General features: G+C 42.8%; 216 protein-coding genes, 21 tRNA genes, 3 pseudogenes, 3 riboswitches and 1 other annotated feature (1 of these 244 cut by a window edge). Of the genes and pseudogenes, 63 read left to right on the top strand and 177 right to left on the bottom strand.

The window, feature by feature from the left end; genetic code table 11:
• Positions 1-736, top strand: partial view of an FtsW/RodA/SpoVE family cell cycle protein gene (locus B6A27_RS05590; RefSeq protein ID WP_044745753.1) — the 3' portion only. 440 nt of this gene lie to the left of the window's left edge; only the last 736 of its 1,176 coding nucleotides appear in the window; its start codon lies beyond the left edge, outside the window; it ends in the stop codon at positions 734-736.
• Between the two features lie 437 nt (positions 737-1,173).
• Entirely contained in the window at positions 1,174-1,911 is a 738-nt protein-coding gene (prpE, locus tag B6A27_RS05585; RefSeq protein WP_080860626.1) for a bis(5'-nucleosyl)-tetraphosphatase PrpE, read from the top strand.
• Between the two features lie 9 nt (positions 1,912-1,920).
• On the opposite strand, the gene B6A27_RS05580 is transcribed toward prpE, so the two are convergent.
• From B6A27_RS05580 to B6A27_RS05565, 4 genes are read right to left on the bottom strand one after another with little or no spacing between them, the layout of a single operon-like run.
• Positions 1,921-2,826, bottom strand: a complete 906-nt coding sequence (locus tag B6A27_RS05580) for an RluA family pseudouridine synthase (protein WP_080860624.1) — start codon at positions 2,824-2,826, stop codon at positions 1,921-1,923.
• 26 nt (positions 2,827-2,852) lie between these two features.
• On the bottom strand, positions 2,853-3,647 hold the full coding sequence (locus B6A27_RS05575) for an NAD kinase (protein WP_183186680.1): 795 nt from the start codon (positions 3,645-3,647) through the stop codon (positions 2,853-2,855).
• Positions 3,648-3,664: 17 nt separating this feature from the next.
• Positions 3,665-4,303, bottom strand: coding sequence for a GTP diphosphokinase (yjbM, locus tag B6A27_RS05570; protein WP_066148307.1), 639 nt, complete (start codon positions 4,301-4,303; stop codon positions 3,665-3,667).
• 17 nt (positions 4,304-4,320) lie between these two features.
• Positions 4,321-4,695 (bottom strand): UPF0738 family protein, encoded by a 375-nt coding sequence (locus B6A27_RS05565; protein ID WP_066148305.1) that lies wholly within the window; start codon positions 4,693-4,695, stop codon positions 4,321-4,323.
• A 134-nt stretch (positions 4,696-4,829) separates the two neighbouring features.
• Here B6A27_RS05565 and B6A27_RS05560 point away from each other — a divergent pair, with 134 nt between their 5' ends.
• The 5 genes from B6A27_RS05560 (at position 4,830) to B6A27_RS05540 (ending at position 7,913) form a co-directional block, all read left to right on the top strand.
• Positions 4,830-5,420 (top strand): CYTH domain-containing protein, encoded by a 591-nt coding sequence (locus tag B6A27_RS05560; RefSeq protein ID WP_080860622.1) that lies wholly within the window; start codon positions 4,830-4,832, stop codon positions 5,418-5,420.
• Positions 5,417-6,037, top strand: coding sequence for a lytic transglycosylase domain-containing protein (locus B6A27_RS05555; protein WP_066148302.1), 621 nt, complete (start codon positions 5,417-5,419; stop codon positions 6,035-6,037). The genes B6A27_RS05560 and B6A27_RS05555 overlap by 4 nt, the downstream gene beginning before the upstream one ends.
• A 107-nt stretch (positions 6,038-6,144) precedes the next feature.
• Positions 6,145-6,555 carry a globin domain-containing protein gene (locus B6A27_RS05550; RefSeq protein WP_044745745.1) on the top strand — a complete coding sequence of 137 codons (411 nt, stop codon included), beginning with the start codon at positions 6,145-6,147 and terminating at the stop codon, positions 6,553-6,555.
• On the top strand, positions 6,548-7,435 hold the full coding sequence (locus B6A27_RS05545) for a ClpXP adapter SpxH family protein (protein WP_044745744.1): 888 nt from the start codon (positions 6,548-6,550) through the stop codon (positions 7,433-7,435). Before B6A27_RS05550 ends, B6A27_RS05545 begins: the two co-directional genes overlap by 8 nt.
• A 286-nt stretch (positions 7,436-7,721) precedes the next feature.
• Positions 7,722-7,913, top strand: coding sequence for a hypothetical protein (locus B6A27_RS05540; protein WP_044745743.1), 192 nt, complete (start codon positions 7,722-7,724; stop codon positions 7,911-7,913).
• Between the two features lie 20 nt (positions 7,914-7,933).
• Here B6A27_RS05540 and pepF read toward each other — a convergent pair whose 3' ends face one another.
• From pepF to mecA, 4 genes are all read right to left on the bottom strand, one after another.
• Positions 7,934-9,748, bottom strand: a complete 1,815-nt coding sequence (gene pepF / locus B6A27_RS05535; RefSeq protein WP_066148300.1) for an oligoendopeptidase F — start codon at positions 9,746-9,748, stop codon at positions 7,934-7,936.
• Between the two features lie 55 nt (positions 9,749-9,803).
• Entirely contained in the window at positions 9,804-11,018 is a 1,215-nt protein-coding gene (locus B6A27_RS05530; protein WP_066148298.1) for a competence protein CoiA, read from the bottom strand.
• 279 nt (positions 11,019-11,297) lie between these two features.
• A complete protein-coding gene (gene cls / locus B6A27_RS05525; RefSeq protein ID WP_066148297.1) occupies positions 11,298-12,809 on the bottom strand; it encodes a cardiolipin synthase in 1,512 nt (503 codons plus the stop codon).
• 66 nt (positions 12,810-12,875) lie between these two features.
• On the bottom strand, positions 12,876-13,547 hold the full coding sequence (gene mecA, locus B6A27_RS05520) for an adaptor protein MecA (RefSeq protein WP_066148295.1): 672 nt from the start codon (positions 13,545-13,547) through the stop codon (positions 12,876-12,878).
• A gap of 194 nt (positions 13,548-13,741) precedes the next feature.
• On the opposite strand from mecA, the gene B6A27_RS05515 reads away from it, so the two are divergent.
• Positions 13,742-14,410 (top strand): TerC family protein, encoded by a 669-nt coding sequence (locus tag B6A27_RS05515; RefSeq protein WP_044745739.1) that lies wholly within the window; start codon positions 13,742-13,744, stop codon positions 14,408-14,410.
• A 49-nt stretch (positions 14,411-14,459) separates the two neighbouring features.
• Here the strand turns inward: B6A27_RS05515 and spxA are convergent, their stop codons facing one another.
• A complete protein-coding gene (gene spxA, locus B6A27_RS05510) occupies positions 14,460-14,858 on the bottom strand; it encodes a transcriptional regulator SpxA (protein ID WP_044745738.1) in 399 nt (132 codons plus the stop codon).
• Positions 14,859-15,253: 395 nt separating this feature from the next.
• Here spxA and B6A27_RS05505 point away from each other — a divergent pair, with 395 nt between their 5' ends.
• Complete coding sequence (locus tag B6A27_RS05505) at positions 15,254-15,445, top strand: hypothetical protein (protein WP_044745737.1); 192 nt, start codon at positions 15,254-15,256, stop codon at positions 15,443-15,445.
• Positions 15,446-15,730: 285 nt separating this feature from the next.
• Here the strand turns inward: B6A27_RS05505 and B6A27_RS05500 are convergent, their stop codons facing one another.
• The 5 genes from B6A27_RS05500 to B6A27_RS05480 form a co-directional block, all read right to left on the bottom strand.
• Entirely contained in the window at positions 15,731-16,669 is a 939-nt protein-coding gene (locus B6A27_RS05500) for an ABC transporter ATP-binding protein (protein ID WP_044745736.1), read from the bottom strand.
• Position 16,670: 1 nt separating this feature from the next.
• Positions 16,671-17,738, bottom strand: coding sequence for an ABC transporter ATP-binding protein (locus tag B6A27_RS05495; RefSeq protein WP_080860620.1), 1,068 nt, complete (start codon positions 17,736-17,738; stop codon positions 16,671-16,673).
• Positions 17,739-17,749: 11 nt separating this feature from the next.
• Complete coding sequence (locus B6A27_RS05490; protein WP_044745734.1) at positions 17,750-18,667, bottom strand: ABC transporter permease; 918 nt, start codon at positions 18,665-18,667, stop codon at positions 17,750-17,752.
• A 2-nt stretch (positions 18,668-18,669) separates the two neighbouring features.
• A complete protein-coding gene (locus B6A27_RS05485; RefSeq protein ID WP_044745733.1) occupies positions 18,670-19,605 on the bottom strand; it encodes an ABC transporter permease in 936 nt (311 codons plus the stop codon).
• A 90-nt stretch (positions 19,606-19,695) separates the two neighbouring features.
• A complete protein-coding gene (locus tag B6A27_RS05480; RefSeq protein ID WP_044745732.1) occupies positions 19,696-21,336 on the bottom strand; it encodes a peptide ABC transporter substrate-binding protein in 1,641 nt (546 codons plus the stop codon).
• A gap of 526 nt (positions 21,337-21,862) precedes the next feature.
• Positions 21,863-22,099, top strand: a binding site (T-box leader).
• A gap of 64 nt (positions 22,100-22,163) precedes the next feature.
• Between B6A27_RS05480 and trpS the strand changes: the two genes are divergently transcribed.
• Positions 22,164-23,153: a tryptophan--tRNA ligase gene (gene trpS / locus B6A27_RS05475; RefSeq protein WP_080860618.1), complete on the top strand. Its 990-nt coding sequence runs from the start codon at positions 22,164-22,166 to the stop codon at positions 23,151-23,153.
• A 54-nt stretch (positions 23,154-23,207) separates the two neighbouring features.
• Here trpS and B6A27_RS05470 read toward each other — a convergent pair whose 3' ends face one another.
• From B6A27_RS05470 to B6A27_RS05450, 5 genes are all read right to left on the bottom strand, one after another.
• Entirely contained in the window at positions 23,208-23,948 is a 741-nt protein-coding gene (locus B6A27_RS05470) for a YjbA family protein (RefSeq protein ID WP_066148285.1), read from the bottom strand.
• Between the two features lie 85 nt (positions 23,949-24,033).
• Complete coding sequence (locus B6A27_RS05465) at positions 24,034-24,234, bottom strand: YuzI family membrane protein (RefSeq protein WP_066148283.1); 201 nt, start codon at positions 24,232-24,234, stop codon at positions 24,034-24,036.
• Positions 24,235-24,318: 84 nt separating this feature from the next.
• Entirely contained in the window at positions 24,319-25,086 is a 768-nt protein-coding gene (locus B6A27_RS05460; RefSeq protein ID WP_066148281.1) for a DUF2268 domain-containing putative Zn-dependent protease, read from the bottom strand.
• Between the two features lie 102 nt (positions 25,087-25,188).
• Positions 25,189-26,430, bottom strand: a complete 1,242-nt coding sequence (gene fabF, locus B6A27_RS05455) for a beta-ketoacyl-ACP synthase II (protein ID WP_044745727.1) — start codon at positions 26,428-26,430, stop codon at positions 25,189-25,191.
• A gap of 49 nt (positions 26,431-26,479) precedes the next feature.
• Positions 26,480-27,412: a beta-ketoacyl-ACP synthase III gene (locus B6A27_RS05450; RefSeq protein WP_044745726.1), complete on the bottom strand. Its 933-nt coding sequence runs from the start codon at positions 27,410-27,412 to the stop codon at positions 26,480-26,482.
• A gap of 165 nt (positions 27,413-27,577) precedes the next feature.
• Here B6A27_RS05450 and B6A27_RS05445 point away from each other — a divergent pair, with 165 nt between their 5' ends.
• On the top strand, positions 27,578-27,814 hold the full coding sequence (locus B6A27_RS05445; RefSeq protein WP_080860616.1) for a hypothetical protein: 237 nt from the start codon (positions 27,578-27,580) through the stop codon (positions 27,812-27,814).
• A 70-nt stretch (positions 27,815-27,884) separates the two neighbouring features.
• Here B6A27_RS05445 and B6A27_RS05440 read toward each other — a convergent pair whose 3' ends face one another.
• Positions 27,885-28,163 carry a hypothetical protein gene (locus B6A27_RS05440; RefSeq protein WP_080860614.1) on the bottom strand — a complete coding sequence of 93 codons (279 nt, stop codon included), beginning with the start codon at positions 28,161-28,163 and terminating at the stop codon, positions 27,885-27,887.
• A gap of 39 nt (positions 28,164-28,202) precedes the next feature.
• Positions 28,203-28,931, bottom strand: coding sequence for an alpha/beta fold hydrolase (locus B6A27_RS05435; protein WP_080860613.1), 729 nt, complete (start codon positions 28,929-28,931; stop codon positions 28,203-28,205).
• Positions 28,932-29,249: 318 nt separating this feature from the next.
• Between B6A27_RS05435 and B6A27_RS05430 the strand changes: the two genes are divergently transcribed.
• Complete coding sequence (locus tag B6A27_RS05430; RefSeq protein WP_044745722.1) at positions 29,250-29,441, top strand: YjzD family protein; 192 nt, start codon at positions 29,250-29,252, stop codon at positions 29,439-29,441.
• A gap of 241 nt (positions 29,442-29,682) precedes the next feature.
• On the opposite strand, the gene clpB is transcribed toward B6A27_RS05430, so the two are convergent.
• From clpB to yjfP, 16 genes and pseudogenes are all read right to left on the bottom strand, one after another.
• Positions 29,683-32,289 (bottom strand): ATP-dependent chaperone ClpB, encoded by a 2,607-nt coding sequence (clpB, locus tag B6A27_RS05425; protein ID WP_080860611.1) that lies wholly within the window; start codon positions 32,287-32,289, stop codon positions 29,683-29,685.
• Positions 32,290-32,570: 281 nt separating this feature from the next.
• Complete coding sequence (locus tag B6A27_RS05420) at positions 32,571-32,750, bottom strand: YjzC family protein (protein ID WP_080860610.1); 180 nt, start codon at positions 32,748-32,750, stop codon at positions 32,571-32,573.
• Positions 32,751-32,865: 115 nt separating this feature from the next.
• On the bottom strand, positions 32,866-33,813 hold the full coding sequence (gene argF / locus B6A27_RS05415; protein WP_080860604.1) for an ornithine carbamoyltransferase: 948 nt from the start codon (positions 33,811-33,813) through the stop codon (positions 32,866-32,868).
• Positions 33,810-36,935: a carbamoyl-phosphate synthase (glutamine-hydrolyzing) large subunit gene (locus B6A27_RS05410; RefSeq protein WP_080860601.1), complete on the bottom strand. Its 3,126-nt coding sequence runs from the start codon at positions 36,933-36,935 to the stop codon at positions 33,810-33,812. The genes argF and B6A27_RS05410 overlap by 4 nt, the downstream gene beginning before the upstream one ends.
• Entirely contained in the window at positions 36,928-37,995 is a 1,068-nt protein-coding gene (locus tag B6A27_RS05405; protein ID WP_080860600.1) for a carbamoyl phosphate synthase small subunit, read from the bottom strand. Before B6A27_RS05405 ends, B6A27_RS05410 begins: the two co-directional genes overlap by 8 nt.
• A gap of 75 nt (positions 37,996-38,070) precedes the next feature.
• A pseudogene (locus B6A27_RS05400) lies at positions 38,071-39,228 on the bottom strand (acetylornithine transaminase).
• Positions 39,228-40,001 (bottom strand): acetylglutamate kinase, encoded by a 774-nt coding sequence (gene argB / locus B6A27_RS05395; RefSeq protein ID WP_044745715.1) that lies wholly within the window; start codon positions 39,999-40,001, stop codon positions 39,228-39,230. The pseudogene B6A27_RS05400 and the gene argB overlap by 1 nt, the downstream one beginning before the upstream one ends.
• A 19-nt stretch (positions 40,002-40,020) precedes the next feature.
• On the bottom strand, positions 40,021-41,250 hold the full coding sequence (gene argJ / locus B6A27_RS05390) for a bifunctional ornithine acetyltransferase/N-acetylglutamate synthase (protein WP_080860599.1): 1,230 nt from the start codon (positions 41,248-41,250) through the stop codon (positions 40,021-40,023).
• 17 nt (positions 41,251-41,267) lie between these two features.
• Positions 41,268-42,305, bottom strand: coding sequence for an N-acetyl-gamma-glutamyl-phosphate reductase (gene argC, locus B6A27_RS05385; protein ID WP_080860598.1), 1,038 nt, complete (start codon positions 42,303-42,305; stop codon positions 41,268-41,270).
• 261 nt (positions 42,306-42,566) lie between these two features.
• Positions 42,567-42,797, bottom strand: a complete 231-nt coding sequence (moaD, locus tag B6A27_RS05380) for a molybdopterin converting factor subunit 1 (RefSeq protein ID WP_066148258.1) — start codon at positions 42,795-42,797, stop codon at positions 42,567-42,569.
• Positions 42,794-43,264, bottom strand: coding sequence for a molybdenum cofactor biosynthesis protein MoaE (locus tag B6A27_RS05375; RefSeq protein ID WP_080860597.1), 471 nt, complete (start codon positions 43,262-43,264; stop codon positions 42,794-42,796). The genes moaD and B6A27_RS05375 overlap by 4 nt, the downstream gene beginning before the upstream one ends.
• Complete coding sequence (gene mobB / locus B6A27_RS05370; RefSeq protein WP_080860596.1) at positions 43,261-43,770, bottom strand: molybdopterin-guanine dinucleotide biosynthesis protein B; 510 nt, start codon at positions 43,768-43,770, stop codon at positions 43,261-43,263. Before mobB ends, B6A27_RS05375 begins: the two co-directional genes overlap by 4 nt.
• Entirely contained in the window at positions 43,767-45,026 is a 1,260-nt protein-coding gene (locus B6A27_RS05365) for a molybdopterin molybdotransferase MoeA (RefSeq protein WP_080860595.1), read from the bottom strand. Before B6A27_RS05365 ends, mobB begins: the two co-directional genes overlap by 4 nt.
• Positions 45,027-45,502: 476 nt before the next feature.
• Positions 45,503-46,525 (bottom strand): GTP 3',8-cyclase MoaA, encoded by a 1,023-nt coding sequence (moaA, locus tag B6A27_RS05360; RefSeq protein WP_236631795.1) that lies wholly within the window; start codon positions 46,523-46,525, stop codon positions 45,503-45,505.
• Between the two features lie 375 nt (positions 46,526-46,900).
• The gene (gene mobA, locus B6A27_RS05355; RefSeq protein WP_236631794.1) at positions 46,901-47,494 is read right to left on the bottom strand and encodes a molybdenum cofactor guanylyltransferase; all 594 of its coding nucleotides are present in this window, start codon (positions 47,492-47,494) and stop codon (positions 46,901-46,903) included.
• A 716-nt stretch (positions 47,495-48,210) separates the two neighbouring features.
• Positions 48,211-48,972: an esterase gene (yjfP, locus tag B6A27_RS05345; RefSeq protein ID WP_080860592.1), complete on the bottom strand. Its 762-nt coding sequence runs from the start codon at positions 48,970-48,972 to the stop codon at positions 48,211-48,213.
• A 139-nt stretch (positions 48,973-49,111) separates the two neighbouring features.
• Between yjfP and B6A27_RS05340 the strand changes: the two genes are divergently transcribed.
• The 3 genes from B6A27_RS05340 (at position 49,112) to B6A27_RS05335 (ending at position 50,332) form a co-directional block, all read left to right on the top strand.
• Positions 49,112-49,918, top strand: a complete 807-nt coding sequence (locus B6A27_RS05340) for a Cof-type HAD-IIB family hydrolase (RefSeq protein WP_066148248.1) — start codon at positions 49,112-49,114, stop codon at positions 49,916-49,918.
• Between the two features lie 85 nt (positions 49,919-50,003).
• Positions 50,004-50,156: a hypothetical protein gene (locus B6A27_RS18785; RefSeq protein WP_172798648.1), complete on the top strand. Its 153-nt coding sequence runs from the start codon at positions 50,004-50,006 to the stop codon at positions 50,154-50,156.
• A 2-nt stretch (positions 50,157-50,158) separates the two neighbouring features.
• Positions 50,159-50,332, top strand: coding sequence for a DUF3813 domain-containing protein (locus B6A27_RS05335; RefSeq protein WP_080860591.1), 174 nt, complete (start codon positions 50,159-50,161; stop codon positions 50,330-50,332).
• A 134-nt stretch (positions 50,333-50,466) separates the two neighbouring features.
• Here B6A27_RS05335 and B6A27_RS05330 read toward each other — a convergent pair.
• Positions 50,467-50,685, bottom strand: a pseudogene (locus B6A27_RS05330) (YitT family protein); the annotation flags it as partial.
• 104 nt (positions 50,686-50,789) lie between these two features.
• On the opposite strand from B6A27_RS05330, the gene B6A27_RS05325 reads away from it, so the two are divergent.
• From B6A27_RS05325 to B6A27_RS05295, 7 genes and pseudogenes are all read left to right on the top strand, one after another.
• A complete protein-coding gene (locus tag B6A27_RS05325; RefSeq protein WP_080860588.1) occupies positions 50,790-51,653 on the top strand; it encodes a DegV family protein in 864 nt (287 codons plus the stop codon).
• A 63-nt stretch (positions 51,654-51,716) separates the two neighbouring features.
• Positions 51,717-51,849: pseudogene (locus tag B6A27_RS19040) on the top strand (DUF3941 domain-containing protein).
• Between the two features lie 679 nt (positions 51,850-52,528).
• Positions 52,529-53,194 carry a response regulator transcription factor gene (locus tag B6A27_RS05315; RefSeq protein WP_066148242.1) on the top strand — a complete coding sequence of 222 codons (666 nt, stop codon included), beginning with the start codon at positions 52,529-52,531 and terminating at the stop codon, positions 53,192-53,194.
• A 9-nt stretch (positions 53,195-53,203) separates the two neighbouring features.
• Entirely contained in the window at positions 53,204-54,328 is a 1,125-nt protein-coding gene (locus B6A27_RS05310; protein ID WP_080860580.1) for a sensor histidine kinase, read from the top strand.
• A 100-nt stretch (positions 54,329-54,428) separates the two neighbouring features.
• Positions 54,429-55,367, top strand: coding sequence for an ABC transporter ATP-binding protein (locus B6A27_RS05305; RefSeq protein ID WP_080860579.1), 939 nt, complete (start codon positions 54,429-54,431; stop codon positions 55,365-55,367).
• 19 nt (positions 55,368-55,386) lie between these two features.
• Positions 55,387-56,508 carry an ABC transporter permease gene (locus tag B6A27_RS05300; RefSeq protein ID WP_080860578.1) on the top strand — a complete coding sequence of 374 codons (1,122 nt, stop codon included), beginning with the start codon at positions 55,387-55,389 and terminating at the stop codon, positions 56,506-56,508.
• A gap of 1 nt (position 56,509) precedes the next feature.
• The gene (locus tag B6A27_RS05295; RefSeq protein WP_080860577.1) at positions 56,510-57,655 is read left to right on the top strand and encodes an ABC transporter permease; all 1,146 of its coding nucleotides are present in this window, start codon (positions 56,510-56,512) and stop codon (positions 57,653-57,655) included.
• 93 nt (positions 57,656-57,748) lie between these two features.
• On the opposite strand, the gene B6A27_RS05290 is transcribed toward B6A27_RS05295, so the two are convergent.
• The 3 genes from B6A27_RS05290 to B6A27_RS05280 all read right to left on the bottom strand — a co-directional run bounded on the left by B6A27_RS05290 (position 57,749) and on the right by B6A27_RS05280 (position 61,363).
• A complete protein-coding gene (locus B6A27_RS05290) occupies positions 57,749-59,401 on the bottom strand; it encodes a methyl-accepting chemotaxis protein (RefSeq protein WP_080860576.1) in 1,653 nt (550 codons plus the stop codon).
• 14 nt (positions 59,402-59,415) lie between these two features.
• Positions 59,416-60,393: a BMP family lipoprotein gene (locus B6A27_RS05285; RefSeq protein ID WP_080860575.1), complete on the bottom strand. Its 978-nt coding sequence runs from the start codon at positions 60,391-60,393 to the stop codon at positions 59,416-59,418.
• A gap of 103 nt (positions 60,394-60,496) precedes the next feature.
• A complete protein-coding gene (locus B6A27_RS05280) occupies positions 60,497-61,363 on the bottom strand; it encodes a CvfB family protein (protein ID WP_139788070.1) in 867 nt (288 codons plus the stop codon).
• Between the two features lie 84 nt (positions 61,364-61,447).
• Between B6A27_RS05280 and B6A27_RS05275 the strand changes: the two genes are divergently transcribed.
• The 4 genes from B6A27_RS05275 to B6A27_RS05260 all read left to right on the top strand — a co-directional run bounded on the left by B6A27_RS05275 (position 61,448) and on the right by B6A27_RS05260 (position 68,694).
• Entirely contained in the window at positions 61,448-61,939 is a 492-nt protein-coding gene (locus B6A27_RS05275) for a YajQ family cyclic di-GMP-binding protein (RefSeq protein ID WP_066148227.1), read from the top strand.
• 229 nt (positions 61,940-62,168) lie between these two features.
• Positions 62,169-62,272: riboswitch (SAM riboswitch) on the top strand.
• 74 nt (positions 62,273-62,346) lie between these two features.
• Positions 62,347-64,200 (top strand): bifunctional homocysteine S-methyltransferase/methylenetetrahydrofolate reductase, encoded by a 1,854-nt coding sequence (locus tag B6A27_RS05270; protein WP_080860574.1) that lies wholly within the window; start codon positions 62,347-62,349, stop codon positions 64,198-64,200.
• Positions 64,193-67,600 carry a methionine synthase gene (gene metH, locus B6A27_RS05265; protein WP_080860573.1) on the top strand — a complete coding sequence of 1,136 codons (3,408 nt, stop codon included), beginning with the start codon at positions 64,193-64,195 and terminating at the stop codon, positions 67,598-67,600. The genes B6A27_RS05270 and metH overlap by 8 nt, the downstream gene beginning before the upstream one ends.
• Before the next feature lie 230 nt (positions 67,601-67,830).
• The gene (locus B6A27_RS05260) at positions 67,831-68,694 is read left to right on the top strand and encodes an SDR family oxidoreductase (RefSeq protein ID WP_044745694.1); all 864 of its coding nucleotides are present in this window, start codon (positions 67,831-67,833) and stop codon (positions 68,692-68,694) included.
• Between the two features lie 246 nt (positions 68,695-68,940).
• On the opposite strand, the gene B6A27_RS18600 is transcribed toward B6A27_RS05260, so the two are convergent.
• From B6A27_RS18600 to B6A27_RS05230, 7 genes are all read right to left on the bottom strand, one after another.
• Positions 68,941-69,078 (bottom strand): hypothetical protein, encoded by a 138-nt coding sequence (locus B6A27_RS18600; protein ID WP_161491030.1) that lies wholly within the window; start codon positions 69,076-69,078, stop codon positions 68,941-68,943.
• On the bottom strand, positions 69,075-70,103 hold the full coding sequence (locus B6A27_RS05255) for a LacI family DNA-binding transcriptional regulator (protein ID WP_080860572.1): 1,029 nt from the start codon (positions 70,101-70,103) through the stop codon (positions 69,075-69,077). Before B6A27_RS05255 ends, B6A27_RS18600 begins: the two co-directional genes overlap by 4 nt.
• 24 nt (positions 70,104-70,127) lie before the next feature.
• Positions 70,128-72,491, bottom strand: coding sequence for a glycoside hydrolase family 31 protein (locus B6A27_RS05250; RefSeq protein WP_139788069.1), 2,364 nt, complete (start codon positions 72,489-72,491; stop codon positions 70,128-70,130).
• Positions 72,492-72,503: 12 nt separating this feature from the next.
• Positions 72,504-74,036, bottom strand: a complete 1,533-nt coding sequence (locus tag B6A27_RS05245; RefSeq protein WP_236631793.1) for an alpha-amylase family glycosyl hydrolase — start codon at positions 74,034-74,036, stop codon at positions 72,504-72,506.
• A 99-nt stretch (positions 74,037-74,135) separates the two neighbouring features.
• Entirely contained in the window at positions 74,136-74,978 is an 843-nt protein-coding gene (locus B6A27_RS05240; RefSeq protein ID WP_044745691.1) for a sugar ABC transporter permease, read from the bottom strand.
• 1 nt (position 74,979) lies between these two features.
• Entirely contained in the window at positions 74,980-76,263 is a 1,284-nt protein-coding gene (locus tag B6A27_RS05235) for a carbohydrate ABC transporter permease (protein ID WP_080860571.1), read from the bottom strand.
• A gap of 516 nt (positions 76,264-76,779) precedes the next feature.
• A complete protein-coding gene (locus B6A27_RS05230) occupies positions 76,780-78,075 on the bottom strand; it encodes an extracellular solute-binding protein (protein WP_080860551.1) in 1,296 nt (431 codons plus the stop codon).
• 318 nt (positions 78,076-78,393) lie between these two features.
• Between B6A27_RS05230 and B6A27_RS05225 the strand changes: the two genes are divergently transcribed.
• Entirely contained in the window at positions 78,394-80,166 is a 1,773-nt protein-coding gene (locus tag B6A27_RS05225) for an alpha-glycosidase (protein WP_080860549.1), read from the top strand.
• Positions 80,167-80,190: 24 nt separating this feature from the next.
• Here the strand turns inward: B6A27_RS05225 and B6A27_RS05220 are convergent, their stop codons facing one another.
• The gene (locus B6A27_RS05220; RefSeq protein ID WP_080860548.1) at positions 80,191-81,054 is read right to left on the bottom strand and encodes a helix-turn-helix transcriptional regulator; all 864 of its coding nucleotides are present in this window, start codon (positions 81,052-81,054) and stop codon (positions 80,191-80,193) included.
• Positions 81,055-81,346: 292 nt separating this feature from the next.
• Here B6A27_RS05220 and B6A27_RS05215 point away from each other — a divergent pair, with 292 nt between their 5' ends.
• Positions 81,347-82,702 (top strand): MATE family efflux transporter, encoded by a 1,356-nt coding sequence (locus tag B6A27_RS05215; protein WP_369824144.1) that lies wholly within the window; start codon positions 81,347-81,349, stop codon positions 82,700-82,702.
• Between the two features lie 50 nt (positions 82,703-82,752).
• Here the strand turns inward: B6A27_RS05215 and asnB are convergent, their stop codons facing one another.
• Positions 82,753-84,600 carry an asparagine synthase (glutamine-hydrolyzing) gene (gene asnB, locus B6A27_RS05210; protein ID WP_080860544.1) on the bottom strand — a complete coding sequence of 616 codons (1,848 nt, stop codon included), beginning with the start codon at positions 84,598-84,600 and terminating at the stop codon, positions 82,753-82,755.
• Positions 84,601-84,922: 322 nt separating this feature from the next.
• Between asnB and B6A27_RS05205 the strand changes: the two genes are divergently transcribed.
• Positions 84,923-85,471: a DUF2777 family protein gene (locus B6A27_RS05205; RefSeq protein ID WP_080860543.1), complete on the top strand. Its 549-nt coding sequence runs from the start codon at positions 84,923-84,925 to the stop codon at positions 85,469-85,471.
• Between the two features lie 59 nt (positions 85,472-85,530).
• On the opposite strand, the gene B6A27_RS05200 is transcribed toward B6A27_RS05205, so the two are convergent.
• Positions 85,531-85,887, bottom strand: a complete 357-nt coding sequence (locus B6A27_RS05200; protein ID WP_080860541.1) for a YisL family protein — start codon at positions 85,885-85,887, stop codon at positions 85,531-85,533.
• A 390-nt stretch (positions 85,888-86,277) separates the two neighbouring features.
• Here B6A27_RS05200 and B6A27_RS05195 point away from each other — a divergent pair, with 390 nt between their 5' ends.
• Positions 86,278-87,471 (top strand): ornithine--oxo-acid transaminase, encoded by a 1,194-nt coding sequence (locus tag B6A27_RS05195; protein WP_080860540.1) that lies wholly within the window; start codon positions 86,278-86,280, stop codon positions 87,469-87,471.
• A 310-nt stretch (positions 87,472-87,781) separates the two neighbouring features.
• On the opposite strand, the gene B6A27_RS05190 is transcribed toward B6A27_RS05195, so the two are convergent.
• Positions 87,782-88,684, bottom strand: a complete 903-nt coding sequence (locus B6A27_RS05190; protein ID WP_080860538.1) for a fumarylacetoacetate hydrolase family protein — start codon at positions 88,682-88,684, stop codon at positions 87,782-87,784.
• Between the two features lie 198 nt (positions 88,685-88,882).
• Between B6A27_RS05190 and B6A27_RS05185 the strand changes: the two genes are divergently transcribed.
• Positions 88,883-89,074 (top strand): aspartyl-phosphate phosphatase Spo0E family protein, encoded by a 192-nt coding sequence (locus tag B6A27_RS05185; RefSeq protein WP_044745679.1) that lies wholly within the window; start codon positions 88,883-88,885, stop codon positions 89,072-89,074.
• A gap of 54 nt (positions 89,075-89,128) precedes the next feature.
• On the opposite strand, the gene B6A27_RS05180 is transcribed toward B6A27_RS05185, so the two are convergent.
• From B6A27_RS05180 to B6A27_RS05170, 3 genes are all read right to left on the bottom strand, one after another.
• On the bottom strand, positions 89,129-90,310 hold the full coding sequence (locus B6A27_RS05180) for a DUF418 domain-containing protein (protein WP_080860535.1): 1,182 nt from the start codon (positions 90,308-90,310) through the stop codon (positions 89,129-89,131).
• 108 nt (positions 90,311-90,418) lie between these two features.
• On the bottom strand, positions 90,419-92,011 hold the full coding sequence (locus B6A27_RS05175) for a long-chain-fatty-acid--CoA ligase (RefSeq protein WP_080860533.1): 1,593 nt from the start codon (positions 92,009-92,011) through the stop codon (positions 90,419-90,421).
• Positions 92,012-92,232: 221 nt separating this feature from the next.
• The gene (locus tag B6A27_RS05170) at positions 92,233-92,457 is read right to left on the bottom strand and encodes a spore germination protein (RefSeq protein WP_080860530.1); all 225 of its coding nucleotides are present in this window, start codon (positions 92,455-92,457) and stop codon (positions 92,233-92,235) included.
• 145 nt (positions 92,458-92,602) lie between these two features.
• On the opposite strand from B6A27_RS05170, the gene B6A27_RS05165 reads away from it, so the two are divergent.
• The 7 genes from B6A27_RS05165 (at position 92,603) to B6A27_RS05135 (ending at position 94,897) form a co-directional block, all read left to right on the top strand.
• Positions 92,603-92,827: a spore germination protein gene (locus B6A27_RS05165; protein ID WP_044745675.1), complete on the top strand. Its 225-nt coding sequence runs from the start codon at positions 92,603-92,605 to the stop codon at positions 92,825-92,827.
• A 65-nt stretch (positions 92,828-92,892) separates the two neighbouring features.
• Positions 92,893-93,114 carry a spore germination protein gene (locus B6A27_RS05160; RefSeq protein ID WP_044745674.1) on the top strand — a complete coding sequence of 74 codons (222 nt, stop codon included), beginning with the start codon at positions 92,893-92,895 and terminating at the stop codon, positions 93,112-93,114.
• Positions 93,115-93,126: 12 nt separating this feature from the next.
• A complete protein-coding gene (locus B6A27_RS05155) occupies positions 93,127-93,384 on the top strand; it encodes a spore germination protein GerPB (protein WP_044745673.1) in 258 nt (85 codons plus the stop codon).
• Between the two features lie 48 nt (positions 93,385-93,432).
• Positions 93,433-94,041, top strand: coding sequence for a spore germination protein GerPC (gene gerPC, locus B6A27_RS05150; RefSeq protein ID WP_080860527.1), 609 nt, complete (start codon positions 93,433-93,435; stop codon positions 94,039-94,041).
• The gene (locus B6A27_RS05145; protein ID WP_044745671.1) at positions 94,038-94,220 is read left to right on the top strand and encodes a hypothetical protein; all 183 of its coding nucleotides are present in this window, start codon (positions 94,038-94,040) and stop codon (positions 94,218-94,220) included. The genes gerPC and B6A27_RS05145 overlap by 4 nt, the downstream gene beginning before the upstream one ends.
• Positions 94,221-94,253: 33 nt before the next feature.
• A complete protein-coding gene (locus B6A27_RS05140; RefSeq protein ID WP_080860525.1) occupies positions 94,254-94,673 on the top strand; it encodes a spore germination protein GerPE in 420 nt (139 codons plus the stop codon).
• 2 nt (positions 94,674-94,675) lie between these two features.
• Entirely contained in the window at positions 94,676-94,897 is a 222-nt protein-coding gene (locus tag B6A27_RS05135; protein ID WP_066148161.1) for a spore germination protein, read from the top strand.
• Positions 94,898-95,211: 314 nt separating this feature from the next.
• On the opposite strand, the gene B6A27_RS05130 is transcribed toward B6A27_RS05135, so the two are convergent.
• From B6A27_RS05130 to B6A27_RS05085, 10 genes are all read right to left on the bottom strand, one after another.
• Entirely contained in the window at positions 95,212-98,592 is a 3,381-nt protein-coding gene (locus tag B6A27_RS05130) for an AAA family ATPase (RefSeq protein WP_080860523.1), read from the bottom strand.
• Positions 98,589-99,764: an exonuclease SbcCD subunit D gene (locus B6A27_RS05125; protein WP_066148156.1), complete on the bottom strand. Its 1,176-nt coding sequence runs from the start codon at positions 99,762-99,764 to the stop codon at positions 98,589-98,591. The genes B6A27_RS05130 and B6A27_RS05125 overlap by 4 nt, the downstream gene beginning before the upstream one ends.
• A gap of 11 nt (positions 99,765-99,775) precedes the next feature.
• Positions 99,776-103,510, bottom strand: a complete 3,735-nt coding sequence (gene addA / locus B6A27_RS05120; protein ID WP_080860521.1) for a helicase-exonuclease AddAB subunit AddA — start codon at positions 103,508-103,510, stop codon at positions 99,776-99,778.
• A gap of 12 nt (positions 103,511-103,522) precedes the next feature.
• Positions 103,523-106,996 carry a helicase-exonuclease AddAB subunit AddB gene (addB, locus tag B6A27_RS05115; protein ID WP_080860519.1) on the bottom strand — a complete coding sequence of 1,158 codons (3,474 nt, stop codon included), beginning with the start codon at positions 106,994-106,996 and terminating at the stop codon, positions 103,523-103,525.
• Between the two features lie 139 nt (positions 106,997-107,135).
• Positions 107,136-107,672: a signal peptidase I gene (gene lepB / locus B6A27_RS05110; RefSeq protein ID WP_080860518.1), complete on the bottom strand. Its 537-nt coding sequence runs from the start codon at positions 107,670-107,672 to the stop codon at positions 107,136-107,138.
• 17 nt (positions 107,673-107,689) lie between these two features.
• A complete protein-coding gene (locus tag B6A27_RS05105) occupies positions 107,690-108,307 on the bottom strand; it encodes a TVP38/TMEM64 family protein (RefSeq protein ID WP_044745663.1) in 618 nt (205 codons plus the stop codon).
• Positions 108,308-108,722: 415 nt separating this feature from the next.
• Positions 108,723-109,262, bottom strand: a complete 540-nt coding sequence (locus tag B6A27_RS05100) for a competence protein ComK (protein WP_080860517.1) — start codon at positions 109,260-109,262, stop codon at positions 108,723-108,725.
• A 111-nt stretch (positions 109,263-109,373) separates the two neighbouring features.
• Positions 109,374-109,574 carry a hypothetical protein gene (locus B6A27_RS05095; protein WP_066148143.1) on the bottom strand — a complete coding sequence of 67 codons (201 nt, stop codon included), beginning with the start codon at positions 109,572-109,574 and terminating at the stop codon, positions 109,374-109,376.
• Positions 109,575-109,930: 356 nt separating this feature from the next.
• The gene (gene aceA, locus B6A27_RS05090; RefSeq protein WP_080860515.1) at positions 109,931-111,214 is read right to left on the bottom strand and encodes an isocitrate lyase; all 1,284 of its coding nucleotides are present in this window, start codon (positions 111,212-111,214) and stop codon (positions 109,931-109,933) included.
• Between the two features lie 887 nt (positions 111,215-112,101).
• Positions 112,102-113,370, bottom strand: coding sequence for a M48 family metallopeptidase (locus tag B6A27_RS05085; RefSeq protein ID WP_080860513.1), 1,269 nt, complete (start codon positions 113,368-113,370; stop codon positions 112,102-112,104).
• A 145-nt stretch (positions 113,371-113,515) separates the two neighbouring features.
• Between B6A27_RS05085 and B6A27_RS05080 the strand changes: the two genes are divergently transcribed.
• The gene (locus B6A27_RS05080; protein ID WP_080860512.1) at positions 113,516-114,106 is read left to right on the top strand and encodes an SCO family protein; all 591 of its coding nucleotides are present in this window, start codon (positions 113,516-113,518) and stop codon (positions 114,104-114,106) included.
• A gap of 155 nt (positions 114,107-114,261) precedes the next feature.
• Here the strand turns inward: B6A27_RS05080 and B6A27_RS05075 are convergent, their stop codons facing one another.
• The 5 genes from B6A27_RS05075 to B6A27_RS05055 form a co-directional block, all read right to left on the bottom strand.
• Positions 114,262-114,480, bottom strand: coding sequence for a hypothetical protein (locus tag B6A27_RS05075; RefSeq protein WP_458294433.1), 219 nt, complete (start codon positions 114,478-114,480; stop codon positions 114,262-114,264).
• Positions 114,481-114,679: 199 nt separating this feature from the next.
• Positions 114,680-114,982: an AzlD domain-containing protein gene (locus B6A27_RS05070; RefSeq protein WP_066148129.1), complete on the bottom strand. Its 303-nt coding sequence runs from the start codon at positions 114,980-114,982 to the stop codon at positions 114,680-114,682.
• Positions 114,972-115,694, bottom strand: a complete 723-nt coding sequence (locus tag B6A27_RS05065; RefSeq protein ID WP_080860511.1) for an AzlC family ABC transporter permease — start codon at positions 115,692-115,694, stop codon at positions 114,972-114,974. The genes B6A27_RS05070 and B6A27_RS05065 overlap by 11 nt, the downstream gene beginning before the upstream one ends.
• A gap of 150 nt (positions 115,695-115,844) precedes the next feature.
• The gene (locus B6A27_RS05060) at positions 115,845-117,383 is read right to left on the bottom strand and encodes a fatty acid--CoA ligase family protein (RefSeq protein WP_066148122.1); all 1,539 of its coding nucleotides are present in this window, start codon (positions 117,381-117,383) and stop codon (positions 115,845-115,847) included.
• Positions 117,384-117,773: 390 nt separating this feature from the next.
• Entirely contained in the window at positions 117,774-118,508 is a 735-nt protein-coding gene (locus B6A27_RS05055) for an MBL fold metallo-hydrolase (protein WP_080860510.1), read from the bottom strand.
• Between the two features lie 152 nt (positions 118,509-118,660).
• Here B6A27_RS05055 and yhfH point away from each other — a divergent pair, with 152 nt between their 5' ends.
• Positions 118,661-118,798: a protein YhfH gene (gene yhfH / locus B6A27_RS05050; RefSeq protein ID WP_080860509.1), complete on the top strand. Its 138-nt coding sequence runs from the start codon at positions 118,661-118,663 to the stop codon at positions 118,796-118,798.
• A 38-nt stretch (positions 118,799-118,836) separates the two neighbouring features.
• Here the strand turns inward: yhfH and B6A27_RS05045 are convergent, their stop codons facing one another.
• From B6A27_RS05045 to B6A27_RS04980, 14 genes are all read right to left on the bottom strand, one after another.
• Complete coding sequence (locus B6A27_RS05045) at positions 118,837-119,664, bottom strand: carbohydrate ABC transporter permease (RefSeq protein ID WP_066148117.1); 828 nt, start codon at positions 119,662-119,664, stop codon at positions 118,837-118,839.
• 15 nt (positions 119,665-119,679) lie between these two features.
• Positions 119,680-120,981 (bottom strand): ABC transporter permease subunit, encoded by a 1,302-nt coding sequence (locus B6A27_RS05040; protein WP_080860507.1) that lies wholly within the window; start codon positions 120,979-120,981, stop codon positions 119,680-119,682.
• A gap of 89 nt (positions 120,982-121,070) precedes the next feature.
• Positions 121,071-122,378, bottom strand: a complete 1,308-nt coding sequence (locus tag B6A27_RS05035) for an ABC transporter substrate-binding protein (protein ID WP_080860505.1) — start codon at positions 122,376-122,378, stop codon at positions 121,071-121,073.
• A gap of 60 nt (positions 122,379-122,438) precedes the next feature.
• Complete coding sequence (locus B6A27_RS05030) at positions 122,439-123,455, bottom strand: LacI family DNA-binding transcriptional regulator (RefSeq protein ID WP_066148110.1); 1,017 nt, start codon at positions 123,453-123,455, stop codon at positions 122,439-122,441.
• A 137-nt stretch (positions 123,456-123,592) separates the two neighbouring features.
• Positions 123,593-125,995 (bottom strand): YhgE/Pip domain-containing protein, encoded by a 2,403-nt coding sequence (locus B6A27_RS05025; protein ID WP_080860504.1) that lies wholly within the window; start codon positions 125,993-125,995, stop codon positions 123,593-123,595.
• Positions 125,996-126,066: 71 nt separating this feature from the next.
• Positions 126,067-126,639, bottom strand: coding sequence for a TetR/AcrR family transcriptional regulator (locus B6A27_RS05020; RefSeq protein ID WP_044745648.1), 573 nt, complete (start codon positions 126,637-126,639; stop codon positions 126,067-126,069).
• Between the two features lie 97 nt (positions 126,640-126,736).
• Complete coding sequence (gene hemY / locus B6A27_RS05015) at positions 126,737-128,167, bottom strand: protoporphyrinogen oxidase (RefSeq protein ID WP_080860502.1); 1,431 nt, start codon at positions 128,165-128,167, stop codon at positions 126,737-126,739.
• Between the two features lie 17 nt (positions 128,168-128,184).
• Positions 128,185-129,120: a ferrochelatase gene (hemH, locus tag B6A27_RS05010; RefSeq protein ID WP_066148102.1), complete on the bottom strand. Its 936-nt coding sequence runs from the start codon at positions 129,118-129,120 to the stop codon at positions 128,185-128,187.
• Between the two features lie 10 nt (positions 129,121-129,130).
• A complete protein-coding gene (gene hemE, locus B6A27_RS05005; RefSeq protein ID WP_080860796.1) occupies positions 129,131-130,180 on the bottom strand; it encodes a uroporphyrinogen decarboxylase in 1,050 nt (349 codons plus the stop codon).
• Positions 130,181-130,320: 140 nt separating this feature from the next.
• Positions 130,321-131,496 (bottom strand): M20 family metallopeptidase, encoded by a 1,176-nt coding sequence (locus B6A27_RS05000; protein ID WP_080860500.1) that lies wholly within the window; start codon positions 131,494-131,496, stop codon positions 130,321-130,323.
• A gap of 146 nt (positions 131,497-131,642) precedes the next feature.
• The gene (locus tag B6A27_RS04995) at positions 131,643-133,037 is read right to left on the bottom strand and encodes a hypothetical protein (RefSeq protein WP_066148095.1); all 1,395 of its coding nucleotides are present in this window, start codon (positions 133,035-133,037) and stop codon (positions 131,643-131,645) included.
• 163 nt (positions 133,038-133,200) lie between these two features.
• Entirely contained in the window at positions 133,201-133,704 is a 504-nt protein-coding gene (locus tag B6A27_RS04990; protein ID WP_044745643.1) for an antibiotic biosynthesis monooxygenase family protein, read from the bottom strand.
• Entirely contained in the window at positions 133,701-134,909 is a 1,209-nt protein-coding gene (locus B6A27_RS04985; RefSeq protein ID WP_080860498.1) for an ABC transporter permease, read from the bottom strand. The genes B6A27_RS04990 and B6A27_RS04985 overlap by 4 nt, the downstream gene beginning before the upstream one ends.
• On the bottom strand, positions 134,902-135,645 hold the full coding sequence (locus B6A27_RS04980) for an ABC transporter ATP-binding protein (protein ID WP_304528556.1): 744 nt from the start codon (positions 135,643-135,645) through the stop codon (positions 134,902-134,904). The genes B6A27_RS04985 and B6A27_RS04980 overlap by 8 nt, the downstream gene beginning before the upstream one ends.
• Before the next feature lie 489 nt (positions 135,646-136,134).
• Between B6A27_RS04980 and B6A27_RS04975 the strand changes: the two genes are divergently transcribed.
• A complete protein-coding gene (locus B6A27_RS04975) occupies positions 136,135-136,557 on the top strand; it encodes an HIT family protein (RefSeq protein ID WP_066148085.1) in 423 nt (140 codons plus the stop codon).
• Positions 136,558-136,590: 33 nt separating this feature from the next.
• Here B6A27_RS04975 and B6A27_RS04970 read toward each other — a convergent pair whose 3' ends face one another.
• Positions 136,591-137,424, bottom strand: a complete 834-nt coding sequence (locus B6A27_RS04970; protein WP_066148082.1) for a peptidylprolyl isomerase — start codon at positions 137,422-137,424, stop codon at positions 136,591-136,593.
• 380 nt (positions 137,425-137,804) lie between these two features.
• Here B6A27_RS04970 and B6A27_RS18425 point away from each other — a divergent pair, with 380 nt between their 5' ends.
• Positions 137,805-137,897: a YjcZ family sporulation protein gene (locus B6A27_RS18425; protein WP_063504933.1), complete on the top strand. Its 93-nt coding sequence runs from the start codon at positions 137,805-137,807 to the stop codon at positions 137,895-137,897.
• A gap of 42 nt (positions 137,898-137,939) precedes the next feature.
• Here the strand turns inward: B6A27_RS18425 and B6A27_RS04960 are convergent, their stop codons facing one another.
• Entirely contained in the window at positions 137,940-138,119 is a 180-nt protein-coding gene (locus tag B6A27_RS04960; RefSeq protein WP_066148079.1) for a hypothetical protein, read from the bottom strand.
• Positions 138,120-138,656: 537 nt separating this feature from the next.
• Between B6A27_RS04960 and B6A27_RS04950 the strand changes: the two genes are divergently transcribed.
• Complete coding sequence (locus B6A27_RS04950) at positions 138,657-138,995, top strand: YhaI family protein (RefSeq protein ID WP_044745637.1); 339 nt, start codon at positions 138,657-138,659, stop codon at positions 138,993-138,995.
• On the opposite strand, the gene B6A27_RS04945 is transcribed toward B6A27_RS04950, so the two are convergent.
• Positions 138,990-139,586 carry an HTH-type transcriptional regulator Hpr gene (locus B6A27_RS04945; RefSeq protein WP_172798649.1) on the bottom strand — a complete coding sequence of 199 codons (597 nt, stop codon included), beginning with the start codon at positions 139,584-139,586 and terminating at the stop codon, positions 138,990-138,992. The two genes, B6A27_RS04950 and B6A27_RS04945, sit on opposite strands and share 6 nt — an antisense overlap.
• A gap of 163 nt (positions 139,587-139,749) precedes the next feature.
• Here B6A27_RS04945 and yhzF point away from each other — a divergent pair, with 163 nt between their 5' ends.
• Positions 139,750-139,944, top strand: a complete 195-nt coding sequence (yhzF, locus tag B6A27_RS19480) for a membrane protein YhzF (protein WP_483294907.1) — start codon at positions 139,750-139,752, stop codon at positions 139,942-139,944.
• Positions 139,945-139,979: 35 nt separating this feature from the next.
• Here yhzF and B6A27_RS04935 read toward each other — a convergent pair whose 3' ends face one another.
• The 6 genes from B6A27_RS04935 to B6A27_RS04910 form a co-directional block, all read right to left on the bottom strand.
• A complete protein-coding gene (locus B6A27_RS04935) occupies positions 139,980-140,504 on the bottom strand; it encodes a tryptophan transporter (protein WP_066148070.1) in 525 nt (174 codons plus the stop codon).
• 113 nt (positions 140,505-140,617) lie between these two features.
• On the bottom strand, positions 140,618-141,700 hold the full coding sequence (gene serC, locus B6A27_RS04930; RefSeq protein WP_080860488.1) for a 3-phosphoserine/phosphohydroxythreonine transaminase: 1,083 nt from the start codon (positions 141,698-141,700) through the stop codon (positions 140,618-140,620).
• A gap of 497 nt (positions 141,701-142,197) precedes the next feature.
• Positions 142,198-142,380: a sporulation YhaL family protein gene (locus B6A27_RS04925; protein WP_080860487.1), complete on the bottom strand. Its 183-nt coding sequence runs from the start codon at positions 142,378-142,380 to the stop codon at positions 142,198-142,200.
• 99 nt (positions 142,381-142,479) lie between these two features.
• Positions 142,480-143,424 carry a 3'-5' exoribonuclease YhaM gene (gene yhaM / locus B6A27_RS04920; RefSeq protein WP_080860485.1) on the bottom strand — a complete coding sequence of 315 codons (945 nt, stop codon included), beginning with the start codon at positions 143,422-143,424 and terminating at the stop codon, positions 142,480-142,482.
• A gap of 89 nt (positions 143,425-143,513) precedes the next feature.
• Positions 143,514-144,752, bottom strand: a complete 1,239-nt coding sequence (locus tag B6A27_RS04915) for an ABC transporter permease (RefSeq protein ID WP_080860483.1) — start codon at positions 144,750-144,752, stop codon at positions 143,514-143,516.
• On the bottom strand, positions 144,745-145,644 hold the full coding sequence (locus B6A27_RS04910) for an ABC transporter ATP-binding protein (protein ID WP_044745629.1): 900 nt from the start codon (positions 145,642-145,644) through the stop codon (positions 144,745-144,747). The genes B6A27_RS04915 and B6A27_RS04910 overlap by 8 nt, the downstream gene beginning before the upstream one ends.
• A gap of 153 nt (positions 145,645-145,797) precedes the next feature.
• Between B6A27_RS04910 and B6A27_RS04905 the strand changes: the two genes are divergently transcribed.
• Positions 145,798-145,983: a YhzD family protein gene (locus tag B6A27_RS04905; protein WP_080860482.1), complete on the top strand. Its 186-nt coding sequence runs from the start codon at positions 145,798-145,800 to the stop codon at positions 145,981-145,983.
• Positions 145,984-146,276: 293 nt separating this feature from the next.
• On the opposite strand, the gene B6A27_RS04900 is transcribed toward B6A27_RS04905, so the two are convergent.
• The 5 genes from B6A27_RS04900 to B6A27_RS04880 all read right to left on the bottom strand — a co-directional run bounded on the left by B6A27_RS04900 (position 146,277) and on the right by B6A27_RS04880 (position 151,135).
• Positions 146,277-147,788: a coproporphyrinogen III oxidase gene (locus tag B6A27_RS04900; RefSeq protein ID WP_236631792.1), complete on the bottom strand. Its 1,512-nt coding sequence runs from the start codon at positions 147,786-147,788 to the stop codon at positions 146,277-146,279.
• A gap of 106 nt (positions 147,789-147,894) precedes the next feature.
• Positions 147,895-148,761, bottom strand: coding sequence for a Cof-type HAD-IIB family hydrolase (locus tag B6A27_RS04895; RefSeq protein ID WP_066148056.1), 867 nt, complete (start codon positions 148,759-148,761; stop codon positions 147,895-147,897).
• Between the two features lie 92 nt (positions 148,762-148,853).
• Positions 148,854-149,207, bottom strand: coding sequence for a YlbF/YmcA family competence regulator (locus tag B6A27_RS04890; protein WP_080860480.1), 354 nt, complete (start codon positions 149,205-149,207; stop codon positions 148,854-148,856).
• A gap of 262 nt (positions 149,208-149,469) precedes the next feature.
• Positions 149,470-150,603, bottom strand: a complete 1,134-nt coding sequence (locus B6A27_RS04885) for a DUF445 domain-containing protein (RefSeq protein WP_080860478.1) — start codon at positions 150,601-150,603, stop codon at positions 149,470-149,472.
• Positions 150,604-150,724: 121 nt separating this feature from the next.
• A complete protein-coding gene (locus B6A27_RS04880; RefSeq protein ID WP_044745624.1) occupies positions 150,725-151,135 on the bottom strand; it encodes a hypothetical protein in 411 nt (136 codons plus the stop codon).
• Positions 151,136-151,235: 100 nt separating this feature from the next.
• On the opposite strand from B6A27_RS04880, the gene B6A27_RS04875 reads away from it, so the two are divergent.
• From B6A27_RS04875 to B6A27_RS04865, 3 genes are all read left to right on the top strand, one after another.
• Positions 151,236-151,415, top strand: coding sequence for a hypothetical protein (locus tag B6A27_RS04875; protein WP_044745623.1), 180 nt, complete (start codon positions 151,236-151,238; stop codon positions 151,413-151,415).
• A 355-nt stretch (positions 151,416-151,770) separates the two neighbouring features.
• Positions 151,771-152,676: a PucR family transcriptional regulator gene (locus B6A27_RS04870; RefSeq protein ID WP_080860476.1), complete on the top strand. Its 906-nt coding sequence runs from the start codon at positions 151,771-151,773 to the stop codon at positions 152,674-152,676.
• Positions 152,677-152,790: 114 nt separating this feature from the next.
• Positions 152,791-153,900 carry an ABC transporter ATP-binding protein gene (locus B6A27_RS04865; protein WP_044745621.1) on the top strand — a complete coding sequence of 370 codons (1,110 nt, stop codon included), beginning with the start codon at positions 152,791-152,793 and terminating at the stop codon, positions 153,898-153,900.
• A gap of 320 nt (positions 153,901-154,220) precedes the next feature.
• Here the strand turns inward: B6A27_RS04865 and B6A27_RS04860 are convergent, their stop codons facing one another.
• A complete protein-coding gene (locus tag B6A27_RS04860) occupies positions 154,221-154,463 on the bottom strand; it encodes a hypothetical protein (protein WP_066148042.1) in 243 nt (80 codons plus the stop codon).
• 653 nt (positions 154,464-155,116) lie between these two features.
• On the opposite strand from B6A27_RS04860, the gene B6A27_RS04855 reads away from it, so the two are divergent.
• Positions 155,117-155,323 (top strand): alpha/beta-type small acid-soluble spore protein, encoded by a 207-nt coding sequence (locus B6A27_RS04855; RefSeq protein ID WP_044745619.1) that lies wholly within the window; start codon positions 155,117-155,119, stop codon positions 155,321-155,323.
• Positions 155,324-155,378: 55 nt separating this feature from the next.
• On the opposite strand, the gene B6A27_RS04850 is transcribed toward B6A27_RS04855, so the two are convergent.
• The 13 genes from B6A27_RS04850 to tenA form a co-directional block, all read right to left on the bottom strand.
• Complete coding sequence (locus B6A27_RS04850) at positions 155,379-156,113, bottom strand: amino acid ABC transporter ATP-binding protein (protein WP_044745761.1); 735 nt, start codon at positions 156,111-156,113, stop codon at positions 155,379-155,381.
• Between the two features lie 14 nt (positions 156,114-156,127).
• Complete coding sequence (locus tag B6A27_RS04845; RefSeq protein ID WP_044745618.1) at positions 156,128-156,838, bottom strand: amino acid ABC transporter permease; 711 nt, start codon at positions 156,836-156,838, stop codon at positions 156,128-156,130.
• Positions 156,816-157,646, bottom strand: coding sequence for an amino acid ABC transporter substrate-binding protein (locus tag B6A27_RS04840; protein ID WP_080860473.1), 831 nt, complete (start codon positions 157,644-157,646; stop codon positions 156,816-156,818). The genes B6A27_RS04845 and B6A27_RS04840 overlap by 23 nt, the downstream gene beginning before the upstream one ends.
• A gap of 331 nt (positions 157,647-157,977) precedes the next feature.
• Complete coding sequence (locus B6A27_RS04835; protein WP_080860470.1) at positions 157,978-159,243, bottom strand: hemolysin family protein; 1,266 nt, start codon at positions 159,241-159,243, stop codon at positions 157,978-157,980.
• 585 nt (positions 159,244-159,828) lie between these two features.
• Positions 159,829-160,854: a thiazole biosynthesis adenylyltransferase ThiF gene (locus B6A27_RS04830; RefSeq protein ID WP_080860468.1), complete on the bottom strand. Its 1,026-nt coding sequence runs from the start codon at positions 160,852-160,854 to the stop codon at positions 159,829-159,831.
• Positions 160,851-161,618 (bottom strand): thiazole synthase, encoded by a 768-nt coding sequence (locus tag B6A27_RS04825; RefSeq protein WP_066148367.1) that lies wholly within the window; start codon positions 161,616-161,618, stop codon positions 160,851-160,853. Before B6A27_RS04825 ends, B6A27_RS04830 begins: the two co-directional genes overlap by 4 nt.
• Positions 161,619-161,620: 2 nt before the next feature.
• On the bottom strand, positions 161,621-161,824 hold the full coding sequence (thiS, locus tag B6A27_RS04820) for a sulfur carrier protein ThiS (protein ID WP_066148030.1): 204 nt from the start codon (positions 161,822-161,824) through the stop codon (positions 161,621-161,623).
• A gap of 12 nt (positions 161,825-161,836) precedes the next feature.
• The gene (thiO, locus tag B6A27_RS04815) at positions 161,837-162,973 is read right to left on the bottom strand and encodes a glycine oxidase ThiO (RefSeq protein WP_066148027.1); all 1,137 of its coding nucleotides are present in this window, start codon (positions 162,971-162,973) and stop codon (positions 161,837-161,839) included.
• Between the two features lie 18 nt (positions 162,974-162,991).
• A complete protein-coding gene (tenI, locus tag B6A27_RS04810) occupies positions 162,992-163,621 on the bottom strand; it encodes a thiazole tautomerase TenI (RefSeq protein ID WP_066148024.1) in 630 nt (209 codons plus the stop codon).
• A gap of 12 nt (positions 163,622-163,633) precedes the next feature.
• Complete coding sequence (locus tag B6A27_RS04805; protein ID WP_066148021.1) at positions 163,634-164,419, bottom strand: energy-coupling factor transporter transmembrane component T family protein; 786 nt, start codon at positions 164,417-164,419, stop codon at positions 163,634-163,636.
• Positions 164,394-165,884 (bottom strand): ABC transporter ATP-binding protein, encoded by a 1,491-nt coding sequence (locus B6A27_RS04800; protein ID WP_080860466.1) that lies wholly within the window; start codon positions 165,882-165,884, stop codon positions 164,394-164,396. Before B6A27_RS04800 ends, B6A27_RS04805 begins: the two co-directional genes overlap by 26 nt.
• 12 nt (positions 165,885-165,896) lie before the next feature.
• Complete coding sequence (locus B6A27_RS04795) at positions 165,897-166,484, bottom strand: ECF transporter S component (RefSeq protein ID WP_044745759.1); 588 nt, start codon at positions 166,482-166,484, stop codon at positions 165,897-165,899.
• Positions 166,453-167,166, bottom strand: coding sequence for a thiaminase II (gene tenA / locus B6A27_RS04790; RefSeq protein ID WP_080860465.1), 714 nt, complete (start codon positions 167,164-167,166; stop codon positions 166,453-166,455). The genes B6A27_RS04795 and tenA overlap by 32 nt, the downstream gene beginning before the upstream one ends.
• A gap of 103 nt (positions 167,167-167,269) precedes the next feature.
• Positions 167,270-167,377, bottom strand: a riboswitch (TPP riboswitch).
• Positions 167,378-167,519: 142 nt separating this feature from the next.
• Between tenA and B6A27_RS04785 the strand changes: the two genes are divergently transcribed.
• Positions 167,520-168,704: a class I SAM-dependent rRNA methyltransferase gene (locus B6A27_RS04785; protein WP_080860463.1), complete on the top strand. Its 1,185-nt coding sequence runs from the start codon at positions 167,520-167,522 to the stop codon at positions 168,702-168,704.
• A gap of 27 nt (positions 168,705-168,731) precedes the next feature.
• On the opposite strand, the gene B6A27_RS04780 is transcribed toward B6A27_RS04785, so the two are convergent.
• The 5 genes from B6A27_RS04780 to B6A27_RS04760 form a co-directional block, all read right to left on the bottom strand.
• Complete coding sequence (locus B6A27_RS04780) at positions 168,732-169,259, bottom strand: YfiT family bacillithiol transferase (protein WP_080860462.1); 528 nt, start codon at positions 169,257-169,259, stop codon at positions 168,732-168,734.
• A 360-nt stretch (positions 169,260-169,619) separates the two neighbouring features.
• Entirely contained in the window at positions 169,620-171,287 is a 1,668-nt protein-coding gene (locus tag B6A27_RS04775; RefSeq protein WP_080860460.1) for a glycoside hydrolase family 13 protein, read from the bottom strand.
• 476 nt (positions 171,288-171,763) lie between these two features.
• A complete protein-coding gene (locus tag B6A27_RS04770; protein ID WP_080860459.1) occupies positions 171,764-172,681 on the bottom strand; it encodes a ketopantoate reductase family protein in 918 nt (305 codons plus the stop codon).
• Between the two features lie 157 nt (positions 172,682-172,838).
• A complete protein-coding gene (locus B6A27_RS04765) occupies positions 172,839-173,042 on the bottom strand; it encodes a YbdD/YjiX family protein (protein WP_044745604.1) in 204 nt (67 codons plus the stop codon).
• Positions 173,035-175,113, bottom strand: coding sequence for a carbon starvation CstA family protein (locus B6A27_RS04760; protein ID WP_080860457.1), 2,079 nt, complete (start codon positions 175,111-175,113; stop codon positions 173,035-173,037). Before B6A27_RS04760 ends, B6A27_RS04765 begins: the two co-directional genes overlap by 8 nt.
• Positions 175,114-175,432: 319 nt before the next feature.
• Between B6A27_RS04760 and B6A27_RS04755 the strand changes: the two genes are divergently transcribed.
• From B6A27_RS04755 to B6A27_RS04745, 3 genes are all read left to right on the top strand, one after another.
• On the top strand, positions 175,433-175,894 hold the full coding sequence (locus tag B6A27_RS04755; protein WP_080860455.1) for a hypothetical protein: 462 nt from the start codon (positions 175,433-175,435) through the stop codon (positions 175,892-175,894).
• A gap of 145 nt (positions 175,895-176,039) precedes the next feature.
• Positions 176,040-176,236, top strand: a riboswitch (cobalamin riboswitch).
• 125 nt (positions 176,237-176,361) lie between these two features.
• Positions 176,362-178,602 carry a ribonucleoside-diphosphate reductase subunit alpha gene (locus B6A27_RS04750; protein WP_066147997.1) on the top strand — a complete coding sequence of 747 codons (2,241 nt, stop codon included), beginning with the start codon at positions 176,362-176,364 and terminating at the stop codon, positions 178,600-178,602.
• A gap of 17 nt (positions 178,603-178,619) precedes the next feature.
• Positions 178,620-179,660: a ribonucleotide-diphosphate reductase subunit beta gene (locus B6A27_RS04745; protein WP_044745600.1), complete on the top strand. Its 1,041-nt coding sequence runs from the start codon at positions 178,620-178,622 to the stop codon at positions 179,658-179,660.
• 217 nt (positions 179,661-179,877) lie between these two features.
• On the opposite strand, the gene B6A27_RS04735 is transcribed toward B6A27_RS04745, so the two are convergent.
• From B6A27_RS04735 to B6A27_RS04685, 11 genes are all read right to left on the bottom strand, one after another.
• The gene (locus B6A27_RS04735) at positions 179,878-180,567 is read right to left on the bottom strand and encodes a TerC family protein (protein ID WP_066147992.1); all 690 of its coding nucleotides are present in this window, start codon (positions 180,565-180,567) and stop codon (positions 179,878-179,880) included.
• Positions 180,568-180,586: 19 nt separating this feature from the next.
• Positions 180,587-180,859 carry a YkvA family protein gene (locus B6A27_RS04730; protein ID WP_066147989.1) on the bottom strand — a complete coding sequence of 91 codons (273 nt, stop codon included), beginning with the start codon at positions 180,857-180,859 and terminating at the stop codon, positions 180,587-180,589.
• A gap of 240 nt (positions 180,860-181,099) precedes the next feature.
• Positions 181,100-181,561, bottom strand: a complete 462-nt coding sequence (locus tag B6A27_RS04725; protein WP_044745596.1) for a flavodoxin — start codon at positions 181,559-181,561, stop codon at positions 181,100-181,102.
• 290 nt (positions 181,562-181,851) lie between these two features.
• Positions 181,852-182,715, bottom strand: a complete 864-nt coding sequence (locus tag B6A27_RS04720) for a VOC family protein (RefSeq protein WP_080860453.1) — start codon at positions 182,713-182,715, stop codon at positions 181,852-181,854.
• 518 nt (positions 182,716-183,233) lie between these two features.
• Entirely contained in the window at positions 183,234-183,608 is a 375-nt protein-coding gene (locus B6A27_RS04715; RefSeq protein ID WP_080860452.1) for a YidH family protein, read from the bottom strand.
• A 133-nt stretch (positions 183,609-183,741) separates the two neighbouring features.
• On the bottom strand, positions 183,742-183,966 hold the full coding sequence (locus B6A27_RS04710) for a hypothetical protein (protein WP_066147962.1): 225 nt from the start codon (positions 183,964-183,966) through the stop codon (positions 183,742-183,744).
• A gap of 68 nt (positions 183,967-184,034) precedes the next feature.
• Positions 184,035-185,453, bottom strand: coding sequence for a SpoVR family protein (locus B6A27_RS04705; protein ID WP_066147960.1), 1,419 nt, complete (start codon positions 185,451-185,453; stop codon positions 184,035-184,037).
• Positions 185,454-185,574: 121 nt separating this feature from the next.
• Positions 185,575-186,426, bottom strand: a complete 852-nt coding sequence (locus B6A27_RS04700) for a hypothetical protein (protein WP_080860450.1) — start codon at positions 186,424-186,426, stop codon at positions 185,575-185,577.
• A 17-nt stretch (positions 186,427-186,443) separates the two neighbouring features.
• A complete protein-coding gene (locus B6A27_RS04695) occupies positions 186,444-187,322 on the bottom strand; it encodes a M56 family metallopeptidase (RefSeq protein WP_066147953.1) in 879 nt (292 codons plus the stop codon).
• Entirely contained in the window at positions 187,319-187,738 is a 420-nt protein-coding gene (locus B6A27_RS04690) for a BlaI/MecI/CopY family transcriptional regulator (RefSeq protein ID WP_066147952.1), read from the bottom strand. Before B6A27_RS04690 ends, B6A27_RS04695 begins: the two co-directional genes overlap by 4 nt.
• A 108-nt stretch (positions 187,739-187,846) precedes the next feature.
• Positions 187,847-188,026 carry a small acid-soluble spore protein H gene (locus B6A27_RS04685; protein ID WP_044745583.1) on the bottom strand — a complete coding sequence of 60 codons (180 nt, stop codon included), beginning with the start codon at positions 188,024-188,026 and terminating at the stop codon, positions 187,847-187,849.
• Positions 188,027-188,272: 246 nt separating this feature from the next.
• On the opposite strand from B6A27_RS04685, the gene B6A27_RS04680 reads away from it, so the two are divergent.
• A complete protein-coding gene (locus B6A27_RS04680) occupies positions 188,273-188,734 on the top strand; it encodes a ferritin-like domain-containing protein (RefSeq protein ID WP_044745582.1) in 462 nt (153 codons plus the stop codon).
• Between the two features lie 439 nt (positions 188,735-189,173).
• The gene (locus B6A27_RS04675; protein WP_080860449.1) at positions 189,174-189,782 is read left to right on the top strand and encodes a DedA family protein; all 609 of its coding nucleotides are present in this window, start codon (positions 189,174-189,176) and stop codon (positions 189,780-189,782) included.
• Positions 189,783-189,863: 81 nt separating this feature from the next.
• On the opposite strand, the gene B6A27_RS04670 is transcribed toward B6A27_RS04675, so the two are convergent.
• Positions 189,864-190,103 carry a hypothetical protein gene (locus B6A27_RS04670; RefSeq protein WP_044745580.1) on the bottom strand — a complete coding sequence of 80 codons (240 nt, stop codon included), beginning with the start codon at positions 190,101-190,103 and terminating at the stop codon, positions 189,864-189,866.
• Positions 190,104-190,285: 182 nt separating this feature from the next.
• On the opposite strand from B6A27_RS04670, the gene B6A27_RS04665 reads away from it, so the two are divergent.
• Positions 190,286-190,549, top strand: a complete 264-nt coding sequence (locus B6A27_RS04665; protein WP_044745579.1) for a YhdB family protein — start codon at positions 190,286-190,288, stop codon at positions 190,547-190,549.
• A gap of 202 nt (positions 190,550-190,751) precedes the next feature.
• Here B6A27_RS04665 and B6A27_RS04660 read toward each other — a convergent pair whose 3' ends face one another.
• From B6A27_RS04660 to B6A27_RS04625, 8 genes are all read right to left on the bottom strand, one after another.
• The gene (locus tag B6A27_RS04660; RefSeq protein ID WP_236631791.1) at positions 190,752-191,939 is read right to left on the bottom strand and encodes an MFS transporter; all 1,188 of its coding nucleotides are present in this window, start codon (positions 191,937-191,939) and stop codon (positions 190,752-190,754) included.
• Between the two features lie 19 nt (positions 191,940-191,958).
• Complete coding sequence (locus B6A27_RS04655) at positions 191,959-192,489, bottom strand: NADPH-dependent FMN reductase (protein WP_080860446.1); 531 nt, start codon at positions 192,487-192,489, stop codon at positions 191,959-191,961.
• A gap of 113 nt (positions 192,490-192,602) precedes the next feature.
• Entirely contained in the window at positions 192,603-193,235 is a 633-nt protein-coding gene (locus B6A27_RS04650; protein ID WP_066147941.1) for a response regulator, read from the bottom strand.
• On the bottom strand, positions 193,232-194,368 hold the full coding sequence (locus B6A27_RS04645) for a GAF domain-containing sensor histidine kinase (RefSeq protein ID WP_044745575.1): 1,137 nt from the start codon (positions 194,366-194,368) through the stop codon (positions 193,232-193,234). The genes B6A27_RS04650 and B6A27_RS04645 overlap by 4 nt, the downstream gene beginning before the upstream one ends.
• 446 nt (positions 194,369-194,814) lie before the next feature.
• Positions 194,815-195,537, bottom strand: a complete 723-nt coding sequence (locus B6A27_RS04640; protein ID WP_066147937.1) for an SDR family oxidoreductase — start codon at positions 195,535-195,537, stop codon at positions 194,815-194,817.
• Between the two features lie 56 nt (positions 195,538-195,593).
• A complete protein-coding gene (locus B6A27_RS04635) occupies positions 195,594-197,342 on the bottom strand; it encodes a phospho-sugar mutase (RefSeq protein ID WP_080860444.1) in 1,749 nt (582 codons plus the stop codon).
• Positions 197,343-197,473: 131 nt separating this feature from the next.
• A complete protein-coding gene (locus B6A27_RS04630; protein ID WP_044745572.1) occupies positions 197,474-197,914 on the bottom strand; it encodes a CBS domain-containing protein in 441 nt (146 codons plus the stop codon).
• Between the two features lie 349 nt (positions 197,915-198,263).
• The gene (locus B6A27_RS04625) at positions 198,264-199,946 is read right to left on the bottom strand and encodes a glycoside hydrolase family 13 protein (protein WP_080860442.1); all 1,683 of its coding nucleotides are present in this window, start codon (positions 199,944-199,946) and stop codon (positions 198,264-198,266) included.
• A gap of 401 nt (positions 199,947-200,347) precedes the next feature.
• Here B6A27_RS04625 and B6A27_RS04620 point away from each other — a divergent pair, with 401 nt between their 5' ends.
• Positions 200,348-200,788: a disulfide formation protein C gene (locus B6A27_RS04620; protein ID WP_080860441.1), complete on the top strand. Its 441-nt coding sequence runs from the start codon at positions 200,348-200,350 to the stop codon at positions 200,786-200,788.
• Positions 200,785-201,249 (top strand): thioredoxin family protein, encoded by a 465-nt coding sequence (locus B6A27_RS04615; RefSeq protein ID WP_066147924.1) that lies wholly within the window; start codon positions 200,785-200,787, stop codon positions 201,247-201,249. Before B6A27_RS04620 ends, B6A27_RS04615 begins: the two co-directional genes overlap by 4 nt.
• Before the next feature lie 28 nt (positions 201,250-201,277).
• Here B6A27_RS04615 and B6A27_RS04610 read toward each other — a convergent pair whose 3' ends face one another.
• Positions 201,278-201,661 (bottom strand): DUF5365 family protein, encoded by a 384-nt coding sequence (locus B6A27_RS04610; protein WP_369824143.1) that lies wholly within the window; start codon positions 201,659-201,661, stop codon positions 201,278-201,280.
• A gap of 397 nt (positions 201,662-202,058) precedes the next feature.
• Here B6A27_RS04610 and B6A27_RS04605 point away from each other — a divergent pair, with 397 nt between their 5' ends.
• A complete protein-coding gene (locus B6A27_RS04605) occupies positions 202,059-202,982 on the top strand; it encodes an RluA family pseudouridine synthase (protein ID WP_080860437.1) in 924 nt (307 codons plus the stop codon).
• Between the two features lie 165 nt (positions 202,983-203,147).
• On the opposite strand, the gene B6A27_RS04600 is transcribed toward B6A27_RS04605, so the two are convergent.
• The 7 genes from B6A27_RS04600 to B6A27_RS04570 form a co-directional block, all read right to left on the bottom strand.
• A complete protein-coding gene (locus B6A27_RS04600) occupies positions 203,148-204,494 on the bottom strand; it encodes a hemolysin family protein (RefSeq protein ID WP_080860435.1) in 1,347 nt (448 codons plus the stop codon).
• A gap of 59 nt (positions 204,495-204,553) precedes the next feature.
• Positions 204,554-205,243, bottom strand: coding sequence for a zinc metallopeptidase (locus tag B6A27_RS04595; protein WP_080860433.1), 690 nt, complete (start codon positions 205,241-205,243; stop codon positions 204,554-204,556).
• Between the two features lie 748 nt (positions 205,244-205,991).
• Positions 205,992-206,819, bottom strand: a complete 828-nt coding sequence (locus tag B6A27_RS04590) for an aldo/keto reductase (RefSeq protein ID WP_080860432.1) — start codon at positions 206,817-206,819, stop codon at positions 205,992-205,994.
• Positions 206,820-206,962: 143 nt separating this feature from the next.
• Positions 206,963-207,577, bottom strand: a complete 615-nt coding sequence (gene wrbA / locus B6A27_RS04585; RefSeq protein ID WP_080860430.1) for an NAD(P)H:quinone oxidoreductase — start codon at positions 207,575-207,577, stop codon at positions 206,963-206,965.
• Positions 207,578-207,619: 42 nt separating this feature from the next.
• The gene (locus B6A27_RS04580; RefSeq protein ID WP_080860429.1) at positions 207,620-208,324 is read right to left on the bottom strand and encodes a pirin family protein; all 705 of its coding nucleotides are present in this window, start codon (positions 208,322-208,324) and stop codon (positions 207,620-207,622) included.
• 363 nt (positions 208,325-208,687) lie between these two features.
• On the bottom strand, positions 208,688-209,950 hold the full coding sequence (locus tag B6A27_RS04575) for a dicarboxylate/amino acid:cation symporter (RefSeq protein WP_044745222.1): 1,263 nt from the start codon (positions 209,948-209,950) through the stop codon (positions 208,688-208,690).
• A gap of 152 nt (positions 209,951-210,102) precedes the next feature.
• A complete protein-coding gene (locus tag B6A27_RS04570; RefSeq protein ID WP_080860427.1) occupies positions 210,103-211,134 on the bottom strand; it encodes a TRAP transporter substrate-binding protein in 1,032 nt (343 codons plus the stop codon).
• 241 nt (positions 211,135-211,375) lie between these two features.
• On the opposite strand from B6A27_RS04570, the gene B6A27_RS04565 reads away from it, so the two are divergent.
• The 3 genes from B6A27_RS04565 to B6A27_RS04555 all read left to right on the top strand — a co-directional run bounded on the left by B6A27_RS04565 (position 211,376) and on the right by B6A27_RS04555 (position 215,022).
• Complete coding sequence (locus tag B6A27_RS04565) at positions 211,376-212,953, top strand: ATP-binding protein (protein WP_080860426.1); 1,578 nt, start codon at positions 211,376-211,378, stop codon at positions 212,951-212,953.
• A gap of 19 nt (positions 212,954-212,972) precedes the next feature.
• Positions 212,973-213,644, top strand: coding sequence for a response regulator (locus B6A27_RS04560; protein WP_044745219.1), 672 nt, complete (start codon positions 212,973-212,975; stop codon positions 213,642-213,644).
• A gap of 652 nt (positions 213,645-214,296) precedes the next feature.
• Positions 214,297-215,022: a hypothetical protein gene (locus B6A27_RS04555; protein WP_044745218.1), complete on the top strand. Its 726-nt coding sequence runs from the start codon at positions 214,297-214,299 to the stop codon at positions 215,020-215,022.
• A 48-nt stretch (positions 215,023-215,070) separates the two neighbouring features.
• On the opposite strand, the gene B6A27_RS04550 is transcribed toward B6A27_RS04555, so the two are convergent.
• The 11 genes from B6A27_RS04550 to queG all read right to left on the bottom strand — a co-directional run bounded on the left by B6A27_RS04550 (position 215,071) and on the right by queG (position 227,390).
• Positions 215,071-216,294 carry a sensor histidine kinase gene (locus tag B6A27_RS04550; protein WP_066147898.1) on the bottom strand — a complete coding sequence of 408 codons (1,224 nt, stop codon included), beginning with the start codon at positions 216,292-216,294 and terminating at the stop codon, positions 215,071-215,073.
• Between the two features lie 11 nt (positions 216,295-216,305).
• Entirely contained in the window at positions 216,306-216,977 is a 672-nt protein-coding gene (locus B6A27_RS04545) for a response regulator transcription factor (protein WP_080860791.1), read from the bottom strand.
• A gap of 73 nt (positions 216,978-217,050) precedes the next feature.
• Complete coding sequence (locus tag B6A27_RS04540) at positions 217,051-218,220, bottom strand: ABC transporter permease (RefSeq protein ID WP_231734612.1); 1,170 nt, start codon at positions 218,218-218,220, stop codon at positions 217,051-217,053.
• Positions 218,198-218,908 (bottom strand): ABC transporter ATP-binding protein, encoded by a 711-nt coding sequence (locus B6A27_RS04535; RefSeq protein WP_066147892.1) that lies wholly within the window; start codon positions 218,906-218,908, stop codon positions 218,198-218,200. The genes B6A27_RS04540 and B6A27_RS04535 overlap by 23 nt, the downstream gene beginning before the upstream one ends.
• Positions 218,909-218,912: 4 nt before the next feature.
• Positions 218,913-219,857, bottom strand: coding sequence for an efflux RND transporter periplasmic adaptor subunit (locus B6A27_RS04530; protein ID WP_236631789.1), 945 nt, complete (start codon positions 219,855-219,857; stop codon positions 218,913-218,915).
• Between the two features lie 373 nt (positions 219,858-220,230).
• Positions 220,231-220,785, bottom strand: coding sequence for a signal peptidase I (lepB, locus tag B6A27_RS04525; RefSeq protein ID WP_080860421.1), 555 nt, complete (start codon positions 220,783-220,785; stop codon positions 220,231-220,233).
• A gap of 455 nt (positions 220,786-221,240) precedes the next feature.
• Positions 221,241-222,401: a sporulation protein YhbH gene (gene yhbH / locus B6A27_RS04520; RefSeq protein WP_044745213.1), complete on the bottom strand. Its 1,161-nt coding sequence runs from the start codon at positions 222,399-222,401 to the stop codon at positions 221,241-221,243.
• Between the two features lie 207 nt (positions 222,402-222,608).
• Entirely contained in the window at positions 222,609-224,504 is a 1,896-nt protein-coding gene (locus tag B6A27_RS04515) for a PrkA family serine protein kinase (RefSeq protein ID WP_044745212.1), read from the bottom strand.
• 306 nt (positions 224,505-224,810) lie between these two features.
• A complete protein-coding gene (trmL, locus tag B6A27_RS04510; protein WP_044745211.1) occupies positions 224,811-225,284 on the bottom strand; it encodes a tRNA (uridine(34)/cytosine(34)/5-carboxymethylaminomethyluridine(34)-2'-O)-methyltransferase TrmL in 474 nt (157 codons plus the stop codon).
• Positions 225,285-225,324: 40 nt separating this feature from the next.
• Positions 225,325-226,188 carry an amidase domain-containing protein gene (locus B6A27_RS04505; protein ID WP_044745210.1) on the bottom strand — a complete coding sequence of 288 codons (864 nt, stop codon included), beginning with the start codon at positions 226,186-226,188 and terminating at the stop codon, positions 225,325-225,327.
• Between the two features lie 32 nt (positions 226,189-226,220).
• On the bottom strand, positions 226,221-227,390 hold the full coding sequence (gene queG / locus B6A27_RS04500) for a tRNA epoxyqueuosine(34) reductase QueG (protein ID WP_080860420.1): 1,170 nt from the start codon (positions 227,388-227,390) through the stop codon (positions 226,221-226,223).
• A gap of 68 nt (positions 227,391-227,458) precedes the next feature.
• On the opposite strand from queG, the gene B6A27_RS04495 reads away from it, so the two are divergent.
• Positions 227,459-228,124 carry a B3/B4 domain-containing protein gene (locus tag B6A27_RS04495; protein WP_066147749.1) on the top strand — a complete coding sequence of 222 codons (666 nt, stop codon included), beginning with the start codon at positions 227,459-227,461 and terminating at the stop codon, positions 228,122-228,124.
• A gap of 81 nt (positions 228,125-228,205) precedes the next feature.
• On the opposite strand, the gene B6A27_RS04490 is transcribed toward B6A27_RS04495, so the two are convergent.
• The 21 genes from B6A27_RS04490 to B6A27_RS04390 all read right to left on the bottom strand — a co-directional run bounded on the left by B6A27_RS04490 (position 228,206) and on the right by B6A27_RS04390 (position 230,668).
• Positions 228,206-228,279: transfer RNA gene (locus B6A27_RS04490), tRNA-Gly, on the bottom strand.
• 279 nt (positions 228,280-228,558) lie between these two features.
• Positions 228,559-228,645: transfer RNA gene (locus B6A27_RS04485), tRNA-Leu, on the bottom strand.
• A 95-nt stretch (positions 228,646-228,740) separates the two neighbouring features.
• Positions 228,741-228,811, bottom strand: a tRNA-Cys gene (locus B6A27_RS04480).
• Positions 228,812-228,816: 5 nt separating this feature from the next.
• Positions 228,817-228,888: transfer RNA gene (locus tag B6A27_RS04475), tRNA-Gly, on the bottom strand.
• A 3-nt stretch (positions 228,889-228,891) separates the two neighbouring features.
• Positions 228,892-228,966: transfer RNA gene (locus tag B6A27_RS04470), tRNA-Gln, on the bottom strand.
• A gap of 21 nt (positions 228,967-228,987) precedes the next feature.
• Positions 228,988-229,060, bottom strand: a tRNA-His gene (locus B6A27_RS04465).
• Between the two features lie 12 nt (positions 229,061-229,072).
• A tRNA-Trp gene (locus B6A27_RS04460) sits at positions 229,073-229,146 on the bottom strand.
• A gap of 3 nt (positions 229,147-229,149) precedes the next feature.
• Positions 229,150-229,234, bottom strand: a tRNA-Tyr gene (locus tag B6A27_RS04455).
• A gap of 20 nt (positions 229,235-229,254) precedes the next feature.
• Positions 229,255-229,327 (bottom strand) — tRNA-Thr (locus B6A27_RS04450).
• A 265-nt stretch (positions 229,328-229,592) separates the two neighbouring features.
• Positions 229,593-229,668 (bottom strand) — tRNA-Phe (locus B6A27_RS04445).
• A gap of 11 nt (positions 229,669-229,679) precedes the next feature.
• Positions 229,680-229,755, bottom strand: a tRNA-Asp gene (locus B6A27_RS04440).
• Between the two features lie 8 nt (positions 229,756-229,763).
• Positions 229,764-229,840, bottom strand: a tRNA-Met gene (locus B6A27_RS04435).
• Between the two features lie 25 nt (positions 229,841-229,865).
• Positions 229,866-229,958, bottom strand: a tRNA-Ser gene (locus tag B6A27_RS04430).
• Positions 229,959-229,972: 14 nt separating this feature from the next.
• A tRNA-Ile gene (locus tag B6A27_RS04425) sits at positions 229,973-230,049 on the bottom strand.
• 13 nt (positions 230,050-230,062) lie between these two features.
• Positions 230,063-230,136: transfer RNA gene (locus B6A27_RS04420), tRNA-Met, on the bottom strand.
• 13 nt (positions 230,137-230,149) lie between these two features.
• Positions 230,150-230,225, bottom strand: a tRNA-Ala gene (locus B6A27_RS04415).
• 11 nt (positions 230,226-230,236) lie between these two features.
• Positions 230,237-230,313 (bottom strand) — tRNA-Pro (locus B6A27_RS04410).
• A 2-nt stretch (positions 230,314-230,315) separates the two neighbouring features.
• Positions 230,316-230,392, bottom strand: a tRNA-Arg gene (locus B6A27_RS04405).
• A 3-nt stretch (positions 230,393-230,395) separates the two neighbouring features.
• Positions 230,396-230,481, bottom strand: a tRNA-Leu gene (locus B6A27_RS04400).
• A gap of 5 nt (positions 230,482-230,486) precedes the next feature.
• Positions 230,487-230,561: transfer RNA gene (locus tag B6A27_RS04395), tRNA-Gly, on the bottom strand.
• Positions 230,562-230,583: 22 nt separating this feature from the next.
• Positions 230,584-230,668, bottom strand: a tRNA-Leu gene (locus B6A27_RS04390).
• Positions 230,669-230,686: the final 18 nt, after the last annotated feature.

The raw sequence follows: 230,686 nt of genomic DNA, 5'->3' as shown, positions 1-230,686 counted from the left end.
GGATTTTCAACTGCTAGGGAAAACCCTCCTCGCCACCGCGCCGCCTTTATTTCTGCTTATTAGACAGCCAGACTTAGGCATGTCGATGGTGTTTATGGCGATTGTCGCCTCCCTTGTGCTCGTATCGGGCATTCGCTGGCGCATTATTTTGGGGATTATTTTTAGCGGCCTCTCTATTGCCGGCATTCTCATTTTTATTTTCTTTCAATTTCCGGATTTTTTCCATAAATATATTTTGAAAGATTATCAATTAGATCGCTTTTACGGCTGGCTTGCTCCATATGAATACTCCAATGAGCAAGGGTTTCAGCTCATTCGCTCTCTTCTTGCGATCGGATCAGGAGAAATGTACGGAAAAGGGTTTGGAAATTTGGATGTATATTTGCCGGAAGCGCACACGGATTTCATTTTTGGCATTATCGCTGAGCAGTTTGGGTTCATTGGCGCAAGCATTGTGATCTCGCTCTTTTTCCTGCTTGTATACCGGATGGTTCACATTGCTCTTGAAAGCCATGATTTATATGGCAGTTATTTATGCACAGGGGTCATCGGCATGATTACGTTTCAAGTCTTTCAGAATATTGGCATGACCATCGGATTGCTGCCGATTACAGGATTGCCGCTTCCATTTATCAGCTATGGAGGAAGCTCGCTGGCCACTTACATGCTGGCCATTGGCATCGTCTTAAACGTGCGTTCCCGCACGAAAAAATTTATGTTTTCGTCCGAAGAATAACCTTGATGGGGTAGACAAAGTCCTCTTTGACTTTGTCTACTGTCATTTTAAGCACCCATTCCTTGTGTTTTTTCTTATCCTATTTTCAACATGCTTAAGACGCACCCTCACAGGCGGATGAGCGAGGCAAGCGACACAGCATGGATCAATCTGCTAAAGTCGCAAGCTTGCGGCTTTTTTGTTTATTCCCTGTCAAAAGGTCATACAATATAAAGAGGTGTCACTGAACAGGTTTGCATCTAGAAATCGGATCATTTTGGACGGCCAGATCATCGAATAACCAACCGCCTTACAAACTCGCCCATTAGCCTGAAAGCGATGCTGTTTAATCCCTTTTCGCTCGGGACATGACAAAACAAATCTGCCGATTGCCTCCGGCCGTCACTCATGCAGAAACTGGCTTTAACTCATGATTGAAATGGAAAGAAGGGGAACGGATGAAAATCGATATCATCGGAGATATTCATGGTTGTTACACGGAGCTAGTTGCTCTGACAAAAAAGCTAGGATATGAGTGGATAAACGGCATGCCGATTCACCCGAGGGGAAGAAAGCTGGGATTTGTCGGCGATTTGACCGATCGTGGACCACAATCTTTACAAACCATCGAAACCGTATTTTCACTTGTGAAAAATGGGCTGGCTCATTATGTCCCCGGAAATCATTGCAATAAGCTGTACCGCTTTTTCCTCGGACGAAACGTACAAATCACACACGGCTTAGAAACGACCGTAGCTGAATATGTCGCTCTCCCTTTAAGCGAACAGAACCTGATGAAGAAAAAGTTTATTTGGCTTTACGAGCATGCCCCTTTATATGCTCGCCTCGACAACAATCGTTTGGTTATCGCTCACGCCGGCATTCGTCAAGATGATATTGGCAAGTACAATCAAAAGGTCAAAACATTTGTGTTATACGGAGATATCACTGGGGAAACGAATCCGGACGGAACACCGCTTCGCCGAGATTGGGCCAAATATTATAATGGAGACGCATGGGTCGTCTATGGTCATACTCCTGTTAGAAAGCCGCGCATCCTCAATCGAACAGCAAATATTGATACAGGATGCGTATTCGGAGGAGCGCTAACAGCATTGCGCTATCCAGAAATCGAAACGGTTTCCGTTCCCTCTACTTTGCCGTATATTCCAGAAAAATTTAAAGAATTCAACTAAAAGAGGGCGCTACTGTGCAGCAGCGCCCTCTTCAATCAACCGGTTCATATCATGGGGAAGCGGACAACGAAACCGCTTCATTTGCTGGTGAAACGGATGAAAAAAAGACAGCTCCGTGCTATGCAGCGCTTGGCGATTTATTTTTTCGCGGCTCCCTCCATATAGTTCATCGCCTAAAAGCGGATGACCTAAATAAGCCAGATGAACACGAATTTGATGGGTTCGTCCTGTTTCAAGCTCCAATGATACATGCGTATAATGCCGGAAGCGCCGCAAAACATGAAAATGTGTGATCGCCCGTTGTCCGTCTTCACGGACCTCCCTCTCAATAATGCTGTCTTCTTTTCGGCCAATCGGCGCAGTGATCGTTCCTCTCTCATCTTCCACTACGTTATGGCAAAGAGCTTCATATTTTCGCTTTACATACCCTTTCTTCTGCAATTCGGACAATAAGTGGTGGACATGGCGGTGCTTGGCCACAAGCACCAGCCCTGAAGTATCACGGTCCAGCCGCGTCACAATGTGCACCGTCGAAGATAGATTTTGTTTGTCATAATGATGCAGTAAAGCGTTCGCCAACGTGCCTCTTGGATGTTCACGAGATGGGATGGTTGGCATGTAAGGCGGCTTATTAACCACTAACAAATATTCATCCTCATACACCACATCAAGGGATAGAGGTTCTGCTATCATATCTGCACTTCGTTCTTCTGGAGGAAAACGCACAAACAATGTCTCACCACACTGAAGGAGATGACGGACAGTGACAGGGGTTCCATCAACTTCAATAGCGCCGCCATGAAACTTAATATCGGTTAATGCAGTCCGCGAAATGTGTTGTTCTTTCAAAAAATCGCGAATAAGCTTTCCATCTGCTTGTTGTGTAATCGTCCATTGCAATGAAAAGTACGTCAATGCTGTTTACCCTTTCTTTCACATGTTTAGTCGGTAATAAATGAATCGCGGACCCGTTTCCAAAACGGAAACGGGCGAAAACGCGCAAAGCGAACCTTTTCATCGGCTACACGGCATTGAATGGATTTTACCTCTTTATGAAGCAGCGATAGATGGTCAATTGAAATTTGAAAATCGCTGTAATTGACCGGCTTCAACATACATGTATGGTGCGCTGGCAAAACAAGCGGCGAACCAATCGTCCGGAACACACGATTGTTAATGGATGCCATTTCCGCCAATTGAATCGCTTCCAGCGATGGATGCAAAATGGCTCCTCCTAACGCTTTATTGTATGCCGTACTTCCAGTCGGGGTCGAAATGCAAAGCCCATCTCCGCGAAACGTTTCAAAAAGGTCACCCTTTATTTCTACATCCATAACAAGCGTTCCCGTGACACTTTTTACCGTGCATTCATTCAGCGCCAAATATCTTGCCTCCCGCCCGCCATTAACGTAACGGATAATCACCTCAAGCAATGGGTATTCGACCACTTGATAAGGAGTTTTCGCAATGGCAATCACAAGTTTTTCAATTTCTTCAGGCACCCAATCTGCGTAAAAGCCCAAGTGGCCTGTATGCACGCCAACAAATGCCGTTTTATCAAGGCGGCGGCAGTACCGATGAAATGCATAAAGCAGCGTCCCATCACCGCCAACGGAAATGACAATATCGGGCTGATTTTCATCATATTCAAGTCCAAAATCCAACAAGTAGCTTTTCATTTTTTGTGTTAGCGCATTAGATATGGCATCTCCTTTAGAGGTGATGGCAAATTTCATATCCTCTTGTTTTTTCTTCATCGTTCTTCCCCTTTTGCTTCTTGTTTTCGGGAAAACACCGCTTGCGCCTCCTGAATCTCAAACCGGATTTTCGACATTTCCTCATCCAACAAATAAGCAGCCTCTGCCGTGCGCTGCAGACGTGCTTTAATCTCTTCCGGAAAACGCCCGCTATATTTATAATTTAAAGAATGCTCAATTGTCGCCCAAAAATTCATAGCCAACGTTCGAATCTGAATTTCTACCAAAATCTTCTTTTCACCATGGATCATTTGTACAGGATAGCGAACAACAACGTGGTAAGAGCGATAGCCGCTTTCTTTTTTTTGCGTGATATAATCACGCTCCTCCACGATTTCAAAATCGTTGCGCTGCCGCAGCAGCTCCACCACGATTTTTATGTCATCCACAAATTGACACATCATTCTCAGTCCGGCAATATCCTGCATTTCCTCTTCCAACTTATCGAGAGGGATATTTTTCTTTTGAGCTTTATCAAGAATGCTCGCGATCGGCTTGACTCTTCCAGTCACAAATTCAATCGGTGAAGGAACACCTTGCATTTCAAATTGTGTCCGCATTCCTTTTAATTTCACTTTTAACTCTTCTACTGCTTGTTTATAAGGGGCGAGAAATAAGTCCCAATGCTTTACCATATAACCACCACCAAGCATTATGTAAGAAATACGTCTTTTACGGCCTTCTCCATCTCTTCACCATAGTTTGCATTTCCTTCAATATTGTCAACTAAATAAGCCAATTCTTCCTGGAAACCAGGCAATTCCATTTTGGCAGCACCGCATTGGAGAAAAACAGAAAGCGGCTGGTGCAATGCCTGTTTTACTTCCGGCCAGACTGGCTGGGGAATGGCTATATAGATAAATTCATCTCCCGCTTCAATTATATAAACAAATGATAAAAGATCAGAATCCACAAGCATATAGCGTTTCGGCGCCGCATTCTCCAGCGAAAACGGCGGTTCTTCAGCCAACAGCCATAGTTGTTCATTGCGTTTTTCTACTTGTTGAATCATTATCTTTTTCCTCATCATACCGTCTCCTTCCACTGCAACAATCCAATCCAACTTTTATTTTACCATAATACACCTATGCACAATAAACCATTGATATTCAGTTTGAAACATTTCATAATAAGGATAAGAATACAAGGAGACGAAAGCAGATGAAACAAGAAATCGAAATGGAGTTTAAAAACTTGCTGACGCAAGAAGAGTTCAATCGCCTTAAGCATTTTTTTTTCATTAGGGATGATCAGTTTGTTTATCAGGAAAATCATTATTTTGACACGCCGGAATTTTCCTTAAAAGGACAAGGAGCGGCATTGCGCATTCGAGTCAAAAACGATACATATACACTGACGTTAAAGCAAACAATCGAACAAGGATTGTTGGAAACTCATGAAGCACTTACAAAAGAAAAAGCGCAGTCCATATTAAACAATCCGGCGATGATGGAAGGAGAAATGAAAAGCCTTTTAAAAGACATGGGGATAGCAGCAGAACAATTGCAGCATTTCGGAACACTCGCAACCCACCGGGCGCAAGTTCCTTATGAAGGCGGAATGCTTGTGTTGGATCATAGCTGTTATTTGCAAACAGAAGATTACGAGCTGGAATTTGAAGTTAATGACTGGGAACAAGGAAAAAACAGCTTCGAGAAATTGCTCGCTTCCTTCCGTATTCCCTATCGTCCAAGTACAAACAAGATCAAACGTCTCTATGCTAAAAAATATGGAGTTGAGGATCAATCATGAACATTCAACAAATCAAAATGTGGATGGAGCTTCAAGCGTTGCGTTCATTTTCTACCAACACTTCAACTACAGCTGATCCTTTCACGGAAATGGGAACGCCGTTTCAAGCGTTGTTGTCCCAAGTGCTTGAGCAGACAGAATCAAAGCAGCCGCAAACAGAGGAGACTTCCTTGAAATCTCTGACCGCTCTGCCGCTCCGCACGCTAGCAGCTGCTCCAGCCAATCAAGCCGCTCCTTCAAACAGCCGTATAGAGGAAATCATTCAACAAACCGCTGAAAAATATGGTGTGGAGCCTAAACTGATTCATGCGGTTATTCGTCAAGAATCCGGGTTCCGTCCTGATGCGAAAAGCCATGCTGGCGCCGCCGGGCTTATGCAGTTAATGCCGAGCACAGCGAAAATGCTTGGGGTAGCTGATGTATTCGATCCCGTTCAAAATATAGAAGGAGGAACAAAGTATTTACGTCAGCTATTAGACCGTTACAATGGCAATCTTGAGCTTGCCCTCGCCGCTTATAATGCAGGACCGGGGAACGTTGACAAATACGGAGGAGTTCCTCCATTTCGTGAAACAAGGTCGTATGTACAAAAAGTACTAAACATATACTATTCGTAAAAAATCCTTTGTTTAGAGTGCGACCGCTAAGTCGCTTTGTTTGAGATATATGGACTTCATTGTTAAAATAGCAATACATGATATTTGTTTTAAAGGAGTTATCAATGATGGCGGAACACTCGAGAACACCGTATGAATCGATTGGCGGGGAACCAATGATTGCAAAGCTCGTTGATGCGTTTTACAGCCGTGTTGCTAAACATCCTGACTTACAACCTATTTTCCCGGCTGATTTAACGGAAACAGCCAGAAAACAAAAACAATTTTTAACTCAATATTTAGGAGGTCCGCCCCTCTATACAGAAGAACACGGCCATCCAATGCTTCGAGCCCGCCATTTGCCGTTTGAAATCACTCCGACTCGGGCCAAAGCATGGCTGGCCTGTATGAGAGAAGCGATGGACGAAGTCGGCTTATCCGGACAAGTGCGTGAAGAATTCTATCATCGCCTTGTACTGACTGCTCACCATATGATTAACACTCCAGAACAAGATAGAGAGGAGCATTCCTTTGAATGAAAAGGTAGCTGGCATCGTATCCAACTTTCCATTCGCTTTTCAGCATTGTAGTGGTGAGAAAAAGCCTTTGGAAATTTATTTATTTATCGATCCTCTTTGTCCGGAATGCTGGGCGCTTGAACCCATTATCAAAAAGCTTTTCATTGAATATGGACGATTTTTTACCTTGAAGCATGTGCTAAGCGGAAGACTGGCAACATTGAACATCTGTAAAAAACAAAAATTTGAAGTGATTGCTCATACGTGGGAACGCACGGCCAGCCGCTCCGGCATGTCTTGTGATGGAAGCCTATGGTTTGAAAACCCTATCGACACTCCCTATTCCGCTTCGATTGCCATTAAAGCGGCGGAACTACAAGGAAAACGGGCTGGCATGCGCTTTTTGCGCAAGCTCCAAGAACTCCTGTTTTTAGAAAAACAAAATATTGCTGATATTAATGTTTTGTTGGAGTGTGCGAAAAATGTCGAGCTGGATGTTAATGAATTTATGAAGGACCTTCATTCTAACAGTGCCGCGAAAGCATTTCAATGCGACTTAAAAATTACATCAGAAATGGATGTCCAAGAAGTTCCCACACTCGTCTTTTTTAACGAAAATATTGAAGAAGAGGGCATTAAAATTTCTGGATGCTATCCATATAGCATTTATGTGGAGTTGATTCATGAAATGCTGGGATTCTGTCCAGAGCCATCACCGCCCCCCCCACTTGAAGCCTTTTTAAACCATTTTAGATTTGTTGCCACAAAAGAAATCGCCGTTGTGTATGATCTTGATATACAAGAGGTCGAAAAGGAAATGAAAAAGCTGCAACTCAAGCAAAAAATTGAAAAAGTTCCCGTAAAGTACGGAACTTTTTGGAGGTATCTTTCGACCAAATAATTTCCTTTTACACATAAAAAGACAAAAGACCCAGCGCAGGCCGGGTCTTTTGTCTTTTTATTGTCATTAAGACAACAAAGGGGATGGGAGAAAATTTTCACGGTCAAACAAAGGGGTATAAGGTTATTTGTGATTTTATTCACGTAATTATCATATCAGTGATCGTTTTTTTTGACAACTGTTTTGTTTATTTGTTCACGATTTTGTCATAAATCCTTAAGCAAGGCATGTTAAGCCGGACCATCATCATACAATGAATATAAAACAGCTAGAAATGGAGGGAACAATGAAACGAATCACGCTCATTTTTTGGATGTTGATAGTGTTGATTGCCTTTCTTTTGAATTTATTCGGCTTAATGCACGTCATGCCTTTATTCATTACGATGCCTCTTTTGTTTCTTTCGATTTTATTCGCATTATGGACATTTAACAACCGCAACCGTTTTAAAGGATTTCAAAAAAAACGAATGTGGTAATCCCCACATTCGTTTTTTATCTACGACAGCAGTTGTTCCATCTCTTCCAGTTTTTGCGCGAACACTTGGCACGCTTCCTCGATTGGCTTAGCTGTCGCCATATCCACTCCAGCCTTCTTCAGCACCTCAATCGGATAATCAGAGCTGCCGGCTTTTAAAAACTCAACGTACCGTTGAACAGCCGGCTCTCCTTCTTCTAAAATTTGCTTGCTCAACGCTGTAGCCGCACTAAAGCCTGTCGCATATTGATATACATAATAATTGTAGTAAAAATGCGGAATTCGCGCCCATTCTAAACCGATTTCCTCATCAACAACCACATCGCTTCCAAAATATTTTTTATTGAGCTCATAATACATAGATGTCAGTGATTCGGCTGTTAACGCTTCTCCCTGTTGGGCTTTTACATGAACCATATGCTCAAACTCAGCAAACATCGTTTGCCGAAATACAGTGCCGCGAAAACCTTCCAAATAATGATTGAGCAAATACAACCGCTTGTCTTCCTCTTCAATCGTTTTTAGCAAATAATCATTGAGCAATGCTTCATTGCATGTCGAAGCGACTTCCGCCACGAAAATCGAGTAGCTGCCATATGGATATGGCTGCGTTTTCCGCGTATAATAGCTGTGGACAGAATGGCCAAACTCATGGGCAAGCGTAAATAAATTATTGACATTATCCTGCCAATTCAGCAAAATATATGGATTGGTTCCATAAGCTCCTGAAGAATAAGCTCCACTTCTTTTTCCTACATTTTCACGCACGTCGACCCAACGATTTTCCAGTCCTTCTTTCACGATGCTTACATATTCTTCGCCAAGTGGAGCTAGTCCTTTTAGTAGATACTGCTTTGCTTCTTCATATGTCACTTCCATTTTTACATTTTTCACCAGAGGAGTATACAAATCGTACATATGAAGTTCCTCAAGCCCTAGAGCTTTTTTGCGCAATCGAACATATCGGTGCAGCAAATCCAAATTTTTATTTACAGTCTCCACAAGATTATCATAAACGCTCTCCGGAATATTATTGCTGCTTAAAGCCGCTTGACGCGCAGATTGATACTGTCGCACGCGGGCAAAAAAGTTATCTTTTTTCACTGCGCCACTAAGCGTGCTGGCAAAAGTGTTTTTATATTTTCCGTATGTTTTATACACAGCTTTAAACGCATCACGGCGAACGCGGCGATCTTCACTTTCAAGAAAGCGTATGTAACGTCCGTGCGTCACTTCAACTTCTTCCCCATTTTCGTCAATAATGGTCGGGAATTTTAAATCGGCGTTATTTAGCATCCCAAATGTATTGCTTGATGAGGCCATCACCTCCGCCGCTTGAGCAAGCAACGCCTCTTCTTTTGCGCTCAGCACATGCGGCCGCTGTCGGTTAATTTCATCTAAAGCATGTTCATAAAGCTTAAGTTCCTCTTTTTCCTTAAGAAATGACTTCACTTTCGCCTCATCAATCGCCAAAATTTCTGGCACGATAAAAGCCATTGCGCTTGATGCTTCGCTGTAAAGCCCCTTAATCCGATCATTTAAGCTTTGGTAAAAAGAGTTGGTGGTATCTTGGTCGTAGCGCATATGCGCATACGTATACAGCTTGTCAAGACGCAGCGACAAATGATCCTGATATTGCAGCGCCTCATAGAAAACATCGGCGGATTCTCCTAGACGCCCTTGATAATCAGCGAGCTGGGGCAGCATTTTTTTGACTTCTTGAAATTCTTGCTCCCATGCCTCATCGCTTGGAAAAATATCTTCAAGCCGCCACGTTTCCTCGATAGGAATTTCATTGCGCTTTGGCAATGATTTTACCGCTTGCTTTTCAGTCATATGCAAATTGTCCTCCTTTATCAAACATTACATTATAGTAGTATTCTCTTTCTTTTTAAAATTCCCTCCAATCATTATATGACAGCGACGTTCTTTTTATTTGCTCAAGCAATGAGCGATCATTGGCCAGTGCTTCTTCTATCGTCGCCGGAAACGTCCAGTTTTGGATGCGCTGAATGGACTTTTTGGTCATCCATCGAACATAGCCGAGCTGTTCCAGCCGCTGGATATACTCATATATCGCCCTTGTGTAAGGGTATGCTTGTGCCAATGGAAGCGCACGTACAAATAGCTTGCGTTCTGCAATTTTTTTCTTTATCCAGTTATAAATCTCCGCAAGCGAATACGTTCGGTTGGAACTGTTTATAAAAAGTAAAATATAGGTCTGCCAAATAAATGGAGGACTTTCAAATAAATAGCCAAATTGCAGCGGCCACCCTGCTTCACAAGGAAATAAAGATGGAGGGTGGTGCAAATAGAAATCCGCACAGACTGCCCTCGTCAACGTGGAAGGATAGAACGTAAAGGTTTGGCGCCATTTTGTTTTTTGCATGAGCCATGTTCGCCAAAAGGAGGACGGCAACGAAATTTGCGGATAGGTAAAAAAATCATGGATACGAACATGATCAATCTTTTGAATGATGGGAACAGAAAAAGCATGATAGGTCGAAAAAGGAACGAGATGAACGAGGCGGATCAGCTTCTTTGTCTGAGGACAGTAATAGAAAAGCAAGGGTTGCGGGGAAATGGAGGACACGTACTGTGTGAATAGCCATTGAAACCTAGAAAGCTTAAAATGAAAAGCGGATAGTCGTTGAAGCTGGTGTGCTCCCAATATCCAAATGGGCTGCATACCCGTTTTTTTGTAGCCATTATTGCGCTTTTGAAATTGTGCTTCGCTTATGACCGAGCATTGATATTCGAACACATACGGCCGGCCTTGGATGTTCACATAAAGATCTGGACGCTGTTGAATCGTAAGAAAGTAGGGCTCTAGCTGGACATCGGGTGCTTGTTTTTGCAGCCACGTAAACAAATCCCGTTTTCCAGAAGCATGATACGACGATTCTGTCTCATGCTCAAACGGACATTTCGTTTCTCTTTTATGGGCAAAATGCGGCAGCTTCTTTGTACCCAGCTTTAGAATCACCTCTTTTTGGCATCCGGGACAAACAAAAGTTTCTTCTTCCTTCAGTCGCTTGAGCTTTTGCCGCGTCCAGCCATCCAATAGAGAAATCGTTTGGCCATTTGAACGTTGTGCAACCAGCAAAAAAAACACTCCTTTCATCACGGCTTATTCTTTATAGCATTCGTTCCGTTTGGCTTAAATTCCTGCTAGCTGCCGAATATAAAACAAGGACAAGAGATCCAAGAAGATCGTGAACCAAACGCGCTTGATCCTGTGCGGATAGCTGTAACTCGAGCCGCTGGTGCTTAAAACTAGATGCTCCTTACTTCTTGAAAAAAGGACAAGAGATCCATTGTGATATAACAAAAAACCTGAGCCATCATGCTCAGGCTGTTCCATAAACCTTTTGGATAGAAATCGCTAAAGAAGCGGAGAAAGCAAGCGGCAAATCGATTCGACCACACGGGTGGCCAAGCGCCTCTTTTTAAATGTTTCATAATCAATGGGATCGGAATCATTCAAATCGTTTAAAAAATCAGCTACAAGCGTTTTTGTGCTTTCTGTATGATATAAGAAAGCATTCACTTCAAAATTCAGATGAAAGCTGCGCATATCCATATTGGCTGTCCCAATCGAGGCAAGCTCTCCATCGACAATAATAATTTTGCTATGTAAAAAGCCTTTGCGATATTCGTAAATTTTCACTCCAGCCTCCAATAATTCTGGAAAATAGGAACGTGAAGCATAAAACACAATTTTTTTATCAGGCCGTTTGGGCGCCAAAATGCGAACATCAATGCCGCTTAATGCCGCCACTTTTAACGCTTCGAAAATGTCCTCGTCTGGTATAAAGTAAGGAGACGCAATCCAAATCGATTTTTTCGCCGATACGATCATGGCGAAAAATAAATGCTTGATAACCTCCCATTCTTGATCGGGTCCGCCGGAAATAAGCTGGATGCCGCCTTTCTCGCTGTTCGGAATGAGGGTCGGCGATAAATAATTTAATGTTAATAAGGTTTCCCCGGTCATATAGTACCAATCCTGCAAAAAAATAAGCTGGAGTGTTCTTACGGCTTCTCCGCGAATCCATAAATGCGTATCGCGCCAAAAGCCAAAGTATTCGTTTTTGCCTAAATACTCATCTCCAATATTTAACCCGCCAACAAATCCCACTGTTCCATCAATGACGATAATTTTACGGTGATTGCGGAAGTTAATTTTATTATTTAAAAAAGGAAGACGGACAGGGGAAAATGGAACCATTTCCACTCCAGCATCACGAAGCTCTTGAATGTACGCTTTCGATAACTTCCAGCTTCCAACAGCGTCATATAGAAAACGGACATGTATCCCTTTTTGTGCTTTTTCAATCAAGATGTTCTTCAACCTTTGTCCAACGTCATCATGGCGAACAATATAATATTCTAAATGAATATGATGATTCGCTTTCTCAAGCTCTGCAAAAATAGTGGAAAACGTTGCTTCTCCATTCGTTAATATTTTCGTTTCCGTCGCCAAAGAAACAGGGCTTTTGCCAAGACGGTGGGCAAGCCGGAGAAGCGGCAGCTGGTGCTCTTCGATATGCTTCATCTGCTCGATGTTAAAATCGCGCTGCCCCTCAAATTTTAGAAACATTTGTTCATCCAGCATCGCCTTCTTTTTAAATAACCGCTGTTTTCGATAGCTTTGACCGAATAGGATATAAAAGAAAAAGCCGATGAGCGGAAAACTTCCAAGCACGACCAGCCACGTTAGCGTCTGAGCTGGCCGCCGATTTTCCAAGGAAATGACAAAGGCGATAAAAATAACGGAACAGGTCGTCAAAATACTGAGCGATCCAAGAAGCCAGCCTTCCCAATAGTCTTTTGTAAAAAATAAAAGTACGCTTAGCAGAAGTAAAAAAATGAACACTTGCAACGTATTTCGCAATGAATTTCACCCTATCCGTTTGTTGTTCTCGAAGAAAAAGCCGATTTCAACAGCTGAAATCGGCTTTTACTTTAACGGAAAATGTTTAGCCAGCGTAGCCAATGCATTGCTATGAATAATTTCTTTTCCGTATTCCTCTAATCGATAAATGGTTAGTTGAGAATCGATCCCGTATTCTAATAAGATGCTTAACCAATTGTCGATTTCGTGTTCTGTATAGTTTTCATCAAATTCAACAAATAAGTAGTAGCGGCCTTCGAATTGAAACAGGCTGTTTTTCACATTTGTGAAATCAGCGCGATGAGCAAGCGCAATCAAGTCTTCGATATCTTTAAAAGAGATCGTAAAATGAAGCACTTCTTCTTCCTCGTCTTCTGTCAGCCCCTCGCTATCCTGCTGCACATGAAAATGGTGGTCAAGAAGCTCCTCCATTTTTTCGTCCATCGGAAGCAATTTTTCTTCAGGAAGCGGAAGCTCTAATTTGCTTCCATCCTTGGACAGCTGCGCTTTTGTCACTAGCACCTCTAATCCTTTATCAAGCGCTTGCACTTGGATCCAAAGCGGCCCTTCAAGCGAAAAATCTCCTTCGTTATGGACTTCATCCATCATTTCCCAAAACAATTCTTCGCTTCGTTCGCGGTTATACCAAATTTCTTCGCGGTCAAAGCCGCGTTCTTCTATATCAACATAAGAGATATAAAACTTCACCGTATGCTCATTAATGCGTTCCATTTCCATTTGTCAACTCTCCCTTCTCCAAGACTGAGTTTGAAGGGACTTTTTTACCCCCGAAAGGCGATGCCTTGTACTTCTATTTTATGATAAAAACCTTCAGAAGGGAAATAAAAAAACCCCATTTTTCAAAAAATAGTGATGAAATGAAACATGTCCTACTATAATGATGATGAAAGAAAAGGAGATGAGGAACATAAATGATAAGCGAATATATAACTTCGATTCTTCTCATCATCGGTATTGATGTCATTCTTGGCGGAGATAACGCAGTTGTCATTGCTTTAGCGAGCAGAAAGTTACCGGAGCAGAAACGAAATACAGCCATTGTGCTTGGAACCACGTTAGCCATTGCCGTTCGCATCGTTTTAACAGCGGCGGTCGTCATATTGCTAAAGATTCCGTTTTTGCAGTTTGTAGGCGGATGCATGCTGCTTTGGATTTCTCTCAAACTGTTAATTCAAAAAAACGAAACACCTACGCACATTGAATCAGCAACCTCGCTCTGGAAAGCAGTACAAACCATCGTTGCAGCAGATGTGGTGATGGGATTAGATAATGTTATTGCCATCGCCGGTGCAGCGGATGGCCGTGCTTCTCTTGTCGTCTTTGGATTTCTTTTTTCTGTTCCGATTATCATTTTAGGCAGCAAAATTATACTTTATTCAATGGAGCGATATCCTTTTTTAATTTACATTGGAGCAGCCATTTTAGCGTATACAGCTGGGAAAATGATCTTAGGAGAGCAACGAATCCAACATATTGACGAAGTTGTTTCTCTTCGCCCTTTTTTCCCATTTGCTGCCGCTATGTTCATCATCTGTGCCGGCTGGCTGATCAATCGGAAAAATGACCGCTCTTGGACATAAGAACAAGATGATAAAAAACTTCTACATGGAGCAACCATGTAGAAGTTTTTTACTGATTAACGAGCCGTTGAGCTTCACGCAACTGATAAGCTCGCACCTTGCGCGGCAAGAAGCGGCGAATTTCATCCTCGTTATACCCAACTTGAAGACGTTTTTCATCAATGATAATCGGTCTTCTTAAAATCCCCGGATATTTTTGGATAATCTCATATAAATCTTGGAGCGGCAATGACTCGAGATTTATATTTAATTTTTGGAAAATTTTTGATCTAGTAGAGATAATTTCATCTGTCCCCGTTTCTGTCATGCGAAGAATTTCTTTAATTTCATCGATTGACAGCGGTTCAGAAAAAATATTTCGTTCAACATACGGAATATCATGTTGCTCTAGCCACGCTTTTGCTTTGCGGCAAGAGGTGCAGCTAGGTGATGTATACAATGTAACCATAATTGTTACTCACTCTCCTTTAACAGGATAAATAGTCCTGCTTACATATGAGCCAGTCAGCTTGTTTTCTGCTCATATTTAGATGAAAATGGATTTCATACTGTATATTATACAATAAAATTCCTAAGAACGGTATAGTTTTTCAAAGTCCCCCCATTTTCTTCAGCCCGCTTCCCATATTCTCTAAAATCCTCTACAATATAAAGAAAGGAAAATAACAACGGCCATCCATGACCTCAAAATCGAAACCATGCGACCGTCTTCGCTTTTTATCGGCTGATTCGATGATAAAGTGAAGCAGTCGAAGCGTTTACTTGAACGAACATCCCTGTTTCGGCATCTTGCTTATTTCCATTGTTGGCCATTCTATAAGCAGGTAAGGGGAGGAAGGACATATGACCCAATATTTTATCGATTTCGTGATTGTCGGCGTCCTCATCATTGGAATGACGGCGCTAATGGGGGTTTTTGCCAACGGGGTTGGCGAATATGTATTTGGCGGCTCCAGACGATTGGAGCACATTCAAAAAACAGCCAAAACACAAGAAGGCTGGAATCGGGTTGGCGGCAAAAAAATCTCGGGATAATGCTCAAGAAGATGGTAGACAAAGTCAACATGGACTTTGTCTACCATCATTTTAAGCATCCCTCCATTCATGGTGACGTTTCTTACATCAGAATGGCTTGAAAACGTTCGGAAGACAAGAAACGCCGCCGAATCAAGACATTCATGAGCAGAGCCAATGATGCAGCATGAAGGGTCGCCAACAGTCTATGTTTTTTTATTTTCAGAATAGTCAAATGAATCAAAATGTTTTATAATCATTCATATCCATTCCATTTATTAAAAAAAGATCTCTCGAAACGAGAGATCAACTATGCATGGCTTTATATTTTTTGTATTCTTCCTCCGAGCATAATACAAAATGGCCCGGCGTAATTTCACGAAATTCGAGACTTTCTCCATCTTTATATTGGTGCTGTGATGGATCATAAATCGCTCTCCTGCGCACTCGTTCTGTTTCCGGATCCGGCAGCGGAATCGCGGATAATAATGCTTTTGTATAAGGATGAATCGGGTTGCGATACAGCTCTTCCGCCTCTGCCAATTCAACCATTTTTCCAAAATACATGACACCGATGCGATCGCTAATATATTTCACCATCGACAAATCATGGGCAATAAATAAGTAAGTCAGTCCTTTTTCGCGCTGTAGTCTCTTCATTAAGTTCACAACCTGCGCTTGGATCGAAACATCTAAGGCAGAAATCGGTTCATCGGCAATAATAAATTCCGGCTCAACCGCTAAAGCGCGGGCAATTCCGATCCGTTGCCGCTGACCGCCGGAAAATTCATGCGGATATCGATTCGCATGCTCTCGATTTAAGCCAACCGTCTCGAGGAGCTCGTATACCCGTTTCATTCGTTCCTCTTTTGTTTTTGCAAGACCGTGAATATCGATGCCCTCAGCAATGATGTCCGCAACGGTCATGCGCGGATTCAGCGACGCGTATGGATCTTGGAAAATCATTTGCATTTTTCGCTTTAACATTTTTAATTCTTTAGGCGATTTTTTGCCGTGAACGCTCACGCCATTCAGCAGCACCTCGCCGCTCGTTGCTTGATATAAGCCAATAATCGTCCTTCCTGTCGTCGATTTCCCGCATCCAGATTCCCCCACAAGACCAAGCGTTTCTCCTTTATAAATATCGAACGTTATACCGTCTACTGCTTTGATCACTTGTCCATGCCCGACGTTAAAATGCTGCTTAAGATTTTTGATTTCGATCAGTTTTTGCTTTTCTGCCATTTTACTCACTCTCCTTTACAATAACAGGTTGAGGGTAATTGGAGGAGAGCTTGCGCAAACGTTTTTTCACCGCTTCAGGCGGCTCTACTTTTGGCGCGTCCGGATGAAGCAGCCATGTCGCTGCATAGTGCGTATCCGAAATCTGAAACAGCGGCGGCTCCAACTCAAAGTCGATTTTCATCGCATATGGATTGCGCGGCGCAAATGCATCGCCTTTTGGCGGGTTTGTCAAATCTGGCGGCGTTCCTGGGATGGCCGCTAATTCCGATTTATCATCGCTATCTAAGCTCGGCATCGACGCCAATAATCCCCATGTATAAGGATGCTTCGGGTCATAGAAGACTTCATCCACCGTTCCCATTTCTACGATTTTTCCTGCGTACATGACGGCCACACGATCCGCTACATTAGCAACGACCCCTAAATCATGAGTAATAAAGATAATCGACGTATTGGTTTTCTTCTGCAGCTCTTTCATCAGCTCTAAAATTTGCGCCTGAATCGTTACATCCAACGCTGTCGTTGGTTCATCGGCAATCAATAGCTTCGGATTGGAGGCCAAGGCTACAGCAATCATCGCCCGCTGTCTCATTCCCCCGGAAAATTCGTGCGGATATTGGGTCACGCGTTTTTCCGGCATCGGAATCCCAACAAGACGCAACAATTCAATCGCCCGCTCCTTTGCAGCCGATTTGTCCATTTTCAAATGTTTCGTTAACACTTCCATGATCTGATGTCCGACCTTCATGGTTGGATTCAACGATGTCATTGGATCTTGAAAGATCATCCCGATATCTTTTCCGCGAATCGCTTCCATTTCCTTGTCTGTTTTCTTAACAAGATCCTCTCCATCAAAAAGAATTTGTCCATTTTTGATTCTGCCCGGCGGTGTTGGAATAAGGCGCATAATGGTTTGGGAAGTCACGCTTTTTCCGGATCCTGATTCCCCTACAATCGCCAGCGTTTCCCCTCTGTTTAAGTGAAAGCTAACACCGCGCACAGCCTGAACTTCTCCGCCATATGTTTGAAACGAAACCTCTAAGTTTTTTACTTCTAACAGCTTCTTCATGTCTTCACCCCTTACTTACGCAATCTCGGATCTAGCGCATCGCGCAAACCGTCCCCTACTACGTTAAATGCAAAAATCGTTAAGCAAATAAAAGTAGCTGGGAAAAATAACCGCCATGGATAGTATTGCATGGCTTGTACTCCATCAGAAGCCATCGTCCCCCAACTCGCTAAAGGCTGCGGCACGCCAAGACCTAAATAACTTAAAAATGCTTCTGTAAAAATCGCAGATGGAATCGATAAGGTTAATGTGACAAGAATCGGGCCCATCGCGTTTGGAATTAAATGCTTAAACATAATCCGCGATGTGCTTGCACCTAGCGTTTGCGATGCAAGTACATATTCTTGGCTTTTCAGCTGAAGCACTTGCCCGCGAACGATGCGCGCCATATTGATCCATCCGGTAATCGTCATCGCTAAAATCATGGTACCTAGTCCTTGGCCTAAAACAACCATTAAGATAATCACGAGCAACAAATAAGGAACGGCCCATAAAATATCGGCAATCCGCATCATCACTTCGTCCGTTCTGCCACCGCGAAGCCCGGAAATACCGCCCCACAGCACCCCAATCAATAAGTCAATAAGCGCTGCGGCTAAACCAATGAACAAAGAAATTCTAGCACCATACCATGTACGCGCGAATACATCCCGACCTAAATCATCTGTGCCAAACCAGTGCTTAGAAGATGGAGGCTGGTTTGTATTCATTAAGTCGTTTGTCGCATAGTCGTATTTCGTCATGTGTGGTCCAAAAATCGCCATAAAGACTAAGAGTACAAGCAAAACTAGGCCAAACATCGCTAATTTATTTTTGCGAAAGCGAATCGCAACATCCTTCCAATAAGAAAGGCTCGGTCTCGATATTTTTTCCGCTTCGCCCAGCTCTGCTGCTGCTGGCTGAAACATCTCTTTTGGAATTTGTTGCATGATTACTCTCCTTTCTTTCCACCGGCTAGCTTAATTCGAGGATCAATGAAGCCGTACGCAATATCCACAAGCAGGACAGATGCCAGCAGTAAAATGCTGTAAAACACCGTCACTCCCATAATCACGGTATAATCACGATTCGAAATGCTCAATACAAAATGGCTTCCCAATCCAGGAATACCAAAGATTTTTTCAATGACAAAGCTTCCCGTTAAAATCCCTGCGGACAATGGTCCCAAATAGGTGACAACAGGCAATAAAGCGTTGCGAATGGCGTGTTTTACCGTAATTTGTCCTCTTGAAAGCCCTTTTGCCTTCGCTGTGCGAATATAATCATTGCTTAATACCTCCAGCATGCTGGAACGAGTCAGGCGAGCAATGAACGCCATCGGTGTCGCCGCAAGCGCAAGCGCCGGCAAAACCGTGTGCTGCAATGACTCCCATCGGGCCACCGGGAACAAATGCAGCTTAATCGCTAAAAAGTATTGCAAAACAGAGGCCATAATAAAGCTCGGAACCGATATTCCGAGAACGGCAAAAACCATCGCTCCGTAATCCTGCCATTTATTATGATTCAGCGCAGCAATAATCCCTAACAAAATCCCGATACTTACTGCTATCAGCAAAGCTTCCATTCCAAGAAAAAAAGAAACCGGAAAGCCGTCGCTAATGAGATCGTTCACTGTTTGTCCTTTATATTTAAAGGACGGACCGAAATCCCATTTCGCAACAGAAACTAAATAGTCAAAATATTGACTGTACCAAGGGCGATCCAGCCCATAGTATTCATTTAAGTTTTTTTCAATTTCAGGAGGCAGCTTTTTCTCCCCAGAGAAAGGTCCACCTGGCGCAGCTCTCATTAAAAAGAACGTCGCTGTAATAATTAAAAAGAGTGATAGCAACATATAGAGCAAACGTCTGCCTATATACCGCAACATATTCAAACACCTCCATTTTTTTGTAATTTGGCTTCATCGTGAAATGAAGGTATACGGGACAGTTCCCATATACCTTCACTCATTCACACCTTATTCAAAATATGCCCATTTGAATTGAACATCGCCAAGGCCTGATACTTCCACGCCTTTTAGGTTGTCTTTTTGCACCCAAGTATTTGTGTAGAAGTAGATTGGCGCGATTGGAAGCTCATCCATTAAAATTTGTTCTGCATCTTTGAGCATTTGCTTACGTTTTTCTGGATCAGCCTCTTTTTGTGAATCGATTAGCAATTGTTTGAACTTCGGATTTTCCCAATTTGTATCGTTGTTGCCGCCCTCTTTATCACGATATAGCTCCAAGAAGTTGATTGGATCGTTAAAGTCTCCTAACCAACCCATGCGGCCAATTTGATAATCACCAGAATGCAATTTGTCAATGTATACGTTCCATTCTGCATTTTCCAGCTTCACATTAATGCCTAGATTTTTCTTCCACATGTCTTGAATGGCCTGAGCAATTTTAGCGTGAGCGTCGTCCGTATTATAGGACAGAGTGATTGGCGGCAAATCTTTTACATCCTTTAAGCCAAGCTCTTGAAGACCTTTTTGTAAATACTCTTTTGCTTTTTCGACATCGTTATCTTTGAAATATCCCTTTTCATTTTCAGGGAACATCGTTGGCGGCACAGCAGCCATCGCTGGAATTTGCTCGCCTTTTGTCACGTTTTCTACAATCGCTTTGCGGTCGATCGCATATGTGAATGCCTTGCGGATATTCACATTGTTGAATGGTGGTTTTTCCGTATTAAATTTGTACCAATACGTACCTGCGATTGGCTGAACGTGCAATTTACCTTCTTTCTTTAACTGCGGCAAAGAGTCTGTCGGCAATTGGCCAGTAGGCATTCCTGCCCAATCTAGCTCTCCGTTGTTAAACATGGAAAGCTCCGTATTGGTGTCATTGACCATCGCCATGTCGATTTTCTCAAGCTTGACGTTTTTCGCATCCCAATAGGATTCATTCTTTTCAAGAACGATTTTGCTGTTATGCTCCCAAGTGACCATTTTGAACGGACCGTTTGAAGTGTAATCAGGTCCTGCGTTTTTATACCAGTCTGGTTTTTGTTGAGCCACTTTGCTGTTCACTGGATAATACGTATAGAACGCTGTTAATTCTAAAAAGTAAGGGGTTGGAGCTTCAAGAGTCACTTGCAATGTTTTCTCGTCAAGTGCTTTTACGCCAACGTCCTCAGCTTTCGCCTTTCCTTCATTATAGGCTTGGCCATTTTTAATATAGTAAAGCTGATAAGCGTATTGTGATTCATTCTTTGGATCAAGCGCCCATTTCCAAGCATATTCGAAGTCTTGCGCTGTCACTGGGTCGCCGTTTGTCCATTTTGCGTCGCGCAGCTTGAATGTGTAAGTCGTTAAATCATCGGAAACCTCGTAGCTTTCTGCAGCAGCTAATTCAGGTTTGCCGTCTTTAATGGTTGTCAACCCTTCGAATGTTTGGCGCAACACGTTACCAGAAACAGAGTCATTCGCCAAACCAGGATGTAGAGAAAACGGCTCAGTCTTAATGTTCACACGCAGCTCTTGCGGAACATCTGATTTTTTGCCTCCTGCTTTATCATCGCTGGCGTCATCTTTTTTGCTGAATCCGCCACAAGCAGCAAGGAAGAGACTAAGCACTAGCATTAAGCTGAACAAAAGAGATAGTCTTTTCTTCAATGAATTTCCCCCCTAGTAAAAAATTTTTATAGTCAAAAGTCCTACGTAAAAGCGCAGAACTTTTGGTACCCCAGTTGCATCTTGAGCCGGTATGTACAAGAGCCTAGATCCATCACTCTGGATGGAAAAATTTTATCTGCTCTACTACAGATCGAAAATATTAATATACTTAAAAAAGAAATCATTCTATATTTTTGTTTTTTCTGAATTTTCCATTTGTTAAAATTGTTTTTTTAACTTTATTTTTCAGCTAATTAGCATTTTATAGTTTTTTTCGATAAATGTAAATAAAAAAAATTACAAAATCACAAAAAAAAACTGAAAAAACAACAAATTAAAGCGTTTACATTTTCATTTTTTTTAAATTTATCCTTTCATTACACTAGCAATTTATCACTTTAATTTAGGAAAGAGAATTTTTTGAAAATAATTTTTTCAATAAGCTTGATATAATAATACAGAAATAGGAAAATCGACGGTTATTTCTTGCACAAATGTTCTTCATGCATTAGAATAAAGAAAAAAACAGCATGCGATGAGAAAGAAGAGTACATGTTGTGATGCCTTCAGAGAGCTTGTGGTTGGTGGGAACAAGCGGCTAGCAATATGGAATGGGCTTTCGAGCATCTGGGCTGAACTGGAGAGTAGGCTCAGACGTTTGCCTTGCGTTATAGAGGCGCCATGCATGATACAGCATGGATCAGAGTGATTGCACGTTTCTGTGCAATAACTAGGGTGGCAACGCGGTCCTATCGTCCCTAATTTTCGCTAAGGGGAGATAGGGCCTTTATTTATGAGCAAATAATGGAAAAGGAGTGGTCTATCTCATGAAAACCATTTTTTCTGGCATCCAGCCAAGCGGAGTTCTCACCCTTGGAAACTATATTGGTGCCATGCGGCAGTTTGTTGAGCTGCAACACGAATATCAATGCTATTTTTGTATCGTCGATCAGCACGCGATTACCGTGCCGCAAGATCCAAAACAGCTTCGTCAAAATATCCGCAGCTTGGCGGCCTTCTATTTAGCGGTCGGCATTGATCCGAACACAGCCACTTTATTTGTGCAATCGGAAGTTCCTGCTCACGCGCAGGCCGGATGGATTTTACAGTGTCTTTCCTATATCGGAGAGCTTGAACGGATGACGCAATTTAAAGATAAATCGGCGGGAAAAGAGGCAGTGAGCGCGGGTCTATTAACATACCCGCCGTTAATGGCGGCTGATATTCTTCTTTATAAAACAGACATCGTTCCTGTTGGCGAAGATCAAAAGCAGCACATTGAATTAACTCGCGACTTAGCGGAGCGCTTCAATAAACGATACGGGGAAATTTTCACCATCCCTGAAGCGCGCATCCCAAAAGTCGGAGCGCGAATTATGTCATTGGCCGATCCATTGAAAAAAATGAGTAAATCGGATCCAAATCAAAAATCATATATTACGCTGTTAGATGATGCCAAAGCCATTGAAAAGAAAATTAAGAGCGCTGTAACCGATTCTGAAGGAACGATCCGCTACGACAAGGAAACGAAGCCTGGTGTTACTAACTTATTGAATATTTATTCCATTTTAGCAAATAAAACGATCGAACAATTAGAACAGCAATATGCCGGAAAAGGCTATGGAGAATTTAAAAGCGATTTAGCTCAAGTGATTATGGATGCCCTCGCTCCGGTTCAAGAGAAATATTATCATTTAATGGAAAGCAGCTCTCTTGATGACATCCTTGATAAAGGGGCAGAGAAAGCGAACCAAGTAGCAAACGAAATGCTCAAAAAAATGGAACATGCGATGGGATTAGGACGAAGTCGAGGATAACAACAAAGCAAAAAAAGCAAGCCGCAACATCGGCTTGCTTTTTATTCAACCTCTTTAGTTAACCCGCGGCTCTTGCTCCATTTCCCACAGCTTTTCAAAAAATGGCTGTCCTTTAATCATTTTTTCGCATAGTTGAACGTGCTTTTCCGACCAATCGTATTTTGTTTCCTCATATAGCTGCTGCCATGCTTCTTCAAATGACATTTGCTGAATTAAAGGATATTTATGCGGCGCCCATTCCGTGTACCAATAGCGAATTTCTGCTACATTTTTCGTTGAATAAAGCTGATCCATCGCCATAAACAAAAGCTGTTTGAGTTGGCGCTCCTTCCGTGTCAGTCCGTTCATCAGCTCCGGAGCAGGCGATAAAATATGATATTCTTTTTCATATGAAGGAAGCGGATAGGCTTCTTCTTGCTGGTCCGCGACCATTTCATAGACAAGCTGCTCTTGTCTTGGAATCAGCCGACTTTTGCGAATTGGAATGCTCGAACCGATCGTGTCAATCGCTAATATTCCTTTTCCATCCGTTACAACGAAACAATAATCAAGCTGAAGACGTTCATGGTTTTTCCGCACATATGCTTTTTGATAAACATCTTCTAAAAGTGGCTTAGGTATCTCCGACAAACTATTTTCTACATAATTAAACAAACGGGAAGATACCTTTAAAAGCGGAACTTGATCGAGCAATTCGACTTGGTCATCCTTTCTCCATTCATGAAAGTGACAGACGTTATACCCATTTTCCTCGCCTTCAAACCAATTCACCCAAATATCATGAAGATATAACATAAGATACCCCTCACTTCAAAAGCTATTTGTCCATCATTATAGGCAGAGGGGGATTATTTTATTCCACAGCAGCCTTTTTTATCCATTATTCTTGATCCGGAAAGTATAGACTGAACCACATGACAATCATGCCGATTGGAAGTAAATAGCACTCCATTCTCGTGCTAATAAATTGAAAGTAATTGATCCACCCTCGCTCCGGTGTGATGAGATTTAAATAAGCAATGGATGTAACCCCCCCTATAACTGAAAAACCAAAGCCGAGCAAATAAATGAATACGCGCATCGCTTTCCTCCGTCGCCTTGTCCATCTTATTTCTACATATATGTGCAAGCGGCATTGTTCATGACTATGACCTTAAGGCGATTGCTAAAATTGCGCGAGCTGCAGAATGCGCTCTGCAGGCATTTCCATCAGCTTAAAAAAGTCGTGCTCTTTTTGCAAGGCGGCACATACGATTCCGTAGCCTACCGCATATCCAAGCATCTCAGGATACAGACCGCGTCCATATAAAAGGCGGTCGTATAATCGATGTGACGGAAAAATCATTTGATAGCGGTCAAGATATTGCTTCCAAAAATGGCGCAATTCATCGTCTGAATAGTATGATGTCCATTTGGCTTGATATTCTTTTCCCACGTCTTGCCCGACTGCTTGTTCTGCCAAGCCCTCTAAAATCACGGCGTCAAGCAGCGGATATTCCTTTTTCGGTTGCTTTGCTAGGCGGCAAACGTGATTGTATTCATGAGTCAATACGGCCTCTATTTCTTTCCATGAATGCTGCGGCAACAAAAATAAAAACAATTTATCAGCGTAGGCAAGACCGCCTTTACTATTAAAATCTCGAGCCATCTTTCTGTTATGTTCATTTGCCGGAAAAATAAAAACAGGTACATCCGGGCCGTTCCAGCGCTTTTGTAATCGATGATAGATCCTTTCCGTTCGCTCCCATAGCTGCTTTCGCTTCATGGTTTCTGTTATCTTTTTCGCTTCCTCCGATAACGAATGCATTCCGTGATGAATAAGATGAACATAAATATGCCGAGCGTTGCCCCCTCGAAAATAATCGGTTAGCCGTTCGCATAGCTGCAGCGGCTGTTCCGTAGCGAGCCATTCGTCGGTATGAATAACCGGCATTTCTCGCTTCCCCCTTTCTCTTCCTTATTTCCTATCGTATGATGGAGCAGAAAAAGGGGTGAAAAAAAGGCGATCCCGCTTTTTATGAGATCGCCTTGTTGATTATTCCGTATATTTTCTGAAAATAAGAGTGGCATTATGTCCGCCAAAGCCAAGCGAGTTGCTTAAAACAGCGTTTACTTCCTGTTTTCTCGCTACATTTGGCACATAATCAAGATCGCACTCTGGATCCGGTGTTTCATAATGAATCGTTGGCGGAATCACTCCATCGATCATTGTCAAGATGGAGAACATCGCTTCAACCGCGCCTGCGGCACCCAATAAATGGCCGGTCATCGACTTGGTTGAGCTGATTGCCAATTTATAAGCATGATCGCCAAAGACCTCTTTTATCGCCATTGTTTCATATTTATCGTTATATTCGGTGCTTGTTCCATGAGCGTTAATATAACCGATTTCTTCTGGCTTCATTCCGGCATCAGCGAGCGCTTGGCGCATCGCCCGCACACCGCCTTCCCCGCCTGGTGCAGGAGCTGTAATGTGATAAGCATCTCCCGTTGATCCATAGCCAACGATTTCCGCATAAATACGAGCGCCCCGCTTGCGTGCATGTTCTAATTCTTCGAGCACGAGAATAGCAGCACCCTCTCCGATCACAAACCCATCACGGTTTTTATCGAATGGCCGGCTTGCTTTGTCCGGATCAGGATTTGTTGATAAAGCCGTATTCGCGCAAAATCCGGCTAATGCCATTTTCGTAATCGGCGCTTCGGTTCCTCCTGTCACCATCACATCCGCATCACCGCGTTGAATGACTTTAAACGCATCGCCAATCGAATTCGCGCCTGTTGCGCATGCTGTAACTGTACAAGAGTTGATTCCTTTTGCTCCTAATATAATCGATACTTGCCCTGCCGCCATATCAGGAATCATCATCGGTACAAAAAATGGGCTTACACGGCGATAACCGCGCTGTTGAAAAATTTCAAACTGCTGCTCGAATGTTTCCATTCCGCCGATTCCTGAGCCAATCCATACGCCCACTCGCTCGGCATTTTCTTCATTGATTGTTAAATTGGCATCTTTTACAGCCATAAGTGCAGATGCTACCGCATATTGAGTAAAGCGGTCCATTTTACGCGCTTCACGTTTATCCATATAAAGTTCCGGATTAAAATCCTTTACCTCTGCCGCAACTTTTGCCGGATAATCATCTGGATTGACACGAGTCAGCGGACCCACGCCATTTTCGCCTGCTATTATACGTTCCCATGTTGTTTCCACATCATTACCAAGCGGAGTCACTGCTCCCAAACCTGTGACAACGACTCTTCTCTTTTCCATCCTTTTTGCCTCTCTTTCCGTTTGTAGTCAAAGAGCTTTCATCGTTATTTTAGCGTCCCCATCTTAAGGCGATCGCTCCCCATGTTAAACCGCCCCCAAAACCAACCATAATGATTAGATCATCGTCTTTGATTTTTCCAGCCTCTAGTTCTTCGACAATCGAAATTGGAATAGAAGCAGCGGACGTATTGCCATATTTTCTGACGGTTGCTGACATTTTATCCTCCGGCAGCTCCAAGCGCTGTCTAGCTGCTTCAACAATACGAATATTGGCTTGATGCGGAACTAAAAAATCCACATCCTGTTTAGACAATCCTGCTTTTTCGAGTACGTGAATGCATGATTCCCCCATTTGACGAACCGCAAATTTGAACACCTCTCGACCATTCATAACAACATATTCGTCTTGATATAGGTGTTTTCCTCCTGTTCCGTCAGCTCCTAATTCAAAGGATACAATGCCGCGGCCTTCGGAAACGGGTCCCATCACGACAGCACCTGCCCCATCACCAAATAAAACAGCCGTATTGCGGTCCTCCCAATTTACGATTTTCGATAATTTTTCCGCTCCTATCACTAATATATATCGATATGTTCCGCTTTCAATAAATTGCTTTGCTGTAACCATTCCATACATGAAGCCAGCGCAGGCTGCACTAATATCTAGGGCTGCTGCTTTTGTCGCCCCCAATCTTTCTTGCAGCATGCAAGCAACTGACGGAAATGGACGATCCGGCGTTACTGTAGCCACTAAAATTAAATCAAGTTCCGCAGCTGAGATCCGGGCGTTCTCAAGAGCCTTCACAGCAGCAAAATAAGCCATATCTGACGTGTCAATATCATCAGCGGCAATTCTTCTCTCTTCAATTCCCGTTCTAGTCCGAATCCATTCATCAGACGTATCCATCATTTTTTCCAAATCGAGGTTGGTGACTACCTTTTCCGGCAAATACCGGCCGATTCCGATAATACCTGCATTCATGCAGAACATCTCCTTTATTGTTATATAACCAATTACTATTACTTGGTACTAATTTTATCGAAGTTTTCATAATCACGCAATATAAATGTTTGGTCCATGTCATCTGTCTAATCATTTCTACTTTTCTGAACATAAATTGCTTATAAGGAGAAAGGGGGATCTCATGTGGAAGAAGAAAAACAACCGACCCATCAGCTAAATGACCGTTTTTCTCGTCTAATGTTTGGAGACTTTCCATTTCGTCAAGAAAAACAAACAAACGTAGCAGAAACATCCTCTTCCCAGCAGGGGGTTGATTTTCTACAGCTTATGCAGGACATTGATACACTTGTCTCCTCGTTCCATCAACTCAAACCATTCATGAAAACGTTTACTTCTTTTACGGATTTATTAAAAAAATAAATAACGTAGATCGAAACGAACCGATTGTGCGGTTCCTATTTTTTCCACACGAATACATGGCAAAGGTAAGTCACCAGATCTCTCCGGCCGTTGCTATTCCAGAAACCACAGGTGTGTTGATGATCCAATAAAACCAATTGACATTGTTTGATTCCTCGCTTTTCTGCCGTAGTCGGCAAGCCATATTTTTAGTAAAAGAATGGATTATTACCGTTTGTGCAGAAACCATGTTTTCATCTTCAAATAGCATGAATCGTGGGAAAGTAGAGCGCATTTTTAGAAAAGCTTCTGTAAAGCATGCTTCACCAGCCTCCTTATCTAACTCGTTGCGTGGATCCTTCTGCTGCAAAAACTCCTCTATCGTTCCTAAGAGCGATAGAGGAGCTCATCATAATCGATTATACTTTTCATAGAATTGGTGAATGGCTCTGGCAAACCGATATCGTTTTTCCGGTAAATGATACAAAACTTCCACAGGCAGCTTTTTTTCTTTTGCTATTTCTGCATACTTACGGCAGTGAAGGGAAGAAGGATAAGGCGTTACTCCGGATAGCTGCCATATTTTCGTCGGCACATGGGAAAAAGTCAGAGAAGAACAAGGAATCATATCATATACTTTAGTCTTGTCTACTCTATAGGCATCGGCGATATCGTTTACTAGACGTTTGTAGAAAAATTTGTTTTCCTTTTCGTATTCCAGTTGTGCTCGCAAATTTAGACATGGACTAAACATCGCCACCGCCCGAATTTGTGGAGATATTTCCTCCATCAGTCGCAAGGCGGCAAGCGCCCCCATTCCTTCGGCTAAAAGATAAATACGATGATTAAGAATTTCACTTTTTAATACATAGTAGATCAGTTGTTTCGCCAACCGAAGCGCCTGATCACTTCCCCAATGCCGCCCGTACAAATGGGAAGAAAAAATGGTGTATCCATATTGAAGCAGATCATCTAGCAGTTGCCGTCTTCCTTCGTGCTCGGTCCAGAAGCTTGCATTTTCTGTTACATAATGATTGACATCTCCAAGAAGAAGAACGCCAAACCCATTTGGGCGCTCCGGTACATGGATGATGCACCATTGATCATCTAATTGGAAAAAACGCTGCTGAATCGTCATATTATTTCACCTTTACTTTCCCAGGTGTGTTGTCGATGAATCAATATCATTTAGAAATTGATTACCTTTATTGCTTTTCTGCCGCCCTTCGAACAATAATCGTTATGCGCAGAAAAGCGAATCATCATCCTCTCCTGATCACTTATACCTCAATGAAACCACTGTTTGTTGCCTTCTACAAAGCATAGCTATACATTAGAAATATATGTGAACACTTCAAAGATGGAAAGGGTATCAGCCTAAAAAGAAGAACATTTTCCATGCAAGCGATTTGTGATAAGATAGATAAAGAAAGCAAGAAATGTTGAGGTGAAAATCATGAGATTTTTTTGGACGCTCTTTTGGACATTCTTGCTAGCACAAATGGCTACATATGTCATTAGTTCCATGCAAGGAAGTTCTTATCAATTTTCAACAGGCGCTTTTTTAGGAGTGGCTATGACGATTTTTGTCATCATCATTGGCAGCTTGCTTCCTAATGATCCTGTTGGCCATCATGACCATCATTAAAAAGCAGAACCTAGCTCTTAGTGCGCTGCACAAAAGGAGGCTGTCTAAAAAGACAGCCTCCTTTTGTCAATACTCTCTGCCATTACAATTTGATGCGCGAGCATTTGCCCACCATTGAGCAGGTGATATCCGATTTCGCCGGCACGCTTTGACGTGACCGAACGCTTACTTTCAACGGACGACACCGATTCCAAATTATGGTATACAACTTTCATTCATATTACTCTGCGGTCAAAAATAGTTACATTTCGCTTTCAGCATTCGTCTTGATCACGATTTGCTCGTTCTCATAGTCCACGACAATCCGGCTGTAATCCTTCACCCGTCCCGCCACGATTTCTTTGGCCAGAGGCGTTTCAATCCGCTTCTGCATAAATCTCTTTAATGGACGCGCTCCATAGACAGGATCAAAACCTGCTTGCGCGATATACTCTTTCGCACGCTCTGACAGCGTTACAGAAATATGGCGATCCGCAAGGCGTGTGCCCAGTTCTCCCGCAAACTTGTCCACAATTCCCTTTAACTCTTTTATCGTCAGCGGCTTAAATAGAACGATATCATCAATGCGATTTAAAAATTCCGGCCGGAAGTGCATTCGCAATTGCTGCATCACTTGACTGCGAGCTTCTTCGCCAATTTCGCCATTTTCTTGCCCTGCTTCCAGTAGTGTGTGTGAACCGATATTCGATGTTAAAATAATGACGGTATTTTTAAAGTCCACCGTTCTTCCTTGTGAGTCCGTAATGCGGCCGTCGTCAAGCGCTTGTAATAAAATATTAAACACTTCCGGATGTGCTTTTTCCACTTCATCAAGCAAAATAACCGAATACGGCTTGCGACGCACCGCTTCTGTCAGCTGTCCGCCTTCTTCATAACCGACATATCCGGGAGGCGCGCCAATCAGCCGCGATACCGCGTGCTTTTCCATGTACTCCGACATATCAATCCGAACCATCTGTTCTTCGCTATCAAAAAGCGCTTGCGCCAACGCCTTGGCCAGCTCCGTTTTCCCTACCCCTGTCGGCCCTAGAAATAGAAAGGATCCAATCGGTCGGCGCGGATCTTTAATACCGGCGCGCGCCCGCAACACGGCATCTGCCACCAACTCTACCGCTTCGTCTTGACCGATGACGCGTTGATGCAATAGCTCCTGCAAGCGCAACAGCTTTTCCCGTTCCCCTTCTACTAGCTTCGTTAATGGGATGCCGGTCCATCTTGAGACGATTTCGGCAATTTCTTCTTCCGTCACCTCTTCCCGCAAAAGCCGCCCTTCTTTTTCTGTTCGGCTCGCATCTTGTTCAAGTTGCTTTAATTGCTTTTCCAGTTCCGGAATGCGTCCATGGCGCAGCTCAGCTGCTTTATTTAAATCATAAGCATTTTCAGCCTCTTCTAGCTCTCGTTTTGCTCTTTCCAGTTCCTCACGAACACCGCGTATTTGCTGAATCGCTTCTTTTTCCTGTTGCCATTTCGCTTTCATGCTCTTGGCTTTTTCTTTTAAATTGGCCAGCTCCTGTTTGAGAGCTTCCAGACGTTCCCGGCTCGCTTCATCCTCTTCCTTGCGCAACGCTGCTTCTTCAATCTCAAGCTGCATCACACGACGCATCACCTCATCTAATTCTGATGGCATTGAATCAATTTCTGTGCGAATCATGGCGCACGCTTCATCAACAAGATCAATGGCTTTATCAGGAAGAAAACGTTCAGAAATATAGCGATCTGATAATACCGCAGCGGTAACGAGCGCGCGGTCATGAATATTCACGCCGTGATGAATCTCAAACCGTTCCTTTAAACCACGCAAGATAGAAATCGTATCTTCCACGCTCGGCTCTTCCACAAGCACCTGCTGAAACCGTCGCTCTAAAGCCGGGTCCTTTTCGATATATTGTCGATATTCATCCAAAGTGGTAGCGCCAATGCAGCGCAATTCCCCGCGAGCGAGCATCGGCTTTAACATGTTTCCTGCATCAATAGCCCCCTCGGCTTTTCCAGCACCGACAATCGTATGCAACTCGTCAATAAATAAAATGATCTTTCCTTCGCTTTTTTTTATTTCATTTAATACAGCTTTTAAGCGCTCTTCAAATTCCCCGCGAAATTTCGCTCCTGCGATTAAAGAGCTCATATCTAAAGCAAAAATGATTTTATCTTTTAAGCCTTCCGGTACGTCCTTCCGAACAATCCGTTGAGCAAGCCCTTCGACAATCGCTGTTTTTCCCACTCCCGGTTCGCCAATAAGCACTGGATTATTTTTGGTTTTACGCGATAAAATGCGGATCACACGGCGAATTTCACTGTCGCGGCCGATGACAGGGTCAATTTTTCCGGCGCGCGCCTCTTCCACTAAATCGCGGCCATATTTTTTTAATACCTCATATGTAGCTTCTGGATTTGCACTTGTCACGCGCTGATTCCCCCTTATTTCTTTTAATACGTGTAAAAGTCTCGAACGATTTAATTCGTACTTTTGCAGCAGCTGCCCGATCTCATTTTTTTCATTGGTTAACGCCAAAAGCAAATGTTCTACAGAGGTATACTCATCCTTCATCTGTTTTGCTTCCTGTTCAGCGTTGGTGAGCAACCGTTCCAAACGAGGCGCCATGTAGACAATTTCTTCCGCCCCCATCACTTCAGGTTTTCTTTTTAAAAATGAACGGAGATCTACAACCATTTTGTTAATATTGATATGTAGAAGAGAGAGCATGCGTTTGGCCAGCCCTTCTTCCTGCTCCAACAACGCCAACAAAAGATGATCGATATCCATCATTTGATGATGATACGTTTTGGCGATGGATTGAGCAGAGATCAGCGCCTCCTGCATCTTTTCTGTTAGCTTGTTCATATCCATGACATTCACCTGTCTTTTGACTTTTTTTGACTTTTATATATATTATACCCTTGTCCCACAGGAAAAGCCATTCCCACGGTGAGAATGGCTCAGTCTATTATCCTGCGTCACAGCGTCTCGTTCGTCTGCACGGTAACGTCTTCGTTCGGTTCTCTTCTTTCTCTGCCCAGCGTTTTTAAGACATTTTGAAGTGGAAACAACTGAAATGAGTAACGCCTCAAAATAATGGTAGACAAAGAGAAAATCTGCTTTGTCTACCATATCAACGGCTGCATCGATCGTTATGGTTTGCGCATATAAGTCCAATGGCGATTATGATTGGACGTTTCTGGGAATGTATCTCCCGCTTTGAGCTTCACTTTTTTAGGATTTTTCACGTTATCTCCTGTTTCTCCGATTTCAATATATATACCATTGTTGGGCGCTTTGTCCCCTGGTCCAAAATGACGTCTTTGGCCCATGCTCATCCCCTCCTTCAAGCAGCGTACACGCTTATCATCTCCCCGCTTTTTATCATTCACTCATGCAAATCGTGGAATGATTTGCAAAAAACACCGGAGTAACCTCCGGTGTTTTTCAGCATAATAATAACGATAGCAAAATGGCTTTTTGGACATGGAGACGATTTCCCGCTTGCTCAAATACATAAGAATGGTCGCTGTCAATGACGCCAGCTGTCACTTCTTCGTCGCGATGAGCAGGCAAACAATGCAAAAACATATAATCTGGCTTAGCCTGCTTCACTAGCTGTTCGTTGACTTGAAACGGCTGAAACACTGCCAGCCGCTGCTGGCTTTCCTGTTCTTGTCCCATGCTCGTCCATACATCCGTATAAATGACATCAGCATGTTTCACCGCTTCTTGTGGAGAATGGGTCACGACAATTTGTGATCCTGTTTGTTTGGCTGCTTCGATTGCAGCCTCGACATATTGTTCTTTCGGTTCATAGCCTACCGGGCATGCAATCGTACAATCCATCCCTACTTTGGCAGCGGCGATCATTAATCCATGGGCAACATTATTGCCATCTCCGACATATACTAGCTTCAGTCCCTTTAGCTGCTTTTTCGTTTCATAAATGGTTAGTAAATCAGCCAGTGCTTGACATGGATGATCGTCATCTGTCAATCCGTTAATAACGGGCACCGTTGCGTACTGTGCAAGCTCTTCGATTTTGCTATGGGCGAATGTGCGAATCATAATCGCATCTACATATTGCGATAATACTCTTGCCGTATCAGCAATGGTTTCCCCGCGGCCAATTTGCAAATCATTGCTGTTTAAATAAAGCGCATGTCCGCCTAACTGTGTCATCCCCACTTCAAAGGATACTCTCGTCCGCGTAGATGGCTTTTCGAAAATCATCGCCAATGTTTTCCCTGTTAATGGTGTATAGGCTTGACCTGCCAGCTGCTTTTGTTTCAACTCACTTGCTAACGTTAGTAAATCATGGATCTCCTCAGAAGAAAAATCGATTAATGTTAATAAATCCTTTCCTTTTAATGAATGGATTGTCGCATTCATCCTATCACCGCTTCCTCTGTTTGTTTTTTTAATTTAAGCCATTCCTGAATCGAAAGAACGGAAAAATCGTCAGAATCAAGCGCCTGCAAAAACAGCTTGCACGTTTCCACTTCCGTAAAGGCCAGCAGCTGCCGTGACAAAGCAAGCATCCGTTGTTCCGCAGCTTGTTGATCGTTTTTGAAATTAAAAAAGGCTAATGCTTCTTTTCGCTTTACCCATTCAGAAAATGGAATGTGGCTCACAAGCTTGATTCGCTTGCTCTTCATTGCTTCTACGAGCGCTTGTATTTGCTCTATTTCTGCATCCACATAAACCTCGAAAGCATCTGCTTTTTTTGTCAAATAAGAATGGAACGCTTTGCCGGCTGCCTCCGCTGCTGTATGAGCAATGCTAATTCCTTCGCCTGTCGATTTCATTTCCGGCCCGACAAGCGGATCGACTCCAGGCAGCTTATGCATTGAAAAAACGGGATATTTCAAAACAATGTAGGGCATATCGCTGAAGCTGTTTGTCACAAAATCATTTGCCTCATCTAAGCATTTCCCAAGCAATAATTTTGTCGCAATTTGCGCAAGTGGAATTCCCGTCGTCTTGCTGACAATCGGCACCGTTCGGCTCGCGCGAGGGTTGACTTCCAGCACATACACCTCCCCATTTGCGATGACAAATTGAATATTCATTAAACCTTTGAATTGAAGCTTTTGCACAATTTTTTCAGCAAATGTTTTTATCTTGGCTTTTTCATCTTCTGACAGCGTTTGTGCTGGCAGCCACGCATAGCTATCACCTGAATGAACGCCCGCTTTTTCAACATGCTCAATAATGGTTGGAATCAGTACGCTCTTTCCATCGGCTACCACATCGACTTCGGCTTCTTTTCCTTCCAAATACGCATCAATCAGTACGGGATACGTCAAAGTGGCCGCTTGCTGCAACAATTGCTGTTCATTTTGTACAATAAACATGCCTTTGCCGCCGATCACATATGACGGACGAAGCAACACCGGATAACCGATCTTTTCCGCTTTTTCCACCAACTCATTTTCATTTTCGGCTATTACACCAAGCACATGTGGAATCGCTAATTCCTCTAAAAGCTGATAAAAACGATCACGATCCTCCAGCTGGTCAATGACATCGTATGAGGCGCCTAAAATGGTCACACCTGCCTCTTCCAGTTCTTTTACTAGATTAATCGCTGTCTGTCCCCCGAATTGGACAACCACTTTTTGAATTTGTTCTGCTTCAATCACATTAAGCACATCTTCTAACACGAGCGGTTCGAAATAAAGACGATCCGCCACTGCAAAATCGGTGCTAACGGTTTCCGGATTATTGTTAATCAAGACGGTTTCGTATCCTTCTTTCTGAAGAGCATAGACGCTATGAACGGAGCTGTAGTCAAACTCAATTCCTTGGCCGATTCGAATCGGCCCCGCTCCGATAATAAGAACTTTTTCTTTATCGCTTGCTTTTCGTTCATCTACACCGAAATAAGTGGAATAATAGTAATCCGTTTCCGAGTGAAATTCCGCTGCACACGTATCTACCATTTTATAAGCTGGAATAATGCCAAGCTGCTTCCGCTTGCGGCGAATTTCCGCTTCCTTTACATTCCAAATATTCGCTAAAAAAGCATCAGAAAAGCCTTTTTCTTTCAATAAGCGAAGCATTGCGGCATCAATATGAGCAAAATGGGCAGCTTTCGCTTGTTGCTCAAGCATAATAATCTGATAAAAACTATTTAAAAAAAAGCGGTCGATTTTGGTTAGCTGATAGATCGTTTCGATCCCTTCGCCGCGTCTGAACAATTCTAAAATCGCAAAAAAGCGGCGATCATCTTGATGAATTAATAGCTCTTTTAATTCATCATTCGTTTTGGCGGACATCTCCGACAAAAACAATCCGTTATTAGCCCCCTCCAATGAACGGACAGCCTTTTGCAGGGCGCGCTCCAAATTGCGGTCAATCGCCATCACTTCCCCCGTCGCTTTCATTTGCGTTCCTAGGCGGCGGTCGCCGCTTGGAAATTTGTCAAATGGCAAACGCGGAAATTTGACAACAACATAATCAAGCGCTGGTTCAAAGCTGGCAAATGTATTTTTCGTAACAGGGTTTAGTAATTCCGCTAATGTATAGCCAACAGCCAATTTGGCAGCAATGCGCGCAATCGGATATCCGGTCGCTTTGGATGCCAAAGCGGAGGAACGGCTGACGCGCGGATTCACCTCGATTAAATAATAATTTTTGCTAAATGGATCGAGCGCGAATTGAATGTTGCATCCGCCAATAATTCCGAGCGCTGAAATAATTTTTACTGCCGATGAGCGCAGCATATGATATTCTTCATCCGTTAAGGTTTGTGATGGGGCCACAACAATGGAGTCACCCGTATGAACTCCGACAGGATCGATGTTTTCCATGTTGCAAACTGTAATGCAAGTATCGGTATCGTCGCGCATCACTTCATATTCGATTTCTTTGTATCCTGCCACACTGCGCTCCACCAAACATTGGGTAATGGGACTTTCCGCCAATCCCTTTTCAACGAGGGATACAAATTGCTCCATGGTTTCCGCAATTCCTCCGCCGCTTCCCCCTAATGTATAGGCTGGACGGATAATGATCGGGAAGCCGATCTTTTCAGCAAAAGCAACTGCGTCCGCTACATTCGTAATAATTTCACTTTCTGGCACCGGCTCGTTTAACTCATACATTAACTGGCGGAACGCTTCCCGATCCTCTCCTTTTTGGATCGCTTCAATCGGTGTTCCAAGCAATCTCACGCCATATTTCGTTAAAACTCCTGCTTCATGGAGCTGAAACGCTAAGTTTAATCCCGTCTGTCCTCCAAAGGTCGCCAACAAGCCATCAGGCCGTTCTTTCGCGATAATGCTCTCCAAGCAATCGACTGTCAATGGCTCAAAATAAACAGCATCTGCATGAACATCGTCAGTCATAATCGTAGCCGGATTGTTATTGACCAGAATGACGCGATAGCCTTCTTCCTTTAAAGCGATGCATGCTTGCGTACCAGAATAGTCAAACTCCGCCGCTTGACCAATCACAATCGGTCCAGATCCGATGATTAAAATCGATTGAAGTGATGGATCTTTAGGCATATACTTTCTCTCCTTTGTTCACTGCTTGCAAAAATTCAGCAAAAATATGTTCTGTATCATTTGGTCCGGGATGTGCCTCCGGGTGATACTGAACCGATAAAATCGGTTTGTATCGGTGAACCATTCCTTCTACCGAATCGTCGTTCACATTGATAAAGCGAATGTCAAACGGCGTAGCGGCCAAACTTTCTTTATTGACCACATAACTATGGTTTTGCGAAGTCATGAACACCTTTTTCTTCTGCAAATCATAAACGGGCTGGTTGGCTCCGCGATGTCCAAAGCGGAGCTTCTCTGTGTTGGCTCCGTATGATAATGCGACGAGCTGGTGTCCTAAACAAATCGCAAGCGTCGGATAATGGTCAATCATCATTCGGATATTCGGCAAATATTCCGCCAGTTGCTTCGGATCTCCCGGGCCATTGGATAAAACGATCCCGTCGGGCTGCAATGCTTCAATAGCGGAAAATGGCGTATGATAAGGAACGACGGTTACTTGGCATCCTCTTGTTACCAGAGATTGCACTATCGATTTCTTATAGCCAAAATCGACGAGTACAATATGCGTATCGCCGTTTCCATATACGGACATTTGCTCAGTGGATACACTTGCAACAGGAAAGCGATTTTCCTTGAGCGCGCCAATCTCCGATTCTCCTGGAGCAATCCACCCCATCATCGTTCCTTGATTGCGAATCTCTTTTACCAGCGCCCGCGTATCCACATGGGTTAATAGCGGAATCTTCCATTGCTGCAAGTATTCTTTTAAACTATATTTCGCTTCATAATGGTATCCTTGCTGACTTGCCTCATATACAATCACCGCCTGCACATGCGGTTTTTTACTTTCGAAATCGGCTTCATTAATTCCATAATTTCCAATCAGTGGATACGTGAACACCATGATTTGGTTTTTATATGAAGGATCTGTCAGCACTTCCTGATAGCCGGTCATTCCTGTATAAAAGACGACTTCCCCTTGAATTTCCCCGTTTTCTCCCGGCACTTCAAGAACCCCGGCAAATGTCTTTCCATTTGCTAAATGCAAACAAGCGTTCATCGCAGACACCTCATTGTCGAATTTTTATTACAAAATGAGAATTTTTATGCATTCACTATGAAAAAAATTCCGCTCCTAGGAAATAGCCACATATTCGTTTAGCAACACTTCTTTCAAGATGGCAACAGCCCTATCCAGTTCTTCTTTCGTTACAATCAGCGGCGGCACTAAACGAATCACATTCGCGCCAGCGGGCAGTACAAGCAATCCTTTTTCATGGATAAGCGGAATCAGCTTTGCCACATCCGCCTCGCATTCGATTCCTATTAATAAGCCGAGGCCGCGCACTTCTCACACATGTCCGACTCCGGCTAAAGCCGTGCGAAGCTGCTCTAAGAAATAATGTCCTTTTTCTGCTACGCTTTGTAAAAAATCATCTTGGAAAATCACTTGCAAGGTGGCTTTCGCCGCCGCCATTGCTAACGGATTTCCGCCAAATGTGGAGCCGTGAGTTCCCGCTGTAAACGCATCTCGCAAAAAGGCCTTGCCAATCATCGCTCCGACCGGAAAGCCGCTTCCTAATCCCTTGGCTGTCGTAATAATATCTGGTTCAATCGAAAAATGCTGATAGGCAAACGCCTTCCCGGTCCGTCCAATTCCCGTCTGCACCTCATCAACGATCAGCAATGCTCCATATTGTCGACACAACTGAACAGTTTTTTGTAAAAATGATTCATTGATTTGTCTTACTCCGCCTTCGCCTTGCACGATTTCCAGCATCACAGCCGCCACTTGTTCACTCATTTCCTTTTTCAGCACCTCTATGTCATTAAACGGAAGGTGAACAAACTCCGGTAAAAGCGGTCCAAAGCCCTTATGAACTTTTTCTTGTCCTGTTGCCGACATCGTAGCAAACGTCCGGCCATGAAACGACTGCTGAAAAGAAATCACTTTTGCCCGTCCTGTATACTTTCTTGCCAGCTTTAACGCCGCTTCATTTGCTTCCGCACCGCTATTGCAGAAAAACACATAATCCCCGCAGCTGTGCCCGGCAAGCAGCTGAGCCACTTCTTCCTGCAATGGATTTGTAAATAAATTAGAAGTATGCCACACCTTATTTAGCTGAGCTTCCAATGCCTCTTGCACTTGTGGCGGACGATGCCCTAAATTGCAAACCGCAATTCCAGCCACAAAATCTAAATATTGCTTGCCATCTGTAGCGACAACTGTCGTTCCTTGTGCCGATTCCACACATAGATCCCAACGATTATACGTCGGAAATAACGCTCCCATTAGCAAACCCCCGCTTCCTTTTGAATGCTCGTTCCATGTAGTTTTCCTTCTGAATAAAATGAGTGCTTCCCGCTTACAATCATCACCTCAGGCAGAGAATCCGACAAAGCGCTTAGCGCCGCTTTGACCTTCGGGATCATCCCTCCTGAAATAATTCCGTCCTCTATCATTTTTTCAATTTCTTCTGCTGTTGCATACTCCACAAGTGAACCGTTGTGCAGCACTCCTGGAACATCGGTCACAAAAATGAGCTGTTGGGCTCGCAATGCTTGGGCGATAGCACCAGCGGCCGTATCGGCGTTAATGTTATATTTTTGTCCGTTCTGATCGCATCCGATCGGCGCGATCACCGGGATATAACGAACACGAAGAAAATGGGCTAAAAATGATGCGTTAACGCGGGTGACGGTTCCCACATACCCTAGCCGTTCAAGATCAAGCGGAGCCGCTTCAAGCAACCGGCCATCCACGCCGGACACCCCGGCACCAGGCAAATGGTATTGCCAAAGCAGCGAAACAAGCTGTTTATTTACTTTTCCGGCTAAGACCATTTCAACGACATCCAATCCTTCTTTTGTCGTTTTCCGCAACCCATTCACAAACTCGCTTTCAATCGCCAGCTGCTTTAACATTTGCCCAATTTCCGGCCCTCCTCCATGAACGATGACAATATTTTTTCCTTGGGCATGCAACGCTTGCAAGCTTTGAAAAAATGATGAAGATAATTCGTTAAGAACGCTTCCTCCGCATTTAATGACAATCGTTCCCTCCATTTTCCTCTTCCCCCCGTCATCACGTGCGATAGCTTGCGTTAATTTTCACGTAATCATAAGTTAAATCGCATCCCCATGCGACTCCTGTACCATTTCCAAGATGCAGGTCAACATGAATCATAATTTCATGATTTTGCAAATAAGCCGTTGCTTCCTCTTCAGAAAACGGTTGGGGTTCGCTTGCTTTTAGCATGACAATATCCCCTAATGTAATATCGACGCAGTCAGGGTTGACGGTTGCATCCGCGTAACCGATCGCGCCGATAATTCTTCCCCAATTGGCATCCGCTCCATAAACCGCCGTTTTGACAAGATTAGAGCCGACAATTTGTTTGGCGATACGCTTGGCATCGTCATCCGTCACAGCCCCTGATACGCGAACCTCAATCAGCTTGGTCGCTCCTTCTCCATCTTTGGCAATTTGTTTCGCCAAATCCTCGCATGTTTTCTTTAATGCATCGTAAAATTTATTCCATTCTGGATGGCGCGGCGTTAATTCGGTTGTTTCAGCAAGGCCGCTCGCCATGACGACCACCATATCATTTGTAGACGTATCGCCATCGACCGTGATCTGATTAAACGATAGATCAGTAATGGAACGAAGCGCCTCCTGCAAAACGGGCGAGGAAATATTAGCATCTGTTGTAATAAAAGCGAGCATCGTCGCCATATTAGGATGAATCATTCCTGATCCTTTGGCAGCCCCTCCGATTGTCACGGTTTTCCCCTCAATCGTCGTTTGATAACAGGCTTGCTTCATGACTGTATCGGTCGTCAAAATGGCGGTTTGAAACGCGTGTGCGCTTTCCTCTGTAACGCTCGGCTGCAATTTTTTTATGCCTTCGCGAATTTTTTCCATCGGCAAAAACTCTCCAATGACTCCCGTAGAAGCGACCGCTACGTAGTGCGAAGGCAGCCCGAATTGCAGAGCGCAAAGCTCCCGCATTTCATAGGCATCTTTTAATCCCTGCTCTCCTGTACACGCATTGGCGCATGCGCTATTGACGACGATCGCCTGCAATTTTTGCTCAACCGCGATGCTCTCTTGCGTAACTTTCAGCGGAGCAGCTTGAAAATGGCTTTGAGTATAAACGGCTGCGCAGGAGGCAGGCACATCGCAAACAATCACTCCAAGATCTTTTTTTATATATCGCAAACCAGCGTGTACACCTGCCGCCTTAAATCCCTTTGGGGTAACAACGGCCCCATTGGCAACGCAGTAAATTTCATGCTCCTGTTTCGTTAACATTTTGCTTCTTCTCCTTCCTATGGATAAATAGGGGCAACCTTCAATCCTTCTGACTCGTTCCATCCCATCATCACATTAAAGTTTTGAACAGCCTGGCCCGCGGCCCCTTTCACTAAATTGTCGATGACAGAAACAACAGTGATTCTTCCTGTTCTTTCATCATAAGCGATGCCGATATCGCAATAGTTTGAGCCGTACACTTCTTTTGTCGCTGGAAATTGTCCGGAGTTTCGGACGCGGACAAAATGAGCCGTTTCATAACTTGTTTTATATAAATCTAGCAATGTCTCAAGCGACAGCTCTACTTTCGCTTGAGCATAAATCGTCGCCATAATTCCCCTCGTCATCGGGATTAAATGGGTGCTAAACGTAATCGGCTGAATGTGTTCGTTCCAAAGCTTCAGCATTTGCTCAATTTCCGGGATATGCTGATGCTCATTTACTTTATAAATTTTCACATTTTCATTAATTTCGGAAAAATGTGTATTTAACGACGCTTTTCTTCCGGCTCCTGATACCCCTGATTTAGCATCCACAATGATCGATTGTTCTTCAATAAGCCCATTCTGCACAAGTGGCGCCAATCCAAGCAGCGTCGCTGTCGGGTAGCATCCCGGATTCGCGAGCAGCTGAGCCTTTCGGATCTCTGTTCGATTCCATTCGGAAAGTCCATACACAGCTTTCTGCAAATATGAATGCTCCGCAGCTGGCCGCTTATACCATTTCTCATATACGGTGCCATCTTTCAAACGAAAATCGCCAGAGAGATCAATCACTTTTATTCCTTTCTCAATTAGCGATGGGGCCAACTCACTGGACACTCCAGGAGGCGTTGCAAAAAAGACAACATCATTGGCTGCAGCGATTTGTTCAATCGCCATTTTTCTTAAAACATTCCCTCTGTTTTCGCCCGTATGCGGAAAACTTTGCGATAACGCCATGCCATCCTGCGATGAAGAATAGAGATGGCAACGTTCAACATGAGGATGGTGCTGGAGAAATCTCAGCAATTCCACACCGCTGTATCCTGTTGCGCCAATGATTGCAATATTCATAGTTGTCCTCCTCGAACAATGATATTCATGTAGTTATCATTATAATACTGCATAAAAATAAAATCAAATGTATATTTATTTTTATTTGTATTTTCTATCAAAATCGCAAACAAGCAGGCTTCTATTTAAAGAACAAAATGAGAGATCCAACTTATTGTGTTAATATTTGTTTAGATATGGGGACATTCTCCCCCCGTCCTTCTCCTTCCATTCCATTATATAAAAAGGCGTTCAAGGTCTCCCTTGAACGCCTTTCAATCTTTATCCTCCGCTAACCGGTGGAATAAAAGCAATTACATCGCCCGGCTGCAACCGTTGATTCTCCTGGGCATACTCTTCATTCACCGCAACCATCACATTTTGCAAATTCACCCCATATTTCACTTCTATCTGTCGTTTTAATTGCTCAATTGTGATCGGTTCGTACTCTATGCTCATTTGTCCATTCCCAACCGCTTCTTTTAAAGAGGCGAAAAAAAGCAGCGTGATCACGCCAGATCCTCCTCCTTCGGCTTTCCATCTGGATATTCCTTCGTTTCAAGTTGGTTTCCAATCCATTGTGTGCCATCCTCCCAATATTCTTTTTTCCAGATCGGCACGATTTGTTTTATTCTTTCGATCGCGTATTGATTGGCCTCATAGGCATCCTTTCGATGCGGCGTCGACACGGCAATCACAACGGCCACATCGGAAATGTCGAGCTTGCCGATTCGATGGGTAATCGCGGTTTTGGCTTCCGGCCAACGTTCCTTAATTTCTTGAGCGATGCGTTCGAGCATTTTTTCTGCCATCGTGGTATAGGCTTCATATTGTAAAAATAGCGTGCGTTTTCCATTTGTAAATTCTCTTACGGTCCCGACAAAAACGGCAACCGCTCCCGCCTCAGGGCGAACGACCTTTCGCACCACGTCTTCAATCAAAATCGGCTGATCAGTAACCATAAATAATGTCTCATTCATCTCGCTTTTTCCACCTCATTCATGACCCATTGCAAATAGGTCTGTTCATTATCAAGAGAAAACAGAGGATACGGTATATCGAAAGGGACGAAATCCTTCTGCCAGGCAATGACACCGATAATATTTTGCAAATGGCCAAGCTGCTCCCAATCCGAAGGTGTTCGAATCATTATGATTTTAGGGTATGGTTCGTCTTTATATCCTTCGATAAGGACAAAGTCGAGAGAAAAAAGAGAATACATGTGTAAAATCTTTGATAACGTCCACTCTGGATGAATCGCATGCAACTGCAGCATTCCGCCTCCTTCTACCGCTGCCGCCAGCGCTCCTGCCCGCAGATGGCGGTTTGAATCGGTTGACGTCTGTCCCGTCTCCGGCAGCCCCCCATGGCCATGATGCTTCACTGCTCCCACTTTATATCCTGCTTGTACTGCCAGTTGAATCCATTTCTCTATCAGTGTCGTTTTTCCGCTATTTTTATAGCCGACCACTTGCCAAACCTTCATTGGGCGCTTCCCTCTTCGCTATCGAGCAGCCAAACATCCACAAGATCCCCCTTGACAAAGCCGCGAGTGCCTCCTGGAAGTACGGTCAGCGCATTGGCTTTAGCAAGAGAGGTCACAATATTCGATTTATCCATCCCAACCGGCGAAGCATAAAGCTGCCCTCCTTGAGCACTTACATAGCTTCTAACAAAACGAGTAAACGGATTAGGCTTCGTGAAATCCTCTAATAGGATGGCTTTCGTCTTGTATAAATGCGGAGTGGATGAATATAGCATTGTACGCACAACAGGGCGAACGAACAGTTCATATCCGACATAGCACGCTGACGGATTGCCCGACAATCCAAACAGCAGCTTGCCGTCCAATTGGGCTACCGTCGTTACGCTTCCCGGACGCATAGCTACTTTATTAAATAACACTTCGGCGCCGAGTCGCTCATAAATTACCGGTAAATAATCATAATCGCCGACAGACACTCCTCCTGTTGTAATCAGAAAATCCACATCAGGAAGCGCCTGTTCGATCGCGGCAAGACATTGATCTGGATCATCCGGCAATTTTCCTAAATCAACGGGAGTGGCTCCGCTGCGAAGCACTTGCGCCTGAATCATATACGCATTGCTATTGCGGATTTTCCCAGGAACAAGCGGCTCTGATACATCCAATAATTCATTCCCTGTTGCCGCAACCCCAATTTTCGGTTTTCGAGCCACTTTGACCTCTGAATAGCCAAACGTAGCCAATAACGCCTGCACGCCAGGATTGATGAATGTTCCCTTCTCCGCTAGTACTTCTCCTTTTTTAACATCCTCTCCTTGGAACGAAATGTTATCCCCTGAACGAAATGGACGCTTAATCGATATATATGTCTTTCCATTTCGTTCATATTGCTTAGCTAGCTCTAGCATCACTACCGCGTCGCAGCCATCAGGAATGGGCGCGCCTGTCATAATTCGCACCGCTTGAAATGCAGCTACTGCTTTTGCGGCCACTTGCCCCGCTCCAATCGTTTCAATTACTTCCAGCTCAACAGGATGATCGAGGCTGGCAAGTGCCGAATCGGCCGCTCGAATGGCAAATCCATCATATGGAGAGCGGTCAAACGGCGGAACGTCATGATCCGCATAAAGATCTTCCGCTAAATATCTCCCGTACGCCTCCGTGAGCGGAACCCTTTCTTTTTCTCCTTCTCTTGCATAAAGCATCACTTTTTGAATCGCTTCCGCTACAGGAATTGGATTTCTTTTTTCTAACATCATCGATCCCCCTTACTTATTCCGTACACAATAAAATGGGTATCGCTGTTTCATGTAACAGCGCTGGTCCATCTTCTGTTTTTTATTGTATTTTATATCAAATGCTCAAAGCGATACAGCCAAACAACGGAAATAGGAAACAGCGCTCCATCTTGCTAACGCGCCACATCGTATATTCTTTTAACAAAATGAATGAAAAACCTTCTATACTCTCTTATATTACAAGCCGCTTGAAGACCCAAGAAATCATCTTCCCTTCCGACCGTGGATTTTGTAACAGCTCCCATCCCATATTCGAGCGAATCTGACACAATAAGTGTATGTTTATCTGATTCTATCATGTCTCATAAAGATTCTGCACGCTTTCCTTACTTTTGTACAGATGATATTCTTCCTCTTCTTTCAATCAAATAAAAAAGACCAATCTGTTGAATTGGTCCTTCACGATCATGTCTCTCACTTTTTTTACTAAAAATCTATCCGCCGATATAGGACATCTCAATTTTTTTTCGTTCTTGATTTGCTTGCAGGGCACGCTCATCTGAATAGCGATCCGTCCTGTTTGTCCATGTCTCCATTACCAGCTGCTTTAACGCTTTCTTACCAGCCCCTTGACGAAGCAATGTCTTTAATGACGTTCCATTTGCGGCAAACAAACAGGTATACAATACTCCGTCCGCCGATACCCGCGCTCTTGTGCAACTGCTGCAGAATGATTGGGTGACCGAAGAAATAAATCCTACCTCTATATTCGTTCCAACGTAACGATATCGGCTCGCCACTTCTCCAAAATAGGCCCGTTCGATCGGCTCAAGCGGATGCCATTGTTCAATTTGTTCATATATTTCTTTTTTCGTCATGACTTGCGACAGATTCCAGCCATTTGATGTCCCGACATCCATAAATTCAATAAACCGCAAAGGAATTCCTTCTGCTTTGAAATGCTTGGCCATTGGCACAACTTGAGAATCATTCCATCCTTTTTTTACAACCATATTTACTTTCACAAGCAGCCCCGCCTCCTTTGCCGCGGCGATTCCTTTCAAAACAGGCTGAACGCCAACACCGACGCCGTTCATTTTTTTAAAAATTTCATCCTCTATTGCATCCAAACTGACATTGACTCTCCCAAGCCCTGCATCCTTTAATCGATTCGCCATTTTCACTAAATGAACTCCGTTGGTAGTTAAAGCGATATCACCGATACCTGGGATATTGGCCAATCGTTCAACCAACAGCGGCAAATCTTTCCGCAGCAGCGGCTCGCCGCCTGTAATGCGGATTTTTTCTACTCCTAACTCGGCAAAGGTTTCTGCAACCAGCACCATTTCATCCATCGTCAGCAACTCGTCTTCCTGCAAAAAGCGAAAATGAGGACCAAAAATTTCAGCCGGCATGCAATAAACACAACGGAAATTGCATTGATCGATTACAGAAATACGCAAATCACGCAGCGGCCGGTCCCATCGATCAACGACTATCGGCTTATTTCGGTTCATGGTGCCTCCTCTTTTCATCATAAAATATTTTCTTAACCGCATGTTCAAATCGAATAAACATGTTTTGATGATCCATCATGTTTATGAACCTCCCACTCCTCCCCTCCATTAAGAGATGGGAGACTTCTCGGCGGATGATGTTAAACAACAAGCGCTTGCCAGTTGTGTTTGTAAAAGCGGATGTTACATGAAAGTATACCATAAATCGATAAATTCAGCCGTGAAAAAAACATCGATCCTCCATCTTCATCATCCAACATGCTCAGGCAAAAAATAAAGCTTTGCATGATGTGTCGATCCTAACACCATGCTATGATTGCACACTTACAGCTCAGTTTCCTTACTTGTGACGCTCTCCCCTTTCGAACGTTGTTCTCATTCCGCTGCAATGTCGGCATATTCATCTAAGTCATTCACATTCCGAAATACGATCTCTTCTGCCCCAAAATCTTGTTCATTGACATAGCGAACGGAGCAATGTTCAAATAGCGATCTCATTCTGTTGTCGCCGTGCTGCAGCATATGTTCTATCCACTTCATTGTCCGGCGATGGTAAGCGCCAACCAATGGTTGCAGCCGGCCAAAATGCGTGGAGACCACAATATCAAATGCACAATCAACATATGATACCATCCTGCCAACTGTGTCGCTTTGCATATAGGGCATGTCACAAGGAAGCACAAATATCCAGTCTGCTTCTGTTTGTTTCATAACCGTATAGAGGCCGGCAAGCGGTCCTTGACCGCGATACCGCTCTTCATCCATCACTACCTTCTCGTTTGTCACCATTCGCTCAAAACGTGCGACAAGATCGGGATGGCTGACAATATACACCTCTTTCACAAAAGGATGCAGCGCATCGACAGCGATTTGAAAAAAATACTGATCCTTTCGTTTGGCAAACGCCTTAGGGCTGCCAAAGCGGCGCGATTGACCTCCAGCCAAGACCGCTCCGATCATCCGTTCCACCGTCTATCCCCCGCTTTGTCTGATCATACAGATCCGTTTTGATATAATCCCATTTACTCCATCATTTTAAGTCGACTTTCATGTTTAGTAAAAATATGGAATATATAGCCGATTCAAAAGCAAAATTTCTCATTTTTTGGACGGTTGGAGGCAAATCAAGGAGCTTCCAGCGACCATCTATTTTCCATAGACCGTTCGTCCCAGTTTCATGTAACTTTTTATATATAAATTTTCCGGTCATTAGCTCATAAAACGAACCTCCTTTATATTATAATAGATTATATATACACGAAAACTGCTAGACCCATTCGACGAAGCACTGCCTATCCACATGCTTCAAAAATTTTTAATGATCATGAAAGGGGAATGGCCCTTGGAAGAGTTCGTCGGCTTTTGCTCAAAGTGCGGCAAACCGATTCATTGCTTGTCAGGATTTTTAAACGGTGTCATCAGCGAGGAACAAGAAATGCTCTATTGCTTTGAATGCTACCAGAAAAAAAGCGAAACATACAAAAAAAGTAAATATATAAGCGAATGAAGGGGCCTGGTCTTCGGCCCCTATGTTTATGATATGGAAACTTCCTTTCGTCCTTCTCCTGGTCGCCATCAAACAAAAAACCGTGCTTGACGCAGCTGAACACCTCTACCCCCAAACGATTTATGGACCATGTCCATCGAGAAATCTCCCGGCTTGAAATGACGTGTAGGTGAGAGACTCATACATGCTGAGCGAACCAATCAACTGTTTGCAAAAACGCAGCTCTTGTCACTTTATGTCCCGCCTCATCATCAGAAATAAATTTCAGCTTCCCGTTCTCATAAAAAGGTTTTATTTGTTGATAAAACTCATATGTATAATGATAAGGTACCACTGAATCTCGCTGCCCGTGCCACATCATGAGCGGGCGGCCGCGCAATTTCTCCGGCTGAAGCGAAAGATCGTACGGAGCCAGCCGCTGCCGCTCGTTTTCCAGCTGTTGATCTGTCAACGGAATCTTGCGTTTCATATTTTTCACCATTTCGATTTGAACATCAAAAAACGCTTGATAATACGGACTACCCATTAAGGAAACAGCGGCTTTAATCCAGGGATACACAGCAAGCGAGCCAAATGTCACGATTCCTCCCATTGAGGTACCGGCGACGCCAATGCGCTCTTCCTGTACAAGACCACCAGAACAGAGCTCATTTTTTATCTGTTCTATATCGCCAATCGTCCGCAGAACAATATTCCAAAAGGATAATCGCAGCTGCTCGTCTGTGAGGCGTTGTGCTCTTTCTCCATGGTAAAGCGCATCTGGCAAAATGACCCGATATCCCGCCTCAGCCAGCAAATAACCAAAATGAAGATTGTGCTCTTTTGCGCTCGTAAATCCGTGCACAAATAGGATAAGGGGCAGCTTTTCTTGCTGAGCCTCTTGCTTGACCACATGCAATACAGGAATGTCGGCAATCGCTTCATTTCTAATGACAATCATAGCCACTTAGACTCCTTTACACTTTTTCTCTTCCTTTAGTGTAACATGTAGACAAAAATTTTGGAAAAGAGTTACACTATCTGTGTAAGCTCTTTATCCATTTATGTCAAATCCAAAAACTATGTACAAAGGAGCTATTATGGAACGATATTTAATTGCGTTAGATTTAGACGGTACATTGTTAAAAGATGACAAAACGATCTCTCCGCTAACTAAACAGGTTATTTTCCGCGCGAAAGAAGCTGGTCATATCGTTGTCATAGCAACTGGCAGACCTTATCGCGCTAGCAAAATGTATTATGAAGAGCTTCATTTAACAACACCTATTGTCAATTTTAACGGGGCCTTTGTGCATCATCCAAGAAACGACTCATGGGGAATACGCCACTCTCCGCTTAATCTGGAAACCATTAAAGAAATTATTGAAGTGAGCGAAACATATCACATCAAAAACATTTTAGCGGAAGTCATGGATGATGTGTATTTTCATGACCACGATGAAAAGCTGTTGGATCTCGTGAAATTGGGCAATCCCAAAATCGAAATTGGCGATTTGCGGAACATGTTAAAAGCTGATCCAACGAGCGTTCTTATTCATACAGATGAACAGCATGCCGATGAACTGCAACGTTATTTATCCACCGTTCATGCCAATGTGCTTCATCATCGCCGTTGGGCTGCTCCTTGGCATATTATTGAAATTGTTCGTACGGGTGTTCATAAAGCATTCGGATTGCAGCAAATTTGCAACTATTTCCAAATCCCTCAAGAACGCGTCATCGCGTTTGGGGATGAAGACAACGATCTTGAAATGATTCAATGGGCAGGATATGGCATCGCGATGGGAAATGCCATTGAACCATTAAAACAAATCGCCAATGATGTGACAAAAACCAATGAGGAAGACGGCATCGCTGTTTATTTAAAATCGCTGTTAAAGCTGTAACGAATTGCCTTACTATCATTCCCCCAACACGGTTACAATATAAACGACGCAGCGATGCGTCTTGATTTTCAAGGGGGAATGCGTCTTGGGTAAACGAAATAAATCAAAGCGGTTTATTCAGCAAAGCACGGATGCTGTGGAAAAACATGATGAGAGAATCCCTTATCACATGACATATGCGGAAGCCGAAGAGCGAAAAGCAAAAGAAGCGATCGAAACTTCCCTTGGAGGATACTAACTGTGGGGAGCCGTTTATTTCAAGAAGCTCAGAAAGCCGTTATGACTGCAAAAGAAACAACAGAGGAACAAACGGTTGAAAAAGCGAAAAACGCTTTATCTTCTGCTTATACTCATTCGAATTTGGCAGAAAAAAGACAGCTGCGGCAACTGCAGAATGAATTAAACGATTTATAATCATTTTAAAGAAGCCGCGGGTTGATCCGCGGCTTCAACAAGTGATAGGCAAACTCTCGATCCTCTAAAAAACAGCGACATAAATGCTACGCTAAAAAACTGTATAGCGTAAACGATTCCCCTATTTTTTTTCACCCTAAAATGGCCACAGGAATATTCAGCAGGAATAAGAGCAATCGTGTCGAAAGATGATAAGGAGTATAATCTTCCACAAGCTTTGAAGCAAGCTGAGCAATACCAGCAAAACCGCTCGTATAAACGTTGGCCGGAATCAAAAACAGATTCATCGCTGCCGCATTCAGCAGCGCATCCATTAACACGATCACCAATTTTTTTACCTGCAGTCCAATCATCGTATCACTCCGTATCAGAAAAGAGAAATTGTATTTTTGTTGTTAACTCGTTACACTTATAAGGACGAAATCATTTTTTATTTTATAGTGAGAAGGTGAACACAATGTCGATTCATATTGTAGCGGATAGCGGTTGTGATTTGCCATATTCTTTTTTGCAGGAGCACCATATTTATTTGCTCCCTCTTATCGTTCATTTAAGCGGCCGCGACTATGAGGATGCCGTCACCATCGATCCAAAGCAGGTGTATGAGGCGATGCGCAACGGGGAAGTGGCAAAAACATCCCAAACTAGCCCACAAAAAATAAAGGAAGTATTTTCCGAGCTGGCTAAAGACGGGCGCCCTGCTCTCTATATCGCTTTCTCCTCAGAGTTGTCGGGTACATATCAAACCGCCATGATGATGCGCGAAGAAGTTTTAGAACAATATCCTGATTTTCAATTAACGATTATTGACTCCAAATGCGCATCGCTCGGCCTAGGGCTTGTGGTCATGAAAGCGAGTGAGCTCGCACAAAAAGGAATGCCTTATGAGCAGCTATGTGAAACAATCGCTGCTTATTGCAGCCGCATGGAGCACATCTTTACGGTTGACAACTTAGAATTTTTAGCGCGCGGCGGGCGAATCAGCAAGGCATCAGCTGTTGTCGGAGGCCTTTTAAACATCAAGCCGCTCTTGCACGTAGAAAACGGCAAACTTATTCCGCTTGAAAAGATTCGCGGGCGCAAAAAAGTGCTAAAGCGAATGCTTGAGTTGATGGAAGAGCGTGGAAGTGATTTGCAAAAGCAACTCATCGGCATAAGCCACGGCGATGACGAGGAAACCGCATTAGAACTTAAGCGGCAAATTGAAGCCAAATTCGGCTGTACCCGCTTTTATATCTCCCAAATTGGAGGAGCCATCGGCTCACATTCGGGTCCTGGGACACTTGCCCTCTTTTTCTTAAACGAATATATTGAAGCATAAAACATTCTCTTGTTGCTCACACTATCGCTAGACAACCTCTAAAAAAAGGAGGAGAAGCTTCATATGGCTCATACAAGCGATAATGATAAAAAAGCACGAGACAATAACGCCAAACAGCATGAGAAAAATATGCTTCGTGAAAAAAATCGACAAGCGGGAAAAAACGAATACTCAAAAAAAAACCGATCATTTGTAAAAAAGCATGTTGTAGACAAAGTCCATGTTGACTTTGTCTACAACCATTTTCATATCCTTTATTGAAGGTCTCACGAAAGCGCTTGGCAGACAAGAAACGCAACCGAGTGGAGGCCATGAACGGAACAAAAACGTTCATGAGCAGACGAACGACGAGGCCCGTGACACAGGATGAAACCGCTTGGCAACAGTCTGAGGGGCTTGCAGAGCAAGCTCTTTTTTATGTGTTTTTCAGCTGAAGCTTTTGTATAATAAAAAAGCAAGAAGGACACATTTTCTATCGAATGAAACAGAGCCGTTCTAAAAAGACAACGTTTTTTACAAAAGCGCTCCCAATCTCCATGCTAAAAAATACAAACGTTAAAATATGAGGCTTCATTAGATAAAAAATAAAGGCACAAGGAGGACCAGCTCCTGCCTCTTGGTACCCATTTTCCCATGAGAACTTATACGATCACACCGAAAAGAAATAGGATTAGGCGTGTTGAAAATCCAATAAAAACCTATTAATTCCTCGCTTTTCTATCGTAGTCAGCAAGCCGTTTGCTGGCCGACTGAAGATTTTTAGCATGCCCTTCTCGAACAACGTCACGTTCTTGTTCGAGGAAAGAAGCAGAGTGCTGCCCTATCATTCTGTATTTTTTCGTAAAATATAATATAGAGAAAGGATATGAATATCCATGAAAGAGTCCGTTACGCAAACGCCCCAAACAATCAAAGTCATCATTGCGGATGATAATTCATTTGTTCGCGAAGGGATGCGAATTATATTAAGTACCTATGATGAGTTTGACGTATTAGCAACCGTCAACGACGGCCAAGAAGCTGTTGAATACTGCCAAAAATTTTCTGTCGATATTGCGCTACTGGACGTGCGCATGCCGAACATGAATGGAGTCGAAGCAACCAAACTCATATGCGAGCAAACAAACACAAAACCTCTGATCCTTACCACTTTCGATGATGACGAATACATTTTGGACGCCATCCGCAACGGCGCAAAAGGGTATTTTTTAAAAAATACGGATCCTGAACGCATACGAGAAGCGATTAAAGCTGTATACAATGGAAATACCATTATGCAAGATGTGATTATGGAAAAAATCAAATTAAATTTAACAAACGACAAAGAACCGGAGCCAAAAATTGATAAAACGCTTTTCACAGATCGGGAAATGGAAATCATGGCGTGCATTGCTAAGGGGCTTTCAAATAAAGAAATTGCGAAGCAGCTTTTTATATCGGAAGGAACGATCGCCAATTATATTACTTCGATTTTAGATAAAACTGGATTGCAGCATCGCACACAAATCGCGATTTATTATTTGACAGGAAAAATTTATTGAGGGATCGCAATGGAGCTTTTACTGATTTTAAATAAATTCATTTTATGGTGCTATATCTGCATTTGCTATTTATATTCAGATCATATCAATGCGGCTTGGTTTGTGTTTGCTTCGCTCGCTTATCTCTCCATTAATATGAGCATTTATCTTTTTAAAAAAACACAACTTAAATACAGTGGCATATGGCTATCCATGATTCTTATTTTAGCTGCGAGTTTTCAAGTGGATCCTTTCTTTATGTTGCTTTTGCCAATGAATCTATACGAATTTTTTTCCATTTACATCAATAAAAAATGGGTGCTATTGATTTTACTGATGCTTCCGCTTGCCGTGATTTCTCACAGCCTGCACCCTGCCTATTTTCTTGCAGCGTCCTTTCATTTCATGAGCGTAACGATCACTGAACAGTACGTACAAAGAGCCGCAAAATTAGAAAGCGCCCTTGACACCATGAGAAAAGATATTCACCGATTAACCAAAAGCTTAAATGATTATTATGAATATATGAAACAGTCACAATATACGCTGCAATTAGAAGAACGCAATCGGCTCGCTCAACAGCTTCACGATCAAATCGGGCATGCTATGACTGGCGCTCTGATCCAAATGGAAGCGGCCAAACGTTTACTTGATACGAACAGCTATAAAGCGAAGGAATTACTGCAAAACGCCATCCACATTTCAAAAGATGGCATCGAAAACATCCGAACGACATTAAAGCATATAAAGCCTCGTTCTGAGCAAATGGGCGTGAACCGAGTGAAATTATTCATCGAAGAGATGGCCGCACAGCACCATAGGCACATCCCATTGGTATGCAAAGGTGATTTGGAGATCATCACTCCCATTCAATGGAAAGTTATTTATGAAAACATGACCGAAGCATTGACTAACGCTATGAAATATGCCAACGCCACCGTTATTTCTATCGAGATACACGTACTAAATACGCTTATTAAAATGGAAGTCAAGGATAATGGAAAAGGAGCAGATAAAATCAAAAAAGGCCTTGGCATCATCGGCATGGAAGAACGGGCCGCTTCTGTCAATGGCACGGTCATTGTCGATGGTACAAACGGCTTTTCCGTCACCACTCTTCTTCCTATCCAAAAACATGAACCAGTTCAGACGTAACATATGAATATTCTCATGTTAAAGAAATGAACTCATGCACTTATATGAGTTCATTTTCTTTTTTATACTGAAAACATACTGAAAATAAAGAGGTGAGATCATGAACATTTTAGAAATAAAAAACGTGACAAAAAAATTTGGTGATTTTATCGCCGTTGATAATATGTCCTTAACCGTAGCAGAGGGGGAAATATTTGGATTTCTGGGGACAAACGGAGCTGGAAAAAGCACGACCATCAACATGATCTCTGGGCTTTTGCGTGCCAATTCTGGAGAAATTAAAATCCTTGGCAAAGATATACACAAGCACAGCCGATTTGCCAAAAAAAATATCGGTATCGTTCCACAAGACATCGCGATTTATGAAGATTTGACAACATACGAAAATGTTAAATTTTTCGCAGGTCTCTATGGGCTGCGCGGTACCCAACTTCATAAGCAAGTAGAAGAAGCATTAGAGTTTGTCGGGTTAAGCGATAAACATAAAAGCTATCCGAAAAGCTTCTCCGGCGGAATGAAAAGACGATTAAACATTGCTTGCGCGATCGCCCACCGGCCAAAGCTCATCATTATGGATGAACCAACAGTTGGAATCGATCCGCAATCAAGAAATTATATTTTAAACTCTGTAAAAAAATTGAATGAAATGGGATGTACGATTATTTATACAAGCCACTATATGGAGGAAGTTGAAGAAATTTGCTCTCGTATTGCGATTATCGATCACGGCAAAATCATCGCTGAAGGAACAAAAGAGCAGCTCAAAGCCATTATTACCAATACAAAAGATGTTTGGATTGAAATCAAACCGATGGAAACGATCGATTTAAATAAAATCGAAGCCGTTAGCGGCGTAAAAGCTGTCCAAATGGAGGAAAACCTAATGAAAGTCAGTTCGGATGTCAGTGTCAACAACTTAAACGACATCATTCAATGCCTCATTAACGACAAAGTAGAAATCCGTTCACTTAAAGAACAATCGCCAAATTTGGAAACTGTGTTTCTGACTTTAACCGGAAGAAGTTTAAGAGATCATTAATGCAAAGGAGGGATGTTTTTTGAATATCATTCGTATTGCGTTCAAAGAAATAAAAAGCGATTTTCGCGATAGCCGAACACTTGTTTTTATGCTGGCATTCCCGATTGTATTAATGCTCATACTAGGAACGGCTTTATCTAATACCTTTAATACTTCCACTTCTGTTGGCGAGATCCATGTATTATATAAAGATCAAACATCCGGAGAATTTTCAGGCTATGTTCGTCAGTTTATGAAGGAAGCCAAAAAATCCGCTCTTCATTTTAAACGAATCTCTGGCCAGCTTGATGCAAAAAAAGAGGTACAGCAAGGCTATTATGATGGATATATGACAATCACCAATGAACAAATCCAGCTATATGTGAACGATACAAACTCGATCAAAGGGAGCATTATTCAAGGAATGACTGCCGCATTTGCCGATCAATATAACATCGCCACAGCCGTCGCGAAAGTAAAACCCGAGCAAGTACAGCTGTTAATGAACAACAAAGTACAAAATGATTATATAAAAGAAACGTCTCTGCATTCGAAAAGACAGCCAGGCGCGATGGACTACTATGCGATTGCTATGACAACAATGATCGCCCTTTATGGAGCCCTGCCAGCAAGTTATTTAATTCGGGGAGAAAGAACGCGCAAAACGGCAGATCGATTATTGGCAGCACCAGTCCATAAATTTGAAATTTTTATTGGAAAAATATTCGGAAACATGGTTGTGAATTTTCTTTGTGTCGCCATTGTCATTACGTTTAGTAAATTCGTCTTTAAAGCCTATTGGGGACATCATCTTGCTCTAGTATATCTTGTCGTATTTACAGAAGTATTATTTGCGATTAGCTTGGGTCTTGGGATCAGCTATATCTCAAGAACAGAAGGAGCGGCCAGAATGATTCTTATGGTTGTTATACAGCTAGCGTCTTTCTTGGGCGGAGCGTATTTCAAAATAGAAGCTACAGGCCCAATGGAAAAATTCATAACGAACCTCTCCCCTCTCACATGGGTCAATACAGCTCTTACAAAAATCATTTATTTAAACGATGTATCAGCCGGTTCTTTCGCCATGCTGCTAAATGTCGGATTAGCAGCGTTGTTTTTGCTGATCGCTGGGACGGCGTTCACAAGACAGGAGGGATTATAATATGCAAGATGTGATGTGGTTGGTGAGACATACATTAAAAAAGACGTTTGGTAATAAAAAAAATATTTTATTGTATTTTGGCACACCGCTCATCGGCATTATCATATCCCTGCTTGTCTACAGCGGTTCTAACGAAAAAAATGTACACATCGGCATTGTCAATAACGACCCTCATTATATGACGAATGATACGATCCATTTTATCAAAGGGTTAGAACATCTTTCGGTAACGAACATTAAGGAATCAGAAATAGACGATCAAATCACATCCGGCAAGCTCGATTGCGTGCTTGTTTTTCATCCAGGCTTTTCTAAAAGTGTCCAGCAAGGACGACCCGACCATCTGCAAATTGTTTCGATTCATGGCTCGGAAATTACCGGTTTCATCAAATCGTACCTATATCACTACATCAATAATATTAGTGCGCTCGGAAAAATAGCTAACGGGGATGAACGCACATTTTTGCAAATGTACGAACGCTACCAGCAATCGCCGTTTCGGACATCGGTCCATTCGTTGAAAGATACATCGAAAAATATCGGCATGACCTATCAGACCATCGGATATTTGCTGATGATTATGCTTTTTTCAGCGGGCAATTTAGCGGAAATGATCGTGAAAGAAAAAGAGAATCGAACATACTTCCGATTATTATCCGCTCCTATTAATGGAAAAAGATACGTATTGTCAAATATCATCGTCAACATGATTGTGATGACCGGACAGATTATCCTTACATTAGTGATAATGGATCGAGTATTTCACATAAAAACAAATATTGCTTTTTGGCAAATGGCCGTTGTTCTGATGTTATTTTCACTAGTAGCCATCGGCATCGCTTTTATAACGGTCGCTTTTGCAAACAGCTCTGCTTCAGCAGGAGCGATGCAAAACTTGATCGTTGTTCCTACCTGCATGCTTTCAGGATGTTTTTGGCCAGCGGATATTATGCCTACTTTCGTACAAAAAATAGCTAATTTTCTGCCGCAACGCTGGACGCTGGATGCGTTGTTAAAATTACAGCAAGGCCATTCCTTTGGAAGCTTATATTTGAATTTGCTCATTATCCTCGCATTCGCACTGATCTTTTTCCTCATCTCGGCCTATAAGTTTGGAAGAAATAACAACGTTAATAATTTTGTATAATAGGTTTCTTAAATGTACTAGAGACAACCTTTCAGCCTTAAAACAAAAGTTCTCCACCTAAAAAACGTGGAGAACTTTTATTTGATGATAAATTTATTCCATGCGGAACTTTGTCATCACTGTATGCAATTCATCCGTCAATTGACGCAGCACCGCCACTTTTTCCACCATTTTTTCAAAAGCGACGAGCTGTTCAGACATCGAAGCAGCAATTTCCTCGCTGCCGGCCGCCGATTGCTCAACAACCGCGCTAATGCTTTCCACATTTTGCAACACGCTCTCTCCCAATTTTTTAGAGGCAGCCACATCTGCTACGAGCTCCTGAATATCAGCCGATATCCCAATCACCTTGCTTTCAATTTCACGAAAAGCTTCTGCTGTTGCTTCCGTTGACCGAGATTGCTGTTCAGCAATTTTCACTCCTTGCGTAACCGCAGATGAAACAGAAGCGACCCCTTGTTTAATGTGAGAAACAGTGGCGAAAATTTGCTTCGTTGCTTGCGCAGACTGCTCGGCAAGCTTGCGCACTTCTTCTGCCACTACCGCAAATCCTCTTCCCGCTTCTCCTGCACGGGCTGCTTCAATGGCCGCATTTAACGCAAGCAAGTTCGTTTGCTCCGCCATTTCCGATACAGATTTTGCCATTTGTTCAATATCCGCTGCATGGCTAATAAACTCTTGTGTTTCCCTCTCGATCAGCGCTGTCGCTTCAGCGTTATCGCGGATCAACTTCATTTGTTCCCCAATCGCCTTTTGTCCAGTGCGAATCGCTTCTACTGCGACTTCGCTGTACTGAGCCGTTTGTTTCGTCCGTTCAGCGGTTTGTGCAAACGTATCGTCCATTTTTTCGATAAGCAATACCGCTTGCTGCAGTTCTTCGGAAATACTTTGAGCGCCGGCTGATAGCTCATTCGTAGATAAAGCAACCTGCTGGTTAATTTCTGTGAGCATTTTATTTTCTTGTTCAATCTCTTTAGCAAATGTTTCAACACGCCGGCTTGCGGAATCTACGGAATGTAGCAGCCGCTGCAGCTCATGGACCATTTGGCTGAATGAAGTGTTGAGCTCGCCGATTTCATCATGATGTTTATAGGAAACAGGCTCAACAAGCAAATGGCCGCTCGCTATTTCTTTCGCGTTGGCCGCTAGATGCTCAAGAGGTTTAGTAATAGAACGTGTGAGCCGTAAACTGCTTGCGCCAGCCAATCCGAGAAGCACCATACTTCCAATGATTGCCGTCCACACCACAAAGCGGATTTGCGCTTGCATCTCTTGCTGTAATTGTTCATAAAAATCATTTGCAGCCAACTTTAAACCATATATATCATTCATAGCCCCTTCGATTCGCATCGCTTGCCGTCTGGCCTCAGACGCATCAAGAGTGTTCAAAGCTTCAATGGATTGCTCATGTACATTGGAAAATTTGGTCGTTGCTTTTTCCAATAAAGCTTGAAAATGGTTTTGCTTTAACATCTTCTTCAGCTTACGAATGAGCTGCTCTGTTTGCTGAACTTGTTCAATGGCCCCCTGCTTATTTCCTTCTGTCATATTGTAGGCAAAGTTATTTAAGCTTTGCTTCGTTGATTTCATGCTCGCTTCTAGCTCCTGAATAGTCAAAAGCACGGGCACAATATCTTTGTTGGTCGCTTGAATCGACAGCATATTGACAATAATAAATCCCATCATGCCGATCGAAAGCAAAATCGAAATCGTGGCATGAAGCCATAGCTTTTTCCGAACCGTCATCGCTATCCCCTTTTCTATTCCTTCGTTGTTACTTCACCATTTTCAATTTTTTGCTTCCATTGTTCGATCAATTTTTGTTGCGGCTCGCTCCATGCCATCACGCGAATCGGCGCAAGTCCGACGCCATTTTCCTTAAGGCCCAGTTGAACCGTCCCTTGTGGCATTTCGCCTTTTTGCACATATTGCTGTAAAATCGTAAACAGCGCCACATCCACATTTTTCACCATTGATGTGACAACCGCCTTTTCCGCATAAAAATATTGGTCGCTGTCAACGCCAATGGCATACTTTCCTTGCGCCTCCGCTTCCTTTAACGCTCCCACGCCCGTAAATCCAGCGGCCGTATATACGACGTCGCAGCCGCCTTTAAACATTTCTCCCGCAAGCTTGGCGCCAAGCTGATCATTTCCAAAATCCCCGGCATACACCACGCTCACAGAAGCTGAAGGTTTTAAGGCATGAACCCCTTTTTCAAAGCCGTCGGCAAATTTGTGGATAAGCGGTACATCGTCTCCGCCAATAAAGCCAACCTGATTCGTTTGGGTCGCTAACGCCGCGACCACTCCGGCTAAAAAGCTTCCCTCATCTTCCTTAAACGTAATCGAAGTCACGTTTTTCAAATTGGACACAGCATCCACTAGAATAAAAGGCTGCTTTGGATATTGCTTCGCTACTTTTTCCAAATCCTCTTGCACCATGAATCCGAGGCCGATGACGATATCATTTCCCTCTTCGACCAATTCTTTTAGCCCTTGTTCATACGTTTTCGTATCCTGCAATTCGCGATAATCGAACACAATGCCAAGCTCGTTGCGCGCTTTCATCAATCCATTGAAAGCAGAATCACTAAACGATTGATCTCCAAGTCCGACGTCAGACAACATAATACCGACTTTTACTCTTTCTTTTGTTGTGGCCGTTTCCTGCGCTGAACATCCTGAAAAAAGGCACACGACCACCATCATAACAATGATAAGACGTAGTTGCTTCATCGATTTATCCCCTTATGCTGTAATCTATCCACTATTTTTATCGGCGATATAGGGGCATCTTTTTAGCCCTGCACAAAAAAAGCGGAGTATTGTACCCCCGCTTCTATTCTTCCTTATGCTTGATATAAGTCCAGCCATTTTCTTGATAAATCCGATCTTCTTTCATAAGCCGTCCCAATGCTCTTTTAAACGCGGCTTTACTCATTTGAAAGCGCGCTTGAATATCCTCTGCATTGCTTTTATCATGATAGGGCATGGCCCCTCCTCTGCTTTCAAGGTAACGATAAATCATTCCTGCATCTTCGTCGATGCTTTCGTGCTTGCGCGGCAGCAGCGACACATTCATTGTACCGTCTTCTTTGACAGCGATGACACGCCCTTCGACTACTTCGCCAAGACGCGGTTCTCTCCTGCGTTGAGATTCGTGGATAAAACCGATATAACCCACATCTGAGATCATAGACGCTCCAGCTTTGATCACACGATATATGCGACCGCGCACATTTTGATTAAAGACGGACTCCGAAGCTTTCGTAGCAAGCTGCCGGATTGTTTCCTCATCCGCCAAGTTAGCCAACAAGCGCCCTTTCCGATCTGTTTTTAACGAACAATATAACTGATCCCCTCGCTGTGGCCATAGTGACAAAAGAGGAGGCAAATCATCGCTAGACACAAGCACATCTTTTGATATGCCAATGTCAACAAAAACACCGAGCTTTGGAACAACATCAACCACCTCCACCCAATGATATGTATCCTTTGTTATTTTGGGTGATTTCATTGTAGCGCTCAACCGTCCTTGATGGTCGTGATATAAAAAGACATGGACCTCTTCTCCGATTGCAAGTGGACGGTCTATCTCCGTTTGATGAAGCAGCACTTCTTCCTGACCGCTCGCTAAAAACCAGCCAAACGGAACCTCCCGCTTTACGGTTAATGTTCTTATTTCTCCTGGTATAAGTTGTTTCATGGATGCATCTTCCTTTTTATTGTTTATCATGCTACATTTTACTATAATAAAAACAAAATGACCAAATTTTACTGGAGGTAATATATGTCGAAAGAAAGCTCATTTGATATCGTATCCAAAGTAGATTTATCTGAAGTTACTAACGCCATTCATATCGCCATGAAGGAGATTCAAAACCGCTACGATTTCAAGGGAAGCAAAAGTGACATTTCCTTAGAAAAAGACGAACTGATCCTCGTTTCCGACGATGAATTCAAACTTGAGCAATTGAAAGATGTATTAATCGGCAAACTGATTAAGCGCGGGGTCTCTATCAAAAATATTCAATACGGAAAAATAGAACCAGCCTCAGGAGGAACGGTCCGTCAACGTGCCAGCCTTGTTCAAGGAATTGACAAAGATCATGCGAAAAAAATTAATACGATTATTAAAAACACAGGCTTAAAAGTAAAAAGCCAAGTTCAAGAAGATCAAATCCGCGTCAGCGGCAAAAGCAAAGATGATCTGCAAAAAGTGATCACAGCGATCCGTGAAGCTGATTTGCCGATTGATGTACAATTTGTCAACTATCGATAGGGGTTTGTGCGCTTCGTCTTAACAGCCTAATTCGGAGGAATTAGGCTGTTTTTATAACCAAAATGCGAACTATAGATTTCCTGGCGTAAGTCCACAAACTTTGCCTGATCGTCGCCTTTTGAGCGCTGATCCGTTCCATCTAAAAAATAATCAAAATTTGCAGTTGAATATTTTCTAAAAATTATTTAAATTATAAATAACGCATTGATTGAAAATTGCATACTCATTTTTCTTATCAAGAGAGAGGGAGGGACTGGCCCTGTGAACTCTCAGCAACCTGACTGTATGTCAAGGTGCTAATTCCAGACAGGCTTGATGCTTGGAAGATAAGAAGGAGCAACCCAAAGTCTTCTTCTTATTTTTAGAAGGCTTTTTTTATTTTTTAAGAAGACGAAGGAGTGATACGCATGGGATTTTTAGAAGAATTGCAGAAACGAATCATCATCGCCGATGGGGCGATGGGAACTTTATTATACTCCCATGGAATTGACCGATGTTTTGAAGAATTGAATCTCTCCAAACCAGAAGATATTATCCATATTCATGAAGCTTATCTTGACGCTGGCGCAGAAGTCATTCAAACCAATACATATGGCGCAAACTATATGAAGCTAGCACGCTATGGATTGGAGGACGATGTAAAAGAAATCAACCGCGCAGCTGTAAAGCTAGCGAAACAAGCGGCCTCAGGCCGTGCCTATGTTCTTGGAACCATCGGCGGTCTTCGCACATTCAAGAAAAGCGCCATCACTCTTGAAGAAGTGAAACGGACGTTTCGGGAGCAGTTGTACGTGCTTTTGCACGAAGAAGTAGATGGAATTCTGCTTGAAACCTATTACGACTTAGAGGAGCTTCAAACGGTGCTCGCCATCGCCCGAAAAGAAACAACATTACCGATTATCGCCCATGTGACCCTTCACGGTGTTGGCGTGCTGCAAGACGGGACTCCGCTCAGCGATGCGCTTTCCCAATTGGAACAATTGGGGGCCGATGTAGTTGGATTAAACTGCCATCTTGGTCCGTATCATATGATTCGTTCTCTTGAAGCCGTGCCGCTTCCCAGCACCGCATTCCTTTCCGCTTATCCGAATGCTAGCCTTCCGGATTATCGCGACGGCCGCCTTGTTTATGAAACGAACGCCGAATATTTTAAGGAAACGGCTCTCTCCTTTCGCGAACAAGGCGTCCGCCTGATCGGCGGCTGCTGCGGAACGACGCCTAAACATATTGCGGCGATGGCACAAGCCTTGATTGATCGCACGCCAATTCAAACGAAACAAGTGAAACAGCAGCAAGCAACCATCTCGATTCCATCAGCAGAGCCAAAATCTGAACCGCCTTTAGAAAATATCGTAAAAAAACGTCGGTCGGTCCTTGTTGAATTAGATCCGCCGAAAAAGCTGGGCATCGGAAAATTTTTGGAAGGAGCGAAAGCGCTCAAAGAAACGAATATTGATGCCCTAACACTGGCTGATAATTCTTTAGCTACTCCGCGCATCAGCAATGTCGCGCTCGGAACCCTTATTAAGCAACAGCTAGGCATCCGTCCGCTGATCCACATTACATGCCGCGACCGCAATCTGATTGGTCTGCAATCTCATTTAATGGGATTGCATACACTTGGCATTACGGATGTACTTGCTGTCACCGGAGATCCATCCAAAATCGGCGAATTTCCTGGCGCAACATCTGTGTATGATTTGTCATCATTTGATTTAATTCAGCTGATTCGCCAATTTAATGAAGGGATTTCCTACTCCGGTCAGCCGCTTGGGCAAAAAACCAACTTCTCTATCGCTGCGGCCTTCAATCCGAATGTCCGTTATTTAGATAAAGCGGTGCAGCGGCTTGAGAAAAAGATTCAGTGCGGCGCCCACTACTTTATTTCGCAGCCGCTCTATTCCGAACAAAAAATCGAAGAGGTATACGAGGCAACGAAACATCTTGAAGCGCCGATTTATATCGGCATTATGCCGCTTACAAGCGCACGTAACGCCGACTTTCTGCATCACGAAGTACCGGGAATCACGTTATCGGACGATATTCGTTCCCGAATGGCGGCTTGCGCCCATGATCCGATTCAATCGTCGAGAGAAGGAATTGCCATCGCCAAATCGCTCATCGATGCGGCTTTTGATTTATTTCGCGGCATTTATTTAATTACGCCGTTTTTGCGCTATGAAATGACAGTCGAGCTCGTCCGCTATATTCAAGAAAAAGAACGTTCGATTTCAGAAAGGAAGGTACTTCATCATGGCTAGCCAACTGTATAATCAGCTGAAAAAGAAAATTTTAGTAATGGATGGAGCAATGGGAACGATGATTCAAAGCGCCGAGCTTACAGCTGCTGATTTTGGCGGCGAATCATACGAAGGATGCAATGAATATTTATCTGTGACCTCCCCTCACGTCATTGCACAGATTCACGAAGCCTATCTTGAAGCGGGAGCCGATATCATTGAAACCAATACGTTCGGTGCTACCAGCATGGTGTTAGACGAATATGGGCTCGGCCATATGGCGCTTGAATTAAATATAGAAGCAGCCAAGCTGGCTAAGCGGGCGGCTGAACGCCATTCCACTTCAAGCTGGCCGCGGTTTGTCGCCGGTTCGATGGGTCCAACAACGAAAACCCTTTCTGTTACCGGGGGGACAACATTTGCCCAACTTGTAGCCTCCTATGAAGAGCAAGCGCGCGGCCTATTAATCGGCGGCGTCGATCTTCTGCTTTTAGAAACGTGTCAAGATACACTTAACGTAAAAGCGGGTTTTATCGGCATTTCAAAAGCATTTCAAAAGATAGGAAAAATCGTTCCGCTTATGATATCTGGGACGATTGAACCGATGGGAACGACGCTGGCGGGACAAACGATTGAATCGTTTTTTATTTCCGTCCGCCATATGAAGCCATTTGCCATTGGGCTCAACTGTGCAACTGGGCCGGAGTTTATGACTGATCACTTGCGTTCTCTTTCTCAACTAGCCGATACAGCCGTCAGCTGTTATCCAAACGCCGGGCTCCCGGATGAAGAAGGGCATTATCACGAAACACCGGATATGTTAGCCAAAAAAATCCGCCGCTTTGCTGAGAAAGGCTGGCTCAATATCGTCGGCGGCTGCTGTGGCACAACGCCGTCTCATATTCGCGCTATCGCTGAAGCGGTTCGCGATGTCGCTCCGCGCACGATTCCAACCTCATTCTCCGTTCATGCTGTTTCAGGAATCGAGCCACTTATTTACGATGAAACAATGCGCCCGCTTTTTGTCGGCGAACGAACAAACGTCATCGGCTCTCGCAAATTTAAACGTTTGATTGCGGAAGGAAAATATGAAGAAGCAGCGGAAATTGCTCGAACGCAAGTAAAAAACGGCGCTCATGTCATCGATATCTGCCTTGCAGATCCGGATCGCGACGAAAAGGAAGATATGGAACAATTTATCCAGCAAGTCGTTCGAAAGGTAAAGGTGCCGCTCGTGATTGATTCAACGGATGAAAAAGTGATTGAGTGCGCCCTTTCCTATTCGCAAGGAAAAGCGATTATTAATTCCATTAACCTCGAAGACGGAGAGGAGCGTTTCGAAAAAATTGCTCCTTTCATTCATCGCTATGGAGCGGCCGTTGTTGTTGGCACGATTGATGAACAAGGAATGGCCATTGCCGCTGAACGAAAGCTTGAAATCGCTTTGCGTTCTTACGATTTGCTTGTCAATAAATACGGCATACCGCCACATGACATTATTTTTGATCCGCTCGTTTTTCCAGTCGGCACCGGCGACGAACAATATATTGGCGCCGCGAAAGAAACGATTGAGGGCATCCGACTCATTAAAGAACAGCTGCCACATTGTCCAACCATACTCGGTATCAGCAATGTCTCATTCGGATTGCCGCCAGTTGGCAGGGAAATTTTAAATTCTGTTTTCTTATATCATTGTACGCAAGCCGGCCTTGATTACGCGATTGTTAATACGGAAAAGCTTGAGCGCTTTGCTTCCATTCCAGCGGAGGAAGTGCAATTGGCTGAGGCGCTCCTCTTTCATACGAATGATGAAACTTTAAACACCTTTATTCAGTTTTACCGGGGCAAAACGAAAGAAACGAAAAAAACGAATACTCATTTATCGCTCGAGGAACGGCTCGCCTCCTATGTCGTCGAAGGAACAAAAGAGGGATTGCTTGAGGATTTAGAGTTGGCCTTGCAAACATATAACAACCCTCTCGATATTATCAATGGTCCGCTTATGACCGGTATGGATGAAGTAGGCCGGCTGTTCAATGACAACCAGCTCATTGTCGCTGAAGTCCTGCAAAGTGCTGAGGTGATGAAAGCAGCGGTCGCCTTTTTGGAGCCTTATATGGAAAAAACCGAAACCAGTCTAAAAGGAAAAGTGATGCTTGCTACCGTCAAAGGGGATGTGCATGACATCGGCAAAAATTTAGTGGACATTATTTTGAGCAACAACGGCTATCACGTAGTGGATCTAGGCATTAAAGTCACTTCCCAGCAGCTGATTGAAGCCATAAAAGCCGAAAAACCCGACATTATTGGCTTGTCGGGGCTGCTCGTCAAATCAGCCCAACAAATGGTGCTAACCGCTCAAGATTTAAAACAAGCCGGCATTTCCTTGCCTATTCTTGTCGGTGGAGCAGCATTATCGCGAAAATTTACCGAAAATAAAATCGCTCCAGAGTACGACGGAATCGTGCTTTATGCAAAAGACGCCATGGACGGTCTCTCCCTTGCCAACCGCCTGCAGCAAAACGAGGTTGAATATAAACGAAAGGAACAAAGCTTTACGGTATCAGCGTCATCATCGCAAACGGCTACCCTTGTTCGGTCCAATGTATCCATCCATGTTCCAGTATATGTTCCGGCAGATCTAGAGCGTCATGTCCTAAAAGATATCCCGCTCGCCCATATTGAGCCGTATATGAACTGGCAAATGCTGCTCGGACATCACCTTGGCTTGAAAGGAAAAGTGAAAAAGTTATTAGCGGAACAAAATGAAAAAGCTGTTTTTCTCAAACAATTGATAGAGGATCTTCTCTCTGCCGCCAAACAGCAACAGTGGTTAAAGCCAGCGGCTGTCTATCAATTTTTTCCCGCTCAAAGCGATGGAAACCGTATTTATATTTACTCGCCGAAAGATGAAAAAACCATGATCGAAACATTCGAGTTTCCGCGGCAGCGCCAGTCACCTTATCTTTGTTTGGCTGATTATATCAAGCCGGTGGAAAGCGGGCAGCTTGATTATGTAGGATTATTTGCCGTGACCGCTGGAACAGGCATCCGTGAGCTAGCGCAAGAATGGAAAAAAAGCGGCGAATTTTTAAAAAGCCATGCAATTCAAGCGCTGGCGCTTGAAGTAGCAGAAGGGCTGGCTGAACGGATCCATCAAGTCATGCGCGACCGTTGGGGATTTCCAGACGATCCTGATTTCACAATGGAGGAACGGTTCGCCGCCAAATATCAAGGACAACGCTTTTCTTTTGGCTATCCGGCATGCCCAAACCTAGAAGACCAAGAAAAACTGTTCCATCTTTTGCATCCGGAAGAGATTGGAATTGATTTAACGGAGGAATTTATGATGGAACCCGAAGCCTCTGTATCTGCCATCGTTTTTGCTCATCCAGAAGCGAAATACTTTAATGTATTGTAAAAAAGCTGGCGAATGCCAGCTTTTTTGTTTCGTCTGATCGAATGTCACCAGTCACGTCCTTCTTTTATCATCATTTTTTCAGGGATGCCTCACTTCCGGGATAAATGTTGATCCATCAAGCTGTATGTATACAGTAAAATAATGGATAAACAGCTTTCGTGATATTTTCGCTTGATTCTCCCATACTAAACAATGACTGAACATGATGGTATAAGGGAGGAATGATCAAGATGGTCACAAAGCAGCAAATGACCTTGCCGCCACAGCATCAATACCAGCAGCCGGGATTACAATCCGTGATGCAGCCCGAGCCCGTCTCCGAGGATCCTGCCTATCGAGGAAGCGGCAAGCTTCAAGGAAAGATCGCCTTAATTAGCGGCGGAGACAGCGGAATCGGCCGAGCGGTTGCCATTTATTTTGCGAAAGAGGGCGCGGATGTCGCCATTATTTATTTGAATGAACACCAAGATGCAGAAGAAACCAAGCGGCAAGTTGAAGAAGAGGGGCGCCAATGCCTGTTGATTGCCGGAGATGTGGGAGATGAGCATTTTTGTATCGAAGCTGTCAAGCAAGTCATCGCTGCATTTGGAAAGCTAGATATTCTTGTCAATAACGCAGCTGAACAACATCCTCAAGACAGCCTGCTGCACATCACCTCAGAGCAGCTAGAAAAAACGTTTCGCACGAATGTGTTTGGCTACTTTTATTTAGCGAAAGCGGCACTTCCTTATTTAAAAGAAGGCAGCTCCATTATTAACACCTCATCCATTACAGCTTATGAGGGCAACGAGCAGCTGCTCGATTATTCGGCAACAAAAGGAGCGATCGCGACATTTACACGCTCGTTAGCTAAATCTTTGGTACAAAAAGGAATTCGCGTCAACGGTGTCGCCCCCGGACCGATTTGGACGCCCCTCATTCCATCAACCTTTTCCAGCGAGCAAGTAGCTGCATTCGGTTCGAATACGCCGATGAAACGACCTGGACAGCCTGAGGAAGTAGCGCCAAGCTATGTGTTTCTCGCCAGCGATGACGCCTCCTATATAACAGGGCAAATGATTCATGTGAATGGCGGAAAAATCGTGAACGGGTAAATGTAATGAAATTGAACATTTATTGTTAATTTTATTTACAGTAAACTTGATTTATCATGTATAATCCAATTATGATTATTACGTACAGTGTTTGCTATCAGCCTTTTGCACAAACCAAAAGGTGACCCCTCTCTTCCCTTTGATAGACTTGCAACGATATGTTGCAAGTTTTTTGTTTATATACGAATCACCCATTCTTCTTATGAGCAAAAAAGCGCCTGAATTTTGGCCGCTCGCAAGCCTCTCTTATTCGATTTTCGTCTTCGCTTGACTGCGTTCCTTGTCGGCCGAGCGCAAGCCAGCCTGGTGCGGAAACAAAGAATGCTTGACAATGATGGCCGACAAAGCCGAAATGGACTTTGTCGGCCATCTAACGTTTTTCATTTCATTTGATCGTCATCGCAGGAAAATCGTTTCATAAGCTGGTGCGGAATAATAATTCGCTTGACCGGCTCATTTGGATTCGCAATTTTTTCGATCAAACTTTTCGCTGCTTCATATCCAAGCTGAAAAATATGAATATCGACTGATGTTAATGGAGGACGTGAGAGCTCCGCTAACAGCGTATTATTAAAGCTGACAATGGATATATCCTCAGGAACGCGAACGTTCATCTCGTCCAACGTATTCAAAACCCCAAGCGCCATCAAATCATCCGCCACCACTAACGCTGTCGGCGGTTCACGTAACGACAGCAGCTCTTTCATCGCTTCTTGTCCGCCTTCTTTTAAAAATTCTTCATGCATAATATACTCTTGGCGGTACGGCAGCCCGGCTTCTTTAAGCGCCGCTTCATATCCTAGCAGCCGATCGACTGTCACTAAATAGCTGATATTGCCGCCGACAAATGCTATTCGCTTATGCCCAAGCTCAACTAAATATTGAGTCGCTTCTTTTGCCGCGCGATAGTTATCATTATCGACATGAGTAATTTGTTCTGCCATCTGGTGAGGCTTTCCAATGACAACAAATGGGAAGCGGTTCTTCTGCAAATATTTCATCAGTTTATCATTCGTTCTAGAGTAAAGCAAAATAACACCGTCAACCCGCCGCCCCTGCAGCATTTCGATCACACCTTCATAAATCTCGCTTTCCTTTTCGCCTGTCGACATTTGCAAAGCATATTTTTTCTCATGTGCTGCTTTGCTAATTCCGCGAATCACCTCAGGAAAAAACGGATTTTGCAGCGCTTGGTCAGTTGAGCTCGGCATCACGATTCCAATCACCTGCGACGATTGATTCGCCAGGCTCCGGGCAATAAAATTGGGATGATAGCCAAGCTCTTTCATCGCTTCTCGCACTTTTCTCTTTGTTTTTTCACTAATGCGCGGACTATCTGCAATGACTCTTGAAACAGTGGAGGGAGCCACATTCGCTCGTTTTGCAACATCTTTAATGGTGACGTTCATTTCACATCCCTCCTTCTCCATCCCTCAATTGTGGTCGATCCATAAGATGTTCTGCTTATCATCCCATCTACCATGTTGCTCGTTTCCATCGACGATCACAGTCGTCTGTGCCGTTCCTCCATGAATCGCAAATGACAGCTTCCAGTCTGGCCGGTACTCCCCTTCCGTTTTCGTGTCAATCCGAACAATATTCTCATCATACCTTATATCCAAATGCAAACGGAAATAAATTCCTTTCTCATAAGCAAACGTTTGTCCATCATCATCATATATCGTATATGCGGTTTTTCCATCACACTTTTTATATAAGCGCACGATGCGCTGTTCATCCGGCATATCAGTAGAACGTCTTGCATTGGCAAGCGCAATGGCTGAGCCTTGCTTCACAAAAATTGGGAGCTTGTCTAATTCCGCATGAACCAGTTGGTATTGACCTCCCTCCCAAACGGTATCTGTCCAATAATCGATCCACTTCCCTCTCGGCAAATATACGGCTCGATAAGCGGTGTTAGGCGTCATAATCGGAGCAACCAACACATTGTCACCAAGCAAAAATTCATCATAAAGATTATACGTATGAGGATCATCCGGATACTCAAAAAGCAAAGGTCGCATGACAGGAGCACCTGTCTCATGAGCTTCTGCAAAAAGCGTGTATAAATACGGCAACCATTCGTAGCGCATCTGGATATATTGTTTGATAATTCGCTCATACTTTTCAGCAAACGCCCACGGTTCTTGCCGGCGGAATCCGATCGCACAATGATTGCGAAAATATGGAGTAAACGCCCCCACCTGCGTCCAACGTGCTAAAAGCTCCCCGTTCGTATCGTGAGCAAACCCGCCAACATCCGCTCCGCAAAACGCGACGCCTGATAATCCTAAATTCATGCACATTGGCAACGACATTTGCAAATGCTCCCAAAAGCTGCGATTATCTCCCGTCCATACAGCTGCATAGCGTTGGATACCTGAGAAACCGGCACGCGTTAACAAGAACGGACGCTTTCCGTTCAACAGCTTTTTCATGCCAGTGTATGTCGCTTCTCCCATCATCAATCCGTAAAGGTTATGAAGTTCACGATGCGTTTTCGGATTTCCATCGTTATCATGCATCACAGTAATATCCATCGTTTTTGTTTCATTAAACACAGACGGTTCGTTCATATCGTTCCAAATACCTTCGATGCCTAAATCAGCATAAAACCGATGCTTGTCGCCCCACCAGCTTCGCGCTTGTTCATTTGTGAAATCCGGAAACGCGCTTTTTCCTGGCCAGACCTCCCCAATGAAAAGATTTCCCTCCATGTATTTGCAAAAATAATCGTTCCTTACTCCTTCTTGATAAATGGCGTATTCAGGATCCACCTTTACCCCAGGATCTACAATCGGAACAACACGAACCCCTTTCTGTTTCAAATCGGCAATCAGCTGCTTCGGATTCGGAAAGCGGTTTCTATCAAATGTAAACACGCGATAGCCATCCATATAATGGATATCTAAATACACCGCATCAAGCGGAATATCTTTTTCTATAAACGTCTGCACCAGTTCTCTTACTTCCTGCTCCGTTTCATAGCTATAGCGCGATTGGTGATAGCCGAGCGCCCATTTAGGAGGAATCGGCATTTTTCCTGTCAGATTCGTATATTGCTTCAATACATCGCGCGGAGTCGGACCGGCAAATACATAATAATCAATCGATCCGCCCTCCGCGGCGAAACAATATTCATCTTCGAACGTTTGAAAATCAAATATGGTCCGATACGTATTGTCAAAAAACAAACCGTGTGCCCATCCATTCCGCAACGTCATAAAATACGGATGAGACTGATAAAGAGGGTCCGTTTCTGGATTATGCGGCGCATACACATCTGTATTCCACATGATCCATTTTTCACCGCGCTTATTCAGAAATCCGGTTTTTTCACCGAGTCCATAAAAATGGTCGGCCTGATCCATTCCTTTATAACAGTAAACATCACCTTCATAAGTGAAGGCCATCCCTCTCGCTTCCTCCCCTACAAGCAAACGACCCGCTTGATCATAAATCTGCACACGAAAGGGACGTTTTTTCACTACCACTTTCATTTGTGGTGAAGCCAGCTCCACCTGTTCCTCTGTTTCATGCACATCCACTTTTACCTTTTTTGGCTGCATGACGACGGCACGGCTTGTTTTCATGCTCGTTTCGCCAAAAGGATTAAAAGCGACGCGGACGATAGGATGATCATAAAACTGAACGTTCACTACACCTGCATCACATCGGAAGAAAAACACTTCATCTTTACAGGAAAAAGCCAGCACGTTTCCGATATCGATTACATTCCGTTTACGCCGCTTTCCCTCGCGATCCGGCAAAATAGCAAAGCTTGTATCTTCCAGCATCTTTTTTCCCTCCTACCTAGACCGTTTGGCACGCTTTTTCGCATAGTATAAAAACAATCCAAACAAGACATAAACAGCAATGAGCGCAGCGATAAATGGAATATTCAGACCCGTCTTTTTGGCAAGCACGTAAATTTCTGCTGTTTCCCTATCCGAAATCAAGTTATACCCGTTTTTGCTGCTTCGCACTAAATCGCCAGATAACAGTCCTCTCAACTCTTTTCCAGGGGCAAGCTGAGCGTTTGTTAAATGGACTTTTTGCGTTTTGTTTGTATTATTTATCGCGATGACAGCTGTTTCTCCCTTATATGTTCGTTTAAAAACAGCCATTCCCTTCTTTTCGTACAAGAGAGCAAAATCCCCCCGCCGCAAAGAAGGTAATTGCCCGCGCAGTTCTCCTAATTTTTTTATATAGTTCACCACTTCATCGTCGGTGCGGAAATTCATAAGGCGATGATTATCAGGAGCCTTTCCTCCGTCTAACACAATTTCTGTTCCGTAATAGACAATAGGAACGCCTGGCGCTGAAAATAAATAAGCTAGACCAAGCTTCATTCTGGTTATCGGATTTTGCTTGTTTTCTAAAGCAAGCCTTGTGAATCGAACAGTTCTGTCATTGTCCAAAAACGTACCTAACAAATAAGGATGATCATAATAAGAGACATTGTTCTTCCAAACACGATAAAGCGGCGCAAGCGATTGATTCACATTGCTCAATACCTTTGACTCTTCATTATAAAAAGGATAATCAAGAAAACCATCGATTCCATCCTTCTCATAATCGGCTATATAACGCGGATCATTGCTGTCTATTCCTCCAAGCAGATAAAAGTCTTTCTTTACTGCTTTGACTTCATTTGCAAACCCCTGCCAAAACGATTTAGGCACATATCTAGCGTCATCAAGATAATAACCATCAATATCCGTTTCTTTTATCCACCATTTAGCAGCATCAATCAAATAACGTTTCACTTCCGGATTTTCTTGCGCAAGATCTGGCAACCCATTTAACCAGCCGGTCTCTATTTGCCGCGGATTATTCCAGTCTGAAATCTCCCTTTTCTCATGATACCAATCTTTTTTCGCCGGATCGTTTACCCACGGATGGCGAGATGACGTATGATTCGTCACAAAATCCAAAATCACCTTCATATGACGCTTATGCGCTTCTTTCACCAATGTTTTTAAATCGCTGAGCGTTCCAAAACGCGGATCGACTTTATAAAAATCCGTAACCTTCTTTCCTTGATAATCCCCTGGGTCCGTTTGAAAAATCGGCGTCAGTCGAATCGCTGTAAATCCCATGCTTTGAATATAATCCAGTTTAGCTGTAATTCCCTTTAAATCCCCTCCGAAATAGGCGCGAGGATCTTTGACATTGACACCTTGGTCGTTTGTCGAATCCAAATTGTTAAATCGATCAACCATCATAAAGTAGACGGTTTCGTCTTGCCATGTCCGCTTTTCATTTGTGTCTGCCTGTGCAGGAATGGCAAATGAAAGTAAAAAAAGAAACGCTAAACTAGAAGCAAATGCTCGTTTCAACCTTCCCACTCCCTATCTATTTCGAGTCTACTTACTGTTTTAATATAGCTCGAAATAGCATGAAAGGAAAGAACTTGAACGGTTCTTCCCCCCTCTTTCTTATCCTTTTGTTCCGCCAGCTGTCAATCCCGATACAAAATATTTTTGGAACGAAAGGAACAGGATCGCAATCGGCAGAGCGATCAGCACAGAACCAGCAGCAAACGTTGTAAATTCACTTCCAAATTGCTTTGCGACCAAGTCATACAGCCCAACAGCCAGCGTATACTTTTCTTTGCTGCGAAGCAGAACGCTGGCCAAAATAAAATCGGCAAACGGTCCCGTAAAAGTAAATAGCGCCACAACCGCAATGATCGGTTTAGCCAACGGCATAATAATTTGCCAAAAAATGCGCAGATGTCCGGCACCGTCGATTCTCGCAGATTCATCAAGCTCTCTCGGAATCGTATCTAAATAACCTTTCATCAACCAAGTGTTCATCGGGATAAATCCGCCTACATAAACAAGAATCAGCCCTAAATGCGTATCAATTAATTTTGTGAGCAGCCCTAAAACATAAATAGCAATTAATGCGGCGAAGTTCGGAATCATTTGCAAAATCAAGAAGGTGATTAAACCATTTTTCCTTCCGATAAAACGGTAGCGGGAAAATGAATAGGCCGTCAAACTTACGAGAATAACAGAAAAAACCATCGTGAGTGTAGAGATTTTTAAAGAGTTCCAGTACCAGCGCAAATAATCGCTTTGATCAGGGTCGAACAGCTCTTTATAATGAGCGAGCGTTGCATTCTCTGGGATCATCTTCGACCCCGACAAGCTCTGCCCGGGATTAAACGAAGAGCCAATAACCCAAAGAAGCGGATACACAATAATGGCGGCGACCACTAAAATCACGATATACGACAAGGTTAAACGAATGATTTTTCGTCTTTTCATGCCCATTTCACATCATATCCTCTTCTTTAAATGATCTCGTTCTTCTAAACTGCCATAAAGCAACGGAGACAACAACAAGCGATAAAAGCAAGGTTACAGCCGCGGCTTTGGAATATTGTGCCGACGTCATCGTCAGACGATAGATCCAAGAGATTAAAATATCGGTCGCACCGGCGTTTTGGCCCGAGACCGCCGGCCCTCCGCCATTAAACAAGTAAATAATGTTAAAGTTATTAAAATTAAACGTATACTGCGTAATTAAAATAGGGGCGACTGTATAAAGAACGAGAGGAAGCGTGATTTTTGTGAATTTTTGCCATGCTGTAGCTCCATCTACCGTTGCCGCTTCATACAATTCACTTGGAATCGATTGCAACACACCCGTTGTCATCGCAAAAATGAATGGAAAACCAAGCCATGTTTGAATGAAAATCAGCGCCACCTTTGTCCAAAATGGGTTTGTCATCCAATCAATAGCCGGAAGCCCCAAGGAGGCTAAAATGGTTTGATTGACCGCGCCAAAAGATTCATTAAACATGCCGGCAAAAATCAAAATAGTCACAAACGCCGGAACGGCCCAAGGCAAAATAAAAATAGTTCGGATAATCGCTTTTCCTTTTAAATCTTTTTGATTGACGAGAATCGCTAGGAAAATGCCAAGAGCAATTTGCAAGGTAGTCGCGCCAAACGTCCAAATAATCGTCCATGCCAATACGTTAATAAACGTTTTCCGCCAAAGGTCAAGCTTCACTAAGTCAACAAAGTTTCGCAAGCCAACCCAATTGACTAATTTAGCTGGCGGCGTATGATACAAATCGTAGTTTGTGAACGCAAGCAGCACAACGAAAATAATCGGAAAAACAACGACAAAAATGAGCAAAATAAATCCCGGCGAGATCATTAAATAAGGAAATCCGCTATCGACAAGCGTTTGATATTGTTCACGCAGCGAGTTGATTTTTAAGCCAAGATCGCGTTTTTGTCCATTTTTATACGCATCCTGCAAATTAAATGCATAAAACCCGAGGCCAAATACGAGCACGATCGCCGCTAAAATCCCTTCCACCAACAAAAAAATGGAATGATCGCGCGGGACTATTTCACCAAGCGTCACTAATCCCCACAAACCGATATCCAATAAATCATGAAAGACAATAAAAAAAGAAACCGTTAATACAAGAAAGAAAATACCTTTCGTATATTGGCGGTTGTATAGCTGTCCGAGTCCCGGAATAATCGATAAACCAAGCGCAATCTTCCGATGACGAGATTGATAGATAGTCGACTCCACATAAGCCCCTCCTTTCTAACATATCACCACTCACAACCAGTTCATATTTGAGAATGTTAGATTCATCGCCTGCAAATATCAGTTCAGCATCCAATCCTTTTCTATCATCAAAAGTTCTATCGGCCATAAAAGCATAGTTCGGCAAATGCGATAGGCGTGTGAAAACATGGAAGCCATCCATATTATAAACGCCCGTGCAAAACATGGAGCCCAGCAGAAGCAAGGAACCTTTTCCACTCTCCTGTTTGATCGGCAAATGGTTTTTTTCTTGATGCATCAATATGGACCCCTAAAGCGAGCCGATCACTATCGATTTCGATAGTCGGTCGACCGAACAGCATTGCTTCCAGACAAATTCATTTGCCTGGAAGTAGCTGATTGTTCGGTTCCTGGTCACGTTTTGGCGTGACTGAGACAAGGCAGCGACTTGCCTTTGACCGCCAATTTTCCACCAATCATTTGTTTCATCTTCAAGTTGTCTTATCGCCGATCCCGTAAAAGAGAGGCGCTCTCTTTTTACTCGCCTGAGTGATTCGTTTCAATATTGGTTTGAATGGTTTTCATCGCTTCATCTAATGCTTTCTTCGGTTTTATCTTTTGGTTCGCCACTAATTGCAGAGCGGTTGCCATCGGGCCCCATACTTCAGACATTTCCGGAATATTCGGCATCGGAACCGCGTATTGGGACTGAATCGCCACAGCCTTGGCCCCTTCATCTTCTGCAATAAGCGGATCATCAACGAGAGCTTTAACCGGCGGAATCTCTTTTGTTAATTCAAAGCGCTTTTTCGCACTTTCTTCATTCGTTAAAAACTCAATTAATTTCGTCGCCCATTCTGGATTTTTGGAAAAAGCAGACACATGCCATCCTTTTACGCCCATAAGCGTTTTCATATGTTCTCCGTTTGGCAATGTTGGCATCGGTGCAACTCCAATTTCAATTCCCGCATCACGCATCCCTTGAAATGCCCATGGTCCATTCATGACAGAGGCTACCTTTCCTTCATTAAACAGGCCATCCATCGTCGAACCGCCGTTTTCACCGATAATTCCTTTCGGGAATAATTCTTTATACCATTTTTGGATGTATTCAGCTCCCTTGACTGCCCCATCGTTATTTAAACCGAGATTTTTCGGATCCAATGTGCCGTTATCCTCTTTAAATACATAGCCGCCCATGCCGGCAATCACACCGTGTGCGAAATAAAAGTTATCCCAAAGAGCTAAAAATCCGTATTTGTCTCCTTTTGTAAAGCCCTTCGCAAATTGATACAGCTCATCCATCGTTTCCGGCGCTTTATCCATCAGCTTTTTATTATAGATAAGTACCGGGGTTTCTACGGCCTTTGGCAGCCCATAAAGCTTTCCTTTATAGGTCTCCGCTTGGATAGAGGATTCTGTAAACTGATCTAATACGGATGGATCAACGTTGATTTCACGAATGAGTCCTTCCGTTACAAGCTGGCCGATCTGGTCATGAGGCACTGTAATCACATCGGGACCTGTGCCTGCCGGGCCATCTAAACGCAATTGTTCCCGTTGCTTTGTCGCCATCTCTACTTCTTTATACTCGACTTTAATCCCATATTTTTCTTCAAACGCTTTAATGGCTGGCTCAAGCGCTACTCCCCGCTTGACATCTTCCCAAACAACAAGCTTATCTGGCTTAGGAGGCATGCTGTTTTCTGATGTTTCCGTTTGCTTATTCCCTTCATTTGGATTCGTCTTCGTTGTTTCCCCATCAGGTCCGCACCCTGCCAACACCCCTGTCGTCAATGCGAGCGAGGAAAAAAGAGATACCATCCTTTTCATTCCGATCCCTCCTGTTTATTTACAAAAAATGAAAATGGCAAGCGTTTTCATAATAATCAATTAGGAAAACGGTTGCACAAATTATCACTTTTATTATACAATCATTTTGAATTTTGACAACTCTTTTTTACATCTTTTACAATTGGTTTAGCGATTGATTGACTTTTTATATAGTGATCAATTACTCTTAAAACATGCGGAATGAATACGTTTCCTTTTTGTTTGGCAAAATAACAAACAAGCTATCATATTTATCTTATCACTGTGTAATCAAATGGCAATCGCTTGCACTTAATCTTTTTTAAAGGAGCTGATTCCATGTTCAAAGAAGCCATTTATCATCGTCCAAAAGACAACTTTGCTTATGCATATGACGAGCAAACACTACATATACGATTGCGGACAAAAAAAAATGACGTCGAGCATGTCCGCCTTATTTACGGCGATCCATACGAATGGGAAAACGGCCATTGGCAGGTAAGCTATCAATCTATGCAAAAAAGCGGAACAGATGAACTGTTTGATTATTGGTTTATCGCCTTAACTCCTCCATATCGTCGCCTCCGTTACGGTTTCGAACTGACAAGCAACAACGAGCAAATCGTTTATACAGAAAAAGGATTTTACAGAACGGCACCGATGGATGATACCGCTTATTATTTTTGTTTTCCTTTTTTAAACAAAATCGATGTGTTCCAAGCACCTGAGTGGGTAAAAGATACCATTTGGTATCAAATTTTCCCAGAGCGCTTTGCCAACGGCAATGAAGCATTGAATCCTGCTGGAACATTGCCGTGGGGAAGCGCTGATCCTACGCCGACCAGCTTTTTCGGTGGAGATTTTGAGGGCATTATTCAGAAACTGGATCATCTCGTTGATCTAGGAGTTAATGGAATTTATTTCACGCCTATCTTTAAAGCATCATCCAATCATAAATATGATACGATCGATTATTTTGAAATTGATCCGCAATTTGGAGATAAACAGACATTTAAAAGGCTTGTGGAGCTTTGCCATCAAAAAGGCATTCGCGTCATGCTTGATGCGGTTTTTAATCATAGCGGTTACGAATTTCCTCCATTTCAAGACGTGCTGAAATATGGAGAAAATTCCAAGTATAAACATTGGTTTCATATTCGCGAATTCCCACTGCAAACCGTGCCGCGTCCAAACTATGATACATTTGCTTTTACTCCGAATATGCCAAAGCTGAATACAGAAAACCAAGAGGTGAAAAACTATTTATTAGATGTGGCGACTTATTGGATTCGTGAATTTGATATTGATGGCTGGCGCTTAGATGTCGCTAATGAGGTCGATCATCAATTTTGGCGCGAGTTTCGCCAAGCGGTGAAAACGATCAAACCAGACGCCTATATTCTTGGAGAAATTTGGCATGATGCTATGCCTTGGCTGCGCGGCGACCAATTCGACGCTGTGATGAATTATCCTTTTACAAATGGGACCCTTCGTTTCTTTGCTCAACATGAGATTCGCGCTTCACAATTTGTCGGAATGATGACACATGTGCTCCATTCCTATCCAACGAATGTAAATGAAGTAGCATTTAATTTACTCGGCAGTCACGATACGCCTCGTCTGCTGACTCTCTGCAAAGAGGATGTGCGGAAAGCAAAGCTCTCGTTTTTATTCCAGCTCTCTTTTACAGGAACACCTTGCATCTATTATGGCGATGAAATTGGAATAACAGGAGATCAAGATCCAGGCTGCCGCAAATGCATGATATGGGATGAACATCAGCAAAATCGCGAGCTTTTTAGACATGTCCAAAAGCTTATTGCATTGCGCAAGGCTTATAAGGCATTTGGAAATCGCGGAAATCTTCATTTTATCGATGCAAATGATGAAACGAATCATTTGATCTATATGAAAACATTCGAAGAAGAAGCGATCATTTTCCTCGTGAACAATAACGAACAAGAAATAGAGATCACCTTGCCTCTCTCTCTAAAAGGAAAGCTGCTCACGAATTTATGGACAAATGAGCAGTTTGCAGCTGAGGCTGACACATTAAAGTCGACACTTCCACCATACGGATTTTTCATCTATAAAATCGAAGATTGGTTATAAAGCGAGGAAGCATCTCCTCGCTTTTCATATGCGGTAAACAATGCGGCGGTACTCTGTTGGCGTCACTCCCTCCACTTTTTTAAACAAGCGGGAAAAGTAAGCGGCATCTTCAATCCCTACCCGCTTGGCGATGGAATCAATCGTATCGTTCGTTTCTGCCAGCTGCTTTTTCGCCTGAGCTATCCGATAGTAATGCAAATATTGCATGACGCTCATTCCCATCGTTTTTTGCATGCAGCGCGTGATATAGTCTGGATGAAAGCGCAACGATCGAGCTAATTTTTTCATCTCAAAAGGCTCACGATAGTGCTTATGGATATATTGAACAGCTTCGGCACATACTTTTTCTGATGCCGTTGGAATGTCCAATGCTTGTTTCTGAAGCTGCATGAGAAACTCCGCGAAATAAATCTGCTGTTTAAGCGCACGATCAGGAGAGCCATCGTGCTCTAAATGAACCACTTGCTCAAGCAATTGCTCCATTCTTTCTTTGTGCTTCATTACCCCAAACTGCGGCAAGTAAAATTGATATTGTGCCGCCTCTACATATGATGCTTCTCGTTCCATTACATCATGCCAAGTGATTTCTCCTTTGGGAAGGATCTCATAATGTTGTTCCATGGTGAAATGAAGCCAGACAAACAAGGTATCTTCCACACATGGGCGATAACCATAATGTTCGCGTTGCGGTATCAGAATCATATAGGTTCCTTCTTTTACTTCAAATAGCTGATCTTCTTCTGCCATAAATAAGCAGCCTCGCTTTACATACAGCAAATCAAATACTGAAAAAGTTCGCTTGAAGTGTTTTTTTCCTTGCACAAACATCGCCTCTCCTCCCTTAATAAAGGTCGGAAAAGGCGGACACCTAAAGGCAATATGCCGCATAATCACTCTCCTCTTTATGTCGGAAATATACAAATCGAATCGTGTTGCTCCCTTTTATTATGCCGTAAAATCGATACACTGAATATAGCTTTTATTTATAAAAAAATCGGCATCAATCAAAATCGAAAACGTTTCAATCGATGAAAGAACTAGATTTATATATACCAGGATCAAATGCCGTTTATTTAAGTTTGATGCATCCACGTTTTTTGTTCTCAAATGAGATGATGATCACCGATTTCGACGGCCGGGCGATCGACTGCCGTCGCTTTCAGCTATAAAGGAGGGAACGATTATGTCTAATCATAAACACTTGTCATTATTCGCACTGACTTGGCCGATTTTTATCGAAACGCTTCTGTATATGTTGATGGGCAGTGCTGATACACTCATGCTCAGCCACTATTCTGATCAGGCCGTCGCCGCTGTCGGCGTCGCGAACCAAATTATTTTTCTTGTTATCGTCATGTTCGATTTTGTGGCAATGGGTACTGCTATTTTAGTCGCTCAATATATCGGCGCAAAAGATGTCAAAAATACGAGAGAAGTTGCCCTTGCTTCCATAAGCGCTAACTTTTTCTTTAGTTTTTTTCTTAGTGCCATTCTCCTGTTATTTGGAAAGCAACTATTATATGCCATGAAGCTGCCTGATGAACTTTTAGATGAAGCCTATTCTTATTTAGCCATCGTTGGCGGTTTTTTATTTGTTCAGGCTCTTATGATGACGGCTGGGGCCATTTTAAAAAGCCATGGGTATACTCGCGACACGATGTATATTACCGTCGGCATGAACATCCTTCATATCATCGGAAATTACATTTCTATTTTTGGGCCATTTGGTCTTCCGGTTTTAGGGGTCAAAGGAGTCGCCATTTCTACCACCATTAGTCGAATCATCGCATTAATCGCTATCTTTTTCCTTTTGGCCAAGCGAACGAACTTGATTCCGTCGCTATCACGCTTCGCCTATTTGCCTATGCATCACATTCGTAGCTTGCTGAAAATCGGCATCCCTGCTGCCGGAGAAAATTTGGCCTACAATACAGCGCAAATGGTGATCACATACTTTATTACATGGATGGGAACTGAAGCGCTAACAGCAAAAATCTATACGCAAAATTTGATCATGTTTGTTTTTCTGTTTGGCATTGCCGTCGGCCAAGGCACGCAAATTCTCGTCGGTTATTTCGTTGGAGCCAAGCAATATGAGCAAGCATACGCGCGCTGCTTAAAAAGCTTGTATAGCGCCATCTCGATTTCTATTGCTATGGCTTTTACATGCTATCTATTGGCTGAACCCCTGCTCTCATTTTTTACACATAACAAAGAGATCATCGAAATGGGAAAAACGCTATTATTACTAACTATTTTACTTGAACCGGGCCGTTCATTTAATCTAGTGATTATTAGTTCGCTCCGGGCAGCGGGCGATGTGCAGTTTCCTGTTTACTTGGGAATTGCATCGATGTGGGGAGTAAGCGTCGTGCTTTCCTATATTCTTGGCATTTATTTTGGTTTGGGGCTCATCGGTATTTGGATTTCTTTTATTGCTGATGAATGGCTGCGTGGACTATTCATGCTATGGCGCTGGCGATCAAAGGCTTGGTGCCATAAATCCCTTGTCCAATTCCCCGTGGGAACGACATAATAAAAAGCAAAGGAGAAGCTTGGTAAACAAAAGCTTCTCCTTTTTCTTTTTTAATCTTTAATTTGAATGGAGTAATGCTCGAACCAAGTGTGAACTTGGCACAAATAAGCAAGCAGCTGCGGTCCTGTCATCAGCTGGCCAAACCAAGGCATTTGAAATGATTTCCCTCCTGTTTCCACCATTTCTTTTAGCTTTCCAGCTTCAAAAAATTCATACAGTGCAGAGGATCGCTCTTTTAATATTTCTTTCAGTCTCGCTTTGACTAATTCTGTATAAAGAGGATGATGTGTTTTCGGATAAGGGCTTTTCTTGCGATATAGCACTTCTTCTGGCAAAATTCCTTCCAGCGCTCGACGCAATATTCCTTTTTCTCGATTTCCGTACATTTTCATTTCCCATGGAATGTTCCATACATATTCTACTAAACGGTGATCGGCAAATGGCACACGCACCTCTAAGCTCGCTCCCATGCTCATTCGGTCTTTGCGATCAAGAAGGGTTGTCATAAACCAAATCATATTTAAATAAAACAGCTCGCGCCGTTTCGCTTCGACGGCACTCTCTCCTTCCAATCTTGGAACCTCTGCGATCGTTTCACGAAATCGCGTTTGCACATACTCATCTAAGCGCAATTTTTTCCGCCATTTTTCTTGAAGCAAATCCATTCGTGCCTCCGTGGACCGCATCCAAGGGAATCCATTTCGCGCCAAATCATCTGGGCGATGAAACCAAGGGTATCCGCCAAAAATCTCATCGGCGCACTCTCCTGATAAGCTAACAACAAAGTCTTTCTTAATTTGTTGACAAAACCAAAGCAACGATGAGTCTACATCGGCCATTCCTGGCAAATCACGTACCGTAACGGCCTCTGTTAAATAATCAGCTAAATCCTGCTGCGAGATGACACAACGATGGTGAATTGTCGAAAATGTATTCGACATTTTCTCAATCCAAGGACCATCGGCATTCGGTTGAAAATCATTCGCTGTAAAGTACTGATCATTCCCTTCATAATCAATCGAATACGTATGCAGCGGGCCTTTCCCAGCCTTTTCAAACGCATTGGCGGCTATGGCAGTAATGGCGCTTGAGTCCACCCCACCTGATAAAAACGTACAAACAGGTACATCGGATACAAGCTGTCGCGTCACTGCATCAGTCAGTAGAAAACGGACTTTCTCTACCGTCTCTTCAAGCGAATCGGAGTGGACATGGCTTTTTACGTTCCAATAGCGGCGAATGTTGATACCTTCTCGCGAATAGATAAGCATATGGGCTGGACGCAATTCATGAATGCCATTAAATACTCCGTGCCCTGGAGTTCGAGACGGCCCCAATCCAAACACTTCCGCCAATCCTTCGCGGCCGATTTCTGTCTTTACTTCAGGATGTGCCAAAATCGCTTTAATCTCGGAACCAAATAATAAACTGCCTCCAATATGGCGGTAAAAGAGCGGTTTAACTCCTAAGCGATCCCTTGCTAAAAACAATTTTTCATTTTTTCCATCCCAAATGGCGAATGCAAAAATTCCATTAAGATAGTCCACACATGTTTCTTGCCACTCGATATAGGCTGTTAATAATACTTCTGTATCCGAATGGCCTTGAAATGTATAGCCCCTTTTTAAAAGCTCTTTGCGAATTTCTTCGGTATTATACAGTTCGCCATTATAACAAATTGTATAATCACTGCCATGTTTTTGTCTTGTCATCGGCTGTATGCCGCCTGCTGGATCGACGACGACAAGTCGTTTATGTCCAAATGCCACATGCTGGTCTAACCAGTAGTTTGTATCATCTGGACCGCGCTTTGCCAATGCTTCCGTCATTTTTTCAATGGTTGGTTGTGCAGTGCGCATCTCTCGCTGGAAATCCACCCAACCGGTGATCCCACACATATGAATCAATCCTTTCTTTTCTTCAGCGTAAAAACAGGTTGCTTTTTTTCATTATATGCAGCTAAGCGCTAGGCGCTCGTCGCCGCTTTTTTCTTTATCTACTCTGGCGACCGTCTCTCTTGTGCGAAACCAACTCCCTCCGGGTGGAGCGAGTAAACTTTGTCAATCCATCTTTCTCTCTAAAGCTAAGCGTTCTCCGCCGTTTTCCTTTATGGCATGCTTTCATTGTATGCAAATGCAGCGATTTCGATGAATTGTCCAATAGAGTGAATAAATGATGGGCAAATAGGTGAAAACGAAAAAAGAAAGGAGATGAGGAAATTTGACTCTTGAACAAAAGTTGGCACAGATTCCCGCCCAACAGCGCGCTTATATACAAGGAGAAATTGAATATGTAAACGGGGAATGGGTTTTTTTTGATGAAGAAGAGGAAGAAGCAGGACTGCTTGCAGAGTGGAGTGATGAGGAAATCGAAATTTTCCGATTCGGCCGCTGGCTTCGCGGATATTATCAACACAATGGAGAAATTCAATTATCTGGAACAAGAGTTTTACTGCAAAATGGCGAGCTGGTTCGTTTTCGCAAACGATTGCCGTATGCCTATCGCAGCTGGCTTGATGCTCTTCCTGAAAAAACGTTTTTTGGCTTCATTGAATGGCTAAATAAACTGAATTTTTCATTATACGATTGTCTGTATTGCTATAACGGGCTCTTGTTTGAGAAGCGTACAGGCGTCAATTTTATGATTTTTGATAATACAGAGCTGATCGGGAACGTGCAACACTATTATGAGCGAGGCGAAACGAATAAAGATCGCTTTGAAATGACGTTCCATACAGGCAATCGGTTTATTTGCACACAAATCAGCTAAAAAGGGTGTCCACAGTAATTGGGACACCCTTTTCAATATAAGTAATACTTGACTGTCGTTTAGGAAAAAACATGGAATCCTAACGGAAGCTTGAGTCCTAAATATAAAACAAGCACAAAAGCCAGTACAAGCTGAATCCAAGCACTTTGGGCACGCTCTCCCTTTTTGGCGCGGACCGTCACCATCTCCATCGCGACAATGACCCAAAGACCGACAATCGCTTTTACGATATACAGCGCTGAAATCGAATACAAGCTAAACAATAGCATCGCTCCAGTAGCGATAATGAGCAGATAAAACAAGCGTAAAATCATATGGACGATTTTCGCCTTCGGAGAATGAGCTTTGTACATCGCCAAAGAAACAAAAAATAAAATGAAAGCAATCACCCATGTTGTGATGTGTGCATGCGTCATCGAAAATGAGCTCCTTTCCAACATTCGTTTTCTTCATCATAGCATGTTTTTGTAAAAAAACGAAATGGCATGCTTGTCTATAAATAGAATACATATCATCAAAAGGTAAGCCGTATAGCCGTTTTCCAAACAGAGCCCCCCATTTTTCGACGGTCGAGCGATCGCCGAAATTGGATCATCACCTGTTCACACGGAAACAAAAGAAGGAATCGAGTTGTATTTATATCGTCATACGCAATGCTCCATCGCGCCATCAGGTAAGAAGCTCTCTTTGCAAGCAAGAAAATGGACAAAGGTCATAGAGTTCCTTCTTTTTCCCAATCTAACAAGCTCGTATAATTTTTGCTATAATATATAATGGAGCGAATATTGCAAATAGGAGGAGCACACATGAGCAAAACAACAGAAATTATTCACTTAACTGAGCAGTTTGGCGCAAACAACTATCATCCGCTGCCAGTCGTTCTTTCTAAAGGAGAAGGCGTATGGGTAGAAGACCCTGAAGGCAATCGTTATATGGATATGTTAAGCGCCTATTCCGCCGTCAACCAAGGACATCGTCATCCGAAAATCATTCAAGCGCTCAAGGAACAGGCAGACCGCATTACCTTAACATCTCGAGCGTTTCATAACGATCAGTTGGGCCCTTGGTATGAAAAAGTAGCCAAATTAACAGGAAAAGACATGGTTTTACCAATGAATACAGGCGCAGAAGCGGTAGAAACAGCCGTGAAAGCTGCGCGCCGCTGGGCGTATGATGTCAAAGGCATCGAAGAAAATAAAGCGGAAATTATCGTTTGCGAAGATAATTTCCACGGACGGACAATGACCGCTGTTTCCATGTCTTCCAACCCTGAGTATCAGCGCGGATTCGGACCGATGCTTCCTGGCATCAAAGTGATCCCATTTGGCGATGTAGAAGCATTAAAGAAAGCGATTACACCAAATACGGCTGCCTTTATCTTTGAACCGATCCAAGGGGAGGCAGGCATTAATATTCCTCCAGAAGGATTTTTAAAAGCCGCCTATGAAGTATGTAAACAACACAACGTATTGTATATTGCCGACGAAATTCAAGCTGGCCTAGGCCGCTCAGGAAAAATGTTTGCATGCGATTGGGAAAATGTTGTGCCGGATATGTACATCCTCGGCAAAGCGCTAGGCGGCGGTGTATTCCCGATTTCTTGCGTAGCGGCCAATCGCGATATTTTAGGCGTTTTCAATCCAGGTTCACACGGTTCGACCTTCGGCGGTAATCCGCTCGCTTGCGCTGTTTCCATCGCAGCCATCGACGTTCTTGTTGAAGAAAAACTAGCAGAACGTTCTTTTGAATTAGGTAATTATTTCCAAGAAAAGTTACGTGAAATTCAGCATCCTGATATTAAAGAGGTCCGTGGCCGCGGATTATTTATCGGCGTTGAATTGCATGGGCCTGCCCGTCCATATTGTGAAAAATTGCAGAATGAAGGATTACTATGCAAAGAAACACATGACACCGTCATTCGTTTTGCCCCTCCATTGATCATCACGAAAGAACAGTTGGACTGGGCAATCGAAAAAGTAAAAAAAGTGTTTAATGAATAAATAAAAGCAAAGAGAACAGCAGGGGCTTAATAAGTCGGTTTTCCGGCTTATAGACGCCCCTTTAATGCTTTATAGAGTTGACTTTCTGGACAGACCCTGCAACCATTTTAACCATCCTTCATGGATTGGGCTGGTTTCACATCAGACTCACTTGAAAGCACTTGGCAGACAAAGGGGCTGTGCTTTAGCGAAGATGCCAATTGACCAAAGACGTTTAGGGGCTGAGGAGCGAAGCCAGTGACGAAAGATAAAAGCGTTTATCAGCAGTCAAGGGCTTTCCGGATGGGGAAAGCCCTCGTTTATGACATTCTTATTCGCCAATGCGATTGCGAAGCGTGCCGATTTTTTCGATGGTGATTTCCACGATGTCCCCTGATTGCAAAAAACGCGGCGGTTTCATGCCTTTTCCGACTCCAGCCGGCGTTCCTGTCGCAATAATGTCGCCAGGCTCTAACGTCATTCCTTGTGAAATCGTAGAAATAATCGTTTCAACCGAAAAAATAAACTGTTCCGTATTCGCTTTTTGCCGTATTTCCCCATTCACTTTCGTTTCAATATGCAAGCGGTTCGGGTTAGGGATCAGCGACTTGTGCACGATCCATGGCCCCATCGGACAAGACGTATCCAAGCTTTTGCCAAGCAAAAACTGTTTATGGCGCTGCTGCAAATCCCGCGCTGTAATATCGTTGATAATCGTATAACCAAATACGTAGTCCAACGCTTCTTCTTCTTTAATGCCTTTTCCTTTTTTGCCGATGACAACCGCTAATTCTCCCTCATAATCTAATTCTTCTGTCACATGGGCATGGCGCAAAACAAGGGACTCATGTCCTGTTACGGTTGTCGGGGCTTTAGAAAATAGCATCAGATGTTCCGGAATGTCATCCGCGCTTCCAAGCTCAAGTGCGTGATCGACATAGTTTTTCCCGACGCAAAAAATATTTTTGAGAGGACGCGGAATCGGCGCCAACAGCTGGACGCTTTCAAGTGGATAGACATAATCGGCAGCTCGCTGCTTCTCGCTCCATGTGACAATTTCCTGCACTTTATCGACAAACGCATCACCAAGCGCGATACACTCCATAAGCGAGTGGGGCAGCGTGGACTCCTCTCCCATGGCCTGCTCCGCCATTTGCAAGTGAATGACTTCATTTTGAGCGCTTAGTACGCCGACAAACGACGTTCCTTGGCGCTTAGCTGTCACAAATTTCATGATCCTTGACCTCCCTTTCTCCCTTTGCTTATTCTCTATCTTTTCGTCCAAACCCTCCCAAAAATTTGTAGAAATATAGAATATTATGTCTTTTTTTAGCGAACCTCTTCCCTTCCTTCCCATTCTATGTATAATGATGATATACTATTCGCCATACTAAATTCCTAAAACATCATAATAAAACGTTGGTGAAAAACAATGATCATGTTGATTGAAGAAAAAAGACAACAGATGATTGAGTTAGCTTTAACATATGGTCTAACTGCCAAAGAAACCATTCAGTGCAGCCAAGAGCTCGATGAATTGTTAAATATTCAATTAAGAGAGGCTCTAGCCTCTAAGCAGCATCATTATTCTCTTTCTAAATCCGCCTATCTTCGCATCGAATAAAAATCTACTGAAAAAGCCGATTCAGTAGATTTTTTATTTTTATCATGAATCTCTTTATGTTCTTTTAAACGGCTGCTTCTGCCCATATATGATTGTTCTCCATAGCCATTCTACCGGTCCTGTTCGATAGCGCTTCATCCATCTGTTGCTGATGACCACTTGCAGGCTATAAATGAAAATCGCCAAAAGCAATCCGTAAAATGGACGAACCGTTCCATATAATCCAAAGCCATAATGGTAAAACAATAACGTGCACAAAATAGATTGAAATAAATAATTTGTTAGCGACATTTTGCCTACAGCTGCAAAAATGGAAAGAATTTTATTTCCCCATCTCATATCGGAACATAACGCAATGGTGGTCACATAAAAAATAGAAGTTAATGGCCCGCCCAGCATGTTTTGTACATATTCTGTCGCCATATTTCTTTCCGCCCAGTACGGCAAAAGCTTCAAGCTCCAGCCAAACAAAAGAGTGAAAATCCACAGTTTTTTCAATGTTTTTTTATTGGCAGAAATAGAGGAAAACCATTGTTGTTTGGCAACATACGCCCCGAACAAAAACATGGGCAAAAGCGAAAGAATAATAAAGATCGTTCCTTCTGCGTTGTTTACATACATCCAGTCGTGCCAACGCTGCTGAAAAATCTCTGCAAATGTACCATCTCGGTAATGATGAAGAGCCTCGTGAGCCAAGGTTTCGTCAGATGGTGCATCCGAATTTCCAGGCTCTATCCATACTGCAATCCCCAATAAAGCGCTAAGCAGTCCGTTGGGAACGAGCCAAAGCAGCAATGCCCAGACAAAGAGAGAACGCGGGGACGCCCGATGAAACAATAGCATAAACATTCCAGTAAGAGCATAGGAAATTAAAATATCGCCATACCAGATCAGAAAGGCATGGAGACATCCGATTAAAAGCAAGGAAATCATCCTTCTGGCAAAAAGCCGGACAAACGGCCTCTTTTTCATAAGCACTCGTTCACGAAAGATGATGACGCCAAAACCGAATAAAAAAGCAAATAATGGATAGAAGCTAGCTTCAGCAAAAATATCAATCATTTTTTCCGTCAAGCGATCGGAAGCATGGCTCGACCCGCTTCCGTGGCTCAAATACATGATAGGAGAGTTAAAATGGGGCATATTGACTAGAAAAATGCCCAAAATAGCAATCCCCCGCATCATATCGACAGATTGAATACGTTCTGTATCAGAAATAGAATGAAATTCGCTCATTGTCTTACCTCATCATTCACTCATGCCTGCTCATGTCTTCAACAATATAAAAAACAAAGGCCATCTGTCAATGAACAAATGGCCTTTCCTCCCCAAGACATTGCGCGTTTAGTTTACATATCTGTCTGCTTTTCCAATGGACGTCCAATATTCCTTGCGCAAATGCACTTTTTGAATTTTCCCTGATGCCGTTTTCGGAAGCTCATCCACAAATGTCACACCTGTAATCGCTTTAAAATGTGCGAGTCTTTCTCGTGAAAAAGCAATAAGCTCCTGCTCTGTAACCGTATGTCCTGGGCGTGTCACGACAAATGCATGTGGCGTTTCTCCCCACTTTTCATGGGGCACAGCAATCACTGCCACCTCCAACACGGATGGATGATCATACAGAACACCTTCCACCTCAATGGAAGAAATATTTTCGCCGCCACTAATAATAATATCTTTTTTTCTATCAACGATATCAATATTTCCATACGAATCAACTGTAGCCATGTCTCCCGTATGAAGCCAGCCGTTTCGGATCGTTTCCATCGTTGCCTCGGGATTTTTCCAATATCCTTTCATTACACCGTTGCTGCGCACAACGACTTCTCCAATCGTTTGACCGTCATGTGGAACGGCTTCACCATGCTCGTTCACCACTTTTACTTCGCAACCGATCATGGCGTGTCCCGCCTTTGCTTTCATCCGGTATTGTTCATGAAGAGGCAAGTCGCTTAGATGCGAGCGGATCGTAGAAACAGTGCTTAGCGGCGACGATTCTGTCATGCCATACACTTGGATAAACTCCCAGCCCAGCTCTTTTTCTACGCGTGTGACAAAGGCCGGCGGCGGTGCGGAACCAGCGATGACAACACGAACGGGATGCTCCATAATAGGAACATGCTGTTCGTAATATTGCAATAATGAATTGAGCACAGTGGGAGCCATATGCATCACATTAACCTGATATTTTTGAATGTATTCAAAAATCAGCTCTGGCGCCGCTTTTCGCAAGCAAATATGCGTCGCTCCATTCGCCGTATAATAAAACGGAGATCCCCACCCATTCACATGGAACATTGGCAGCACATGCAAATAGTTATCGCGATCTGATACGCGCAGGTGATGCATCGTTATTAGCGCATGAAGATAATTATTCCGGTGTGTAAGCATGACCCCTTTCGGATTTCCGGTTGTTCCGCTCGTATACAGAAGGCTGCATACATCATCCTCGTCGATATCAGGGCGCTGGAATGGCGCAGAAGTGAACTGCGTCAGCCATTCATCGTAAGCGATTTCATTCGTTTCCTGATTTTTCCCATGAACAATAATCGCTTCGATGGTTTCAAGCTTGTCCTTAATCGGCAAAATCAAGTGGTACAGCTCTTGATCTACAAACAGCACTTTGCTTTCACTATGATTTAAAATAAACAAATAATCGTCTGGTTTTAAGCGAATGTTTAACGGAACCATGACCGCGCCAAGCTGAAACACCCCATAAAATCCTTCGAGCATTTCAAGCGTATTCGGAGCCAAATACGCCACGCGATCCCCTTTTTTTACCCCCAAATCCCTCAGACCGTGTGACAGTTGATTGACTCTGTCATTTAGCTCGCGATATGTAAGCTCCTTTCCTTCGTCAATCACCCCTATTTTGTCGCCGTATAACGACACCGCTCGGTCCAAAAACTGGGTCAGCAGCAACGGTACTTTCATTTTTCTCTCTCCCCTCCGTATTTATATATCTGAAAATTCAATAAAATTATAACACATGGGTGATATAGATGTAACTTACTATTTCACATTTGTATGGATCAATGATCCAGCACATTGCTCTCTAGGCGAAAGCCGACTTCGACATCACGTTTTGGCGTGGCCTCTCTAAAATATCCTCAAGTAGCCTTTACATAAAAAAGCGCTACCGGCTTGTAGCGCTTTTAGTTGTTTCCAATATTGCTAGTGTCCTTCAAGCTCGGATCCAAAGTATTAGTGGCGCTAAACAATACATTTGTTTGTATAAAATTCCCTGTATTATCTCCGCCGCCTCCGCTAAAAGCCTTCGCTGTACTTTTTGGCGCAATTTGTAAAACATCTCCTAGATTTACCGTTCCATTTCCGCTAATGCTTGTCACCATGATACCGCCCAAAATCAATGCTGGCATGTCGATCATCCTCTTTTTTTGTATTACTGTTATTTTATGAAGAGCAAACAAAAAACGATAGGGACATCCATCTTATATTCAACACTTTATTTCCATCTCCATATAATGATAAACAGATACCTATGATGAGAAAGGACGTGGTCATATGCCATCTTTTATCGGGGGGCCTATAAAAATCACACATGTCAGCGGCGATGGAACCGTCAATTTTGGCGATGTACTGCAAATCGCGCCAAAAAGCGCCTTAAAATCCAATCAAGGTGCCGGCGGCGGAAATAACGGAGATTTTTTGCAAACCAACACATTTGTCAGCTTTACAAACACATCCGATCCTGACGTTAATGATGCCAATAATGTCGCCAACAATTAAAGAAATTCACATTTTTCTCTATTCGCCCATAACCTATAACGAAAATAAAAAAAGGGTGTATGATGATGCCAGCATTCGTTGGGGTAGTAAAACTTAACAGTATCGGAAGCAGCGGTGTATTTCATATTGGCGACGTTTTTGCGATCAGTCCTTACAGCGTCGCGAAAACATTTGCCGGTGCTGGTTCTTTTAATACAGGAAACGGCTTAAGCATATATAATTATTACAGCAATACAAACACAAATGATGCAGATCTTATGGATGATAGTGTGGTCGGCAACGCATAAAGGAGTGACACGATGAACTTTTATATCAACCAAAGCATCTACATTTATCAATTTAAAATCGGCTCTGTGACCAACTCATCCGTGCTCCAAATCGGCAGCGCTGGGCAAATTCAGGCCCTTTCCACATTAAGCAACACAGGCGGATTTACTGGACCTGCACCTGAAGCCGTCATCTCGGGCCCTACAAGCGAGCCGAGCACTCCATTGGTCCCTCTTCATTCCGCAACTCGCGAAAAAATGACAAAAAAAAGTGATGACAACCATTCATAGCCCATATATTGAAAAGAGAAGGGATCATTGAGAGGATGAGAAGCGACTATGAGCAGCTTGTTTCCATACGACTATTTTATGAAATTGCAGCAATATTTATTATGGCAAACAAACAAGATCCAAACCATCGAAAACCGGCTTGCCATTCTTGAGAAAGAGCTGCATGAAATCAAGCAGCATCCACAAACAATGATTGAACGAATTGAGTATAAATTTGATCAGCTCAAAGTAGAAACATTAGAAGGCACGTTAAATATCGGCCTCACGCCAAATGGCACGGGATCCATTGAAGATTTTGCAGTCGATACTGAAAAAACGATTATTCCTAAACCGGAGCCGGCCCTATTTGGCAATATTCAGACCAAAGTCAATGGTTATTTGGAAAATGAATGCATGCAAGTATTACAAGAGCTCGAAGCGAAATACGCCTATCCTTTAGATGATCCGTATCGCCAGTTTATTCTCCAAGATATTCAGCGTCAAGTCGATGAACGGATCCGCTTCTATTTGCAGCAAACCATGAATGGCGGATATGTCCCAGATCAAAAATCATCGGAAAATATAGAGAATATGATATTTATGAAGCTGAAGGAAGACATTGAGCAATCATTAGAAAGCTTTATTAAACATCTTCCAAAGCAAGGAGGAACATCATGAACTATACTGTGATTAACCGTGACGTGCAAGTAGGCGACATTTATCTTACAGCTGTAACGAGCTCTGCTATTTTTCTCATCGGAGATGCAGACGTGATAAATTTATCATCCGCTTTTGACACACCGCCTGAATCATTGATTATTGGCCCTCTCGTCCCGCTTGCTCCAAAAGGATCGTAACACTACAAGCTTAGGGGAAGGTTGTCGGTATTGATGAAGCGCTTATCAATGGTTCAATGGCTCAATAGTAACACCGTCCTTTTGAGCTCGGTGTTGCAAATTGGCGATTCTCGAGAAATTAACGCTCGTTCATACGTTTTAGCTGTCCAAAGGCAATACGAATGGTTTGGCGGGAATGAAGGGGAAGGGGCTTTTCCTGTGTTTGCAAGGTCTCTGCCTAAACTTCCCGTATCGGCATATGTGCAAACTCGCCGCTTGAATGAATCACCTGTTCTTTCAGTTCGTTCGATTCACTTAATCGCTGTTTCCACCGCAGCAGTCGTTCATATCGGCTCCACTTCTACGATTGATGCCGATACGCGCATTAAGCATATTCGGCAACTATCAGAGCCAAACATTCCTTTCTCTCTTTCGCTTCCACAAGCAGCAATTCGAATAACAAAGGATGGATGAACATGCCAGCAGTTGTTGGTCCAATTAAAATTACAAACGTAAGCAGCGGTGCTGTTTTTCAAGTAGGAGACACCATGTACATCGCACCAAAAACATCTACCAAAACCCAAGGGGGATCCGGAGGATTTAATACGGGCGATTTTATTTTGACAAATAACGGTATCAGTTTTACAAATTCCCTCGATCCGGATGTATTCGATAACAATGTCGCTGGTAATAACTAAAGTTTTTCCAAAAAATGAACCTCTCCCACCAACACTCCGTTAAGAGGTGAGAGGCTTCTCCGTTAAAAAGCAGCAATGACAGCTACGATCGATGTCACTTATTTGCATGATAAAGGCTGGGTGTTTTCCCACAGCCCGATGATGGAACAACGCCGCTTCACAGAACCAGAACGGGTCTGAAAGCGGCGTTACTTCAACTTTTGTCACACATCTATGTAATGAAAAGACTAAGGACGGACAAGCCTCCAATTATTCGTTTTTCGGAAATCATGATATGCATCAAGTAAATAAAAACCCCTCTTTTGGCTACTTGACTACATGACTTCCAATTTAACACGCGTGCCCCGGCCAGAAGGCTCAGCAGGTTCGACAATGAGCCGCTTTGGAAGACGGGCGCGCAACTCCTGCACATGGCTGATCACGCCGATCGCCATATCGTTCGCCTGCAGCCGTTCTAAAGCAGAAATGACGACATCGAGAAGCTCCCCATCCAGTGTGCCAAACCCTTCATCCAAGAAGAAAAACTGCAGCGGATACTCACCGCGAAGCTGGATTTGTGCCGATAAGGCTAGGGACAATGACAGAGAAGTTAAAAAGGTTTCCCCTCCTGATAACGTCGTTACTGGACGTCGCACTCCTCCATTCGCATCATCCCTGATCATAAATCCTCCCTCTGAATCGACTTCGATGGCATAGCGCTGTCTTGTTAGCTCGCCAAGCCGCTCAGACGCATCACGAGTGACACGGATCAACTGCTCCTCCGCCATAAATTCAACAAAGCTGTTTCCGCGCAACACATTTTGCAGCTCACGATATTGCTGGACTAGCCGTTCCACTGCCATTCGCTGCTGCTCCAGCTCTTGAAAGCGTTTATGCTTTTCAGTCAGCTCCTCTACTCTTGTTTTAGCAGAAGCCACTTGTTTGATTAATTCTGTCGTTTTCTCTTCTTGTTGCCGGAGCATGGAAGCGCTCTGCTGCCATTGTTCTTCACTGATTTCCATGCCATTCATCCGGTCCGTCACCCGCTGCCATTCATTTTGCCATTTCAGCCAGTTTTCACGGAATTGTTGGATACGTTCTGCCATCGCGTTCTTTTCTTCTTGTGTTAATGGAGTTTTACGAATTTCATCAGCGTTTGCAAAAGAGCTCTGCTGCAACATCTCCCTCCATTTATTCTCTGATTGCTCCAGCCGTTTTTCCCCTTCAGATAGCGCTTGTATCGCAGCCTGTTTTTTTGCTTCTAACAGCTGATATTGGCGCTGCATGCCGTTGTACGATTCATACGCTTCTTCTTCTTGTTTTTGCAACTGAACAAGCTGCTGCTCCACATCCGCCAATCGATGCTCAAGCGGTTGTTCGTCAATAGGAAATGGAAGGGATTGCTCGTACTCTTTATATTGTTGCTGTTTCATCTGCTGTAAAAGCAGAGCATCCGCTCGCTGCCGCTGTAGCTGTTGCCATTGTTCTTTTGCTTGTTCACATTCCTCCTGTTTTTGTTCAAGAAATACAACGCTTTTATCAATTCGTTCCTGCAATAATTGTGCTTCTTTTTCATCCGCACGCAATTGGTCCATCATTTGTTCAATCGCTGTAAATGAGAGATCTTCATAGATTGCTAGCCAATTTTGCATGCGTTCGTCCTTCATGCGCTCTCTTTCTTGGTATTTAGCGAGACGCTCTTCTATTTCCTGCTGCAGCGAATGGCGCTGATTGACAATCTCTTGCCGCTGCTTTTCAAGCGTTCGCCGCCTTTCCAGCATCGTATTGATTGCTTCACGGCATTGGAAATAATCCTGCTGTAAAGCTTTTACTTCTGCGGCCAGATCATGGAACTGTACGTCGATAGGAGCATAAGACTCTTCTTCTGCTTCTCTTTTTGCCCTAGACGCATCGCTTAACACTACTCCCTCTCTATTCTCCTCTTGCATAACCGCTTCAGCTAATTGTTCCAGCTGAATTTTCAGCGACTGGAAGGACGAAGCGAGCGGCTGTGCTCTCTCCAACTCCTCGTCCCATTTTAACAGCTCCTGCTCGCTCGGTTGCTCGCTAGATGATAGGGCAGGAGACGGGTGATGGAGAGAACCGCACACAGGACAAGGACTTCCTTCTGTTAACGTTGCCGCCAAAGAGGCAGCCACATGCTGCAGCCGTGTCTTCTCCGCTATTTTTTGCTTTTGTTTGATCTTGTAGATGAGCTTTTCAAGTTGGATTTGTTTTTCACATACACGATGGTAAAGCCTCTCGATTCGCTGAAAATGGGCTGTCCACGCTTTCTTACCATCTTCCAGTTGCTTTTCATACACACTTTCGCGCTGCACAAGCCGATCATAGCTTTCTTGCTTTTGTCTATACTCCCTCTTGATTTCTTGCAGCGCTTGATCAAGCACCATCACTTCTTTTTTTTCTTCATAAGCCCGATAGATCCGCTCTTTTACTTGCGCAGGGACCTGCTTTTGCCGCCATTGCTCCTTGAGACTTTTTTGCTTGTCCAACGCTCGTTCATAAAGCTGGGAAAGGTGTTCGAACGCTTGCTGTGCTTGCTTTTCTTTTGCCATCGTTTCCGAGATCCGCGCCCTAATATCCTTCATTTCTCGCTCCATTTGCTGCATCCGCTCCCACAGCTGCTTGGCTTGCAAAAGCTGTTCTTTCTTCTGCAAAAGCTTCGGCTCCTGCTCATTTTTTTTCGCGCGAATAAAACGGTAAGCTTCAGCTGCCTGTTCATATTGCTGACGAGTAACATGAAGCTGCTGCTCAATGCGCTTCCTTTCTCTTTCCCATTCTTCAACCTCTCGCTTTGCTTGTTCATATTGCTGAGCGTAGGGAAGTAAGCGTTCCGCCTCCTCCGCCTTTTGGCGCTTTTGTTCAAGCGTGAGGATTTCCGTCTCCTCCATCCGGCATTTTTCCAACTGCTGTTCGATGTATTCCTTTTCCTTTTGCCATTGCCACAGCTCTTTATCACGTTCATATCGCTCTTTTATTTGAACTAAATAAAGCTGCTGCTGCTTGAGTTCTTGCTCCAGTTGTTCTAATTGCTGCAGTTGTTCATCCAACGTTTCTTTTGAGGCATTGCCAAGTCCTGCTTGCTCCGCGCAAATGGTTTCTAACTTGGCTGTAGCGTTTATGAATCTCGTTTTTAGCTTTTTGTTCAATTGATCCCCATATTGTTCAAGATTAAAAAGCCGCTGCAGCATTTGCCGACGCTCGACACCCTTTAGCGATAAAAATTCAGCAAATTTCCCTTGCGGCAGCACGACGGCCCGCGTAAAATCCTTCATTTCCAAGCCGAGCAGCTGCTTGATTTGATCGTCGACCTCCCTTGTTTTATCCGCAAGCACCACTCGTTCTGAACCTTCCTCAATTAGACGGCTAATCGCTGTTTTAACACGAAGTCCCTCACTTCTCTTAAAGCTTCGCTCAACGGTATATTTTCTCTTTCCATTGGCACTGGCCAATTCAAAAGTAAAGGAAACGACTAACTCCTGCTCTGCATGATTCATAATGCCGTTCGTATTGTTGGCCGCGCGCTCAACATTTCCGTAAAGCGCCAAAGTCATCGCATCTAAAATGGAGGATTTGCCGCTGCCCGTCGGTCCGAAAATGCCAAAAAGGCCCCCTTCACACAGCTTATCGAATTCGATCACCTGCTTTTCGCGAAAGCTATGCAATCCGGCAACCGTTAAACGAATCGGCTTCATGCTTCATCACCATCCTCATCTTCATCAGCAAGCAGTTCGAGGAACATCCGGACAAGCTCTTCCGTCGGCTTGGCCCCTCCTGTCTGCTTTTCATAAAAGCGCTGAAATAGCACTTCAATCGGAGTATGCTCGCGCTCCTCTTGTACAGCCTGTTGCTTGGTTAAAAAATGAGGGCGAATATAGATAAATCCGTCATAGCTTTTACGTAAACGATGAATTTCTTCCAATGTCAATGAATGCTCAACATAAATTTCCAAATCAATCCAAGCATTGCGGTCTTTTCCTTCCTCAAGCCAGCGATAAACCTGTGCCAAGCCTTCGGTCGCTTTCCACTTGGCAAGCGGTCTGCCGCATGACAACGGTAGCTCTGACACATTCGCTTCCTTTTGGGGATGAACATCCACAATCGTGACCGATTTGGTATAGCCCACTTCAGAAAAGCTATAGGCAAGCGGAGAACCCGAATAGCGCGCCGGCATTGCGGCTTGTTTAACGTTTTGCGGCCGATGCAAATGCCCTAGCGCCACATATTGAGCCTGGTCTGGAAAACAATGGGCCGATACCGTATAAGCCCCTCCGACTTCAATTGGCCGCTCCGAATCAGACGGCTCACCTCCCGCCACATATAAATGGCTCATCGCGATATTCACCGTATCGTGCCGAAATTGCTGATTCATCACAGTGAAAATTTCCTTTACCTTTTCATCATATTTTTTTCGTAATAGTTTCTCATCGTTTTCAGCAGCCAACAGCTGGGCTAGCCTTGATTCTGATGGGTATGGAAGCGCGGCTAACAACAACGTTTCCCCGCATGTCGGAATATAGATTTCTTGCCCTCTCATCGTGGGCAAACCAAGCAAGGTGATCGAATGAGAAGCCGCCAGCCGCGAAGCAGCGGCTAAACGATCCGGATGGTCGTGATTGCCTGCAATCACGACCACCGGACGCCGTCCGCCATTTGATAGCCTAGCAATCCCTTCATAAAACAACTGTTCTGCGGCTGCTGGCGGATTCACCGAATCAAAAACATCGCCAGCCATCAGCACAGCATCAATTTTTTCTTCTTCAACAATGGAGACCAATTCATCTAAAAATTGCTCTTGTTCTCGCAGCCGGCTTCTTCCTTCTAATGTTCTCCCTAAATGCCAATCGGCTGTATGCAAAATTCGCAAAGCCTTCCCTCCTACATGGAAACCAATTTTGCCCCGTCAAAAGCATAGATATAGCATTCATCGACGTGCGTTTTCCAGATTCGCTCAATGGCCAAACGATATAGTTCCATTTGTACACGATAGCGTTTTTCAATAAGAGCCGATACATCATCAGCCCACTGAACTCGATCCGTTTTAAAGTCAATAAGGACAAAGCCTTTTTCATCCTGAAATACGCAATCAAAGACGCCCTGAACCAGCACCGTTTCCTCGTTTTCCTTCCATTGTCCATACGTCTCCTTAGCTGGCAACGCTAAGTTAAATGGCACCTCACGCTCAACATACGATGCTTTTTGCAAGCGACGGCCGATATCGGTTTGGAAAAAAGCAAGAATGCTAGCCATATCGATTTCCTTTGCTTGTTCTTCTGTCAACCATTCACCCTGAAGCAGCTTGGCGATCTGCTCACGAATTCTTCCTTCTGTTATATCGCTTTTTAAATCGATATGCTGCATCACTAAATGCATCGCCGTTCCTTTTTCCGCGGAAGAGAGTTGTTTCGCCTGCATAAAACGCGGCCGATCCATGATTCCGGTACGAAACGGCTTAAGAAAAGCTTCATCTCCATAGGCTCCAAACGTTTCACGCTGCTGCTTCAATTCCGATACCGTCTGTTTGGCTCTCGAAGTGGTCGAAAGCGGATAAGGATAAAGCCAATTCATGCGGCGAACGATCTCGTCATGCCATTCGCTCTGAAGCGGCACGCGTTCCCCTTTGCGAAGCTGTTCCGTTATTTGCGCTTCCTGCTGTTCAGCATTTTCTATTTCTCTATCGATTTCAGCAGCAGAAACAGCTTGCACGTTCCATTTCGATCCATGGGCAAAAATGTCATTTTCCACCGTGAATCCATCATGCAAGCAAACGGCATCAGCATGCCGGACAAGCGAATAGCCGATCCAGTCTAAATAGCATCTAGCAGAAGCTCGAATATAGTCAGGCAGTAGCCACTCGCTGTGCACACAAACAGACTGCCACCGTTTTTTCTCGTTTTCTAGTTTCTTCACCGTTCCTACTAAAAACAATTTTTCCTTCGCCCGCGTCAAAGCGACATATAGGATGCGCATCTCTTCGGCAAGAAGCTCCAGTTCCTGCTTTCGTTTCAATGCCAGCTGGGCAATGGTCGGATAGCTGACACGCAGGCGCGGATGAACAAAATGGGCGGCAAATCCCAAATCTTTGTCCATTAAATAACTCTTGCGCAAATCTTGTGTATTAAAACTTTTTCCTAAACCAGCCACAAAGACGATCGGAAACTCAAGCCCCTTGCTCTTGTGAATCGTCATAAGCCGTACAACATCCTCTTGTTCGCTTATAGAACGAGCGGCACCGAAATCATCCTTGCGCTCCTGCATCCGTTCCATGAAACGCAGAAAACGAAAAATGCCGCGAAACGAAGTTTGTTCAAATTGTCGCGATTTTTCATATAAAAAACGCAAGTTGGCTTGCCGCTGTTTTCCTCCAGGCATCGTACCGACAAAATCATAAAAGCTAGTATCGCGATAGACGCGCCAAATCAATTCTGCTAATGAATGTTGCCGCGCCATCGTACGCCACTCTTGTAGGTGTGCAGCGAAAGACGCGATTTTTTTTTGAAGCGCTGCTTCTTGATCCATGGCCGGCCGTTTTTCTAAAAACGCCAAAAACGCTTCGTAAAAAGCTCCTTTCGGTCTTTCAAGACGCAAAAGAGAAAGCTCGTTTTCATCTAACCCAACAATCGGCGAACGAAGAACAGAAGCGAGCGGAATGTCTTGATACGGATTGTCAATGACCTTTAACACCGACAGCATCACTGACACTTCTGTTGCCGTAAAGTATCCCGTCGAAAGCTCCGCGTACACAGGAATGCCTTGCTTGCGAAATTCTTCCATCAATTGCGGCGCCCACGGCATGGAACGCAATAAGACGACAATATCTCGGTACATTACGCGCCTTTCTTGCTTTAGATGACGATCATAGACATAAAAAGGCGTTTCAATCATTTCCTTAATTTTTTGGGCGATCCAGCGAGCCTCAAGCTGAACATTTTCAAGCTCTTGCTGTTCATCCTGCTGCGATTCATTTTCACTTTCCGTCGCATGATCGTTATCTGCTTTATCAATCAACACCAACTCGACAGGCATGCTTTTCTCAGGGTAGTAGCTTGCTCCAAAGCGCAGTTCTGCGTCAGCCTCATACACAATTTCGCCGACAGTCTCCCCCATAATTTGTTTGAAAACAAAGTTCGTCCCATCTAAAACCTCTGGACGGCTGCGGAAATTTTGCGCCAAATCGATGCGAATGCCTCCATTGCCGCCACTGTTTGAAAAACGCTGATACTTCTTGAGAAATAAAAATGGCTCAGCCAAACGAAAGCGGTAAATGGATTGCTTCACGTCTCCCACCATAAACAAATTACCCGCTGCTTCATCATCATGAATCACAAGCTGCAAAATCATTTCCTGCACCATGTTAACGTCTTGGTATTCATCAATCAGCACTTCTGCAAATTGTCCTCGGTAATCAAGCGCGGCATCAGAAGGAAGCAATTGATCGCTTGTCGATGACGGATGCCGTAAAATTTGCAAGCAATAGTGCTCCAAGTCAGAAAAATCGACAATTCCCTTTTCTATTTTCTTGGCCTGCAAACGATCGGCCAGCTCTTTGACAAGATCTACGATCGTTTCAATCACCGGCTTCATCTCTTGCAAATGGTGCAGCCATGTTTCTGGTTTAAAAGAAAAGAGCTCTTCCTTTATTTCCTTGACTTTTTCTTTCGCTTTATCGCGCAAGGATTTCACTTCGCTAACCAACTGCTCATCATATTCTCCATTTTTCGGCTTCCGCTTTGCTGTTGCCCACGTCAATGAATGAATCGCCTCGTGAAGTCGCTGCCATGAATGCTTTTTCGTTTCCTCCAGCTCGCGAATTTGTAGGATATCACTCGCAAGCGTATCGCGTAAATAATGAGGACCTGCCGGATGTTCTGCCATCACAAGCGCGCGCTCAATCATCTGTTTAGCCGCCTGCAGCTGAAACTCGATGTATTGCAGCAAATAAGGCGCAAATGGAAGCTCTTCAATTGCCGTATGAGCCGAAACATGATACATGTCCACAAGCCGATCAAGCCACTCCCTCGGATAAGGATGCGAGCGGGCAAATTCATATAAGGAAAGCACAATCGTCTGCAAACCAACATCAGTCCGGTCGCTCGTATAACGGTCAACGACACTTAAAAACATGTCGTTCTCCTTTTTCCCGTATTGTTCTTCAAACAATTCTTCAATGGTTTCCTCTTTGATTAGCTCGATTTCCGTTTCATCAGCAATGCGAAACACAGGGTCTAGATCGATTAAATAATAATATTTGTGAATAACATCTAAGCAAAACGAGTGAATCGTGGAAATGGCTGCTTTTGGCAGCAGGCTGAGCTGTCTGCGCAAATGAAGGGAATGCGGTTCCTTGGCGATCGCTTTTTCGATCCTCTCAGCAATCCGCTGGCGCATTTCAGCCGCCGCTGCATTCGTAAATGTCACCACAAGCAGTCGATCAATATCAATTGGATGCTGCTCATCCAATATTTTTTGAATGATTCGCTCAACAAGAACCGTCGTTTTCCCTGAACCAGCAGCGGCCGCTACAAGCGTATGAGCTCCATTCGTGACAATGGCGCGCCACTGTTCATCTGTCCATTGCTCTCCTTGCGGCTTTGGTGGAAGGATGATGTCCATTGCGATTCCCTCCTATTCTTCCTTCATTTGTTCCATTTTCTTATTCTTTAAGATCCGGTAGCGATCTTGCTCAATCGATTCGTCAAACTGACAGAACGTCCGAAATTCACAATATTGGCAAGCTGTCTCGTTTTTTCGTTTATACGGAGCAATATCGACCACTCCATCGATGATTTGCAATCCAGCCTGCTGAAAAATGGTGCGCACATGCTGACGCAACAAAGCAAAATCAGTCTCTGAAATCACAGATGAGTTTTTGGAAATAGAGCCATCTTTATTGATTTTTACTGGAACAACGGCTGAACCTTTTCCTGCATCAAGCGTTTGGTCCATTAATTTGATCGTTTCTTGGTCATCAAGCAACCAACCGTTCATTTTAAAGCTTTCAAAAATTTTTTGTTCTGCTTCGTCCTCTTTTAGAAGCACATTTTTGCTTTTGATAATCGGGTTATGGATATGAAAATATAGCACACCTGCCGGCAAAGCCTTCGATCCGACCAAATACTCTGCAAATTCAATCACAATATCCAAATAGGCAAGCATTTGCAGGGCAAGCCCGTAATAAACTTCTGTAAAATCTAGTTTTTGACTGCTTGACTTATAATCAATAATGCGCAATAAAATGCCTTTTGAACTTTTGGCTTGGTCAATGCGGTCAATTCGACCGACAAGCTCAAGGACCGTTCCGTCGGCCAACGGAAAAGTCAACGGAGGCAAAGGCCCTTTGTCGCCAAATTGCAGCTCCACCTCCAACGGGGCAAATCCGCTCATTTTTGCTTGTTCATTCAACACGCTTGCCGTCCTTGACATAATGTGATGCAATTTCCGCTTCACATAATGGTAACGATGCGAACTAAGTAAAATTTCTTGCTGGATATACGGAGCGATTTGTTCGACCGCATCATAGGATAATTGTTCACATTGCTCTTTAGAAAGCTGTGCCCAATCTAGATGTTCTGCGCGAATACGCTCTGTCATCATTTTTAAAGCATGATGAAATAATTGACCAATGTCTGGGGCTTTGAGCCGGAAAACATTGCGTTCTTTTAAGCGCAACCCGTATGAGGCAAAATGAGCAAATGGACAGCGATTGAATTGCTCCACTCGCGAAACGCTTGCTCTTAATGTCCGTCCGTATAGTTTTCTGCTAATCTCTCTCTTTAATTTTTTCGTTTTGTTTTCATAGAACAGCGCTTGAATGACTCTATTAGCCCGTTCATTCCAGTCGTTATGACCTGCATAAAGATTATATACATCCCACCAAATGGGCTCGATCGGATATTGCCGTTTCCATGCATGAAGCTGAACCGCAAGAGCTCCAAGCGTTGCTGAATAATTGGTAATGAGTGAGAGCTGTTCCGGAAGCGGCCATGTAAAAGGTTCACCGCCCCATCTCTTTTCTTGCACATCAGGAAATATTTCTTTTATTCTTTTAATCAGCACAGATGGCAGCAACGTTCTTCCTTCTTCATCAGCAAGCGGATACGTAATATAAAGCCGTTCCTTTGGGCTAGCCAACGCCATATAGATCGCAAACGGCTCATCTAGCAGCTGCTGCCGGCTTGTTGGAGCGACATGTACCGAAAAATGATGCAGCAGCTCGCGGTCTTGCTCAGATAATACGCCATCCGCGCTTTTTCGCGAAGGAATCACCCCATCATTCGCACCAATGATAAATATACACTTCATATCTGTTAGACGCGAACGGTCAAAGTGAGCAATCAATACTTGGTCGATCGCTGGCGGTACAAGTGAAAATTCCAGGCTCTCAAGCCCTGTTTCCATCAAAGCGGCAAATGACTGAAGGGGCATCGTCTCTTCCCCTAATATTTCTACATACTGGTCAAGCAGTTCCATGACTGCCCCCCACGCTTGCTCATGGTGCCGGGCTTCCAGCAGCTGCCCTTTTGCCTCAGCTTCATCACGCAGCTTCTCCAGCTTTTTAGGAATCTGCAATTGTTCAAAATATAAATAAAGGGCTTCGCACATATCCCGCCCATTTTTCGCTTTTTGTAATCGTTTTTGCAGCGTCAGGAGCGGGGAGGCGACCATTTCTCTCCACACATTTAGCTTTTCCTCGTAGTTTCTTTCTTCGTCTGTTTGCGGCGCCGCGATCTCCTCAAGTCCCTGATAGCGCCGGTACACCCAGTTCTGCCTCCATTTCGCTCCATAAATTCCGTGTTCAAGCACATAATTTTCCAGCTGATCCATTGCTTCTCGCATCGTTTGCACATGGCTCTCTAGCGGAAAAAAGAAATCGGTCTTTACCGCCCGAAACACGGCTTCATACCGCCAGTTTGTCTGAATCACATCCAAGCTTGCACGAATCAGTTCGATAAATGGATGATTTCCCATCGGCTCCTTTTCATCAATAAAGTAAGGAATCTCATAATCAACAAAAACAGTTTGAAATAGATTGCGATAGTCATCAGAATTTCGTACCAATAGAGCGACATCCCGATATCGATACCCTTCCTCGCGCACAAGCCGAATAATTTCTCTAGCAATTCCTTCAATCTCTGCCCGGCGATGTGATGCTTGGCATAATTGAATTTCACCGGCCTCCCCAGTAAAGGGCAAAGAAGGGCGCGTATCATAATGCGCTTCTAAATGGCGAAGCGATAACGACGGATGCCTTACATTCTCTTGACAAAACTTGATCGGTTCAATGAGAACGTTGTTTAAAAGGGCTATATTTCGCAACTCATAGTATGTTTTACCTGTCATGCGAAACAAATGTAGCTCATTCGGCAGCTGTTCATTATAAGGCTCATCCACCGTTAAAGCGACCGTCACGCGCTTAGCGAAACATAACAATTGCTCAAGAACCATATATTCTTGCGGTGTAAAATGATGAAACCCGTCCACGTAAATTTCCGCGTCTTGTATGTAGCGGGAATGCGGAATTTTTTCAGCCAAAAAGCGCAAGTAATCTTCCGAATCCACATACCGATTCATTAAATCCCGTTCGAATTGGCGATAGATAAGCTGTAAATCCTTTAGCTTGTCCGCTAATACTTTTTCGGCCGAGGTGGCATTTTGGCGCAGCTGCGTTTCTGTTTCCAGCAGTTGCTCCGGTGTAATACAATAACGCTTGCACTCAATAAGCATTTCTTCTAGCTGCTCAATAAAGCCATGCTTATCAGCCGCGCGGGCAAATAAAATCAGCTCATCCTTATGCTTATCAATAATTTTCCTTAGCAGCATGCGCACTCCCGTTTGATTTAAATAATAGCGGCTCATTCCCCCAGTTTCTTGCAGCACGCGAAAGGCCAATCGCGTAAAGCTTAGCACCTGTGCGCGAATCATCCCGTCCAGTCCCGGTGTGCGAATCAACGCATATTCTGATTGAAACGTCATTTGCTCTGGCACAAGATAAATGATGGGAGAGCCCATCGGCTGCTCCTTCAGCTTCTCACGAATTTCGTTTAAACATGCTGTCGTTTTGCCGGTCCCTGATCTTCCAATCATAAAGCGAAGCGACATGCTATCACCACCTTTATTTTCCATTGTCCTTCTTATTTTAGCACATATGTTCGTTTGTTTAAAAGAGGGAGATCGTGGGAAATCGTCATCTGTCAAAGTAAAAAAGGTATTCATTGAACGCTTGTTTCGATGAATACCTTTAAAACTGAATGCTAATCTCACGAAAAGGCCAGCAGCGCGCATTAACTTTTCCAACAATTCGGTTCATTTTCACATAGCCAAAATGGCGGCTGTCCCAGCTGACTAAACGATTATCGCCTAAGACAAACACATAGCCAGGGGGAACCGTCTTTCTCCCGGTCACTTCTTGAAGCGTAAAATCCCCGGTGAGTTTTCCATTAACCAATTTACGTTTATATCGCTGCAAATACGGTTCTTCTATCGGCTTCCCATTAATGTATAACACATCATTTTTATACATGATGCGATCGCCAGGAAGACCGATAACACGCTTGACATAATCCTTTTGCGTATTGGCATGGAACACGATAATATCAAAACGCTGGATGCTGCCAAATTTCTTCACGATTAAGAAATTGCCGTCCTGCAGCGTGGGCATCATCGATTCTCCTTCAACTACATAGTTAGTAAACAATAAAAACCGCGCAAAAAAAACCAGTGTCAGACTAACTGTCCATATAACCGATCTTCTCCGATAAATTGGCCATTTGCTCATCACACCGCCCACCCAGCTTAAGAGTCTTTTTTATCTGTTTTTTCCGTCAATGAAAACCTCGCTTCTACTTTCTTCCCTGCATACCATAAAAGGAAAATCGCGATAATGACCGCTACTGTGCGAAGCGGCTGTTTGGCCAAAGCCGCCAAATCATAGCCAATAAAGCTAATCATAAAAATCATCACCATTTTGCCGAGAAGTACGGCTAAAATAAACTGCTGGCGGCTAACGCGGGCTAGTCCAGCCACGACATTGATAATCGCCGATGGTGTAAACGGAAAACAAAACAGTAAAAACAATGGGCCAAATCCGTGGCGCTCCACCCAATCCACCAGTTTTTTCACCTTTTGATGACGGCTCAAAAAATGAAAAAACCGTTTCTGGCCTATTTTTCGAGCAAGTAAAAAAACACAAATGGATCCGAGGCAAGCGCCAATCCACGAAATCATAATTCCTTGCCAAAGCCCAAAAGCAGCCGCGTTCGCCATCACAAATACAAACATCGGAAGAATCGGAAAAAACGACTCTAACAGCGTAACGATAACCCCGGGCAGCATCCCAAACGAGCGGTAATGTTCCAGTAATTCTAATACATGCTTTAATGTAAACCAGTGCTTTAATGCTTCGATGTCCATGAATACTCCCCATTTACATTGTTGCTAACAATCTTATTTTACACGGTTACGCGGGGAATATAAATAGAGAGAATTTTAACAACTTCTAAACGAATCATCACTTCTAGAAGTGAGTGTTTCTTGAGTCTCACGACGAAGCCTTTTTCGTCTCCCTCATCGTAACTTCCCGTTGCGTGATGATACATATTCAACCAATCGAAAATTTTGATACGGTATTACGCAAAGACTGAAGCGCTTGGTTTTCGTCTAGATTCTCTCTGCTCCCCCAGCTATCGGCAAAGAACCTTTGTTTCTATAGTAGTACAATAGTTCAGGGAATACAATCCATTTCACCTATGCCCACTGCCATTCATCCTGATCGTTGGAATTTTGCCCTTCACGTAATGGAACGTGGGGATTTCTCAAGATTAAAAATTCATGACAACCAGTCTTTTGTTTGATCCATTCTAAACAAATACTGCATTTTTCGTTCACGCGCTTCCATTCTTTCAGATAGCTTCGTGCGCAGCTGGGCTGTGCGATAAAGTTGGTTGACAAACGAATAGTAGGAAATATCAAGGCAAACACTTTTATCGTTTTTAAAATATACGGTTGTTGTGTCGCCGCGAGAGGGTTCGTATTTGAGCACGTGCATATGCGAAATCCATACGCATCGTATATCATTTGGAGATGTTGTAGGAAACACATAAATTTCATTCAGTGGTTCAATCGCAATGGGAGGCTTGTGGGTAATGCCTATAATTTCTTTTGTTCCTTCCTTTCTACCTTTTAAGCTCGAGCCGTAGTAATAGCAGCTGCGGGAAATAATCTCAATCGGCTTCATCTTGACGATGTATTCTCCGTCTTCTTCAATGACTTTTGTGTAATGATGGTCATGAAAATGATGAGGCAAAATGACCATTGTGTAGCGGCTCACAATGAAGTCATTTAATACAATAAATTCGTTTACTTTCATTGAAATCGTTCACCTCTCACATCGATTAAAATGACTTGTACATCTTCATCATACCATTTACATCTATATTTTTCTATATTTTCAAAAAATAAAGAGCGATTAAAAAATCGCTCATGAATAATAAAAAACGGGGTACCTCTCTTCCTCTGCCAAATACTCGTTTGCCTGTTTGATCGCTTTATGTTCTGCATTTGAGCTATCTGCATATCCAACCTCATCGAAAAACGCTTGATAAAAATGAAAATCGGTGCTTATTCTTACTTCGGGATTGAGCACGGAATCAAGCGGCAATTCCTTTCGGCTATTCTGCATTTGTCAACACCTCCTGATGTTATCATGTTTCATTTTTCGCTAAACATGCAAAAGGTTCGCATCGACTGCGAACCTTTTGACTGCTGACAAATGCTTTCATCCTGCGTCACAGGCCTCGTACATCCACTCATGAATGTTTTGGTTCCATTCACGTCTTCACTCAGCTGTGTTCCTTATCTGCCAAGCGCTTTCAAACGAGTCCGATGTGAAACCATGCCATCAATAAAGGATATTAAAATGGTTGTAGACAAAGTCAATGATGACTTTGTCTACAACTTGAAGGCTCGCATAGACGCGAGCTTTTCTCTCTATTATTTTCTCTATATAATCCCCCGTATTTCCTTACATTTCTATGATTAAGCTGTTGTGAATTGTTCTTCTTCTGTCGATCCCTTAAGTGCCACCGTTGACGATTGTCCCCCGGAAATGACTTGGGATACTTCATCAAAATATCCTGTTCCAACTTCACGCTGGTGTCTAGTTGCTGTATAACCGTATTTTTCAGCTGCAAATTCTGCCTGCTGTAATTCGGAATACGCCGCCATACCGCGCTCTTTGTATCCGCGTGCCAATTCAAACATGCTGTAGTTGAGGGCGTGGAATCCTGCCAATGTAACGAATTGAAACTTGTAACCCATTTTTCCAAGCTCCACTTGGAAGTTCTCAATTGTTTCAGCATCCAATTTCTTTTTCCAATTAAATGATGGAGAGCAGTTATACGCAAGCAGCTTTCCAGGAAACTTCTCATGAATAGCTTCAGCAAAACGGCGTGCTTCTTCCAAATTCGGTTCACTTGTTTCGCACCAAATTAAATCGGCATATGGTGCATATGCTAGGCCGCGAGCAATCGCTTGATCCAATCCTGCTTTTGTGCGGTAAAACCCTTCCGGTGTGCGTTTTCCTGTAATAAAATCTTGATCGCGCGGATCAATATCACTTGTAATTAAATCAGCGGCATTTGCATCCGTGCGAGCGATTAGCACCGTTGGAACTCCCATAACATCCGCCGCCAAACGCGCTGCAATTAAATTGCGTACCGCTGTTTGCGTAGGCAATAATACTTTTCCGCCTAAATGACCGCATTTTTTCTCAGAAGAAAGCTGGTCCTCAAAATGTACCGCTGCTGCTCCTGATTCAATCATCGCTTTCATCAATTCAAATACATTCAGCTGCCCGCCAAAGCCCGCTTCCGCATCTGCTACAATCGGAACAAAATAATCGATATCACCGCTTCCTTCTAGATGTTGAATTTGATCCGCCCGCTGTAACGCTTGATTGATCCGTTTCACGACATGTGGCACGCTGTTGGCAGGATATAAGCTTTGGTCCGGATACATTTGTCCAGCTAAGTTGGCATCAGCCGCTACCTGCCAGCCGCTTAAATAAATCGCCTTTAATCCCGCTTTTACTTGTTGAACAGCTTGATTGCCAGTCAATGCACCAAGCGCATGCACATAATTCTCTGTATGAAGCAAATTCCAAAGCTTTTCTGCTCCCCGGCGAGCAAGCGTATATTCGATATCGATCGAACCGCGCAACTTGATCACATCTTCTGCAGAATAAGGGCGCTCAATCCCTTTCCATCGTTCCTCCGTGTTCCAGCTTTCTTGCAATTGTCTCACTTTTTCATCACGTGTCATTTTCCCTTCCCCCTCTTTTTTTCAGTAAGATCCTCAAAATGGCCTTCTATTTTCAGCGAATAAAAATATGAACTAAGCCATTTTTGTTAAAGTTGAACTAACTTTTTTATAGAAAGTAAATTTCCATCAAGTGTGAGATGCTTTTCTTCAGAATACCAGCCGTGCGGACGAACCCTTCAGCACAGCGGTCTCTTCCCTCATAAATAGAGTTTTCCTTCTGGAGATTCATAAGTGATCATACGGTGGTGTCTCGTAAGTGGGTTGGTGTCTTTGCTGTCCGTTTTCTTATGTCGGAGAATAAACATCTTCCAAATCAACCATACCCCCCTTTGCCCCGGAATAGAGCGCGTCAATCATCATTTGGCGATCCGCCGGCTCCGCAATTTCAATATGCTAGTCTAGCAGATCTTTAGAAATGGGTCTCGCGGTTGCCGATATGAACAGTTTCTTCTGGGGAATTTAACAATCTTTCCATCATCCATTTCTTGATGCTTTTTCTTTCTTTGCTCAAACAATTTCCTTCTTTTCCAACCAAAATCGCCCTCTTATTTCTCCGTACATTTGGAGGGCTCATCTGTCAAAATGGTTTCTACCTCTTTTTTATGCGTCCATTTGCATGAAGTCGCGATATTTTCGTCTCCATATCCCCCACCTTCCTTTTTGTTATAATACAAATAATGTTTTTTCTGTTGTTATTATATAACAGAACAACCGAAAAGAAAACTATTTTTTTGAAATTTTTTTAAAAAATAAGCAGAAAGTGAAACACTTTCTGCCTGCAGATAATATCACCGAAAAATTCAAGACTCAGCAAAGAAATCAGTGGATGATGTTTAAAAGAACACAAATTTCATGGAAGGACCAAGCTTTATCCATAAATAGAACTTTCATTTATGCCCATTCTCTGATTTTTGCTGTTCTAAAAACACGATCCTTTCAAAAATGGTCGGATGTGTATAGCGAAAAATTTTCACTAGATATGGTGGGTACACCTCGCTAAGTCCAGCTTTGGCCAGTTTTTGAAATGTGGAAATCCCGGCATCTGCATCTTCTGTTAATTCAACCGCATATTTATCAGCCGCATGCTCTTCATATCTTGACACCATATTAGTCAAAGGCGTAACAGAAAACTGGAGCAGCGACATGATGAGTAAAAGCAGCGGCAAGGAAGCTAATTCTCCCACCGCTTTTATACGCAAATGCTTTCTCCATTTAGCAAGAGCCCAGCTCATCAAGCGGCTGACCATCCATAGTCCAAAAAAAGCCAGCACGATGGACCCTGCTATACCCCAGTATATATGCTTCATTACGTAGTGCCCCATTTCATGGGCCATAATAAACAGTACTTCTTCCTGTTTTAACCGTTCAACCGTTGTATCCCACAACACAATGCGCGCATGGGAACCGATGCCTGTCACATATGCATTCAGTGCATTGGTTTTTTCAGACATATTGACTTCAAATACATGGTCAGCTGGGATATGCGCTTGTTGTGCCAATGATAAAATTTCCGCCTCAAGCGCGTGATTCTTTAGTGGATAAAACTTATTGTATAATGGATCAATGACAACAGGTTGAATAAACATCAAAAAGATGGTCAATGGAATCGATATCAACCAAGCAAAAAACCACCATCTTTTTTCAAAGCGACGAATCAACCCATACAAAACCGTGATGACGAAAAACAGAAGCAGCGTACTGATCAAAAAATCAGTGACTTCATCTCGAAGCCAGCTAGACATGGATTGCGTACTGATTCCATAGGCTCGAGAAAAATGATAGCTTGCCAACTCCAATGGCAAGGCGGCAGCTGTGATGATCAGCGACAACCAAAATACATAAAGCGCGGTTTGCACCCAAAATGCTTTTGTGGCACGCTGCGCCCATTTCTGCAGCATGTTGGAGATTCCCAGCAGTAAAATCAATAAGTAAACAAACCAATCATAAGGAATAGAGGCAAAATATAAAAAATTTTTCAAATCGGAATACCGCTCGCTCAAATGCTGCTCTCCTGATGTTAAAAAGCTGGATGGATCTGCACGCGTTCCCCGCCATTCAGTCGGAATGGACGCATCAGAAAACCAAAATAAATACAGCGCGATACCTGCACAGTACAACACATAAATCAACACCGACCAATAGATCATTTTTTTCATCAAATTCCCCCTTCGAATGGACAACATTCCTTATCATTAGTGTAGTCTCTTTTGGATGAATTAGAACGTCAGATAAAGTTCAAAATCATTATTCGTTTTTCCTTACTTTTTCATGTATCATGGAAAATAAGGGAGGGTGAAGCTGTTGAAAAAAATATATTGGATGTTCGGCATCTTGCTTGCTGTATGCATTGGTATCGGGATTTTTTATGTTTCCATATACCGGCAATGGCAAATGAAGCTGCCAAACAACATAACCATGGAAACGGCATGGGGGGAAGAATATTCATTCAATAAAATGACACCAAAAATGCGGCTGCTCGAATTTATTTATACAAATTGTCCAGACATTTGTCCAAATACGACATTCGAAATGACGAAGCTGCGTCAAAAATTAGAGCAGCAGCATGTATTTCCAAATAAAATCGAGTTTATTACCATCACCATTGATCCGAAGCGCGATACAGCGGCAAAGCTTCAAGCATACGCTAAAACTTTTCACATTTCGCCAAATGACAAAGGATGGATTTTGCTTCGCGGAAGTGAACGCGATACAAAAAAAGTAGCCGACGCCTTTGATTTCCAATATCGCGACCCCGGCAACGGCATGCTCATTCATACAACTCGCACATACCTGCTCGATGAAAACAACCGTGTCATTGAGCAATTTGGAATGGGCAAAAAAGGATTTCAATACGAAGAAGTTTACGAGACCATTATGGACAAAATCAAATAGAGGCTGTCTCAAAAGGTCGTTAAAACGCCCCTTTGGGAACCGCCTCTTTTTTACTACTTGATTATTTATTTCTTTTTTGAAGCAGGAATGGCTCCTTATTTCTGAATTTGATCCTGTTTTTTCTTTAGTTGGATCGGTTGTAGCCGCCCACTTTCTCAAATGGTGGCCCTCATTCCAAGGTGGTTTTTGGGAGCCCTCTTAACCAAAATCGCTGAAATTGCTGGTTGCACTTGATTGGCCCAAACACCGGGTCCTTTTCGATTGTCCGTTTTCGGTACGTCGCCGCCTCTTCTTCCGTGGACAGCCGTTCCCGAATCCCCTGCCGTTGTTGCGGATGGTTTTCGTGTCTTTGCCTTTGGCGCCAATCCACTCATCCAGCTCCTCCTCATACATCATGTCCTCAATTCGGTGATCTCCTTTGCACACGCTTTCGTTGGTTCCCGATCCAACGTGCTGTACTCGATCAGGGCAACGATCTCCTTTTTCACAATACGTGTAGTTCTCCTCTTTATCCAAAAAAGGGGCCCAAAAACGAACGCTATGCGAACACCTTCGGGACCCCCTCTTCCTTTTTTATAGGGCAGCATAAACACTTAAAACTAAAACAGAGGCAAGCACTACGATAATAATATTCGCACCAAACCACGCCACGACAACAGCACTGACAAAACCGAGCACGCCGAACCAAGGATCCTCGTCAAGCAAAAAAATTCCCGGTACAATTAATGCTCCTAATATCGCGTATGGCACGTTTTTTAATACCCCTTGCAAAAACGGCGGGAGCTTCACTCGATGAAAAACAGCAAGCGGAAGCATGCGCGGAATATACGTAACCATTCCCATTCCAATAATCATCCAAATAATGTCATAGCGCATCGTCGCTTTCCTCGCTTTCTTTGGCAAAAGATTGAACGAGTACGGAAGCAAGCAAGGTGGAGATGACAATCGCCCAGCCTTTTGACATATGAAGCCCCAGCAACAAAATAGAATGGAACGCAGCGGCTAAACAAGCAAGCCAAATCACTTTTCGTTGCTTCTTTAAAGTCGGGACAAGCAAGCCGATAAACATGGCGTATAGAGCAACCGACATGCTTTCCTGAAGGCTTTTTGGCAGTCTCTCTCCCACTACATGGCCAACACCTGAGCTTATCACCCAACTCCCATAAGATACAAAAATTAAACCCAACATGTAGGAGGCATTCACTTTTCCCGGTTTCATCGCCGCTACGGAAAAGGTTTCATCTGTAATGCCAAACGCATATAACGCCTTTTTCCATAACGATTCCTGCTCCGCTTTTTCATTCAATGCCGCCGCCATCAAAAAGTGACGAATATTTAAAATAAAGGTGGTCAACACAATTTCAAATCCGCCTGTGCCAAGCGTCAACAAGTTTAAAGCGATATACTGCGACGCCCCGGCAAAGACGATCACGCTCATCATCACCGTTTCCCACAGCGTCAATCCTGTTGTTTTCGCCAATAGTCCAAATGTTAAAGCAATCGGCATATACCCGATTGCAATGCTCATCCCCGCTTGCACCCCTTGGCGAAATGAGGACAACGTTCGTGCAGTAAGTGCTGTGTCCATCTTCCTCCTCCTTTCTTTCTTTATTTTCCGTAAATGATTTGCGTTTTTCAATAAAAAAAGTACCGATTGATCGGCACTTTTTTCAGCCAAGCCCATTTACACCGCTTTCTCTTTCTATTTAAATCCATCACCCACGGGCTTGAATATCGCTTAGCGTGAAGTCAATTGCTCCTTCAATGCCCTTCTTAAAATTTTCCCGGTTGTATTTTTCGGAATTTCGTCTAAAAATTCAACCATGCTTGGCACCTTATACTTGGCAAGATGCTCCCGGCAATATTCGATCAGCTGTTCCTCTGTCAAATCGGCATTCTTAGATACAACAAAGCACTTGACTGCTTCTCCAAAATCGGGATCAGGAATGCCGATGACCGCTGCTTCAACAATGTCCGGATGACTGTACAGCACCTCCTCTACCTCGCGAGGATAAACATTATATCCTCCGACAATAATCATATCTTTTTTGCGATCAACGATATAAAAATATCCTTCCTCATCCATTTTCGCCAAATCTCCGGTGTAAAGCCAGCCGTTGCGAAGTGCATGAGCCGTTTCCTCCGGCATTTTATAATATCCCTTCATCACGTTCGGACCGCGCACAATTAATTCGCCGACTTCTCCGACTGGCACTTCCTCGCCAAATTCGTTCACCACTTTATTTTCCACATGTAAAATGCTGCAGCCAATGGACCCCGGTTTGCGCGGACGATCAAGCGGATTAAAACACGTAACCGGAGAAGCCTCTGACAATCCATATCCTTCTGATACAATCACTTTAAATTTTTGTTCAAAATTTTTAAGCAGCGCCACCGGCATCGAGGCTCCGCCAGAGATGCAAAGCCGCAATGTTTGAAAATCCTCCGCTTTTCCGTGTTCATATTGGTACAAAAAGTTGTACATTGTTGGCACCCCAGCAAAGATCGTCGCTTTCTCCTCTCTAGCAAGCTGAAAGATTTTCGCAGGGCTGAATTTTGGAACAATCAGCACCGTTCCGCCATTCATCAACGGCGCATTGAGCGCAACGGTCAAACAAAAAACATGAAACATCGGCAATGTAGCAATCACGCGATCGCTCTCGTTTATTTTTAAATAATTGGCCGTATCTTGCGCGTTGCTATACAGATTCTTATGTGTCAGCATCGCTCCTTTCGGCTTTCCTGTCGTTCCTGATGTATATAAAATAACCGCTGTATCATCCTCAGCAAGCTGCGGTCCTTGATAATCAGCCACACCAGCCTTTAAGACGTCTGTAAACGATTTCATTTTGCCGGTGAATGAAATAGGCTGATCTTTTCCTTGCGGTGTGTCACATACGATGACATGCTCAATGTTTGGTAAGCGAGATTCCATTTTCTGAAATAGCGGAACAAGCAAATCTAAGCCTATAACCGCTTTCACATCGCCATTGGTTAAAATATAACCAATTTCATCAGGCGTATAAATCGGATTGACCGGTATGACCGTCGCTCCCGTCCGCAACGCTCCATATAATCCAATAATGAAGTATGGCGAATTTCCAAGCAATAGCGCAATGTGATCCCCTTTGCCAACTCCCATGCTGGCTAGTCCGCTCGCAAACCGCGAGATTCGTTCATGCAATTCTTGATATGTACAGCTTTCTCCTTCAAACACATACGCTTTCTTCTGTGGCAGCTGCTTGGCCACCTCTGCCAATCGCCACGATAAATTCATAAAACCCTCTCCCCTGCTTAATCAATGAATGAATCATCATTCATTTAATAATAAAAAAATTCTAAATATATTATATTTTATAAAAAAGAGAAGCGCAAGAAAAAAGCCACGCTCCTCCATTTTATCGATCTGTTTTTTCTTGTTATTCTAATAGCGGCATTCACAAAGATGCTAGCCACTATCATTCAATTGTTTTGAAAAACCGTTCAAATGATCCGCTAGATTGTATACGATCATCAACAAGATATATGAATCTAGGCTGTCGAGAAATCTCAACAGCCTAGAAAGCCTGCGTTTTTTTCTTCTATCGCATTCCAAAAGCTAGTCATTATTTACTGCTTGTTTTTCATTTTATGATGGAATCAAAAGGGAGAAAGTTCGTGCGTTTGTTTATCTTTCCCATACAAGCCCTGTCGCTGCAAGCTTTACTGTTCCGGCAAATATCGTTTTTGCTTCCTGAACGAGCTGCGCGTGATCTCCGAAATGCGGCAAATGCGTTAATAACAAGGTTCCTACGTTCGCATCGCGGGCGATGGCTGCCGCTTCTTCACTTGTCATGTGACCAGCTGGAGCCGCGTTTTGTCCCGCATAAAAGTTGCTTTCACAAATGAATAAGTCGGCATTTTGCGAAAATGGCACAAACTCTGGTAAGTAGCTGGAATCCGCCGTATAAACAACCGTGAAGCCTCCCGCTGTGATGCGCATGGCGTAGCAAATCACCGGATGCGCAGTTTTCATAAATTGAATCGCAAACGGTCCGATTTCCAACGGTTTCTCTGGATCGTACGCGACCGCTTTTGTGATCTCTTTGTGAGCGAGGCGCGCAAAACCCAACGAGTCAAATGGATGACCGTAAATAGGCAGTTCTGGCAATGAAAATCCGAGATTTTTCTTAATCAGCCACGCATATTGGAGCGGTCCGATATCGGCCACATGGTCATGGTGATAATGCGACAAGATGACGGCATCTAGCTTTTCCACTGACACATAATTTTGCAATTTTGAAAGCACTCCGCTCCCGCAATCCACTAATAACCGAAATCCATCATATTCCAATAAATATCCAGACGTTGCTTCATTGGCGGCTGGGAACCCGCCCCAATATCCAATGACCGTTACTTTCATCATCACTCACCTCTACATATGTAGTCTTTTTTATATCATACATAATTCTCCAACATTTTTCACGATTGTGGAATTTTGTTTTAAAACAGTTATTGACTTATTGAACACTGTTATAATACAATATAAATAACAAATCAACGGAGGCGATTCCCATGCTAATGAAAATTTCTGAATTTTTCAGAAACCTTCCGCCTAAAAAATGTACAGATTGCGGAAAAGAAATCGAAGAGCAGCATGAATGTTACGGCAATAAATGCAACGACTGTTTAGGCGTGATCCATCATCATTAATAGAAAAAGGATGCTCGCTAGTAAGGAGCATCCTTTTTTTATTCTTTTACAGATCCAGATGTTAATCCAGAGACAATCCGCCGCTGAAATAATAATACCATGATCACGAGCGGAACCGTCACAATCACGGTTGCAGCTGATAGTTCTCCCCATGGAATCGTATATTGTCCTTGGAACATCGCAATTCCAACCGGAACCGTTTTATATTTTTCAGCTGTGTTGATCGTCAAAGCAAATAGAAATTCATTCCAAGCAGCAATAAATACAAGAATCGAAGTTGTAAATACCCCTGGTACTGCCAGCGGCAAAATGACTTTAAAATACGTTTGCATCGGCGTAGCTCCGTCCATTTTCGCTGCTTCCTCTAAATCAAATGGGATTTTTCTAAAAAACGTAACAAGCAGCCAAATAGACAATGGTAAAGCAAAGGTAGTATACGGAATAATTAAACCTAAATAGCTATTCGTTAAACCAAATTTTTTAACAAACATGTAAATGGGGGAAATCGTCGCAATTTGCGGAAACATTGACACGGCCAAGACCAATCCGAGAATGACGGCCTTTCCTTTAAATTCAAGACGTGCAATGGCATAGGCAGCAAATGCCGCCACAAATACCGTATACACGGTGGTAATGGTCGCAACCACTGTGCTGTTCCACAAATATCGCAGAAATGGATAATTGACAAACACAGAAACGTATGATTCAAAGGTAGGATGGCTCGTAAACCATTGAAACGCATGATCGCCAAACAGCTCGCTCAACGGTTTCACTGAACTAAGTAAAATCCATAAAAATGGAAACATCACAAAAAAGATAAAAACGGCTAAACAAACATAAAATAATGGTCCAGCTTTTTTAGACATCGTCTCACCCCTCCTTTATTTTTTTGCGCCATCCGAGAGCAAGTCCGCGCCTAATAGTTTAATATAAATCATGGAAATAAGAGCAACACATATAAAGACAATAACGGCTAATGCAGAGCCTTCTCCAAAGTTCGTTTGCGAGAACATCATTTTATAAGCCAAAATGGAAATCGTTTCTGTCGAATTCGCTGGACCTCCGCCTGTCAGCACATAAATGAGATCAAAAACACGGAAGGCATCCAGTGTGCGGAATAGTAACGCAACAAGAATGCTTGACTTCAATAGCGGCAGCGTAATTTTTGTGAACTGCTGCCATTTGGTCGCCCCATCAATGGAGGCTGCTTCATATAAGGAGCTTGGTATGGTCTGTAATCCGGCCAGCAAAAGTAGGGCCATATAAGGAGTTGTCTTCCATACATCAGCAAAAATAACAGCAAACATCGCTCCTACTTCTGTTGTCAATAAATCCCCCATCCGATGAACAATTCCAATATCCTCAAAATATTTCGCGACAATCCCATTCTGTCCATCATATAAAAATTTCCACATTAATGCTGACACAGCTGTCGGGATTGCCCACGGAACAAGAATGGCGGCCCTCACTAATCCGCGGCCAAAGAAGGTTTTGTTAATTAAAAGGGCAATTCCTAATCCCAAGACTAGTTCAATCGCTACAGAAATGATCGTAAAAGAAGCGGTATTCCACAATGCTTTCCATGTACGCGTATCACCAAGGCTGTCCTTGTAATGCTGCCAGCCAATAAAATTCGGTTCCACAACCACTCCCTTTAATCCCTGAGCAAGTCCGACAATTTTATCTGCCTGTTTTAAATTCCCCTCTTCTTTCATTTGAGAAAGTGTTTTGATTACTTCTCGGACGTTATTTTGGAACTGCCGGGCGGCTTCCTCATCAATCTCCACCATTTTAAGCTCATCGCTTGGTGACTCGAAATTATTTAAAGCCTCATCCACTTGATCGTAGCGTTTGGCTACTTCCTGATCTGCGCGAATCGTCTGATCCATTTTTTTCAGCTTTTCCTCGACATCTACCAGCGCTTTCTTCGCGTCAGGATTTGCTTGTGCCATTTCCTGTGTTAAAGAGCTTTTTAAAAACGGATAATTTTGTAAATAACCTTCGAGATCAAGGCTATAATTCAGATGAATGGAAGATTTAGTCGGATCATTTAACCGATAATCAAACAGGCTGTAATAAAATGATTGAATAACCGGCCAAATGGCCACCGCTAAAATAAGCAGCAGCGCTGGAGCAACAAGCGAATATCCTAATATTTGTTCTGCGCGTTTTCCGTTCCTCATGCGGTTCTCCTCCTATGCCATAAAGGATAATTAGCCTTCAGCGCTGAACAAACAGCGATCTGAAGGCTAACCAAATCGTTGAGCAACAATTATTTGTTTAAGGCTGCCTTAATTTCTTTTTCCATGTTTGCAGCTGCTTGCTCAACCGTTAATTCTCCGGCAAGAGCTTTTGATACATTGATTTGAATGATTTCTGACACTTCCGGATAGTTTGGCACAACAGGGCGCGGTACCGCTGCATTAAGAGCATTAACGAATCCTTGCTCACCAAAGAATGGATTCGCTTTGAGCACATCCGCATCTTTATACAACTCTGGAAGCGTTGGAGCAAGTCCGCCGTAAATAGCTGAAATTTTTTGCCCCTCTGGTCCCGTCATAAACTTTACGAATTCCCAAGCCTCTTTCGGATGTTTCGAATATTTGTTAATGGCTGTCATCCAACCTCCTAAAGTAGCGGCAGATCCTTTATCACCCGCTGGAAGCGGTGCTACGCCAACCTTGCCGACGATTTTCGATTGAGTTTGGTCATTGGCCAGTGCATATTGGTAAGGCCAGTTGCGAATAAACGGGGACTGTCCTTCAATAAACGCCGTATGCGATTCAGGCTCTGTGAATGTCGTAATATTGCTTGGCACGGCATCTGATTTTACAATTTCGACCATTTTCTTCAACCCTTTGATCGCTTCTGGGCTGTTTATAACAACGTTATTATTTTCATCCACGATTTTGCCGCCATAGGAAGCAATAAACTCGACTGCGTTACATACTAATCCTTCATATTGCTTTGCCTGCATTAAATAACCAAACTTGGTGCCTCCTGTTCCTTTTAATTGCTTCGCCATGGCTAATAATTCATCCCATGTTTTTGGCACTTTGTCCTGAGGCACAAGATCGGTACGATAAAAGAGCATTCCAGCATCAATAAATTTCGGTAACGCCCACTGCTTTCCGTTGAAGTTACCGGCCGCTAACGCCCCTTGATTGTACTTGCTGAGATCGATACCATCATTATCAATAAAACGGTCAAGTGGCAGCGTATAGCCCGCCTGAGCAAACTCAGCAGGCCAAACCACATCAAGATCCATCACATCAATTTCCGCTGATTGAGCATTCAGCATCGTTACATATGAGTCGTGCTGCTTGCCTGTATCAGCGGGCATTTCGCGGAACTCTACTTTAATGTTGGGATGAGCCTTTTCAAACGCTTCAATCACCTTTTCCGTCGCTTTCGTAGAATCTTGGCCACGCGCATACACAATGGTTACTTTTTTGTCTGATGAGTCTCCTTTGTTTGTTTCCTTTTGATCAGCCCCTTGATCGCTGTTGCCACTAGAACATGCCGTTAACCCGAATGTAAGCGCTAACAAAGCAGAAGATAGTTTGACCGTTTTTTTCATACGTGTCCCCCCCGTATCGTACTAAACAGCTTCAGAAATCGATTTCAAAACCTTGAAGGCTTATAATGTCACCAGTTTATTCGATGATACCGTCGACTCTCTGACGATCAATTCAAGCGGAAATTCATATACTTCACGACATCGATATTTGCGGGAATGAATTTTTTCCACCATTATTTCAAGCGCCTTCTGGGCCATTTGCTCAACCGGCTGGTATACAGTCGTAATCGTCGGCTCTATTAATTCCGTAATTTCTTGATTGTCAAAACCTACTACGGCAAGCTGCTCAGGGATGCTGCAGCCATGCTTATTTGCCTCAGAAATAATTCCAGCGGCTACTTCATCGCTGCCTGTGAATACGGCGGTCGGAGGTTCAGAAAGCGCCATCATTTCATGAAACACGCGCCGGCCGCCCTCGCTGTGAAACACATTGCGGAATGCGTATTGTTCATTAAATTCAATTTTATATTCCGCAAGCGCTTTGCGAAATCCTCTTTCCCGATAGCTGGCGACATTGCTGCGCGCTCCGCCTTGGCAATACGCAATGCGGCGATGGCCTTGTTCAAGCAGATGCTTTGTCGCTATGTAGCCTCCTTCTACTTGATCAAGCATCACGGATGGAACGTTCGCTTGTTCGTCAAACTCATTGCACAGAATGATTGGACCATAGTTTAAAAACGGTTCAATGACGTTCCAATCATTTTGCATAGATGCTAAAATGACGCCGTCTACTTGTTTCATCTTTAATAAATTCATATAATTTAATTCTTTTTCCGCCGAATATCTCGTCTGGCAAATAATAAGCTGGTAGCCATGCTCAGCAGCAGCAATTTCCATCGACTCTACTAAATGGCTAAAAAACGGATTCATGATTCTTGGAACAAATAATGCAATCACATCTGTTTTCTGACTTCTCAAACTTCTTGCCGAAGAATTCGGAACATATCCGAGCTGCTCCATCGCTTCGATGACCAATTTCCTTTTATCTTCTGACACATATGGATGATTGTTAATCACTCGTGATACAGTTGTCCGAGAAAGCCCTGCCAGCTTCGCTACATCTTCAATCGTTGGCATCGCTGCATACCCCCTTTCTTGTTGGAGTGCCGCGCCTTTCGCGGTAATGAAATCGTTTTCATATTTGAATTATAATCAACTTTCCAAAAACATTCAACTAGCAATCTCAAAATTTTTTGACAAAAGCACCTCGGCCGTTACGCCTGAGGTGCTTCTGTCATCTGTTTTGCGGTCTTATGAAATTTCCGTTTATGCCAATATATGAAGTATAAGGCTGTGCTAAATGCACCGAATACTAGATAAATCGCAAGAATAGCCGCGTTTTCCCACATGAAGGAAAAATCTCCGCTGGAAATGACAGATCGGAACCCTTGAATGGAGTATGTCATTGGTAAATAAGCCGTTACATGCTGCAGAGCCTTTGGAACTAATTCAATAGGGAACGTCCCTGCGCTCGCTGACAATTGCAAAATGAGAATGATAATTCCAATAAATCGGCCCGGGTCCTCTAACGTTGTGACAAGAAATTGGATCAATGCCATAAACGCAAAGCTGACAATGATACTAAAAATGATAAATCTCGGGGCGCTTTGTACATGGACTCCTAATCCGATAAGCAGCACCAGATCCGCAAGCAATGCTTGCACTGTCCCAATCAGCATCATCACACCAAATTTGCTAATGAACCAGCTTAATCCAGAACGCGGCACGCCCGCTGGTGAACGTAGCGGAAATACAATAGTCGAAAGAAGCGCTCCTACATATAATCCAAGCGATAAAAGATACGGAGCCATTCCTGTTCCATAGTTCGGCACATGGTGAATGGATTCGGTTTTTAGCTTTACTGGTTCCGCAAACATATGATAAACTTCATTATTTGCTTTAACATTTCTGGATTCTTTTGCCCCGTCTGTAAGTTTTTGCGCAAGTTCTCCCGATCCGTTATCAAGTTTTTCCATACCATTGACTAATTGATTCGATCCATCCGTTAATCGATTCATTCCTGTTAGAAACTGGGAAGCGCCATTTTCTAACGCTGTCATACCGCCGGCAAGCTGGCTAGATCCGTTGGCTAACTGGCTTGCTCCATCCTTTAAGCGTCCTGAACCATCCGCAAGCTCTTGTAAACCATTGGAGAGCTGATGGCTTCCATTGGCGAGATCAGCCGTTCCCGCTTTCGCTTCTCCCGTTTTTTCTTCTAATACCGCTAAGCCTTGAATCACTTTTCCTTGACCTTCTACAAGAGCGCTCGCTCCTTCTGCCAGCTTCTGTTGACCGTCTATCACTTGCTTAAAGCCTTGGTTGAAGGCATTCTCCCCGCTATAAAGCTGAAGCGCTCCCTCTGCCAGCTGATCGGCTCCAGCTTTTAGTGCCGTGGCGCTAGCAGTGAGCTGGCCGATTCCCTCCGTTGTTCGTTTGCTTCCTTGCCATAAAGGCTGAAGGTGATTTTTTAGCGTTTGTAATTTTGCTTTTTCCTCCTCAGTTGGTGCTTGAGCAATCATTCCATCTAACTCGGTTACCACTTGCTCCAGTCCGTTGCTGACTTGCATCGCTCCATCCTTTGTGCTTTCAGCCCCTTGCTGCCATTGTGACAATGATGCAGAAAGCTCTCCGCTTCCCTCCTTTAACTGTAGAGAGCCGTTAGTCAACGATGGCAGTGCTTCTTGTAGTTGTTCCATCCCTGACAGTGATTGCTGAATTCCTTCCAAAAGACTCTTTGTGCCACCTTCTGTTTGCTTCGCTCCATTAAGCAGTTGGGATTGACCTTCATGTATTCTTCCCAATCCGCCATTTAGCTGCTGAAGGCCGTCATTTAAACGCTGGGAACCTTCACTGGCCGATTTCACCCCGTTTTCAAAGGCAGCTGACTTCTCCGCTAAGAAAGTTAAGTTTTGATTGATGGCTTCTGCCCCAGTCTTGGCTGATCCAATCCCTTTCTGAAGCTGGCTGCCTCCTGTTTGTGCAGAATGAAGGCCCTTCTGCAATTGAACGGCCCCGTCCTCCGCAGTTGAAATCCCATTATTTAATTGTTTTGCACCAGCGCTCGCTTCCTGTAATCCTTTCGCCATCTTCTGTACATTTTCAAGCATTGCTTCTGCATAAGTCGCCGTTACCGTGCGGGAGATTTCCTCTTTGATTGCTTCAACCGCTTTATTTCCGATTTGTGCTGATAAAAAGTTCATCCCTTCGTTCGGCTTATAAACAATCTCCATTTGCTTCGGATGTTCATTTTGTAAGGTTGTGGCGTTTTCTGAGAAATTTTCAGGAATCTCGACAACCATATAATACTTGCGCTGCTTTAACCCTTTATTTGCTTCTTTTTGCGACACAAAGTGCCATGCGAACGTGTTTTTTTCTTTGAGCTTTTTCACAAGTTCGTTGCCAATCTCCAGCTTTTCTCCATTTAAGACAGCGCCCTTATCATGATTAACAACAGCAACCGGCAGTTTATCTAACTGCCCATACGGATCCCAAAACGCCCATAAAAACATTCCGCTGTACATTAATGGAATAAAGAGTATAGCAATAATCGGAATCAATATTTTTCGATTGGTAGCAATCGACTTAATTTCCTGAAGCAACAATGAAAACTCTTTCATTGTCTCCCTCCTTTTTAGACACCTGACCATTTTGTTCATTCAGTCATATTTTCAAAAAAGAAGAAGGACCATCATTTTGATAATCCTTTGAAAAAATATAGCTCAAATAATTCGGCAATTTTTTCTTTTGAGAGCGGCTCGTGCTTTTTTTCCCATTCAAACACAAGCGCAAGATACATTTTCAGCATTAAAAATGCCGTGATTTCAGCATCACATGGACGAATTTCCCCCTTCTGCATGGCCTCTTCAATTTTATCGCGAATATAGGCAAGAATCGCCTCATCTAGTTTATGCAGCACCTCTTGAACCGTAGGAGTGCCGATATCACGTACTTCCTGCAAAAGCTTAATCGTCAGCTGATGCTGTTTGCGAAACTCTAAAATGCGGTATAGCGCACGATGAACATTTTCAAAAAAGGAACGATTTTCATCGATCGACTGCTCAGCTGCTTCTTTAATTTCAATAATAACGGATGAAATAATTTCTTCGAGCAGGTCTTCTTTGCTATTAAAAAAAGTATAAATCGTTCCCTTTCCGACATTCGCCATCTTTGCCACTTGATCCATCGTCGTCGCCTTATATCCAAACAGCGAAAAAGATTGCGTAGCAGCCTCAATAATTTGCTGCTTTCGATTCACTGACATTTTCCTTCCTCCCGCAAATTGACTAAATGAACATTTCAGTCATATGGTATAAGGAATGTTACCATAGAACAAAGAAAAAGTAAAGAGGTTAACCTTGTTAGTTAACCTCTTTTAGCGCTTTTCTATTCATTTCTAAATAATCCAGTACTTTTTTGACCGCTTCCTCCCCTTGATCAATACAATCGGGCATTCCCAATCCTTCATAAGAACTGCCCGCTAAAAATACGCCCGGAAGGTGTTCAGCCATTTGTGATTTTATGGTCTCGATTCTTTCTTTATGGCCAACCGTATATTGCGGCATCGCTTCCTTCCATCTGGAAACAATCGAAAATTCCGGATTGCCATTAATGCGCATGATTTTATTTAAGTCATCAAGTACAACCTTGACGATTTCATCATCCGATTGCTCCACGATTGTTTCGTCTCCTGGACGCCCGACATAGCAACGCAATAACGCTTTGTCTGCCGGAGCGGTATGCGGCCATTTTTTATGCGTCCACGTGCAGGCCGTTATCGTATAATCGCTGCGTCGCGATACAACAAAACCTGTTCCGTCTATATCTTGTTCAATCGCTCTCTCTGGAAAAGCAAGCGCTACTGTCGCAACTGAAGTGGACGGAACCGCTTTAAATGGCGCAAAAAACGGATAATCAGAAAGCATGGATGGCACTGTTTGATGCGGAGTGGCAATCACGATGCTATCGGCTTTCCATACATCACCATTGCTTAAATATAGCGAATAATTCGTATGTTTTCTTTCAATTTTTTCAACGCGAATGCCTTTGAGTACGCTTCCGTGCTCCAATCGTTTTTCAATCTCATCGACTAGTGATTGCAGCCCCGTCGTTAACGTCTGAAAAGCCCCTTTTTTGTTTTTCTGTCCTTCTTGTTTTGGAGTTGTCCGCTTGGTTCCCAGCACAAGGCTTCCATATTTTTGCTCAACATGGAAAAATTGCGGGAATGTTGCCATCAAGCTCATTTGGTCGATATCTCCAGCATAAATTCCTGATAAAAGCGGTTCAATCAAATTCTCTACTACTTCATCCCCGAGTCTTCGTCGAAAAAATTGTCCCAGTGATAAATCTGCGTCTGTTTTGGTCGGCGGCAAAATAAAATCGAATGCCGCCCGCAGCTTTCCAACCGGTGAAAATAACCCTGTTGTCACAAAAGGGCCTATCTTCGTAGGAATTCCCATCACCGCACCGCCAGGGATTGCATATAATTTTCCATTCACTAATATATACGATTTTCCTGTTGCGTTGTGCACGATTTTATCTTGAAGCCCCACTTCATGGACAAGGCGAGACGCGCTTTGCTTTCGCGCTAAAAATGAGTCAGGCCCCCGTTCAATCACAAAACCGTCATGAATGACCGTTTGAATTTTTCCGCCAAGTCGGTGTGTAGCTTCAACCAGCTTGCATTCAATCGGTAGCTGCTGTTCTCTAATCGCTTTTTGTAAATAGTAAGCAGCGGCTATTCCGGCAATTCCTCCTCCAATGACAATGACCGTTTTCTTTTCCTCACTCACCGTTTCATCGCCTTCTTTTACATAAGTTTCATATGCTTTAAAACCACTGTTGCTAACGCATCGATAAAGGAAGGATGAGCATTTGGCATTTCTGGACGGTAATAGCTCGCTCCGATTTCCTCCGTCACTTGTTTACATTCAATATCATTATCATAAAGCACTTCTAAATGATCAGCAACAAATCCAACCGGTAGATAAACAAAGGACGTGTAGCCTTTTTCCTGATGCAGCTGCCTTGTCAAATCTTGCACATCTGGTCCAAGCCATGGCTCTGGCGTATTGCCGGCGCTTTGCCATCCCACTGCATAATGAGTGACTCCTGCTCCTTTGGCAATCATCTCTGCCGTTTCTTGTAACTGACTTGGGTACGGATCGCCTGCAGCTATAATTTTTTCCGGCAAGCTGTGAGCCGATACAATCAACACCGCTTTCTCTCGTTCTTCTTTACTCATTTGGCCATATATTTCTTTTACTTTTTCCACCCAATACTCAATAAATTTCGGTTCTTGATACCAGCTTTCAATCGCATGGATGATTGGACCGTTCAGCTTTTCGGCCTCTGCCTTGGCGCGCGTATTGTACGATTGAATGCTAAAGGTTGAAAAATGCGGTGCGAGCACAAGGCTCACAGCCTCCTCAATCCCATTTTCGTGCATTTTTTTGACCGCATCCTCGACAAATGGTTCAATATGCTTTAAACCTAAATACATGCGAAAGTCGATCTTATCTTGGATTTCATTTAAATGCTGTTCTAACGCTTCAGCCTGCTCTTTCGTAATTTTCGCTAAAGGAGAAATGCCGCCAATGGCTTCATAGCGCTCCTTTAAATCTTGAAGCTGTTCAAGAGGCGGCTTTCGCCCATGGCGAATATGCGTATAATAGCGTTCGATATCCTCTTCTTTATATGGGGTACCATATGCCATAACAAGCAGACCCATTCTCTTTTTCGCCATTTTGAACACCTCATTTTCTATTTTGCGATGTATATTCATGTATAAACGCGGTTAACCGCTTCAGCGTCTCTGGACGAATCTCTGGAAAAATGCCATGTCCTAAATTGAACACATACCCGGATTGCTCCATTCCCTCATCTAAAATTTGTTTAACCCTTGCTTCAATAACTTCCCAAGGCGCAAGCAGCACAGCAGGATCTAGGTTTCCTTGAAGCGCTTTTGTAATTCCTTGAGCTCGCGCCTCTTTAATCGATAAACGCCAATCCACCCCTACGACATCGAGCGGCAAATCGTTCCACTCTTTTGCCAAGTGGCTAGCACCCACACCAAACATGATGAGCGGAACATTTTCCTCGCGAAGCTCCGAGAAAATCCGTTGCATGGTCGGCTTAATAAAATAACGATAGTCTGGCACATTGACCGCCCCAACCCACGAATCGAAAATTTGAATGGCTTTTGCCCCTGCTTTAATCTGAGCTTTCACGTAGCGAATGGTCATATCCGCCAGCTTGTCCATCAACGCAAACCATGCTTTTGGCTCTGCATACATAAACGCTTTTGTTTTATTGTAATTTTTTGAAGGTCCCCCTTCAATCATGTAGCTTGCTAGTGTAAATGGTGCACCGGCAAAACCGATGAGCGGAACTGTCAGTTGTTCGGTCGTTAACAAGCGAATCGTTTCCAACACATAAGGAACATCTTCCTCTGGCTGGATCTCTCCGAGCTTCTCTACATCTTGAAGGGAACGAATCGGATTAGCGATGACCGGACCGATCCCCGCTTTAATATCCACTTCCACTCCGATTGCTGGAAGCGGTGACATAATATCTTTATAAAGAATGGCTGCATCAACCTGATATTGTTCGACAGGCAGCCGAGTGACATAGGCGCACAACTCTGGCTGGTGCGTAATTTCAAACAAAGAGTACTTTTCTTTTAGAGCCCGGTATTCCGGTTGTGAGCGTCCTGCCTGTCTCATGTACCATACAGGAACATATTCTGTTTTTTCCCCAAGACAGGCGCGCAAAAATGTATCATTAAATGGTAGTTTCGTTGTCATCATCATCCGCCTTCCTTTATGACATTTATGCCGTTACATAAGAAAACTTGGCCACAAGCCAAGCTGTGTACAATTACAACTATACAAGTTTCTCTCTTTAATGTATAGAAAACATAACGAAGTGTCAAAAAATTGACGATTTATTTTGTCAAATATGACAGAGCAGCTGTTCCAAGCATTTTAGCAGCAATTAACATCGCTCTTTCATCAAAATCAAATCTAGGATGATGATGCGGAAATGGGGAACTAACCTCCTCCGCTTTCGCACCAGTAAAGAAAAAGGTTCCCCTTACCTTTTGCAAATAGTAGGCAAAATCCTCTCCGCCCATACGCGGCTCCACTTCTTCAATCATCGTAACCTCAGAAACCTGCTTCGCGATGTCTACAATCAGCTTCGTTTCTTCTTCATGATTGACAACTGGCGGATATCCCTTTGTATACGTATACTCATACAAACAATCCGCAGCTAAACAAACGCCTTTTGTAATCCGCTCAATTTCTTTCTCAATCTCATCGCGCACAGCTTCATCAAAGGTACGCACTGTTCCAATCAGCTTTGCGGTATCGGCAATGATGTTAAAGGCGTTATCTGCGATGAATGATCCAACTGACACGACAGCTGGCTGCAAGGGATTCACACGGCGGCTGACAATTTGCTGCAAAGCAAGCACAAGCTGTGAGGCTACAACGATCGCATCTTTGGTGCGATGCGGTTCCGCACCATGGCCGCCCATCCCTTTGATCGTTATTTCGAATCGGTCAGCAGCAGCCATAATCGGCCCTGTTCGATATTGAATTTTTCCTGTCGGTTCTGTTGCCCATAAATGCGTGCCAAAAATAGCATCCACTCCTTCCAAGCATCCCGCTTCAATCATGGAAATGGCCCCGCCTGGCGCATATTCTTCAGCATGTTGATGAATCAGAACAATCGTTCCAGCTATTTCCTCCCGTATTTCGTGAAGCACTTTACCTAGTACAAGCAATGACGCCGTATGTCCATCATGTCCGCACGCATGCATCACTCCAGGAACTGTTGATTTGTATGGAACGTCCTTTTCATCTTGAATAGGCAGCGCATCAAAATCAGCTCGAAGCGCGACCGTTTTCCCCGGTTTTCCCCCGTGAATTTTGGCGACTACTCCATTACCGCCCACCTGTTCTTGGACAGGAACGTGTAACGCTTTATAATAATCAGCTATGTACTTGGCCGTTTGATATTCTTGAAATGATAGCTCGGGATGCTGGTGCAAATAGCGGCGAATCGACACCATTTCATCATAATAAGCCTCTAGGCGTTCATATAATCGAATATTCATTTTCTCTCCCCCTGTTTTTTTCCTTATTATATCATGATATGACAAAAGCTGCCTCTTTAATCAAAAGGCAGCTGAAATAGATGCAAACGAAAAATCTCCTGAACCCTCATGCCTACATTTCTTTTAGGGGCGGGGCAGTGAATAGGTCAAATCAAAAACATCGCAACAATGGTGGTTACGACTAAGCCAATCGTAACAGGCACCAAATTCCGCCGGGCTAGCTCAAATGGATCAACTCCGCAAATCGCGGCAGCTGGAATTAAAGCCCAAGGAACAAGCGTGCCTCCTCCCACCCAAATGGCAGAAATTTGTCCAAGCGCTGTCAGTGTAGCAGCACCTGTGCCGATGGCCGTTGAAAATAAATGCGCAATCGAACCGGCTAATGAAATGCCTGAAAATCCAGAGCCGTCTAATCCTGTAATGGCTCCCACGATTGTTAATGTGACCGCACTAATTCCCTTATTTAGAGGAACAAGATGAGCTAATGCCACTCCCAAATCATTGACAATCCCATGTGAAGAATTTGGTAAGTACTCACCGATAATCTTCGCAAATCCTGTATCACCAAGATAAAAAAATGCAGCAATCGGAATAACGGCGCCAAATATTTTAAAACCAAATTGAAAGCCTTCAATAAAATAATTCGTAATCTCTTCAAAGCTGTTTTGCTTATGAGCAAACAAAGCGATTAAAATCAAGATAAAAATGGAGGTGCCTCCAACTAAAGCGGTAGCATCTCCTCCTTGCAAATGCAAGTAGGACATAGCCACAACATTGAGTGCAAATAAAAACAAGATCATAAAAGCAAACGCTATTTTCGCTTTTTTGGATAGCAGAGAAGGAGGCTGTTCGGCTTTTGCCGCGGTAACGTTTTCATTAAGAGGTGAGCGTAGCTTCCCATTTTTCATATCACGGCGCAGCAATATAAACGCCGTTACCGTTGTTACGATCCCCATCACTAAAACAAGCGGAACGCTCGCAGCCACCACCTGTGAAACCGGGAGATTGGCGGCATCCGCTGTCAGCTTAGGCGCTCCTTGAATGACAAAATCACTTGATAATGCAATGCCATGTCCAAACAAGTTCATAGCCACCGCTACTCCTAAAGCTGGAAGCCCTGCGCGGATAGCAACAGGCAAAAGGACTGCTCCCATAATCGCTACTGCCGGTGATGGCCAGAAAAACCACGAAATCACCATCATTAAAAGTCCGATCGTCCAATATGCTCCACCTGGCGTTCGAATCAGCTTAGCAAATGGAGAAACCATCATATCATTGATGCCCGTGGCCGTTAATATTTTGCTCATTGCCACAATAACGGAGATTACCAAAATCGTTGGCAATAGCTCGGTAATCGCATAAATAAAACTGTTAAACACCACGCTAACGGCAGTGCTTAGTGAATGTGTGGCCACCATCCCCAGCAAGAAAATACCGATAATACAAACAAACGATGTATCTTTTCGTGCGACCATAAATCCAATAATCAGCACGATAAACAGCAAATACATCCAGTGTAGCGCTGTTAGCTCCACTCCCATACCTTATTTCCCCTTTCCGTTTTCCCCATCACGATAAACAAGGCGTTTACCTAACGGATGTGCTTACATGATATGAAAAACGGAAAAAGGTGTGACCGCCCCATTTCCTCGGAAATAGTCGAAAAAACAAAAATGCCGCTATAATTTAGCGGCATTTGAAATTTTATTCAATAATGCTATAAGTTGTTACGTAAGAAGGGCGGGGAAAGAGCTTAACTTGCTGTCCTTCTTCTTCTTTCGCTTTTCGTTCGTGATGTGCTTTTTCAAACGCGCGCGAACGCTGCCAATTTTGAAAATGCTCTTTTCCTTCCCACAATGTCATAATGATATACGTATCGTTTGATAAAGGGCGTAATACACGAATAGCGACAAATCCTGGTTCTTTTTCAATTAATCCGGCCCGCTGACTAAAGCGGTATTCAAATAATGGCCTTCCTTCATCTGTCACCGGAATATGATTGAGCACGGCAAATGATCCTCCTAAGTTTCCAACCGCATCAATCACTTCGTAATGACGCGGCTCCTGAAAAACCGTACTGCCATCTGTTTCATGAAAAAGCGCGGCTCCATCTTCTCCTTCAAGCAATAGCATCGTTTCATGAGCATAGCTGTCTTTCAATTTTTGCAAATAATCTCTTGTTCCTGTGGTCACATATATCTTTTTCATCTATTCACCCTCCTGCGCCGATTGAAATAAAAAAACAATAGCCAGTAACTAAAAACCAAACCAATAAACAGCAATAATAGACCATGCACCACATAGCCGAATACAAGCATAAAGAGCGCAAACACGATATTTTGTCCAAGCAAAAGCCAAAACAAAAGCTGAAGCACGGTTTTTTTCTTCAACTGATCAGACAATGGATATAATTTATAAAAAATATTGGAACGATGGTGCTGCTGAAGCCTTAATAATTGAAATCCAGTGGCATAAAGGAAAAATAAAGCAGCGATTATTTTCCCATAGATAGGCGGTACAATATAAAGGACAAGGCAGGAAATACAAGTTAACCGTATGTAAAGTCCCAAATAATCTCCTGCTCTTAAAAACGTCCGTAAATATAAATAACGAAACGCCTGCTCTTGACGATACGGGACAAAGGATAAGACAAAATCCATCCATTTACGACGCTTCGCCCGCTCTTTCAAATGAGGAACATCTGTAAAAATGTTAGCTAGCCGATAAAATGATAGTTGCGCCTTTTCTTCTTGAAGGATCAGATGTTCCCAGTTCAGCCCTTTTCGCTTCGTTGTCTGCATAAAGTAGAAAGACAAAGCCGCCATAATAAGCAGTAGCATACCCCAAAATAGTATGGATACGTTTTTTAACAAAAAATACAGAAAGACCATATTAAAAAGCAGTCTTGTTCCATAGCCGAAAGAACGAGCCCCCGTCGTTGCAAAACTTTGCTCTTTCCAACCAATCCACATATTCCATCCCTTTAAGGCTAATAAAATGATCCACAGCAGCCATATCGATAATGCCGAAAACTCGAGATGTAACGGAGCCAGAGCCAAAACAGCTAAAGAAAGCAGAGACGCCTGCATCCCCCAGCTGAATACAAAGGCGCGGCGAAGATAAGGCGTAAGTTTTGCTTCAGCCGGCAATAAAAAGACAAGATCCGCTTCTCTAAAAAAAGTGCGGACAGAGCCGTATGTAAGAAACATCGAAAGAACAACAGCTTCTACCATTGCATAAGGAAAGCTGCTTGTTAACGTTTGTAGCCATCGCTGATAGGCAAACGCACCAGCTCCCAAGCCAATCAACACCACAAACAACAAATGATCATTAAGCATATACCGCAAATAACGCCTTCGTTCAGAGCCGTAACGAACGAAGCGCTGCTTCCACAGTAAGCGGCTATCAAGCATATTCCTCTTCCTTTGTTAATTCAATATAAATCTCATCTAATGTCGCGGTCGGGAGCTGAAGCTGTTGGCGCAGTTCTTCTAATGTTCCTTTTGCCTTTACCTTGCCATGATGAAGAATGACAAATGCATCGCAATATCTCTCAGCAGTCGCTAAAATGTGGGTTGACATTAAAATACCGGCTCCTTTTTCTTTCATGCTTTGAATCAGCTGAAGCAGCGATTGGATACCAAGCGGGTCAAGGCCGACAAAGGGCTCATCAATAATATAAAGAGACGGCTCAATTAAAAAGGCGCACATAATCATGACTTTTTGCTTCATTCCTTTTGAGAAATGAGCCGGAAACCAAGACAGTTTTTTCTCCATGCGGAACTCTTTTAACAGCAGAGGCAGCCGATTTTCATATTCCTCTTTTGGCAAGCCATACGCCATCGCCATTAATTCTAAATGCTCTTTTAATGTTAATTCATCGTATAAGATCGGTGTTTCCGGTATGTATGTAAACTGACTGCGATACCATTGTGGATCATCGGCAAACGTCTTTCCATTGATCGTAATCGTCCCTTTCCTCGGCTCCATTAATCCAATAATATGCTTAATCGTCGTGCTTTTTCCTGCGCCGTTTAAACCAATCAACCCGACAATTTTGCCGGTGTCTACCGCAAACGAAACATCCTCAAGGACATTTCTGTTCGTATAACCGCCATGTACATGTTTCACTTCTAAAAGCGCCATGATTCGTTTTCCTTTCTTCCTAATTCAATCGCGTTACCGTCATTTTATCAAAAAAACTTGATTTTTTCCAAAAATGAGAAGCATATAAGAGGCTGATTAGGAGATGATAAATAACGAAGAGGGGATGAGGAACCGCTTAAACAGCTATTGATGATCATTGTGATTTGGTGAATCGTCCAAATTGAAATGAGGTGTTTACAAAAGATAACACCGCTTAAAGCAAAAGAGAAATCTCTTGTAAATGAGGTGTTTGTCGGAGATCATCCAATGATATCCAAGGCTTTTGTTCCTTGTGAAAGAAGATGATCATTGTGAACAAAGAAATGTTCATGAAGTAAAAACCCATAAGTAAATGAGGTGTTCATCAAACGCCATTTCATTGAATAAGTCCTTACCCCTTTTCATGACTGACAGGATGTGGCCATTCCGGCTTACATCCTGTTCTTTTTATGGTAAAATGTAATTAAAATCGCGAGAAAGGTGGCCGATTTTATGAGTGATTGCATTTTTTGCAAAATTATCAATGGCGATATTCCCGCCGCAAAAGTATATGAGGACGAGCATGTGTTAGCCTTTCTTGACATCAGCCAAGTCACAAAAGGGCATACGCTCGTCATTCCAAAAGTACATACAAAGGATATTTTTGAACTTACGTCCGATACGGCAAGCCACGTTTTCCGCGTTGTTCCGAAAATCGCCAACGCCATTAAACAGCAGCTTGCCCCAGTGGGTCTAAATCTGTTAAACAACAATGGTGAACAGGCTGGACAAACGGTTTTCCATTATCATGTTCACCTTATTCCGCGCTATGGAAAAGGCGATGGATTTGGCGCTGTGTGGAAATCACATGCCAGTGATTATACGTTTGCGGATTTACAAACCATTGCCGAGACGATTCAAAAAGGAGTGCAATAATCAAACAGGGAAGCGATCTGCTTCCCTGTTTGATTATTGAATGGCATCTTTAAGATCCTCATCTTCAATTTTCACGTTCGCGTCTTTAATCACTTTCGCTACTTTTGACTCAATCTGTGAAGCGTCAACCTTGCTCTTTTTCACTTCAAATTCGATTTCATCCTTCATTTGTTCGTAGGACGGCTTTTTCTTCTTATCCGTCACTTTAATAATATGATAACCATACTCCGTTTTAATCGGCTGGCTAATTTCCCCAACCTTCAAGGCGTATGCGGCATCCTCAAACTCCTTCACCATTTTGCCTGTACCAAACCAGCCTAAATCGCCGCCGTTTTGTGCAGAGCCTGTATCCTGCGAATACTCTTTAGCGAGCTTAGCAAAGTCTTCTCCTTTATCCAGCTTCGTCTTAACCTCTTGCGCTGTTTTTTCATCCTTGACTAAAATATGGCTTGCCCGTATTTCCGGCTTGTATTGATCGTAATATTGTTTTAATTCTTTTTCGGTTACTTTGACATCCGCTACCGCTGCTTTTTGGCGCAGCAAGTCCAGCTTCACCATGTCACGGATCGCTTTTTCGCCGTTTTGCTGAACAGCTAAATCATATTGCGTTCCGTACATCTCCTTTAAGTTCTCAATTTGCTTATCAATTTCTTTATCCGTCACTTTATACTTCTTGCTTAACACCTTTTCATACACAAGGTCGCGGATGACTTCTTTACCATACCGCTCTTTCATTGCGTTATAAAATTCTTCCTTCGTAATGTCGCCCGCTTTCGTCTCCGCAATGATTTTTGAATCTCCATTGCTACAAGCAGATAGTGCAAGAACAGAAGCTGCTGTCGCAACAGCAATTGTCCATTTTTTCATCCAATTCACAACTCCTACTATCAAAATTTTTTGCAAAAAACTACAACAATTAATATAACACATTTTCCCATAATACAAAAATGTTTTCCCCTATTCCACCATTGCGATTAAGATTTTTTTTCCTAAATATAACGATCTTATGATCCTTCTTCTTCAAACAAGAATAGCAGATGAAGAAAAAATCTATATCACAACTAGAGGCGTCAGCATGTGCCTGAAGCAAGCATTTCGACAGCCTTACGACCGAAACAACGCCGCTTTTCCAGAACTGAAAATGAGCGTGAATGAATATAGGGCACGTGCCTATACACACTTTATCGCGGCTGCATAAAATAAACTATCCAAAAACGAGAGCCCCCTTTTTGAAAGGAGGTGTTATAATGGGTGCACCTGTTCCTTACGCTGGTGGATTCGCGTTGATTGTCGTGTTGTTTATTTTATTAATTATTGTCGGGAGTGCATGGTGGTTCTAAATGCCTAATAAAAAAGCTGGCAGTCATGGCTGTCAGCTTTTTTTATGTAAATAACATTTCAAAATAAGAAGAAATAAGTAAAATAGTGATAAGTACATTAATGGTGCGGAACACGACCGGCTGTTTGTCCTCGGGAATTTCTTTTTGAACACAAAGCGTATTGGTAAGCTGATTAATAGAAAATAAAATAATGACAGCAAGGGGTATGAAGTAAATCGTCATGTTTAACTCCCCTCCTATTCCTTACAAAATTACTTTATTTACTTTACAATTTTTTTCTGGATAAATCAATATGTATTTTACCACCTTTAATTTTCCAGCATCAATAAAGAAATGTACCGATGTTTATGTAATCGTTGTCACTCGACATATTCACATTGACAAAAATATGAAGTTTGCGGTATTTTCCGATGGCCGCACAACCCAACAATGCCGCTTACAGCCAAGTTCATTTACGAGTAAGCAGCTTGTTAACCGACGCTCAGCCATGCTTTGGCGCAGCCGGGCAGATCGGCGACTTGCCTTCCAAGCTTGGATTTTTACGCATAACATTCGCTCATATTGAGCACAAAGACAACAAATGAATCAATTAAATCTGACACGCAAGTGTTGAAGCTCCCCCTTCCTAACTAAATGGAGCTAATAGGAGGAAAAGAATGCTAAAAATTGATGGTTGCCAGACTGTTATGCATACAAAAACTTATAGTTGGTTATTTTCTATTATTTGAATAAAATATATAACAAGGGGGAAGACGACATATGGAAAAACGAATGGCAAAACTTGAGTATCACCGATCACTGCTATTACAAATGGTGGATGAGTCCAAAAATCCTTTTTATTCTCTCGTTATCGCCGCTGATTTGGCAAAAGAAGAAGTAGAAGAAGTTCTTTCCCTTTGTGAAGAATTGAACAAAGAATATGAAAAACAAAAAGCGGAAGGCTTGACGATTTTCACTCCGCTTTTGCTTCATTTTGCCGGCATGCTCCATCCTCGTCTTCCGCTTGAAAAAACTATTGATGCTTTGCTAAAACAACGTTTGTTTGTTCCGCTGATGCAAGAATTTAAAAAGTTGATCGAAACGATTCCTTCCTCATGATTGGCTCGCTACTTCCTTCTCAGCTTCTGGCAACGTCTTTTTTATCAGCTTTCCTTCTTCCTCAATAAAATCTGTTTGAATATTTTCAAACGATTTTTCGAAAATCTCCATGAAATCATCCCCATAAATATTGCGGATAATACACATCATTTCTAAAATTTCTGGAAATTTTCCGTATAGCTCACGCAAAGGCAGTGCTCCATTCAACACAGCATTTTGCTTTGGATCATATGATTCCATCAGCTTCAAAAACACTTGCTCGCCTTTTTCTGTCAACTCAATATATGTGTTGCGTTTATCATCTTGTTTTTTAGAAAAGGACAGCAGTCCTCTTTCTTCTAGCTTTTTGGAAAAGTTAAATGCGGTTGATACGTGCATGACCCCAAATTTTGCGATTTCTGAAATAGAAGCTCCTTTAAAATGATAAGCAATCCATAAAATATGATGTTCATTAATGTTTAGATCGAACGGTTTGATCCACTGCTGCCAATCCTTTTCGATTGATTTCCAAAGCGCTTTGCTTAATTGTGCAATCCGCTGGCTAAACATCATTGCTTCTTTTATGGAATAATGTTGTTCTCCATGTTTCATCGTTCCACCCACTCTTCCCTCACCATTATTATTTTATTCTATTATGCCAGTAAAATAAAAATTAATAAAGATACAAATGTTAGAATTTTTAAATAAAGAATAACACATCTCGAGACTCATAGTTAAAGAACAAGGTACATATAGTGAAACATAGGAGGAGAATATGATGGTTTATATAATGTCCTTTTGTTATATTCTTAGTGTTGTTTTTCTCTGTCTTGCAGCAGCCACATTTTTTTCGCTACATAAGGCCAAAATGTATCCGCCCAAAAGAATATTGCAGCAAAGGCTGCTTTTATATATATTTGCCGCTGTTTTTTCTTTCTTGCTGGCCTGGTCGCTGCAGCACTTTTTATAGCAAAACCCGACCTGAAGCGATCGGGTTTTGTTGTTTTACGGTTGTGCCGCCATATTCGTCCGCTTAAAAATGGACGATACAAGCGGATATACGAATAAGATAGCAAGGGTGTTAATCAAGGCTGTTGGCAACACAACCGTAACGAACAAGCTTGAAAAAGCCGCACCTCCAGGCAGGCCGACAACAAGTAGAGCGACTGTCAAAAAAATCGTGCCAGAAACGATCGTTCCTATCGCTGTTAAAACAGCGGCCCCCTTCGTTGTTTGTCCATATTTTTTCATCATAAGCAACAAAGCCAAAAATATAAAGGCTGTCGTTGGTTTATCAAGCAGATTGGGCAATAGCCCCCCTGGAAAGCTTGTCGTAATCCCAGAAATGATGCCGGTTGCCATTCCCAGCAGACCGACTGACTTTTTATCAGGAAACAACAAAATGCCCAAAAACATCATCAGCAGCATCATATCTGGCTTCATGCCAAAAAAGAATCCAGGAATTGCACTGTGCAGCACTGCACCAATCCCCACAAACAGTGCAAGAGAAACTAAAACTTTTGCTTTCATTTTCTCATCTCTCCTCATCTAAGCTTTCTAACCTTCTCTTCTCTAGTACCTTTTGCCTATTACAAGATTTTTTACATTATACTACTTTATCGCATAAAAGTGAAGAAAAATTTTTAACCAAAATATTTTGGGAACTCCTTCATAAATTGCGCTAACGCTTCACATGCTTCCAAAGGAACCGCATTATAAACAGAAGCGCGGCAGCCGCCAACAGAACGATGTCCCGCCAATCCAACAAAGCCGCGTTCTTTTGCTTCAGCCAAAAATCTTTTTGTTACTTCTTCGTTTGGCAATGTAAACGTAATATTCATTAAAGAGCGGCTGCCTTTTTTCGCGTGCGGCGCATAAAACCCATCGCTTTCATCAATTGCGGCATAAATAACCCCTGCTTTTTCTTGGTTGCGTTTTTCAATCACTCCCACTCCTCCCTGCTCTTGGACCCATTCGAGCACAAGCGAGAGCATATAAATCGCAAAGGTCGGCGGCGTATTATATAAAGAATTACTTGTGCTATATGTGCGGTAATCAAGCATGGTCGGCAGATTTTCTGGAATTCTTTCAAGCAAATCGTTGCGGATAATCGCTACTGTCACACCGGACGGTCCTAAATTTTTTTGCGCTCCGGCATAAATGAGAGCAAATCTCGCCACATCGATCTCTCGGCTTAAAATATCGCTCGACATGTCGGCAATTAAATCGGTATCCGCATCCGGAAACTCGTTCCATTGCGTTCCAAAAATCGTATTGTTGGATGTGATATGTAAATAAGCGGTCTCTTCGGAAAGCTGAATGCTTTCATTCGCTGGAATGTACGCGTAATTCTCTTCTTTACTCGATGCGGCAATATGCGTTTCTCCTACTTTTTTCGCTTCTTTCAACGCTTTTTCCGACCAAGCCCCCGTTAGCACATAATTGCCCACTCGGCCATCTGTCAGGAAATTCATGGGCACCATCGAAAACTGCAAACTTGCTCCTCCTTGCAAAAAGAGCACATCATGCGTATCGGGAATATTCATAAGCTCTTTTAATAATTGCTTTGCCCGATTATGGACCTCATCATACTCTTTGCTGCGATGGCTTAATTCCATCACCGACATGCCGGTGTCGCGAAAATCAAGCAGTTCCTGCTGTGCACGCTGCAATACAGCAAGCGGAAGCGCTGATGGACCTGCATTAAAGTTGTATGCCCTTTTCATCTGCTAGATTCCCCCTACTTTATTTCTTTACTGAACAACAGTTATTTATTATCCTAACATGAAACCTAAAAAAATAAAGCTTATTTTTTGGAAATTCTAAAAAATAACTTTTGGGATCAGATACAATCGATTTACGGATGGTCCTTGTGCTGTTATAAATATGAGTGATCGCTATTTGTAAATCCCCGTCTCTTGATCACCGACATATCGGAGCACCATAGGCTTATATGGACCAAATGTTGATGTTGGCACATCAAGACGCCACGGATAAAAAATAAAATCCTTGTGCCTATCACAAGGATTCAAATGGTTGATAAAGTTCCTTTTTGCTTTGTCTACAACCATTTTATACAATTATCCCCATTCATAGCAGCATTTTTCTTAAAAACGCTTGACAGACAAGGAACGCTGCCGAGTGAAGGCGCTAATCGAACATAGCGTTCATAAACGGACGAACGGATGAAAGCGTTTGGCAACTGTTTGAAGCCTTGTGCCTATCATAAGGATTGCTGCTGCCGGCGCATTTTTTCCTCTCGAATGCGCTGCATATAAATTTCTCCTTCTTTTTCAATGAAGGCTTCATCGATTTCTCTCTCTTTAGCCGCCGTTCTCACCGTCATGTACCCGCTAAAAATAATTCCAGCAATGACAATATAAATCCACCATGGCAAAGATAGCACATTCTTCCCCCCTATCTACTCAGCTTGTCTTATTTCCACTATATGATTCAACGATCGTTTTTATGCACAAAAAAACAGAAGCGATCTGCTTCCGTTATGTTATTTTTGAAATGTCGGCTTATAAAATGAACGGTTGTCCAACGCAAAAATCCGTTCGGTAAACTCTCCGGGCTTCACTTTTTCCAATGCGCGATCAATCATATTCATTTTCGCATCTAAATTATCAATATAATGAAGAATCTCTGCCTCTTTCACCATTGGCGGCTTCGGACTCCCCCACTCTGCTTTTCCGTGATGGCTCAGCACCATATGCTGCAGAATGACGACTTCCTCGCCAGCAATTCCAAGATGCTCAGCCGCCTTGCCAATTTCGCCTACCATAATCGAAATATGTCCAAGTAAGTTTCCTTCAAGCGTATAGGTCGTAGAAATAGGCCCTGATAATTCAATCACTTTACCAAGGTCGTGCAAAATGACTCCCGCGTATAGAAGATCCCGATCCAGCGATGGATAAAGGCGAGCGATCGCTTTTGCCAAATCAAGCATCGAAACAACATGATAGGCAAGACCGGAAATAAATTCATGATGGTTTTTCGTAGCTGCCGGATACTCCAAAAATTTGCTTTCATACTTTTTGAGCAAATGTCTCGTAATGCGCTGGATATTCGGATTTTTCATTTCAAAAATATACTGCGTGAGTTTCTCCGTCATTTCGTCCCGCTTCATTGGCGCAACTTCAAGAAAATCGGCGATCCGTACCGGATCCGCTTGATTGGCCGGGCGAATATTGCGAATTTTAAGCTGTGTACGCCCCCGGTAGTTGCTAATATCTCCGAATACTTTGACAATGCTTTCCGGCACATACACATTTTCATCTTCTGATGAAGCATCCCATAGCTTTGCTTCAATTTCGCCTGTTTTATCTTGCAAAATAAGAGTTAAAAACGGCTTCCCGTTACTTGCGATCCCTTTGGCAACAGATTTTATCAACAAATAAACATCGACTTGTTCTCCGACTTCGTAATGAATAATCCCTTTTGCCAAGCCATTCTCCTCCGTTTCCGTATTTGCCTATCGTCTAGTATACCATATCCAGCTTAGGCAAAAAATAAGACCTTGCCTAAAGCAAGATCTTATTTCTTCGTTAGCTCAAGCGCTTTTTTCATATCTTTAAGCGAAGTCGATTTCCCATACATTAAAACGCCGCCACGGTAAATTTTCGATCCTAAAAAAGCAAACAACACAATCGTGCCGATTAACAACACAAGGCTCAGCGCTACTTCCCAGAAAGGGATATTCAGCATGCCGATCCGCAGAAGCATAATCATCGGTGTAAAAAACGGGATAAAGGAAGTCACCGTAATAAACGAAGCTTCAGGAGCATTCAAGCCAAACATGGCAATTAAAAAAGCGGCAATGACAAGCATGGTGACCGGCATAACGACCTGCTGCACTTCTTCCGCACGGCTGACCATAGAGCCAAGAACGGCAAATAACGTGGCATATAAAAAATAACCGAGCAGGAAAAGGACGACAGCATAAACGAGCGTCGAAACCGGAAGATGTTCAAAGCCTAAAAGCTGCAATAGCTCTTTTCCACTGCTTTTCAAGGAGCTAAAACCAATCGCAAATAAAACCAAAAACTGTGTCAAACTGAGGAGAGCCACTCCAATAATTTTACCGAACATTTGCTGAACGGGAGGAACGCTGGAAACCAGAATTTCCATAATACGTGATGATTTCTCGGTCGAGACCTCTGAAGCGATCATCGATCCATACATAAGCACGAACATATACATGGCAAACACTAAAACATAAACAAGTCCTCTTGCTTGATTTAATTCCTCTTCCGTTTTCGCGTTTTCCTCCAACGCGATTTTTTGGAACGACACCGGCTCATACAGCTGCGTTATTTGCTCCTGCTTTAAGCCGATTTTAGCCGTCGCCATCGCCGTTTTGATTTGCTGAAGCGCTTCTTTTACTTGATCGGATGTATCGCTATCAGCAACCGTCTTCGCATAATATACCGCTTCAGGCAACTGCTTATCATCATAAGCAATTTTTAAAAAAGCTTCCCATTGACCGCTCTCTACCTTTTGCTTCGCCGCTTTCTCCGATCCTTGAAAGAATTCCAGGCTGATCTTTTTGTCGCCGCTTTTTTCAAGCTGCGCCTTCAACGGCTTATACATCTCCTCCGTTTGATCCATCACCGCAATCGTTTTCTTTTCATTTTTGTTAAAAAAGTCAATAATGTGGGTGATATTCGTCACTCCAAGAATGAGCAAAGAGGTAATCGCAGTCGTAATAATAAACGATTTCGATTTCAGTTTTGTGATATACGTATGCCATAGGACAATCCAAAATTTATTCATATGCCGCACCTACTTTTTCAATAAAAATGTCATTCAAAGAAGGTTCCTCTAAAGCAAATTTCCGAATAAACCCTTTGTCGGCAATATGGGCCAGGATGTGTTGGGAAACGTCTTCATCTTCCACCTGCAGATGAATTCCTTCCGCTGTTTGCTTTGCTTTCATGACTCCCGGAAAATGGCGCAGCTCATCAAGCGGAAAATCAGCATGAATAATAATGTTTTTTTTGCCAAAGGATCGCTTAATCTCTCTCAGCGCCCCGTGGACTACCGGCTTGCCGCGATGCATAATACACAAATATTCACACAACTCCTCCACATGCTCCATGCGGTGGCTTGAAAATACGATAGTAGTGCCATTATTTTTTAAATCAAGCACCGCCTCTTTCAACAGCTCCACATTCACAGGATCAAGGCCGCTGAACGGTTCGTCCAAAATTAACAGCTTCGGTTGATGCAAAACCGCAGCAATAAATTGAATTTTTTGCTGATTTCCCTTTGACAATTCTTCTACTCTTTTTTCCGCATATTCAGGCACTTTAAAACGGTCGAGCCATTTTTCCATTTCTTGAATGATCGTTTGCTTATCAAGGCCGCGCAGCCTTCCTAAATAAATAAGCTGTTCCCTCACTTTTAATTTTGGATACAGGCCTCGTTCCTCCGGCAAATACCCAATTAAATGGCTTTTAGCGTATGTAATGGCTTCATCGTTCCATTGGACCGCTCCCGACGTTGGCTCAAGCAATCCTAAAATCATGCGGAATGTCGTTGTTTTACCCGCTCCATTTGCTCCAAGAAATCCAAACATCTCTCCTTCCGGAATACTTAACGTAAGGTGATCAACCGCAGTCACATTTCCAAAACGTTTCGTTACCTGCTCGAGTCGTAAGCTCATCGCTACTTCCCCCAATTTTGAAATAAAAGATAAAATTTCCACATTATATTACACGTTTTATGTTATCGAAAAGTTTCACATTTGAGAAGGAAATTTTCAAAAAACAGCAAAATATTTAATGTTCATTCATTATTCAGCAAAGGAGGAGCGATCGTGCCGACATTTACTTTAACTGCTTTTGATAAAAATGGAGAGACGTTATTAAACGAAACATTTGAAGCACACAATGAAGAAGAAGCTAAAAAAATCGGCGAGCAAAAGCTGCGTGAGCATAACTGTTACGATAAAACGCATCGTTGCACGACCTCAAGCGGAAAATTGATTTTGTTTCATCGTTAATGACAAAAACCCCGAAACATTCGGGGGTTTTTTCCGTTTCATACCACTGTCCATCGTGTTTATTTGACGTGAATCGTCACCGTCCGCCATGACGCGTTCATGTTATGGTTCGACAGCTGGGCCGATCCTATATTCCCGTTTTAACAAATCACGCGGGCGAATGATACGTTTGTTTTGAAGTGTGTGTCCGGGCCGCAAGCGGACGGTTCTTGCCCCACAGTCGCAAATATAAACAAAAAGCGGGTTTCCGATTTTAACGGATGCCCGCTTTCCGCCATATTTACGCAGAACGTTTAACGAAACAACTCGTCCATCATTTTCAGTTTTTCCTCTGTATAGTGTACAAAGTTTTCATTATATACTTTCGGTTCTTTCGGATTAGCAAAACGGGTAATCGCTCGCGTTTTCGGGTGGACAAATTTGCTTGATGCCCCACATCCGAGACCGATAATCGATTGTTGCTCTTCCATAATCATAATGTTATAAAGGCTTTCTTGTCCCGGAAGCGCATACCCTACATTTTCTAGATTACCGAGAATATTTTTCTGGCGGTACAAATAATAAGGTACATAGCCATGACGCTTTGTCCATGCTTCGGCGTTTTTCATCATCGTCTGAATCTCTTCACGGTCGGCCACTCTGTATTTTTCTTTGTTTTTTGTCATTTCTGACGCCCGTTTAAACGACAAAGTATGGACCGTCAATGACTCAGGCAGCAGCTTTTCTGTTTGCGCAAGTGTGTAGTTAAACTGTTCGATTCCTTCTCCCGGAAGACCGATAATTAAATCCATGTTAATGTTGTTCATCCCCATCTGGCGCGCCAAATGAAATTTTTCCACCGTCTCTTCAACCGTATGATGCCGGCCGATCGCTCTCAGCGTTTCCTGAATATAGGATTGCGGGTTGATGCTGATGCGGTCGATGTTCCACTTTTTAAGCACCTCCAGCTTTTCCGGAGTGATCGTATCCGGTCGTCCTGCTTCTACTGTTATTTCTCGGACGCGTTCCATATTTGGGAACGATTGATACATCTGCTCGTATAATCGATCCATTTCTTCAGCAGTTATACTGGTTGGAGTACCGCCGCCGTAATAAATGGTCGTAATATTGACGCCGCGCTCCTTTAAAAACTGTCCGACTTCTTTTATCTCATAATGGAGACCAGCTAAAAAGGCATCAACCGAGCCTTGGCGTCCATTAATCGCATAGGCTGGAAACGTGCAATACGCACACTTTGTCGGACAGAATGGGATGCCGATATAAATGCTTACTTCATGGGCAAGGTCATATAAATCGGGGACAACGGTTAGTTGCCGATCCACAATTTTTTGCATCAGCTGAATTTTTTCTTCGGTTATTAAATAATCTTCTCGAAGCTGGCGATGCGCTTCCGTTTGTGACAGACCTGACCGCAATTTTTGGTGCAGCAGCTTAATCGGGCGCACTCCGGTTAAAATTCCCCATTGCTGAATCATTCCCGTATATTCTTGAAAAAGTGTTAGATAAACATGAAAAACCGCCTGTTTCCATTGTTTCAGCCGCGCTTTCTCGTCGTGGCACAAACGCAAATCTGTTTGATAATCATGCTTCCATTCATGCCCGCTGGCCGTTTCAATGAGCATCCCGTTCACGATGCCCATTTCTTCTCCATGCAGCGAAAAGGTGACAACTATATCAGCAGCGGAAGAAGCTGGTTCAAATAATAACTCATATTCTTCAAAAAATAATCCTGTTATCACTTCAAGCGGGCGCTTAATTTGTTCCAAGGCATGTAATCCGTAAATTTGAATGCGCAATGATATCACCTTTCTACGTCAAACTTATTTAAGTGTACAGAAGGCCGTTTATGCTCGTCAAGTGACGATTATTTCCGAACATCATAAAAGGCTGAGATTTCATCTCAGCCCCCTTTCATCGCTTCATTTTCAATTTATGCAAAAACTCTGGACGCTGCTGCTTGCGAAAATGCTCTTTAATCATGTAAGCAACCCCGAGCTGTTCGTTAGAACGCGTAATCCAGTCCGCTGCCTTTTTGACCTCAGCAGGCGCATTTCCCATTGCCACTCCTAATCCCGCCGCTTCAATGGCTTGAATGTCATCGATTCCATCACCAATGACAACCATTTCTTTTAATGAAATTCCTAAAACATCCCCAAGTCTTTTGAGTCCATCTAGCTTGGAGACACCGCTTGGCACAATTTCTACTTTTCCATTCGGATGTTCAATCATATCAACCGTTGGAAATTCCTGTCCTAGAAGAGAAGTCACCTCTTTTTTCTCTTTTTCATTGGCAAAATATACGTCAATTTTAGGAACAGCAATTGGATCATCGCGCAGAACATCACTTAGCGAATCAACAAATTGAGTTGGATAAAAAAACGGATCTCCAGAAGACAGCACGGTTTTTACCACCAATTGCTTCTGAACCTTTTTACGATTTCCAAGCGAGTATCGTTCATGCATGAGTCGAACATTGCATGAATAATTTTCCAAAATTTGCACAATATTAAATGTCCGTTCCTCTGGAATGGTCGCCTCATATAATTTCTCATTTAACGATTTTCCGATGATCGCTCCTTGAAACGTGATAATCATCGTATTTAATTTTAACGATTTCGCTATTTTTCGCGCTGATAGCAAATTTCGCCCGGTCATTAATGTCACATATACTCCTTTTCGTTTGACAAATTCCACTGCTTCCTTTGTTTCCTTTTGCAGACGCCCATTCTGTTTTAAAATCGTCCCATCGATATTAAGAGCAAGTAATTTATAAGACAAAGCAGCTTCCCCCTTTTCATGTTGTCACACTTGCCTATCACATAGCTATGACAAGTAGGATAAAAAAAGAACACTCAATTGAGTGTTCTCCCTTATTCAGCAAATGAGCGATATAATTCTTCAAGCGGTTTCATGATGATTTGGTTCATGTCGGCAATTGTCATGCTCATGCGCTGTTCAAGCGCCATAAGAGTTGATAATTTTTCATTTTGCTGTGTCAGCGTCATTGCTTTTTGTGCTTGTTCCACTTCTTCTGGAGAAATGGCCGCTCCCGTAAACTGCTTTTCGTGTAGCTGCAGCTGCAATTGCCGGAAATGATTAAACATGCGATAGGCAGTTTCATCGCGACGCACCGCTTCATACGCCCGCTTGAGCTGCTGGAAATCCTCGCTCGTGCGAATCGCCTGCTCTAATTGTTGAGCCAGTGTATACAATGAATTGGACATAAAATAGCCTCCTAAAGATAAAAATTACGGTTATTCCTAAACATATGCGCTCCTAAAAAACAATATGACACCAAGTGATCAAGCGAGCTCCTCAGCCCATATATAACGGATGAATGAGTGGGGCGTCCGATCCCTTGCCGAATGGATGGCGAGAAAATGAAAACATATCACTACTGTTGGGGATTCAATTCATTTGCTAAAAAACAAACTGATAGGGCTTAACGTCAGCTTTTTTGCTTCTTCCTAATATTAACGCGACCTGCTAAAACCACAATCCGACAATCGCTTGAAAGATTCCGATGATTCCTCCCAAGAGCGCTCCTAAATACGTAATCATCTTAAATTCGCGCTGTGAAATTAACAGAATCATTTGCTCAAGACGTTCAACAGGAAATTTTTCCACTTCTTTACGAACAATATCAGCGACTTGCAAGCGTTCGATAAGCGCTTCTACTTGACCAATAATCCATTGCCGCGCTTTCTCTATTGACTTTGGAATCCATTCATTGATAATAGACTCACGATACATAGCTGCAAGATCTGCTACTTTTTTCTCCCATATTTCATTTTGATGAATGGCTTTTATCACCCAATTGCGCAGCGACTGCTGAATCCGTTCTTTCCCAATAAAAGCTTCCGCCTCTGCAACAGAAGCGGCGGACCACTTGTGCCACTCATCCAATAAAAGCTGGGCTAGCATTTGTCTTGTCCCTTGATGTTTAAGAAATTTAATCACTTCTGGCTGGACTTTGTCAACAAGATTTACATTGCCTAGAAACATTTGCAGCATGTTTCCAAACATGCCACGACCAATAAAAAATTCGTCAATCATTTGGGCAATCCGTTGTTTTCCATCCTCACTTTGAAAATAGCTGAGCACCCGATCTGCGATATAATCGGCAAAAGCACTTACCCTTTTCTCTACTTGAACGCGCACCTCAGCTGGCAGGACATCATAAATCCTTTTATTTCTTAAAGGAGCTAGTGAGCTTTCATACGTATCTTCGAGCCATTGTGCTATTTTGGCATCAATCCATTCTTTCGGGGCTCTCATGCCAAGCTGGCGAAGCAGCCCGTCCACTGTTTGCTCGCTGCTCAGCCAACGATCGGCCAACTGTTGTCCCCATTGAATCACACCGTCTATCAGTTCAGCCTCCATCAACTTGCGGCGAATTCCTTCCGCTGTCAACAGATGCTCTACTACCATTTTCCCTAACTGATGCGCCAGTTCTTCACGCCGCTTTGGGATTAACCCTGGTGTAAAAGGAAGGCGTTTTCCATAGACATAAATCGGCTTATACGGACGAAATAGCATTTTTATCGCTAGCGCGTTAGTGACTCCTCCGATAATCGCACCAGCAGCAACCATAAACAGCACATACAAAACGGTTTCCATCTTCCTTCCTCCGCTCTGATGTTTACTTATTTGCCTAATGTCTCATTATATCGTTTGTTCGGTGAAAGCGCAAATAGGTGACAACGGAGGAAAAGATGGTCGATCATTTCTTGCACCAGCTTTATATAAGCTGTGCTTGTTCTCTCTCTTTCTGCATCCACTGAAAAAAACAACGGCTATGTTCCAATGAATGCGTTAGCGCTTGCTCTGCCGCATATTTCGGTGCTTTCGCGAGCTGAGTGTACATGCGATAATACAGCATGTTTTTTTCTATCTCATGAAAAAACAAAGCTGCCACCATTTCTTCAACGTGCTGCACAGCTTGACCTTTATCATTTAAGGCTCTTTCATACGGAATTCCTCTTGATACCATAAATAAATATTTCCATATTTCATGCTGTTTTTGTTCTTTCGCGATATATGAAGTCAGCCATGACTGCCATTGTTCATCACATAGTTTCTCTAACAATTGCTCCGCTAATTGCCATGTCACAAATGTAGCGCGAATCGCTTGTTCTAGCATATCCAACATATTTTCCCTCCTGCTATGCTTGTCCATTTGCCTTCATATATATGAATGAAGGAGTTTATATATGACAAAATAAACTTAACAAGCAAAGGAGGGTGGGAAGATGGATCACAAGCATCAAAAAGATTCCTGTCACGAAGGACGCGATAAATATTACATGGACATTGATCGCATGATTAATGAAGGAATGGCAGGAGGTTACGTACATGCGCGCCATGAAGCAACAAATATTGAAGAAGCACATGAGCTAATAGAAGAAGAACCGCCACATGAAATAAGCTAAAAGCAGATGCCGATTTTCCTTTTTACAGGGAAAATCGGTTTTTTTGTATAATAAACAATAGAAGACTGACGGCGAAAATAAGGAATCGGGCCAAGATAAAATCAGAATATGACCACCATAGCTGAGGGATTTTATCATTTCCCTAACACCGCGATATCAGTTCAACTGGCAACTAAAATAGATTTTCTCCGGAGTCTCGACGATCAGATAAGCCTGCTTCATTATCCAAAGACTGAAGCACCATCACTTCCATTCATTCGACTGTGAAATGGTCCATTGTTCCGCCATAGGTCCGTCAAAAAACAATAGGCTCCATCCAAAAGTTAAAACTATGACAAAGAAAGGAAGGCGCACAATGCTCGAACAATTAAAAGCTCATTTTAAAGATGCGCTGCTCATCAATGAACAAACAGAACAAATGGATAAATATGAATGGTTTTATACAAAACAAGGAGATCGAATCGGTATTTTAAAAAAAGCACTGACCGAGCGGGAAAAACAGCTGTTGTCCATCTTCTTTATCCCTATGCTCCAGAATCAGCGGCTACTGACAAAAGAGGAATTCGCTTGGCATTGTTTTGTTATCCAAGGAGATGATACACCGCTTCGCCTTCTTGATAACCACTCTCCTTATTACCGCTTTATTCACTTTCAAACCAAACAAACTGCAATAGATCAAGCGGACTTCCACGAAGCAATAGCCGGTTTGCTTGATGAAACATTTATGATTATTTGGGAAAATGAATATGGGGGAGTGATTATAGAAAAGCGACTCAGCCAGGTGGAAAAGCATCTTCCGTTTCTTGAGATGATCGATACCCTTTCAAGTGATTTTTATGTAACGCTCCATGTATTCATTGGCCAAACACATCCAAATCATCATGAGCTTTATCGCCATTTTCGCCTTGAAAAACAATATTTCAACTGGGCTAAAACATACATTCAAACACAAACCGTTTATACGATTGAAGATATATTGCCGATCGCATTGATTCATCATCATCCAGATTCGGAAACCATTCAACATCTCCGCTCCATCGTTCATAGCATTGATGATGAATTGCTCGAAACCATCAAAGTATTTTTTCAATGCAATTTAAATGTTTCATCGGCTGCCAAAAAACTTTATATGCACCGCAACAGCTTGCAGTACCGCCTCGATAAATTTATCGAAAAAACAGGAATCGATATTAAACATTTTAAAGGCGCGGTCGCTGTTTATTTAGCCATCTTAGCAACTGAATCCATAAAGAATCACTAATTCATCACGCTGCCTAAAATCTTCGCTATTTTTTGTGCACATTGTCCATTTACGCCTTCCGCTATTTTCCGTATGATGAAGAAAAAGTGAAAACGATTTCGCGGAGGGATTCAAATGGCTGAGCTTCGTTTAGAGCATATTTACAAAATCTACGATAATAACGTAACGGCTGTAAAGGATTTTAATCTCCATATCCAAGAAAAAGAATTTATTGTCTTCGTTGGCCCATCAGGATGCGGAAAATCGACAACGCTTCGGATGATTGCTGGCCTTGAGGAAATTTCAAAAGGCGATTTATATATTGACGGCAAGCGCATGAATGACGTAGCTCCAAAAGATCGCGATATTGCCATGGTGTTTCAGAACTATGCGCTTTATCCGCATATGAGCGTTTATGACAATATGGCATTCGGATTAAAATTGCGCAAATTCCCAAAAGCAGAAATTGACCGTCGTGTTCGCGAGGCTGCCCGCATTCTTGGACTGGAACAATATCTTGATCGCAAGCCAAAGGCTCTATCCGGTGGTCAGCGCCAGCGCGTTGCCTTAGGGCGCGCCATTGTCCGCGATGCCAAGGTGTTTTTAATGGACGAGCCGCTTTCTAACCTTGATGCTAAGCTTCGGGTGCAAATGCGCTCAGAAATTGCAAAATTGCACCAACGCCTAGAAACAACTACCATTTATGTAACACACGATCAAACTGAAGCCATGACGATGGCTACCCGCCTTGTTGTCATGAAGGATGGCGTCATTCAGCAAGTAGGCACGCCAAAAGAAGTATATGAAAAGCCGGAAAACATTTTTGTCGGCGGCTTTATCGGATCGCCGGCCATGAACTTTTTACGAGGAACACTGGAAGATGGCCAATTCGTAACCGGTTCCGTCACGATCGGCATTCCTGAAGGAAAAATGAAAATGCTGCGCGAGCAAGGATATGTAAATAAAGAGGTCATCTTAGGCATTCGCCCAGAAGATTTCCATGACGAGCCCGTGTTTATTGAAGCTTCACCAACTACAAAAATAATCGCAAACGTCGAGGTGGCGGAATTGCTCGGTGCCGAAACGATGGTTTATTCGCAAATCAACGGCCAGGAGATCGTTGCTCGCATCGACGCTCGTACAGAAATTAAACCAGGCGAACAAATCGAGCTGGCTCTCGATATGAATAAAGCCCATTTCTTTGATATCGAAACGGAACAACGCATACGGTCCAGCAATGAATAACGCCCTTCAACATCTGCCGCATCAATAGGGAATTTAAGCGGTCTTTTAGCCGTCAAATGTTTCAGCCCAATCGCATGATGAATGAAACGGCTCAGTTGCGGTCATGAGAAACAGGCCAAATATCCAAGGCAAGCCCGTCACTTGTCTCCAGCTATTGAAACCATTCCTCATCATATAGTCAGACGGAAGACAAAGTCCACATAAACTTTGTCTTCCGTCTTTTTACGCATCATCCATTCATGCACTTCGCTTGACAAACAAGGACAGTGGTACAGAATTCAAATGTTGATTATCAGTCTGCCCTCTTCATGAAGCAGATGTCACTCTTTTATAAAACGGACCTCCTCTATTCGACATTGAGGACAATAAAACAAATGAACACATTCATGATGTTTCAACGTCATTGGATATCCATCCACTTTTTTCATCGTATCAATCTCCATATATGGGCTATAATCATCAAAGTAGTCTGTTATTTTACCGTGATCCTCCAAATCTGTCCCACAGTGGGAACAAAAAAAGATTCGTTCTCTTAATCCATTGCAAAGCGGACAAATATTCATCTGTGCATCCTCCTGTTGAAAAGCTACCTCTTCTCAATATTCCCAAATAAGCATAGATAGATGTACTCGTGCTGCTAGTTAGCCATTGAACGCAACAATGATCGATATCACTTTGATCTCTATATTTCTCCTCTATGTGAACAGAGCATAATTCATGGCATCAGCAAAACGAGCACAAACCCGTGGTTTTTTACAAATTCTGTCCATTCATCATATATGCATAGCACAAGAAGCAGCAATCAGTCGATTGGAATTGGCACCATGATGATAAATGTTTTTTGGTCAACTTGACATTTTCACATTTATATAGATCCAGCGTCTGAGTCTGTTTTTTTGACAGCCGGATCAATGGAAAAACGCCGCTTTACAGAGCCATCAATAGGTCTGTGAAAGCGGCGTTTTTCCGAATCTTCGTCACGTGAATGTGCGGTGATATTTCAAGCTGAATTGATACAAGTGTAAAAATACCAAAAATTACTAAGAATGAATGAAGAATAATAATAAAAAAATGTTTCAAACTACTAGTACTACTTTCACATTCACTACATTGGGGTTCGCCAAGTTGGGCAGCATGCATCAACAGCATGCGGCGCTGGTGCAAATCCAGCCAACCCACCATTTAAATACTTAAATTAATAAGGAGATGATTTAACATGGCTCGTAACAACAACTCTAATCAAGTACTAGTTTCTGGTGCTCAACAAGCGATTGATCAAATGAAATACGAAATTGCACAAGAATTTGGTGTAAATCTTGGAGCTGAAACAACTTCTCGTGCGAACGGTTCTGTTGGTGGAGAAATTACAAAACGTTTAGTTGCTATGGCACAACAACAACTTGGTGGCCAGTATACTCGATAAAACTGCATATACATGGCAAAAAGCCCCGAGCAATGAATCGCTTGGGGCTTTCTCATTATTCGATAAGCCGCAAAAACTGTTTGGTTCGTTCATGTTGAGGGTTTATAAATAATTGTTCCGGTTTTCCCTGCTCAACAATGCGTCCATGATCCATAAAAATAATTTCATCTGCTACTTCTTTTGCAAACCGCATTTCATGCGTTACAACAACCATTGTCATCCCTTCGGCGGCCAAATCTTTCATCACCTTTAGCACTTCTCCTACCAGTTCAGGATCGAGCGCTGACGTCGGCTCATCAAAAAGCATGACTTCCGGCTCCATCGCAAGTGCCCGAGCGATGCCAACCCGCTGCTGCTGCCCTCCCGATAATTGAAATGGATATTGATCCGCTTGCTGAACCAATCCTACCTTTTTCAGTAAGTCCATGGCTTTTTGGCGCGCTTGTGCTTTCGCTTCCTTTTTCACCGTTACCGGTCCTTCCATTACATTCTCAAGCGCCGTCATATGAGGAAACAGCTGATAGTTTTGAAAAACCATTCCCGTCAACCGCCGGAAAGCATGAATCTCCTGCTTGGCAACGGATTTAGCAAAATCAAGCTCCTTTTCTCCGATCCTAATCTTGCCCTTATCAGGTTTTTCTAGCACATTGAGGCAACGCAGCAAGGTGGTTTTTCCAGATCCAGAAGGTCCGATAATAACAACAACCTTCCCCTTTTGAATCTTCAGATCGATTCCTTTTAGCACCTCAACTTCGCCAAACTGCTTATATAAGCCTTGTACAGAAATCATCATTTCTTATCTCCTTATCGAGCAATGTAACGATTCAAACGTCTTTCGATCCGATCTTGAATGATCGATAATCCAAAGCATATGACCCAATAAATCAAGCCTGCTTCCGTATACACCAGCAAAAACTCGTAGTTAGTCGAGGCAATTTCTTGCGCTTTTCGAAACATTTCTGTTACAAGAATTAAGGAGGCAAGCGATGTATCTTTCACTAAGCTCACAAACGTATTCGAGAGAGGCGGAATCGAGACGCGGGCCGCTTGTGGAAAAATCACACGCCGTAAGACTTGTCCATAGCTCATGCCAATCGAATAAGCAGCTTCCCACTGTCCCTTTGGAATCGATAAAATCGCCGCACGAATAATTTCAGAAGCATAAGCACCGACATTTAATGAGAACCCAATGACAGCTGCTGGAAAAGGATCAATGGTGACCCCTAAATTCGGTAAGCCGTAAAAAATGATAAACAGCTGAACGAGCAAAGGAGTTCCGCGAATAGCCGATACATATACTCTGGCCATTCCATGAAGCAGCTTGATGCCGGAAATGCGGGCAAGCGCCGTAAGAATCGCTAATAACAATCCGATAAAAAATGTAATAATCGTTAACGGAATCGTATTATATAAAGCTCCCTTCACTAGAGGGAGAAGGGAGCTTTGAGCGATTGATGCAAGCCGCTCCAAACGATCATGATCCATCATTATGTTATTTAGATAACTTAGATACATCTTGACCAAACCATTTCTCTGAAATTTTTGCGTATGTTCCGTCCTTCATCATATCTTGTAAAGCTTGGTTAACAGCTTCCACCAATGAATCATTTCCTTTTCGGAACATGAGACCGCTTTGCGAAGCATCTTTGTGTGTAGCGACAACTTTAATCGGCGCATTCGGCTTTTGTTTTAAGTAATCAAGCACAGACAATCTATCATTAATCGTAACATCTACCCTTTTTGAGCTTAACAATTCCACTGCCTGATTAAAGCCTTCCACTCCGACTATTTCCGCGCCGTATGAACGTGCCAAGTCGGCAAAATTGCTTGTCATGGATTGGGCGGATTTTAATCCTTTGATGTCCTCAAACTTTTTCACTTTGTTGTTATCCTTATGAATCAGTAAAACAGCAGCTGATGTCGTATACGGAATAGAGAAATCGTATTTCTCTTGCCGGTCTGACCGAATGCCCACTTGGTTGGCGATCATATCAAACCGCTTCGCATCTAACCCGGCAAACATCGCATCCCATTGCGTTTCCATAAACACTGGTTTCACACCAAGACGCTTGGCCACCTCTTTCGCAACCTCTACATCAAAACCTGTTAATTCCCCATTTTTGCCATGGAAGGTGAATGGCGGATACGTTCCTTCTGTACCGATGCGAAGCTCTCCGTCTTCCTTTATTTTTGTCAATAAATCCGTTGAATTTTTTGCTCCATTATTTTTCGCTCCATTATTCGCTTTCTGGTTGCCGCATCCGCTTAACAGCAACGCAGCAATAACGAGCAATAAAGAGCACATAGTAAACAGTTTTTTCATTGATGAACCCCCATTATTCCTATTGGTTTTATAACATATGTCATCATAAAAGAAATAAAAGAAGTTGTCAAATCCATTGTTTTTTGACAAGCTGATGATGAGGAAGAGAAGCTAGCAGACTGCCTTCGGAACGCGTAACAAAGGCTTTCTTTTTAGAATAAATCAGTAATTTATATTACAAATGTTGATGATCTATTTATTATAGCTGCCAATAAAAAAGAGTGTTCATCACTCTTTTCAGACTGTTGCCAAGCGCTTTCTCGACCGTCTTGATTATGCCTAAAATAGTTGTAGACAAAGTCCAATTGGACTTTGTCTACAACTTACTCCATTACGCATTTTCAGCAATCGGTTCATTTAATGAAACAAGTACCTTGCGGATTCTTCGGTTTTCCACTTGACGAACCGTTAACGTAAGAGGGCCATATTGGAGCGTTTCTCCGACGTTTGGAACGCGCTCAAACATTTCGAATATCCATCCGCCCAGCGTATGAGATAAGCTTTCCGGCTCATCAATCTCCATCAGTTCACAAAACTCATCAAGCGGCAACTCGGCATTTAACTCATAACTGTATTCATCAATTTTATGAACATTTTTTACCGCCTCGTCATGTTCATCCCATATTTCTCCAACAATCTGTTCAATAATATCTTCCAATGTAATCAGACCAGCTGTTCCTCCGAATTCATCCACAACAATGGCCATATGCACTTTACTTTTCTGTAAAGCCGGCAGCAAATCGGAAATTTTCATTGACTCCACAACAAAGAGAGGCTTTCGCAGCAGTTCGCGAATATTCACATCCCTTTGCTGGACAAGCTGGCTAAAAAAATCGCTTTCGGACAGGATACCGATCACATGGTCAATATCTTCCTCGTACACAGGAATGCGCGAATACCGCTCCTCTAAAAAAATATCGCGGATTTTTTCGATCGGCATGCCGGCCTCGACAGCGACCATATCAATGCGGGGCGTAAAAATTTCGCCAACTAAAATATCATTAAAATCAAGCGAACGATGGACAAGCTCCTTTTCTTTATTATCGATAATCCCTTCTTCTTCGCTTAAATCAATCATTTCTTTAATCTCTTCTTCTGTTACAGACGGACCTACGATGCCATGTGTCAACCATTTTGTCAGTTTTCCTTTTAAACGAGCGAACAGCAATGTGATGGGAAATAGCATTTTGATAAACACGTACATCACACTTGAATATTTCAAAGCAACCGATTCAGCGTGTTCTTTTGCAATCGATTTCGGTAATATTTCTCCAAAAATTAACAAAAGAAACATCATCGCGATACCGCTGACCAACAGACCGACATCTTCTCCTAATAAAGGAAACGCTATTTTGGCAGCGATCAAGATAGCGGAGATATCGACAATGTATTTCGCTACAATCACGGTAATTAACACATGGTCTAAATGCTCTGCAATATAGAGAACTCGCTTGCTTCCGTTCCGCTGCTCGTCTGCATCATGCTTAAAGCGCGCTTTATTTATCGAAGAAAACGCCGCTTCTGCTGAAGAAAAAAAGGCTGACAAAAACATCAATAAAAGAAGTGAAATAAGAAGGCTCAGAGGCAATTCTCCCAAAGAATATTCACACTCCTAAACCGTTTCTTTGTTATTATTATCCATTCTATTTATATGTATTATCATATCAAATTTTTCACAAAATGCCTATAGCATAAACAGTGCAAAAAGCTGCAGTCATACGACTGCAGCTTTACGAATCTAAAATCACAGCGCCAATCACAAAAATCAATGTTAACAGCGAAGCAATATTTAACGTAACCGATAGCTCCTCCATTTTTCCCCTCCTTATTCATCGACAAAATCCCCCACCTATAAGGTAGCACTTTCTTTGGAAACAAACGAAATAAAAATCGTACAATTTATTGACAGATTCAAATGGTTCAAACCAATCCTATGACCCGGCGCTTTTTTATTCCTTGATTTGAACACCATCTTTTAGCCTAAGGAAGAAGGGAAAACTTTAGCCGATCACCGAATGCTTCACAGCGCCACGAAAGCGACTGAAAATCGCATGGTTCAGACCTTTGCTACACATTTGTACTACACCGCAGTTGACCTCTTCTCTCTTTATTTCACCTTCAAGCCGGCTGATTATAGCGCTTTTCCTGCATAAAAAATCCCTCTGAATAATCAGAGGGCGAGTTATCCTAAATAACGATAATAAATCGTTTTGGCCGTTTGAGTATCTTTCGTCCCATGAATGAGCGCACGCCCATCCTGAAAGATGACAAAGCGATAGTCTCCAAGAGAAACCGATAGGAGATACGGGTTAGCTTCCGCAACCAATCCTTGTCGCAAAAACAATTGCGCCAGCTCCTGCAAATCATAATTGCGCTTTGTAGCAGGGCGAATTTGCACGGAATCCCGTCCGCATAATACGGCCGTTTTCGTTTGCATTTCATACGATAAATAGGGATAAGTCGGATGTTGACCGCAAGATGGACAATGGCTCTTTTTCACTTGATCCACACGAATGGCGGCATATTGATTATTCCAAACATCAAAAGAGACTAACTTCCGGCGAAGTGAGCTTTTATCTCCGACTAATAGCTTCAGCGCTTCTGCCACTTGATAAGCAACGACCATTTGTACGGCTGGGCTGATAATTCCGGCTGTATCACATGTCGGACCGCCCGCAGGCAGCGTTTCAAGCAAGCATTGGAAGCATGGCGTTTCTCCAGGGAGAAACGTGTAACTTAATCCATAACTGCCGACACAGGCTCCATAAATCCAAGGAATGCGATATTTGCATGACACGTCGTTAATGGTCATGCGCGTTTCAAAATTATCGGTCGCATCAATGATGACATCTGGTTTAAGCTCGCTTGCTATTCTTTCCAATTCCTCCGCGTTGGCATCGCCAATGATCGCTTGAATGGAAACGTCCGAATTAATTCGTTCCAGCCTTTGCTTAGCGGCAATCGCCTTCGGAAGACGTTGTTTCGCATCCTCCTCACTATATAATTGCTGGCGCTGCAAATTGCTCCATTCTACATAGTCGCGATCGATCAACGTTAATTGGCCAATGCCTGCCCTTACAAGCGCCTCGGCACTTCCTGTTCCTAATGCTCCCGCTCCAACAATCAGGACATGCTTAGTGGAAATCCTTTGCTGTCCCTCTTTGCCGATAGGGGCAAACAACTGTTGGCGTGAATACCGTTCATTCAAACAACGCTCATTCCTTCCGTTGGGCTGCTTGCTGTCGCATACCGTTTCCGCGGAATTCTTCCTGATTCGTAGCCAAGGCGTCCTGCTTCAATGGCCAGCTTCATCGCCTTAGCCATTTTTACCGGATCTGCTGCGCCAGCAACAGCTGTATTTAATAAGACGCCATCGGCTCCCATTTCCATAGCAAGCGCCGCATCCGCTGGGCTGCCAATACCTGCATCTACGATCACAGGAACTGTTGCTTGCTCAATAATAAAGCTTAAATTGAGAGGATTTATAATTCCCTGACCTGAACCAATTGGAGATGCTCCTGGCATGATCGCATGGCATCCCATCTCTTGTAATCGTCTTGCCAGCACGACATCATCCGATGTGTAAGGAAGTACAATAAATCCTTCCGCTAAGAGCTTTTCCGCAGCTTTTAGCGTTTCTACCGGATCAGGGAGCAACGTTTTATCGCAACCGATCACTTCCACTTTAATCATATCACATAGACCAGAAGCTTTGGCTAATCGGGCAATGCGTACAGCCTCCTCTGCCGTTTTCGCACCTGCTGTATTAGGAAGCAGCTTATATTGGGTTAAATCTAACTGTTCGAGAAAATTAGGCTGGTTGGGCTCAAAAATATTCATCCGCCGTACAGCGAATGTTAAAATTTCAGCTCCCGACACTTCAACTGCTTCTTTTTGGATTGAAAAATTCGGGTATTTTCCTGTCCCTAATAAAAGCCGTGATTGAAATTCATATGGTCCAATTTTTAACATCATCATCCGCCTCCTACAAAATGAACAATTTCAATGCGATCTCTATGACACAAAGATATTTCAGCATAACTAGGCTTCTCGATAATATCCGCATTCACTTCAACGATGACAATCTTTTGATCTAATTGAAAATGAACAAGTAAATCAGCAACTGTTCGAACATGGTCAGGCACATGAACCATTTCTCCATTAATTAACAATTCCATATTTATTCACCTCTACACTGTGCTTATGGCATCGTGATGTCTTGTCACAGCAAAAGGGGTGATATCAAGTTCTCCGCTTCCCTTCCCTTCGACAAGATCCGCGATGAGCACCCCTGTAAGCGGGCTTAATAAAATGCCATTCCGATAATGTCCAGAAGCAATCCAAACATTTTGATAATGAGGGTGCTTTCCTATATAAGGCAAGCCATCTTTTGTTTGCGGTCTGATACCTGCCCATGATTTCTCCAGCTCGGCTCCGCCAATGCTTGGAACGAGCTCTTGGGCTTTTTCAAGCAAGTGAGTGACTCCTTGTACGGTTACCTTTTGATCAAAGGTATGCGGAGTGGAAGTCGCTCCAATTAATATTCTGCCGCCCCTCTTCGGAACAAGATAGCAGCCATTTTTAGCAAATAACGTTGCTTGAATAAGCGGCTTTTCTGTTTTAACAAGCAGACATTCTCCCTTAACAGGATAAATGGAAAGCGAAAGACCCGTCTTTTCGAGAAATAACGCAGACCAAGCCCCGCCGGACACAACCACAGCGTCTGCTGCAATCACTCCTTGATTGGTGCGGAGTTCATATAAACCTCCCTGCTCTTTTATATCGATGACTTCCGTAAACTCATGCCACTGCGCTCCATATGCCATGGAAGCTTTAGCAAAAGCAAGCGAGAGATGCGGGGCGCTTACTTGTCCGTCTTCAGCGATGTACATAACTCCCTTAAGCGTTGGGTTCACATTCGGTTCAAGACTTGCCAGCTCCGAAGCGGACAGCCATTGAACAGGCTGTCCCATCTTCCTCCAAAACTCATAGTGTTCTTGAAGCGATTTTTGCTCTTCCTCTGTCACGGCTACTTTTAGCATGCCTTTTTGCACATAGCCAATATCGATGCCGGTCAGCTGCTTTAGCTCCTCTGCAACTTGTCCAAACATGGCACGGCTTTTCAAAGCCAATGAAATCAGCGGGCTATCGCTTGCAAATTCCGACTGCGCTCCAAGCATCCCTGCAGCCGCACTGGATGCTTGACTCGCGATTCGCTCCTTTTCGAGTACGACTGTGCGTACATTTCGTTTCGCTAACTGAAACGCGATCGAACCACCAATGACTCCGCCGCCAATAATCGCAACATCATAATGATTATGAGCCATCCTTACCCCTTCCTTTATTTATTTACATGCCGATCCTTTCGTATCAGGATCACATGCTTGCATAGCATAACGTTTTACCTGAGCCAACGGATCCTTCGCTAAAAACACACCGGACATCACGGCTACTCCGGCAGCACCTGCGCACCATACTTGTGAAACATGATCAGGTTGAATCCCGCCAATAGCGATGACAGGAATGCGAATGGTTGCAGCGATTTCCTGCAGCTCGCTGACTCCTCTTGCCGGTATCCCCGCTTTACATTCTGTCGGAAAAACATGTCCATATATACAATAATCGGCTCCATCCCGCTCCGCTTCGATCCCTTCTTCTAATGAATGAATGGAGCACCCAACAAGAAGCGACGGAAAATGAGCTTTGACCGCTTTTACTGATAAGCTATGATACGCCAGCTGTACTCCTTTTACCCCGCAGGCAACGGCTACATCGACCCGGTCATTTACAATGATCTTTTTGGCTGGCACACCAGCATAAAGTAGAGCCTCAATCCATTTCACCAGCTCTTTTGCTGTTTTGTTTTTTTCTCGTATATGAATCGCATCCACATGCGAATGAATGAGCGAAGAAATGGCAGCAAACTCTTCAAGCGACTGAGTTCCCGTTGAGATGACATGAAGCGCTTTCTTCATCAAAATCCCTCACTAACGCACATCTGTTACTGGAATATACGGCAAAACGATTCCTGTATAGCAGGCAAGGGCCGTTATGCCAATGATGATCAGCAAAAAGATAACATCATATTTGCTAAAGCCAATTTGATAATAAAACGTTCGATTGGTCTGATTAGAAAACCTCTTCGCCTCCATTGCCACCGCAATGCGCTGTGCTCGGCGAATGCTTTGCGATAAAAGCGGAATCGCGTATCGCTTTAGCTTGGTGTTGAGCCCGCGCTCCGCATCCGCTCCACGTACTTTTAAAGCATTACGCACGGTCTGAAATTCCTCCAGCATAATCGGCAGCAAGCGAATTCCTGCCAAAAAGCTGTACGCATATTTGGGCTTCAGCTTTAACTGCTGCATCAGCGAATAAAACAAGTAAACAGGACGCGTGGTTAAGGAAAAAAGCAAGCCTAAAAGCGCAAATGATAAAGCGCGAAAACCGAGATGCATTCCCCTTAAAAAGCTTTCTTTCGTAACATGCACAAGTCCCCATTGAAACCAAGTCGTTGTTCCCTCCCCAAACATCGTCATGGAAGAGGCGGTCGAAACAAAAATCACGAAAAAAGGGACAAAGAAAAGCAACAAGTATTTAAGCGGATAACCAGTATAAAGGAAAAACAACAGCAAAAAGCCAAGCGAAAAATTCATTAATACATTTGGGTTATGCACGAATAACACAGCCACAAATAATGCCAGCATCACGAGCAATTTTAAGCTCGGATTCGTTCGGTGAAGCCATGTTTCACGATAGCTTATATTCCATCTCATGGCTCGCATCCTCCTTGCCTAATTCTTCATCAGCTGTCGTTTTCCTAATGATCGGTTCATCATGAACGAGCTTTCCTTCAGCAATGGTCCATCTTCTTGTGGCAAAATGCTGCACAATTTGTTCATCATGAGTGACCATCATAATCGTTGCTCCTTGCTCCCGGTATGATTCAAGCAATTCTAATAGCGCGAACGTATTTTTGGCATCTTGTCCAAAAGTCGGCTCGTCCAATAAAAACACTTTTTGGCCGCCAATGATGGAGGCCGCAACACTCAAGCGACGCTTCTGCCCCATAGACAGCTGATAGGGGTGCTGATCTCGTTGTTTTTCCAAGTGAAAGGCCGCCAACAGCTGTTCAACCTTTCTAGAAATTTCTTCTTCCGTGCGCTTTTCTAAGCGAAGAGAATAAGCCATCTCTTCCCAGACGGAATGGGTCACAAACTGAAACTCTGGGTTTTGGAAAACAAAAGCCATATGGCGAGCGATTTGTTTCGTTTTTTGCAGCTGTTTGCCATAGAGTTCATATGTGCCCTCGGTTGGAATCAACTTCATGAGCGCATGCAGCAGCGTGCTTTTGCCCGCTCCGTTTTTCCCCGTTACCGCAATCCACTCTCCTTCGCAGACACTTGCTTGGTCGATGTGAATTTTGGCTTCTTTTTTGCGATATCCTTTCATTTCTTTTAGATAAATGATTTCATGATCTGATGCAGAAGCTGGCTGTTCATTTCTCCGCTTTTTCCTATAATCCTCCCAAACTCCCGGATACCAAATTCCTTGTGAAGCAATCACAGATTTATAGGTTTGAAAGATCGAAGCCGCATCGCCGTCCGCGATCATGTCTCCGCTTTCATTAAATAAAATGATGCGGTCCACGAAATCCAGCACATGTTCAATTTTATGTTCGACGACAATCACCGTTTTATCATGAGCAATTTGTTTTACCGTCTTCCAAATTTCTGCGGTTCCCTCTTCATCAATCATCGCTGTCGGCTCATCAAGAAACAGTACATCAGGCTCAAGCGCAAGAACCGAAGCAAGCGCCAGACGTTGCTTCATTCCTCCCGATAGCTCATGAATATTTGTATGTGGCTGGATTGATAATCCAACCATTTGCAGCAATTCACAAATGCGATCATCCATTTGTTCACGGGGCACCCTGATATTTTCTAACGCAAAAGCAATTTCTTCATCCGCAAACGGCATGCAAAATTGCGAATCAGGATCTTGAAACACATATCCCCAGTTATCAGGCACCTGAATATGTTTCGCCTTCATAGGAATGTCCACTGAATGCGGAATTAATCCGCAAAGCACTTGCAACAGCGTCGATTTGCCGCATCCAGATGGACCTAACAGCAATACTTTCTCCCCTCTTGAAAAAGAAACTGACAAGTCTTTAAACAGCAAGCCTTCTTTTCCGGGGAATTTGAGCCGCAGCTGGTCAACAAAAGCTACGAGTTCCATTTTCTTCACCCTTTAACGGTCTAGCTGATCATAATCTTCTTTTGATGCGGAACGAACCATTTGCGTCACTCCAGTGGCTTCAAGTGCTTTCACTAAAGAGGAAGCAAACACGCCGGAAATTAAAATCGCGCCAACAAACCGTGCAACAAAGAACAATGTTAAATTCCATGGAGCCAGCGCTTCAATGTATCCTTTATAATAGTCCATAATTAACGAACCAATGGTTGAGCCAATCGCCGCAAGCGACACAACAAACACATCAAATCGCTTATAGCGGAACGCAGCGAAAGCAAGCTCTGCAAACAATCCTTGTACGACACCGTAAATCAATACTTCAAGTCCCCACTCAGAGCCGGTCACAAATTCGCTTGATGAAGCAGCAATTTCCGCCAAAAGGGCAATACCAGGCTTGCGAATAATTAAAAAGGCAACAGTAGCGGCAATGAACCACATTCCATAAATGAGTTGATCAAGATGGAAGCCAAACGGCTTAACAAAATAGTAGAATGGTCCCCATAGCTTATACACAATTCCAAATACAATGGAAATGACAATTGTAATTAAAATATCAGCTAATTTCAATCCCTTGGTTGTCTGCATCCTTTACTTTCTCCTTTCCTTGAATTGGCCATGTTTCTAAACGGTACGCCATTTCCCAAAATGAATATTCGTATTGGCTGCTAATGATAAAATGCTGTTCCATTCGCTTGCGATCCGCTTCCGACACGTTTTCTGCTACCGTATCTAATCGCTGAATTTGTTCTTCCACTAACTGACGGAACCATTCCGATCCATAAGCGGCAATCCATTCTTGATAAATCGGCTCCTGCGGCGTACAATGCTTTAATCTCTCACCAATTTCGTAATAAAGCCAATAGCATGGTAAAATAGCAGCAATCACATCGCCTAAATGACCTTCATACGCTGCCCTGTACAAATGAGAAGTATAGGCGTAAGCCGTCGGTGCCGGAACGAACGAAGCTTTTTCCTCCTCCGTGATTCCGAGCTGCTTTGCAAACTTCTCATGCAAAGATAGTTCCGCTTGCTGAGTATTTTGCGCATGATGCGCCATCCGCGCTGTTGTTGCCAAATCAAACGCTCGTGCAGCTCCAAGCGCTTGTACTCTAGCAAAATGGCTTAAATAATAGGAATCTTGCAAAACATAATAACGAAAGCACGCCAGGTCGAGCGCTCCCTCACCAAGCTCCTTGACGAATGGATGATGAAAGCTTGCCTCCCAAATAGCGTCTACCTTTTGACGCAATAACTGTGAAAATGACATGTCAATCCCTCCTTCATTTGGAAACATATCCATGCTTGAATCAATAAAAAACCACTTTCTTTCGCGAGCGCAAAGAAAGTGGTTTACAAACATTTATAAAGCCAGTACGCCACTTCCACTTCCCTACGCTGGCATAATCCAGATCAGGTTCTAAGGGTCTCAAAGGCACACTTTGATCTCAGCCTATCTAAAGGCCCCCCTAGTGGATGATTAGAAGCATGGATATAAAGTTATTTAAATTTATCATATCACTGTTCGTATGATTGTCAAGTCTCCCCTCCTATCATTGCTTCCTGATCGGCAATTCTGTATGATAGAGAAGGCAAATAACTTAATTTAATGGAGTGAAGAATGTGGCAAACGTTTTTTTGAAGCGAAAGCGCAAAAAGCGGCTGGAGCAAGGCCATCCTTGGATTTTTCAAAGTGAAGTAGACTACATTGAAGGTGATTTTGAACCAGGCGATTTTGTGAACGTCTATAACCATCAGCATTACTTTCTCGCAAAGGGGTATATTAATCCTCGCTCACAAATGATTGTGCGCGTCTTAACTCACCATGCAGACGAAGAATTGAACGAAACATTTTTCATGGAAAGGATTCGTCAAGCATGGGCATATCGGGAACGAATGATTCCAGGTGTCCGTTCTTGTCGCGCCATTTATGGTGAAGCCGATTTTTTGCCGGGGCTTATTGTCGATAAATACGAAGATGTACTTGTTGTGCAAATTCTTTCCCTTGGAATGGAAAAGCGAAAAGACTGGATTTTAAAAGGCTTGCTTGAAGTATTTCAACCAAAAGCGATTTATTTGCGCAATGATGTATATGTCCGCGAACTGGAAGGGCTTGAGCAAGAAAAAGGATTTTGGTACGGCACATGCGATACAGAAGTGATCATTGAAGAAAACGGGGTAAAATACATCGTTGATATTGAAAACGGGCAAAAAACAGGGTTTTTCTTTGACCAACGGCAAAACCGCGCCGCCATTCGCCCGCTCATCGACACGGATACAACCGTTTTGGATTGTTTCACCCATACAGGCTCGTTTATGCTCAATGCTTGTTTATACGGAGCAAAGCATGTCACCGCTGTCGATATTTCCGATCACGCGATTGAGACAGCGAAACGAAACGCAGCACTAAACGGTTTTACGAACGTTGATTTCGTTGTCGCCAATGCGTTCGATTATTTGCGAGAGGCCGTGCACGAAGGAAAGCAGTGGGATGTCGTGATTGTTGATCCCCCGGCATTCGCCAAATCGGCTCACTCTGTTCCAAAGGCCTTGGGCGGATATAAGGACATTAACTTAAACGGTTTAAAATTAGTAAAGGATGGGGGATTTTTTGTTACAGCCAGCTGCTCCTACCATGTCCATGCTGATATGTTTCAAGCGATGGTGGAAGAAGCTGCATTTGATGCAAAAAAAATTTTGCGCCAAGTCCATTGGAGCGGAGCCGGCTATGATCATCCGAAGCTGCTTGCTGCCGATGAAGGCGATTATTTAAAATTTGCCATCTACGAAGTGCATTCACGCAAATGACGGACATCAAGCACGATGTCCGTCATTTCACCATCCTTTTTTCTGGCGCAATTGCTGAATATGTGCAGTATGATGCTTCCCATGCCAAGCATACATAGCCACAAATGTATATAAATCGATTTCCATTTTGGTCCCTTCATGATAGAACGTTTTTTGAAAATCTTCTGTTGCCAACGATTCAAGCAGCTGTGTCCAACGTCCATGAACTCCTTCAAGCAAACGCAAAGAAAGCTCGACTGACACCGAACGGGCATCGACCGTTTCGGCCCAAGCATTTTCATCAAATGGTTTAATGGAAGGAGCCGCTTCGGTAATCGTCCATTTTGTGCGCAAAAACGCATTCATGCTGGCATCCGCCATATGGTGGACCACTTGCGCTACCGTCCAGCCCCCCTCACGATAAGGTGTGTTCAACTGCTCCTCATTGAATCCACTGACAGCTTCACGCATCGCTGTTGGCAATTGACGAATATCAGCGATCCATTCCTTTATCTTCTCTTCTTGAAACAAAGCTGGCTTTTCAAATTTTCCAATCGGATAGCGAATATCATTCATTTCTTCATCCCTCCCACTTAACCATTCGCCCTATCACTAAGTAAATCCTTTGTTTGTTCCTAACACCGTATCTATAAAGTATAGATCTTCCCCCCTCCCCTTTGTTTAGAGATGGGAGACTTCTCCGTAGATCTGTTATTGACCATTGAAAAAATAGCGCTTCTTCTTGCCAATCAGCTATCAATTCCATTTTCTATATCAAACATAAATGCAAGCGATGAACAACCAACCGCTTCCAGAGAATTTCGTTCGTCTGAAAGCGATGCTGTTCGGTTGGACGGACTGAAATCGATGATCACCTGCCCGCTTTGAGCAAATGTTGACTCATCAAACGATAGATCATTGCATAGGCTCCAAATGCTAAATTTGATTTATATAAACACGCGCTTCGTACGGCCGCAGCTTAAAACGGGTCGCGTTTTTATGCGGCTTGACCTCATAGTTTTGCAGCGCTAAATGGTCTGAAGATAGTTTGATGGCATCATAGCGATAAAGAACCGATTTAGGGCTCAAATTGACAATCACAACCGCTTGTTCATGCCCAAGTGTCCGCGTATAAGCGTAAATCGCTTGATCATTTTCTAAAATTAGATCATACATGCCGTAAACCAATACTTCATGTTCCTTGCGCAGACGAATCATTTTTTTATAAAAGTGGAAAACTGAATGCGGATCGTTTTGCTGCCTTTTTACATTGATCGTTTTATAGTTTTCATTGACTCCTAACCATGGCGTTCCTGTAGTAAAGCCGGCATGAAGCTCGTCAGACCATTGCATCGGCGTGCGGGAATTATCGCGTCCTTTTTGCCAAATCGACGGCATGATTTCTTCATGTGAACGTCCCTTTTCCCGCTCGCTTCGATAAAGGTTTTTAATCGCAATATCACGATATTCATCAATCGATTGAAAACGGACATTGGTCATCCCGATTTCTTGTCCTTGATAAATGAACGGAGTTCCTTGCATGAAAAAGTAGAGCGCCCCCAGCGCCTTGGCACTTTCGTTAAGATATTCCTTATCGTTTCCCCATGTTGAAACAGAGCGAGGCTGATCGTGATTTTCAAGGAACAAAGCATTCCAGCCGCCATTTTCAAGCCCTTTTTGCCATTTCGTCAACACACGCTTCAATTGGCGGACATCCACTTGATGATTGATGGTTTTCTCCCATAATCCCAGATGTTCAAATTGAAAGATCATATTAAAAATGCCTTCTTTTTCTCCTACCCATTCCCCCGCCTGCTCCACCTTTACGCCATTCGCTTCTCCGACAGTCATAATATCGTATTGCGCAAACGTTTGCATTTTCAACTCTTTTAAATATTCCATAATGCCTTCTTGATTCATATGGCCCGCAAAGGAAGGAACGTAATCCAACCCCTTGGGATTCGGCAAGTCTGGCAGCCCAGGCTTTTTCTTAATATGAGAAATCGCATCAACACGAAAACCGTCAATCCCTTTATTCAGCCACCACTTAATCATTTCATACAACGCGCGGCGCACCTCATCATTTTCCCAATTTAAATCAGGCTGCTTCGCCGCGAAAACATGCAAGTAATACTGTTTTGTCAACGGATCATATTCCCAAGCCGATCCGCCAAAAATACTTTCCCAGTTATTCGGCTCTTTTCCATTTTTACCATCGCGCCAAATATACCAATCGCGTTTCGGGCTATCTTTTGCAGAACGTGACTCTACAAACCACGGATGTTCATCGCTTGTGTGATTAATCACCAAATCTAAAATGACTTTCATGCCGCGGTTATGCGCTTGCTGCAACAGTTCGTCAAAATCGTTCATATCTCCAAACTCTTCAGCAATGGCATAATAATCACTTATATCATATCCATTGTCGGCATTTGGCGATGGATAAATCGGACAAATCCATATGATATCGATTCCAAGATCGTGCAAATAATCAAGCTTTGAAAGAATGCCGCGAAGATCCCCGATTCCATCTCCATTGGAATCCATAAAGCTTCGCGGATAAATTTGATACACAACCCCTTCTTTCCACCATGCTTTATTCAAAGTAGTACCTCCTCTATTCATCGACATGCAATATCCTAATTATTAAGTTACATGATCCGCTATCGAGATACAATACACTTTGAGAAAAAAGTAAAAACGCTCCTGAATGATCCCCAATCATAAGCATACTCAAGACGGACAATAGCCTCTTTCGTAGCGCCATCGGATACCAAGATTTTTCACAGGAAGTAACAGCCATCATCAAACAAAGGAATACTTGCCGATGATAAACCGAAAAGCAAATAATCCCACCATTCATAACTTAAAGCCTGTAAAAAACATGGGCGGAGACAAGTCGGTGAACTTGCCTCCGCCGCACCAAAACGCAACCAAGCGGCGAACAACTAGCTGCTTTCGACTGCTCCCTTTTCAATTATTCATTCCGTCCACTGAAACGTTCTTGCTTCTCGCTTCTGTCCATTTTTTCCATTTGAAGCTATCCATATCAAGCAAATCAAACATCGTCCCTTCTCAATCTATCCTCTTTGCCGCTCATATAACTTTAAATGATGATACACAGCTTTAAGCAACGGGGTAGTGATTTGATGCTGCTTCGCTAGTTGAAGCAAATATCCTTGCAAATGATCGACTTCGACCATTTGCCCTTTTTCCATATCGCGCTGCATGGAAGATTTCATTTGCGGCGGCATGCTATTCATTTGCGCCCATTGTTTTTCCTCAATGCCGTCTTCAATTGGGGCCCCGTGCGCTCTCATAATGGCTCCGATTTCTTTCAATAAAGCTAAAAGAATTTCTTGCCCGTATTCTCCTGAGCACACCAGACCCATCGGAACACGGAATAATGTCGTCACACCAGACATCGCTGCAATAAATAAATATTTGTGCCACATATCAGTGACAATTTGTTCACTCAACTCAAATCGTGCATTGCATGATGAAAACAGATCATCAAGTCTTTTCACCCGTTGGGTAATCTCACCTGACCATTCACCGAACTTGACAGTGTGAGTAGGACTTGATTGAATAATCGTTCCATCTTCTGCAAGGGTTGTTTCAATAAAACAAAGTCCTCCCAATACGTTCTCTTTTCCAAACTCCTGCCAAAGCAAGTCCATGTGCGCAATACCATTTAATAGCGGTAAAATAAGCGTTCCTTCTCCTACATATGGCTTGACATCGCGAATGGCTTCAGGCAAATGATACGCTTTGTTAGAAAAAATGACAACATCAAACGATACTGCTTCCTCTGCGGCAACAAGCAGCTTGGGAGTTAGCTGTGCGTCACCATGGACACTGCGAATGACAAGCCCTCGTTTTTCTAATTGCTGTTTTCTTTTTTCGCGAACAAGAAACGTGACATCTACTCCTTTTTCCAGCAGACGACCGCCAAAATAACCGCCGACTGCTCCAGCCCCCACTACTAATATACGCATCTTTGATTCCTCCTTAGCAGATTGGATGAAACGTCCCTAAACCGACAATCCTTCACCGATAAAACAAAATAAAGGCTCCATAAAAAAATCCTATCATGTTCTCTGGCATTTCTAAACAGCAAAGAAAGAGAAAAGGGAGATCAGAATCCCCCTTTTTTCAGCAACACCGAGATACTTTTCCACCTTTGGCGTTATATCTTGCATCTTGTGCCTCGCAAAAAAACTCCTTTCGCGACTTAATCGGTTCTCCCGGGTGATGCGTTTTCATATGTTCAACATAACGTTCATAATTCGGCACCCCAACAAGCAAATCGAAAAATTGCCGCCGATATTTGATCATATTTGCTAGAAGCTTACGCATAATGCTTAACCCCATTTCCATCATCCCGTGGAATATAAGGAGCTTCTTTAAGAGGTGTTGCTTTATTATTCAATACTTTAATCCAAATGTTAATCGACGAAATGAGCACAGCTAAAACGACGAGCATAAAAATGCCGCATAACGCTGCATCTACATAATCATTCATAATAATTTGCCGCATTTGCGCTTCTGTCGTCGCTGGTGCTAAAATATTGCCTTCGTTTAGCGCATTTCTGAATACTTTCGCATGTGATAAAAATCCAATTTTAGCATCCGGATGGAACAATTTTTGAAATCCAGCTGTCATCGTTACAACTAATAGCCACACTGTTGGCACTAACGTTACCCATGCGTATGCCTTTTTCCCCATCTTAAATAAAAGAGTCGTTCCTAATAAAAGGGCGATACCAGCAAGCATTTGGTTGGCAATACCAAACAGCGGCCATAATGTATTGATTCCGCCAAGCGGATCAATGACTCCTTGATAGAGGAAATATCCCCATCCGAGTACACATAAAGCCGTTGCAATAATATTGGCCGGCAATGAATCGGTTTTAGCAAATGGTTTATAAAAATGTCCGATAATATCTTGAATCATGAAGCGGCCAACACGCGTTCCCGCATCAATCGTCGTTAAAATAAATAGCGCTTCAAATAAAATCGCAAAATGGTACCAAAAAGCCATAAATGCTTTTCCACCAATCACTTTTGAAAGGATCACTGCCATCCCAATAGCCAAAGTCGGTGCACCGCCTGTACGCGATAAAATCGTTTGCTCCCCTACATCTTTGGCCAACTCTGTCAATGCGTCTGGGGTAACGACAAATCCCCAAGATGAAACCGTTTGGGCAGCCTGGACTACATCTGTGCCAATAGCAGCTGCTGGACTATTAATCGCAAAATAAACCCCTGGTGTTAGCACGCATGCCGCGACAAGAGCCATTACCGCTACAAACGACTCCATAAGCATCGCCCCATATCCGATTGGGCGGGCATGACTTTCGAGTTCGATCATTTTTGGCGTCGTTCCGGAAGAAACAAGAGCATGGAATCCAGAAACAGCTCCGCACGCAATGGTGATAAATAAAAATGGGAATAAATTTCCTGAAAATACAGGTCCTGTTCCATCCACGAATTTAGTCACAGCAGGCATTTGCAAATCAGGTGCAACAACAAGAATACCAAGCGCTAGACCAACGATCGTTCCGATTTTAAGAAAAGTGCTTAAATAATCGCGCGGCGCTAGCAATAGCCATACAGGCAACGCCGAAGCCACAAATCCATAAGCAATCATTAAAAGAGCAATTGTCTCCCCTTTAAATGTAAACATATTGGCTAATGTCGGATGTTCAGCCACATGCTGTCCCGCAATAAGGGAAACAATCAGCAGAACAAAACCGATCAATGAAGCTTCCCCTACGCGGCCTGGCCGCAGATAGCGCATGTAAATTCCCATAAAAATCGCAATCGGAATCGTTGCCGCAATGGTAAACATTCCCCACGGGCTTCCTACAAGCGCTTTCACAACCACCAACGCTAACACGGCTAATAAAATAATCATGATACCTAAAATCCCAAGCATAGCAACAAGCCCTGTGAAGGAGCCCATTTCTTCTTTAATCATTTCACCAAGTGACTTTCCGTTGCGGCGCATTGAAGCAAACAAAATGACAAAATCCTGTACCGCACCTGCTAGTACCACACCGACTACAATCCAAAGCGTGCCCGGCAAATATCCCATCTGTGATGCCAAAATAGGGCCAACAAGCGGGCCAGCTCCTGCAATAGCAGCAAAATGATGTCCGAATAACACCCATTTATTCGTCGGCACATAGTCTTTTCCATCATTCATCACTTCAGCTGGTGTTTTGCGATTATCATCCAGCTCAAATACTTTCCGCGCAATAAATTGGCTATAAAAACGATAAGCCACTGCATATACACACACCGCTGCCACAATGAGCCAAATCGCATTAATCGTTTCGCCGCGGTGCAGAGCCAATACCGCAAAGCCAATGGCTCCAATGATCGAAATCAATCCCCAAATCACGATTGATTTAACCGCTTTCAAAATCCTCTCCCCCTTTGCACTAAAAAATTATCCTCTACTCACAGCGATTATACTAACTATTCTGAAAAGTTACCCAAATATTTTCTTAACATGAACAAAACTAGACATAACATGTCAAATTACACACCTAACATGCACCATTTTCAAATTCCCGATCTCAATAGGAACAAAATGTATATTTTCAATAAAATGTAATTATATAAACTGTAAAAAGCGGAAATGATAAAAATAAGGCAGGGCTCTTTTTCTATATACGAGGCGATATAGGATATAGTCGATGATCAACAAACAAAATCCATTAGTAAAGGGTTAAGAAAACGTGAAAGCAATTGAACGGTTGTTATGGAGTATTGCTTTACCAGGATTCGGACAGCTTTTGAATCAAAAGTATCTCAAAGGAACCATCTTTATTTTATTAGAATTTATTGTAAACTCTCAATCCCGATTTAATGAAGCCATTCGCCTGAGCTTTTTGGGAAAAACAATCGAAGCAACCCAAGTCATTGATTTTCAATGGCTTATGTTTTATCCGTGTTTGTATTTTTTTGCAATGTGGGATGCTTATAAAGATGCTGACGGTGGTCGCTCTCCTTACGCTTTTCTTCCATTCGTTTTTTCAGCTTATTTTGTCACAGTTGGACTGATGTACTCTTCCCGCGTTACCATCTTCGGCATTTTTTTTGGACCAATTTGGCTGCCAATGCTCTCAGTTATTCCTGGTGTGCTCACCGGTTTACTGATTCGCTCGCTGCTTATTAAATTTCTCCCACTTCAAAAATAAACGCGCCGATCGAGCGCGTTTTTTATTTTTCCACTTCAGAAATATTATAGTTGAATTTTCCATTGATTTATTATATGATGATACCAGTGCAACTAACAAACACAATATATTGTATCGAAGAATAAAAACAAAAACTATATATAGTAGAACAAACCACAAGTAAAGGTGTCCCTTAGGACTTAATAGGGAATCTGGTGTAAATCCAGAACTGCCCCCGCAACTGTATGTGCGGACGAAATGGAAGCTCCACTGTATACGAAAGCTTATACGGCGCGTATACGGGAAGGATCCAAAGTAGGAAGAAGCACAAGTCAGGAGACCTGCCTTGCTTGTTTCGTTTCACATTCTTCGGGGAGGGAGAAGATGAAGCGATGGTTTAAGAAGGGAAGTTTTATTCCTTTTTATACTATCGTTTCATCCACTCAATCCGGAGTGGATTTTTTTATTGGAAAGAGGAGGAGCCGATAATGACGTTTACTTTTCAAACCGTTTCTCAAGAAGAATTGATTGCCTGGATTCATGATCTTACAAATGAATTTCCTCATCTAGACACATCCGAATATATCAAGCGTGTGCTTCGCATGATTCAAAACAAAGACACTGCGTCCTTCGAACAAATGGCAAATGATTGCATTCTTGAGGGACTTTCATATATTAGCGAAGCAGAACCAGACTGGACCTTTGTTTGCGCCCGCATTTATTTACAGAAGCTTTATCACGAAGCAGCTCAAAATCGCGGTTATCATCCAAAAGAACGCTACGGTGATTTTTACGAGCTGGTCGCTTCTCTCGTTTCCAAGGGAGTTTACAACCATTCTTTGCTTGATGATTATGAAAAAGAAGAAATTAAAGAGATTGGAGCGATCATCAATCCAGAAAAAGACAAGCTATTTACCTATATCGGTCTCCGCACGCTTGCAGATCGCTATCTTGCCCGTGATTATGAAAGAAATTTATATGAACTGCCGCAAGAGCGCTTTCTCATCATCGCGATGACATTGATGGCCAAAGAGCCAAAAACGCAGCGACTTGCCTTTATCCGAGAAGCATACTGGGCATTAAGCAATTTATATATGACGGTTGCCACTCCGACTTTAGCCAATGCAGGAAAAAACTATGGTCAGCTATCAAGCTGCTTTATCGATACGATTGATGACAGCCTGCAAGGTATTTACGACAGCAATACCGATATTGCTAACCTTTCCAAGGCAGGGGGCGGCATTGGCGTCTATCTCGGAAAGATTCGCAGCCGCGGCAGCGATATTAAAGGATTTAAAGGGATTTCATCCGGCGTGATTCCATGGATGAAGCAATTGAATAACACCGCTGTCAGCGTCGATCAGCTTGGCCAAAGAAAAGGAGCCATCTCTGTCTACTTAGACGTGTGGCATAAAGATATTTTTGCTTTTTTAGATGCCAAATTAAACAATGGCGATGAACGGATGAGGACACACGATTTATTCACAGGCGTTTGCATCCCTGATTTATTTATGGAGCAAGTAGAAAAACGCGGAGATTGGTATTTATTTGATCCACACGAAATACGACAAATCATGGGATTCAGTCTAGAAGACTTTTATGATGAAGAAAAAGGGGACGGCAGTTTTCGTCAAAAATATTGGGAATGCGTTCAAGAAAAGCGCCTTTCAAAAGAGAGAGTTCCAGCTATTGAAATTATGAAAAGCATTATGCGCAGCCAGCTAGAATCAGGCACACCATTTATGTTTTATCGCGATGAAGTGAATCGAAAAAATCCGAACTCACATCTCGGCATGATTTATTGTAGCAACCTTTGCACTGAAATTGCCCAAAATCAAAGCCCGACCGTGATGGAAAAACAATATGTAAAAGATGGGAAAATCATCATTGAAAAAATCCCTGGCGATTTTGTCGTCTGCAACCTATCATCGATCAATTTAGCTAAAGCCGTTATGGACGATGTGCTTGAACGGCTCGTCCCTATTCAAATGCGCATGCTTGATAACGTGATTGACTTAAACCAAATCCCTGTTTTGCAGGCACAGTTGACAAATCAAAAATATCGGGCTGTCGGACTAGGCACATTTGGATGGCATCATTTGCTCGCTTTAAAAGGCATTCGCTGGGAATCAGAAGAGGCCGTTTATTATGCGGACGAGCTTTATGAACAAATTGCTTATCTCACTATTCAAGCAAGCATGGAGCTTGCTCAAGAAAAAGGCAGTTACCCAGCGTTTTCTGGATCTGATTGGCAGACAGGGGCCTATTTCGATAAACGTGGCTACAACACTTCCAAATGGATTCATCTGAAAGAAAACGTAGCTAAACATGGAATGCGCAACGGCTATGTGATGGCGATTGCTCCCAATGCTTCGACATCGATTATTGCCGGCAGTACCGCCAGCATTGATCCGATCTTTTTGAAGATGTATGCCGAAGAAAAAAAAGATTATAAGATTCCAGTTACAGCGCCAGACTTAAACGAAAAAACAACTTGGTACTATAAATCAGCCTATCATATTGACCAGTATTGGAGCATTCAACAAAACGCGATGCGACAGCGCCATATTGACCAATCCATCTCATTCAATTTTTACGTAATGAACACCATTAAAGCAAAGGATTTATTAGCCCTTCATCTTGCCGCTTGGAAATCCGGTTTAAAAACAACCTATTATGTTCGTTCAACATCAAGCAACATTGAAGAATGTGAATCATGCGCAAGTTAATATAAGGAGGAGTTATGATGACATCTGCTTTAACGAAACGAATCATTATGGACCCTGAAGCGCCCAACCGTTCCACGCGAATCATCAACGGACGATGCTCGAATGTGCTCAATTGGGACGATATTGCCTATCCTTGGGCATATGCTAAATATAAACGAATGCTCGCCAATTTTTGGACACCATTTGAAATTAATATGTCCCAAGATGTCAAGCAATTTCCATTATTAACCGCACGTGAACAGGATGCTTTTTTAAAAATTATCGGCCTGCTAGCCTTACTTGACAGCATCCAAACAGATTATGCAGGAAAGGTTGCTGATTACATTACCGACTCAAGCATCAACGCGCTGATGATCATGCTGGCTCAACAGGAGGTCATTCATAATCATTCTTATTCTTACGTACTTTCTAGCCTCGTTCCAAAACAAAAGCAAGATGAGGTATTTGAATTTTGGCGAAATGAGCCTATATTGCGGAAAAGAAACGATTTTGTCACAAACGGATATAAAGAATTTGCCGAGCAGCCAAATGTAGAAAATTTATTAAAATCCATTGTCTATGATGTCATTTTAGAAGGCTTATTCTTCTATTCCGGCTTTGCTTTCTTTTATAACTTGGCACGCAATCAAAAAATGGTGGCCACAAGCACTATGATTAATTATATTAATCGCGATGAACATATCCATGTCGACTTATTCGCAAAAATATTCCAAGAGGTTCTGCGCGAATATCCAGAATATCGGACAGATGACTTAGCGGCATTTGTTCAGCAAACCTTTATTCAAGCGGCCGAATTAGAAATCGAATGGGCGAGCTTCATGATCGGCCATGATATTGAAGGCATTCATCTTGAGGATTTACATGATTACATTAAATTTTATGCGAATGTCCGCTGCCACCAGCTTGGCTTCGAGCGTCCATTTGAAGGCTATCGGACAAATCCGCTCCGCTGGATTAAAGCCTATGAAGAAGTAGATCTAGGCAAATCCGACTTTTTTGAACAAAAATCGCGACAATATACAAAAGTGAATGTCGATAATGGCTTCGATGAGCTCTAACAAAGCATCCGCCAATCATTCATGGCCGATGAGCCGGCAAACAAAATCCATTAAACATCCCGTCATTTCTATTTCTGCATCAGAAGGACTGAAAAACGCTTGGCAGACAAGAAACACAGCCGAACGCAAACACAAATCAAACCAAGGCGTTCACGAATAGACAAATAAAGCCTCCCTGCCGGATAAAAGCGTTTCGGCAACAGTCTAAAGCCGCCAATCATTGATTGGCGGCTTTAGCTTCCCCTTTATTATTTTCTTTTCCCTTTTTGATCATGCCAGCGCAAACGACTCCAGCAACGACAAGCAGCTCAAAACCATATTTAATCACAGGATTAGCAAAGTATCCTTTTAAAAACGGCTCATCAACAATCATCTTTGAAGCGGTCCACGCAAGAATGGCACCACCGATTGTAATAATGATTGGAAAACGCTCCACCCATTTCAAAATAAGGGTACTGCCCCACACAACGACTGGAACCGAAATGAGCAATCCCAAAACGACTAATAAAAAGCTACCATGCGCAGCTCCTGCTACTGCTAATACGTTGTCTAAACCCATTAACGCATCAGCGATAATAATGGTTCGAATCGCCTCCCACATGCTTTTCCCTGCCTGTACTTCATGCCCTTTTTCTTCCACCAATAGCTTATAGGCAATCCAGATGAGTAAAACTCCACCGACTAGCAGCAAACCTGGAATTTTTAATAACCATACAACAGCCAGGGTTGCCACGGCGCGAATGACAATCGCTCCAACCGTCCCCCATAGAATCGTTTGCTTTTGTTGCTGTTTTGGCAAATTGCGTGCCGCCAGCCCGATTACAATCGCATTATCTCCAGCTAATACTAAGTCGATAATGATAATAGATAAAAGAGCGGACCAAAACTCCATTGAAAATAACTCCATTTAGCATTTCCTCCTTCCATTACACTCCGTATTTACGCTTTAAGTGATGTGGCGATGCTTCTATCATTTTCTGCAAAATCCACATAAAAATTGCCACATCATCAAAAATACCAAAAATACCTAACCAATCAGGGAGCAGATCAAACGGAAAAACAAAGTAGGCAAATATGATCAGCACATATGTCATCTTTTTAGAAAGCGGTATTTCATGAGAACAAAAAAATCCAACTAAAAATGGGATCAAGCGATAAGTGTGAAAAAGCAATCTCGCTTTTTTCCAGGCTTTTCTCATTCTCTTCCTCCTTTCTTCATGTAATGAAAAAAGACCTTTACCGTTATGGTAAAGGCCTTCTATCAAAACAGACCTTTACCATCGTTCGGTAAAGGTCTTGCTAACAACATCACCGTTGCCAACAAAGCCGAGGGTATATGCCACCCTGAACTGACGACTTTGCTGTAAAAGCTACTCCCCTTTTACGCGCATTTTTCCTATATGCTTACACCCTTATAATAGTCGATTGGCTATAGACTGTCAATATGTACTTGGCTCAGTTAGCATTTTTTGGACAAATTGCTTGCCAAACTGTTTGCAACTCTCCCTTTCTTCACTAGTCGGTGCCAATTCAATCTTTAATCCTTCCAGCACAACAGCTGCCCCTAATTCCTGTAATTTTTCCACTAAAATATCAACCGCGGCTCCGTATTTTTCATAGCCGGAATCACACGAGCCAAATACAGCTGCTTTTTTTCCTGATAAATGAATGGAATCCATTTCATCATAAAAATCAAGAAAATCGTCCGGCAGCTCTCCATCTCCCCATGTATATGCTCCCAATAAAATGCCATCATACGCTTCCAGCTCATCTGCGCTCGCATCCAGCACCTCTTTTACCTCCACTTCTATTCCCTCTTCTTGAATTCCTTCTAAGATGGCATTTGCTATTTCCTCTGTATTTCCTGTCATGCTTGTATACACCATGATTACCTTCATCATGACAATCTCCTTTTCTAAAAACGAATGATAATCATTATCAATAATCATTCTATTTGATAAAGATTATCATTGTCAATTATATTTTTTTATTTCGGTTCAATGAAAATTCGTTTCCACAAAGTAAGGGAGGCTCTATCAATAAATCCATGCTGGTTTTCCGATATTCACTAACCGTTTCGATGATTCTTTCGGTTCATTAAAACGGCTTTCTTATAGCAATTTTTCAACCCGAACGCCTTAACAAAATAAAAAAGCAGGTAGCCTCTGCTTTTTTATTCCTATTTTCAACATCATGCTTTCTGGACTCTTAATTGAATTCGATTTCCAAACGGATCGACTGTTGCTGCTTCTGTTCCTGTCCATTCAACTTTAGCCCCTATTGCTTTCAAGCTTTCAATCGCCTTTTCAAGCTCCTTTTCATGCGGAAAAACGATAGAAAACAAGCGCAAACCAAGCGCGTTTTCCGGCGGTTTCGGAGCTCCTACACCTATCCATGTATTCAATCCAATATGGTGATGGTACCCTCCAGCTGAAACGAATAATGCATGATTGTCCATGCGAATTGTAATATCAAATCCTAAACCTTGGTGATAAAATTGTTCTGCTTCATGCATATGGGCAACATGTAAATGAATATGACCCATTTTCGTTTTTGGCGGCAATCCTGTCCAAGGAGCGTGATCTGCCTCTGCTAGCAATCCCTCTACATCAAGTGACTCGGTCACCCCTTTGTATTCGCCGTTTTCTGCTTTTTCCCATTGCTCTCTTGGCCTATCAGCATAAATTTCAATGCCATTTCCATCTGGATCAGCCAAATACACCGCCTCGCTGAATTGATGATCTGATGCGCCTTGCAGCGGATAACCTACCTTCAGCAAATGAAGCAGCACACGTGCTAGGGTAGAACGATCGGGAACTAAAATGGCAAAATGATATAAGCCCGTCGTTCGCGGCGGTTTCCTTACTGTATCGCTGCTTTCCTCCAATACAATAAGCCGCGTGATCCCGTCAGCTGTTAGCACCGCTAAGTTTCCTTTCTGCTCTAATAGTTGAAGCCCTATCCATTTCGTATAGAAATGAATGGAGCGATCGAGCTTTGCGACACGTAAATGAACATGGCCAATCTCTACTTTCGGATGAATCGTAGATCTCATGAATGAAGACTCCTTTGATTTATTTTAATTTAATAATATTTAAATTCGAGATAAATAAGCAAGTGGTTAAACAAAAATGTTTATATCATAAATATTAAATGGAATTTCACCAAATTTCTCATTGATGCAAAAGGAAATGTCATTCAGCGATAGGAGCCGAACGAAGAACCAGCCGATTTTGCAAACTTTCCCCAATCAAAACAGCATAAAAACGAACACAAGCAACAGTCTGCTGCAACGTTTAGGCAAACTGTTGCTTTTTTTACCGTCTTTTCCAGTTGAATCGTACATAAACATAATCTAACGATAGAACGAATGGCATCTGTCAAAATAAGACTTCGGACGATTCACAACAATGGACAGATTTCTTTAGCTTTAACAGCTAAATAATAAATGCGGGATCTATTTTTCGCTACAGTATCCCTTTCATAACCTTCTTTCTAGAAAGCTAACTGCGCCAAATCATACGAGGCCCATCATCCAAAAATCGGTTACATCCATATAAAAAGGATCGCTGATTATAAAAGAACAGCAAAAAAATACAGTCCAAACATGGCCACAACTGCAAACATTAAAGTTGATAAAAAGAGAATCAACGGTCTTGATGTCCGAAAGGTTTGTTCATTAATTTGTTTCGCTTTTTGAAAATAGCTGACAGTTGAAAAAATGATGGTGCTGACTCCAGCCAGTACCGACAGTATGCCGATCCATTGCACAGCTGCATTCGGCAACGTATAGAAAGAAGATTTGATATGTAAATTAATGATTAAAAAACCGATACCGGTAATAGCGATCGCCGTTCGAATCCACGCTAAATAGGTTCGTTCGTTTGCCAAATGCTGCTGAATATATTTTGAGTCAATAGTAGCGACTCGTTCTTTCTCCGCTTGCATATTGCGCACCTCCCGCTCTTTCCTGTACTATACATGAGAAAAAAATAGGGTTCAATCCTAAGATCATTTTACCAATTTTCGATTGCGTTTTAACGAAAGTTCTCACGGGAATATGGCTAGAATCTCGTATATACTAATGTCCCTTGCACCAGCCCCTAATATAGATGCATAGATAAGCTTGCATTTTTTTCACGATCAGATGGCCGCACAAAACCGGAAAATGGGCTGAAACAGTACTTTTTAGATTTTTGTCATACACTTCAATAAATAACGAAGTCAAATCTATAACCGCCTCGTCTTCAACCTCGATGTTCCTCATCCCTCCTTCCACGGTTAAGCCTGATTGATATTTTCCCATAAAAATTGCACCCTAATTGCTAGATCTATCTAACAATTAGGGTGCCCAACTGCCAGTAGCTTTGTTCATTATATAAATTTCCGATGCACCGTCTTCCCTTCATATGTGAACAGTACCGGTTTATTTTCAACAATTGTTTCCATATGAACGGTTCGTCCCCAAAGCTGATAAATATAAGGAAGCACCTTTTCTAAATATTTAATATCAAGTTCAATTCCTTCATACCAATGCTTTAAATACAATTCGCCATTGCGCATATAATCTCCGTCATTAACGGTAATGTATGGAAATCCCCCATTCACACGAGTACTGACTAGCTGATCGCGAACATGCTCCCAGTCTTTGTCAACAATTTTATAATCCTTGCCTTGTTTTTGGAATAAGTACATATCCTCACGCATCACTAGCTCTTTCGTTAAATAGTTGCGGAGAAAGGAAATATCTGAATCAAGCTCGCGCACCTCAAAAATTTTGGCACGCCCTGATCCCGGCTGAACGCCCCTTCTTTTCATCTCCTCTGTTGGATTATTCCATCGTTCTTCGATATCTTCAAATATTTTCAACCCTAAATAATACGGATTTATGCTTGTGCGCGACGGCTGGACAACTCCCGCATTGAGCTTAGCAAACTCAATCGCTTCATCGCTCGTCAAATCCATCTCCCGCAAAATGCGCTGGTGCCAATAGGACGCCCAGCCTTCATTCATAATTTTTGTTTCAAGCTGCGGCCAAAAATAGAGCATTTCTTCCCGCATCATTGTTAAAATATCGCGTTGCCATTCTTCCAGCTCGCGGCTGTATTCTTCAATAAACAAAAGCACATCCTTCTCCGGCTGCGGCGGAATTTTTCGCCGTTTTTTGCGCGGGGGAGCGGTGGATTTATTTCGTTCATCGAGCAACCATAAATCATCATATGGAGTCGGCTTTACGCCCTCTTCCTCTTCTTCAATTTCTGTATCCGCAAGCGTCCACGACAGCTTCGACCGAAGCAGAGATGGATCAATATGCTCCTGAATAGCCAAGACTGCATCTAAAAATTTTTCCACCTCTAATTTTCCATACTGGTGTTCATAATGTTTAATCCGCTCTGCCGTCGCAGCCATGCTTTCGACCATATCTCGTTTTGTGTTGCTAAAGCGGACATTATTTTTGAAAAAGTCGCTATGGGCCAAGACATGAGCGACAATCAATTTATTTTGAATTAATGAATTCGAATCTAACAAAAATGCATAGCATGGATCGGAATTAATAACTAGCTCATAAATTTTACTCAGCCCTAAATCATAATGAAGCTTCATCTTGTAAAATTGTTTCCCAAAGCTCCAGTGAGAAAAACGTGTCGGCATTCCATAGGCGCCAAATGTATAAATAATGTCAGCAGGACAAATCTCATATCGCATCGGATAAAAGTCTAAGCCAAAGCCTTCAGCAATCTCCGTAATCTCCGCAATCGCCCGTTCTAGCTCTTTCAACTCGCCTTGCCTCATGCGCATCTCCTCCTTTTTCTCTTATCCTAAATGTATGAGAAAAAAGAGCATTTGATACGTGTAGATCGCTTGTTTATCCACCCAAGCTTTTAGAAACAAGGCATGCCTATAAACTGTCCTCTTATGAAGAAACGCTCACCGTAAACGGAACAGTAATCACCTTTCCTTCGTGTTGAAACTGTGCCCAAACTTGATAAATTCCGTCTTTAGGAAACTGGACCATAAATGAAGCTTCTGATCCTTCGGCCTGTTCGTCAATCGGATGCGCGTGCAAATAATCATAGCTTCCTTTTCGGATAATGACAACATGTCCCATGGCACCTAAATATGGCTGTAAATGAATAGGCTTGCCGCTCTTTTCATCTTTTAAACGAAATGTCAATGTCGCCTCTTGTCCAGCTACGAGCTTATCAAAAGACAGCGTAATTTCTTTTCCCTCTGCCACTTTAGTTAAATGCTCGTCCGGTTGAAGCGGAACAGCCTTTGCCTTTTCTCCTTGAACGACAACATCATCATTTTTAACTGTAGGATCTCCCCCTTTTGGAACATAATCAGCATACAGCTGATATTCGCCACCGCTTGGGAACGTGACGGCCGTTGTAAATAAGCCGTTACCTTTATATTTAGGATGCAGATGATCAAAATACGATAAATCGCTGCTTACGATAATCAGATGCATCTGTTTTTCATGCTGAATTTCAAAATCTTGAACGGGATTCCCTTTTTGATCCTGAATTTGTATCGTTAAATGGGCTTGTTCATTGCTTTTCAGAGGCTTTTCCGCAAACTTCCAAACCATTTGCGTAGCCGCATGATTTTCTTTACTCATGTGCTCGTGCATTTCGTTATGAGCCACGCCCTGCTGCTGATCTCCGTGATGCATTTGCTCGCTTTCATGGCTGTTGTTTGATTGGCTGCAGCCACTGGCTGATATAAAAATCGCCATAAGAGTGAAACATATTTTTTTTCTCATTTCGCTTCTTTCTCCCCTCAAATAAAGAATGTATGGCAAAATGCTAAACTGACGGCACACTCCAAAAAAATATACACATTAGCCGCCGACAGTGCCAAAGAAACAGGCCATAACTTTTTATGGAAAAAAGAGAACGCAATATCCTTTTGTGGTTCCAACATTTGCATAATGCGATAATTCAGCGGTGATTTAGCAAAATGCGCCGCTCCTTCATTTAACAATTCATGTTCTCCCATTTCCGCTACTTTTAAGAGGACGTTTCCAAGCGGAGTGCTGTTCTTCATTTTTCTCATCGCGTGTTGATCAGCAAGCAATTCTCGTGAAATGCGGTAATATTGTGCAAGGTGCTTGATAAGAGGAATGTAACCTAGTTGTTCAGAAACCGTCTTTATCAGCATAAGCTTTAACGGATCTCGCTGCATCGCGTGAAATTGTTCATGAAACAAGATGGCGCGCAGTTCCGCCTCTGAAAAATGTTCGATAACAAAAGTGGATAGCACGATTTTAGGCTTTATGAAACCAATCGTCAGTGCAATAAACTCTTCATTCTTAATCACTAAAATTCGATTGCCCAATTCCGGGTACTTAACGTTCATATGCTGAGTACGAACTTCATCTGCCAAAAGCAAAAACGCCGTGTACCACTTTTTAGATAGAAACAGTTGCTTCCCCATATTCCCAATCATTTTTATTAATAAAAAAATAAAAAACAGACTTAGAGCTGTTGCAAATACAACATTCTTATCGTTGGCTGTCATGGAAAATGGGTATTTTAACCACTCAAGCACAATGGCCGCAAAATGATGAAATAAAAATAGCGCTATTTCGGCTAGAGTTAATGCCGCAAACAAAACCACACTAGCAAATACAAGAGTTGATTTGCTTTTTAAAGTCATTCATTCTTCCCTCTTTTAGATTCGTTTAATTTTTCCTTTAATTTTTCCAGCAAAGAAGGATCTAAATCACGAATTGCATCCACCATATGCGCTACAGCCAGTCCGCCAAACTCTTCAATTAAACCGTATGCGACTGATTTCGTTTGCTCGGACAAAAACTGCTCTTTCGTTTGAATGGAAGTAAAATAGGCTATTCTTCCCCTCATTTCTTTACGAAGATGGCCTTTATCCGCTAGCCTGTTCATGACGGTCATCACCGCATTGATCGAGATTGGCTTTTCCCGGCAAATATGCTGTTGAACATCTTTAGCCGTAACCTCTCCTGCTGTCCAAATATAATTCATGACCTGTGACTCCAATGCTCCAAAGAAACGTTTTAAACCTTCTTCATTCATCTTAAAATGATTGATTTTCAATCTTTATCCTCCTCTCAACTACAATATGTAGTTATATCCTACATACTGTAGTTGAAAAAGTCAAACAAAAAACACCACTGTGAATGTGGTGTTTTTCTAGCTTGCTTTTTAATGTTCGTGTAAGCTTGATACGGATACCCGTTGTTTATGATTTGGATTTCCTAACGGATAAACAACCGCCATTTCATTTTGTTCATCTACTTGTTCAATATAAATGCGTTCTCCGTTATAAGTGACGTCGGCCATGATCGGAGATGCAGCAATTTCTCGCGCCCTTCTTACATCCATTGCACTTGTCCTCCCTTTTGAAATTGATAACGATTTTAATATGGGCCATTGTTTCAATGAATATACGCATAAAAATCAACAAAAACACCAGCATAAATAAAGGAATGATCTTCATGACACACAATCTAAGCGGCAAAAAAATAGACAATGAGCCATGTGCAAACATACACAAAATCTGCCGCTCAAAAATACACTCTCCTCTTTCTCCGCGCATATCATAAAGCGAAGAGAAAGGGGGGAAAGCTATTGTACTACTATGATCCATATGCTACTTATTATCGTGAACAGCCTAAAACAGGCAGTATCCGAAAATTAGCAAACGATTTATTAAATGGAATGAAAGGAGAAGCTACCGCTATTCATTTTTATACCCAGCTCATGCAGCTGGCAAAGACAAACGAAGAAAAGTTATACATCTCTCATGCGTTGAAAGATGAACAAGCGCATTTACAACAATTTGTTCATTTGTACATCTCCTTGTTTGGTGCACAACCTGTTTATCAAGCTGAGTCGAAAACCTTTTCGTCATTTGCTGAAGGATTAAAAATAGCTCGAGAAGACGAATTTGAAGCATATGAACAATATCGAAACACCTATCTTTCGACCCATGATCAGCATATCCGCGATGTGTTCTTTCGCGCAATGACCGATGAAATCGAGCACGCGCTTCGTTTTTCCATCTTAGCCCTTGAGCAAGCAAGAAGCTGATGCTAAAAGCGTCAGCTTCCATCTTATGCCCCCGCCTACACTCTGTTTAGAGAGGGTGGATCATCCATATATCTGGATATAAGCTGCAATAAAGAATTTGGCGGTTTTGCTCATGGACAAGCCTTATTGATATAGAAGTTCAAGATGTTGGTTCTCTAACGAACAGATAATGACCGATTTTGGCGGACAGGCAACAGCCAAAAAATAGACCCCTCGTTTCTTTTTGTAATCCAATGGTGGATATATCACCTAAAATAGACGAATGACCCTCTCCCACCCATGATCCGTTAAGAGGCGGGAGACTTCTTGGTGGAGTATGTTAAACATTCCACTCCACATAAGGAAAAGTTAACATTGTCACTCGTATATTTCTTTTGCTTGTTGAAATCGTTTATAATTGGGAAGGGACAAATTTAAAAATAAAAAGTGCGGTGATTAGATGGAGCAGCATTTACATCATTTTATCGAGCAATTCGGCTACATTGGCATTATGGTTGCTTTAGCAGGAGGAGTCATTGGCCTCCCTGTTCCTGATGAAGTACTATTAACATATGTTGGATATAACGTTTTTACAGGCGCCATGTCATATCCGGCAGCACTAGGCTGCAGCTTCATCGGTGCGCTCCTCGGCATCTCAGTCAGCTATTACTTAGGCATACGCTTAGGAACCTCGTTTTTGCACAAATTCGGTCCAAAAATGCATATGTCAGAGAAGAGGATTGAGCAAGCAAAAGTTCTCTTCGCTAAAATGGGACCTTTCCTCTTATTTATCGGCTATTTTGTTCCCGGGATTCGGCATGTTTCAGCATTTCTGGCCGGAACGAATGAATACCGTTTTAAAAAATTTGCCGCTTACGCTTATACAGGCGCTTTTTTTTGGGTATTTACCTTTACCACTTTTGGAAGGATATTAGGAAGAGATTGGAAAAATATACGGCATTATATGGAGCATTACAGCCTCTACCTTCTTGGCATCCTCATGATTGGTTTATTGATTGCCGGTTATGTTTACTACCAGCGCATAACAACAAAGGAAAATGCATCATAAAAGCACAAGGGTATCCCGCTTAATATTGGGCACCCTTGTGCTTTTGGCGTGCTATCGTGAAAATCATCTCAGCAGAATCGCTTAAGGCTTCGCTTCTCCTTTTTGAAAGGTGTCGGTTAAAATCCCCATAAATGTTCCAAATCCAAACATAAACATGGACGATCCCATAATCCCTAAGCTAATAATGGTGAGAAAGAAATCTTTATTGTAATTGTTTGCAATGAAGCTTAGTAAAAATAGTGCAAATCCAACGATCAACCCTACTGAAGCCATCATTTTACACATTTGTGTAATCGCTTTCCCTTCGTACCGTGTATTCATATTTATCATCCCCTTTCTTTAAGGATAATATTTTTGTCACAAAATTGCAACATTTCTAACAACTATTTTATACCATTTTCGTTTATAATTATTTTTTACCTCATTGAACAACATTTACACCACAACAAATACGCTGTACATCATAAACTAACAATAGCTCCTCGATGAAGGAGGCATGCACATTGAACACAATGGATTATGATAAAGCGTTATACTACACCCACCGTTCCGAATGGGATCATCTGCTTATTTTAATGGTACGTACACAAGATGATTTGCTTTCCAAAAAAATTGAACATTTTCTTCATGCTTATAATTTTGAGTATGATTATTCTGTCATTCAGCGACGACTCACCTCCTTGCTGCGATACATTGACCATGCTTTAGAGATGAGCGAGAGGGAGTACGATATTGGAGATGAGCCATATATACATTATTCTCCATAAAAACAAGGAAGGGATTTCCCTTCCTTGTTAGCATGTTTTATACCAGATAAAATTACTCGATTTACCGCGCATTTTTGATAAAAAGTTTGCGGCCAAACATGCCGCTTTTAATTTTATTGATCGTTTTATAAAGCGGTGTTGTTTCATCAAAAACGGCCCACACTCCATATTGATGCAAATCCTAGTGTGTGAAGTTCCCTCTCTAAATAGACAGATGATGCTCTTTTTTTACTGGAGAGGAAAACTTTATCACAGCCAAAGTAGAAATGATTAATAAGATGCTTAATATGGCATACGGAAGCAAAATATGCTGAGCCGCAACAGCGCCTGTAAACACACTTAACAATAGAGTCCGGATCATAAATCCTAAAGCGCGGAACAAACTGTCCACTCGACCCATTTTATCATTGGGGATGCTTTCCATCATCAATGAACTGCGCGCTACTCTTGCCCCCGCATTGGCAAATGCCGTAAGAACCACAAGTACATAAAAGATCGCCGTCTGTTGACATAAAAGAAACATCGTGATACTAACTGCATAAATACCGACGCTTAAAGCGACACTTCTTTCTATCGCCATGCGTTTCAATAAAATAGGAGTCACCAGTCCAGCTATAGCGGCTCCAATTCCATACACCATACTTTGGATGCCATATACGGAACTGCCTTGCTTCAGCACATCGGCAATATAAATGGGATGAAGATAATTGGTCATCATGACTCCAATAAACGGCATAAATGAAGCGAGAAGGAACCAAAATAACGATGGTCTCTCCTTCATGTAGCGATATCCTTCGAGCATCTTTTCGCGGAACAATGATTGATCCTTGCTCTCAACAAAAGAACGTTTGTACGGAATCAGCCATATGCACAAAAAGGCCAGTACATAGGTCAGTGCATCAAGCGATAAAATCCATGAAAATGGAATGTGGTCAATCATTACGCTTGCCGCTCCTCCAGATATGACCGTCGCCAACTGACCTTGAATTTCCATCATTCCATTTAACTGTTTATATTGCTCCTTAACAAATAATTCTTGATTGAAAGCAAACAAGGTTGGATAAATAAGAAAATAATAAAGGGAGCCACTTGCAAACAAAACGGCTAAATGCCAAACTTTATATTCTCCTGCTCTTCCAAGCAAAGCAAAGAGTAACGAGATGGAAAATCCTATTACCTCCCCAGCAAGCAATATTTTCTTCCGAGAAAAACGGTCGATCCACATCCCGATATATGGCGTCAACAAAAACATCATGATCGTTATCGCAGTTGTCATATATCCGAACGCCGTTTCGCCGCCGCTTTTTTGAACGAAAAGCCAAGGAATAGCTGTCATCGTAATCCCTGTTCCAATAGATGAAAAGGTATTGGCTAGTAACAAATAGTGCAATCGGCGATCCCGATAGAGGCTATTCATGATCTATCTTTAGCCATTTGGAGGCCTTCATATAACGAGTCAGAGTCGCTATAATCACATCAACCTGTTCCGCTGCTGTGGCTGTCAAACTTTTCTCTGCAAAGCTTACCGGATCCAGCACAAGCTGATTAGGAATTGCATTGGCATATACACCACGCATAACCGTTCGCATGTTATTGAGAGCATTTATGCCTCCTTTTCCTCCTCCACCAACAGCAATTAATGCAACTGGTTTATGCTCAAATTCGTTTTTTCCTAAGAAATCAAGCGCATTTTTTAGAGCCCCGCTCATCGCACTATGATACTCCGGAGAACAAAGAACAACACCATCAGCTTGTTGAACGAGCTGACGCAGGCGAATAACAGCCGGTAACAGATTTTGGCTTTCTTCCCCGTTGTATAGCGGCAATGCGGGCTTGCTTAAATCAATTAGCTCAGCTCCATAATTCTTCGCAATATATTCTGCAACGATTCCAGTTCTCCCCATTTGACGCGGACTTCCATTGATTACTACTAGTTTCATGCTCATCTCTCCTTATGATTTTTCCTATTTTTAATATAAGCTACATAAATGATCGCTAACTCCTTCAATAAACTGATTTTCTTTTACGAAAATGGACGGAAAGGACACTACAACTAAAGTCCGAGATGTTTGACAGCGTACAAAGCGGCTTGCGTGCGATCAGCAAGTCCTAGTTTTGCCAAAATATTTGATACATGTGTCTTGACTGTTTTTTCTGTAATCATTAAAGAGGCGGCAATTTCTTTATTACTTTTTCCTTTCGCAATTTCAGCCAATACTTCTTTTTCGCGCTTCGTCAGTTCCTCTATCTTATTTGCTGGCTCTTGATAATGCAAATGATTCATAACATGCGGAATCACTTTAGTGTGGAGTTCGCTTTCTCCTCTATGTATAGAACGGATAACAGCAACGAGATGATCAGGCTCAATATCCTTTAATTGATAACCAGATGCGCCAGCACGAATAGCTGGAATCACATGGTCTTGATCAGCAAAGCTTGTTAAAATGAGAATCTTCGTCTTTGGAGATCGTTCCTTCATTTTCTTCGTCGCTTCAATTCCATCCATGACCGGCATAACAAGATCCATGATAACAAGATCTGGCTGATGCTCCATAACAAGTTGAACGGCTTCCGCGCCATTTGCCGCCTCTCCAACAACCTCAATGTCTTTTTGAGTTTTTAAAAAAAACACTAACCCTCTTCGTACGATATGATGATCATCGACAATTAACACTTTTATACTCACAATTTCCCCTCCTTCTTTAGTGGGATCGATAATTCAATTGCTGTTCCCTTTCCAATGGAGCTTTTCATACTAAAAACGCCGTTTACTGCTTCTACCCGTTCTTTCATGCTCTTCAATCCCAGCGATAACGTTTCTGCTCCTGTATAATGAAATCCGCACCCTTTATCGCTAATTTTTACAGCCACGCGTTCGTTTTGCACGGACAGCATGATCTCCACTTCGGAAACACCAGCATGCTTTTTACAGTTATTTAACGCTTCTTGTCCGACCCGCCATAAGCATTGTTCGATTTCATTGGGTAAATCAAGCACTCCTTCAATATCAAGCTTTACATTTAATCCAAGCATTTTGCTATAGTTCATCAATGCGCTGGCAACACCATTTTCTAAACCTTGGGGACGAAGCTGCCAAATTAAGGCTCGCATTTCATGAAGCGCCTCTTGTGCTAATGTTTGCATATGCTCTAGCGCTTCTTTTATGTTTTCTTCTGTCGCTATTTCCTTGGCACCGCTCGCTGTCAGCAGCAATGAAAACAGCAATTGGCTGACCGAGTCATGCAAATCGCGCGCCAGTCGATTTCGCTCCGCAAGCAAGGCAAGCTTTTGTTCATTTTCCACAAGCTTTATACGTTTAATAGCCGTTCCGATCTGATAAGCAACTGACTCTAAAAGAGCTAGTTCCTCTTTGGAAAAACGCTGTTTATGAGGAGAAGCAACATTTAAAATCCCAAACTGCTCGTCTCCGGCACGCAAAGGAACGGTCGCATGATGAGTAATTCCGTTTGTTTCTCCTCGATTTTTTACTATCGCTTCTTTTAGCCGTTTGCACTCGATAATATTGACGGCGTTTTTCAGTCTGCCATCCTGATAACGCTCTAAACACCAGCATATCCCTTCACACATCGGTTTTTTATTTTCTCTCATTAAAGCAGGCGGCAATTCATAATCAGCCATTAAAGTATAGGTTCCATCTTCTTCAACCCAAAAAATCCATCCGCATTCCAGTCCTGTAACATCGATTAGCTGTCTTAACACCGTCGGCAGCATTTCTTGCAAATCATTGGCCTCATTTAATGTTTCAGCGATCGTTTTCATCGTCTGCAATGCCTGAACACGCTTCATCTCTTTTGCCATTTTCTTTCTCCTTTCTGTCAGGATTCAAGCTTCCTCTTATGAATTTCCTGATAACCATTCGCCAAAAGTGAATCCACGCAACGAACGATCAATGACTGGTGGAAAATGAGCTTGCCTTCGTTCATATATTCGTGTGACCAAGCTTGAACCATGCTGCCTTCGATGCAAACGTGTGAAATAGCTCATTGTTTTGGTTTAATCGTTGAAAACGAAAACAATATTTATCATTAAAATCCCCATGCTAAAAGATGCGATTCCAGCTGCTATAAAAAAAGACAATGCCGAAAAAGGCATTGGCCCAGACTGTTGGACAAACGCTTTCAAGACAGTCTGAGATGGAAAAAAAGAACTCAATGGAGGCTTAAAATGATTGTAGACAAAGTCAAAATTGACTTTGTCTACAATCTGAATGCATGCCGCAATAGGGATGGTCCTTTCCTTACCCGCTAAACAACTGGATATGTCTGTATAAACGGATGAAGCACAATCTCATCAATAAGCATATGCTTAGGAGCGCTAGCCATGTAAATCACGGCATTGGCCACATCACGCGCCTGTAGCCATTTTTGCTTTTCCGGTGCTCCTTGCACCGAATTCGCAAAATATGTATCCACCATTCCCGGGTTGATCGTACCAACGCGAATGCCATATTCTCTCGCTTCCTGTGCAAGCGAACCAGAAAAACCTTGTACCGCATATTTTGTCGCCGTATAAGCCGCTCCATTAGGGATCGTATAGCGCCCCACATCCGAAGAAATAGTAATAATCGTTCCTGTTCTCCGCTCTTTCATATGAGGAAGGACCGCTTTTGTTCCAATAAATACTCCTTGGACATTAACTTCAAAAATCTTTTTCCATTCTTCGAGCGTTGTTTCCTCTATTGGCTTAAAAAATCCGATTCCCGCGTTATTGACTAAGATATCAATTTGTCCAAACTGCTTCAGCGTTTGGGCCACCAATTCACTCATTTGCTGTTCATTTGCTACATCAGCTTGAAATGTTTCCACAAATGGCGCTCCCTGCTCCTTCAGTTCCTTTCCGGTCTGATGAATCGTCTCTGAGCTTCCAACGAGCGCCAGTTTTGCCCCATGCTGAGCCAGTTGAAAAGCAATTTCTTTTCCGATTCCGCGTGAAGCACCTGTGACAATCGCTACTTGATCTTTTAACACGGTCAACATCCTTTCTGCTGCTATATCCTTTTTTTTAAACATACGAGACTTCATGCTTAGCGGCTAGCGGATTCATTTAAATAAGCATGCACCTGCTTCATAACAGCTTCAGACAATTCGTGTAAACGCTGTTCACTATCATCCATCGAACGGCCTTTCACACCAAAATAAACTTTGGCCTTTGGCTCAGTTCCTGACGGGCGCAAGCAAAACCAAGATCCATCCTCCAGATAGTATTTTAACACATTAGATTTAGGCAGCGTAATGGCCGTGACCTCTCCGGTTGCTGTTTCTACGCGCTCACGGGCTTCATAGTCTTCGATCATCACAATTTTCTTTCCAGCGACCTCCGTTGGCTGATGCTGTCGGAAAGAAGCCAACAGAGCTTGAATTTGCTCCGCCCCTTCTTTTCCTTTCAATGTGAGCGATTCCAATCCTTCGCGATAATATCCATACTGCTCAAATAACTGCATTAAAGCATCATATAAAGACAGCCCTTGCTTTTTATAGAAGGCGCATACTTCAACTGCCAATGCAGCTGCTTGAATCGCGTCTTTATCGCGCGCGAAATCGCCAATTAAGTAACCGTAGCTTTCCTCATAGCCAAACAGAAAAACATATTGCTTTGTCTGTTCATACTCTTTAATTTTTTCCCCAATAAATTTAAAGCCTGTTAACGTATCGACTGTTTCAATTCCAAATGATGCAGCAATATCGCGGCCAAATTCCGATGTCACAATCGTTTTTAAAGCGACTCCGTTTTCAGGAAGGATTCCTTTTTTCTTTTTTTGCGACAAAATATAATGAAGCAGTAAACCGCCTGTTTGATTTCCTGTTAATACAACATATTCACCCGTTTCGTTTTTTACGGCAATCCCAAGCCGATCCGCATCTGGGTCTGTAGCGATGAGCAAATCTGCTTCCATCTCTTTCCCGAGTTGAATGGCCCGTTCAAATGCTGCATGCTCCTCTGGGTTTGGAGAAGAAACAGTTGAAAAATTCGGATCGGGAAGCTCCTGCTCTTTTACCACAGCAACGTGCTTATAACCAAACGCTTCAAGAGCGCGGCGCAACGGCTTATTAGCTGTGCCGTGAAGCGGCGTAAAGACCACTTTCACATCAATTTCTTTAGGAAGCTCTGGATTAAGGGAAATTGTCTTTATCTGATCGATATAGGCTTGATCGATCTCTTCTCCAATGATTTGAATAAGTCCTTTTTCTTTTAATACTGCTTCTTCTTCCACATGGAGAGCTAATTCATTTTCCACTTTATTCACATAATGAATCACTTGATCAGCGGCATCGGGCGGAAGCTGTCCACCATCAGGGCCATATACCTTATACCCATTGTATTCTGGCGGGTTATGGCTTGCAGTAATCACAATGCCTGAAAATGCCTTTAAATAGCGCACGGCAAATGAAAGCTCTGGTGTCGGACGGAGCTCATTGAATACGTATGTTTGAATTCCATGTGTAGCCAAAGTTCGCGCCGCTTGCATCGCAAATTCTGGCGATTTATGCCGAGAATCGTAAGCGATAACAACCCCTCTTTTTTTCGCTTCTTCTCCGAACGACTCTATGTATCTTGCTAACCCTTCAGATGCTTTACGAACTGTATATATGTTCATACGGTTAACCCCTGGGCCAATTTCTCCGCGCATCCCGCCCGTGCCAAATTCCAAATTTTTATAAAAGCAATCCTCCAGCCATTTCTCATCCCTGCTTTTTTGCTGAAGTTCCTGCTTTATCTCTTTTTCTAAATGCTCATAAGTCATCCATTGCTCATACTTGCTTTTCCAGTTCATTGCCATATCCCTCCCTGCAAAATTCCCTTACTTTTGTATTCGTCACCATCATACGATATTCCTGTTCTAAAAAAAAGCAAATGTTTATTTAGCACAAAAAGGATGCCCCTTGATTAGAGGCATCCTTTTTGTTATTCTTGTGGCTGGGAAGGCTCAGAAATATTGGTAAGGGCTTGTTCTGCAGCATTGTCATACTGCTGATTAGTAGCAATATCCCCTAGAGCCACAATCCCGCGAAGCTGGTTGTTTTCAACAATCGGCAAACGGCGAATTTGATGCTGAGCCATCACATTTGCAGCTTCTCCCACGCTCATATTTGGCGTTCCTGTCACAAGGTTCGTTGACATTACTTGGGACACCGGAATGGAAGCGCCTTTTCCATCTGCCGTTGTACGCAATGTAATATCACGGTCTGTAATGATTCCTCTTACTTGACCGTTTTCTACAACCGGAAGAGCGCCAACATTTTTCTGGCTCATAAGCTCGGCGGCTTCTTGAACCGTTTGATTCGGAGAAACTGTCGCTACATTTTTTGTCATAATGCCTTCAACAGTGTTGTTATTCAATGTCATCCTCTCCTTTCATCGATTATTGTCACCACTTTGTTCGGATATATAGATAGAAAATAATGTTTGCACACGTATGCTCATGATCCAATAAACACCAATAAAAAGACTGAATCCCTCGGTTTTTTGTCGCGAACTAAGCATGATTATAGGATATCGTTCTTGAACAACGAATGCTTTGCCAACAAATGAATTTGCCGCTGGCGTTCTTGTTTAGGGAAAAGTTAGAAAGGGTTGTGCTTAGCCATTTCGCATGTTAATAATGGATCATCAACATTTTTAATGTTTGCATATTTTTATCTCGTCATCGTCAAAATAAAAACGGGCGCTGTACATCAGGCCGCCCGTTTTCCTTTTATTGTATTTTATAAACGCGTGCTTCCCATGGACGCAAGCGAATTTCATGAAGCTCTTCGCTTTCCTCGACAGGATAATTGTGAATAAGCAGCTCTTTTGCAGTATATACAATATCCTCAGGCAGGCGAAAAACAGGGGTCTCGTTCGAAAAGTTCGTGATCACCACCAATTTTTCGTTTTCAAGGGCTCGCGTATAAGCATAAATCAATGGATGGTCTTCTAAAATTAAATGGTACGTTCCATATACAATAACAGGATGCTGCTTGCGAAGCTGTATCAGTTTTTTGTAATAATGAAAAACCGAATCCGGATCTTGAAGTGCCGCTTTTGCATTGATTTCTTTATAATTTGGATTGACCTGAATCCAAGGCGTTCCATCGGTAAAACCAGCGTGTTTGCTATCATCCCATTGCATCGGCGTTCGTGCATTGTCACGCCCTTTATAATAAATTTTTTCAAGCACGGCTTGCGGGTTCTCACCGTACTTTTCAACATATTCTTTATACATATTAAGTGTTTCAATATCGCGGTAGTCTTCGATCGATGAAAAACGGACATTGGTCATTCCAAGTTCTTCCCCTTGATAAATATACGGCGTTCCCTGCATCATATGAAGAAAGGTCGCCAGCATTTTGGCAGACTCCACGCGATATTGCTTATCATCTCCAAAACGGGATACGGCGCGGGGCTGATCGTGGTTATTTAAATAAAGGCTATTCCATCCTTTTCCTTCTAACTCTTTCTGCCATTTTGTCATTGTTTTTTTCAAATCAGCCAACTTCCACGGCCGAATATCCCATTTTCCTCCAGGGCCAGAATCTAAATCAACATGCTCAAATTGAAATACCATATTTAGCTCGCATCGAGCCGGATCGGTATATAAAATTCCTTCTTTTGGAGTCACACCTGGTGTTTCGCCGACCGTCATAATATCGTAATGGGATAACACCTCCCGATTCATTTCCTGCAAAAATTCATGCACATGCGGTCCATTCATAAAATATCGGCTGCCCGATGCATATTTCTTCCCATCGTATACTTCTCCATCCGGCAGTTCGGGCACTTTCGAAATCATATTGATAACATCCATTCGAAAGCCATCGACCCCTTTGTCGAGCCAAAACCGCATCATTTCATAAATTTCTTTCCGGACATTTGGATTTTCCCAATTCAAATCTGGCTGCTTTTTTGAAAACAAATGCAAATAATACTCTCCAGTTGCTTCATCATACTCCCATGCCGAACCGCTAAAAAACGACTCCCAATTGTTTGGTTCCTTCCCTTCCTTTCCCGGGCGCCAAATATAATAGTCTCGATAGGCATTATCCTTTGATTTCCGCGATTCGATAAACCATGGATGTTCATCCGATGTGTGATTGACCACTAAATCCATCACCAATTTAATACCGCGCCTATGCATTTCTGACACCATTTCTTCCCAATCTTCCATCGTTCCGAATTCATCCATAATATTTCGGTAATCGCTAATATCATATCCATTATCATCATTAGGCGATTGATATACAGGAGATAGCCAAACCACATCAATTCCGAGTTCTTTTAAATAATCAAGCTTAGAAATAATCCCGCGAAGATCGCCAATTCCGTCACCGTCAGCATCCTTAAAGCTGCGCGGATAAATTTGATACACAACCGCCTCTTTCCACCACTTCTTCTCCATTCTCATCACTCCCATCTATGTCTATATGAAAACGATTTCATATATATGTATTTTACTACAAGATCCTACCTGTGCCTACTAATTTTACATTTTTCCTATCCTCCGCTATAATGAAACTATTCAAAATACATAACGGTAGATCCCATCGCATGCACGGCCACACGTGTATATGGAATGCAGCTTGCCATGCTAATTTTCGACGATCGGGCGGCCAAACAATGGCGTTATATGCCCCTGATGAAAGCAAGTCCACACGCTTGCTTCCGGTCGTCCGCTTCTTCTGCCTTTCTGTTTATATGGATAATCCATCATTGGAAGATTCAAGCTTGCCATAGACGGCAAACCGTAATAGGCATCACACACATCGTGCAAAAATTAAAAAAGATAGTAGGGAGCATGATATGAGTCGAAAGGAAAAAATGCTAGAAAATTTATTGCTGGGTGCATGGGGAACTGCTCTAATCGCCACATTAGGAAGTCTTTATTTTTCGGAAGTGATGAAATTCATACCATGTGATCTTTGCTGGTTTCAGCGCATTTTTATGTATCCGCAGGTCATTCTTTTAGGACTAGCAGCTATTCGCAAGGAATATAGCATGGCACGATATAGCTTGGCGCTGTCTGTGATCGGCGGCACGATTTCACTTTACCATTACTTAATCCAAAAAGTGCCTCTACTCCAAGAGCATGCGATTACTTGCGGCCGCGTTCCATGCACAGGCCAATACATTAATTGGTTAGGCTTTATCACCATTCCATTTTTAGCGCTCACAGCGTTCTCCATCATTAGTCTACTAAGCACGTTCATCATCCGAACAGTGAAGGAAGGGAATTTCAATTGAAAAAAATCTTGATTTTCGGGACCGTTATCCTCGCTTTATTCTTAGCAATCTCTTGGATCACGTCTTATCAGCAAACTGAAAAAGCAAAAGACAATCCTTATAAAAAAGAAAAGTTAGATCCCGCCACCATTGAACAGCTGGATGATCCAAACTACAAAAACCTCATCCTACCAGATGAGCTTGCTAAAAAGCTCGATAATCATGAAACGGTGACAGTATATTTCTATAGTCCTACTTGCCCACACTGCGAAAAAACAACACCGATCGTCGTTCCACTTGCCAAAAAAATGGGCATTGACTTGAAATTGTTCAATTTGCTTGAGTTTGAAGACGGCTGGGATACGTATCATATCGATGGGACACCGACCATTGTCCACTTTGAAAATGGCAAAGAAGTAAAGCGAATTGACGGATACCGTGAGGAAAACGTTTTTCGCGATTGGTTCGAATCGATTAAGTAAAAAGGGCTCTCATCAGCAAGAGTCCTTTTTACATGACCCAATCATTTTGCGGCCGCGAATACATGCTAAAAATACGGCGGCGTTTTTTCCGGAACTGGTCAATAGTAAACGGAAAGGATATTCCAAACTTCCCAAGCAACTGAACATTCCGTGCAAATAAATGATGATATCCTTCTTGGATACCATGATGTTCAATGCACTCAATGACGGTAAGGAGCGATTGCAAGGCCGAAATCAATTGGAATGCTTCTTTCATCGTGCCGTTATATCGCAAACCTTCCATAGAGAGAATTTGCAACTGTTCAAATTTTTGAATCTGCTCATCGTCAAAATAACACGGAAATACTTCGCTATAAAAACAATGAATTAAATCGCCGATATGTTCCTCATGCTCTTTTGTCGCTGCATTCACTACCTTCAATGCTACATACCACCTTTTTCTACTACATTCTACTCTTGCATGTTCAGATCGTTCAACGATACTATGAGTGTATCATACATACTGAATCAATAGTGAAAGAAATTATTTCCACAATGCAAGAATCTCCCATCGGTTTCTTACTGCTATTGTTTCATGACTCTATTAGCGGTAGTGGACGTTACATGTAAAAATGATCGATATAACTCGATCCCTTGGGAGGACGATCCGTTTTTGACGGTCAGGCGACCAAATAAGGAATGTTCTAAAAGCTATATGGTTTGTCCCAATCGCCTAACTCTTGTTGAATTTAGAGCGTAATAGGCCAAAACGGGGCGCACGCTGTTGGCTATCTCTCTGCACTACTTATTCAGTTTATAAATGATAGAAAATGAAGGTGAAAAATGTGCTAACAATTCGCAAAGGAGAATGGCTAGAATTTACTGTACCGTCCGACTGGCACGGACAAACGATCGAATCTTTATTAAGGACCATGTGGAATTCACCAAAAAAATGGCTTCATCAACTCCGAATGGAAAAAGGAGTGAGAGTAAACGGAGAAACAGTGTCTTGGCAAACCCGCCTGCAAAAAAACGACCGATTCCAGATATGGGTGTATAAACCTGAGACGTCCGACATTTTACCAAACTATCAGGAGCTTGATATTTTGTGGGAAGACGAGCATCTTATCGTCGTAAATAAGGCTGCTGGAATGGAGGTCCATCCAACCTCTCCCAATCAAACAAACACATTATCCAACATTGTAGCAGCCTATTTTCAAACAAAGGGGATTTTTACAAAGGTTCGGCATATCCATCGCTTGGATCGGGATACATCAGGAGCTATTTTATTTGCTAAACACGCTTTGGCAGGTGCCATATTGGACCGTATGCTGGAACAGCGGCAAATCAAACGAACCTATGTAGCTCTTGTTCATGGAATTTTAAAGGAGAAAAGCGGAAGCATTGACGCACCAATCGGACGGGATCGCCATCATCCGACAAGGCGAAGGGTATCAAAAACCGGCCTGGCCGCTGTAACCCATTATCGGGTTCTCGATACGGACTTTAAAAAGCAAACTTCATTGGTCGAACTTACGTTAGAGACAGGACGCACACATCAAATCCGCGTGCATATGAGCTATATTGGTCATCCTTTAGTCGGCGATCTTTTATATGGGGGAAGCGCCCAACCATTGTCAAGACAGGCGCTTCATGCATTCAAGCTCGATTTCCCGCACCCTTTTACCAATGAATTCATTCGCTGCGTAGCTCCTTGCAATGATAAATGGCTGCCTAATACCCTCTGGTCATAAAGCTTGCCTTGCAGACGCTTTTATCATGCACCATTAGTCTCGCTCGGCTGCATTGATCGTCTGCAAGCGTTTTTCTTCAATCGCCATCCATAGATGAGGATGAAAATAGCTGTAGACAAAGTCCAAATGGACTTTGTCTACAGCTTAGCTTTGTACACTTTGCTATCAATAATGAAATTGGGCCTCTCCATCACCATGTAGCGAATGATCTTCCTCTTGAGCTTCCTTTCTCGTGACTTCAATCGTTTTTACATGATGACCATCCATCTCCAGCACCTTCAACCAGTAATGATCCACCTCGATGCTGTCGCCTTCTTTGATATCATAGTGTTCTGTTAAAATCCAGCCGCCGATCGTATCAACGTCACTATCATCAATTGACAGACCAAATAAATCATTGACCTCGCTAATCAACACTTTTCCATCAACCACTGTATGCAGATCATCAATTTTTTGGATTAACGGAAGCTCATCAACGTCAAACTCATCTTGAATTTCACCAACAATTTCCTCCAAGATATCTTCAACCGTAACAAGTCCTGACGTTCCGCCATATTCGTCCACTAAAATCGCCATGTGAATACGTTCTTTTTGCATTTTTACAAGCAAATCATGAATGGCAATCGATTCAATCACTTGAATGATTGGACGAATATAATCCTTTAGCTCCTTCGTTTGTGAGCGATTAGCGACGAGATCTGTAAATACTTCCTTTACATTAATTAAACCGAGAACGTGATCTTTATCTCCATCAATCACCGGATAACGTGTATACTTTTCTTCTTTAATGATCTCTAGATTTTCTTGAATCGAATGATTGATATCAAGAGCTACAATCTCTTTGCGCGGTACCATGATCTCCTTTGCCACCCGGTCATCAAAACGGAAAATGTTATTCACGTATTTATATTCCGACTGGTTAATTTCCCCGCTTTTATAGCTCTCTGATAAAATAAGCCGCAATTCCTCTTCAGAATGCGCAAGCTCATGCTCTGACGCAGGCTTCAAGCCAAACAAATTGGTTACAAGGCGTGCAGATGTATTCAGTGTCCAAATAAATGGATACATGAGCTTATAAAACAAAATAAGCGGCTTTGCTGTAAATAATGTAATAGCTTCAGCTTTTTGAATTGCGAATGTCTTCGGCGCCAGTTCACCAACAACCACATGCAAAAACGTAATGCTAGCAAAGGCAATAATAAAAGACAAAACATGCGAGAGAGATTCGGATAAATCCAATCCTTCAAACACCGGCAGGAGCATTCGCTCAACAGTCGGCTCCCCTAGCCAACCTAATCCTAACGATGTAATCGTAATCCCAAGCTGGTTAGCTGATAAATACTCATCCAAATTTGAAATAACATTTTTCGCGGCAATCGCACGTTTATTTCCTTCGCTAATCAATTGATCGATTCTTGATGTCCGCACCTTGACGATAGCGAATTCCGAGGCAACGAAAAAGCCGGTAATCGCAATTAATAAAGCCACTATCACTAAATTAAATATGTCCAATTAGTTTCCGCACACGTTGACCGTGTGCGGATTACACCTCCTACAAAACGAATTGTATGTTACTCTTCATCGTTATTGCTTTGGGTAAAGATAAGTATATATTTCAACAGCTCAAGCACCGAAATAAGCGCAGCGGCCACATAAGTCAAAGCGGCTGCCCCCAGCACCTTGTTCACTCCACGCTCCTCTTCACGCTGGATAATTCCTTCAGCAAGCATAAATTTCTTCGCTCTTGAGCTTGCATTAAATTCAACGGGCAGCGTGACGAGTTGAAACGCTACGGCAAAGGAAAAGAAAATAATGCCTAGTCCAATAAGGGAAAGCTGCTTAAAAAGAAATCCCGCTATTAATAAGAACGGAGCGGCTCCAGATGTGAAATTAACAATCGGGAACATGCGGTGGCGAAGCACTAGCGCTCCATATGATTGCTTATGCTGGACAGCATGGCCGACCTCATGCGCTGCCACAGAAACGGCGGCGATGGAACGTCCGTAATATACTGGTTCTGATAGGCGAACAGCACGGGAAATCGGATCATAATGGTCCGTTAATCTTCCTCGAACTGGCTCAACAGGCACCTGATAAAGACCATTGCGGTCTAAAATCATTCTGGCCACTTCCGCTCCCGTTAATCCGGAAGAAGCTAATACTCTTGACCATCTTTCAAAGTTTCCCGAAACTTTAAATTGCGCCCACAGAGAAATGCCAAATGCAATCATAATTAAAAAATCCATCGGATGAAAAAACATTCATAAACCCTCCGTTAATGGTCGCATAACATCATGAAAAACATGTTATACTATTTAATATTTTACTGTACCTCGCATTTTTTCGTCAAACAAAGTCCTCTTTACCCTTTAGTATGGAAAAAATGAATACATATACAAATTCCTTTTTATTCTTGTCCGCTTTTTCAAGATGATTCGCTCCATCTTTTTTATCATGCTCATAGCTTATTCTCTTCTCCCCTTCAGCCGTGTTTTCGCCATATCAAATTGAGGGAACCTTTCGATCTTTTCGTTTTATTGGATCTCCATGATTCGCAAATGGAGCCAATGCCGAAGTCATGTATATATAGACGTAGCTCTTGTTCTATTTCATCGTTGGGTTTCAGAACAAGAAGCTTCTCCCCCCTATAAAATTAAAAAGGCTTCCATCATGAAGCCTTAAATTGATGATAAACATTTTTATCCTCCATCAATGGCGATCGCTCTTCCGCTTATGAGCTTCTTTCGTGCGATTTGCACCTCCCAGCTGCATTCTTTATTTGTGTTTTCAAGCCAGTTTGATGTGGAAGCATCGCTACAAATGGAGGCTATTAAAATGGTTGTAGCCAAAATCCATGTTCACTTTGACTACAACCTGAAAACCTTCTCTTATGACACCTTTTTACAGCAAGCAACCTTTTTTCTCACAGTACGACGTCTTAGAGATGAAAGGATACATGAATCTCTCCCAACTCCACTTTATAAGGTGCGAAACTTCTTAGTGAATATGTTAAAAATTAAAATTATCTGGATCGGGACCGATCCGCTCATTTTTATTGAGGGAATTAATTTTCTCCATGTCCTCTGCCGTTAATTCAAAATCAAAAATGTTTGCATTTTCTTTAATACGATGTGGAGTGACTGATTTTGGAATAGTCACCACTTCGTTTTGCAAATCCCAGCGAAGAATCACTTGTGCCGGTGATTTTCCATATTTCTTTCCGATTTCAATTAAAGTGGAATCATGAAGCAATTCCCCTTGCATAAGCGGCGACCAAGCCTCCAACTGAATTCCATGCTGTTTGCAGAAGGATCGAAGCTCTTCTTGAGTAAGGCGCGGATGATACTCCACTTGGTTTACCATTGGCTTAATTTGACAATCCGCAAGCAAATCTTCTAAATGATGAATCTGAAAATTACATACTCCAATAGCGCGCACGCGGCCATCTTTGTATAGCTGTTCAAGCGCACGATACGTATCCTTATACTTCCCTTTTACAGGCCAATGAACCAAATAAAGGTCCACATAATCAAGACCAAGCTTTTGCAAACTGTCCTCAAACGCTTTTAATGTAGTATCATATCCTTGATCTGAATTCCACACTTTTGTAGTAACAAAAAGCTCTTGGCGCGGCACGCCAGATTCCTTTATAGCCTGGCCGACTCCTTGTTCATTTTTATAGACTGCGGCTGTATCAATATGACGGTATCCTACTTCAATCGCTGTTTTCACCGCTTGAACTACTTCCTCGCCATCCTTTACTTTCCAAACACCAAATCCAAGCCACGGCATTTTGACACCATTATGTAAGATCGCTCCATCATGTAAGCTGTTCATTGCTTCTCCTCCTTCCAATTTTTATGTTTTCATTATCGCTTTTTTTGCTTTTAAAAGGCAAAAGATATGCTTGATCAAAAAACCGGCTTCTTATCGTCCTGTGGCGATGTTAGAAGCCGGTTTCATCTGATCTCATGAATTTTTTATTTTTGTAAACCGTTTTTCACCCATTGGGCGACTTGCACCGTGCGTTTTGCTTGATGTTTGACAGCCGCCTCAGCATCTTCAGCAATATTGCCGTTTTGATCTACTGTTACACTTGTACCATACGGATTTCCTCCGCCAGCAAAAATCGCCGGATCGGTATATCCTGGCGCTGCCACAATGGCCCCCCAATGATACATCGTTGTGTACAATTGCAAAATGGTTTGCTCTTGACCACCATGAGGATTTTGAGCGCTTGACATAGCACTTACCACTTTGTTGACAAGCTTCCCTTGGAACCAAAGCCCCCCTGTTGTGTCTAAAAATTGTTTAAGCTGCCCTGGAACATTGCCAAATCGGGTTGGTACGCTGAAAATAATCGCATCTGCCCATTCCAAGTCATCTAGCGTAACCGTTGGAACATCTTTTGTTGCTTCCACATGTGCCTTCCAAGCAGGGTTAGATTCAATGGCTGCCGCTGGAGCAAGCTCAGGAACTTTTAATACCTTTACGTCTGCCCCTGCGTCTTTCGCTGCTTCTTCTGCCCATTTCGCTAATTTGTAATTGGTTCCGGTAGAACTGTAATAGATGATCGCTAAGTTGACATTGGTCATATCCATTCTCTCCTTTATAAATATATAATCTCATTCCGCCTTTTAAGGCAGATCAATGAGCATTACCCGCGTATCGGTCTCAGCGGCTATTTTTAATTGAGGGGTTTGAGCCATTCGTGCAGAATCTCGTTTATATAGATTAACTTCCTCGTTAACTTTCAATTCTCCATCAATCACAAACAGGAAAATGCGACGGCCGCCCTCCTGCTCAAATATGATCTCATTTCCCGCTTCGATATCTGACAAATAGATGGTTAAATCCTGATGAATGTGCGCCACATTAGGAGATTGTGGGTTTTTCGCTACAACAGGAAGCCATTGGTTTTTCAATTGGCTTATATCAAAGTCGGTTTTCTCATAAGACGGAGCAAGGCCGCGACGTTCTGGCAAAAACCAAAGCTGCAGCAAATTCACATCCTCTGTCGCTGATGGATTCACTTCAGAATGAACAATTCCAGTTCCTGCCGACATTCGCTGAATGCCGCCAAATGTAGTAATGGCTTCATTGCCTAAACTATCTTTATGCTTCAGCTGACCGCTAAGCACAATCGACACAATCTCCATCTCCTGATGGGGATGTGCACCAAATCCACGAAGTGGTTTGATCACATCATCATTTAATACACGCAAGGGGCCAAAATTTACGTTAGTGGGGTCAAAATACTCAGCAAAAGAAAAACTAAAGTACGTATCTAACCAACCATGAGTGGCATGATATCTTTCATCTGCCGGATATATTTGAATCAACCTAGCTCACATCCTCCCAAAAGTCAAAAATCTCGAAATCGAGATAATAAATTTTGATCTAATAAATTTTTAATTCGAGATTTATTATACAAACAATAAATGCCATTGTCAACCTATTTTGAATAAAAAAACATACACTTCCTTTTTTACTTTTTTGTATGAGCATGGAGCCTATATAGTGTAATGACGGCTGAAGGAAAATCTACTTCTTTGCCTTCGGCCGCCGATTTTTCTGAAGATATTGGTTCATGCTGAACCATGCTCTTTCAAAAGCAATACAGTCAGCATGTCCAAGAATTCATTTGCTGAAACTCTTGCGATGGCTATGTTCCATGGTTCTTTTCTGTCATCCTCCACCGTCCATTACTGGGCGATGGTCATCTTTTGATTCATCTCAGGATTGCCCTCAGTATGAAATTCCTTTTCCATTTTTGAAACAACAACTGTAGCTACCCCGTTTCCGATGAGATTCGTGATAGCGCGCGCTTCCGACATAAAGCGATCCACTCCAAGAAGCAATGCAATTCCCTCTACTGGAATCATCGGAAATGCTGTGAGCGTTGCCGCCAGCGTAATAAACCCTGATCCCGTTACTCCTGCCGCTCCTTTCGAAGTCAGCATTAACACACCTAACAATGTGAGTTCTTGCCATATGGTCAGATCAATCCCGTACGCTTGCGCAATAAACATGGCCGCCATGGAAAGATAAATCGATGTTCCATCTAAATTGAAAGAATATCCTGTCGGAACCACAAGACCAACGACCGATTTAGAACACCCATACTTTTCGAGTTTTTCCATCATTTTTGGCAAGGCTGACTCTGAAGAAGATGTCCCGAGCACAAGCAAAATTTCGTCTTTAATGTATGCAATAAATTTAAAAATGCTAAATCGATAAAATTTAGCAATCGCCCCCAGCACAAGCACGATAAATAAAAACATTGTCATATAAACAGATCCCATTAGCTTTCCAAGGGCCACTAAAGAGCTTAATCCAAATGTACCGATCGTATAAGCCATAGCGCCAAAAGCCGCAAGAGGAGATACTTTCATTACCATGTTAACAATACGGAAGAAAATATCAGCTAATCTTTCAAATAAATCTACTACTGGCTTTGCTTTTTCTCCCATTGCCGCTGTCGCTAATCCAAACAGTACAGCAAAGAAAAGAATCGGAAGCAGGTCTCCCTTCGCCATCGCTCCAACCACATTATCAGGAATAATACTTAATAAAAACTCGACAATCCCGTGGTCCGTTGCTTCTGCCTGCTTCGTATACTGGGAAACATCGCCCCCCTTTATCGCGTCTATATTCACTCCTGCACCAGGCTTGATAAGATTGACAACGATGATCCCGATAGCTAAAGCAAACGTCGTCACAATTTCAAAATAAATGAGCGCTTTACCGCCAATTCGTCCTACCTTTTTCAAATCCCCCATGTTTCCAATACCGATGACAACAGTAAAGAAAATAATGGGTGCGATCAGCATTTTAATTAACTTAATAAACCCATCGGCTAGCACCTTTAGCTGCGTTCCAAAATCAGGAAATAAAAAACCTACCAAAATACCAAGTACAATTCCCGTGAGCACCTGAACCGTTAAATTTTTAAAATGAATCCTCATCCTTCTGTCCTCCTCTATTTGACAACGCTTTCATTTATCATTTCCTTTATCTTAACAAATAACAAAAAAGTATGAATATTATGTTAATATTGTTCATTTTGTTCATTTTGTTCTTCAAACCAAATCCATAAAAAATACTGAGCCAATGGGGCTCAGTGCTGAATCTTCCGCAAAAGGTCGTCGCCAAATTCTCTCTGAAATTCTTTATATAATGATCTAAATGACTGCTTCCATTTTTCTCTTTCTGTTTCTGTAAGTTCATAAATATGCATTTGCTGATTTTGTTTCATTCGTTCCAATTCTTCTTGATTTTGTTGTTTAGACTGCTGTAAATTCCATCTCGTCGTCTCCTGCATGGCTTCGGTAATTTTTTCTTGAATATCTTTTGGTAAACTACCCCAGAATCTTCCGTTGACTATAACAGCATAGCCAAGATAGCCATGATTACTGATTGTTAAGTATGGTTGAAATTGATAAAACCCTTTTGAATAAATATTGGAGATCGTATTTTCTTGTCCATCAAATTCATGCTTCTCTAACGATTCATAAACATGGTCAAAAGAAACCACGATCGGATTGGCACCTAAAATCTGAAACTGTTTGCTAATGACTTCACTCGGCATCACCCGAAACCTTAATCCTGAAAAATCGTTTGGTTCAATCAATAGCCGGCGATTGCTCATCATCTGTTTAAAACCATTGCTCCATAACGCAAGCCCTTTCATCCCTTCGCGGTCAAGCATCGCTAATAATTGCTTTCCGGCCTCTCCTGTAAATACTCTTTCGACATCGCTATAATCTTTAAAAATAAACGGCAAATCCAGAACCTGCCACTCTGGAATCAACTGTGTGACTTTTGACAACGATGGCGCAATCATTTGCACATCACCGCGCAATAAGGCATCGATTTCTTCCCCGTCTGAGTATAAAGATCCATTTGGAAATACTTCTACCTTCACCCGGCCATTTGTCTTCTTCTCCACCAATTGAGCGAATTTCTGCGCTGCTAATCCTTTTGGTGTATTTTCAGCTACAACGTGGCTAAAATAAATCACAATTTGCTTGTTTAACCCTTGCTGTTCATCATCATAAACAAGCTGCTCCGGCTTTTGAATTTGTATCATCCATACGATTACAGCAGCTAAAATAGCCAATAAGCCGGTGATCATCCATTTTCTTCTCATGCTTCTCTCCCGCCACCTGTTTTCTGCTTTGAGAAAATTCTAACATATACAGAGAGAAATGATAAAATAGATAGAAGAAAAGTTTTATGCTTTATGATCAAGACACAATGGAGGATCTGTTTTGGGAACCCATCGCTTCAATCTTTCTCCTGTTTTTTCTGCTACCTCTCACGGCCAAAAAACAGAGAGGCAACAGGCAAAACAACTGGCATGCTTTGTCTTTCTCAGAAGGAGTTGACAGATGAAAAGACTATCGATTCGTTGGAAAATTACAGCCCTTATCTTTTTTATTGTGAGCTTCTCTTTACTGTTAGGCGGCATTGTGATTGTTGGAAATTTCGTTCACACAAAGGAAGAAGAGCTGAAACAACGCGCTCTTTTAACTGCGCGCACGGTCTCTGAACTTCCAGAGATCAAGCAAAATATAATAGGAACACCAGCTGGGCGACACTCTATTAATGCTGTGGTGGAACGTTTACGAATTATTCATGGAGCGACCTATATCGTCGTATTAGATCAACATCGCATTCGATTATCCCATCCTGTGCAAGAAATGATCGGCAAGCCGTCATTTGGAAAAGATGAAGGCCCTGCCTTCGCTGAACATACATACACATCTAAAGCTCGCGGTGAAATTGGCACGGTTATTCGCGCATTTGTTCCGATTATGAACAACGATCACCAGCAGATTGGCGTCGTTATCGCCGCTTATCAGCTTCCGAGCGTCCTAGAAGCATTATTATCCTTAAAAATAGAAATTTTGCTTACCGCTGGCCTTTCTTTATTGTTTGGGGGAATCGGATCTTGGCTGCTTGCTTCTCATATTAAGCGGCAAATGTTTCAACTGGAGCCGCATGAAATTGCGAAGCTGCTTGTTGAGCGAACAGAGACATTTAATGCGATGCATGAAGGGGTTATTGCCATTGATAAAGATGAAAAAATTACGATTTTTAACGACAAAGCGAAACAAATGTTAGGAATTTATGAAGATGTCATTGGCAAACCGATTCGTTTGATCCTTCCCGATACACACTTACCGGAAATCCTGCAAATCAATGAGCCAATCTATAATAAAGAACTGCAAATTCGGCATTTAAATATTTTAAGCAACCGAATTCCTATTAAAGTAAATGGTCAAATTGTCGGAGCCGTCGCTATTTTTCAAGATCAAACAGAAGTCAAAAAGCTGGCGGAGGAATTGACAGGAGTGAAAGCCTTCGTCAGCGCCTTGCGGGTTCAAAATCACGAATATATGAATAAGCTTCATACCATTGCTGGCCTTATTCAGCTCGGCCATAAAGAAAAAGCGCTTGAATACGTATTTAAGATAACTGAAGAACAGGCCGAACTGACTAAATTTTTAAGCCAAAAGATTAAAGATGATAGTATTTCCGGACTGCTGCTTAGCAAAATCCGCCGCGGAAAAGAGCTCGGCATTCAAGTCATCATCGACCGCCATAGTCAGCTCAAAAAACTCCCAAGTGCGTTAGACCATCATGATTTCGTGATCATTCTTGGAAATTTAATCGAAAACGCCTTCGACTCTTTTCAAACGATGATTGAGCGAAAGAAAGAAATTTATATTAGCATTGAACAGAATGATGAACTCTTATGCCTTTCAGTAGAGGATAACGGTTGCGGTATCGATCAGCGCCATCTCCCTTATATTTTTGATGAAGGATTTTCAACAAAGGATAAAAAGAACCGGGGCATCGGCTTATATCTCCTTCAACAAATCGTCAAGAAAGGGAACGGAAAAATCCATGTGGAATCAGAGATGGGCAAGGGAACCATTTTTACTATTACATTCGACATGTAAGAAAAGGGGAAAATAAAGAATGTACAAAGTGCTATTAATCGAAGATGACCCGATGGTGCAAGAAGTCAATCGGCAATTTATTGAGCAAGTTCCGCACTTTAAAGTGATCGGTATATCCTCGAATGGAATCCAAGGAATCGAAATGGTGCGCCGTCTTCATCCTGATTTAGTCATCGTTGATATTTATATGCCGCACCAAGATGGACTGGAAACATTGCAGCAGATTCGAACAGAGGGGCACGCCGTTGATGTCATTGCCATTACCGCTGCCAGCGATATAGAGACGGTAAGACGTGTACTGCAAAACGGCGCATTTGATTATATTATGAAGCCATTCAAATTTGAACGATTAAAACAGGCATTAGAAAATTATCATACTTTCCGACAAAAGCTGACTATTAAAACCACATTAACACAGCAAGAATTGGACGGGCTTTTGCAAATGCCGCAGATCGAAAGAAACGGCGGACTTCCAAAAGGATTGAATGAGATTACACTTCAAAAAATCATCAATTACCTTCAGCAACAGGCAATTCCTGTTTCAGCAGAAGAGGTGGCTGAGGGAGTCGGAATTGCCCGCGTCACTGCCCGACGTTATTTGGAATATCTAGAAAAGCAGCAAAAAGTGCAAATCGATATTCAATATGGCGGAGTCGGCCGGCCTATTAACCGCTATATGTTAAAACATTAGCTTTTCTATATAAGTGATGAATGACTTTAGCAATTGGCCCCATTTGCGAATGATCGAGGCCCCGCGAAAAAAGGGAATAGACGGCCCATCCAAAAGCAGAACTCTATTTTCTTCGATGGTCGGAGACAAATCTACGACTTGCCTTTTCGTCCCAAGAAGGTAAGATAAAGATCTGAAAGCAGCGCTGCTCGACCGCCCGCGCCCAGACCATCGCAAAACCGGCCAAATTCTATCATATAAATACAATCATGCCATGTAGCTTATGATTGTGATAGAATGATGAATAATCCATCCTTTTCACAGGATTCATTCAAAATCAAGAATATCCATGCCCTGCTTGTGGGAGAACAAGCAACAAAGTAGTTTGATTCTAAATGATTTTCTATCCATTTTTCAGAAAGCGACTAGCGTTAAGGTAATAAGCGTCATTTGAACTTCTATTTTCATCCATTTTCTAGCTCCCCCTCCACCTACACTTCGTTAAGAGATGAGGAGCTTCTCGATGAATGATGTTAAAAGGTTATAGTAAAAAAATAGGCAGAAAGCCTCTATTTCGCATATTGCGGCACATTTTTAGTAAAATAATGGATAATTCGTACTCTTCATATGATATAATAATGATATTCTTCCATTTATTTAAGGAGGGCTTTTTATGAAATCACTATACAAAATATTGACACTGTTTGTAGCAGGAACTGTTCTTCTAGCTGGTTGTGGCACAAAGCAGGAAACTGAAAAAACGGCAACAACTCCAAACGCTAACACTGCCAGCACTCAAGACAACAGTAGCACAGACAACAGCAACAAAGACAGCAGCGTCAGCACGAATAATAACAATTCGACAGATCATCATAACATAGGCACTGACAGCCCGAATACGGACAATGCATCTCAAACAGAGGCCAAACCTCCCACTAAGAAAAAGCTATCTTATACTAAAGATGGAAAAACATATGAAGAAACAGGAAAATTAGAAACAAGTGAAAACCAATCCTTCTCTCTTTATGTTTTAGGGAACTGGAAGCTTGAAGCAGAAGAACCAAATTCTGATGTTCTCCTAAAAGATCGTTCATTTGTCAGAATCCGCCTAGTGCAGCCAGACGACAACGAAACGGACTATGCCAAAATGGTCGAAGATCAAGCCAAGGCAGTAACCTCCGACGCTGTCCAGCAAGAAACCAATAACCTGCAAGGAATGCTTCATCAAGCGGTCTGGTACAAAGCTTATACAAACGATACGGCCGTAAATGTGCTTTGGATCAAAGGAAACGTTCCAATGATTGTTAATATCCAGACACCGCGTAACCAAGAAGTGTTGGAACCTATTTTTGCAATGCTAGAGACGATTCAAAAACTGGATACTTCCCAAACGAATTAATTCGCTTGATTTGGCAATGGGAAGGTGGGAGATTTCTCGGTGGATCTGTTAAATTTTTTGATTTTTAGGAAAGGTAATTTCAAAACAGGTCCCTTCACCTAGCTTACTTTTCACTTTCACCTTCCCATAATGCTGGTCGATAATCCATTTCGCAATGGAAAGCCCCAAACCTGCTCCATCTGATGCGGCGCGAGCTTTATCGCTTTGGTAGAAGCGATCAAAAATTTTCGGAATGTCCTCTTCTGCAATACCGATTCCATTATCCTGTACTTTTAGTATAATAGAAGATGCGCTTTGATGGCAGGAAAGATGGATTTTTCCTCCTTCCTTTGTATATTTCATGGCATTATCTAATAAAATCACAATCAGCTGATGAATCCTTTCTCTATCTCCCGCAAATAAAAGAGAAGGTTCACTATCTAGCGTCATTTCTTTTTGCTGATAGGAAGCAATTTCATCATAATGATTGACAATTTCCCGCAGCAACTCATCGATTCGAAATGGCTCCTTTTTCATCTCGATCTGATTTGAATCCGAACGGGCCAATGTTAATAAATTCGCTACCAGCTTAGAAAGACGTCTGCATTCTTTAGCAATGACGGAGATATCGACAATTTTTTCTTCGATGGTCGCCGAAGGAGAGCGAAACAATAAATCCGTTTTCGCCTGTATAACCGCTAAAGGTGTTCTAAGCTCATGAGAGGCATCGGAAACAAACTGCTGCTGCTTTTGCCAAGCGCTTTTAATGGGCACCAGCGCTCGTTCAGCAAGAAAATATCCCGCCGCCACCGAGCAAAGAAGAGCGACGCCGCCTCCTGCTATCATCAGCAGCAACAGACGATTTAAAATTTCTTTTTCCGAATTGATATTCCGCAATATTTGCACAGTTATTTTACCAAACGCCGTATCTATAGAGACAGCCATTGTTCGAAAATATAAATGGTCAATTTGGATATCATATAGCTCATTTAACTGTTGGGGATAAATGGTGAGCTCGTTCTGTTGAAACAATGTTGTGTTCGCATTCGGATCAATGATTTTTCCTTGTTCGTTCCAAGCAATAATAAAAAGGCGAGGATCCCGCAGCGGAGCGATTCTTTCTCCCGCCTCCCCATATTGAACTCGCTCCATCGCACGAATAATGGTCTCATCCACATCTTTATATAAGCGCGTTTGCAGATACGAATATAAAAAAACACCAAGCATGCTAATAAGAATGAAAAAAACAAATGAGTTTAAAATCGTCAGTCGAATATGGGTACGTCGAAACATAGAGGTCTCTCCTATGATTCCGCAAGCATGTATCCCACGCCGCGAATCGTTTTAATATCTGTATGATAGCCAAACGGCTCCAGTTTTTTGCGCAAATGATGAATAAATACCTCGACAATCGCAATCGTCGTATCTGAATCAAATCCCCATACACGATCATAAATTTGTTCTTTCGTTAAAATCGTTCCTTTATTATTGATCAGATATTCCAGCAACTCATATTGCTTCGCAGTCAAGCGAATGAAATGATCATCGACTTTAATATCCTTTTCTTTTCCTAGCAATTCAATCCCGCGATAGCGAAGGGTTTGATTCGTCGTTAAGCTGCCGCTTCTCCTTAATAAAGCACGCAGGCGCGCCTGTAGCTCCGCAGCCTGAAACGGCTTTACCAAGTAATCATCCCCGCCAAAATCAAGTCCCTTTACCCGGTCCTCAAGCGAATCTTTTGCCGTTAAAAATAGAACTGGCGTTTGAATCTCTTCTGCTCTCATTTTCTGAACAATCGCAAAGCCGTCGATTTCAGGAAGCATTACATCCAATATGATTGCATCATAAATATTTTGCCGTGCCAAAAATAGCCCTTCCTCGCCGTTTGTCGCACTGTCTACTGTAAACTCATCATTTAAAATTTGAATAATCGATTGCAATAAATCCACATTGTCTTCTACGATTAATAGCCGCACCCAGTTCCCCTCCTTCGTTCCAATATACAACAAAACGAAGCGGTCGCAAAAGGCGATCGCTTCATTTCCAAAATCAATCATAACGGAGTGCTTGAATCGGATCGAGCTTTGCCGCTTTGCTAGCCGGAAAGACCCCAAAGACAATACCGACAATTAACGAGAACAAGAATGCAATGAGCACGACAGACACAGAATAAGACACAGATAACTTCAGCGTCACAGAGAGTATTTGGCCAATTCCTAAACCAAGTCCAATGCCGATTATCCCTCCAAAAGCACTTAACACAGCGGCCTCAATTAAAAATTGCAGTAAAATATCTCTTCGTTTGGCACCAATGGCTTTACGAATTCCAATCTCTTTCGTTCGTTCTGAAACGGATACGAGCATAATATTCATAATCCCGATTCCGCCGACTAAAAGTGAAATACCTGCAATTCCTCCAAGCATCATGGTCATCGTATTTGTCACCGAACTCATTGTATCCATTAAATCTTGCTGATTAAAAACACTATAGCTATCTTGATGGTCTGGGAACATGCGCATCAAAGTTCGTTCGATTTCTGCCATTATCCAGTTTAATTGTTCAGCACTTTTTGCTTGAATATACATGGTTTGTACATTGGTATTCTTCGTGATACGCTGTGCCGTTGAAAGCGGCAGCAAAATAACATCATCGCCGCTTTGTCCCATGGAACCTCCTTTGGATGCAAGCACCCCTACTACTTTAAAAGATATTCCATCCACCTGAATATATTTTCCGACCGGATTTTCCATTCCAAACAGCGTTTGCGCAGTATTAGCTCCTAAAACAGCTATTTTTTGGCGATATTCTACATCGATATCTGACAAAAAGCGCCCTTGGCTAACTTGAGCCTCTCGCACAGTCTGATAGGAAGCAGTCGTCCCGATCAACGATACTTGCGTAGCGGTCGTGCCATTTTTAACACTTACACGCCCTGATACAACTGGAGCGATCTCCTTTACCCCGTCCAGTTTACGAAATTTTTCGGTATCTTCTACCGTCAGTTTTACAATATCTGAATTCATCACATTGACCGTTAATAAATTGGTTCCTAATTGATTAATTTGCTCTGCTACAGCTTTACTTGATCCTTGGCCAATCGAAATTAAAACAATGACAGAAGACACGCCAATAATAATTCCAAGCATTGTTAAAAAAGAACGTAGCTTATTGCCGCGAATGCTGCGCATCGCCATTTTAATCGACTGAAGAAGCCTCAATGAAATCACCTCTGCTTTCAAATAAACGACCATCTTGAATACGTACGATGCGCTTCGCCTGTTTGGCCACTTCCCAATCATGGGTAATGATAATAATCGTATGCCCTTGTTCATTTAGTCCTTTCATAATGTTAATAATCTCTTGACTCGTTTTACTATCAAGTGCTCCCGTCGGCTCATCTGCCAGCAAAATAGGAGGATTGCCCACAAGCGCTCGCGCGATTGCCACACGCTGCTGTTGCCCGCCTGATAGTTGGCTTGGCAAATGATGAGCACGTTCTATTAATCCGACTTTTTTAAGGCATTCTTGCGCTATTTGCTGCCTTTCTTTTATTTTCATTCCTCTATACAATAGAGGGAGTTCGACATTTTCCAGCGCAGTTAGGCGCGGCAATAAGAAAAAATTTTGAAAAATAAAACCGATTTTCTCATTTCGAATGGCTGCTAGTTCATTGTCATTCAATCTGGCAATTTCTTTTCCATCAAGAAAATAGCTGCCAGCATCAGGCCGATCCAGGCATCCGATCATATTCATAAAAGTCGACTTTCCTGAACCAGAGGGTCCAACAATCGCCAGGAAATCGCCACTGTGAATCTGCAAAGAAATTCCTTGTAAGGCTTGGACCACCTCACCGCCTAGGCGGTATGTTTTCGTCATATTTTGTATTTCAATAATTGACTTGGCCATTTGCCTACTCCCCTCCTCGGTAGCTTCTGCCACCCATACCGCCTGCCCCATTCATTCGCGGCATCCGGTTCATCATTCCGCCAAACTCCATTCTGTTATTCATATTTGAGCTTGTAACTGCCGTTCTCGGCAATTGAACAATCTCTCCCTCTTCTAATCCTTCAGTGATTTCTACGTAATCTTCATTATTGATCCCTGTTTTTATGATCTGTCGTCTAGTAGCTTCACCATTTTCCGAAGAAGATGGGTCAGTGACAACAACAAACTTTTGTCCATTGATCGTATTAACAGCTTCAATCGGCACGTATAACACGTTATCCTTGCTTTCTACTAAAATACTTGCTTCTGCTGTCATGCCAACCTTCACATTGGTTGGTTTATCAAGATGCACTGTCACATCAAATGTTGAAACACCATTAGAGACGGTTCCCTCATTTGCAATAGAGGTCACCTTGCCGCTGTATGTTGTATTGGGAAATGCATTGATTTTCACACTTGCGGTCTGGCCTGCTTTTATTTTCGGAATATCTAATTCATCGATTTGTACCGTCACTTGTAAATCATCATAATTAGTAAGATGAGCAACAACTTGACCTATTGTTACTCGCTGTCCTGGCTCTACTGCTACTGATGTCACCGTTCCAGCTGCCGGCGCCGTAATTGGATCGCTGCCATCTGTAAAAGTTATCAGCTCTTGCCCTTCTGTCACTTTCTCGCCTTCAGAAACAAGGACTTCGTCTACTTCCTTGTTGGCTTTTGCTTTGAGATCTTCGCTTGTAACAGGCTGGATCGTTCCATTGCCACTCACCTTCACTTCCAACTTTCCTTTTTGCACAGAGGCTGTAGGTGTTTGCGCTACAACAGTATCTTTTTTGCCCATTGACCAAATCCAAACACCTCCGCCAATCACCACAATGGCAACAATGAATATAACTATCCATTTTTTCAATACAGACTCCTCCTTATGGAAACTATTTAAATTGGCTAGTCCTATTATGCAAATCATTTCTTAATTTTTTCTTAATAAAATGGCTTCCTTCTGAGGGAGGAGCTTGGATCTTTCACTTTCCTAGCGTTTCACTAACCCATTCTTTATGTCAGACTGATAAGACAGGAGCGCTTTATCTTACAGAATCCTATTTACACAAAAAAGCATTCGTGGCGATCGCCCGCGAATGCTTAAAACGAAAAACGATGGGAGGGTTATTTATATAAGTTTGAAAATAAAAGAAATGATCTTTAATGAACCGCCCCACTTCCACTCCGTTAAGAAGTGGGAGACTCCTCGATGGATGATGTTAAAAGGTATAAAAACAGTTGCTTTATTTCACTAATCCTGCCTCATCCACCGGCCATATCCGTAATACAGCCTTACCTACAATATCCTTCATTGGCACAAGTCCAAAATAACGGCTATCCTTGCTGACTAAACGGTTATCCCCTAACACAAAAACGTACCCTTTTGGAATGACTTTTTTATTTGTAATTTCCTGCAAAGTAAAATCTCCTGTCACAAGGCCTTCCGTCTCATTTTTCTCCTTCCATGTTTTTAAATATGGTTCATTATAGGCTTTACCATTAATGTATAAAGTATCATGCTTCATTTCAACGGTATCTCCGGGTAAGCCGATAATTCTTTTGATATACTTTTCTTTTGAATCAGGAGCATTGAATACAATGATATCAAAGTGCTTGTATCCCTCCCATTTGCTGAACTTGCTCACGATCAGGCGATTATCATTTTGCAGAGTCGGCAGCATGGACTCCCCTTTCACAATATAAGGAGCAAAAATTAGATTTCTAACTACGACTGCAATCATAACGGCAATTCCAACCGCCTTTCCCCATGATACGATCTCTTCTTTCCAATTTGACATGATCCATTCCCTCTCTTTCTTCTCTGCATTTATCCTTTTGTCGTTTCATTCCCCATATTGATCAATCTTTACAGGTCTGGCTTCTGCTGCGAATTCAAGCCACGCCATCTTCTTAAATAAACATCTATGTATGATCATCCTCACTATTCCAATTATTACTATATGAGTTTATCATATCATCGAGAGAGAGGAGCTAGCAACACCTCGATGTCCTGCTTCGTAAGAAAAGGGCAAAACATCCACCTACTGGCGAAGATCGTACAAGCCCCACTGAGGAGAGCTCGAACCAAGCCAAGTTTGGTCCTGCGCCGTCGCTGAATGAAGGAACCGCCGCAATACGGAGAGGAGCGATTCGAGCCGATGGCGCTTGAAGCTAGACAGCGCCTCACTTCTTTATAAAAAAGGCAAGATCATAAATTCTGATATGATAAAAAAACCCCTGCATCACGCAAGGGCTATACAAGTGTTTTATTTTCCTCTTTTCTAAAAAATGTGGTCATCGCGTGAAACACATCCGATTTTTGCTTGAGAATATAGTAACGAAATTTCTCATCTTTAATGTTTTTATAAGCAGACATGAGAGTCGAATGGCGATTGTACTGGTTCACCTCTCCATATCCAAACATATTGGACACCTTCATTAATTCATTCACAAGCTTTACACATCGGGCGTTATCGGAGGTGAGATTGTCTCCGTCTGAGAAATGAAACGGATAAATGTTATAGCGCGAAGGTGAATATTTAGTTTCCACCAATTCAAGCGCTTTTCTGTAGGCTGATGAACAAATGGTTCCTCCGCTCTCCCCTTTTGTGAAAAATTCCTCTTCTGTTACCACCTTCGCTTCTGTATGATGAGCGATAAAAGCAATTTCCACCGTTTCATATTTTGTACGCAAAAACCGTGTCATCCAGAAGAAAAAGCTGCGAGCCATATACTTTTCCCATAGACCCATAGAGCCACTCGTGTCCATCATCGCAAGAACAACCGCTTTCGAATCTGGCTTGACGACTTCATTCCATGTTTTAAATTTTAAATCTTCCGGATAAATTGGATAAAAGCTTGGATTTCCGCTCATCGCATTTCGCTTAAATGCGGACATCATCGTTCGTTTTTTATCAATATTTCCCATCAATCCGGTTCGGCGAATGTCGTTAAACTCAATGTGTTGAACAGTATTTTGATCTGCTTCCTTTCGTTTTAGATCCGGAAGCTCTAACTGGCTAAATAAAGCCTCTTGCAGCTCTAATAGTGAAACTTCGGCCTCATAGTAATCGTCTCCTGCTTGATCACCAGCTCCTTGCCCCTTACCTGGTCCTTTTTGTCCTTCTCCAGAACCATCACGAGCAACCACGTCACCTACTTGACTGTCCCCATCTCCTTGGCCGACATGTTTATTTTTATCGTAGTTATAACGAATTTTATACTCATCTAAAGAACGAATTGGAATTTTAATCACATCGCGACCATTTGACATAATGATGCTTTCTTCAGTAATTAAGTCAGCTAAGTTATTTTTTATCGCTTCTTTTACTTTTTCCTGATGCCTTTTTTGATCATCATGTCCTTTCCGATGGAGGGACCAGTCTTCTTTTGATACAATAAAATTTCCACTCATTGTTTCCCCTCCTAATCACATTTTTTACCCTTTCATCATATACTGGTGTTGGCGTCTACAAACATACAATAATGGCGGTTGTTTACTCTATCCTATGCAAAAACCAAAAATAATTGACAAATAATTAAGAAAATTAGTCCCCATTTCTCCGTAAGACAAGCCTAAAATCCCAATGGATGAAAAAAGCATGCCTGATGCTGAGGCATGCTAGCGATTCAATAAGCTTCCGACATAACGGAGCAAATCATTGGCAGACGTTGAATTATATCCATATTCATCGATAAGGCGGGCAACCACCTCGTTAATTCTTTTAAGTTGTTGCTCATCCGGCGTTTTTGTGGATGTTGTAATTTTTACGATGTCCTTCAAATCAGCGAATAATTTCTTTTGAATCGCTTCCCGCAATCGTTCATGGGAGTTGTAATCAAATCGTTGCCCTTTTCGCGCATATGCTGAAATACGAATTAAAATTTCTTCACGAAATGCTTTCTTTGCATTTTCCGAAATGCCAATTTGTTCTTCGATCGAACGCATGAGTTTTTCATCCGGATTCATTTCTTCTCCTGTTAACGGATCCCGCAATTTTGTTTTATTGCAATACGCTTCTACATTGTCTAGATAATTATCCATTAATGTTTTAGCGGATTCTTCGTACGAGTAGACAAATGCTTTTTGCACCTCTTGCTTTGCAATTTCATCATACTCTTTTCGCGCCAAGGAAATGAAATTTAAATATCGCTCGCGATCTTCTTTTGAAATAGATGGATGTTGGTTCAGCCCTTCTTTTAATGAACGAAGCACATCTAATGCATTAATGGATGGCACTTCCTTGCGAATAATGCATGAAGAAATGCGGTTAATCACATAACGCGGATCAATTCCGCTCATTCCTTCATCGGTATATTCCTTCTTCAATTCCTCTACATCGACTTCATTAAACCCTTCTACGGTTTCACCGTCATATAAACGCATTTTCTTCAGCAAATCAATATCTGGACGCTTTGGCTCCTTCAATCTCGTCAGAATCGTAAACATGGCTGCGACACGAAGTGTGTGCGGTGCAATATGCACATCTGCAACATCGCTTTCCCGAATCATTTTCTCATAAATTCGTTCTTCCTCAGACACCTTTAAATTATATGGAATCGGCATCACAATAATCCGTGAATGAAGCGCCTCATTCTTTTTGTTAGAGATAAAAGAGCGGTATTCCGTTTCGTTTGTGTGAGCGACAATTAATTCATCTGCGCTAATTAATGCGAATCTGCCAGCTTTGAAATTTCCTTCTTGTGTTAGTGAAAGCAAATGCCATAAAAATTTTTCATCACACTTTAACATTTCTTGAAATTCCATCATTCCGCGATTCGCTTTGTTCAATTCACCATCAAATCGATAGGCGCGAGGATCAGACTCTGAACCATACTGAGCAATCGTTGAAAAATCAATGCTTCCTGTTAAATCGGCAATATCTTGTGATTTAGGATCGGATGGACTAAATGTACCAATTCCGACGCGCTTATTTTCTGAAAAGAAAATTCTTTCGACCATTACATCTTCAATTCGACCGCCATATTCTTTTTCCACTCTCATCATGTTAAGTGGCGAAAGCTCTCCTTCAATCCGTATTCCATACTCTTTGTAAAAATCATCACGCAGGTGATGGGGGATAAGATGGAGCGGGTCCTCATGCATTGGGCAGCCTTTAATGGCGTATACAGCCCCTCGTTCTGTTAGTGAATAAGCTTCCAATCCCCTCTTTAACATCGTAACAAGTGTTGACTTCCCTCCGCCGACCGGTCCCATCAATAACAAAATACGCTTCCGAACATCCAATCGTTTCGCGGCAGGGTGAAAATATTCTTCTACTAGGCGCTCAAGTGCTTCTTCTAAGCCAAACAACTGCCCGCTAAAAAAATTGTATCGTTTTTTTCCATCTACTTCCTCCACCCCGGCATCTTTAATCATATTATAGACACGCGAATGAGCGGACTGGGCAACCCATGGCTTTTCCTTTAAAACCTGCAAATATTCGGCGAAGGTTCCTTCCCACTTTAATCGTTGCTCATCTTCCCTGTATCTTTCGATTTTTTTTAAAATATCCATAAAGAACCTCCTTAATACTTGATGACTAACAACGAGATTATTACAATGTATGCGAGGATGTCCTTGATCATTCACTATAAAACAAAAATTTACTTGTTCCTCTAAACAATACTTGTCCCATGGGCTATAATAATAAGGAGAAGCGACTATTTATCACATAAGGAGGAAATTCACGATGAGAACATTACTCGTGCTCGGGGTCATCATTGCCTTTTTATCTGCCATTTTTACAGCTGGATATGACGACAAGCCAAGTGTAAAAAACTAAGTAATAAAAAACGACCTCCTCATGAAGGTCGTTTTTTGTTAATATAAGCCTTTAAATCCTTGCTGCCTGAGGGCTTCATACACCAGAATGGCAGCCGTATTGGATAAGTTTAATGAACGAACTTTATCGTTCATCGGGATGCGCAAGCAACGATCCATATTGTTTTCAATCAATTCTTTTGGAAGACCGCTTGTTTCACGTCCAAATACAAAGAAATAGTCCTTTTCGCGATCGCTAAAATCAAAAGAATCGTAATGCTTTTGACCAAATTTTGTAATAAAATAAAACTCCCCATCTTGATACTGATCAAATAACTCTTGTAACGAGTCATAGTAAAAAATATTGACATACTCCCAATAATCCAATCCTGCCCGCTTTAACATTTTATCATCCGTAGAAAATCCTAACGGCCGGATCAAATGCAATACTGTGTCCGTTGCTGCGCATGTACGTGCAATATTTCCAGTATTCGCTGGAATTTCTGGTTGATACAATACTACATGTAAAGCCACGTTTACTCACCTCAGATTTGATCTTTCTCGTTTTATTATACTATCCCTTATCCTCAATATGAAAAAATTTATACTGAATACTTGGAGTGTAGGCACTCGAATCTTCATACGACCAATATCTCATCCGGCTATTCGTTGTATGAGCATTTACGAGCGGCATGCCTTTTTGGTCTTTCGCGACTACAATCGTCGAGTGGTCAAAACGTCCGTCTCCTTGAAAATCATAACAAATAATATCGCCAGGCAACAACTGCTCTGGAGAGGTAACCTCTACTGCGTTCCACCCGGTATGCGCTCCTCCCAAATACCACCGAAAGGCATGAGCGACGGTCCAGCTATAGCTCCAATTGTTATTTTGCATCCACCATCCCTTGCCGCGCTCCGGATAGCCAACCATCGGCATTCCTCCCGCGTACAAGCATTGAGAAACAAAATTTGTACAATCAACGGAAAATTTAGGGAAACGGGGATTATAGCTGTTCCACCATGTTTCTGCATATTGAACAGCCTTGATTCGATCATATACATAAGCCTTTTTTTCTCCTTTTGCCATTCGTTCAACTGTATGTTCAGGCTCTATTCTATCTAAAATCGTCAGCTTATGATCTTCCACTAATTGTTTTTGCTCAAAACAAGCGCGCCTTGGCTCTGTCATTTCCTCTATATACATCCATTCACGTTGCTTTACTAAAAATTGATAATGCACGATATAATCAAGATCGATCTTCTCCCTGAGCTTCTGTTTTCGCCAAACCGTTCCCTTTATGCTACATTTTACGATTTCCGCATCCCGTTTCTGGAATAATTGCAGTTTTCTTTCAATCATTGGATCGTCTTTGCATCTCGATAATGAAACAAAGGATTGTGCCCGTTTTCTCAGCAGCTCTTCTAACTCTTTTTTCACATTGCCCACCACTTTTTCTTTTTTATTTTACATTATGTGATGGTCGGCTGATTTTTTCCATTTTTCCTTCTATTCATCAACAACTGCAATCCTTTTTTTATTTCTCGCAATACTTCTTCATCTTTTTCAATTTGTAAGGCCTCTTCTAAAATGGGCACAACATTTTCATCACCAATTTTCCCTAATGCCCAAGCTGCTGTTCCCCGGATGACTGGCCGACTATCTTCCTTTAGCAATTTTAACAAATCAGGAATGGCTGTCCGATCTTGAAAATGAGCTAATGCCAAAATAGCATTTCTTTGAATCGGCTTTTTCCCCCTCCATGCACCCGAAAGAGTCCCAAACTTTTCTCTAAACTCTCGATTCGTCATATGGAGAAGTGGCTTAAGTAATGGCTTCACCACCTCTGGATCCGGTTCCATTTCTTCGTGAAAATGAAAGTCCTTTCCTTTGTTTTCTGGGCACACTGTTTGGCAAGTATCACATCCGTATAAACGGTTGCCAATTTTTTCACGAAATTCATCTGCGATAAAACCTTTTGTCTGCGTTAAAAAAGCAATGCACCGTTGAGCGTTGAGCTGTCCCCCTTGGACAAGCGCTCCTGTCGGGCAAGCATCGAGGCATTTTGTACATGAACCACACCGATTTTCTATAGGATTATCTGGAGGAAACGGTATATTCGTGATCATTTCTCCTAAATACACATATGATCCAAACTCTGGAGTAATAATCGCACAGTTTTTGCCGCTCCAACCGATCCCGGCTCTCTCAGCCACAGCCCGATCCGCTAATTCTCCCGTATCTACCATTGATTTAACCTTTGCATTTGGCACTCTTTCTAAAATAAACTCCTTTAGCTTTAACAGACGCTCTTGCAAAATAATATGATAATCCGTTCCCCACGACGCCCTGCAAAAAATTCCGCGTTTTTCCTCTTTTGTGCTTCGAGGCGCATTTTTCATTTTTGAAGGATAAGCAAGCGCGATAGAAATAATGGATTTCGCTTCATCCAACAGCAGAGCGGGATCGGTTCTTTTTTCAATATCCGGCTCCTCAAATCCTGATTGATATCCAAGCTGTTGCTGAAGACGAAGGCGTTCCTTTAGTTCCACAAACGGATCAGCACTTGCAAAGCCAATTTTATCAATTCCGATGGTTTGGCTGTATTGAATAATATCTTCTTTCAATTTTTTCACATCCATGCTAATCCCTCCTTTCGCTAAAATATTAAATTCATGGTAAAATGAAATTAAAAACTAGAGGTGAACATATGAACATCAATATATCACAAACACTCAAGCATATCATTCCAACCTTCAAAGTAGGAGTCATCACTTACAACAATATCGTAGTAGACGATTCTCCGCAAATGTTGAAGGGAAGATTGCAGCTTTTTCAAGAATCCATTTATTTTGAATGGCACGAGAAGCCTATTATTGAAATGAAAGAAATCAATGAATGGCGGCAAATTTTTAAAGCCATTGGAACTGATCCAAGTCGATATCGTCCTTCTTCAGAAAGCTTATATCGGCGTATACAAAAACAGCAATTTATTCCTTCCATTCACTCAGCTGCCGACATCAATAACTTCTTTTCCCTTTATTATAAAATACCGATCGGAATTTATGACGCCGACCAAATAAAGGGAGATATTTCGATTGAAGTCGGTACAGAGGAAGATCAATATCAGGCGATCAATGGCCGCCATGTTCAATTAGCTAAAAAACTGATTGCCAAAGATGAGCTTGGTCCATTTGGAAGCCCTATTGTAGATTCTGAACGCACGGCCGTTACATACAGTACCAAACAAGCCATACAAATCGTATACTTATCTCCAGCAATGGAGCAAACCGAGTGTGCAAAAATGATTAGCTCCATTCAAAGCATGTTCACACAGATTCATGGAGGAGAATCGACAATGAAAATCATACAATAAACGTGCATGTAAAAACAAAAAACGCAATGCCCCGTTCTCCTAAGAAACGAAACACTGCGTTGTCCCCTATGTATGTATAAATGGAGCGGGTGATGGGAATCGAACCCACGACATCAGCTTGGAAGGCTGAGGTTTTACCACTAAACTACACCCGCATAATTATCAAATTTTTCATTACAAATTTCTAGTGTCCCGATATGCCATGCCTCTTCCTCTACCAGTTCATTCTAAGATGCTTTGTGCGTCGAGGCAACTCGTCGTCTATACAATGATGTATCGCTCGTGGCTGAGAGGTTTTACCATTAAACTACACCCGTGCATATACTATAATAGCAACCACAGCTAAACAAAATTGTAATTTTTCGAAGCAAAAAAAGTAAAATTTTGTCGAAGCAAATTTAAAATAAAAAACAGGTCATCCCTGTTAAAATAAATGGTGCCGATGGTGGGAGTCGAACCCACACTCCCTCACGGGAACACGATTTTGAGTCGTGCGCGTCTGCCAATTCCGCCACATCGGCAAATCACAAACATCAGAACATGATATATTATACCACAAAACAAACTATTAGTCAACTAATTAAACAGCAACAATTATATTCATTACATTTGATAAAGGCGGCACCCGGATTCGAACCGGGGGTAAAGGTTTTGCAGACCTCTGCCTTACCACTTGGCTATGCCGCCATCAAAGCGGAAGACGGGACTCGAACCCGCGACCCCCACCTTGGCAAGGTGGTGTTCTACCACTGAACTACTTCCGCATTTGGCTGGGGTAGCTGGATTCGAACCAACGCATCACGGAGTCAAAGTCCGTTGCCTTACCGCTTGGCTATACCCCAATCCTCTTCATATTCAAAAGGGGCGACTAGTGGGAATCGAACCCACGAATGCCAGAGCCACAATCTGGTGCGTTAACCACTTCGCCATAGCCGCCATGCTGGAAAATGGCAGGGGCAGTAGGAATCGAACCCACACCGGAGGTTTTGGAGACCTCTGTTCTACCATTAAACTATGCCCCTAACTGGTGGAGGGGGACGGATTCGAACCGCCGAACCCACAGGGAGCGGATTTACAGTCCGCCGCGTTTGGCCACTTCGCTACCCCTCCATTACTCAAAAAAGTTAAAATGCCGACTGCAGGACTTGAACCCGCAACCTACTGATTACGATTCAGTTGCTCTACCAATTGAGCTAAGTCGGCTTCATCCATAGAACTAACCATAAAAGCACATGTGTTCTGTACCTCTTCCTCTTCAAGATATTTCAAGATGTCCAATGCGTCGAGGCAACTCGCAGTCGTTTCACCGATGCTTCGCTCGTCTCTACCAATTGAGGTAGGCCGGCTTATTTCTATGAAAAATCAGCCATGACATAAGCTTTTTTGCGCTATTCTTCTAAATTATTCACCAAAGACAGCACTTTTCTCAGCAACTCATTCGCTTTATTTACAAACATTCACACAAAAATGGTGGCTCGGGACGGAATCGAACCGCCGACACAAGGATTTTCAGTCCTTTGCTCTACCGACTGAGCTACCGAGCCATACGCATTTATGGCGGTCCCGACGGGACTCGAACCCGCGATCTCCTGCGTGACAGGCAGGCATGTTAACCACTACACTACGGGACCATTTTGTTTGGTTGCGGGGGCAGGATTTGAACCTGCGACCTTCGGGTTATGAGCCCGACGAGCTACCTGGCTGCTCCACCCCGCGATGATCATTAGCTTATTAATATTGATGGCGGAGGAGGAGGGATTCGAACCCCCGCGCGCCTCTCGACGCCTCTCGGTTTTCAAGACCGACCCCTTCAGCCAGACTTGGGTACTCCTCCAAACAATTTCAAAATGGTGGACCTTGTAGGACTCGAACCTACGACCGGACGGTTATGAGCCGTCTGCTCTAACCAGCTGAGCTAAAGGTCCAAAATTCATAATATGGCGGTGGAGGGGATCGAACCCCCGACCTCACGGGTATGAACCGTACGCTCTAGCCAGCTGAGCTACACCGCCATACGTTAAATCATGGTGGAGCCTATCGGGATCGAACCGATGACCTCCTGCGTGCAAAGCAGGCGCTCTCCCAGCTGAGCTAAGGCCCCTTCGTTCCAAATGGTCGGGAAGACAGGATTCGAACCTGCGACCCCATGGTCCCAAACCATGTGCTCTACCAAGCTGAGCTACTTCCCGTATGGCGCGCTCGAGAGGATTCGAACCCCTAACCTTCTGATCCGTAGTCAGATGCTCTATCCAATTGAGCTACGAGCGCAGATGCCGAGGGCCGGACTCGAACCGGCACGGTAGTCACCTACCGCAGGATTTTAAGTCCTGTGCGTCTGCCAATTCCGCCACCCCGGCGTGGCTGGAGCGGAAGACGGGACTCGAACCCGCGACCCCCACCTTGGCAAGGTGGTGTTCTACCACTGAACTACTTCCGCATTGGCTCCTTATTCTTTATCATGGTGCGGGTGGAGGGACTTGAACCCCCACGCCGTGAGGCGCCAGATCCTAAGTCTGGTGCGTCTGCCAATTCCGCCACACCCGCAAAAAGTGAGCCATGGAG

The sequence above is a fragment of the Anoxybacillus sp. UARK-01 genome (genome assembly GCF_002075365.1).
Lineage (GTDB): Bacteria > Bacillota > Bacilli > Bacillales > Anoxybacillaceae > Anoxybacteroides > Anoxybacteroides rupiense.
This window is presented reverse-complemented; position numbering and strand designations above follow the sequence as displayed.

Bases quoted from the DNA above. Each gene is read 5' to 3' on its own strand.
- B6A27_RS04825 (WP_066148367.1), bottom strand. From the start codon at position 161,618: ATGTTAAAAATTGGACCATATGAATTTCAATCACGGCTTTTATTAGGG.
- B6A27_RS05555 (WP_066148302.1), top strand. From the start codon at position 5,417: ATGAACATTCAACAAATCAAAATGTGGATGGAGCTTCAAGCGTTGCGT.
- B6A27_RS04550 (WP_066147898.1), bottom strand. From the start codon at position 216,294: ATGTTTCGACGTACCCATATTCGACTGACGATTTTAAACTCATTTGTT.
- B6A27_RS04840 (WP_080860473.1), bottom strand. From the start codon at position 157,646: ATGAAAAAACTGTTTACTATGTGCTCTTTATTGCTCGTTATTGCTGCG.
- B6A27_RS05095 (WP_066148143.1), bottom strand. From the start codon at position 109,574: ATGCAGAATAGCCGAAAGGAATTGCCGCTTGATTCCGTGCTCAATCCC.
- tenI (WP_066148024.1), bottom strand. From the start codon at position 163,621: ATGAAGAAAGCGCTTCATGTCATCTCAACGGGAACTCAGTCGCTTGAA.
- B6A27_RS04685 (WP_044745583.1), bottom strand. From the start codon at position 188,026: ATGGATGTAAGAAGGGCGCGAGAAATTGCTGCATCTCCGATCATGGCC.
- B6A27_RS05450 (WP_044745726.1), bottom strand. From the start codon at position 27,412: ATGAATGCAGGTATTATCGGAATCGGCCGGTATTTGCCGGAAAAGGTA.
- B6A27_RS05130 (WP_080860523.1), bottom strand. From the start codon at position 98,592: ATGAAGCCGATTCGTTTAACGGTTGCCGGATTGCATAGCTTTCGCGAA.
- B6A27_RS05340 (WP_066148248.1), top strand. From the start codon at position 49,112: ATGGAACGATATTTAATTGCGTTAGATTTAGACGGTACATTGTTAAAA.
- B6A27_RS04560 (WP_044745219.1), top strand. From the start codon at position 212,973: ATGTACAAAGTGCTATTAATCGAAGATGACCCGATGGTGCAAGAAGTC.
- B6A27_RS05465 (WP_066148283.1), bottom strand. From the start codon at position 24,234: ATGCGCGTATTCATTTATTTGCTCGGCTTTGGTTTTTCAGTTATAGGG.
- B6A27_RS05405 (WP_080860600.1), bottom strand. From the start codon at position 37,995: ATGAACGCTTGTTTGCATTTAGCAAATGGAAAGACATTTGCCGGGGTT.
- B6A27_RS05310 (WP_080860580.1), top strand. From the start codon at position 53,204: ATGGAGCTTTTACTGATTTTAAATAAATTCATTTTATGGTGCTATATC.
- B6A27_RS04655 (WP_080860446.1), bottom strand. From the start codon at position 192,489: ATGAAACTAGTAGTAATCAATGGAAGTCCGCGTCAAATGGGGAGAACT.
- B6A27_RS04880 (WP_044745624.1), bottom strand. From the start codon at position 151,135: ATGTTGGATATGCTAGAACAAGCGATTCGCGCTACATTTGTGACATGG.
- B6A27_RS05135 (WP_066148161.1), top strand. From the start codon at position 94,676: ATGCCAGCAGTTGTTGGTCCAATTAAAATTACAAACGTAAGCAGCGGT.
- B6A27_RS05165 (WP_044745675.1), top strand. From the start codon at position 92,603: ATGCCATCTTTTATCGGGGGGCCTATAAAAATCACACATGTCAGCGGC.
- B6A27_RS05000 (WP_080860500.1), bottom strand. From the start codon at position 131,496: ATGAATATTCGATTATATGAACGCCTAGAGGCTTATTATGATGAAATG.
- B6A27_RS05375 (WP_080860597.1), bottom strand. From the start codon at position 43,264: ATGAATGAGACATTATTTATGGTTACTGATCAGCCGATTTTGATTGAA.
- wrbA (WP_080860430.1), bottom strand. From the start codon at position 207,577: ATGACCAATGTCAACTTAGCGATCATCTATTACAGTTCTACCGGAACC.
- B6A27_RS04700 (WP_080860450.1), bottom strand. From the start codon at position 186,426: ATGAGAAAAAAAATATGTTTCACTCTTATGGCGATTTTTATATCAGCC.
- B6A27_RS05565 (WP_066148305.1), bottom strand. From the start codon at position 4,695: ATGAGGAAAAAGATAATGATTCAACAAGTAGAAAAACGCAATGAACAA.
- B6A27_RS05105 (WP_044745663.1), bottom strand. From the start codon at position 108,307: ATGGACATCGAAGCATTAAAGCACTGGTTTACATTAAAGCATGTATTA.
- prpE (WP_080860626.1), top strand. From the start codon at position 1,174: ATGAAAATCGATATCATCGGAGATATTCATGGTTGTTACACGGAGCTA.
- B6A27_RS05195 (WP_080860540.1), top strand. From the start codon at position 86,278: ATGAGCAAAACAACAGAAATTATTCACTTAACTGAGCAGTTTGGCGCA.
- B6A27_RS05175 (WP_080860533.1), bottom strand. From the start codon at position 92,011: ATGAAAGTACCGTTGCTGCTGACCCAGTTTTTGGACCGAGCGGTGTCG.
- B6A27_RS04750 (WP_066147997.1), top strand. From the start codon at position 176,362: ATGACGTTTACTTTTCAAACCGTTTCTCAAGAAGAATTGATTGCCTGG.
- B6A27_RS04885 (WP_080860478.1), bottom strand. From the start codon at position 150,603: ATGGAAACCGTTTTGTATGTGCTGTTTATGGTTGCTGCTGGTGCGATT.
- B6A27_RS04990 (WP_044745643.1), bottom strand. From the start codon at position 133,704: ATGAAAAAGATATATGTGACCACAGGAACAAGAGATTATTTGCAAAAA.
- mecA (WP_066148295.1), bottom strand. From the start codon at position 13,547: ATGGAAATGGAACGCATTAATGAGCATACGGTGAAGTTTTATATCTCT.
- queG (WP_080860420.1), bottom strand. From the start codon at position 227,390: ATGGATGTGAAAAAATTGAAAGAAGATATTATTCAATACAGCCAAACC.
- B6A27_RS04620 (WP_080860441.1), top strand. From the start codon at position 200,348: ATGAGTCGAAAGGAAAAAATGCTAGAAAATTTATTGCTGGGTGCATGG.
- B6A27_RS05240 (WP_044745691.1), bottom strand. From the start codon at position 74,978: ATGGGCATGAAAAGACGAAAAATCATTCGTTTAACCTTGTCGTATATC.
- B6A27_RS04535 (WP_066147892.1), bottom strand. From the start codon at position 218,908: ATGGCCAAGTCAATTATTGAAATACAAAATATGACGAAAACATACCGC.
- asnB (WP_080860544.1), bottom strand. From the start codon at position 84,600: ATGTGTGGGATCACCGGTTGGGTGGATTTCCAGCGAGAGATGCGCACT.
- B6A27_RS05070 (WP_066148129.1), bottom strand. From the start codon at position 114,982: ATGCGCTATGACATTATTTGGATGATTATTGGAATGGGAATGGTTACG.
- B6A27_RS04995 (WP_066148095.1), bottom strand. From the start codon at position 133,037: ATGGGAGTGGAGCTAACAGCGCTACACTGGATGTATTTGCTGTTTATC.
- addB (WP_080860519.1), bottom strand. From the start codon at position 106,996: ATGTCGCTTCGCTTTATGATTGGAAGATCAGGGACCGGCAAAACGACA.
- B6A27_RS04800 (WP_080860466.1), bottom strand. From the start codon at position 165,884: ATGGAACTCGTAGCTTTTGTTGACCAGCTGCGGCTCAAATTCCCCGGA.
- B6A27_RS05060 (WP_066148122.1), bottom strand. From the start codon at position 117,383: ATGAATTTATCGTGGCGATTGGCAGAGGTGGCCAAGCAGCTGCCACAG.
- B6A27_RS05460 (WP_066148281.1), bottom strand. From the start codon at position 25,086: ATGCCGGTTATTCATACCGACGAATGGCTCGCTACGGAACAGCCGCTG.
- B6A27_RS04865 (WP_044745621.1), top strand. From the start codon at position 152,791: ATGGCTGAGCTTCGTTTAGAGCATATTTACAAAATCTACGATAATAAC.
- B6A27_RS04675 (WP_080860449.1), top strand. From the start codon at position 189,174: ATGGAGCAGCATTTACATCATTTTATCGAGCAATTCGGCTACATTGGC.
- B6A27_RS05170 (WP_080860530.1), bottom strand. From the start codon at position 92,457: ATGCCAGCATTGATTTTGGGCGGTATCATGGTGACAAGCATTAGCGGA.
- B6A27_RS05055 (WP_080860510.1), bottom strand. From the start codon at position 118,508: ATGAAAGTAACGGTCATTGGATATTGGGGCGGGTTCCCAGCCGCCAAT.
- B6A27_RS04575 (WP_044745222.1), bottom strand. From the start codon at position 209,950: ATGAGGATTCATTTTAAAAATTTAACGGTTCAGGTGCTCACGGGAATT.
- B6A27_RS04845 (WP_044745618.1), bottom strand. From the start codon at position 156,838: ATGTATCTAAGTTATCTAAATAACATAATGATGGATCATGATCGTTTG.
- B6A27_RS05495 (WP_080860620.1), bottom strand. From the start codon at position 17,738: ATGAAGAAGCTGTTAGAAGTAAAAAACTTAGAGGTTTCGTTTCAAACA.
- tenA (WP_080860465.1), bottom strand. From the start codon at position 167,166: ATGTCATTTTCACAGTTATTGCGTCAAAAGGTAGACGCTATTTGGGAG.
- B6A27_RS05075 (WP_458294433.1), bottom strand. From the start codon at position 114,480: ATGAGTGGATTGGCGCCAAAGGCAAAGACACGAAAACCATCCGCAACA.
- B6A27_RS04870 (WP_080860476.1), top strand. From the start codon at position 151,771: ATGCTCGAACAATTAAAAGCTCATTTTAAAGATGCGCTGCTCATCAAT.
- yjfP (WP_080860592.1), bottom strand. From the start codon at position 48,972: ATGATTGTCATTAGAAATGAAGCGATTGCCGACATTCCTGTATTGCAT.
- B6A27_RS05470 (WP_066148285.1), bottom strand. From the start codon at position 23,948: ATGTTATATCTTCATGATATTTGGGTGAATTGGTTTGAAGGCGAGGAA.
- B6A27_RS04890 (WP_080860480.1), bottom strand. From the start codon at position 149,207: ATGTCCAATTCATTGTATACACTGGCTCAACAATTAGAGCAGGCGATT.
- B6A27_RS05255 (WP_080860572.1), bottom strand. From the start codon at position 70,103: ATGAACGTCACCATTAAAGATGTTGCAAAACGAGCGAATGTGGCTCCC.
- pepF (WP_066148300.1), bottom strand. From the start codon at position 9,748: ATGACTGAAAAGCAAGCGGTAAAATCATTGCCAAAGCGCAATGAAATT.
- B6A27_RS05505 (WP_044745737.1), top strand. From the start codon at position 15,254: ATGACCCAATATTTTATCGATTTCGTGATTGTCGGCGTCCTCATCATT.
- trpS (WP_080860618.1), top strand. From the start codon at position 22,164: ATGAAAACCATTTTTTCTGGCATCCAGCCAAGCGGAGTTCTCACCCTT.
- thiO (WP_066148027.1), bottom strand. From the start codon at position 162,973: ATGGCTCATAATCATTATGATGTTGCGATTATTGGCGGCGGAGTCATT.
- B6A27_RS04765 (WP_044745604.1), bottom strand. From the start codon at position 173,042: ATGCGTAAGCTTCTAGCAAATATGATCAAATATCGGCGGCAATTTTTC.
- B6A27_RS04950 (WP_044745637.1), top strand. From the start codon at position 138,657: ATGGAAAAACGAATGGCAAAACTTGAGTATCACCGATCACTGCTATTA.
- B6A27_RS05280 (WP_139788070.1), bottom strand. From the start codon at position 61,363: ATGAAACAACTTATACCAGGAGAAATAAGAACATTAACCGTAAAGCGG.
- B6A27_RS04910 (WP_044745629.1), bottom strand. From the start codon at position 145,644: ATGAGCTTACGACTCGAGCAGGTAACGAAACGTTTTGGAAATGTGACT.
- B6A27_RS18600 (WP_161491030.1), bottom strand. From the start codon at position 69,078: ATGAAAAACGTTAGATGGCCGACAAAGTCCATTTCGGCTTTGTCGGCC.
- B6A27_RS04595 (WP_080860433.1), bottom strand. From the start codon at position 205,243: ATGTTTTTTCATCCGATGGATTTTTTAATTATGATTGCATTTGGCATT.
- thiS (WP_066148030.1), bottom strand. From the start codon at position 161,824: ATGGAATTGTTAATTAATGGAGAAATGGTTCATGTGCCTGACCATGTT.
- addA (WP_080860521.1), bottom strand. From the start codon at position 103,510: ATGGACATCATCCTTCCACCAAAGCCGCAAGGAGAGCAATGGACAGAT.
- B6A27_RS05230 (WP_080860551.1), bottom strand. From the start codon at position 78,075: ATGAAAAGGATGGTATCTCTTTTTTCCTCGCTCGCATTGACGACAGGG.
- B6A27_RS05185 (WP_044745679.1), top strand. From the start codon at position 88,883: ATGATCATGTTGATTGAAGAAAAAAGACAACAGATGATTGAGTTAGCT.
- B6A27_RS05220 (WP_080860548.1), bottom strand. From the start codon at position 81,054: ATGCGGCATATTGCCTTTAGGTGTCCGCCTTTTCCGACCTTTATTAAG.
- B6A27_RS05540 (WP_044745743.1), top strand. From the start codon at position 7,722: ATGAAACGAATCACGCTCATTTTTTGGATGTTGATAGTGTTGATTGCC.
- B6A27_RS05065 (WP_080860511.1), bottom strand. From the start codon at position 115,694: ATGGACACAGCACTTACTGCACGAACGTTGTCCTCATTTCGCCAAGGG.
- B6A27_RS05260 (WP_044745694.1), top strand. From the start codon at position 67,831: ATGGTCACAAAGCAGCAAATGACCTTGCCGCCACAGCATCAATACCAG.
- B6A27_RS05180 (WP_080860535.1), bottom strand. From the start codon at position 90,310: ATGAGCGAATTTCATTCTATTTCTGATACAGAACGTATTCAATCTGTC.
- B6A27_RS05140 (WP_080860525.1), top strand. From the start codon at position 94,254: ATGAAGCGCTTATCAATGGTTCAATGGCTCAATAGTAACACCGTCCTT.
- hemH (WP_066148102.1), bottom strand. From the start codon at position 129,120: ATGGCGAAAAAGAGAATGGGTCTGCTTGTTATGGCATATGGTACCCCA.
- B6A27_RS05430 (WP_044745722.1), top strand. From the start codon at position 29,250: ATGAGATTTTTTTGGACGCTCTTTTGGACATTCTTGCTAGCACAAATG.
- B6A27_RS04555 (WP_044745218.1), top strand. From the start codon at position 214,297: ATGAAATCACTATACAAAATATTGACACTGTTTGTAGCAGGAACTGTT.
- B6A27_RS04590 (WP_080860432.1), bottom strand. From the start codon at position 206,819: ATGAACAGCTTACATGATGGAGCGATCTTACATAATGGTGTCAAAATG.
- B6A27_RS04605 (WP_080860437.1), top strand. From the start codon at position 202,059: ATGAAGGTGAAAAATGTGCTAACAATTCGCAAAGGAGAATGGCTAGAA.
- B6A27_RS05160 (WP_044745674.1), top strand. From the start codon at position 92,893: ATGCCAGCATTCGTTGGGGTAGTAAAACTTAACAGTATCGGAAGCAGC.
- B6A27_RS05325 (WP_080860588.1), top strand. From the start codon at position 50,790: ATGTCGATTCATATTGTAGCGGATAGCGGTTGTGATTTGCCATATTCT.
- B6A27_RS04860 (WP_066148042.1), bottom strand. From the start codon at position 154,463: ATGAATATTTGTCCGCTTTGCAATGGATTAAGAGAACGAATCTTTTTT.
- B6A27_RS04720 (WP_080860453.1), bottom strand. From the start codon at position 182,715: ATGAGATCTACGATTCATCCGAAAGTAGAGATTGGCCATGTTCATTTA.
- B6A27_RS05020 (WP_044745648.1), bottom strand. From the start codon at position 126,639: ATGTCAGTGAATCGAAAGCAGCAAATTATTGAGGCTGCTACGCAATCT.
- B6A27_RS05035 (WP_080860505.1), bottom strand. From the start codon at position 122,378: ATGAAAAAAACGGTCAAACTATCTTCTGCTTTGTTAGCGCTTACATTC.
- yjbM (WP_066148307.1), bottom strand. From the start codon at position 4,303: ATGGTAAAGCATTGGGACTTATTTCTCGCCCCTTATAAACAAGCAGTA.
- mobB (WP_080860596.1), bottom strand. From the start codon at position 43,770: ATGAAGGTTTGGCAAGTGGTCGGCTATAAAAATAGCGGAAAAACGACA.
- argJ (WP_080860599.1), bottom strand. From the start codon at position 41,250: ATGTTAACGAAACAGGAGCATGAAATTTACTGCGTTGCCAATGGGGCC.
- serC (WP_080860488.1), bottom strand. From the start codon at position 141,700: ATGAAAAGGGCATACAACTTTAATGCAGGTCCATCAGCGCTTCCGCTT.
- B6A27_RS04780 (WP_080860462.1), bottom strand. From the start codon at position 169,259: ATGAATGATATTCGCTATCCGATTGGAAAATTTGAAAAGCCAGCTTTG.
- B6A27_RS05030 (WP_066148110.1), bottom strand. From the start codon at position 123,455: ATGCCAACGATTGAAGATGTAGCGAAGCTGGCAGGGCTTTCTCGGACA.
- B6A27_RS05420 (WP_080860610.1), bottom strand. From the start codon at position 32,750: ATGGGCCAAAGACGTCATTTTGGACCAGGGGACAAAGCGCCCAACAAT.
- B6A27_RS05550 (WP_044745745.1), top strand. From the start codon at position 6,145: ATGGCGGAACACTCGAGAACACCGTATGAATCGATTGGCGGGGAACCA.
- B6A27_RS04565 (WP_080860426.1), top strand. From the start codon at position 211,376: ATGAAAAGACTATCGATTCGTTGGAAAATTACAGCCCTTATCTTTTTT.
- B6A27_RS04705 (WP_066147960.1), bottom strand. From the start codon at position 185,453: ATGAGGCAAGGCGAGTTGAAAGAGCTAGAACGGGCGATTGCGGAGATT.
- B6A27_RS04515 (WP_044745212.1), bottom strand. From the start codon at position 224,504: ATGGATATTTTAAAAAAAATCGAAAGATACAGGGAAGATGAGCAACGA.
- B6A27_RS04635 (WP_080860444.1), bottom strand. From the start codon at position 197,342: ATGAACTGGAAAAGCAAGTATGAGCAATGGATGACTTATGAGCATTTA.
- B6A27_RS05045 (WP_066148117.1), bottom strand. From the start codon at position 119,664: ATGTCTAAAAAAGCTGGACCATTATTTTATGTTTGTTTAGCCGTTTTT.
- yhzF (WP_483294907.1), top strand. From the start codon at position 139,750: ATGATGGTTTATATAATGTCCTTTTGTTATATTCTTAGTGTTGTTTTT.
- B6A27_RS05085 (WP_080860513.1), bottom strand. From the start codon at position 113,370: ATGAAAAAAATGATCTATTGGTCGGTGTTGATTTATGTGTTGTACTGT.
- B6A27_RS04875 (WP_044745623.1), top strand. From the start codon at position 151,236: ATGGATCACAAGCATCAAAAAGATTCCTGTCACGAAGGACGCGATAAA.
- B6A27_RS05290 (WP_080860576.1), bottom strand. From the start codon at position 59,401: ATGACGGTTCGGAAAAAGCTATGGCTTCATGCCACGATTTCGATTTTG.
- yhfH (WP_080860509.1), top strand. From the start codon at position 118,661: ATGCTAATGAAAATTTCTGAATTTTTCAGAAACCTTCCGCCTAAAAAA.
- B6A27_RS04730 (WP_066147989.1), bottom strand. From the start codon at position 180,859: ATGAGAAAAGCCTGGAAAAAAGCGAGATTGCTTTTTCACACTTATCGC.
- B6A27_RS04735 (WP_066147992.1), bottom strand. From the start codon at position 180,567: ATGGAGTTATTTTCAATGGAGTTTTGGTCCGCTCTTTTATCTATTATC.
- B6A27_RS05190 (WP_080860538.1), bottom strand. From the start codon at position 88,684: ATGAAATTTGTGACAGCTAAGCGCCAAGGAACGTCGTTTGTCGGCGTA.
- fabF (WP_044745727.1), bottom strand. From the start codon at position 26,430: ATGGAAAAGAGAAGAGTCGTTGTCACAGGTTTGGGAGCAGTGACTCCG.
- B6A27_RS04970 (WP_066148082.1), bottom strand. From the start codon at position 137,424: ATGAAAAAATGGACAATTGCTGTTGCGACAGCAGCTTCTGTTCTTGCA.
- hemE (WP_080860796.1), bottom strand. From the start codon at position 130,180: ATGACAACGAAACTACCATTTAATGATACATTTTTGCGCGCCTGTCTT.
- B6A27_RS04850 (WP_044745761.1), bottom strand. From the start codon at position 156,113: ATGATTTCTGTACAAGGCTTATATAAGCAGTTTGGCGAAGTTGAGGTG.
- B6A27_RS05285 (WP_080860575.1), bottom strand. From the start codon at position 60,393: ATGAAGCAACTACGTCTTATCATTGTTATGATGGTGGTCGTGTGCCTT.
- spxA (WP_044745738.1), bottom strand. From the start codon at position 14,858: ATGGTTACATTGTATACATCACCTAGCTGCACCTCTTGCCGCAAAGCA.
- B6A27_RS04670 (WP_044745580.1), bottom strand. From the start codon at position 190,103: ATGAATACACGGTACGAAGGGAAAGCGATTACACAAATGTGTAAAATG.
- B6A27_RS05575 (WP_183186680.1), bottom strand. From the start codon at position 3,647: ATGAAATTTGCCATCACCTCTAAAGGAGATGCCATATCTAATGCGCTA.
- metH (WP_080860573.1), top strand. From the start codon at position 64,193: ATGGCTAGCCAACTGTATAATCAGCTGAAAAAGAAAATTTTAGTAATG.
- B6A27_RS05225 (WP_080860549.1), top strand. From the start codon at position 78,394: ATGTTCAAAGAAGCCATTTATCATCGTCCAAAAGACAACTTTGCTTAT.
- lepB (WP_080860421.1), bottom strand. From the start codon at position 220,785: ATGTCAAATTGGAAAGAAGAGATCGTATCATGGGGAAAGGCGGTTGGA.
- B6A27_RS04745 (WP_044745600.1), top strand. From the start codon at position 178,620: ATGACATCTGCTTTAACGAAACGAATCATTATGGACCCTGAAGCGCCC.
- B6A27_RS05145 (WP_044745671.1), top strand. From the start codon at position 94,038: ATGAACTATACTGTGATTAACCGTGACGTGCAAGTAGGCGACATTTAT.
- B6A27_RS04570 (WP_080860427.1), bottom strand. From the start codon at position 211,134: ATGAGAAGAAAATGGATGATCACCGGCTTATTGGCTATTTTAGCTGCT.
- B6A27_RS18425 (WP_063504933.1), top strand. From the start codon at position 137,805: ATGGGTGCACCTGTTCCTTACGCTGGTGGATTCGCGTTGATTGTCGTG.
- B6A27_RS04915 (WP_080860483.1), bottom strand. From the start codon at position 144,752: ATGAATAAATTTTGGATTGTCCTATGGCATACGTATATCACAAAACTG.
- B6A27_RS04975 (WP_066148085.1), top strand. From the start codon at position 136,135: ATGAGTGATTGCATTTTTTGCAAAATTATCAATGGCGATATTCCCGCC.
- B6A27_RS05040 (WP_080860507.1), bottom strand. From the start codon at position 120,981: ATGAGGAACGGAAAACGCGCAGAACAAATATTAGGATATTCGCTTGTT.
- B6A27_RS05315 (WP_066148242.1), top strand. From the start codon at position 52,529: ATGAAAGAGTCCGTTACGCAAACGCCCCAAACAATCAAAGTCATCATT.
- B6A27_RS04645 (WP_044745575.1), bottom strand. From the start codon at position 194,368: ATGGCAAAAGAGATGAAGCGTGTTCAGGCATTGCAGACGATGAAAACG.
- B6A27_RS05435 (WP_080860613.1), bottom strand. From the start codon at position 28,931: ATGACGATTCAGCAGCGTTTTTTCCAATTAGATGATCAATGGTGCATC.
- B6A27_RS04495 (WP_066147749.1), top strand. From the start codon at position 227,459: ATGAACATCAATATATCACAAACACTCAAGCATATCATTCCAACCTTC.
- B6A27_RS05515 (WP_044745739.1), top strand. From the start codon at position 13,742: ATGATAAGCGAATATATAACTTCGATTCTTCTCATCATCGGTATTGAT.
- B6A27_RS05275 (WP_066148227.1), top strand. From the start codon at position 61,448: ATGTCGAAAGAAAGCTCATTTGATATCGTATCCAAAGTAGATTTATCT.
- B6A27_RS05025 (WP_080860504.1), bottom strand. From the start codon at position 125,995: ATGAAAGAGTTTTCATTGTTGCTTCAGGAAATTAAGTCGATTGCTACC.
- yhbH (WP_044745213.1), bottom strand. From the start codon at position 222,401: ATGAGTGGAAATTTTATTGTATCAAAAGAAGACTGGTCCCTCCATCGG.
- B6A27_RS05410 (WP_080860601.1), bottom strand. From the start codon at position 36,935: ATGCCTAAAGATCCATCACTTCAATCGATTTTAATCATCGGATCTGGA.
- argC (WP_080860598.1), bottom strand. From the start codon at position 42,305: ATGAATATTGCAATCATTGGCGCAACAGGATACAGCGGTGTGGAATTG.
- B6A27_RS04795 (WP_044745759.1), bottom strand. From the start codon at position 166,484: ATGCAGACAACCAAGGGATTGAAATTAGCTGATATTTTAATTACAATT.
- clpB (WP_080860611.1), bottom strand. From the start codon at position 32,289: ATGGATATGAACAAGCTAACAGAAAAGATGCAGGAGGCGCTGATCTCT.
- B6A27_RS05560 (WP_080860622.1), top strand. From the start codon at position 4,830: ATGAAACAAGAAATCGAAATGGAGTTTAAAAACTTGCTGACGCAAGAA.
- B6A27_RS05490 (WP_044745734.1), bottom strand. From the start codon at position 18,667: ATGCAACAAATTCCAAAAGAGATGTTTCAGCCAGCAGCAGCAGAGCTG.
- B6A27_RS04805 (WP_066148021.1), bottom strand. From the start codon at position 164,419: ATGAGATGGAATATAAGCTATCGTGAAACATGGCTTCACCGAACGAAT.
- B6A27_RS04695 (WP_066147953.1), bottom strand. From the start codon at position 187,322: ATGACTTTAAAAAGCAAATCAACTCTTGTATTTGCTAGTGTGGTTTTG.
- B6A27_RS04770 (WP_080860459.1), bottom strand. From the start codon at position 172,681: ATGCGTATATTAGTAGTGGGGGCTGGAGCAGTCGGCGGTTATTTTGGC.
- B6A27_RS04855 (WP_044745619.1), top strand. From the start codon at position 155,117: ATGGCTCGTAACAACAACTCTAATCAAGTACTAGTTTCTGGTGCTCAA.
- B6A27_RS04715 (WP_080860452.1), bottom strand. From the start codon at position 183,608: ATGCAAGCGGAGAAAGAACGAGTCGCTACTATTGACTCAAAATATATT.
- B6A27_RS05485 (WP_044745733.1), bottom strand. From the start codon at position 19,605: ATGTTGCGGTATATAGGCAGACGTTTGCTCTATATGTTGCTATCACTC.
- B6A27_RS05270 (WP_080860574.1), top strand. From the start codon at position 62,347: ATGGGATTTTTAGAAGAATTGCAGAAACGAATCATCATCGCCGATGGG.
- B6A27_RS04935 (WP_066148070.1), bottom strand. From the start codon at position 140,504: ATGAAAGCAAAAGTTTTAGTTTCTCTTGCACTGTTTGTGGGGATTGGT.
- B6A27_RS05155 (WP_044745673.1), top strand. From the start codon at position 93,127: ATGAACTTTTATATCAACCAAAGCATCTACATTTATCAATTTAAAATC.
- B6A27_RS04725 (WP_044745596.1), bottom strand. From the start codon at position 181,561: ATGATGAAGGTAATCATGGTGTATACAAGCATGACAGGAAATACAGAG.
- B6A27_RS04625 (WP_080860442.1), bottom strand. From the start codon at position 199,946: ATGGAGAAGAAGTGGTGGAAAGAGGCGGTTGTGTATCAAATTTATCCG.
- B6A27_RS04945 (WP_172798649.1), bottom strand. From the start codon at position 139,586: ATGAAACATGGAGAACAACATTATTCCATAAAAGAAGCAATGATGTTT.
- B6A27_RS05305 (WP_080860579.1), top strand. From the start codon at position 54,429: ATGAACATTTTAGAAATAAAAAACGTGACAAAAAAATTTGGTGATTTT.
- moaA (WP_236631795.1), bottom strand. From the start codon at position 46,525: ATGAACCGAAATAAGCCGATAGTCGTTGATCGATGGGACCGGCCGCTG.
- lepB (WP_080860518.1), bottom strand. From the start codon at position 107,672: ATGAGCAAATGGCCAATTTATCGGAGAAGATCGGTTATATGGACAGTT.
- argB (WP_044745715.1), bottom strand. From the start codon at position 40,001: ATGGAGGGAACGATTGTCATTAAATGCGGAGGAAGCGTTCTTAACGAA.
- B6A27_RS05500 (WP_044745736.1), bottom strand. From the start codon at position 16,669: ATGGCAGAAAAGCAAAAACTGATCGAAATCAAAAATCTTAAGCAGCAT.
- B6A27_RS05200 (WP_080860541.1), bottom strand. From the start codon at position 85,887: ATGACGCATGCACACATCACAACATGGGTGATTGCTTTCATTTTATTT.
- B6A27_RS04985 (WP_080860498.1), bottom strand. From the start codon at position 134,909: ATGCTTGATAGCCGCTTACTGTGGAAGCAGCGCTTCGTTCGTTACGGC.
- B6A27_RS05295 (WP_080860577.1), top strand. From the start codon at position 56,510: ATGCAAGATGTGATGTGGTTGGTGAGACATACATTAAAAAAGACGTTT.
- B6A27_RS05100 (WP_080860517.1), bottom strand. From the start codon at position 109,262: ATGAAAGTAAACGAATTTATTGTATTAAATGACTTCATTGTGAGCCGC.
- B6A27_RS04630 (WP_044745572.1), bottom strand. From the start codon at position 197,914: ATGACATTGAATAACAACACTGTTGAAGGCATTATGACAAAAAATGTA.
- argF (WP_080860604.1), bottom strand. From the start codon at position 33,813: ATGAATGCGACAATCCATTCATTAAAAGGAAAGGATTTATTAACATTA.
- B6A27_RS04960 (WP_066148079.1), bottom strand. From the start codon at position 138,119: ATGACGATTTACTTCATACCCCTTGCTGTCATTATTTTATTTTCTATT.
- aceA (WP_080860515.1), bottom strand. From the start codon at position 111,214: ATGACACGTGATGAAAAAGTGAGACAATTGCAAGAAAGCTGGAACACG.
- B6A27_RS05365 (WP_080860595.1), bottom strand. From the start codon at position 45,026: ATGTTAGAAAAAAGAAATCCAATTCCTGTAGCGGAAGCGATTCAAAAA.
- B6A27_RS04710 (WP_066147962.1), bottom strand. From the start codon at position 183,966: ATGGGAAAATATCAATCAGGCTTAACCGTGGAAGGAGGGATGAGGAAC.
- gerPC (WP_080860527.1), top strand. From the start codon at position 93,433: ATGAGCAGCTTGTTTCCATACGACTATTTTATGAAATTGCAGCAATAT.
- B6A27_RS05250 (WP_139788069.1), bottom strand. From the start codon at position 72,491: ATGCTGGAAGATACAAGCTTTGCTATTTTGCCGGATCGCGAGGGAAAG.